The sequence below is a fragment of the Halomonas flagellata genome (genome assembly GCF_022487945.1).
GTDB lineage: Bacteria > Pseudomonadota > Gammaproteobacteria > Pseudomonadales > Halomonadaceae > Halomonas > Halomonas flagellata.
The window spans coordinates 55,253-280,522 of sequence record NZ_JAKVPY010000001.1; the positions used below are offsets into that span (position 1 = coordinate 55,253).

Annotated in this window: 201 protein-coding genes, 4 tRNA genes, 1 other RNA gene and 1 pseudogene (2 of these 207 only partly in view); 142 read left to right on the plus strand and 65 right to left on the minus strand. The window is 68.5% G+C overall.

From position 1 onward, the window contains the following. Positions 1 to 44: the 3' portion of a hypothetical protein gene (locus tag MKP05_RS00270; RefSeq protein WP_338072334.1), read on the plus strand. It extends 529 nt beyond the left edge of the window; only the last 44 of its 573 coding nucleotides appear in the window; its start codon lies off the left edge, out of view; it ends in the stop codon at positions 42 to 44. Between the two features lie 96 nt (positions 45 to 140). Beyond that, positions 141 to 1,118, plus strand: a complete 978-nt coding sequence (locus tag MKP05_RS00275) for an NADPH:quinone reductase (RefSeq protein ID WP_240566557.1) — start codon at positions 141 to 143, stop codon at positions 1,116 to 1,118. 120 nt (positions 1,119 to 1,238) lie between these two features. Here the strand turns inward: MKP05_RS00275 and MKP05_RS00280 are convergent, their stop codons facing one another. Next, positions 1,239 to 2,156 (minus strand): MurR/RpiR family transcriptional regulator, encoded by a 918-nt coding sequence (locus MKP05_RS00280; protein WP_240566559.1) that lies wholly within the window; start codon positions 2,154 to 2,156, stop codon positions 1,239 to 1,241. A 239-nt stretch (positions 2,157 to 2,395) separates the two neighbouring features. Here MKP05_RS00280 and MKP05_RS00285 point away from each other — a divergent pair, with 239 nt between their 5' ends. From MKP05_RS00285 to MKP05_RS00300, 4 genes are all read left to right on the plus strand, one after another. Then, positions 2,396 to 3,202 carry an enoyl-CoA hydratase/isomerase family protein gene (locus MKP05_RS00285; protein WP_240566561.1) on the plus strand — a complete coding sequence of 269 codons (807 nt, stop codon included), beginning with the start codon at positions 2,396 to 2,398 and terminating at the stop codon, positions 3,200 to 3,202. Positions 3,203 to 3,257: 55 nt separating this feature from the next. After that, entirely contained in the window at positions 3,258 to 5,456 is a 2,199-nt protein-coding gene (locus tag MKP05_RS00290; protein WP_240566563.1) for an acetate--CoA ligase family protein, read from the plus strand. After that, a complete protein-coding gene (locus tag MKP05_RS00295) occupies positions 5,453 to 6,259 on the plus strand; it encodes an enoyl-CoA hydratase-related protein (protein WP_240566566.1) in 807 nt (268 codons plus the stop codon). The genes MKP05_RS00290 and MKP05_RS00295 overlap by 4 nt, the downstream gene beginning before the upstream one ends. Before the next feature lie 140 nt (positions 6,260 to 6,399). Next, complete coding sequence (locus MKP05_RS00300) at positions 6,400 to 8,286, plus strand: SLC13 family permease (RefSeq protein ID WP_240566567.1); 1,887 nt, start codon at positions 6,400 to 6,402, stop codon at positions 8,284 to 8,286. A gap of 233 nt (positions 8,287 to 8,519) precedes the next feature. Here MKP05_RS00300 and MKP05_RS00305 read toward each other — a convergent pair whose 3' ends face one another. The 4 genes from MKP05_RS00305 to betI form a co-directional block, all read right to left on the minus strand. Continuing rightward, positions 8,520 to 10,967, minus strand: coding sequence for an acyl-CoA dehydrogenase (locus MKP05_RS00305; protein ID WP_240566568.1), 2,448 nt, complete (start codon positions 10,965 to 10,967; stop codon positions 8,520 to 8,522). Between the two features lie 252 nt (positions 10,968 to 11,219). Further along, on the minus strand, positions 11,220 to 12,917 hold the full coding sequence (betA, locus tag MKP05_RS00310) for a choline dehydrogenase (RefSeq protein WP_240566569.1): 1,698 nt from the start codon (positions 12,915 to 12,917) through the stop codon (positions 11,220 to 11,222). A 184-nt stretch (positions 12,918 to 13,101) separates the two neighbouring features. Beyond that, positions 13,102 to 14,571, minus strand: coding sequence for a betaine-aldehyde dehydrogenase (gene betB, locus MKP05_RS00315; protein WP_240566570.1), 1,470 nt, complete (start codon positions 14,569 to 14,571; stop codon positions 13,102 to 13,104). An 11-nt stretch (positions 14,572 to 14,582) separates the two neighbouring features. Then, a complete protein-coding gene (gene betI / locus MKP05_RS00320; protein ID WP_240566571.1) occupies positions 14,583 to 15,188 on the minus strand; it encodes a transcriptional regulator BetI in 606 nt (201 codons plus the stop codon). Between the two features lie 210 nt (positions 15,189 to 15,398). On the opposite strand from betI, the gene MKP05_RS00325 reads away from it, so the two are divergent. The 3 genes from MKP05_RS00325 (at position 15,399) to MKP05_RS00335 (ending at position 15,802) form a co-directional block, all read left to right on the plus strand. Further along, positions 15,399 to 15,475 (plus strand) — tRNA-Met (locus MKP05_RS00325). 132 nt (positions 15,476 to 15,607) lie between these two features. Then, a tRNA-Asn gene (locus tag MKP05_RS00330) sits at positions 15,608 to 15,683 on the plus strand. A 43-nt stretch (positions 15,684 to 15,726) separates the two neighbouring features. Beyond that, positions 15,727 to 15,802, plus strand: a tRNA-Asn gene (locus MKP05_RS00335). Between the two features lie 275 nt (positions 15,803 to 16,077). Here MKP05_RS00335 and MKP05_RS00345 read toward each other — a convergent pair. Continuing rightward, positions 16,078 to 16,518, minus strand: a complete 441-nt coding sequence (locus MKP05_RS00345; protein WP_240566758.1) for a hypothetical protein — start codon at positions 16,516 to 16,518, stop codon at positions 16,078 to 16,080. A 233-nt stretch (positions 16,519 to 16,751) separates the two neighbouring features. Between MKP05_RS00345 and MKP05_RS00350 the strand changes: the two genes are divergently transcribed. Then, positions 16,752 to 17,567 carry a class I SAM-dependent methyltransferase gene (locus MKP05_RS00350; protein ID WP_240566573.1) on the plus strand — a complete coding sequence of 272 codons (816 nt, stop codon included), beginning with the start codon at positions 16,752 to 16,754 and terminating at the stop codon, positions 17,565 to 17,567. Positions 17,568 to 17,856: 289 nt separating this feature from the next. Here MKP05_RS00350 and MKP05_RS00355 read toward each other — a convergent pair whose 3' ends face one another. Then, complete coding sequence (locus MKP05_RS00355; RefSeq protein WP_240566574.1) at positions 17,857 to 19,917, minus strand: carboxy terminal-processing peptidase; 2,061 nt, start codon at positions 19,915 to 19,917, stop codon at positions 17,857 to 17,859. 148 nt (positions 19,918 to 20,065) lie between these two features. Here MKP05_RS00355 and MKP05_RS00360 point away from each other — a divergent pair, with 148 nt between their 5' ends. Then, positions 20,066 to 21,364, plus strand: coding sequence for a M18 family aminopeptidase (locus MKP05_RS00360; RefSeq protein ID WP_240566575.1), 1,299 nt, complete (start codon positions 20,066 to 20,068; stop codon positions 21,362 to 21,364). Between the two features lie 294 nt (positions 21,365 to 21,658). Here MKP05_RS00360 and MKP05_RS00365 read toward each other — a convergent pair. From MKP05_RS00365 to MKP05_RS00400, 8 genes are all read right to left on the minus strand, one after another. Beyond that, positions 21,659 to 21,735: transfer RNA gene (locus MKP05_RS00365), tRNA-Met, on the minus strand. A 65-nt stretch (positions 21,736 to 21,800) separates the two neighbouring features. Beyond that, positions 21,801 to 22,892 carry a redox-regulated ATPase YchF gene (gene ychF / locus MKP05_RS00370; RefSeq protein WP_240566576.1) on the minus strand — a complete coding sequence of 364 codons (1,092 nt, stop codon included), beginning with the start codon at positions 22,890 to 22,892 and terminating at the stop codon, positions 21,801 to 21,803. A gap of 153 nt (positions 22,893 to 23,045) precedes the next feature. Beyond that, positions 23,046 to 23,636 (minus strand): aminoacyl-tRNA hydrolase, encoded by a 591-nt coding sequence (gene pth / locus MKP05_RS00375; protein WP_110281910.1) that lies wholly within the window; start codon positions 23,634 to 23,636, stop codon positions 23,046 to 23,048. An 86-nt stretch (positions 23,637 to 23,722) separates the two neighbouring features. Next, positions 23,723 to 24,370 carry a 50S ribosomal protein L25/general stress protein Ctc gene (locus MKP05_RS00380; protein ID WP_110281909.1) on the minus strand — a complete coding sequence of 216 codons (648 nt, stop codon included), beginning with the start codon at positions 24,368 to 24,370 and terminating at the stop codon, positions 23,723 to 23,725. Between the two features lie 100 nt (positions 24,371 to 24,470). After that, positions 24,471 to 25,412, minus strand: a complete 942-nt coding sequence (locus tag MKP05_RS00385; RefSeq protein ID WP_181421936.1) for a ribose-phosphate pyrophosphokinase — start codon at positions 25,410 to 25,412, stop codon at positions 24,471 to 24,473. 62 nt (positions 25,413 to 25,474) lie between these two features. Continuing rightward, complete coding sequence (gene ispE / locus MKP05_RS00390) at positions 25,475 to 26,332, minus strand: 4-(cytidine 5'-diphospho)-2-C-methyl-D-erythritol kinase (RefSeq protein ID WP_240566577.1); 858 nt, start codon at positions 26,330 to 26,332, stop codon at positions 25,475 to 25,477. Next, entirely contained in the window at positions 26,325 to 26,945 is a 621-nt protein-coding gene (gene lolB / locus MKP05_RS00395) for a lipoprotein insertase outer membrane protein LolB (protein ID WP_110281906.1), read from the minus strand. The genes ispE and lolB overlap by 8 nt, the downstream gene beginning before the upstream one ends. A gap of 30 nt (positions 26,946 to 26,975) precedes the next feature. Beyond that, on the minus strand, positions 26,976 to 28,769 hold the full coding sequence (locus MKP05_RS00400) for a tetratricopeptide repeat protein (RefSeq protein ID WP_240566578.1): 1,794 nt from the start codon (positions 28,767 to 28,769) through the stop codon (positions 26,976 to 26,978). Positions 28,770 to 28,940: 171 nt separating this feature from the next. Here MKP05_RS00400 and hemA point away from each other — a divergent pair, with 171 nt between their 5' ends. The 12 genes from hemA (at position 28,941) to MKP05_RS00460 (ending at position 41,896) form a co-directional block, all read left to right on the plus strand. Next, entirely contained in the window at positions 28,941 to 30,209 is a 1,269-nt protein-coding gene (gene hemA / locus MKP05_RS00405; protein WP_110281904.1) for a glutamyl-tRNA reductase, read from the plus strand. 8 nt (positions 30,210 to 30,217) lie between these two features. After that, complete coding sequence (prfA, locus tag MKP05_RS00410) at positions 30,218 to 31,309, plus strand: peptide chain release factor 1 (protein WP_110281903.1); 1,092 nt, start codon at positions 30,218 to 30,220, stop codon at positions 31,307 to 31,309. Continuing rightward, on the plus strand, positions 31,309 to 32,157 hold the full coding sequence (gene prmC / locus MKP05_RS00415) for a peptide chain release factor N(5)-glutamine methyltransferase (protein ID WP_240566579.1): 849 nt from the start codon (positions 31,309 to 31,311) through the stop codon (positions 32,155 to 32,157). Before prfA ends, prmC begins: the two co-directional genes overlap by 1 nt. 181 nt (positions 32,158 to 32,338) lie before the next feature. Continuing rightward, a complete protein-coding gene (locus MKP05_RS00420) occupies positions 32,339 to 32,839 on the plus strand; it encodes an Lrp/AsnC ligand binding domain-containing protein (protein WP_110281901.1) in 501 nt (166 codons plus the stop codon). Positions 32,840 to 32,869: 30 nt separating this feature from the next. After that, entirely contained in the window at positions 32,870 to 33,613 is a 744-nt protein-coding gene (locus tag MKP05_RS00425) for a HesA/MoeB/ThiF family protein (protein ID WP_240566580.1), read from the plus strand. Between the two features lie 239 nt (positions 33,614 to 33,852). Next, positions 33,853 to 35,172, plus strand: coding sequence for an NAD(P)/FAD-dependent oxidoreductase (locus tag MKP05_RS00430; protein ID WP_240566581.1), 1,320 nt, complete (start codon positions 33,853 to 33,855; stop codon positions 35,170 to 35,172). Positions 35,173 to 35,203: 31 nt separating this feature from the next. Beyond that, on the plus strand, positions 35,204 to 36,319 hold the full coding sequence (locus MKP05_RS00435; RefSeq protein WP_110281899.1) for an ABC transporter ATP-binding protein: 1,116 nt from the start codon (positions 35,204 to 35,206) through the stop codon (positions 36,317 to 36,319). A gap of 10 nt (positions 36,320 to 36,329) precedes the next feature. Further along, positions 36,330 to 37,253 (plus strand): ABC transporter permease, encoded by a 924-nt coding sequence (locus MKP05_RS00440; RefSeq protein WP_110281898.1) that lies wholly within the window; start codon positions 36,330 to 36,332, stop codon positions 37,251 to 37,253. Further along, positions 37,250 to 38,047 carry an ABC transporter permease gene (locus MKP05_RS00445; protein ID WP_240566582.1) on the plus strand — a complete coding sequence of 266 codons (798 nt, stop codon included), beginning with the start codon at positions 37,250 to 37,252 and terminating at the stop codon, positions 38,045 to 38,047. Before MKP05_RS00440 ends, MKP05_RS00445 begins: the two co-directional genes overlap by 4 nt. Positions 38,048 to 38,084: 37 nt before the next feature. Then, positions 38,085 to 39,149: an ABC transporter substrate-binding protein gene (locus tag MKP05_RS00450; RefSeq protein ID WP_240566583.1), complete on the plus strand. Its 1,065-nt coding sequence runs from the start codon at positions 38,085 to 38,087 to the stop codon at positions 39,147 to 39,149. Between the two features lie 55 nt (positions 39,150 to 39,204). Then, the gene (locus MKP05_RS00455; protein WP_240566584.1) at positions 39,205 to 40,572 is read left to right on the plus strand and encodes a glutamine synthetase family protein; all 1,368 of its coding nucleotides are present in this window, start codon (positions 39,205 to 39,207) and stop codon (positions 40,570 to 40,572) included. 31 nt (positions 40,573 to 40,603) lie between these two features. Continuing rightward, positions 40,604 to 41,896, plus strand: a complete 1,293-nt coding sequence (locus MKP05_RS00460; RefSeq protein ID WP_240566585.1) for an NAD(P)/FAD-dependent oxidoreductase — start codon at positions 40,604 to 40,606, stop codon at positions 41,894 to 41,896. Positions 41,897 to 41,916: 20 nt separating this feature from the next. Here the strand turns inward: MKP05_RS00460 and MKP05_RS00465 are convergent, their stop codons facing one another. Beyond that, positions 41,917 to 43,650: a formate--tetrahydrofolate ligase gene (locus MKP05_RS00465; RefSeq protein ID WP_240566586.1), complete on the minus strand. Its 1,734-nt coding sequence runs from the start codon at positions 43,648 to 43,650 to the stop codon at positions 41,917 to 41,919. Positions 43,651 to 43,942: 292 nt separating this feature from the next. On the opposite strand from MKP05_RS00465, the gene MKP05_RS00470 reads away from it, so the two are divergent. Next, positions 43,943 to 44,980, plus strand: coding sequence for a GlxA family transcriptional regulator (locus tag MKP05_RS00470; protein ID WP_240566587.1), 1,038 nt, complete (start codon positions 43,943 to 43,945; stop codon positions 44,978 to 44,980). A 66-nt stretch (positions 44,981 to 45,046) separates the two neighbouring features. On the opposite strand, the gene MKP05_RS00475 is transcribed toward MKP05_RS00470, so the two are convergent. Then, a complete protein-coding gene (locus MKP05_RS00475) occupies positions 45,047 to 47,614 on the minus strand; it encodes a GcvT family protein (RefSeq protein WP_240566588.1) in 2,568 nt (855 codons plus the stop codon). A 296-nt stretch (positions 47,615 to 47,910) separates the two neighbouring features. Between MKP05_RS00475 and MKP05_RS00480 the strand changes: the two genes are divergently transcribed. The 3 genes from MKP05_RS00480 (at position 47,911) to MKP05_RS00490 (ending at position 50,978) form a co-directional block, all read left to right on the plus strand. Further along, on the plus strand, positions 47,911 to 49,107 hold the full coding sequence (locus tag MKP05_RS00480; RefSeq protein WP_110281891.1) for a glycine cleavage T C-terminal barrel domain-containing protein: 1,197 nt from the start codon (positions 47,911 to 47,913) through the stop codon (positions 49,105 to 49,107). A 3-nt stretch (positions 49,108 to 49,110) separates the two neighbouring features. Next, positions 49,111 to 50,025, plus strand: a complete 915-nt coding sequence (locus MKP05_RS00485) for a methylenetetrahydrofolate reductase (protein WP_240566589.1) — start codon at positions 49,111 to 49,113, stop codon at positions 50,023 to 50,025. A 314-nt stretch (positions 50,026 to 50,339) separates the two neighbouring features. Further along, a complete protein-coding gene (locus MKP05_RS00490; RefSeq protein ID WP_110281889.1) occupies positions 50,340 to 50,978 on the plus strand; it encodes a glycine zipper 2TM domain-containing protein in 639 nt (212 codons plus the stop codon). A gap of 140 nt (positions 50,979 to 51,118) precedes the next feature. Here the strand turns inward: MKP05_RS00490 and MKP05_RS00495 are convergent, their stop codons facing one another. Next, positions 51,119 to 52,495, minus strand: coding sequence for a glutamine synthetase family protein (locus MKP05_RS00495; protein WP_240566590.1), 1,377 nt, complete (start codon positions 52,493 to 52,495; stop codon positions 51,119 to 51,121). Between the two features lie 260 nt (positions 52,496 to 52,755). Between MKP05_RS00495 and MKP05_RS00500 the strand changes: the two genes are divergently transcribed. The 3 genes from MKP05_RS00500 to MKP05_RS00510 are packed head-to-tail and all read left to right on the plus strand — an operon-like array spanning position 52,756 to position 56,491. Further along, on the plus strand, positions 52,756 to 53,532 hold the full coding sequence (locus tag MKP05_RS00500) for a gamma-glutamyl-gamma-aminobutyrate hydrolase family protein (protein ID WP_110281887.1): 777 nt from the start codon (positions 52,756 to 52,758) through the stop codon (positions 53,530 to 53,532). A gap of 32 nt (positions 53,533 to 53,564) precedes the next feature. After that, on the plus strand, positions 53,565 to 54,983 hold the full coding sequence (locus tag MKP05_RS00505; protein WP_240566591.1) for an aspartate aminotransferase family protein: 1,419 nt from the start codon (positions 53,565 to 53,567) through the stop codon (positions 54,981 to 54,983). Then, positions 54,980 to 56,491, plus strand: coding sequence for an aldehyde dehydrogenase (locus tag MKP05_RS00510; RefSeq protein ID WP_240566592.1), 1,512 nt, complete (start codon positions 54,980 to 54,982; stop codon positions 56,489 to 56,491). Before MKP05_RS00505 ends, MKP05_RS00510 begins: the two co-directional genes overlap by 4 nt. Positions 56,492 to 56,560: 69 nt before the next feature. Here the strand turns inward: MKP05_RS00510 and aguA are convergent, their stop codons facing one another. Together aguA and MKP05_RS00520 are read right to left on the minus strand one after the other, a co-directional pair. Beyond that, positions 56,561 to 57,685 (minus strand): agmatine deiminase, encoded by a 1,125-nt coding sequence (gene aguA, locus MKP05_RS00515; RefSeq protein ID WP_240566593.1) that lies wholly within the window; start codon positions 57,683 to 57,685, stop codon positions 56,561 to 56,563. Positions 57,686 to 57,827: 142 nt separating this feature from the next. Next, complete coding sequence (locus MKP05_RS00520; RefSeq protein WP_240566594.1) at positions 57,828 to 59,252, minus strand: aminotransferase; 1,425 nt, start codon at positions 59,250 to 59,252, stop codon at positions 57,828 to 57,830. 174 nt (positions 59,253 to 59,426) lie between these two features. On the opposite strand from MKP05_RS00520, the gene MKP05_RS00525 reads away from it, so the two are divergent. Continuing rightward, entirely contained in the window at positions 59,427 to 60,671 is a 1,245-nt protein-coding gene (locus MKP05_RS00525; protein ID WP_240566595.1) for a Zn-dependent hydrolase, read from the plus strand. Between the two features lie 18 nt (positions 60,672 to 60,689). On the opposite strand, the gene MKP05_RS00530 is transcribed toward MKP05_RS00525, so the two are convergent. The 6 genes from MKP05_RS00530 to gatC form a co-directional block, all read right to left on the minus strand. After that, positions 60,690 to 61,538 carry a helix-turn-helix transcriptional regulator gene (locus MKP05_RS00530; protein ID WP_240566596.1) on the minus strand — a complete coding sequence of 283 codons (849 nt, stop codon included), beginning with the start codon at positions 61,536 to 61,538 and terminating at the stop codon, positions 60,690 to 60,692. Positions 61,539 to 61,683: 145 nt separating this feature from the next. Beyond that, on the minus strand, positions 61,684 to 62,157 hold the full coding sequence (locus tag MKP05_RS00535; protein ID WP_240566759.1) for a hypothetical protein: 474 nt from the start codon (positions 62,155 to 62,157) through the stop codon (positions 61,684 to 61,686). 188 nt (positions 62,158 to 62,345) lie between these two features. After that, entirely contained in the window at positions 62,346 to 62,897 is a 552-nt protein-coding gene (locus tag MKP05_RS00540) for a cupin domain-containing protein (RefSeq protein ID WP_110281880.1), read from the minus strand. Positions 62,898 to 62,967: 70 nt separating this feature from the next. Next, the gene (gatB, locus tag MKP05_RS00545) at positions 62,968 to 64,422 is read right to left on the minus strand and encodes an Asp-tRNA(Asn)/Glu-tRNA(Gln) amidotransferase subunit GatB (protein WP_240566597.1); all 1,455 of its coding nucleotides are present in this window, start codon (positions 64,420 to 64,422) and stop codon (positions 62,968 to 62,970) included. Beyond that, positions 64,422 to 65,882, minus strand: coding sequence for an Asp-tRNA(Asn)/Glu-tRNA(Gln) amidotransferase subunit GatA (gene gatA / locus MKP05_RS00550; RefSeq protein ID WP_240566598.1), 1,461 nt, complete (start codon positions 65,880 to 65,882; stop codon positions 64,422 to 64,424). Before gatA ends, gatB begins: the two co-directional genes overlap by 1 nt. Before the next feature lie 50 nt (positions 65,883 to 65,932). Then, entirely contained in the window at positions 65,933 to 66,220 is a 288-nt protein-coding gene (gene gatC, locus MKP05_RS00555; RefSeq protein ID WP_110281877.1) for an Asp-tRNA(Asn)/Glu-tRNA(Gln) amidotransferase subunit GatC, read from the minus strand. 181 nt (positions 66,221 to 66,401) lie between these two features. Here gatC and MKP05_RS00560 point away from each other — a divergent pair, with 181 nt between their 5' ends. The 7 genes from MKP05_RS00560 (at position 66,402) to tldD (ending at position 76,316) form a co-directional block, all read left to right on the plus strand. Continuing rightward, positions 66,402 to 67,439: a rod shape-determining protein gene (locus MKP05_RS00560; RefSeq protein ID WP_110281876.1), complete on the plus strand. Its 1,038-nt coding sequence runs from the start codon at positions 66,402 to 66,404 to the stop codon at positions 67,437 to 67,439. 83 nt (positions 67,440 to 67,522) lie between these two features. After that, positions 67,523 to 68,407 (plus strand): rod shape-determining protein MreC, encoded by an 885-nt coding sequence (mreC, locus tag MKP05_RS00565; protein WP_240566599.1) that lies wholly within the window; start codon positions 67,523 to 67,525, stop codon positions 68,405 to 68,407. After that, positions 68,407 to 68,895 (plus strand): rod shape-determining protein MreD, encoded by a 489-nt coding sequence (mreD, locus tag MKP05_RS00570; RefSeq protein WP_240566600.1) that lies wholly within the window; start codon positions 68,407 to 68,409, stop codon positions 68,893 to 68,895. Before mreC ends, mreD begins: the two co-directional genes overlap by 1 nt. A gap of 10 nt (positions 68,896 to 68,905) precedes the next feature. Further along, positions 68,906 to 69,505 carry a Maf family protein gene (locus MKP05_RS00575; protein WP_240566601.1) on the plus strand — a complete coding sequence of 200 codons (600 nt, stop codon included), beginning with the start codon at positions 68,906 to 68,908 and terminating at the stop codon, positions 69,503 to 69,505. A gap of 34 nt (positions 69,506 to 69,539) precedes the next feature. Continuing rightward, entirely contained in the window at positions 69,540 to 71,003 is a 1,464-nt protein-coding gene (gene rng, locus MKP05_RS00580) for a ribonuclease G (protein ID WP_240566602.1), read from the plus strand. A gap of 4 nt (positions 71,004 to 71,007) precedes the next feature. Further along, positions 71,008 to 74,865 (plus strand): YhdP family protein, encoded by a 3,858-nt coding sequence (locus MKP05_RS00585; protein ID WP_240566603.1) that lies wholly within the window; start codon positions 71,008 to 71,010, stop codon positions 74,863 to 74,865. Further along, the gene (gene tldD, locus MKP05_RS00590; RefSeq protein ID WP_240566604.1) at positions 74,862 to 76,316 is read left to right on the plus strand and encodes a metalloprotease TldD; all 1,455 of its coding nucleotides are present in this window, start codon (positions 74,862 to 74,864) and stop codon (positions 76,314 to 76,316) included. Before MKP05_RS00585 ends, tldD begins: the two co-directional genes overlap by 4 nt. Positions 76,317 to 76,503: 187 nt before the next feature. Here the strand turns inward: tldD and yjgA are convergent, their stop codons facing one another. Further along, positions 76,504 to 77,034, minus strand: coding sequence for a ribosome biogenesis factor YjgA (gene yjgA, locus MKP05_RS00595; protein WP_110281869.1), 531 nt, complete (start codon positions 77,032 to 77,034; stop codon positions 76,504 to 76,506). Between the two features lie 117 nt (positions 77,035 to 77,151). Here yjgA and pmbA point away from each other — a divergent pair, with 117 nt between their 5' ends. Then, on the plus strand, positions 77,152 to 78,492 hold the full coding sequence (gene pmbA, locus MKP05_RS00600; protein ID WP_240566605.1) for a metalloprotease PmbA: 1,341 nt from the start codon (positions 77,152 to 77,154) through the stop codon (positions 78,490 to 78,492). 49 nt (positions 78,493 to 78,541) lie between these two features. On the opposite strand, the gene MKP05_RS00605 is transcribed toward pmbA, so the two are convergent. The 11 genes from MKP05_RS00605 to MKP05_RS00655 all read right to left on the minus strand — a co-directional run bounded on the left by MKP05_RS00605 (position 78,542) and on the right by MKP05_RS00655 (position 86,831). Beyond that, a complete protein-coding gene (locus tag MKP05_RS00605; RefSeq protein ID WP_240566606.1) occupies positions 78,542 to 78,811 on the minus strand; it encodes an HPr family phosphocarrier protein in 270 nt (89 codons plus the stop codon). 3 nt (positions 78,812 to 78,814) lie between these two features. Next, positions 78,815 to 79,735 carry an RNase adapter RapZ gene (gene rapZ / locus MKP05_RS00610; protein ID WP_240566607.1) on the minus strand — a complete coding sequence of 307 codons (921 nt, stop codon included), beginning with the start codon at positions 79,733 to 79,735 and terminating at the stop codon, positions 78,815 to 78,817. Positions 79,736 to 79,784: 49 nt separating this feature from the next. After that, positions 79,785 to 80,255 carry a PTS IIA-like nitrogen regulatory protein PtsN gene (gene ptsN, locus MKP05_RS00615; protein ID WP_110281865.1) on the minus strand — a complete coding sequence of 157 codons (471 nt, stop codon included), beginning with the start codon at positions 80,253 to 80,255 and terminating at the stop codon, positions 79,785 to 79,787. A gap of 6 nt (positions 80,256 to 80,261) precedes the next feature. After that, positions 80,262 to 80,570 (minus strand): ribosome hibernation-promoting factor, HPF/YfiA family, encoded by a 309-nt coding sequence (gene hpf / locus MKP05_RS00620; protein WP_110281864.1) that lies wholly within the window; start codon positions 80,568 to 80,570, stop codon positions 80,262 to 80,264. A 248-nt stretch (positions 80,571 to 80,818) separates the two neighbouring features. Next, on the minus strand, positions 80,819 to 82,231 hold the full coding sequence (locus tag MKP05_RS00625) for an RNA polymerase factor sigma-54 (protein ID WP_240566608.1): 1,413 nt from the start codon (positions 82,229 to 82,231) through the stop codon (positions 80,819 to 80,821). 150 nt (positions 82,232 to 82,381) lie between these two features. Beyond that, positions 82,382 to 83,107: an LPS export ABC transporter ATP-binding protein gene (gene lptB / locus MKP05_RS00630; protein WP_110281862.1), complete on the minus strand. Its 726-nt coding sequence runs from the start codon at positions 83,105 to 83,107 to the stop codon at positions 82,382 to 82,384. A gap of 8 nt (positions 83,108 to 83,115) precedes the next feature. Further along, positions 83,116 to 83,643 carry a lipopolysaccharide transport periplasmic protein LptA gene (gene lptA, locus MKP05_RS00635; protein WP_110281861.1) on the minus strand — a complete coding sequence of 176 codons (528 nt, stop codon included), beginning with the start codon at positions 83,641 to 83,643 and terminating at the stop codon, positions 83,116 to 83,118. Further along, entirely contained in the window at positions 83,640 to 84,239 is a 600-nt protein-coding gene (gene lptC, locus MKP05_RS00640; RefSeq protein WP_110281860.1) for an LPS export ABC transporter periplasmic protein LptC, read from the minus strand. The genes lptA and lptC overlap by 4 nt, the downstream gene beginning before the upstream one ends. Before the next feature lie 4 nt (positions 84,240 to 84,243). Continuing rightward, positions 84,244 to 84,801, minus strand: coding sequence for a KdsC family phosphatase (locus tag MKP05_RS00645; protein WP_110281859.1), 558 nt, complete (start codon positions 84,799 to 84,801; stop codon positions 84,244 to 84,246). A gap of 25 nt (positions 84,802 to 84,826) precedes the next feature. Then, a complete protein-coding gene (locus MKP05_RS00650) occupies positions 84,827 to 85,819 on the minus strand; it encodes a KpsF/GutQ family sugar-phosphate isomerase (RefSeq protein ID WP_240566609.1) in 993 nt (330 codons plus the stop codon). 52 nt (positions 85,820 to 85,871) lie between these two features. Then, on the minus strand, positions 85,872 to 86,831 hold the full coding sequence (locus MKP05_RS00655) for a calcium/sodium antiporter (RefSeq protein WP_240566610.1): 960 nt from the start codon (positions 86,829 to 86,831) through the stop codon (positions 85,872 to 85,874). Between the two features lie 145 nt (positions 86,832 to 86,976). On the opposite strand from MKP05_RS00655, the gene MKP05_RS00660 reads away from it, so the two are divergent. The 9 genes from MKP05_RS00660 (at position 86,977) to hisD (ending at position 93,905) form a co-directional block, all read left to right on the plus strand. Further along, positions 86,977 to 87,789: an ABC transporter ATP-binding protein gene (locus tag MKP05_RS00660; RefSeq protein ID WP_240566611.1), complete on the plus strand. Its 813-nt coding sequence runs from the start codon at positions 86,977 to 86,979 to the stop codon at positions 87,787 to 87,789. Continuing rightward, positions 87,786 to 88,568: a lipid asymmetry maintenance ABC transporter permease subunit MlaE gene (gene mlaE / locus MKP05_RS00665; RefSeq protein ID WP_110281857.1), complete on the plus strand. Its 783-nt coding sequence runs from the start codon at positions 87,786 to 87,788 to the stop codon at positions 88,566 to 88,568. The genes MKP05_RS00660 and mlaE overlap by 4 nt, the downstream gene beginning before the upstream one ends. Before the next feature lie 67 nt (positions 88,569 to 88,635). After that, a complete protein-coding gene (gene mlaD / locus MKP05_RS00670; protein WP_240566612.1) occupies positions 88,636 to 89,100 on the plus strand; it encodes an outer membrane lipid asymmetry maintenance protein MlaD in 465 nt (154 codons plus the stop codon). Between the two features lie 50 nt (positions 89,101 to 89,150). Beyond that, positions 89,151 to 89,804 (plus strand): MlaC/ttg2D family ABC transporter substrate-binding protein, encoded by a 654-nt coding sequence (locus tag MKP05_RS00675; RefSeq protein ID WP_439108963.1) that lies wholly within the window; start codon positions 89,151 to 89,153, stop codon positions 89,802 to 89,804. Then, positions 89,801 to 90,133, plus strand: a complete 333-nt coding sequence (locus MKP05_RS00680) for an STAS domain-containing protein (RefSeq protein ID WP_240566614.1) — start codon at positions 89,801 to 89,803, stop codon at positions 90,131 to 90,133. The genes MKP05_RS00675 and MKP05_RS00680 overlap by 4 nt, the downstream gene beginning before the upstream one ends. 145 nt (positions 90,134 to 90,278) lie before the next feature. Then, positions 90,279 to 90,533 (plus strand): BolA family protein, encoded by a 255-nt coding sequence (locus MKP05_RS00685; protein ID WP_110281853.1) that lies wholly within the window; start codon positions 90,279 to 90,281, stop codon positions 90,531 to 90,533. Positions 90,534 to 90,545: 12 nt separating this feature from the next. After that, positions 90,546 to 91,808, plus strand: coding sequence for a UDP-N-acetylglucosamine 1-carboxyvinyltransferase (gene murA / locus MKP05_RS00690; protein ID WP_110281852.1), 1,263 nt, complete (start codon positions 90,546 to 90,548; stop codon positions 91,806 to 91,808). A gap of 20 nt (positions 91,809 to 91,828) precedes the next feature. Then, positions 91,829 to 92,491 (plus strand): ATP phosphoribosyltransferase, encoded by a 663-nt coding sequence (gene hisG, locus MKP05_RS00695; RefSeq protein ID WP_240566615.1) that lies wholly within the window; start codon positions 91,829 to 91,831, stop codon positions 92,489 to 92,491. Positions 92,492 to 92,567: 76 nt separating this feature from the next. Then, entirely contained in the window at positions 92,568 to 93,905 is a 1,338-nt protein-coding gene (gene hisD / locus MKP05_RS00700; protein WP_240566616.1) for a histidinol dehydrogenase, read from the plus strand. 67 nt (positions 93,906 to 93,972) lie between these two features. Here hisD and MKP05_RS00705 read toward each other — a convergent pair whose 3' ends face one another. Continuing rightward, positions 93,973 to 95,205: a Do family serine endopeptidase gene (locus MKP05_RS00705; protein WP_240566617.1), complete on the minus strand. Its 1,233-nt coding sequence runs from the start codon at positions 95,203 to 95,205 to the stop codon at positions 93,973 to 93,975. Between the two features lie 102 nt (positions 95,206 to 95,307). On the opposite strand from MKP05_RS00705, the gene MKP05_RS00710 reads away from it, so the two are divergent. After that, positions 95,308 to 96,066 carry a Nif3-like dinuclear metal center hexameric protein gene (locus tag MKP05_RS00710; RefSeq protein ID WP_240566618.1) on the plus strand — a complete coding sequence of 253 codons (759 nt, stop codon included), beginning with the start codon at positions 95,308 to 95,310 and terminating at the stop codon, positions 96,064 to 96,066. Positions 96,067 to 96,109: 43 nt separating this feature from the next. Here MKP05_RS00710 and MKP05_RS00715 read toward each other — a convergent pair whose 3' ends face one another. Continuing rightward, a complete protein-coding gene (locus MKP05_RS00715) occupies positions 96,110 to 96,553 on the minus strand; it encodes a Z-ring associated ZapG family protein (RefSeq protein ID WP_240566619.1) in 444 nt (147 codons plus the stop codon). Positions 96,554 to 96,762: 209 nt separating this feature from the next. On the opposite strand from MKP05_RS00715, the gene zapE reads away from it, so the two are divergent. The 8 genes from zapE (at position 96,763) to MKP05_RS00755 (ending at position 103,136) form a co-directional block, all read left to right on the plus strand. Next, positions 96,763 to 97,929 carry a cell division protein ZapE gene (gene zapE / locus MKP05_RS00720; RefSeq protein ID WP_240566620.1) on the plus strand — a complete coding sequence of 389 codons (1,167 nt, stop codon included), beginning with the start codon at positions 96,763 to 96,765 and terminating at the stop codon, positions 97,927 to 97,929. A 205-nt stretch (positions 97,930 to 98,134) separates the two neighbouring features. After that, positions 98,135 to 98,563 (plus strand): 50S ribosomal protein L13, encoded by a 429-nt coding sequence (gene rplM, locus MKP05_RS00725; RefSeq protein WP_110281844.1) that lies wholly within the window; start codon positions 98,135 to 98,137, stop codon positions 98,561 to 98,563. A gap of 13 nt (positions 98,564 to 98,576) precedes the next feature. Next, positions 98,577 to 98,966 (plus strand): 30S ribosomal protein S9, encoded by a 390-nt coding sequence (gene rpsI, locus MKP05_RS00730; protein ID WP_110281843.1) that lies wholly within the window; start codon positions 98,577 to 98,579, stop codon positions 98,964 to 98,966. Between the two features lie 218 nt (positions 98,967 to 99,184). Then, complete coding sequence (gene petA / locus MKP05_RS00735; protein WP_240566621.1) at positions 99,185 to 99,784, plus strand: ubiquinol-cytochrome c reductase iron-sulfur subunit; 600 nt, start codon at positions 99,185 to 99,187, stop codon at positions 99,782 to 99,784. Continuing rightward, positions 99,784 to 101,043, plus strand: coding sequence for a cytochrome b (locus MKP05_RS00740; protein ID WP_110281841.1), 1,260 nt, complete (start codon positions 99,784 to 99,786; stop codon positions 101,041 to 101,043). Before petA ends, MKP05_RS00740 begins: the two co-directional genes overlap by 1 nt. Next, positions 101,043 to 101,810, plus strand: a complete 768-nt coding sequence (locus MKP05_RS00745; RefSeq protein ID WP_240566622.1) for a cytochrome c1 — start codon at positions 101,043 to 101,045, stop codon at positions 101,808 to 101,810. The genes MKP05_RS00740 and MKP05_RS00745 overlap by 1 nt, the downstream gene beginning before the upstream one ends. 166 nt (positions 101,811 to 101,976) lie before the next feature. Continuing rightward, entirely contained in the window at positions 101,977 to 102,603 is a 627-nt protein-coding gene (locus MKP05_RS00750) for a glutathione S-transferase N-terminal domain-containing protein (protein ID WP_110281839.1), read from the plus strand. 53 nt (positions 102,604 to 102,656) lie between these two features. Beyond that, the gene (locus tag MKP05_RS00755; protein WP_240566752.1) at positions 102,657 to 103,136 is read left to right on the plus strand and encodes a ClpXP protease specificity-enhancing factor; all 480 of its coding nucleotides are present in this window, start codon (positions 102,657 to 102,659) and stop codon (positions 103,134 to 103,136) included. Positions 103,137 to 103,208: 72 nt separating this feature from the next. Here MKP05_RS00755 and MKP05_RS00760 read toward each other — a convergent pair whose 3' ends face one another. From MKP05_RS00760 to MKP05_RS00775, 4 genes are read right to left on the minus strand one after another with little or no spacing between them, the layout of a single operon-like run. Further along, positions 103,209 to 103,787: a BON domain-containing protein gene (locus MKP05_RS00760; RefSeq protein ID WP_240566623.1), complete on the minus strand. Its 579-nt coding sequence runs from the start codon at positions 103,785 to 103,787 to the stop codon at positions 103,209 to 103,211. A 5-nt stretch (positions 103,788 to 103,792) separates the two neighbouring features. Further along, the gene (locus MKP05_RS00765; protein ID WP_110281837.1) at positions 103,793 to 104,386 is read right to left on the minus strand and encodes a phosphoheptose isomerase; all 594 of its coding nucleotides are present in this window, start codon (positions 104,384 to 104,386) and stop codon (positions 103,793 to 103,795) included. A gap of 39 nt (positions 104,387 to 104,425) precedes the next feature. After that, complete coding sequence (locus MKP05_RS00770; RefSeq protein WP_110282788.1) at positions 104,426 to 104,794, minus strand: YraN family protein; 369 nt, start codon at positions 104,792 to 104,794, stop codon at positions 104,426 to 104,428. Further along, complete coding sequence (locus MKP05_RS00775) at positions 104,778 to 106,577, minus strand: penicillin-binding protein activator (protein WP_240566624.1); 1,800 nt, start codon at positions 106,575 to 106,577, stop codon at positions 104,778 to 104,780. The genes MKP05_RS00770 and MKP05_RS00775 overlap by 17 nt, the downstream gene beginning before the upstream one ends. 38 nt (positions 106,578 to 106,615) lie before the next feature. Between MKP05_RS00775 and rsmI the strand changes: the two genes are divergently transcribed. The 17 genes from rsmI (at position 106,616) to lpxC (ending at position 125,696) form a co-directional block, all read left to right on the plus strand. Beyond that, entirely contained in the window at positions 106,616 to 107,479 is an 864-nt protein-coding gene (gene rsmI / locus MKP05_RS00780) for a 16S rRNA (cytidine(1402)-2'-O)-methyltransferase (protein ID WP_240566625.1), read from the plus strand. A 208-nt stretch (positions 107,480 to 107,687) separates the two neighbouring features. Next, positions 107,688 to 108,052, plus strand: an RNA gene (gene rnpB / locus MKP05_RS00785) — RNase P RNA component class A. Between the two features lie 53 nt (positions 108,053 to 108,105). Next, positions 108,106 to 109,062, plus strand: coding sequence for a 16S rRNA (cytosine(1402)-N(4))-methyltransferase RsmH (rsmH, locus tag MKP05_RS00790; RefSeq protein ID WP_240566626.1), 957 nt, complete (start codon positions 108,106 to 108,108; stop codon positions 109,060 to 109,062). Positions 109,063 to 109,071: 9 nt separating this feature from the next. Next, on the plus strand, positions 109,072 to 109,392 hold the full coding sequence (ftsL, locus tag MKP05_RS00795) for a cell division protein FtsL (RefSeq protein WP_240566627.1): 321 nt from the start codon (positions 109,072 to 109,074) through the stop codon (positions 109,390 to 109,392). Next, entirely contained in the window at positions 109,389 to 111,104 is a 1,716-nt protein-coding gene (locus tag MKP05_RS00800; protein WP_276316472.1) for a peptidoglycan D,D-transpeptidase FtsI family protein, read from the plus strand. The genes ftsL and MKP05_RS00800 overlap by 4 nt, the downstream gene beginning before the upstream one ends. A gap of 25 nt (positions 111,105 to 111,129) precedes the next feature. Further along, positions 111,130 to 112,647 (plus strand): UDP-N-acetylmuramoyl-L-alanyl-D-glutamate--2,6-diaminopimelate ligase, encoded by a 1,518-nt coding sequence (locus MKP05_RS00805; RefSeq protein WP_240566628.1) that lies wholly within the window; start codon positions 111,130 to 111,132, stop codon positions 112,645 to 112,647. Further along, the gene (locus MKP05_RS00810) at positions 112,644 to 114,023 is read left to right on the plus strand and encodes a UDP-N-acetylmuramoyl-tripeptide--D-alanyl-D-alanine ligase (protein ID WP_240566629.1); all 1,380 of its coding nucleotides are present in this window, start codon (positions 112,644 to 112,646) and stop codon (positions 114,021 to 114,023) included. The genes MKP05_RS00805 and MKP05_RS00810 overlap by 4 nt, the downstream gene beginning before the upstream one ends. A 9-nt stretch (positions 114,024 to 114,032) precedes the next feature. Beyond that, positions 114,033 to 115,115 (plus strand): phospho-N-acetylmuramoyl-pentapeptide-transferase, encoded by a 1,083-nt coding sequence (gene mraY / locus MKP05_RS00815; protein WP_240566630.1) that lies wholly within the window; start codon positions 114,033 to 114,035, stop codon positions 115,113 to 115,115. 56 nt (positions 115,116 to 115,171) lie between these two features. Next, the gene (gene murD / locus MKP05_RS00820; protein ID WP_240566631.1) at positions 115,172 to 116,548 is read left to right on the plus strand and encodes a UDP-N-acetylmuramoyl-L-alanine--D-glutamate ligase; all 1,377 of its coding nucleotides are present in this window, start codon (positions 115,172 to 115,174) and stop codon (positions 116,546 to 116,548) included. Then, positions 116,545 to 117,768, plus strand: coding sequence for a putative lipid II flippase FtsW (gene ftsW, locus MKP05_RS00825; protein ID WP_240566632.1), 1,224 nt, complete (start codon positions 116,545 to 116,547; stop codon positions 117,766 to 117,768). The genes murD and ftsW overlap by 4 nt, the downstream gene beginning before the upstream one ends. Before the next feature lie 32 nt (positions 117,769 to 117,800). Beyond that, positions 117,801 to 118,856, plus strand: a complete 1,056-nt coding sequence (gene murG / locus MKP05_RS00830) for an undecaprenyldiphospho-muramoylpentapeptide beta-N-acetylglucosaminyltransferase (RefSeq protein ID WP_110282787.1) — start codon at positions 117,801 to 117,803, stop codon at positions 118,854 to 118,856. A 58-nt stretch (positions 118,857 to 118,914) separates the two neighbouring features. Beyond that, entirely contained in the window at positions 118,915 to 120,327 is a 1,413-nt protein-coding gene (murC, locus tag MKP05_RS00835; RefSeq protein WP_240566754.1) for a UDP-N-acetylmuramate--L-alanine ligase, read from the plus strand. Continuing rightward, positions 120,324 to 121,253 (plus strand): D-alanine--D-alanine ligase, encoded by a 930-nt coding sequence (locus MKP05_RS00840; protein WP_240566634.1) that lies wholly within the window; start codon positions 120,324 to 120,326, stop codon positions 121,251 to 121,253. The genes murC and MKP05_RS00840 overlap by 4 nt, the downstream gene beginning before the upstream one ends. Beyond that, positions 121,250 to 121,975 (plus strand): cell division protein FtsQ/DivIB, encoded by a 726-nt coding sequence (locus MKP05_RS00845; protein WP_240566635.1) that lies wholly within the window; start codon positions 121,250 to 121,252, stop codon positions 121,973 to 121,975. Before MKP05_RS00840 ends, MKP05_RS00845 begins: the two co-directional genes overlap by 4 nt. A gap of 198 nt (positions 121,976 to 122,173) precedes the next feature. Then, positions 122,174 to 123,463, plus strand: coding sequence for a cell division protein FtsA (gene ftsA / locus MKP05_RS00850; protein WP_110281823.1), 1,290 nt, complete (start codon positions 122,174 to 122,176; stop codon positions 123,461 to 123,463). Positions 123,464 to 123,497: 34 nt separating this feature from the next. Beyond that, a complete protein-coding gene (gene ftsZ / locus MKP05_RS00855) occupies positions 123,498 to 124,673 on the plus strand; it encodes a cell division protein FtsZ (protein ID WP_110281822.1) in 1,176 nt (391 codons plus the stop codon). Positions 124,674 to 124,784: 111 nt separating this feature from the next. Then, on the plus strand, positions 124,785 to 125,696 hold the full coding sequence (lpxC, locus tag MKP05_RS00860) for a UDP-3-O-acyl-N-acetylglucosamine deacetylase (protein WP_240566636.1): 912 nt from the start codon (positions 124,785 to 124,787) through the stop codon (positions 125,694 to 125,696). Between the two features lie 121 nt (positions 125,697 to 125,817). Here lpxC and MKP05_RS00865 read toward each other — a convergent pair whose 3' ends face one another. After that, positions 125,818 to 126,276, minus strand: a complete 459-nt coding sequence (locus MKP05_RS00865) for a DUF721 domain-containing protein (RefSeq protein ID WP_181421934.1) — start codon at positions 126,274 to 126,276, stop codon at positions 125,818 to 125,820. Between the two features lie 107 nt (positions 126,277 to 126,383). Between MKP05_RS00865 and MKP05_RS00870 the strand changes: the two genes are divergently transcribed. The 4 genes from MKP05_RS00870 (at position 126,384) to MKP05_RS00885 (ending at position 132,004) form a co-directional block, all read left to right on the plus strand. Then, entirely contained in the window at positions 126,384 to 126,758 is a 375-nt protein-coding gene (locus tag MKP05_RS00870) for a hypothetical protein (protein WP_110281819.1), read from the plus strand. Positions 126,759 to 126,825: 67 nt separating this feature from the next. Next, on the plus strand, positions 126,826 to 129,567 hold the full coding sequence (secA, locus tag MKP05_RS00875; protein WP_240566637.1) for a preprotein translocase subunit SecA: 2,742 nt from the start codon (positions 126,826 to 126,828) through the stop codon (positions 129,565 to 129,567). Positions 129,568 to 129,740: 173 nt separating this feature from the next. Further along, positions 129,741 to 130,970 carry a bifunctional glutamate N-acetyltransferase/amino-acid acetyltransferase ArgJ gene (argJ, locus tag MKP05_RS00880; RefSeq protein ID WP_240566638.1) on the plus strand — a complete coding sequence of 410 codons (1,230 nt, stop codon included), beginning with the start codon at positions 129,741 to 129,743 and terminating at the stop codon, positions 130,968 to 130,970. 86 nt (positions 130,971 to 131,056) lie between these two features. Further along, positions 131,057 to 132,004, plus strand: a complete 948-nt coding sequence (locus MKP05_RS00885; RefSeq protein WP_110281816.1) for a Nudix family hydrolase — start codon at positions 131,057 to 131,059, stop codon at positions 132,002 to 132,004. Between the two features lie 184 nt (positions 132,005 to 132,188). On the opposite strand, the gene MKP05_RS00890 is transcribed toward MKP05_RS00885, so the two are convergent. Then, positions 132,189 to 133,091: a carbon-nitrogen hydrolase gene (locus MKP05_RS00890; protein WP_240566639.1), complete on the minus strand. Its 903-nt coding sequence runs from the start codon at positions 133,089 to 133,091 to the stop codon at positions 132,189 to 132,191. Beyond that, positions 133,088 to 134,155, minus strand: coding sequence for an agmatine deiminase family protein (locus tag MKP05_RS00895; RefSeq protein WP_240566640.1), 1,068 nt, complete (start codon positions 134,153 to 134,155; stop codon positions 133,088 to 133,090). Before MKP05_RS00895 ends, MKP05_RS00890 begins: the two co-directional genes overlap by 4 nt. Positions 134,156 to 134,306: 151 nt before the next feature. On the opposite strand from MKP05_RS00895, the gene MKP05_RS00900 reads away from it, so the two are divergent. Further along, entirely contained in the window at positions 134,307 to 135,548 is a 1,242-nt protein-coding gene (locus MKP05_RS00900; protein ID WP_240566641.1) for a lipoprotein-releasing ABC transporter permease subunit, read from the plus strand. A 49-nt stretch (positions 135,549 to 135,597) separates the two neighbouring features. Next, positions 135,598 to 136,311: an ABC transporter ATP-binding protein gene (locus MKP05_RS00905; RefSeq protein ID WP_110281812.1), complete on the plus strand. Its 714-nt coding sequence runs from the start codon at positions 135,598 to 135,600 to the stop codon at positions 136,309 to 136,311. A 90-nt stretch (positions 136,312 to 136,401) separates the two neighbouring features. Here MKP05_RS00905 and MKP05_RS00910 read toward each other — a convergent pair whose 3' ends face one another. Then, the gene (locus MKP05_RS00910; protein ID WP_240566642.1) at positions 136,402 to 136,944 is read right to left on the minus strand and encodes a DUF2062 domain-containing protein; all 543 of its coding nucleotides are present in this window, start codon (positions 136,942 to 136,944) and stop codon (positions 136,402 to 136,404) included. A 139-nt stretch (positions 136,945 to 137,083) separates the two neighbouring features. On the opposite strand from MKP05_RS00910, the gene MKP05_RS00915 reads away from it, so the two are divergent. The 9 genes from MKP05_RS00915 to murB are packed head-to-tail and all read left to right on the plus strand — an operon-like array spanning position 137,084 to position 145,866. Further along, on the plus strand, positions 137,084 to 139,375 hold the full coding sequence (locus MKP05_RS00915) for a DNA internalization-related competence protein ComEC/Rec2 (RefSeq protein WP_240566643.1): 2,292 nt from the start codon (positions 137,084 to 137,086) through the stop codon (positions 139,373 to 139,375). 36 nt (positions 139,376 to 139,411) lie between these two features. After that, positions 139,412 to 140,110 carry a MotA/TolQ/ExbB proton channel family protein gene (locus MKP05_RS00920; RefSeq protein WP_181421933.1) on the plus strand — a complete coding sequence of 233 codons (699 nt, stop codon included), beginning with the start codon at positions 139,412 to 139,414 and terminating at the stop codon, positions 140,108 to 140,110. After that, positions 140,107 to 140,529, plus strand: a complete 423-nt coding sequence (locus tag MKP05_RS00925; protein ID WP_240566644.1) for an ExbD/TolR family protein — start codon at positions 140,107 to 140,109, stop codon at positions 140,527 to 140,529. The genes MKP05_RS00920 and MKP05_RS00925 overlap by 4 nt, the downstream gene beginning before the upstream one ends. Continuing rightward, a complete protein-coding gene (gene msbA / locus MKP05_RS00930) occupies positions 140,526 to 142,277 on the plus strand; it encodes a lipid A export permease/ATP-binding protein MsbA (protein WP_240566645.1) in 1,752 nt (583 codons plus the stop codon). Before MKP05_RS00925 ends, msbA begins: the two co-directional genes overlap by 4 nt. 2 nt (positions 142,278 to 142,279) lie before the next feature. Continuing rightward, complete coding sequence (lpxK, locus tag MKP05_RS00935; protein WP_240566646.1) at positions 142,280 to 143,311, plus strand: tetraacyldisaccharide 4'-kinase; 1,032 nt, start codon at positions 142,280 to 142,282, stop codon at positions 143,309 to 143,311. Between the two features lie 48 nt (positions 143,312 to 143,359). Then, a complete protein-coding gene (locus tag MKP05_RS00940; RefSeq protein WP_110281807.1) occupies positions 143,360 to 143,569 on the plus strand; it encodes a Trm112 family protein in 210 nt (69 codons plus the stop codon). A gap of 13 nt (positions 143,570 to 143,582) precedes the next feature. Then, positions 143,583 to 144,365, plus strand: coding sequence for a 3-deoxy-manno-octulosonate cytidylyltransferase (gene kdsB, locus MKP05_RS00945; RefSeq protein ID WP_110282785.1), 783 nt, complete (start codon positions 143,583 to 143,585; stop codon positions 144,363 to 144,365). Beyond that, complete coding sequence (locus tag MKP05_RS00950; RefSeq protein ID WP_110281806.1) at positions 144,365 to 144,841, plus strand: low molecular weight protein-tyrosine-phosphatase; 477 nt, start codon at positions 144,365 to 144,367, stop codon at positions 144,839 to 144,841. Before kdsB ends, MKP05_RS00950 begins: the two co-directional genes overlap by 1 nt. Further along, on the plus strand, positions 144,838 to 145,866 hold the full coding sequence (gene murB, locus MKP05_RS00955) for a UDP-N-acetylmuramate dehydrogenase (RefSeq protein ID WP_240566647.1): 1,029 nt from the start codon (positions 144,838 to 144,840) through the stop codon (positions 145,864 to 145,866). The genes MKP05_RS00950 and murB overlap by 4 nt, the downstream gene beginning before the upstream one ends. Positions 145,867 to 145,941: 75 nt before the next feature. Here murB and rne read toward each other — a convergent pair whose 3' ends face one another. Next, positions 145,942 to 149,160 (minus strand): ribonuclease E, encoded by a 3,219-nt coding sequence (gene rne, locus MKP05_RS00960; protein ID WP_240566648.1) that lies wholly within the window; start codon positions 149,158 to 149,160, stop codon positions 145,942 to 145,944. Between the two features lie 589 nt (positions 149,161 to 149,749). Here rne and MKP05_RS00965 point away from each other — a divergent pair. From MKP05_RS00965 to sppA, 3 genes are read left to right on the plus strand one after another with little or no spacing between them, the layout of a single operon-like run. After that, the gene (locus MKP05_RS00965; protein WP_240566649.1) at positions 149,750 to 150,697 is read left to right on the plus strand and encodes an RluA family pseudouridine synthase; all 948 of its coding nucleotides are present in this window, start codon (positions 149,750 to 149,752) and stop codon (positions 150,695 to 150,697) included. Positions 150,698 to 150,709: 12 nt separating this feature from the next. After that, positions 150,710 to 151,360, plus strand: a complete 651-nt coding sequence (locus MKP05_RS00970; protein ID WP_240566650.1) for an HAD-IA family hydrolase — start codon at positions 150,710 to 150,712, stop codon at positions 151,358 to 151,360. 30 nt (positions 151,361 to 151,390) lie between these two features. Next, the gene (gene sppA / locus MKP05_RS00975; protein WP_240566651.1) at positions 151,391 to 152,470 is read left to right on the plus strand and encodes a signal peptide peptidase SppA; all 1,080 of its coding nucleotides are present in this window, start codon (positions 151,391 to 151,393) and stop codon (positions 152,468 to 152,470) included. 146 nt (positions 152,471 to 152,616) lie between these two features. Here sppA and MKP05_RS00980 read toward each other — a convergent pair whose 3' ends face one another. Further along, on the minus strand, positions 152,617 to 153,198 hold the full coding sequence (locus MKP05_RS00980) for a Maf family protein (protein ID WP_240566652.1): 582 nt from the start codon (positions 153,196 to 153,198) through the stop codon (positions 152,617 to 152,619). 101 nt (positions 153,199 to 153,299) lie between these two features. On the opposite strand from MKP05_RS00980, the gene MKP05_RS00985 reads away from it, so the two are divergent. From MKP05_RS00985 to MKP05_RS01070, 18 genes are all read left to right on the plus strand, one after another. Beyond that, positions 153,300 to 153,827, plus strand: a complete 528-nt coding sequence (locus MKP05_RS00985) for a YceD family protein (RefSeq protein ID WP_240566653.1) — start codon at positions 153,300 to 153,302, stop codon at positions 153,825 to 153,827. Between the two features lie 33 nt (positions 153,828 to 153,860). Continuing rightward, entirely contained in the window at positions 153,861 to 154,031 is a 171-nt protein-coding gene (gene rpmF / locus MKP05_RS00990; protein ID WP_102629173.1) for a 50S ribosomal protein L32, read from the plus strand. 38 nt (positions 154,032 to 154,069) lie between these two features. Continuing rightward, positions 154,070 to 155,194 (plus strand): phosphate acyltransferase PlsX, encoded by a 1,125-nt coding sequence (gene plsX, locus MKP05_RS00995; protein WP_240566654.1) that lies wholly within the window; start codon positions 154,070 to 154,072, stop codon positions 155,192 to 155,194. Between the two features lie 5 nt (positions 155,195 to 155,199). Next, positions 155,200 to 156,171 (plus strand): ACP S-malonyltransferase, encoded by a 972-nt coding sequence (gene fabD / locus MKP05_RS01000; protein WP_110281797.1) that lies wholly within the window; start codon positions 155,200 to 155,202, stop codon positions 156,169 to 156,171. Positions 156,172 to 156,205: 34 nt separating this feature from the next. Beyond that, a complete protein-coding gene (gene fabG, locus MKP05_RS01005; RefSeq protein WP_110281796.1) occupies positions 156,206 to 156,949 on the plus strand; it encodes a 3-oxoacyl-ACP reductase FabG in 744 nt (247 codons plus the stop codon). 126 nt (positions 156,950 to 157,075) lie between these two features. Next, complete coding sequence (acpP, locus tag MKP05_RS01010; RefSeq protein WP_008956801.1) at positions 157,076 to 157,309, plus strand: acyl carrier protein; 234 nt, start codon at positions 157,076 to 157,078, stop codon at positions 157,307 to 157,309. 212 nt (positions 157,310 to 157,521) lie between these two features. Further along, complete coding sequence (gene fabF / locus MKP05_RS01015) at positions 157,522 to 158,760, plus strand: beta-ketoacyl-ACP synthase II (protein ID WP_240566655.1); 1,239 nt, start codon at positions 157,522 to 157,524, stop codon at positions 158,758 to 158,760. After that, a complete protein-coding gene (gene pabC / locus MKP05_RS01020) occupies positions 158,760 to 159,575 on the plus strand; it encodes an aminodeoxychorismate lyase (protein WP_240566656.1) in 816 nt (271 codons plus the stop codon). Before fabF ends, pabC begins: the two co-directional genes overlap by 1 nt. A gap of 43 nt (positions 159,576 to 159,618) precedes the next feature. Then, the gene (gene mltG, locus MKP05_RS01025) at positions 159,619 to 160,623 is read left to right on the plus strand and encodes an endolytic transglycosylase MltG (protein ID WP_240566657.1); all 1,005 of its coding nucleotides are present in this window, start codon (positions 159,619 to 159,621) and stop codon (positions 160,621 to 160,623) included. Between the two features lie 29 nt (positions 160,624 to 160,652). Beyond that, positions 160,653 to 161,306 carry a dTMP kinase gene (gene tmk / locus MKP05_RS01030; protein WP_240566658.1) on the plus strand — a complete coding sequence of 218 codons (654 nt, stop codon included), beginning with the start codon at positions 160,653 to 160,655 and terminating at the stop codon, positions 161,304 to 161,306. Continuing rightward, positions 161,303 to 162,292 carry a DNA polymerase III subunit delta' gene (locus tag MKP05_RS01035; protein WP_240566659.1) on the plus strand — a complete coding sequence of 330 codons (990 nt, stop codon included), beginning with the start codon at positions 161,303 to 161,305 and terminating at the stop codon, positions 162,290 to 162,292. The genes tmk and MKP05_RS01035 overlap by 4 nt, the downstream gene beginning before the upstream one ends. 36 nt (positions 162,293 to 162,328) lie before the next feature. After that, positions 162,329 to 162,664: a PilZ domain-containing protein gene (locus tag MKP05_RS01040; RefSeq protein ID WP_102629181.1), complete on the plus strand. Its 336-nt coding sequence runs from the start codon at positions 162,329 to 162,331 to the stop codon at positions 162,662 to 162,664. A gap of 40 nt (positions 162,665 to 162,704) precedes the next feature. After that, positions 162,705 to 163,562, plus strand: coding sequence for a TatD family hydrolase (locus MKP05_RS01045; protein WP_240566660.1), 858 nt, complete (start codon positions 162,705 to 162,707; stop codon positions 163,560 to 163,562). A 33-nt stretch (positions 163,563 to 163,595) separates the two neighbouring features. Then, entirely contained in the window at positions 163,596 to 164,174 is a 579-nt protein-coding gene (locus tag MKP05_RS01050; protein ID WP_240566661.1) for a DUF1285 domain-containing protein, read from the plus strand. Next, positions 164,165 to 166,378, plus strand: coding sequence for an ATP-dependent helicase (locus tag MKP05_RS01055; RefSeq protein ID WP_240566662.1), 2,214 nt, complete (start codon positions 164,165 to 164,167; stop codon positions 166,376 to 166,378). The genes MKP05_RS01050 and MKP05_RS01055 overlap by 10 nt, the downstream gene beginning before the upstream one ends. After that, the gene (locus tag MKP05_RS01060; protein WP_240566663.1) at positions 166,375 to 167,190 is read left to right on the plus strand and encodes a sulfurtransferase; all 816 of its coding nucleotides are present in this window, start codon (positions 166,375 to 166,377) and stop codon (positions 167,188 to 167,190) included. Before MKP05_RS01055 ends, MKP05_RS01060 begins: the two co-directional genes overlap by 4 nt. Positions 167,191 to 167,266: 76 nt before the next feature. Then, on the plus strand, positions 167,267 to 168,244 hold the full coding sequence (locus tag MKP05_RS01065; RefSeq protein ID WP_240566664.1) for a Gfo/Idh/MocA family oxidoreductase: 978 nt from the start codon (positions 167,267 to 167,269) through the stop codon (positions 168,242 to 168,244). A gap of 13 nt (positions 168,245 to 168,257) precedes the next feature. Beyond that, positions 168,258 to 169,349, plus strand: a complete 1,092-nt coding sequence (locus tag MKP05_RS01070) for a DegT/DnrJ/EryC1/StrS family aminotransferase (RefSeq protein ID WP_240566665.1) — start codon at positions 168,258 to 168,260, stop codon at positions 169,347 to 169,349. Positions 169,350 to 169,560: 211 nt separating this feature from the next. Here the strand turns inward: MKP05_RS01070 and MKP05_RS01075 are convergent, their stop codons facing one another. Next, positions 169,561 to 171,225 carry an electron transfer flavoprotein-ubiquinone oxidoreductase gene (locus MKP05_RS01075; protein WP_240566666.1) on the minus strand — a complete coding sequence of 555 codons (1,665 nt, stop codon included), beginning with the start codon at positions 171,223 to 171,225 and terminating at the stop codon, positions 169,561 to 169,563. A 624-nt stretch (positions 171,226 to 171,849) separates the two neighbouring features. Here MKP05_RS01075 and MKP05_RS01080 point away from each other — a divergent pair. The 3 genes from MKP05_RS01080 (at position 171,850) to MKP05_RS01090 (ending at position 174,430) form a co-directional block, all read left to right on the plus strand. Beyond that, positions 171,850 to 172,602, plus strand: coding sequence for an electron transfer flavoprotein subunit beta/FixA family protein (locus MKP05_RS01080; protein ID WP_110281783.1), 753 nt, complete (start codon positions 171,850 to 171,852; stop codon positions 172,600 to 172,602). Further along, a complete protein-coding gene (locus tag MKP05_RS01085; RefSeq protein ID WP_240566667.1) occupies positions 172,599 to 173,525 on the plus strand; it encodes an electron transfer flavoprotein subunit alpha/FixB family protein in 927 nt (308 codons plus the stop codon). Before MKP05_RS01080 ends, MKP05_RS01085 begins: the two co-directional genes overlap by 4 nt. A 293-nt stretch (positions 173,526 to 173,818) precedes the next feature. Further along, entirely contained in the window at positions 173,819 to 174,430 is a 612-nt protein-coding gene (locus MKP05_RS01090; protein WP_240566668.1) for a superoxide dismutase, read from the plus strand. A gap of 102 nt (positions 174,431 to 174,532) precedes the next feature. Here MKP05_RS01090 and MKP05_RS01095 read toward each other — a convergent pair. The 3 genes and pseudogenes from MKP05_RS01095 to MKP05_RS01105 all read right to left on the minus strand — a co-directional run. Continuing rightward, positions 174,533 to 174,640 (minus strand): annotated as a pseudogene (locus MKP05_RS01095) (iron chelate uptake ABC transporter family permease subunit); the annotation flags it as partial. A gap of 15 nt (positions 174,641 to 174,655) precedes the next feature. Continuing rightward, positions 174,656 to 175,591 carry a ferredoxin family protein gene (locus tag MKP05_RS01100; protein WP_240566669.1) on the minus strand — a complete coding sequence of 312 codons (936 nt, stop codon included), beginning with the start codon at positions 175,589 to 175,591 and terminating at the stop codon, positions 174,656 to 174,658. Next, on the minus strand, positions 175,588 to 176,442 hold the full coding sequence (locus MKP05_RS01105) for an ABC transporter ATP-binding protein (RefSeq protein WP_240566670.1): 855 nt from the start codon (positions 176,440 to 176,442) through the stop codon (positions 175,588 to 175,590). Before MKP05_RS01105 ends, MKP05_RS01100 begins: the two co-directional genes overlap by 4 nt. 678 nt (positions 176,443 to 177,120) lie before the next feature. Here MKP05_RS01105 and MKP05_RS01110 point away from each other — a divergent pair. The 5 genes from MKP05_RS01110 (at position 177,121) to MKP05_RS01130 (ending at position 184,760) form a co-directional block, all read left to right on the plus strand. Beyond that, a complete protein-coding gene (locus MKP05_RS01110; RefSeq protein ID WP_240566671.1) occupies positions 177,121 to 178,770 on the plus strand; it encodes an IucA/IucC family protein in 1,650 nt (549 codons plus the stop codon). Continuing rightward, on the plus strand, positions 178,763 to 180,025 hold the full coding sequence (locus MKP05_RS01115; RefSeq protein ID WP_240566672.1) for a type III PLP-dependent enzyme: 1,263 nt from the start codon (positions 178,763 to 178,765) through the stop codon (positions 180,023 to 180,025). The genes MKP05_RS01110 and MKP05_RS01115 overlap by 8 nt, the downstream gene beginning before the upstream one ends. Before the next feature lie 45 nt (positions 180,026 to 180,070). Continuing rightward, positions 180,071 to 181,966 (plus strand): IucA/IucC family protein, encoded by a 1,896-nt coding sequence (locus MKP05_RS01120; protein ID WP_240566673.1) that lies wholly within the window; start codon positions 180,071 to 180,073, stop codon positions 181,964 to 181,966. Then, positions 181,960 to 182,751 (plus strand): HpcH/HpaI aldolase family protein, encoded by a 792-nt coding sequence (locus MKP05_RS01125; protein WP_240566674.1) that lies wholly within the window; start codon positions 181,960 to 181,962, stop codon positions 182,749 to 182,751. The genes MKP05_RS01120 and MKP05_RS01125 overlap by 7 nt, the downstream gene beginning before the upstream one ends. A gap of 92 nt (positions 182,752 to 182,843) precedes the next feature. After that, positions 182,844 to 184,760 carry an IucA/IucC family protein gene (locus MKP05_RS01130; protein ID WP_240566675.1) on the plus strand — a complete coding sequence of 639 codons (1,917 nt, stop codon included), beginning with the start codon at positions 182,844 to 182,846 and terminating at the stop codon, positions 184,758 to 184,760. Positions 184,761 to 184,813: 53 nt separating this feature from the next. On the opposite strand, the gene MKP05_RS01135 is transcribed toward MKP05_RS01130, so the two are convergent. The 7 genes from MKP05_RS01135 to MKP05_RS01165 form a co-directional block, all read right to left on the minus strand. Further along, entirely contained in the window at positions 184,814 to 185,437 is a 624-nt protein-coding gene (locus MKP05_RS01135) for an RraA family protein (protein WP_240566676.1), read from the minus strand. 78 nt (positions 185,438 to 185,515) lie between these two features. Beyond that, entirely contained in the window at positions 185,516 to 186,562 is a 1,047-nt protein-coding gene (locus MKP05_RS01140; RefSeq protein ID WP_240566677.1) for a FecCD family ABC transporter permease, read from the minus strand. 2 nt (positions 186,563 to 186,564) lie between these two features. Then, positions 186,565 to 187,563, minus strand: a complete 999-nt coding sequence (locus MKP05_RS01145; RefSeq protein WP_240566678.1) for a FecCD family ABC transporter permease — start codon at positions 187,561 to 187,563, stop codon at positions 186,565 to 186,567. After that, on the minus strand, positions 187,557 to 188,624 hold the full coding sequence (locus MKP05_RS01150) for an ABC transporter substrate-binding protein (protein ID WP_240566679.1): 1,068 nt from the start codon (positions 188,622 to 188,624) through the stop codon (positions 187,557 to 187,559). The genes MKP05_RS01145 and MKP05_RS01150 overlap by 7 nt, the downstream gene beginning before the upstream one ends. Then, positions 188,621 to 190,102, minus strand: coding sequence for an MDR family MFS transporter (locus MKP05_RS01155; protein WP_240566680.1), 1,482 nt, complete (start codon positions 190,100 to 190,102; stop codon positions 188,621 to 188,623). The genes MKP05_RS01150 and MKP05_RS01155 overlap by 4 nt, the downstream gene beginning before the upstream one ends. Positions 190,103 to 190,327: 225 nt before the next feature. Next, positions 190,328 to 192,478 carry a TonB-dependent receptor gene (locus MKP05_RS01160; protein ID WP_240566681.1) on the minus strand — a complete coding sequence of 717 codons (2,151 nt, stop codon included), beginning with the start codon at positions 192,476 to 192,478 and terminating at the stop codon, positions 190,328 to 190,330. Between the two features lie 84 nt (positions 192,479 to 192,562). After that, positions 192,563 to 192,766 (minus strand): hypothetical protein, encoded by a 204-nt coding sequence (locus MKP05_RS01165; protein ID WP_240566682.1) that lies wholly within the window; start codon positions 192,764 to 192,766, stop codon positions 192,563 to 192,565. 241 nt (positions 192,767 to 193,007) lie between these two features. On the opposite strand from MKP05_RS01165, the gene MKP05_RS01170 reads away from it, so the two are divergent. Genes MKP05_RS01170 through MKP05_RS01195 form a run of 6 tightly spaced genes read left to right on the plus strand, consistent with a single transcriptional unit; the run spans position 193,008 to position 197,944 of the window. After that, positions 193,008 to 193,796 carry a DUF3450 domain-containing protein gene (locus MKP05_RS01170; protein ID WP_306766758.1) on the plus strand — a complete coding sequence of 263 codons (789 nt, stop codon included), beginning with the start codon at positions 193,008 to 193,010 and terminating at the stop codon, positions 193,794 to 193,796. Next, a complete protein-coding gene (locus MKP05_RS01175; protein WP_110281766.1) occupies positions 193,793 to 195,166 on the plus strand; it encodes a MotA/TolQ/ExbB proton channel family protein in 1,374 nt (457 codons plus the stop codon). The genes MKP05_RS01170 and MKP05_RS01175 overlap by 4 nt, the downstream gene beginning before the upstream one ends. Next, complete coding sequence (locus MKP05_RS01180; RefSeq protein ID WP_110281765.1) at positions 195,147 to 195,683, plus strand: MotA/TolQ/ExbB proton channel family protein; 537 nt, start codon at positions 195,147 to 195,149, stop codon at positions 195,681 to 195,683. The genes MKP05_RS01175 and MKP05_RS01180 overlap by 20 nt, the downstream gene beginning before the upstream one ends. Further along, entirely contained in the window at positions 195,676 to 196,086 is a 411-nt protein-coding gene (locus tag MKP05_RS01185; protein WP_110281764.1) for an ExbD/TolR family protein, read from the plus strand. Before MKP05_RS01180 ends, MKP05_RS01185 begins: the two co-directional genes overlap by 8 nt. Further along, positions 196,083 to 196,826, plus strand: a complete 744-nt coding sequence (locus MKP05_RS01190) for an energy transducer TonB (protein ID WP_240566683.1) — start codon at positions 196,083 to 196,085, stop codon at positions 196,824 to 196,826. The genes MKP05_RS01185 and MKP05_RS01190 overlap by 4 nt, the downstream gene beginning before the upstream one ends. A gap of 5 nt (positions 196,827 to 196,831) precedes the next feature. Next, on the plus strand, positions 196,832 to 197,944 hold the full coding sequence (locus MKP05_RS01195; RefSeq protein WP_110281762.1) for a hypothetical protein: 1,113 nt from the start codon (positions 196,832 to 196,834) through the stop codon (positions 197,942 to 197,944). Here the strand turns inward: MKP05_RS01195 and xthA are convergent. Further along, positions 197,934 to 198,761: an exodeoxyribonuclease III gene (gene xthA / locus MKP05_RS01200; protein WP_240566684.1), complete on the minus strand. Its 828-nt coding sequence runs from the start codon at positions 198,759 to 198,761 to the stop codon at positions 197,934 to 197,936. The two genes, MKP05_RS01195 and xthA, sit on opposite strands and share 11 nt — an antisense overlap. Beyond that, positions 198,761 to 199,015: a hypothetical protein gene (locus MKP05_RS01205; protein ID WP_110281760.1), complete on the minus strand. Its 255-nt coding sequence runs from the start codon at positions 199,013 to 199,015 to the stop codon at positions 198,761 to 198,763. The genes xthA and MKP05_RS01205 overlap by 1 nt, the downstream gene beginning before the upstream one ends. Positions 199,016 to 199,185: 170 nt before the next feature. Between MKP05_RS01205 and rhlB the strand changes: the two genes are divergently transcribed. Both rhlB and dinG read left to right on the plus strand, forming a co-directional pair. Next, positions 199,186 to 200,469 (plus strand): ATP-dependent RNA helicase RhlB, encoded by a 1,284-nt coding sequence (rhlB, locus tag MKP05_RS01210; protein WP_240566685.1) that lies wholly within the window; start codon positions 199,186 to 199,188, stop codon positions 200,467 to 200,469. An 89-nt stretch (positions 200,470 to 200,558) separates the two neighbouring features. Then, complete coding sequence (gene dinG / locus MKP05_RS01215; RefSeq protein WP_110281758.1) at positions 200,559 to 202,700, plus strand: ATP-dependent DNA helicase DinG; 2,142 nt, start codon at positions 200,559 to 200,561, stop codon at positions 202,698 to 202,700. A gap of 117 nt (positions 202,701 to 202,817) precedes the next feature. Here the strand turns inward: dinG and MKP05_RS01220 are convergent, their stop codons facing one another. After that, the gene (locus MKP05_RS01220) at positions 202,818 to 203,897 is read right to left on the minus strand and encodes a 3-deoxy-7-phosphoheptulonate synthase (protein ID WP_110281757.1); all 1,080 of its coding nucleotides are present in this window, start codon (positions 203,895 to 203,897) and stop codon (positions 202,818 to 202,820) included. Between the two features lie 311 nt (positions 203,898 to 204,208). Between MKP05_RS01220 and rpoE the strand changes: the two genes are divergently transcribed. The 11 genes from rpoE to MKP05_RS01275 all read left to right on the plus strand — a co-directional run bounded on the left by rpoE (position 204,209) and on the right by MKP05_RS01275 (position 215,147). Continuing rightward, the gene (gene rpoE, locus MKP05_RS01225; RefSeq protein WP_110281756.1) at positions 204,209 to 204,814 is read left to right on the plus strand and encodes an RNA polymerase sigma factor RpoE; all 606 of its coding nucleotides are present in this window, start codon (positions 204,209 to 204,211) and stop codon (positions 204,812 to 204,814) included. A gap of 186 nt (positions 204,815 to 205,000) precedes the next feature. Further along, positions 205,001 to 205,705 (plus strand): sigma-E factor negative regulatory protein, encoded by a 705-nt coding sequence (locus MKP05_RS01230; RefSeq protein WP_110281755.1) that lies wholly within the window; start codon positions 205,001 to 205,003, stop codon positions 205,703 to 205,705. A gap of 16 nt (positions 205,706 to 205,721) precedes the next feature. Next, positions 205,722 to 206,777 carry a MucB/RseB C-terminal domain-containing protein gene (locus MKP05_RS01235; RefSeq protein WP_240566686.1) on the plus strand — a complete coding sequence of 352 codons (1,056 nt, stop codon included), beginning with the start codon at positions 205,722 to 205,724 and terminating at the stop codon, positions 206,775 to 206,777. 219 nt (positions 206,778 to 206,996) lie between these two features. Then, positions 206,997 to 208,421 carry a DegQ family serine endoprotease gene (locus tag MKP05_RS01240; protein WP_110281753.1) on the plus strand — a complete coding sequence of 475 codons (1,425 nt, stop codon included), beginning with the start codon at positions 206,997 to 206,999 and terminating at the stop codon, positions 208,419 to 208,421. Between the two features lie 165 nt (positions 208,422 to 208,586). Continuing rightward, positions 208,587 to 210,404 (plus strand): translation elongation factor 4, encoded by a 1,818-nt coding sequence (gene lepA / locus MKP05_RS01245; RefSeq protein WP_110281752.1) that lies wholly within the window; start codon positions 208,587 to 208,589, stop codon positions 210,402 to 210,404. A 14-nt stretch (positions 210,405 to 210,418) separates the two neighbouring features. Then, positions 210,419 to 211,222 (plus strand): signal peptidase I, encoded by an 804-nt coding sequence (lepB, locus tag MKP05_RS01250; protein WP_110281751.1) that lies wholly within the window; start codon positions 210,419 to 210,421, stop codon positions 211,220 to 211,222. An 87-nt stretch (positions 211,223 to 211,309) separates the two neighbouring features. Next, positions 211,310 to 211,999: a ribonuclease III gene (rnc, locus tag MKP05_RS01255; RefSeq protein WP_110281750.1), complete on the plus strand. Its 690-nt coding sequence runs from the start codon at positions 211,310 to 211,312 to the stop codon at positions 211,997 to 211,999. Beyond that, positions 211,996 to 212,895: a GTPase Era gene (era, locus tag MKP05_RS01260; protein WP_110281749.1), complete on the plus strand. Its 900-nt coding sequence runs from the start codon at positions 211,996 to 211,998 to the stop codon at positions 212,893 to 212,895. The genes rnc and era overlap by 4 nt, the downstream gene beginning before the upstream one ends. 250 nt (positions 212,896 to 213,145) lie before the next feature. Next, the gene (gene recO / locus MKP05_RS01265; protein WP_110281748.1) at positions 213,146 to 213,862 is read left to right on the plus strand and encodes a DNA repair protein RecO; all 717 of its coding nucleotides are present in this window, start codon (positions 213,146 to 213,148) and stop codon (positions 213,860 to 213,862) included. A 110-nt stretch (positions 213,863 to 213,972) separates the two neighbouring features. Continuing rightward, entirely contained in the window at positions 213,973 to 214,773 is an 801-nt protein-coding gene (gene pdxJ, locus MKP05_RS01270) for a pyridoxine 5'-phosphate synthase (protein WP_110281747.1), read from the plus strand. Next, complete coding sequence (locus tag MKP05_RS01275) at positions 214,770 to 215,147, plus strand: holo-ACP synthase (protein WP_110281746.1); 378 nt, start codon at positions 214,770 to 214,772, stop codon at positions 215,145 to 215,147. Before pdxJ ends, MKP05_RS01275 begins: the two co-directional genes overlap by 4 nt. Here MKP05_RS01275 and MKP05_RS01280 read toward each other — a convergent pair. Next, positions 215,087 to 217,819: an ATP-binding protein gene (locus MKP05_RS01280; RefSeq protein ID WP_240566687.1), complete on the minus strand. Its 2,733-nt coding sequence runs from the start codon at positions 217,817 to 217,819 to the stop codon at positions 215,087 to 215,089. The genes MKP05_RS01275 and MKP05_RS01280 overlap by 61 nt on opposite strands. A 116-nt stretch (positions 217,820 to 217,935) precedes the next feature. On the opposite strand from MKP05_RS01280, the gene cysM reads away from it, so the two are divergent. The 5 genes in view from cysM to ppc are tightly spaced (at most 1 nt apart) and all read left to right on the plus strand, a layout consistent with a single transcriptional unit that may run on beyond the window. Continuing rightward, positions 217,936 to 218,832 carry a cysteine synthase CysM gene (cysM, locus tag MKP05_RS01285; protein WP_110281744.1) on the plus strand — a complete coding sequence of 299 codons (897 nt, stop codon included), beginning with the start codon at positions 217,936 to 217,938 and terminating at the stop codon, positions 218,830 to 218,832. 1 nt (position 218,833) lies between these two features. Then, on the plus strand, positions 218,834 to 220,270 hold the full coding sequence (locus MKP05_RS01290) for a TRAM domain-containing protein (RefSeq protein ID WP_240566688.1): 1,437 nt from the start codon (positions 218,834 to 218,836) through the stop codon (positions 220,268 to 220,270). Further along, entirely contained in the window at positions 220,263 to 222,539 is a 2,277-nt protein-coding gene (gene relA, locus MKP05_RS01295; RefSeq protein WP_110281742.1) for a GTP diphosphokinase, read from the plus strand. The genes MKP05_RS01290 and relA overlap by 8 nt, the downstream gene beginning before the upstream one ends. Continuing rightward, complete coding sequence (gene mazG, locus MKP05_RS01300) at positions 222,536 to 223,450, plus strand: nucleoside triphosphate pyrophosphohydrolase (protein ID WP_240566689.1); 915 nt, start codon at positions 222,536 to 222,538, stop codon at positions 223,448 to 223,450. Before relA ends, mazG begins: the two co-directional genes overlap by 4 nt. Next, positions 223,447 to 225,270 carry the 5' portion of a phosphoenolpyruvate carboxylase gene (gene ppc / locus MKP05_RS01305; RefSeq protein WP_240566690.1) on the plus strand. It continues 825 nt past the right edge of the window, so 1,824 of the gene's 2,649 nt are visible here — the first part of the coding sequence; the start codon lies at positions 223,447 to 223,449; the stop codon falls past the right edge of the window. The genes mazG and ppc overlap by 4 nt, the downstream gene beginning before the upstream one ends.

Here is a 225,270-nt window from a genome sequence, read left to right on the forward strand (position 1 = left end):
GGGCCTTCGTCGAGGGGTTGGCGTCCTTAACCTCCGGGGCCTGATCTCGACGGATCGGCCCCTGACTTGACCCCCGGCGCCATCGGCGTTTGGATAAAGGGCCCTATCCCTCAGCATCCCGATACACAGGACAGCATCCCATGGCCAAGCGCATCCAGTTTGCCCGCACCGGCGGTTCCGAGGTGCTCGAGTTCGCCGACGTCGCGCCTGCCGAGCCGGGGCCTGGCGAGGTCCGGGTCGCGAACCGGGCCATCGGCCTGAACTTCATCGACATCTACTTCCGCACCGGCCTCTACCCGGTACCGTCGCTGCCTTCGGGGCTCGGGACCGAAGGCGCCGGCGTGGTCGAGGCGGTGGGCGAGGGGGTCAGCCACCTCAGGCCGGGGGACCGGGTCGCCTACGCCCAGGGGCCGCTGGGCGCCTACGCCGAGCGGCACACCCTGCCCGCCGCCAAGGTGGTGGTGCTGCCCGATGCCATCGACTTCGAGACCGCGGCGGCCTGCATGCTCAAGGGGCTGACCGTGCAGTACCTGCTGCGCCAGACGCGTCGGCTCGAGGGCGGCGAAACGATCCTCTTCTACGCCGCCGCCGGCGGCGTCGGTTCCCTCGCCTGCCAGTGGGCGCGGGAACTGGGCGTCAAGCTGATCGGCACCGTGAGCTCTCCCGAGAAGGCGGAACTGGCGAAGCGCAACGGTGCCTGGGCCACCATCGACTACACGAAGGAGAACGTGGTCGAGCGGGTACGCGAGCTGACCGGTGGCGAGAGGTGCGACGTGGTCTACGACTCGGTGGGCAAGGACACCTGGGAGACCTCGCTGGACTGCCTCAAGCCGCGGGCGCTGATGGTCAGCTTCGGCAATTCCTCGGGCCCGGTGGATGGCGTGAACATCGGCATCCTCAACCAGAAGGGGTCGCTGTTCGTCACCCGGCCGAGCCTCAATGGTTACGCCGACACCCGCGAACGCCTGGAGACGATGGCCGCCGAGCTCTTCGAGATGCTGGAGAGCGGCAAGGTCAAGGTCGACATCGCCCAGCGCTATCCGCTGGCGGAAGCGGGCAAGGCCCAGGAGGCCCTGCAGGGACGCCGGACCACCGGCTCCACCATCCTGATACCCTAGTTACGGGTTACGGGTTACGGGTTACGGGTTACGGGTTACGGGTTACGGGCTACGGGCTACGGGCGCTCGTAGCCCGTGGCCCGTTGCTGTTCTTCCGTCTTCCGTCTTCCGTCTCACCCCTCAGTCGATATCGACGTAGGCGCCCATCTCCCGCATCCGCGACTCGAAGCGTGCCACGTTGTCGACCAGGTCGTCGGGGCCGAAGGCCACGCATTCGGCCAGCAGCACCTCGATCAGGGTGATCGCCGAAAGAATCGAGGGGAAGAAGTGGGGCGTGGCGTTGGCCACGTTGAAGGTAATGCTCGCCCCGGGCACCAGCGGCGAGCGCATGGTGTCGGTTACCACGATGGCGCTGACGCCCGCCTCCCGGGTGAGTTCCAGCGCACGGATGGTCTCGGCGCAGTAGGGCTCGAAGCCGAAGGCGACCACCACGTCGCCCTCGCCGAAGGGGGCGAGCTCGGTGAGCAGCCCTCCCTCCAGGCCGCGGACCAGGTGGATGTTGGGCATGGCGATGCGCCCCACATAGGCGAAGTGGTAGGCGCAGGCGAAGGTGTCGCGGAAGCCCACCACCGCGACCTTGCCGGCCCCCAGCAGCAGGCGGGCGGCCTCGCGTACCCGGGACTGGTTGTCGGCGGTGAACAGTCGACCGATGTTGTCGAAGGCCGCATCGCCCACGTCGAGGAACACCTGGTCGTCGGTCTGGCTGGCCAGGCTGCGCAGGTGGCTGGCCCGCCCCGAGAGCTCCACCGGGCCGGCCTGCACCGCCGACTGGAACACCTCACGGAACTGCTCGTAGCTCTCGAAGCCCAGCCGCTTGGCCAGGCGCATCAGGGTCGAGGGGGTGACGCAGGCGGCGGCGGCCGACTTGCGAATCGACTGAAAGGCGATCTCGACCGGATGCTCCAGCACATAGCCGGCGGCCAGCTTGAGCTGGCGGCTCAGTTCCGGGTAGGTTTCGGCGAGTTGCTGATTGACGGCATCCAGTCGCGTGGCGCCGTCCAGCGGGGCCTCGGGACGCCGGGTCTCCTGTTCCAGCACGCTGTTCTCCTCACCTGATTCCTGTCATGACCACGCAAGCGCGGGATGCATTGTAACCCATGGGGGCGATGGATGGATGAAACAAACGTATCCCATAACAAAACATAATGGCACGGATGTATTGACCCGGCACATGACCTTCGTCTAGCATGCGGCCACAACAGACGTGCCTTTCCCGAGGAAAAAGTGACACGTTTGTTCCGGTTGCCGTCCCTTCGTCCGTTACCGCCGAGACCCGCATGCCCCACGCCACCCCCAAGCCCGACTACGCGACCCTGATCACCCGCCGCCACGACCAGGTGCTGGAGATCCGCTTCAACCGCCCGCACCGCCTCAATGCGGTGGTCGAGACACTCTACACCGAGCTGCTCGATGCCCTGGCCGTGGCCTCCGCCGACCTCGATGTCCGTGCCGTGATCCTCACCGGCGAGGGCCGGGCCTTCTGCGTCGGCGCCGACATGAAGGAGCACGGCAGCGCCAAGCGCTCGCCGTTCCAGCGACGCCAGTACCTGCGGCTCGGCAACGATGTCTGCGAGGCGATCCTTCGGCTGAAGAAACCGGTGATCGCCGCGGTCAACGGCTATGCCCTGGGCGCCGGGGCCGAGATGGCGGTTGCCTGCGACTTCATCCTGATGGCCGACGAGGCCCAGATCGGCTTCCCCGAGACCAGCATCGGCACCTGCGTGGGCGGCGGCGTCTCCAAGATCCTGCCCCAGCTGGTCGGCCTCAACATGGCGCGCCAGCTGCTGTTCACCGGCAGGCGCATCGACGGCGAGGAGGCCGCCCGCATCGGCCTGGCGACGGCCAGCTGGACCGGTGACGCCCTGCTCGACGAGGCCCGGCGCCTGGCCGGCCAGCTGGCCGGCCAGGCGCCGGTCTCCATCGCCATGCTCAAGCGGCTGGTCAACCAGGGCAGCGATACCGGCCTGGAGAGCCAGCTCCAGCAGGAGCTGGACGCGGTCTTCACCTGCTCCACCACCGAGGACTGGCAGGAGGGCGTCGACGCCTTCGCCGAGAAGCGTTCGCCCCGGTTCCAGGGCAAGTAACCATCTTCACCCGTCGATCACCGCTCAAGGGCCCTCGGGCCAAGGTCAGCACCACATGAATCCCATCGAAGGACATCTCGACAGCCGCAGCCCCCTGCACGACATCCTCGCCCCCACCGGCATCGCCGTGGTCGGTGCCTCGGCCGACCCCACCAAGCGCGGCTACAAGGCCATGGTCGGCCTGGTCAAGGATGGCTATCGCGGCGACATCTATCCGGTGAACCCCAGGGCCGACATGATCCTGGGGGTCAAGGCGTGGCCCTCGGTCACGGCGATCCCCGGCAGCCCGGAACTGGCGCTGATCTGCACCCCGGCCGCCACGGTGCCCGGGCTGATCGCCGAATGCGGCCGCCGCGGCATCAAGGGGGCGGTGATACTCGCCAGCGGCTTCGCCGAGATCGGCTTTGATGGGGCCGAGCTCGAGCGCGAGATGATGGCCAAGGCCGAGGCGCACGGGGTACGCATCATCGGGCCCAACACCTCGGGCATCTTCAACCTGCACCACAAGGTCAACCTGCTGGCGCTGGACAACGTCAGGCCCGGCGACGTCGGCATCATCTCCCAGTCCGGCAACATGCTGCTGTCGCTGGCGCTGGAGGCCCAGCACAACGGCCACGTGGGCTTCAGCACCTATGTGGGGCCCGGCAACCAGAGCGACATCGGCTTCAACGACTATTTGCGCTACCTGGGCGAGGACGAGCACACCCGCGTCGCCACCCTCTACGTCGAGGGCTTCCGCGATGGGCGCAAGTTCCTCGACGTGGCCCGCGAGGTCACCGCCATGAAACCGGTGGTGGTCTACAAGTCGGGCTCCACCGAGCAGGGCCAGAAGGCGGCCAGTTCCCACACCGGCGCCTTGGCCGGCAGCTACGCCATGACCGTGGATCTGCTGCGCCAGTCCGGGGTCAGCGTGGTGCAGTACTCCGACGAGATCCTGCCGGTGGCCGAGGGCCTGGGGCTGTTGCAGAAGGCCTGCGGCAAGCGGGTGGCGGTGATCTCCGACGGCGGCGGCCAGGCGACCATCGCCTCCGATCGCCTGGCCGAGGCGGGGCTGGAGCTGGCCGAGCTCAGCGACACCACACGCCAGAGTCTGCGCGAGGTGCTCTTCCCCCAGGCCTCCACCCTCAACCCGGTGGACGTGGCCGGCTCCACCGATGCCCATCCCTCGCTGCTGGCCACCTGCATGGAGATCGTCGCCGCCGATGACAACGTCGACAGCGTCTTCCTGGTCGGCATGTTCGGCGGCTACAGCATCCGCTTCGCCGAATCGCTGCTGGGCGACGAGATGCGCGGCGCCGAGGCGATGGTCGACCTGTCCAAGGCCACCACCAAGCCGCTGGTGATCTACAGCCTCTACACGCCGATCAAGCCGCCGGCGCTGCGTCGCCTGCACGAGGCGGGCCTGCCGGTCTACGCCTCCATCGAGCAGTCGGTACGGGTCCTCGCCGCGCTGGGCGAGCGGGGCCAGTACCTGGCGCAGTTGCACAGCCAGAGCCGCGAGGCGGCCGTGGCGCCCAGGCCGGCACTGGTCGCGATGTTCGAGCGGGCCCGCGGCGAGGGGCGGGACCTCTTCGAGTACGAGGCCAAGCAGCTGCTGCGGGATCACGGTGTCGAGGTGCCGTCCGAGCGCATCGCCAGAAGCGAGGCGGAACTGGCGGCCATCGCGGCCCGGTTCCGTGAGGAGGTCGGCGATACCCCGCTGGCGATGAAGGTGGTCTCGAAGGATATCCTGCACAAGTCCGATGCCGGCGGCGTCAAGCTGAACCTCATCGGCGAGCAGGCCCTGCGCCGGGCCCACGACGAGATCCTGACCTCCTGCCGGGCCCATGCCCCGGCCGCCGAGATCGAGGGCGTGCTGGTGACGCCGATGGCGAGTAAGGGCGTGGAGGTGATCGCCGGGGTGATCCGCGACCCGATCTTCGGCCCGGTACTGATGTTCGGCCTGGGCGGCATCTTCGTCGAGATCCTCGAGGACGTGGCCTTCCGCGCCATTCCGCTGTCGCGCCATGATGCCCGCGCCATGGTGGAGCAGATCAAGGCGAAGAAGGTGTTCGAGGGGGCCCGCGGCGAGCCGGCGGTGGACAAGGAGGCGCTGGTCGACCTGCTGCTCAAGGTGTCGAGCATCGTCGACGCCTACCCGGCGCTCTCCGAGCTCGACCTCAACCCGGTCATCGCCTACGCGGACGGCTATGCGGTGGTGGATGCCAGGGTTATCGTCGACCGCCAATCCATCGACGCGGAGGCCCGCCCATGAGCCCGACACTGCCGCAACTCACCGACGCCCGCCTGGCCCTGGAGGGGCGCGCCGCGACCCTGACCCTGGACCGCCACGACGTGCGCAATGCCCTGACCGGAAGCGCCCTGGCCGACGACATCGTCGCCACCGCCCAGTGGGTGAATCGCTGCGACGACGTCTCGGTGCTGGTAATCACCGGTGCCGGCAGCGCCTTCTCCGCCGGTGGCAACGTCAAGGACATGGCCAATCGCGGCGGCGACTTCGAAGGCGGTGTGGCCGACGTGGCCACCCGCTACCGCCGGGGCATCCAGCGCATCCCGCTGGCCCTGCAGGACGTGGAGGTGCCGATCATCGCCGCGGTCAATGGCCCGGCCATCGGTGCCGGCTTCGACCTGGCCAATATGGCCGATCTGCGGCTGGCATCGAGCAAGGCCAAGTTCGGCGAGACCTTCCTCAACCTGGGCATCATCCCCGGCGACGGCGGCGCCTGGTTCATGCAGCGCCTGATCGGCTACCAGCGGGCCTTCGAGCTCACCCTGACCGGCCGGGTGATCGACGCCGAGGAGGCCCGCGACCTCGGCATCGTGCTCGAGGTAGTGGAGCCCGAGGCGCTGATGGCACGCGTGGGGGAACTGGCGTCCCGCATCGCCGCCCAGCCGCCGAAGGCCACCCGCCTGACCAAGCGACTGATGAAGATGGCGCAGCGCACCGAGCTCAAGGACTTCCTCGACCTCTGCGCGGTCTTCCAGGGCCTGTGCCACAACGAGCCCGAACATCTCGAGGCCGTCAACGCCATGCTGGCGCAGATGGCGAGGAAGTAGGCGTCAGCGAGCAGCGACAAACCCGGCTTCGGCCGGGTTTTTCATGGCCAGCCCCGGCAAGCATCATCGAAAGCGCTGGATTTTCAGGCGTACTGCTGTTGTGCTTGATGCAGTGCGCAACCACACGGAGGTGAGCGGGTATGGCCGACAGCACCCTGGTCTTCATCGTGCTCGGGTTGACGCTGGCGGCCTTCGTCTGGGGACGCTTCCGCTATGACCTGGTGGCATTGGCGGCCCTGCTGGGTTCGGTGATGCTGGGGCTGGTGCCGTCGCAGGAGGCCTTTCTCGGCTTTGGCCACCCGGCGGTGATCACCGTGGCGGCGGTGCTGGTGATCAGCCGCGGCTTCGAGCGCTCCGGGGTGGTGGACGTCATCGCCGAGCAGGTGCTCAAGGTGGGCGAGCGGCTCTTCCTGCAGCTTGCCGCCCTGACCGGCACCGTGGTGGTGCTCTCCGGTTTCATGAACAATGTCGGGGCCCTGGCGCTGCTGCTGCCGGTGGCCATGCGCCTGGCCCGCGAGCACGACACCTCGCCGTCGCTGTTGTTGATGCCGCTGGCCTTCGGCTCGCTGCTCGGCGGCCTGACCACCCTGATCGGTACCCCGCCCAACATCATCATCGCCAGCTATCGTCGTGCCGTCACCGGTGACGCCTTCGGCATGTTCTCCTTCTCTCCCGTCGGGGTGTCGGTCGCCCTGGCCGGCCTGGTCTTCATTCTGCTGCTGGGGTGGCGGCTGGTGCCACAGCGGGCCGGCAAGGCCTCCACCGAGGAGATGTTCGATACCGCCAACTACCTCGTCGAGCTCAAGGTGGGCGAGGAGGCGAAGGCCATCGGCTGGACGCTGCGTGACCTGCACGACGCCCTGGAGGAGACCATCCCGGTGCTCGCCGTGGTACGGGGCGAGAAGCGTCGGGCCGGCCATGCCTTCTACGGTAGCCTGCAGGAGGGCGACATCCTGCTGGTGGAGGCGGGTCCCGAGGAGATGAAGTTGCTCGAGGACAAGGCCGGGCTCTCGCTCGGCGCCGAGCTCGAAGAGGATGAGGTGTCGGCCGACAAGACAGCTTCCCGGGAGAGCGATGCGGAGCCGGTGCAAGAGAATCCAGGAAGGAAGCACCGCAAGGCGGAAAAAGAGAAGAAGGAAAAGAAGAAAAAGAAGAAGGAGGTCGATACCGAGGGGCTCGAACTGGTCGAGGCGGTGGTGCGCAACGATTCGATGATGGTCAATCGCACCGTCACCCAGCTGCGGCTGCAGAACCAGTTCGGTCTGCACCTGGTGGCGGTGGCCCGCGACGGCGGGCGTCTCAAGCAGCGGCTGCGGGAGATCCGCTTTCGGCCCGGCGACGTGCTGCTGCTGCAGGGCGGTGAGAGCGAGCTCACCGAGAGCCTGGCGACGCTGGGCTGCCTGCCCCTGGCCAGCCGCAACCTGGCGCTTGGGCAGCCGCGGCTGCTGCTGGTCTCCCTGGCCATCTTCGGTGCGGCGATCCTGGCCATTCTGCTCGACCTGTTGCCGGCCGCGGTGGCGCTCTCCGTGGCAGCGCTGATCTCGCTGCTGGTGGGGGTGCTGCCGCTGCGCGACGGTTACCAGGCCATCGACGGGCCGGTGCTCGTACTGCTGGGTGCCATGATCCCGGTGGGCCAGGCGCTGGAGAGCAGTGGTGGGGCGGCGCTGATCGCCGAGAGCCTGCTGGCGCTCGGCAGCGACTGGCCAGTGGTGGTCACCCTGGTGGGACTGTTCGTGATCACCATGATGCTCTCGGACGTGATCAACAACGCCGCGGCGGCAGTGCTGATGGCGCCCATCGCGGCGAGTCTGGCCAACGGTTTCGATGTCTCGATCGACCCTTTCCTGATGACGGTGGCGGTCAGCGCCTCCTGCGCCTTTCTCACGCCCATCGGCCACCAGTCCAACACCCTGGTGATGGGCCCCGGCGGCTACCGCTTCGGCGACTACTGGCGGATGGGATTGCCGCTGGAGTTGGTGGTGATGGCAGTGGCGGTGCCGATGATCCTGTTGGTCTGGCCGCTGTAGGAAAGCGTGATTCGCTACTGCGCTCGGGCTCTTGATGAGAAAAGCTGGCCGCCGGCGGTACTCACAATCCTCATTGAGCAGCCAGTCAACTCCGGTTGCTCCGTTCCGGCGGCGGCCAGCCTAGCTTCGCTCGTGACGCGAATCAGTGCTTTCCTATTTCTGTCATCAAAACGCCCCGACGGATGTTGGGTCGTCGTCGTTCAGGGGGCGGGCCACCGCTCAGGCGGCGCGAGTCAGGCTGCGTTATGGCGCAGGATAGAGGCCTTGTCGCTGGCGAAGGCGTCGTAGTCGAAGTCGTCGACGGTGAGCAGTTCCAGCACCTCGGCTTCGTAGCGCCGCATGAAGGCGGCGTCGTCCGCGCCGATGATGCCGGCCTCCAGGGCCGCCTCGACGCGCTGCTCGGGGTGCAGGGCCTGCATCGGCAGCTCCCCTCTGGCGTGGGCCCTGTTGACCGTGCGGTAGAGCGCCTCGGCACGGTCGTAGTCGGCGAGCAGGGCGTTGTAGTGAGCCAGGGGGTTGTCGCGCGCGCCGTCGCTGCCCTGCCAGGTGGCCTCCAGCAGGGTGCGGCGAAGCGCGGTATCGCGCGAGACGGCCTGGGCGATCTCGCGGGCCAGGTCGTCATGGGGACGCTTCCAGCGGCGGCCGGCGGGCATGACCACGACGCGCAGCAGGCGGCCCAGGGCGCGGCTGGGCAGGTTATCGAACAGCTCGTCCAGGGCCTGTTCGGCACGGTGGAGCAGGAAGCGGCAGCTGTAGTGCAGCAGCGTCGCCTCGCCCTCGACCTTGGCGCCGTCGTGCCACTGCTTGAGCACCATGGAGGCGAGGTAGAGGTTGGAGAGCACGTCGCCGAGACGCGCCGAGAGCATCTCGCGCTGCTTCATGCTGGCGCCGAGGCTGGCCATGGCGGTGTCGGCACACAGGCCGAAGCCGGCGGAGAGCCGGGCCAGGTCCCTGGCGTAGGGGGCGGCAATGGTGTCGAAGGGCACCGCTGGCTTGCCCAGCCCCAGGCCCTGGGTGAGGGCGCGAGCGGCGTTGCCCAGCACCAGGCCTGCGTGGCCGAAGACGGCGCGGTCGAAGGCCGGGAGGTCGTCGGCCTCCTGGGCGGCTAGCTCCTCGAGCACGTAGGGGTGGCAGCGGATGGCGCCCTGGCCGAAGATCATCAGGTTACGGGTCATGATGTTGGCACCCTCCACGGTGATCGCCACCGGGTTGGCGCTGTAGCCGATGCCGAGGTAGTTGCGCGGCCCCAGGGTCACCGCCTTGCCGCCGTGGATGTCCATGGCATCGCCCAGGGCCTGGCGCTGGAACTCGGTGAGCTGGCTCTTGAGGATCGCCGAGGGCACCGCGGGCTTGACCCCGTGATCGATGGTGTTGGCGGTCTGGTACACGGCCGCCCGCGAGATGTAGCAGAGCGCGGCCATGCGCGCCAGGGGCTCCTGCACGCCCTCCATCTCGGCCACCGGCACGTTGAACTGGCGGCGAATGCGGGCGAAGCCGCCGCTCCAGCCCAGGCCGTAGCGGGCGGTGCCGGCGGCGCCGGAGGGCAGGGTGATGCAGCGGCCCACCGAGAGGCACTCGACCAGCATGCGCCAGCCCTGGCCGGCCATCTCGGGGCCACCGATGATGGTGTCCAGCGCCACGAAGACGTCGCGGCCCTTGATCGGGCCGTTCATGAAGGGGCTGCCGATGGGGTGGTGGCGGCGGCCGATCTCCATGCCAGCGGTATCGCGGGGAATCAGCGCGCAGGTGATGCCCAGGTCCTCCTCGTCGCCGAGCAGGTGGTCCGGGTCGAACATGCGGAAGGCCAGCCCTACCACGGTGGCGATGGGGGCCAGCGTGATCCAGCGCTTCTCGAAGTTCAGCCGCAGGCCCAGCACCTCCTGGCCGTCGACCAGCTGCCGGCACACCACGCCGGTATCGGGAATGGCGGTGGCATCACTGCCGGCACGGGGGCCGGTGAGGCCGAAGCAGGGAATCTCGCGGCCATCGGCGAGGCGAGGCAGGTAGTGGTCCTTCTGGGCCGGGGTGCCGTACTTGAGCAGCAGTTCGCCGGGGCCCAGCGAGTTGGGTACGCCCACGGTGACCATCAGCGTCTCGCTGATCGACAGCTTCTGCAGCACCAGTGACTGGGCCTTGGCCGAGAACTCCAGGCCGCCGTAGGCCTTCGGGATGATCATGCCGAAGAAGCCCTCCCGCTTGAGGTAGTCCCACAGCTCCTGGGGCAGGTCGGCGCGCTCCCGGGCGATCTCCCAGGCGTTGCACATGCCGGCCGCCACGCTGCACTGGTTCTCGAGGAAGGCGCGCTCCTCGTCGGAGAGCTCCTCGTCACGGTAGCCGAGCAGGCGCTGCCAGTCCGGCCGGCCGGAGAAGAGTTCGCCGTCCCAGGCCACGGTGCCGGCCTCCAGCGCGGTGCGCTCGGTGTCCGAGACCCTCGGCGCGACCTTCTTGAAGGTGGCGAAGAGCCGGGGGCTGAGCCAGCGCATGCGCAGGACCGGCAGGCCGGCCACGGCCACGCCGCCGGCGCCGATGAGCAGCAGTACGCCGAGCACCGGCGAGCCGAACAGCAGGCCGACCAGACCGAGTGCGGCGAGTACGCCGAGGGCGGGCAGGGCGCCCGCCTCGCGGCGCATGACCACCAGCAGGCCGGCCACGGCGAGGACGAGAAGAATCAGGGTGAGCATGGGGCGTCTCCGTGCTGTCGTTGAACACGTTATTCGAACAGTTGTTTGAATTCTTGAAGACTAGCCCACTTTCGTGCAACCGGCCAATCGGGTGGATGCTTCCCGGGGCTGATCCGGCGGCAGGCTTGCGAGGAGGCGCTGTGAACCCGTCCTTGGGCGCTACATTTGCCATCCCTGGCAAATGACCTCCTCTTCAGCCTGCCCCCGGCGCCCCTCGCCTCACGTCACGACTAGCAGCCATGGCGGGAACGGTCAGGCTTGATCGAGCCGGCGCTGGGGCTCTTCGCGGGCCGGAGCATCGCCCGCCACATAGTAGGGGGCATCGCTCTTCGGCAGCGGCTCCCGGCCGCGGATCCGGTCGGCGATCTTCTCCGCCAGCATGATGGTCGGTGCGTTGAGATTGCCGGTAGGGATCACCGGGAACAGCGAGGCGTCCACGACCCTCAGCCCCTGGAGGCCGTGCACCCGGCCCTGGCCGTCCACCACCGCCCGTTCGTCCTCGCCCATGCGGCAACTGCCGCAGGGGTGGTAGGCGGTCTCGGCATGCTCGCGCACGAAGGCGTCGAGCTCGGCGTCGGACTGCACCGCCGGCCCCGGGGAGATCTCCCGGCCGCGGTAGCGGTCGAAGGCGGGCTGGGCGATGATCTCGCGGGTCAGCCGGATGGCGTCGCGGAACTCCTGCCAGTCCTTGTCGGTGGCCATGTAGTTGAACAGGATGCTGGGGGCGGCCCCGGGGTCGCGGGAGGTGAGGCGGATGCGCCCGCGGCTCTCCGAGCGCATCGAGCCGACATGAGCCTGGAAGCCGTGGGCCTGCACCGCGCTCTTGCCGTTGTAGCTGATGGCGATGGGCAGGAAGTGGTATTGCAGGTTGGGCCACTTCTCCTCATCGCTGCTGCGGATGAAGCCACAGGACTCGAACTGGTTGCTGGCGCCGATGCCGCGGCCGAGGAACAGCCACTCGGCGCCGATCCTGGGCTGGTTATACCATTTCAGCGCCGGATAGAGGGAGATCGGCTGCTTGCACTCGTACTGGATGTACATCTCCAGATGGTCCTGGAGGTTTTCGCCGACACCGGGCAGGTCGTGCACCAGCGGGATGTCGAACTCCCGAAGGTGCTCGGGATTGCCGACACCGGAGCGCTGCAGGATCTGCGGCGAGGCGATGGCTCCGGCACAGAGCAGCACCTCGCGGCGGGCGCGTACCCGCTGCCCCTGGCCGCGGCGGAGATAGCGCACGCCCACGGCACGCTTGCCGTCGAACTCGATGACGTCGGTGGTGGCGTGGGTCTCGATGGTGAGATTCTCACGCCCCTTGGCCTGGTCGAGATAGCCGCGCGCGGTGGAGGCGCGGCGCCCGCGGGGGGTGACGAAGCGGTCCATGGGGCCGAAGCCCTCCTGGCGATAGCCGTTGACGTCTTCGGTCTCGGCATAGCCTGCCTGCACGCCGGCCTCGATGAAGGTGCGATACAGCGGGTTGTTCCCCGCCTTCGGCGTGGTGACGCTGACCGGGCCGTCGCCGCCATGGTAGGCGTCGGGGCCGATGTCGCGGCTCTCCGCCTTCCTGAAGTAGGGCAGGCAGTCGGCGTAGGTCCAGTCCTCGAGGCCGGGCGCCTTGGCCCAGTGGTCGTAGTCCAGGGCGTTGCCACGGATGTAGCACATGCCATTGATCAGCGAGGAGCCACCCAGCCCCTTGCCGCGGCCGCACTCCATGCGGCGGCCGTCCATGTGCGGTTCCGGGTCGGTCTCGAAGGCCCAGTTGTAGCGCTTGCCCTGCAGCGGGAAGGCGAGCGCCGCCGGCATCTGGGTGCGGAAGTCGAGGCGGTGATCGGGACCGCCAGCCTCGAGCAGCAGCACGCTGACGTCGGCGTCCTCGGTGAGGCGGGTGGCGAGTACGTTGCCGGCGGAGCCGGCGCCGATGATGACGTAGTCGAATTCGCGAAGCTGGGACATGGCGATCTCCCAAAAAACAGAAACGGAGACGGGGCTATCCCGGAGGCAGGCCTCCGCGAGGGCGCTGTGAACCCATCCCTGGGCGCTACTTTTTCCTTCCCTGGAAAAAGACCCTCGCTGCGACCTGCCCCCGGCGCCCCTTGTCAGGTGAGCCTAGCCGTTAGCAAGGCCCGGAAAGACGCTGTTAAAACACCGACTCGAAGGGCCCCATCTCCACCTGGACCGACTTGGTCTGGGTGTAGTGGGCGAGGGTCTCGATGCCGTTCTCGCGGCCCACACCGGACTGCTTGACCCCGCCCACCGGCATCTCGGCGGGGGACTCGCCCCAGGTGTTGATCCAGCAGATGCCGGCCTCCAGGCGGTGGATGGTGCGGTGTGCGCGGTTCAGGCTCTCGGTGAAGACCCCGGCGGCCAGGCCGTAGTGGGTGGCGTTGGCGCGGCCGATCACCTCCGCCTCGTCGTCGAAGGCGAGGATCGCCATCACCGGGCCGAAGATCTCCTCGCGCACGATGCGCATCGTGTCGCGGCAGTCGGTGAACACCGTGGGGGCGGCCCAGGCGCCGCGGGCCCGCTCGCCGTCGTTCCAGGCGTCGCCACCGGCCAGCACGGTGGCGCCTTCCTCCTTGCCCAGGGCGACGTAGGAGAGCACCTTCTGCTGGTGCTCGAAGCTCACCAGGGGGCCGAAGTTGACGCTCGGGTCGAGGGGGTCGCCGGCGCGGATGCGCGCCACGCGCTCCCTGATTTTCGCCTCGAAGGCCTCCTTGACGGGGCGCTCGACGAACACCCGGGTGCCGTTGGTGCAGATCTGCCCGCTGGAATAGAAGTTGGCCATCATGGCGGCGTCGGCGGCGCGGTCGAGGTCGGCATCGGCGAAGACGACCAGCGGCGACTTGCCGCCGAGCTCCATGGTCACGTCCTTGAGCGTCGAGCCGCCGGCGGCGGCCATCACCTTCCTGCCGGTCCCGACCTCACCGGTGAAGGAGATCTTGTCGATGCCGGCGTGCTCGGTGAGCAGGGCGCCTACCCGGCCGTCGCCATGGATGACGTTGAAGACACCGTCGGGCAGGCCCGCCTCGGTGAAGATCTCGGCCAGCTTCATGGCGGTCAGCGGGGTGACCTCGCTGGGCTTGAAGACCACGGCGTTGCCGGCGGCCAGCGCCGGGGCGGCTTTCCAGCAGGCGATCTGGATCGGGTAGTTCCAGGCGCCGATGGCGCCGACCACCCCCAGCGGTTCGCGGCGGGTATAGACGAAGGAGCTCTCGCGCAGCGGAATCTGGCTGCCCTCGATGGCCGGGGCCAGGCCGGCGTAGTATTCGAGCACGTCGGCGCCGGTGACGATATCCACCGCCGCGGTCTCGCTGATCGGCTTGCCGGTATTGCGGGTCTCGAGCTCGGCGAGCTCGTCGTTGCGCTCGCGGAGCAGGCCCACGGCGCGGTTCAGGATGCGGGCGCGCTGCATGCCGGTCATGGCGGCCCAGGCCCGCTGGCCACGCCGCGCCGCGTCGACGGCAGCGTCCAGGTCGGCAGGGGAGGCCTGCTGCACATTGGCCAGCAGGCTGCCGTCGAAGGGGTTCACGACCGGGAAGGTCTCGCCGGAGGTGGCGTCCACCCGGCGGCCGTCGATGTAGAGTGTCTGGGTGTCGAGGGTTGCCATGGGGTCTCCTCTCAGGAAAGGGGTGACGAAGGATGGGTGACCAGCAGTTGATCCAGGTACTCATGGGCCAGCCGGCGAGCGCGGTCGGCATCGAGCCCCGCCGGTGTCAGGGCGCCACGCAGCCACAAGCCGTCGATCATCGCCGCCAGGCCGCGGGCGGCGCGTCGCGCCTCCTCCCGGGGCATCAGGCGGCGGAACTGGCTGCACAGGTTCGAGTAGAGGCGATGGTCGTTGACCCGCTGCAGGCGCTGCAGCGTCGGCTTGTGCATGCTGCTCGCCCAGAAGGCCAGCCAGGTCTTGGCCACCGGCCCGGTGACCTGGCTGCGGTCGAAGTTGCCGTCGATGATGGCGCCGAGGTGGGCCCGGGGACACTCGTCGGCGAGTGCCCGCCGCCGTGCCGCCACAGCGGTCCCGAGATCGCTGAGGATCTGGCGCATGGTGGCCTCGAGCAGACCGTCCTTGCCGCCGAAGTAGTGGCTGATGATGCCGGCGGAGACGCCGGCGTGACGGGCGATGCGCATCACGGTGGCGTCGGCCAGGCCGACCTCGTCGATGGCCGCCATGGTGGCCTTGATCAGCTGCTGGCGGCGGATGGGTTCCATTCCGACCTTGGGCACCTTGCTGACTCCTCTCCGGTGGGGTTCATCCTGCTGCCCACGGGGAGCAGGATGGCCGATACCCTCAGCATGGCATTTTTTTATTGAACGTTCAATCAATAAAAGAGATGGGCGAGAAGCCAAAGTAGGGCCCGGGGCTTGCCAAGCCGGCGGGCCGCGTGCATAATTCAGCCCCGTTGTCCGGCGCAGCCTGGCCGGCAACGGGAAAATGGCTACGTAGCTCAGCTGGTTAGAGCACATCACTCATAATGATGGGGTCCCCTGTTCAAATCAGGGCGTAGCCACCAGAACAGCGCGAGAACGCCCGCCCGGTCATGATCCGTGCGGGCGTTTTTCGTTGCCTCTACGCCGGTGCCCACGGCAACCCCTCTTGACCTGGCGCGCCCGATCCGTATACTACGCCCCGTGCTCGAGGCCATTCCCCGATAGCTCAGTTGGTAGAGCAAATGACTGTTAATCATTGGGTCGCAGGTTCGAGTCCTGCTCGGGGAGCCAGCTTCGCCTCCACGGCAGCGAGCACAGCGCGGTAACCGGCCATTCCCCGATAGCTCAGTTGGTAGAGCAAATGACTGTTAATCATTGGGTCGCAGGTTCGAGTCCTGCTCGGGGAGCCAGCTTCGGCAGCGAGCACAGCGCGGTAACTGGTCACTCCTCGATAGGAGCCCACCGCACCGTAGCGTTTTGCTAACGCTTTCAATGACGTAGTGTCATGGGCCATCACCTGTTCCATCCACCAGGAACGGGGATTTGGCATGCGTATGATAGCGGTGCTCTCCACCAAGGGGGCGTTGGCAAGACCACCACCACCGCCAACACCGGCGGACTACTCGCGGATGCGGGCCTCCGGGGCCTGCTCAATCCTCCATCAGCAAGACGTCGGCAGCATGGATCACTCCACCACCTCCAGCACACCGGACATTCCTCTGTTGCGGTGGCTGGGCAGGAACCACAACTTTTTCCCGCAATAGAAGACCACCCGACCCGGCACCTGAGGGGTAAAGCGGATGACCTTCTCCTCACGTTCCAGTTCCTCTTCGATATCGAGCCCCAACACCTCCGACTGGATCACCAGGTTATGCGGCACAAGACCGCGCTCCCGGCTGGCCACCAGTTCCACCGGGACGCCTGCCTTGACCTGAATATGCTCGGGCTCGAAGAAATAACTGCCACCGACGAGGCGGATACGTTGCACACCGTCGCCGTCGGGCGTGGCCACATATGGCGCCGTATTGGCCCACGCCTCGCTCGTGGCCAGGGCAATCAACGCCGCCACCATCAGCATTCCCACCCGCATGATTTTCCTGTACTTCTTTCTTTCGTCGATTACCATCTCGCCTGCCTCTGGCTACATGTTATCAGCATAGTAGCGGATCGCTTTCCTTCGCATAGCCACAGAAAATCCACGAAATCAAATACTTGCATTGCTCCACAATGGAGCGAGTCCTCACTTCGCCCCGCCCCCCCCCCCCCCGAATGGCCGCAGGCTTGTCACGCTCTTCGAATTTTTCTTGGTCGTCCCAGTAAGCACTTACTTACACTGTGCTTATGAATCGGGAGATGCGGATGCCAGCCGAGAAGATCACCCTGAGCGGAAAGCAGGAAACATTCCTCATCACGCTCTATGCCAAGGCCATGGAGAGCCGCATGCCGGACTCGCTGCTCAAGGACGAGTTCGCCGCCAACACCATTCGCCGGATCGATTACGATTTCGCGAAACTCAACGTCCTGCACGACCCCATGATCGGCCTGGCGTTGAGGGCCAAGATCTTCGATGACTGGACACGTGAATTCATTGACCACACCCCTGTTGCGACGGTACTGCACCTTGGCTGTGGCTTGGACAGCCGGGTGTTCCGACTCGAGCCGCCCACCAGCGTGCGCTGGTTCGATGTCGACTTCCCGAAGGTGATCGAGCTGCGCCGCCGCTTGTACCCGGAACGCGATGGATGTCACCTGATCGGGGCATCCGTCACCGACCCGGACTGGCTGCGCGATGTGCCAGCGGACCAGCCGGCGATGGTGATCGCCGAAGGCCTCCTCCCTTATCTGCGCAAGCACGAAGTGCTCCGCCTCCTCGATACACTCACGGAAAGTTTTCCGAGTGGCGAACTCGCCTTCGACGGCTACAGCCGGCTCGGCGTGAGCCTGCTCAGGCTCGCCCCACCGGTCAGGGCAACCGGCGCCTCCCTGCACTGGGGTATCGACGATCCGCGCGAACTCGAACGCCAAGTTCCCAAGCTCAAACTCGTGAAGGAACTCACCGGGCTCGACCCGACACAGATCGCCAGGATGTCATGGCCCACCCGTCTGACGATCTGCCTGTACCAATCCGTTCCCGCCTTCCGAAGATTGGGCCGTTTCCTGCTCTATCGCTTTTGACGGAAATCAGCTTACAAGATCACCGGGAATAAAAAGCCCCAGCCAGGCCGGGGGTTATGTAGGGGGGTTGGGGGAGGGGGCGAAATGACACGCCAAGCAGTCCTTGGATAACCCCCTCGCGGCCGACTGCTGCCGACCTGTTCCGGAAATTCGGGCCTGAACCGCGCCGGGATTCCCATGCGAACCATCCTCGAGGTGTAGCGCCGCTTCGTTGTGCCGGTGACCTTGACCTGCGTGCAAAGCAGAACGCGCCGGGGGGCGGCGCGTTCCGAGGGTGAAGGGGAGGGGCTCAGTCCCGGTTGGCCAGCCGGTAGCTGCCGTCGAGCTGGGCATAGTCGAGCAGGATCTGGGCGGCTTCCTGCACCTGAGCGCGATCCACCGGCTCGTCCGCGTCGTCCGACTCCTCGTCCCGAGTGTCGATCCACTCCTCGAGCGGGTCTAGCCCCAGGGCCCGGCGGCGCTGGTTCTCGAGGGCGAGCTGCTCGGCTTCCCGGGCCTCGACCTCGCGCTGGCGCTGCTCGCGGTTGAGGCTGACGCTGGTGGTCTTCTCGCGCCTGCGCTTCGCCAGCTCGGCCTGGCGCTCCAGGTAGCGGAAGTTGGGCAGCTCGTCGGCACGGGTGCGGTGCCGGTCCTTGAGCGTCTCGAGGTACTTCCAGGGCTCGCCGTAGGTACGGTACTGCACGGCGCGTACGGTATCCCACGCCAGGGCATTGTCGAGGCTGCTCTCGCCGATGATCTCCGGATCCACCAGGTTGGGGAAGATGATGTCGGGCTCGACCCCGCGGTGCTGGGTGCTGTCGCCGGAGATGCGGTAGAACTTGGCACGGGTCAGCTTGATCTGGCCGTGGCTCAGCTCGTTGAGGGTCTGCACCGTGCCCTTGCCGAAGGTGGGGTTGCCCAGCACCAGGCCGCGGCCATAGTCCTGGATGGCGCCGGCGAAGATCTCCGAGGCGGAGGCCGAGAGACGGTTCACCAGCACGCCCAGCGGGCCGTCATAGACGGTGCCGGTCTCGGTGTCGCCGTAGAGGCTGATGCGCCCACGGGCGTCACGTACCTGCACGGTGGGGCCGCGGTCGATGAACAGGCCGATCAGCGAGTTGGCCTCCTGCAGGGCGCCGCCGCCATTGTTGCGCAGGTCGAGGACGATGCCCTCGACGCCTTCCTCCTTGAGGCGCTCGATCTCCCGGGCCACGTCGCGGGTGGTGCTGCGGTAGTCCTCCTCGCCGGCCTGCCAGGCGTCGAAGTCGACGTAGAAGGTGGGGATCTTGATGGCGCCGATGCGGTGCACGCCGTCGTCGCGCTCGATCTCGATCACCTCGCCCTTGGCGGCCTGGTCCTCGAGGCTGACGGTGTCGCGGGTGATCTCGACGACCTTGGAGCGGGTCATGTCGACGGCCTGGGCCGGCACCACGTCGAGGCGCACCACCGAGCCCTTGGGGCCGCGGATCAGCTCGACCACGTTGTCGAGCCGCATGCCCACCACGTTGACCATCTCCTCCTCGTCTTCCTGGCCCACGGCGATGATGCGGTCGGCGGGCTCCAGCACGCCGGCGCGCTCGGCGGGGCCGCCGGGCACCAGGCTCGACACCTTGACGTACTCGCCGTCGGACTCGAGCAGGGCGCCGATGCCTTCCAGCGAGAGGCGCATCTGGATGTCGAAGGACTCGCCCTGCCGTGGCGAGAGGTACTCGCTGTGGGGGTCAATGCTGCTGGTCACCGCGGCCATGAACAGCCCGAAGACGTCCTCGGGTTCGGTCTGCCGCAAGCTGGCGAGCTGGCCTTCATAGCGCTGTCGCAGGTTGGCTTCCACCTGGTCGTCGTCCTGGCCGCCGATCACCTGAGTGAGGGCAGCGTTCTTCAGGCGCTTGAGCCACAGCTCGTCCAGCTCGGCCTGGCTGTCGGCCCAGGAGGCGTCCTCGCGCTCCAGTTCCAGGCGCTGGTCGGTGTCGAAACGAAAGGTGGTGGCCTCGTCGAGCCTGGTCAGCAGCCATTCGAAGCGCGACTCGGCCCGCTCGTGGCGGCGCTGGTAGAGGGCAAAGACCCGCTCCAGGTCGCCGTCGATGAGGGCGTCGTCCATGGTGCTTTCCAGGTCGCGGAAGGCCTCCACGTCCTCGCGCAGCAGATAGGCGCGCTGGCCGTCGAGGATGTCGAGGTAGCGCTCGAAGGCCCGGTGCGACCAGGCGTCGTCGAGGCTGACCTCGTCATAGTGGCCATAGCGCAGCGACTCGGCCACTTCCACGGCCGTCTGGCGCTGGGCCTCGGTGGGTTGCAGCTCTGCGAAGGCGGTGTTGGCGACCATCAGCAGGCCCGCCAGGGCAACCGAACGGCCAAGGGTGGCAAACAGGCTCATCAATGAAGCACTCCCGGTTTCATGTACACTACTTCTTCCCTAGACCCGCGCTCGGCTGTCAAGTTGCGTGGACCGAGCGGGCATTGTAGCAGCTCGACCCGGTCGTATGACCCTGTATCACCCCAAGACCCCTGCATTGAGGACGCCTATGCCACAGGACGACCTGCTCGAGCGATTGCTCGACTTCCTGCGCCGTTCGCCCACGCCCTGGCACGCCGTGGCCAATATGGCCGCACGACTCGAGGGCGCCGGTTTCCGGCGTCTCGACGAGACCGAGGCCTGGCAACTCGCCCCCGGCGAGCGGGTCTTCGTCACCCGTAACGACTCCTCGATCATCGCCCTGCAGCTGCCGGAGGGGGCGTTGGCAGCGCTGCGCATGATCGGTGCCCATACCGACAGTCCGGGGCTGCGGCTCAAGCCCCATGCCGCCCAGACCGCCGCCGGCTGGCTGCAACTGGGGGTCGAGGTCTACGGCGGTGCCTTGCTGGCGCCCTGGTTCGACCGCGAGCTGGGACTGGCCGGGCGGGTGCACGTCCGCCATCCCGACGGGCACCTGGAAGGTGTGCTGCTCCATGTCGACCGTGCGGTGGCGATCATCCCGAGTCTGGCGATCCACCTCGACCGGGAGGCCAACAACGGCCGCGCCCTGAATGCCCAGACCGAGATGGCGCCGGTGTTCCTTCAGGGCGGCGATCGGCCCGACCTGGAGCGCTTGCTGCTGGCCTGGCTGGACGAGCAGCACGGCCTGTCCGGGGCCGAGATCCTCGACGTCGAGCTGGCCTTCCATGACATGCAGCCGCCCTCCCGGGTCGGCGCCGAGGGGGAGCTGATCGCCGGCGCCCGGCTCGACAACCTGCTCTCCTGCTTCATCGGCCTGGAGGCGCTGCTGGCCAGCGACGGCAGCCAGGGGGCGCTGCTGGTGGCCAACGACCACGAGGAGGTCGGCAGCGCCAGCGCCTGCGGTGCCCAGGGGCCCTTCCTCGGCGATGTCCTCAAGCGGGTCAACGCCCAGCTCGGCGAGGCCGGCGACGAGGGAGTCATCCGGCTGATCCAGGCCTCGAGGATGATCTCCTGCGACAATGCCCACGCCCTGCACCCGAACTTCCCGGACAAGCATGACGCCGCCCACGGTCCGGCGATCAACGGCGGGCCGGTGATCAAGGTCAACGCCAACCAGCGCTATGCCACCAACAGCGCCACGGCCGCCATGTTCCGGGATCTCTGCCGCGAGGTGGGCGAGCCGGTGCAGACCTTCGTCACCCGTGCCGACATGGCGTGCGGCAGCACCATCGGGCCGATCACCGCCACCGAGCTCGGTGTGCCGACCCTCGATGTGGGCGTGCCCCAGTGGGCGATGCACTCGATCCGCGAGACTGCGGGGGCGCGCGACGTGGCCTCGCTGGCCCGGGTGCTGACCGCCTTCTGCAATCGCGCCGAGCTGCCCTAACGCTCCGAGCTCCGAGCCGCGGGCGGCGAGCTGCTAGCTCGGATGTTGCATCAGGTGCCGCGATGATCGCGCAGCCAATTGGTTTCACAGGCTTTATCCCGATCGAGCGCCGTACCGGGGTGTACGGTCGAGTGAGGGAGAAAAGCCTGTGGGATCAAGGGGCAAGCGAGGGCGAGAGCAACTTGGTGCAATATTCGGGCTAGATAGGCCAGCCGCCCGAAGCCGCTCTCGAGAACTCACCGGAGCCCGAAAACGAAACGCCCGCCTGGCGAACCAGGCGGGCGTTTCGGTATCTGGTGGCTACGCCCTGACTCGAACAGGGGACCCCATCATTATGAGTGATGTGCTCTAACCAACTGAGCTACGTAGCCTTGCAACGGGGGCGAAGTCTACGGATCCGCTCCCCGGAGGTCAAGCGCCCCCGCCGGCAGCCTGTCTAGACGTTGAACCGGAAGTGGATGACATCGCCGTCCTGCACGACATACTCCTTGCCTTCCAGGCGCCACTTGCCGGCGTCCTTGGCGGCCTGTTCGCCGCCCAGGGTGACGAAGTCGTCGTAGGAGATGACCTCCGCACGGATGAAGCCCTTCTGGAAGTCGGTGTGGATCACCCCGGCGGCCTCGGGCGCGGTGGCGCCCACCTTCACCGTCCAGGCACGCACTTCCTTGACCCCGGCGGTGAAGTAGGTCTGCAGGCCGAGTAGCTGGTAGCCGGCACGGATCACCCGGTCGAGGCCGGGCTCCGCCATGCCCATCTCCTCGAGGAACATGGCCCGTTCGTCAAAGTCGAGCTCGGCGATCTCGGCCTCGAGCTGATTGCACACCGGCACCACCACGGCGCCTTCCTCGGCGGCGATCTCGTTGACCACCTCGAGGTAGGGGTTGGCCTCGAAGCCGTCCTCGTTGACGTTGGCGATGTACATGGTCGGCTTCAGCGTCAGGAAGCCGAAGCTCCTGAGCTGGCGCTTCTCGTCGTCGTCGAGACCGAAGCTTCTCAGCGGCAGGCCCTCGGCCAGATGCGGCTGGATGCGTTCGAGGATCGCCTTGGTGGCGATGGCTTCCTTGTCGCCCCCCTTGGCCACGCGCACCAGGCGCTGGATCGCGCGCTCGACGGTGTCGAGGTCGGCCAGTGCCAGCTCCATGTTGATGATCTCGATGTCGGCCCGCGGGTCGACCTGGTTGGCCACGTGGATGACGTTGTCGTTGTCGAAGCAGCGCACCACATGGGCGATGGCCTGGGTCTCGCGGATATTGGCCAGGAACTGGTTGCCCAGCCCCTCACCCTTGGAGGCACCCGCCACCAGGCCGGCGATGTCGACGAACTCCATGGTGGTGGGGAGCACCTTCTGCGGCTTGACGATCTCCGCCAGGGCGTCGAGACGCGGGTCGGGCATCGGCACGATGCCGACGTTGGGCTCGATGGTGCAGAACGGGAAGTTCTCGGCATCGATGCCGGACTTGGTCAGCGCATTGAAGAGCGTGGACTTGCCGACGTTGGGCAGGCCGACGATACCGCAGTTGAAACCCATGGAATCTTCCTGGAAAGCGTGTTCGAAATTGGCGATTGGCCGGTATTCTACTCGACCGAGCTGTAAGCCATAAGCTGTAAGCCGCAAGAAAACCCATCCGGCCCGGAAAGGGGGTGACTTACGGCTTATGGCTTCAAGCTTATGGCTGACTTGTCAGCCGGAGGCTGAAAAGCTGTGCAGCCGGTTCATGGCGCGGGCCCAGTCGCCGGCCAGCACCAGGGGCAGGGTGGCCAGGCACTCGTCGATGGCCGCCTCGATGGCCGTGTGCTCGGCCTTGCCGGGGCGCCCCAGCACATAGGGGGTCACCTGGCGGGCGTCGCCGGGATGGCCGATGCCGATACGCAGGCGATGGAACGACTTGTCGTTGCCCAGCGCGCTGATGGTGTCGCGCAGGCCGTTGTGGCCACCGTGACCGCCACCCTGCTTATAGCGCGCGGTGCCGGGGGGCAGGTCGAGCTCGTCGTGGGCCACCAGCAACTCGTCCGGGGCGAGGCGAAAGAACTGGCACAGCGCCGCCACCGCGCCGCCGCTGCGATTCATGAAGGTGGTCGGGTTGAGCAGGTGCAGGTCATGGCCGTCGAGCTGCACCCGCGCATGCAGGCCGAGGAACTTCCTCTCGGGGCGCAGTTCCCCGCCGGCCTGGCGGGCCACGGCCTCCACCAGCCAGGCACCGGCATTGTGGCGGGTGGCCTCGTAGTCGGCGCCGGGATTGCCCAGCCCGATGATCGCTTTGACCTGGCTCATCGTCGCTGCCTCCAAAAAAAATCAAGCGCGACAGCGCTTGATCGGAAAGGGGAGGGCCATGCGTGCATGGCCCCGGACAGGCGCGATTACTCGGCGCTGCCTTCGCCTTCTTCGCCTTCACCTTCGGCGCCTTCGCCGGCTTCCTCGCCGCGGACCTTGGCCTTGGTGACACTCAGCACGGCGTTGTCGTGCTCCTCGCCGTGAGTCAGGTCGACCAGGGTGACACCGGCCGGCAGCTGGAGGTCGGAGAGGTGCAGGGTGGTGCCCATCTCGACCGTGGCGATGTCGACTTCCAGGAAGTCGGGCAGGTCCTTGGGCAGGCAGCTGATCTGGACCTCGTTGGAGAGCACGTGCAGCTCGCCGCCCTGGTCCTTGATGCCGACACACGTCTCTTCGCCCACCACGTGCAGTGGCACGTTGATGGTGATCTCGTGGGTGGCGTCGATGCGCAGGAAGTCGGCGTGGGTGACCAGCGGCTTGAAGGGGTGGCGCTGCAGGTCACGGACGACGACCTGCTCGCTCTTGCCGTCCACCACCAGGTTGATCACCGAGGAGAAGAAGGACTCGTCCTCGATCGCCTTGTAGAAGGGAGCCTTCTCGACGGAGATCGGCTGGGGGGCCTGCTCGCCACCATAGATGATGGCCGGCACCTGGAGGTTCGCACGACGCAGGCGGCGGCTCGCACCTTTCCCCAGGTCGTTACGAACGCTGGCGTTGAGGGTAAAATCGGACATGGGTTTGCCTCTTGCTTGATGTAAGGGAGGCGCTGCGGCCCGCGACCTGACCGCAGCGTTCCCGAAAGCCCCGAAGGGCGCTACTCCGGCGCCTGGTTCCCTAGTGGAACATGGCGCTGACGGATTCCTCGTTGCTGACCCGGCGGATCGCTTCGGCGATCAGCCCGGCCACGCTGAGCTGGCGGATCTTGCCGCTGCGACGAGCGACGTCGGACAGCGGAATGGTATCGGTGACGACCACCTCGTCGAGCACGGAGCCGGTGATGTTGTCGACCGCGGGGCCGGAGAGGATGGGGTGGGTGGCGTAGGCCACCACGCGGCGCGCGCCGTGGCCCTTGAGGGCCTCGCCGGCCTTGCACAGGGTGCCGGCGGTGTCGATCATGTCATCCACCACCACGCAGGTGCGGTTGTCGATCTCGCCGATGATGTGCATCACCTGGGCCTGGTTGGCCTGGGGGCGGCGCTTGTCGATGATGGCGAGGTCGGCATTGAGCTGCTTGGCGATGGCGCGGGCGCGCACCACGCCGCCTACGTCGGGGGAGACCACCACCAGGTCCTCGTAATTCTGGCGCTCGATGTCGTCGAGCAGGATCGGCGAGCCGTAGACGTTGTCTACCGGCACGTCGAAGAAGCCCTGGATCTGGTCGGCATGCAGGTCCATGGTCATGACCCGGTCGACCCCGGCCTTGACCATCATGTCGGCGACGATCTTGGCGGAGATCGGCACCCGGGCTGAGCGCACGCGCCGATCCTGGCGGGCGTAACCGAAGTAGGGCACCACCGCCGTGATCCGTGAGGCGGAGGCCCGGCGCAGGGCGTCGACCATCAGGATCAGTTCCAGCAGGTTGTCGTTGGTCGGTGCACAGGTGGACTGCAGGACGAAGACATCCTTGCCGCGCACGTTCTCGTTGATCTCGACCGCGATCTCGCCGTCGCTGAACTGGCCCACCGTGGCGTTGCCCATGCGGGTGTCCAGACTCTCGGCAATCTTCTGGGCGAGTTCGGGATTGGCGTTCCCGGCGAAAACCATCAATTTTGACACGCGCAGCCACCTTTGCAGTGTTGGGGATCTCTGGGGGTCATGCCTGTGAGCCGGTGCCGCACTCATCGACCCAGCACAACATGGAGAGGAGAGCGGCTGAGGCCGCGTGCCTTGAAGGTCTGCCAGCGCCGGCTCGCGTCTTCCCGGAGACGATCCGCCTCGGCCTCGCTGTCGAGGCGAGCGAACACGCAGGCACCGGTTCCGGTCAGCATGGTCGGGGCGCGGCTCGACAGCCAGTCGAGTGCCCGTGCCACCTCCGGATAGAGCTCCCTCACCGTGGCCTCGCAGTCGTTGCGCCAGCTCGACGCTCCCCCCTGCAGTGCGCGCGCCATGGTAATCGGGGGGGTGTCGCGTGTCAATTGTGCCGCTCCGAACACCGACGGGGTGGAGACCGCCACGCCGGGATGGACCACCACGAACCAGGGGGCGTCGAGTTCGACCGGGGTGAGGCGCTCGCCGATGCCCTCGGCCCAGGCGGCCCGGCCGTGCACGAAGACCGGCACGTCGGCCCCCAGCCCCAGGCCCAGTGTCGCCAGGCGCTCGAGGTCGAGGTCGAGGCCCCAGAGTCGGTCGAGGCCGAGCAGGGCGGTGGCGGCGTTGGAGCTGCCACCACCCAGGCCGCCCCCCAGGGGCAGGCGCTTCATCAGGTGGATCTCGGCGCCGAGCCGGCAGCCGGTCTCCGCCTGCAGGGCCCGCGCGGCACGCAGGATCAGGTTCGCCTCGGGGGCGACGCCGGGGAGTGCCGGCGTCAGGTGAATCTCGCCGTCATCGCGCGGCGCGAGGTGCAGGGTGTCGCCATGGTCGAGGAACTGGAACAGGGTCTGCAGCTCGTGGTAGCCGTCGGGCCGCCGGCCGGTGATCAGCAGCAGCCGGTTGAGCTTGGCCGGTGCCGGCAGCGTGAGGGGGCCCGGCTCAGGCATCGTCGACGACCGGGCGCCAGTCGGTCACCACCAGCGTCACCCGCAGCTCGTCGATCTCCATGACCAGGCGGCGTGGCAGCCACAGCCCCTCGACGAGTATCCAGTCGCGATAGTCGATCTGCCAGCCGTCCTGGCGCAGGCGCAGCGGGAAGCCGAGGTCGTCGCGCTCCAGCTGGTGCGCGCTGGTCTCCGATGGCAGGCCGCGGATCCAGTCGGAAAGCGCGCTCACCGGCAGCGACCAGCCCAGCTGTTGCTCCATCAGCGCTTCCGGCGTCTGGGCCTCGAAGCGGCCCTCCGAGGTGGTCAGCGAGAAGCGCCCCTCGCGACCCTCCAGGGTACTGCGACCGCTGCCGAAGGGGCCGCTGATCAGCAGCCGGTAGTAGTGGGGGTGCTGGCTCCAGTCGAGGTTGGCGCTGGTCGACTCCTCGGGGGTGCGCAGGCCGGCCTTGCCGGCCAGTACCCAGGTGTCGAGGCGCTCGAGTCGCGTGGTCTGGGCCTCCCACTGGCCGGCGGCGCGGTCGCCGTCCGGGGCCGGGGCGCGTCCGGCGCAGCCGGCCAGCAGGGCCAGGATCAACAGGGGAGTCAGTCGTCGCAGCGGGGTGGCAGTTGGCATGGCATCTCTCGTCGTGGGGGCCGCCGTCGGTCACCGGCTCCGGTCGGGGGCCAGCTCGGGGATGCGCTCGAGCAGCGCATCGAGCACCGGGCGTTCGTCGTAGCGCTCCACGGCCTCGCGCACCAGGGCGCGGGCCGCGTCGCGTCGATCCAGCTCCCAGAGCACCTCGGCGAGGTGGGCGGCGACCTCCTGGTCGGGCATGGCGCCGTAGGCCCGTTCGAGCCACGGCAGGGCGCGCTCGGGGTCGCCGAGGCGGAAATGGACCCACCCCAGGCTGTCCATGACGGCGGGGTTGTTCGGTTCGAGCTCGTGGGCCCGCTCGATCATCTCCCGGGCTTCCTCCAGGCGCCCTTCGATATCGAGGTCGGCCAGGGTGTAGCCCAGGGCGTTGAGGGCGGTGGCATGGTCGGGATTGCGCTCGATGATGCGGCCCAGGTCACGCTCCATGGCCTCGAGGTCGCCGTCCTCCCAGGCGCGCATGGCACGCAGGTAGAGCAGTTCCTCGTCGTTGGGGGTGCGCTCCAGTTCCCGGTCGAGCAGGGCGTCGGCATCGTCGGGGCGCCCGGCGCGCTCCAGCAGTTCCACTTCCAGCGACACCAGGTCGGCGAAATAGGTTTCGTGGCGCAGGCGCTCGATGCGCAGGAAGGCGCGGGCGTCGGGCAGGCGGTCGTCCTCGATCAGCATGCTGGCAGCGCTCAGGCGTGCCGGCAGGAAGTCGTCGCCCGGCGGCACCTGGCGGTAATAGAGGAGGGCGTTGTCGATCTCGTCTTCGGCCTGGGCGATGGCGCCGAGCAGGTAGAAGGCCTGCGCCGGGGTGTCGTCCTCGCCGATCAGCGGCAACAGCAGGCGCCGGGCCGGTTCGGGATGGTTCTCCTCCAGGTAGAGCCGGGCCAGTGCCAGGCGCAGCTCCTGATTGTCGGCCCGGGACTCGAGCAGGGCGTCGGTCTGCGCCTCGGCGGCGCCGATGTTGCCCAGCCGCAGCTCGCTCTGGGCCAGCATCAGGATGAAGCGAGGATCGCCGGGAGAGATGGTCAGGCCGCGCCGGGCCGCCTCCCGGGCCAGGGTGTGGTTGCCGGCCTCCTGGGCCAGTCGGGTCTTGGCCAGCCAGAGTGCCGGTAGCTCCGGCGAACGATCGGCTAGCCGGTCGAGGCGGCGCTGGGCCGAGGTGGTGTCGCCGACGGCGACCTCCAGCAGGGCGGTGGCCAGCTCGGCATCATGGTGCTGGGGGTGTTCGTCGGCCCCCGGGCGTGCCAGGTGGCGTCGCAGCAGCTCCAGCAGCGGGGCCGGGTCGGCACCCTCGCCCAGGGCCAGCTCGACGAAGGCGACCAGTTCGCCCTGGCCGCCCCGCGCGACCACCTGCAGTCGCTGGGCCAGGGCCTCCGGCCAGTCGCCGCGCTGCAGGGCCAGGCTGGCGAGCAGGCGGGTCGGGGCCTCGGAGTCGGGGGCCAGGGTGCGCCACAGCTCGGCGGTGTCGGTGAGCAGTTGGGGGTCGTTGCTGAAGCGGGCGGCGAGGGCGGCGCGCTCCACCAGGGCCACCGAGCCGTAGCGCTCGGCACCCTCCAGGTAGCCGAGGGTGGCGCGCCGGTAGTCGCCGCGCTGGCCGGCGAGCTCGGCGGTCAGCAGGCCGGAGAGGCCCCGGGCATCCAGTCCGCGCTCGATGGGGGGCGCGCCGGCCAGCGGGTCGTCGTCCAGCTCGCTGGCCGGACCGGGCGGACCGGCCGGCAGGACCTGGCAGCCGGCGACCAGCGCCGCCAGTGCCAGCGGTGCCAGCGGTGCCAGGCAGGTTCGAGCACAACGGGGGAAAGTGTCGAGTGCGGGGGGCATGCGAGTCTCGTTCAGGATGCCGAGCTGCCAGCATAACGGCTTGGCTGCCCGGGGCAAAGGTCACCGCCCCGGTCATGGCGCTCGGGCGGCTCGGGCTGTGATAGAATTGGGCGCCTCGATGATGGGGGGTGGACCCGCACCGCCGGATGAACTAGTGAAGACGCCGAACGCATGACGCTGCTTGCCCTTGGAATCAATCACCGGACCGCGACCGTGGAGGTGCGCGAACAGGTCGCCTTCACGCCCACCCAGCTGGAGTCGGCGCTCGATGAGTTGCGTGGCCTGCCCGAGGTGCGCGAGGCGGCGGTGCTGTCCACCTGCAACCGCACCGAGCTCTACTGCGTTACCGGTGCCAGCGGCGAACAGGCGATTCTCGACTGGCTGGGCCGTTTCCATGGCCTCCGGGTGGAGGACCTCTCGCGCTGTGCCTATCACTACCTCGACGATGACGCCGCCCGCCACCTGATGCGAGTGGCGGTGGGGCTCGATTCCATGGTGCTCGGCGAGCCGCAGATTCTGGGCCAGCTCAAGGATGCCTACCAGAGCGCCCGCCAGGCCAAGGGGCTGGGCGGTGAGCTCGAGCGGCTCTTCCAGCACACCTTCGCCGTGGCCAAGCAGGTGCGTACCGAGACCGGCATCGGCCGCAACCCGGTCTCCGTGGCCTATGCCGCGGTCAGCCTGGCGAGCCGCATCTTCGACGACTTCTCCCGCTCCCGGGCGTTGCTGATCGGTGCCGGCGAGACCATCGAGCTGGTGGCACGCCACCTCCATGAAGCCGGGGTGCGGCAGCTCACCGTGGCCAACCGCACCCGCGAGCGCGCCGAGCGCCTGGCTGGTGCCCTGGGCGGGCAGGCGATCACCCTGGACGAGATCCCCGCGGCGCTGGAGCGGTCCGATATCGTCATCTCCTCCACCGCCGCGCCGCTGCCGATCCTCGGCAAGGGCATGGTGGAGCGGGCGCTGAAGAAGCGCCGCCACCGGCCGATCTTCATGGTCGACATCGCCGTGCCCCGGGACATCGAACCCGAGGTGGGCGAGCTTGGCGATGTCTTCCTCTATACCGTCGATGACCTACAGGAGGTGATCGAGGAGAATCGTCGCCACCGTCAGGTGGCCGCCGACCAGGCCGAGTCGCTGATCGAGCATGGCGTGGGCGCCTGGCAGCACGAACGGCGGATCCGCAGCGGTGGCGAGCTGATCCGCGACTACCGCGCCCGGGCCGAGGCGCTGCGCGACCTCTCCGAACAGCAGGCGCTGGCCGGGCTGGCCCGCGGCGAGGACCCCGAGACGGTGGTGCGCCGCCTCGCCCACCAGTTGACCAATCGCCTGCTGCATCGTCCCACCGTGGCGCTGCGCGAGGCGGCCTCCGCCGAGCGTCACGACCTGCTCGATGCCGCCACGGCACTGCTGCTCGACGGCTCATCCGACAAGACCCCATAGGACTGCCAATGAAAGCTTCCCTGCGTCAGCGCCTCGACGCCTTCGCCGAGCGCTTCGAGGAGCTCGCCGCCCTGCTGGCGGAGCCCGAGGTGATCGCCGAGCAGGCCCGTTTCCGTGACTATTCCCGCGAGTATGCCGAGCTCGAGGGGCTCGTCGAGGCCTGGCGCGAGTTCCGCGCCATCGAGGCCGATATCGCCTCGGCCGAGCAGCTCACCGGCGACAGCGATGCCGAGATGCGCGAGCTGGCCGAAATGGAGTTGGCCGAGGGGCGCGAGCGTCTCGAGGCCATGGAGGTGCGGCTCAAGCAGCTGCTGGTGCCCAAGGACCCCGATGACCGGCGCAACGTGTTTCTCGAGGTGCGCGCCGGCACCGGTGGCGACGAGGCCGCGCTCTTCGCCGGCGACCTCTTCCGCATGTACTCCCGCTATGCCGAGAAGCGCGGCTGGAAGGTCGAGGTGGTCAGCGCCAGCCATGGCGAGCAGGGCGGCTACAAGGAGATCATCTCGCGGGTGAAGGGCGAGGGGGTCTATGCCCGGCTCAAGTTCGAGTCCGGCGCCCACCGCGTGCAGCGGGTGCCGGCCACCGAGTCCCAGGGGCGCATCCATACGTCGGCCTGCACCGTGGCGGTGATGCCCGAGGCCGACGAGGTGGGCGACATCGACATCAACTCCGGTGATCTGCGGGTGGATACCTTCCGCTCCAGTGGTGCCGGTGGCCAGCACGTCAACACCACCGACTCGGCGATCCGCATCACCCACCTGCCCAGCGGGGTGGTGGTCGAGTGCCAGGAGGAGCGCAGCCAGCACAAGAACCGCGCCAAGGCGATGTCGTTGCTCGCCGCGCGGCTCCGGCAGACGGCCGTGGAGAGCCGTCGCCAGGAGCAGGCCGATGCCCGCCGCTCGCTGGTCGGGTCGGGCGATCGCAGCGAGCGCATCCGCACCTACAACTTCCCCCAGGGGCGGATCACCGACCACCGCATCAACCTCACCCTCTACAAGCTCGGCGAGGTGATCAGCGGCGAACAGCTCGACGAGGTGATCGAGCCGCTGATCCATGAATACCAGGCCGAACAGCTCGCCGCCCTGCAGCAGGAGGCGTGATGCGCCTGGATGCCCTGCTGGCGCGGGCGACGGCGCGCCTGGACCGGGCCGGTTCGCCCAGTGCGCGCCTCGATGCCGAGGTGCTGCTGTGTCACGTGCTGGGGGTCGACCGCGCCTGGCTCTATACCTGGGGCGACCGCGAGGCGCCGTGCCACGAGCGTGCCCGCTTCGAGGCGCTGCTCGCGGCCCGCGCCGCCGGTCGGCCGGTGGCCTACCTGACCGGCGAGCGGGAGTTCTGGGGGCTGGTGCTTGCCACCGACCCCAGCACCCTGATTCCACGTCCGGACACCGAGGTCCTGGTCGAGGCGGCCCTGGCCCGGGCCGAGGCGCCGCGGGGGCGGCTGCTCGACCTCGGTGCCGGCACCGGGGCCATCGCCCTGGCGTTTGCCAGCGAGCGTCCGGGCTGGCGGGTGCTCGGCGTCGACCGGGAGCCGGCCGCGGTGGCGCTGGCCCGGCGCAATGCCGAACGGCACGGCCTCGACAATGCCGAGTTCCGCCAGAGCGACTGGTTCGCGGTGCTTGCCGGCGAGGCGTTCGAGCTGATCGTCGCCAATCCGCCCTATGTCGCCGCCGACGACCCACACCTGGTCTCGGGCGATGTGCGCTTCGAGCCACGCAGCGCGCTGGTGGCGGCGGGGGAGGGCATGGCCGACCTCCATCACCTGGTGCGCGAGGCGCGGGGCCACCTCCGGCCTGGCGGCTGGCTGCTGCTGGAACACGGCTGCGAGCAGGCCGCGGCGGTGCGCTGCGCCCTCGTCGCCTCGGGCTATGGCGAGGTGGCGAGCCTGTGCGACCTGGCCGGCCGTGAGCGGGTCAGCCTGGGCCGGTATCTCCATGCCCGGCGTTGACGGTGCGGCACTGGAGCCGCGCGGCCCCCTGTGGTACATCTGGTGGCAGGAAAAAATTCCAGATGCTGCCGTGATTGCGTGACCGAACACCAGAGAGTCGCTACCGGCATGGTGATTTTCAGTCGATTCGTCTGCCATGGCGGCGTGTCCAGCCACCCTTGACCGGCCTGCCCATACGACAATGAAAGCCAAGACCCGCTCGCTCGACCGCATCGACCTCAAGATCCTGCGCTGCCTGCAGGAGAACGCCCGCATCTCCTATGTCGACCTGGCGTCCCAGGTGGGCCTCTCCACCACGCCCTGCCTGGAGCGTGTCAAACGCCTCGAGCGAGCAGGGATCATCCGCGGCTACAAGGCCCTTCTCGACCCCCGGGCGCTCAAGGCCAACCTGCTGGTGTTCGTGGAGATCAGCCTCGAGACCCAGTCACCGGCGGTGTTCGACGAGTTCCGCCGCGCCGTGGCCAAGCTGCCGCAGATCCAGGAGTGCCACCTGGTCTCGGGGCAGTTCGACTACATCCTCAAGTGCCGCATCCCCGAGATGTCCGCCTATCGCCAGCTGCTCGGCGACGTGGTGTTGACCCTGCCCGGGGTCAAGGAGTCCAAGAGCTATGTGGTGATGGAGGAGGTCAAGGAGGACTTCTCGCTGCATGTGCCCGACATCGAGGAGTTCGAGGACAAGTGATCCGCCCTGCCCGACGGAGCCCCCGCGACCATGAATGACGACGACCTGCTGCGCTACAGCCGCCAGATCATGCTCGAGCAGATCGACATCGCCGGCCAGGAGCGGCTGCTCGCCGGCCACGCCCTGGTGATCGGCGCCGGCGGGCTGGGCTCGCCGGTGGCCCTCTACCTCGCCGCCGCCGGGGTGGGCCGGCTGACCCTGGCCGACGCCGATGCGGTCGAACTCTCCAACCTGCAGCGCCAGATCGCCCACGGCCAGGCCGACATCGGCCGCAACAAGGCCGAGTCGGCCCGCGAGGCGGCATGCGCGCTCAATCCCGGCTGCCGGGTCGAGGCGGTGACCGAGCATCTCGAGGGGGCGGCCCTGGCGAGCATGGTGGCCGCCGCCGACGTGGTGCTCGACTGCACCGACCGCTTCTCCAGCCGCTATGCCATCAACGCCGCCTGCCGGGCCGCCGGGGTGCCGCTGGTCTCGGGGGCGGCGATCCGTTTCTCCGGCCAGCTGGCGGTGTTCGATCCCCGGGATCCCGAATGTCCCTGCTACGCCTGCCTCTACCCGCCGGGCGAGGAGGGCGACGAGGAGCTACGCTGTGCCGAGAATGGCGTGGTGGCGCCGCTGGTCGGGCTGATCGGCTGCTTCCAGGCGCTCGAGGCGATCAAGTTGCTGAGCGGGGCCGGCACGCCCCAGGGTGGACTTTCCACCTTCGACGGCCTCACCGGCCAGTGGCGCCATTTCCGGGTGCCGAAGGACCCGGCCTGCCCGGTCTGTGGCTGAGTTCGGGCGATGCCATTGATGAACTATTCTTGACGCCATGGCCGCCGGCGCTGCCTCGCTTTCGGCCACCTCGATAGGGCCAGATTCCCCTTATATAAGCCTCCATGGCGCGCGGTGTGGCGACTTTTCGATGCGGGTGAGCACCCCTTGTGGGATGTTGTTGTTATTGAATACTTGACATCTCGGGGGCGCCTGGTGTCAAACTGACGGCATCACGAATAACAACGAGCGCTGCGCGCATGACGGCACAGGTCCCTTTCACGCCCCACACGTCCCCGCGGGTCGCCTCCTGGTACCGCGACTCCATTGATCCCGAGGTGGCCATCCAGCCCGGCGACTGCCCGTCGCTGGCGGGCGAGGTGCGCGCCGATGTCTGCGTGATCGGCGGCGGCGTCACCGGTTGCTCGGCGGCGCTCCACCTGGCCGAGCGCGGCTACTCGGTGGTGCTGCTGGAGGCCGCCGAGATCGGCCATGGCGCCTCCGGCCGCAGCGGCGGGCAGATCCTGCCGGGGCTCGGCACCGACCTTGCCACCGTGGAGCGGGCGCTGGGTCTCGAGCGCACCCGGGCGATCTGGGAGATGAGCCGCGAGGCGGTGCGGCTGACCGCCGAGCTGATCGACCGCCATGCCATCCCCTGCGAACTCGCCTGGGGCTACCTGCACGCCGCGGTCAGGCCGCGCCATGTCCGTGAGCTGCTGGCCTTCCGCGATCGCCTGGCCCGGGATTACGGTTACCAGGCGCTCTCCTGGCTCGAGGGTGACGCCCTGCGCGAGCATGTGGTCACCGATGCCTACCCGGGCGCCCTCTTCGAGAGCGAGGGCGGCCACCTGCACCCGCTCAACTACACCCTGGGCCTGGCCCGGGCCGCCCGCCAGGCCGGTGCGGTCCTCCACACCGGCAGCCCCGCGGTCGAGCTCCGTCGCGGCAAGCCGGCCGTCGTCGCCACGCCCGCCGGGCGCGTGACCGCCGACTTCGTGGTGATGGGCACCAACGCCTTCCAGGGCGGCCTCGTTCCCGAGCTCTCGGGACGCATCATGCGCGCCGCCAACTACCTCATCGCCACCGAACCGTTGTCGGCCACGCAGGCCGCCCAGGTGCTGCCGCGCAACGATGCCCTGTCCGACGCCAACTTCGTGCTCGACTACTATCGCCTCTCCGCCGACCGGCGGTTGATCTACGGCGGCGAGGTGAGCTACACCGGCCGCGAGCCGCGGGGGCTGCAGGCACGCATGGACGCCAAGATCGCCAGCCTCTTCCCGGTGCTGCGAGGTATGCACATCGACTACCGCTGGGGCGGCGAGGTGGCCATCACCCTCAACCGGGCGCCGGACTTCGGCCGCGTGGGCGACAATCTCTACTATGCCCAGGGCTACTCCGGCCACGGCATGGCGCTGGCGGGCCTGGCCGGCAAGCTGATGGCCGAGTCCGTGGCCGGGCAGAGCGAGCGCTTCGACGTCTTCGCCGCCATGCCGCACCGCCGTTTCCCCGGCGGGGAGCGGCTGCGCACGCCGCTGCTGCTGCTGGCCACGACCTTCTACAAGTTACGCGATCGGCTGTGAAGAGCCGGCAATAACAAGAGAGGGCAAGCCCATGACCGACACCCTGACCGCGGATGTCGCCGACACCCGGATGGTGCGATCCGCCACCGTCGAGTCGGCCCGCGAGGCCTCCTCCATCGAGATGCAGAGGCTGCACAAGCGCTTCGGGCGCGACACCGTGGCCCTGGACGGGGTGGACCTGACCATCCGGGCCGGCGAGTTCTTCACCCTGCTGGGGCCCTCCGGCTGCGGCAAGACCACCCTGTTGCGCATCCTCGCCGGCCTCGAGGAGGCCGACGACGGGCGCCTGGCCATCGGCGGCCGCGACGTCACCGAGGTGCCGCCCCACCGGCGCAGCGTCAACACCGTCTTCCAGTCCTATGCGCTCTTCCCGCACCTCTCGGTGCGCGAGAACCTCGCCTTCGGCCTGAAGATGCGCGGCATGCCCCCCGAGGAGCGCGAGGCCCGGGTGGCGAAGATCGCCGAGTTCATCCAGCTCGGCGACCTGGTGGACCGCCGCGTCGACCAGCTCTCCGGTGGCCAGCGCCAGCGCATCGCCCTGGCCCGGGCGCTGGTCAACGAGCCCGATGTCCTGCTCCTCGACGAGCCGTTGTCGGCCCTGGACGCCGGCCTGCGCAGCCAGCTGCAGGTGGAACTGCTGCGGGTCCAGAAGCGCCTGGGCATGACCTTCGTCTTCGTCACTCACGACCAGCAGGAGGCGATGGTGATGTCGGATCGCATCGCCGTGCTCAACGGCGGGGTGATCCAGCAGGTGGGGCCGCCCCGGGAGGTCTACGAGCACCCGGTCAATGCCTTCGTCGCCCGTTTCATGGGCCACGACAACCTCTATCCGGTCACCGCCCGCTCGGGCAGCCGGCTCAGCACGCCGCTGGGTGAGCTGACCGCCGAGCAGCCGGGGAAGGGCGGGCTGTTACTGATCCGCCCCGAGACCCTCGACCTGCTGCCCGGCGAGGTGGCGGGCGACAACCACCTGCCTGCCACCGTGGCCGAACGGCTCTACCGCGGCAGTCATGCCGAGTATCGTCTGGAGGTCGGCGAGACGACCCTGCAGGCCACGGTCAACAACCGAGGTCGGCAGCTGCCCGAGAGGGGCGACCGGGTCACCGTGACGGTGGCGCCGGGAGACCTGGTCACCCTGAGCGAGTGAGGTAGCGACCATGTCCTATGCCGGCGTGATCCCCTCTGCCCGTAGCCGCGGCATGGTGCGCGAGAGCCGTCACCTGCTGTTCACCGTGGCCCCCGGGGCGACCTGGATCCTGGTCTTCCTGGTGCTGCCCAGCGCCTACCTGATGGGCGTGGCCTTCATGACCAATGGTCCCTACGGCCTGCCCGAGATGCCGCTGTCGCTGGAGTCCTTCAAGCGCCTGGCGGGCTTCGGCTTCCTGGGCTGGAGCCCGGGCAACCTCTATACCTTGCTGCGCTCGCTGTGGCAGACCCTCGTCTCCACGGGGCTGGTGGTGCTGGTGGCCTATCCCATCGCCTACTACATCACCACCTGCCGCGAGAAGTGGCGGCCCATCCTGCTGCTGCTGGTGGTGGTGCCAAGCTGGACCAACCAGGTGATCCGCACCTTCGGCTGGATGAACCTGCTGGCACCCGGCACCCCGCTCTCGGAGCTGGCCGAGGCGCTGGGCCTGATCAGCGCCAACATGGGGCTCTACCCCTCCAACTTCGCGGTGACCCTGGGCCTGGTCTACAACTTCCTGCCGTTCATGGTGCTGCCGCTCTACGCCGCCTTCGAGAAGCTCGACACCGCCCAGGTGGAGGCCGCCCAGGACCTTTATGCCTCGCCGGTGCGGGCCTTCTGGCACGCCGTCTTCCCCCAGACCCTGCCGGGGCTGCTGGCGGGCATCGTGCTGGTGGCGATCCCCGCCTTCGGCATGTACGTCATCCCCGAGCTGCTGGGCGGCGGCAAGGGCATGATGCTGGGCAACCTGGTGGCCAATCAGTTCGCCGGTGGGTCCAACTGGCCGCTGGGGGCGGCCGGCGCGATCCTGATGCTGCTCGCCACCTTCGTGGGGCTCTTCGTCATGCGTCGCATCGGCAAGCGCCTGGGTGGTGGCGAGGAGGTAGTGATATGAGAAAGCGTACCTTGCGTCGTGGCCTGACCGCCTTCTGGTGGTTCACTCTGGCGTTCCTCTACCTGCCGCTGGCAGTGGTGGTGCTGTTCTCCTTCAATGCCTCCAACAGCGCGGCGAGTTTCACCGGCATCTCGCTTCGCTGGTACTACCGCCTGCTGGGCAACGAAGAGATCCTCTCGGCCTTCGCCAACAGCATGGTGCTGGCCATCGTCTCCTCGGTGATCGCGCTGGTGATCGGCTGCCTGATCGGCTACGGCATGTATCGCCATCGCCACCGCAAGCTGGGCTGGCTGATCGTGCTGATCTACCTGCCCATCGTGCTGCCGGACATCGTCTTCGGCATCTCGGAGATGGCCTTCTTCGTGCAGCTGCATCGCCTCACTGGCCTGCTGCAGCCGGGGTTGCTCACCATGATCATCGCCCACGTCACCTTCCAGATCCCCTTCGTGGCGTTGATCATCTACTCGCGCTTCGTGGGCCTTGACCCCACGCTGTTCGAGGCGGCCAAGGACCTCTACGCCACGCCGGCCAAGCGGGTAGTGCACTTCATGCTGCCGACCATCAAGCCGGCGTTGATCTCGGCCTTCTTCCTCTCCTTTACCCTGTCGATCGATGACTTCGTCATCAGCTTCTTCACCGCCGGGCCGGAGAGCGCGACCCTGCCCATCTACATCTGGGGCGCCATCAAGAAGGGGGTATCGCCGGAGATCAACGCCATCGCCACCTTGATGATCGGCGCGGTGGCCATCGCCGCCATCATCAGCCTGGTGTTCAGCCGCCGCCGGCCGGCCTGAGCCGGCATCCTGCCCAAGGGGAAACGAGGAGAGCATCATGACAATGCACACGACCACCCTGGCCCTGTCCCTCGGCGGGCTGCTGCTCGTCGGCAGCGCCCAGGCCCAGGAGAACAAGCTCTACCTGTTCAACTGGACCGAGTACATGGACCCAGGGATCATCGAGGCCTTCGAGGAGGCCTACGACGTCGAGGTGGTGCAGAACTACTTCAACTCGCTGCCCGAGATGTTCGCCAAGCTCAACGCCGGCGGCGTCTCCCAGTACGACATCATCGTGCCGTCCAACTACTACATCCCGCGGTTGATCGAGACCGGCCTGGTGCAGAAGCTCGACAAGGCGAAGCTCGAGAACCTGGACAACGTCAGAGAGCAGTTCCGGGATCCCAGCTATGATCCCGGTGCCGAGTACAGTGCCCCCTACCAGTGGGGCACCACCGCCATCATCTACAACACCGAGACCTTCCCCGACGCCCCCAAGAGCTGGTCCTTGATGTTCGATCCCGAGGTCAACCCCGAACATCCCTTCGCCCTGATGGGCGACGGCCAGGTGAGCATGGGAGCGGCCTGCGCCTACCTGGGCCACGGTTACGACTGCACCGACCCCGAGGCCTGGCAGGAGGCCGCCCGGCTGATCATCGACACCAAGGGCCGCGACACCTTCAGCGGCTTCACCGACGGCACGCCGTCCCTGCAGCAGCTGGCCCGCGGCGTCACCCATGTGGGCATGAGCTACAACGGCGACTACCTCTTCTTCAAGGACGAGGACCCGGAGACCTTCGAGACCCTGGACTTCATGATCCCCGACGAGGGCGCCGAGATGTGGGTGGATGCCATGGTGATCCCGGCCGAGGCGCCCAATCCCGACATGGCCCACAAGTTCATCGACTTCATCCTGGATGCCGAGGTGGGCGCCCAGCTCTCCAACTACAACTACTATGCCAGCCCCAACGCCGCCGCCGAGCCCCATCTCGACGAGGTGCTCACCCAGCCGCCGGTGACCCCCAGCGAGGATGACATGGCGCGCCTGCGCTTCACCCCCAGCCTGGAGGGCGATGCCCTGCAGACCTTCCAGCAGCTGTGGTCCGAGGTCCAGTCTCGCTGAGCGGCAGGCCCCCGGCAGCGCCGGGGACCGCCTTCCCACGAGCAAGGAAAATCCCATGAGTAACCGCCAGGAGCAGCCGCTCCTCAACGATTGGTTCCAGACCCACGGCATCACCGAGGTCGAGTGTCTGGTCAGCGACCAGACCGGCATCCTCAAGGGCAAGATCATGCCCGCCGGCAAGTACCTGGGCGGCGGACGCCCGCGGCTGCCCGACTCGATCTTCATCCAGACCGTTACCGGGGGCTACCCGGACGACGAGGATATCCGCTTTTGGAACCCGGCCGAGCGCGACATGGAGCTCGTGCCCGACCCCAACGCCATCTACCTGGTGCCCTGGGCGGACGATCCCACCGCGCAGATCATCCACGACTGCCACTACCTCACCGGCGAGCCGGTGGAGCTCGCGCCGCGCCACGTGCTCAGGCGCGTGCTGGAGGCCTACGCCGAGCGGGGATGGAAACCGGTCATCGCTCCCGAGGTGGAATTCTACCTGGTCAAGACCAACACCGACTCCGACTACCCGCTGGAGCCGCCCATCGGCCGTACCGGGCGCCAGGAGAGCAGCCGCCAGTCCTTCTCCATCGATGCGGTCAACGAGTTCGATCCGCTGTTCGAGGAGATGTACGACTACTGCGAGGCCATGGACCTCGACCTCGACACCCTGATCCACGAGGAGGGGGCGGGGCAGATGGAGGTCAACTTCCAGCACGGCGATCCGCTGATCCTGGCCGACCAGGTGGTGATGTTCAAGCGCGTCCTGCGTGAGACGGCCCTGCGCCACGGCATGTACGCCACCTTCATGGCCAAGCCGATGGCGGGTGAGCCGGGCAGCTCGCTGCACATCCACCAGAGCCTGCTGGACCTCAAGCGCGGCCACAGCCTGTTCGCCGGCGAGGGCGACCAGCCGAGCCCGCTGTTCCACCACTTCATCGGGGGCCTGCAGCGTTACCTGCCCGCGGCGATGCCGTTCTTCGCCCCCAACGTCAACTCCTACCGGCGACTGATGCGTACCGAGACCAGCGGTTCGGCCCCCATCAACGTGGAGTGGGGGCTGGACAACCGCACCGTGGGCCTGCGCGTGCCGGTCTCCTCCCCCGAGGCGACGCGCGTCGAGAACCGCCTGGCCGGCGCCGATGCCAACCCCTACCTGGCGATTGCCGCGTCGCTCGCCTGCGGCTACCTGGGTCTGCTCGGCCAGCTCGAGCCGCGCCCGCCGATGCTCGGTTCGGCCTGGTCCGGCGGCAACACGCTGCCCGACGACGTCGGCCCGGCGCTGGATGCCCTGCACGACTGCCAGGCGCTGGCCGACATCCTCGGCGAGCGCTTCACTCACAGCTATCTGGCCGTCAAGCGCGCCGAGCACAAGGCCTATTTCCGGGTCATCAGCTCCTGGGAGCGCGAGCATCTGCTGCTGCGGGTTTAGAAAAACGTTGGTTCTACATGAGGAAAGCGATATGACGGCAACGGCGGCCACCGAGCACGTGGCCTCCTGGTATGCGGCCACCGCCAACCCCGCCCCCGAGCGCCCGGCGCTGACCGGCGAGATCGACTGCGACGTCTGCGTGGTGGGGGCCGGTTTCACCGGCATTTCGTCCGCCCTGCACCTGGCCGAGCAGGGGCTGTCGGTGGTGGTGCTGGAGGCCGCCCGGGTCGGCTTCGGCGCCTCCGGGCGCAACGGCGGCCAGATCGTCAACGGCTATAGCCGCGACATGGACGTGATCGAGGCGAAATACGGTGCCCGGACCGCCCGTGCCCTGGGCGACATGGCCTTCGAGGGCAACCGCATCATCCGCCGCCGCATCGAGCAGTACGGCATCGCCTGTGACCTGCGTGACGGCAACCTCTTCGCCGCCTGCAACGCCAGGCAGCTCAAGGGGCTGCGCGATCACAAGGCGCTCTGGGAGCGCTACGGCAACCGTGAGCTCGAGCTGCTGGAGGGCGAGGCGCTCAGACGCGAGGTGAACTCGGCGCGCTACCTGGGCGGCCTGGTGGACCACTCCGGTGGCCACCTGCATCCGCTCAACCTGGTGCTGGGCGAGGCGGCGGCCGTCGAGTCGCTGGGCGGGCGGATCTTCGAGCAGTCGCCGGTCACCGAGGTGAGCCACGGCGAGCCGGTGCGGCTGCGCACCCCGCAGGGTGTGGTCAGGGCGGCGCGGGTGGTGATGGCCGGCAATGCCTACCTGCAGGGGGTGCTGCCGGCGCTGGAGGACAGGTCGATGCCCTGCGGCACCCAGATCATCACCACCGAGCCGCTGGGCGAGGAGCTGGCCCGGGAGCTGATCCCGAACGACAAGGCGGTGGAGGACTGCAACTACCTGCTCGACTACTACCGGCTGACCGCCGACAACCGCCTGCTCTACGGTGGCGGGGTCAACTACGGCGGCGACGACCCCGCCGACATCGAGGCGGTGGTCCGGCCCAAGATGCTCAGGACCTTTCCGCGACTGGCCGGGGTCGGGGTCGACCATGCCTGGAGCGGTACCTTCCTGATGACCCTCAACCGCCTGCCGCAGTTCGGGGTGATCAACGGCAACGTCTACTACGCCCAGGGCTACTCCGGCCACGGTGTCACCTGCACTCACCTGGCCGGCCGGCTGATCGCCGAGGTGATGCATGGCCAGGGCGAGCGCTTCGACGCCTTCGCCGGCATTCCCCACCTGCCGTTTCCCGGCGGGCGCCTGCTGCGGGTGCCGCTCTCGGCACTGGGCGCCTGGTACTACGCGACTCGCGACCGCCTGGGTATCTGAGCTCGGCGCCCGCAGCGGGTTCAATAGAGCCCGGTGATCTCGCCGTTGCCGTCGATGTCGATCCGGGCGGCGGCCGGCTCGGCGCCCAGGCCCGGCATGGTGCGGACGTCGCCGCACAGGGCATAGAGGAAACCGGCCCCGGCGGAGAGCCGGACCTCGCGTACCGGCAGGGTCCAGCCGGTGGGCGCGCCGAGCAGCGTCGGGTCCGAGGAGAGCGACAGGTGGGTCTTGGCGATGCACACCGGCAAGCCGCCATGACCCTGCTCCTGGTAGGCCTCGAGCTGGCGGCGGGCCTCGGGGGCGAAGGCGACGTCGGCGGCGCCGTAGAGCCGGGTGGCGATGCGCTCGATCTTGGCGTCAGGTGGCATGTCGTCCGGATAGAGGAAACGGAACTCGCTGCCGTTATCGGCGGCATCGATGACGGCCCTGGCCAGTTCGATGGCGCCGGCGCCACCGTCGCGGACATGGGTCGTGACCACGGCGCGGGCACCGGCGGCGTCGGCAAGGTGGCGAATGACGGCGTGCTCACCGGGGCTGTCCGACGGGAAGGCATTGATCGCCACCACCGGTGTGACACCGTGGGCACGGATGTTGTCGATCTGCTTGATCAGGTTGGCGGCACCGGCGCGCACATCCTCGGGGCTCTCCGCCTGCATGGCGGCGGGCAGCGGCTTGCCGGCCACCACGCGGTAACGCCCGGAGTGGTACTTCAGCGCCCGCACCGTGACCACCAGCACCGCGGCGTCCGGCGCCAGCCCCGAGGCGCGACACTTGATGTTGAAGAACCGTTCGGCCCCCATATCCGCGCCGAAGCCCGCCTCGGTGACGAGGAAATCCCCGCCATGAATGCCGATCCGGTCGGCGACGATGGAGGAGTTGCCGTGGGCGATGTTGCCGAACGGCCCGGCATGGATGAGCGCCGGCGCGTGCTCCAGGGTCTGCAGCAGGTTGGGCTTGATCGCCTCCTTGAGCAGGGCGGTCATGGCGCCGGCCGCCCCGATCTCCTCGGCGGTGACCGGCTCGCCGACGCGAGTGTAGCCCACCACCATGCGGCCCAGGCGACGCCGCAGGTCCTGCAGGGAGTCGGCCAGGGCGAGCACCGCCATGACCTCGGAGGCGGCAGTGATCTCGAAGCCGCTCTGGCGGGTGACGCCGTCGGTGCGGGGGCCCAGCCCCGTGACGATGTGGCGCAGGGCACGGTCGTTGATGTCGACCACCCGCTGCCAGCGGATGTTCTCGGGGTCCAGGTCGATACCATGGCGATGGTGGAGGTGATTGTCGACCATCGCCGCGAGCAGGTTATGCGCCGCGGTGACCGCATGAATGTCACCGGTCAGATGCAGGTTGATGCGCTCCATGGGGACCACCTGGCTGTAGCCGCCGCCGGCAGCACCGCCCTTGATGCCCAGCGTCGGCCCCATGGAAGACTGCCGGAGGGCGACCGTGGCGGCATGGCCGAGCTGTTGCAAGCCCTGGACGAGGCCGATGGCGGTGGTGGTCTTGCCTTCGCCGAGCGGGGTGGGCGTGATCGCCGAGACCACCACGTAGCGTGCCCGCGGGCGCCCCGCGAGGGCGTCCGCGGCGGCGAGGTCCAGCTTGGCCACGCCCCGGCCGTAGGGCTCCACGGCTTCGCCGGGCACGCCCATGCGATGGGCAATCTCCTCGATGGGCCAGAGTCGCGCATCACGAGCTATCGTGAGGTTGTCCGGCATCGACGGCTGCGCGTGCCTGACTTCTTGCGGGGTGATTGCCATCGCCAAGCCTCCTGACGTATCAACCGAGCCATGTGCGTTGCAATACGCTCAGTATTCTCGCCCGGGCGCGGCCGGATTTGCTCACCGACGTCAAGGGAATTGGCCACAGCGACACCGGAAGCCTGGCAGGACCGGCGCTTTCGCCGGGGAGCGGCGGTTGCCGAAGCGTGCGGGCGGCCTGGTGTAACCGTGCGATCTCGATGACGTGGATCAGCGGGCCACGCAACTATCGCCGTGGATCAACTGTCGGTAAATTAACGTAGTGAGGACTCATTTCCGGGAGGAAGACGCGATGGTGCCCACTGCCACTCCAGAGAACGGCCATTACGAGATCGGCTTCTTCCTGGTACCGGGGTTCTCCCAGCTCGCCTTCTCCTCGGCTCTGGAGCCGTTCCGCATGGCCAATCACCTCACCGACCGCCGGCTCTACACCTGGCACCTGGTGAGCCGGGACGGCGCCCCGGTGAGTGCCAGCAGCGGCCTGCAGACCGGGGTGGACCACGCCATGGAGAAGGCGCCACCGCTGGATCTCGTGGTGGTATGTGCCGGGGTGGAGGTACAACACCATTGCGACCGCGGCACCCTCCGATGGCTGCGCCGGCTGGCCGCGCGTCACACCCCCCTGGGGGCGGTCTGCACCGGTAGCTATGTGCTCGCCCAGGCGGGAGTCCTCAATGGCTACCGCTGTACCCTGCACTGGGAGCACTTCTCGAGCATCCACGAGGCGCTGATGTTTCCCGAGGTGACCTTCACCTCGCAGCTGTTCGTCATGGATCGCGACCGCTATACCTGCTCCGGCGGCATCTCGCCCCTGGACATGATGCTCACCCTCATCACCCGCCAGCAGGGCCTGGAGCTGGCCGAGGCCATCGCCGAGGAGTTCATCCACGAGCGGATCCGGGACGTGGGAGATCACCAGCGCAACCCGCTGCGGGTGCGCCTCGGCCACAGCCACCCCAAGCTGGAGGAGGTGGCGACCCTCATGGAGGCGAACCTGCAGGAGCCGTTGTCGCTGAACGAACTGGCGAGCTACGCCGACCTCTCGCGGCGGCAGCTGGAGCGGCTGTTCCAGCGCTACGTCGACTGCCCGCCGTTGAAGTACTACATGGACCTGCGCCTGATGCGGGCGCGGTTGCTGCTGCGACAGACCCATATGCCGATCACCGACGTGGCGCTGGCGTGCGGTTTCATCTCGCCACCACACTTCACCAAGTGCTATCACGACCGCTTCGGCCATTCGCCCAGCCGCGAGCGCAAGCGGCGCAGCGACCGGGTGGCGGATGCCGCGACCCAACACGCCGAGGCGGCCCCGCCCCCCGGCGAGGAGTGAACAATGAGTACTTTGGGCTGATTTTTAACGCCGTATGGCCGAGCGCAAACAGTTCTCGGACAATGCCTAGCTCCTGGGGCGCTGATTGTCCGGGTCATACAGGGCGCGATAGCCGACGGCCTCGACGGTCAGCGGGTAGTGCTCGCCGAAGTACTCCAGGGTGAGGGTGTGGCCCTCCCGGGCATGCTCCACCGGCAGATAGCCCAGGGCGATGATCCTGCCCACGGAGGGGCCGTAGGCGATGCTGGTCACGTAGGAGCGGCGCCCCAGGGCGTCCACGAGCACCTCGCCGCTCTCCGGGTCGAGGATCGGGGACTGGCCCACCGGATAGCGTGGGATCCCCCTGGCGTCGCGGTTGTCCTGCAGGGTCAGGGTGCAGAGGTAGGCCGGCTGTCGCTCGCGCTCGCGCTGTGCCAGGTAGGCGGCCTTGCCATGGAAGTCCGCCGGCTTGACCCTGGGGCGTGCGAGCCCTGCCTCGACGAGGTTGTACTCGGTGAGCAGGTCGACGTTCTGCAGTCGCAGGCTCTTCTCCAGGCGCCGGCTGTTGGCGTAGGTCTCGATGCCCACCGGTGTCACGCCTTGATCAAAGAGCAGGTCCCACAGGCTGAGCCCGTAGCTGAACGGGATGTACAGCTCCCAGCCCTGTTCGCCGACGTAGGAGATGCGGAAGGCCCACACCGGCAGTCCGCGCACGCGGATCTCGCGGGCCGTGGCGAAGGGGAAGCGCTCGTTCTCAAGCGCCCGCGGGTCGTCGGCGACCGCCTGCAGCGTGCGCCGGGCATTGGGGCCCCACAGTCCCAGGGTGGCCAGGCTGTCGGTGCGGTCCTCGAGATGCAGGCGGGTCAGGCCCCTGTCCTCGGCCAGGCGTTTCATCCACACGTAGTCGCGATGACCGGTGTCGCCGCCGCAGATCACCCGGAAGGCATCGGTGGCGAGACGCACGATGGTCAGGTCGGCATGCACGCCGCCGGCCTCGTCCAGGAAGTGGGTGTAGACGCCCTTGCCGAGGGGCGTCTCGCCGCCCACCCGGGCCACCGAGAGGGTCTCCAGCAGTGCCTCGGCATCCGGCCCGGTGACGTCGAAGATGGCGAAGTGGGAGAGGTTGATCATGCCCACGTCCTCGCTCAGCGCGAGGTGCTCGGCGTTGGAGACCCGCCAGAAGTGGCGAGCGTCCCACTCGTTGAGGCGCTCGGGAACCCGCTCGGCATAGCGCTCGAGCAGGGGCTCGTTGGCCGCATAGCCGTGGGCCCGCTCCCAGCCCGCCGCCTCCATGAAGTAGCCGCCGAGCTCCTTCTCCCTGGGCCAGAAGGGGCTGCGCCGCAGGTCGCGGCCGGTTTCGAAGGGCTCGCGAGGGTGCACCGGCGGGTCGTAGATCTTTCGGGCGATCTCGAGACAGCGCCCGTGGACGTAGTGCGGGGTCTTCTGCACGGGGTAGAAGCGCGCAATGTCGATGCCGAAGGGGTCGAGTTCCGGGCGGCCCTGGGTGATCCAGTCGGCGAACACCTTGCCGATGCCCGGGCCGTCCTTGACCCACACCGCCTCGCAGAACCACAGGCCGCGGGTCTCCGGCGATTCGCCGACCAGGGAGCCGCCGTCATTGGTGACCGACAGCAGGCCGTTGAACGAGTGCTTCTCATCCCAGCCCAGTTCGCCGAGCGCGGGGGTGAGTTCCACCGCCCGGGTAAAGGCGTGCATGACCTGGTCGATCTCGAGGTCGCGCATCGACGGCGACAGCCGTGCCCGGTCGCGTTCGAGGATCTCGGTGGGGTGCACCAGGCGAGGGGCGGCGGCCTCGTAGTAACCCCACTCGAGCTGCCCGCCCTCGGTGGTGGCGGGGTCGCCGGTGTCGCGCATGTAGGCCGAGTTGCCCTGATCGCGCAGCAGGGGGTAACCGATCTCCTGGCCGGTACCGGCGAAGACATCGAAGGGCCCGAAGAACAGCAAGGGGTGTTCCACCGGCATCAGCGGCAGCGCCGCGCCGCCCATGGCCGCCGGGATCGGCCCCCAGATCCCCGAGGTCACGATCACCACCGGGGTCTCGATATAGCCCCTGGCGGTCTCCACGCCGCGCACACGGCCGTCCCGGACGTCGATGTCCAGCGCCGGGGTATCGGCGAAGGTCTGGAGCCGCCCGGCGGCCACCGCCGCCTCGATCAACTCGCCGGCGACCTGCTGGGAGCGGGGCACCACCAGGCCGGCGTCCGGGTCCCACAGGGCGCCCTGGATCAGCTCCCGTTGCACCAGGGGAAAGCGTTCGATCACCTCGTCGGGGCCGATCAGTCGGGCACGGGTACCGAACGCCTTGCCCGAGGCGACCTTGCGCTTGAGCTCCTCCATGCGGGCGTCGTCGCCCACTCGTGCCACCTCGAGGCCGCCGATGCGCCGATAGTGGCCCAGGCGCTCGTAGAAACGCTGGCTGTAGGTGGTGGTGTAGCACGACATCTTGTCGTGGGAGGTCATGTAGCAGAAGTCGGAGGCGTGGGAGGTGGAGCCGATGTCCGAGGGAATGGCGGACTTGTCGAGTCCCACGAGGTGCTCCCAGCCCTGCTCGATCAGGTGGTGGGCCACCGAGGCGCCGACGATGCCGCCCTGGCCGATGATCACCGCGTTCGCGCGCTTGGGTAGTGTCGCCATGACCGCTCTCCTGTGGTGACCCGCCCGCCGACCCCGTCGCTCTCTCGTCAACATAATCCAAGCCGGGTCCGGTTGCTGTCCCGTGGCGACGATAACTTTCGTCGCTGCGACAGGCGGTTGCGTCACGAATCCACCGATCTCGAGAGTGGCCGGGCCGGTGTCGCTGTCACCAAAGTGGCCGTCGTCGCTGGTGCCATGGTGTGGGGTCGGCGGCGCTAGCTTCGATTCAAGGGCGGCCGTTCGCCGTCCCTCCGCGACCAATCGGTACGGGTCAGGAACGGAAAGGAGACATGATCATGTCCCAGGTCATCGAAAGCATCGAGCACCGCCAGGCGGCACCGGAGATCCTGCTCTATCCCCGGATCCGCAAGTCGCCGTTCTTCTATGCTTCCCGTCGTCACGGGGTGCGCAAGTACAGCGTCTACAACCATCACTATCACCCGCGGTTGTATACCGATCCGGTGGACGAGTACTGGGCCCTGGTGCAGGGCGTCACCCTCTGGGACGTGGGCGTGGAGCGCCAGATCGAGATCAGCGGTACGGACGCCTTCGCCTTCACCCAGATGCTGGTGCCCCGCGACATGCGCCAGTGCCAGGTGGGGCAGTGCAAGTACGTCTTCGTCACCGCCCCCGACGGCGGCATCATCAACGACCCGGTGCTGCTGCGCATCGAGGAGAACCGTTTCTGGCTGTCGCTGGCCGACAGCGATGTGCTGCTGTGGTGCCAGGGGCTGGCCTACCACGCGGGCATGGACGTCACCATCCGGGAGGTGGACGTGGCGCCGGTGCAGGTCCAGGGGCCCAAGGCCAAGCAGGTCATGCTCGACCTGTTCGGCGAACGGGTGCTGGAGATCCCCTATTACCACCTCATGGAGGCGGCGCTCGACGACATGTCGGTGGTGGTCTCACGCACCGGCTATTCCGGCGAGATCGGCTACGAGATCTACCTCCGCGATGCGACCCGTCACGGCGAACGCCTCTGGCAGCGGGTCTTCGAGGCCGGGCGACCCCATCAGATGCAGGTCATCGGCCCCTGCCATATCCGCCGCATCGAGGGGGGGATCCTCGCCTTCGGCTGCGACATCTGGTACGACACCAACCCCTTCGAGGTGGGCATGGGCTACGACTGGATGGTCGACCTGCGCGGCGACGACGACTTCATCGGCCGCGCGGCGCTGGAGCGCATCAAGGCCGAGGGGGTGTCGCGCAAGCTGGTGGGCGTGGAGATCGAGGGGCCGAGCGTCGGCTACTTCACCGACGGTTCGATGATCGACGTCTTCCCCGTGTATGACACCGCCGGCGAGCGCATCGGCAAGGTGACCTCGGCCACCCACTCGCCGCGCCAGGATCGCAATATCGGCTATGCCATGGTGCCGACGGCCCAAGCCGAGCTCGGCACGCCGCTGCGTATCGAAGCCAATACCGGGATGCAGGACGCCGTGGTGGTGCCGAAGCCGTTCCATGATCCACGCAAGGAAATCCCCAAGGGCTGAGCCATGAATGACCTGATGCGGTTGACCACTGCCGAGGAAATCGGCAGGAGCTGTGCGGCCCTGGCCGCCCCCCGCTACGAGCTGCTGCCGCTCAAGGGCATGCAGGAGGCGGCCCGGAGCCTGCCACCCGGCGCAGTGGTCACCATGACCTGCTCGCCACGGCACGGCCTCGAGCGGACACTGGAGGCGGCCGAGTGGCTGGTGGGGGCAGGCTTCCAGGCGGTGCCCCATATCGCCGCTCGCCTGGTCCGCGACCCGGCCCATCTGCGACGGCTGGTGGAGCGCATGCTGGCCGCCGGCATCGACGACTGCTTCGTGGTGGGCGGTGACGCCGACCGCCCCGCGGGGGAGTATCCCGGCGGGGTGGAGCTCCTCGAGGCCATGGCGGCCATGTCGCCGCGGCCGGCCCGCCTCGGGGTACCCGCCTATCCCGAGGGCCATCACCGCTTCGATGACCCTGACCTGCAGCGGGTCCTCGACGCCAAGGCGGCGCTGGCCGATTACGTCGTCACGCAGATGTGCTTCGAGCCCTCGACGGTGCTGGCCTGGCTCGAACGGCAGCGCCGGTCCGGCATGACACTGCCGGTCTATGCGGGGATCCCCGGCGTGCTGGACCGCACCCGGCTGCTGTCGGTGGCCATGCGCCTCGGCCTGGGCGCCTCGACCCGGGTGCTGAGCCGCCGCAAGGGGCTGGTCGGGCGCCTGCTGCAGTCCGACCTCTATCGTCCCGACGACCTGCTGCAGGGGTTGTTCCCGGCCCTGGGCGACGGCGGAATCGCCGGCCTGCATGTCTACACCTTCAATCAGGCGGCCGCCACCCGTGCCTGGCTGGCCGCGCATCACGCCGCGCACTGTCGGCGGCACGGGCTCGAGGGGCCGGAGATGTCGGAGGCCGCCACCGTCGAGCAGCCCGGCTGAGCCGTCGTGTCGGGCGAGGGCGGTACCCACTCGGCCCGCCCTCGTCTCCTGGTTGTCCCCGGTGGGTGACGGCGGGCGGCCGGGCCCACTCGGGCATCAGGACTGTCGTCGTTCGCCGACGGCTGGTCAGAGAATATGGAAGTCGCCTTCGCCTGCTGTCGTCGTCCCCCTGGGGGGCATATACTCAGGGCATCGCTTCGAGGAGGCGCAGGAAGCGCCACCCGATATCGCAACCCTTCCCGTGTCACGCATCTCCCGGAGCCGATGTTCCATCATCGCAAGAGGCGCCCGAGCGCCCCCCAAGGAGGTGACAGATGAGCAAGTCGATCATGGTCGGTACCACGCTGGCCGTGCTGGGCCTGGGCGGCCTCGCCTTCGGCACCTGGCAGGTGCAGCAGGAGAGCGGGCCGCAGTACGCCGAGATCGTCGGCGTCGAGGCGCTGACCCGCACCGTGGAGACGCCCCGCGAGGTGTGCGAGGACGTGGTGGTGAACCGGGAGGTGCCCGTGGAGGTGCCCGTCGCTCAGTCCAGCCAGGCGGCCGGTAGCCGCGATCCGCACCGGATCGTCGGGACCGCGGCCGGGGCCATTGTCGGTGGCCTGCTCGGCAACCAGATCGGCGGCGGCAGTGGCAAGAAGATCGCCACCGTGGCCGGCGCCGTGGGCGGTGGCCTGGCCGGCCGCGAGGTGCAGAACCGCGTCGAGGCCCGTCAGCATGCCCAGGCGGCTCAGCCCCAGACCCAGATCCAGATGCAGACCCAGAGCGTCACCGAGCGGCAGTGCCAGACGGTGGTGGATACTCATCAGGAAACCGAGGGCTACGAGGTCACCTGGCAGCATGGCGAGGTGATCCAGACCAGCCGTCTGGACAGCCCGCCCCAGGGCGACCGGGTGCTGCTCGAGGAAGGGCAGCCGCAGTGGCAGGTGGTGGTGCAGGGCGACAACGACGCCTGATTTTGGACGTGTATCTTCGACGCCAGCGGGGCCGCTCATCGAGCGGCCCCGCTGGCGTCAGGGGAGGGCGTGAAGGATCAGGGGGCCGTGGCCGGCGGGTGCGCTTCCCGCGGGGCATCGGCGTGCCTCGGTGACGGCGCTCAGACGTGACGCAGGTACCAGGCGTACTCCAGGTGGCTGACCTCCTGCATGGCCTGGGCGCGCTCGGCGCGCCGGTTGGCCACGAATACCCGGAGGAAGTCGTGGCCCAGCGCCTCGCCCAGTACCTCGTCGGCCTCGAGCAGGGCGAGGGCCTGGTGCCAGCTGTTGGTCAGGCTTGGCTCGAACTGCTCGTAGGCGTTGCCGCTGACGGCCGGGGGCGGCGACAGGCGCTGCTCCAGGCCGTAGGTGATGCCCGCCAGCAGCGTGGCCATCAGCAGGTAGGGATTGGCGTCCGCACCGGCGACGCGATGCTCGATGCGCCGTGCCGCATTGGGGCCCGAGGGAATGCGCAGGGCCACCGAGCGGTTGTCGTAGCCCCAGGTGGGTGCCATGGGCACATAGAGCCCGGGTTGAAAGCGGCGGAAGGAGTTGAGGTTGGGCGCGCAGATCGCCATGGAGGGCGGCATCAGCGCCAGCAGGCCGGCGATCGCCTGGCGCAACCGGGGCGTGCCCAGGGGGTCGCCATCCTCGGCGGCGAAGACGTTCGCCTCCGACTCGTCCAGCAGGCTGATGTGCACATGGGTACCGTTGCCGGCTTCCAGGCCATAGGGCTTGGCCATGAAGGTGGCCTCGAAGCCGTGGGTCAGCGCCACGCCCTTGATCAGCCGCTTGAGCAGCACGGCGCTGTCGCAGGCCGCCAGGGCATCGTCGCAGTGGACCAGGTTGACCTCGAACTGCCCCGGGGCGCACTCCTTGAGGGCCGTGTCCAGGGGCAGCCCCTGGGCGAGCGCCGCGGCCTGGATGTCCTCGAGGAAGTCGGCGTACTCGTCGAGCTCGAGCATCGAGTAGAGCTGGCTCTGGGTCGCCCGTTCGCCGCTGCCCGGCGAGCACGGCGGCTGGATCAACCCTTCGGCGGTGCGGGCCCGGTCGATCAGGTAGAACTCCAGCTCCACGGCGACCACCGGGGTCAGGCCGGCGCGGCGCAGGCGTTGCAGCACCCGGACGAGCACCTGGCGGGGGTCGGCGAAGAAGGGCGTCTCGTCGGCCTCGACCATGGTCATCAGCAGCTGCGCCTGGCGACCCCGCCGCAGCCAGGGGCTCGGCACCAGGGTGCCGGAAACCGGCCGGCAGACCCGGTCGCCGTCGCCGGTGGCGAGTCCCAGGCCGGTCTCCTCGATGGTGTTGCCGTTGATATCCAGCGCGAAGACCGAGGCCGGCAGGTTGACGCCGTCACGACACGCCTTCTCCAGGTTGTCGCGGGGAATGCGCTTGCCGCGCATCACGCCGTTGAGGTCGCTGATCAGCAGGTCGATGCTGTCGATATCGGGGTGGCGTTCGAGAAAGTCGCGAGCTTCATCGACGGGTAAGGACGACATGGTGTCACCTGTGGAGTCTGGTTCGTTGTTGATGGGGGTATCTTTCCGGCAGAGAGCTGGTGTTGTCAAATCCTTTACAACGATGTGGTGGGGTCTCGCCAGGATTTCACCTCATAAATCTTTTTTATTTATTTTTATATCAGTTGCTTAACCTCGAAAAGCTCGAGGCCTCATCAACAGTGTGTTGGCAAGGGAAATCAACGGCGGTATGTTGAGTAAAGTATAACAACCCGCATCATGAGTGTTTCGAGGAGGCTGCGATGCAGACCCGACCCCTGGTGGGCGTGATCGCCTGTCGCCGTGAGGTGGAGGGGCACCCCGCCCACATGGTCACCGACAAGTACCTGAGTGCCTTGCGCGACTATGGTCTGGCACCGGTGATCCTGCCGGTCTGGGAGGAGGCCGTGGAGGGCGACCTGCTGGCCCATCTCGACGGCCTGCTGCTGACCGGCAGTTACAGCAACGTGGCGCCGCGGCGCTACGGCGCCGAGCGTGCCCCCGAGAATACCCGCGACGACCCCCATCGCGATGCCGTGGCGCTGGCGTGCATTCCCGCCGCCCTGGACCTCGGCCTGCCGCTGCTGGGCATCTGCCGCGGCTTCCAGGAGATCAACGTGGCCTTCGGCGGCACCCTGCACCAGGCGGTGCAGGGGGTGCCCGGCCTGCTCGACCATCGCGAGCCGGCGGGTGATCGCGAGGCCCGCTATGCTCCGGCCCACGACCTGACGATCCTGCCCGGGGGCGTCCTCGCGGCGCTCTATCCCCGGCCGGGCGCCCGGGTCAACTCCCTGCACCAGCAGGGCATCGCCGAGCTGGGGCCGGGGCTCGTCGCCGAGGCCACGGCCCCCGACGGCCTGATCGAGGCGGTATCGGTGGCCGGCGCGCCGGCCTTTGCCCTGGCCGTGCAGTGGCACCCGGAGTGGCGACCCCGCGAGCATCCGCTCTACCACGCCCTGTTCGACGCCTTCGCCGGCGCCTGTCGCCAGCGGCGGTCGAGCCGCGCCGCTGCCCCGACCCGTGACCCGCTCTCGGCCTGATGGCCACCGACCCCGTTGCGGAGATTCCATCCATGCAGACCCCCGACGTTCACACCCATGAGTATCAGGCGCTGGACCGCGCCCACCACCTGCATCCCTTCACCGACTTCAAGGCCCTGGGCGAGGAGGGGAGCCGCATCATCACCCGCGCCGAGGGGGTTTATATCCATGACAGCGAGGGGCATCGCATCCTCGACGCCATGGCCGGCCTGTGGTGCGTCAACCTCGGCTATGGCCGCCAGGAGCTGGTGGACGCCGCCACCGCCCAGCTGCAGCAGCTGCCCTACTACAACAACTTCTTCAAGACCACCCACCCGCCGGCGGTCAGGCTGGCCGCGAAGCTGTGTGACCTCGCCCCCGCGCATATCAATCATGTGTTCTTCACCGGCTCGGGGTCCGAGGCCAACGACACCATGCTGCGCATGGTGCGCCGCTACTGGGCGCTCGAGGGCAAGCCGCAGAAGCAGTGGATCATCGCCCGCGAGAACGGCTACCACGGCTCCACCCTGGCCGGCATGAGTCTCGGCGGCATGGCGCCCATGCACGCCCAGGGCGGCCCGCCGGTGCCGAAGATCGCCCATGTGCGCCAGCCCTATTGGTTTGGTGAAGGGCGGTTTGGTGAAGACCGCGACCAGGGCCCCGACGCCTTCGGCCTCGCCTGCGCCGAGGCCCTCGAGGCGCGGATCCTCGAGCTCGGCGAGGAGAACGTCGCCGCCTTCCTCGCCGAACCGGTGCAGGGGGCCGGCGGCGCCATCATCCCGCCGGCCAGCTACTGGCCGGCGGTGAAGGCGGTGCTGGCGAAGTACGACATCCTGTTGGTGGTCGACGAGGTGATCTGCGGCTTCGGCCGGCTGGGCGAGTGGTTCGGCAGCATGCATTACGACCTCAAGCCCGACCTGATGCCCATCGCCAAGGGGCTGTCGTCGGGCTACCTGCCCATCGGCGGGGTGCTGGTGGGCGACCGGGTCGCCGATACCCTGATCGAGGAGGGCGGCGAGTTCTTCCACGGCTTCACCTACTCCGGCCATCCGGCCTGTGCCGCGGTGGCGTTGAAGAACCTCGAGCTGATGGACGCCGAGGGCATCGTCGAGCGGGTGCGCGATGATCTCGGCCCCTATCTGTCCCGCCGTTGGGCGGAGCTGGCCGACCACCCCATCGTCGGCGAGGCCCGCTCGCTGGGGCTGGTCGGGGCGCTGGAGCTGGTGGCCGACAAGGCCGGCGGCGGGCGTTTCGACAAGTCGCTGGGCGCCGGCAACCTGTGCCGTGACATCTGCTTCGAGCTGGGCCTGGTGATGCGTTCGGTGGGTGATACCATGATCATCTCGCCGCCGCTGGTGATCACCCGTGGCGAGATCGATGAGCTGGTGCGCCTGGCCCGCGCGGCCCTGGACGCGACCGCGGCCCGCCTGGCCGAGTTTCGCCAACCCGTTTCCGAGGAGTCCACCGCATGAGCATCGAGGCCCCCAAGACCCGTGACGACTGGCACGCCCTGGCACAGTCCTTGACACAGCCCCTGACGCTGGAGAGCCGCGCCTTTATCGACGACGCCTTCGTTGGCGCGGCAAGCGGCGAGACCTTCGACACCCTCAATCCCGCCACCGGCGAGACCCTGGCCCGCATCGCCAGCTGCGACGCCGCCGACGCCGAGCTCGCCGTGGGGCATGCCCGGGCGGCCTTCGCGCGGGGCGACTGGTCGCGGCTGGCGCCGGGCAAGCGCAAGAGGGTCATGCTCCGGCTCGCCGAGTTGATGGAGACGCACAGGCACGAGCTGGCGCTGCTCGATACCCTCGACATGGGCAAGCCGGTATCGAGTTCGCTGGGCGACACCGCCGGCGCCATCGCCTGCCTGCGCTACAACGCCGAGTCCATCGACAAGCTCTACGGCGAGGTGGCGCCCACCGGCGAGGAGAGCCTGGCGCTGGTGTTGCGCGAGCCCCTGGGGGTGGTGGCCTCCATCGTGCCGTGGAACTTCCCGCTGATGATGACCGCCTGGAAGATCGCCCCGGCGCTGGCCGCCGGCAACAGCGTGATCCTCAAGCCCTCGGAGAAGTCGCCGCTCTCGGCGCTGCGGTTGGCGCAGCTGGCCCGCGAGGCCGGCATTCCCCGCGGCGTCTTCCAGGTACTGCCCGGCTTCGGCCACACCGTGGGCAAGGCGCTGGCACTCTCCATGGAGGTCGACTGCCTGGCCTTCACCGGCTCCACCGGCACCGGCAAGCAGCTGATGCAGTACGCCGGCCAGTCGAACCTGAAGCGGGTCTATCTCGAGTGCGGCGGCAAGAGCCCGAATATTATCTTCGCCGACTGCAGGGATCTCGACAGGGTCGCCCGCCATGCCGCCGCGGCCATCTTCCACAACCAGGGCGAGGTGTGCATCGCCGGCTCCCGGTTGCTGGTGGAGAACGCGATCCGCGAGGCCTTCGTCGAGAGGGTCCTGTCTTGCGCCGAGAGCATGCAGCCCGGCGACCCGCTCGACCCGGCCAGTTTCATGGGCGCCATCGTCGACGAGGCCCAGCACCGGCGCATCCTCGACTATATCCGCCAGGGGGTGGAGGAGGGCGCCAGGCTATGCGCCGGCGGCCAGGCCATCGAGGGCCAGGGGCTCTTTATCCCGCCCACGGTGTTCGACGGCGTGACGCCGGCCATGACCATCGGCCGCGAGGAGATCTTCGGCCCGGTGCTCTCGGTATTCGGTTTCGACAGCGAGGAAGAGGCCGTGGCCATGGCCAACGACAGCGTCTATGGCCTGGCGGCGGGGCTGTGGAGCCAGGACATCGATCGCATCATGCGGGTGACGCGCCGGCTGCAGTCGGGGCAGGTGTTCGTCAACAACTGGGCCGGCGGCGACCAGACGGTGCCCTTCGGCGGCGTCAAGCAGTCGGGCAACGGCCGTGACAAGTCCCACCACTCCCTCGAGGAGTACTCGGAGCTCAAGAGCGTCTGGATAGCGCTGTCGACCTGAGCTCGGGTATCGTGAGCAGAACGACGACGCCGGCCCTCGAGGCCGGCGTCGTCGTCCTGGCGGCTCGCCTCAGGGCCGCGGCTGTTGCTGGGTGATGCAGTGGATGTTGCCGCCGCCGAGCAGGATCTCGCGGGCCGGCACGCCGATCACCCGGCGCCCGGGGAAGAGCCCCTGGAGGATCTCCCGGGCCGTCTCGTCATGGGCCGCGTCGAGCAGTGGCATCACCACCACCGAGTTGCCGATGTAGAAGTTGACGTAGGAGCCGGCCATGCGATCGCCGGGCCGACGCGGGTGCGAGTGGCTGAGGCGGTCGATGCCGCTGGCCTCGTCCTCGGCGATATGCAGCGGCCCCGGCTGGGGCAGCTTGTGCACCCTCAGGCGCCGGCCGTGGGCGTCGCGGCTGGCCTCGAGAACCTCGAGGGCCTCCCGGGAGATGGCATGCTGGGGGTCGGTCTCGTCGTCGCACCAGGTCAGGACCACCTCGCCGGGGGCGACGAAGCAGCAGAGGTTGTCCACGTGGCCGTCGGTCTCGTCGAGATGGCAGCCCCGGGGCAGCCAGATCACCTTCTCCACCCCCAGGGTGTCGCGCAGGATCCGCTCCATCTCCGCGCGGTCGAGGGAGGGGTTGCGGTTGGCGTTGAGCAGGCACTCCGCAGTGGTGATCAGGGTGCCCTCGCCGTCCACATGGAGGGCGCCGCCCTCGAGCACCACCGGCGCCTCGAAAAGCGGGATGCCGAGCATCTCGGCGATCTTGGTGCGGATGCGGCGATCCTTGTCCCAGGGGAAGTAGAGCCCGCCGTCGAGGCCGCCCCAGGCGTTGAACTCCCAGTCGACCAGGGCCAGGCGGCCATCCGGGTGGGTGAGGAAGGTGGGGCCCACGTCGCGCATCCAGGCGTCGTTGCTGGAGAGTTCCACCACCCGCACCTGGGGTGGCAGCTGGTGACGGGCGTTCTCGTACTGGTCGTCGTTGACGCCGACATACACCGTCTCGCTCTCGGCGATGGCGCTGGCCACCGCCACGAAGGCCTGCTGGGCCGGCTTGGCACCATAGCGCCAGGTGTCGGGCCGCTGGGGCCACAGCATCCAGCAGGCATCGTGGGGGGCGAACTCGGCGGGCATGGCGAAGCCCAGGGCCGCGGGGGTGGGTGCCCCGTCCGGCGTGGCGACGTTATCGGTCTCGAGGGGATGTGTCATGGTCGTTCTCACAGGTGGCCCACCATCAGGAAGACGGCGGCGGCGATGGCCGCGGCGATCAGCACATAGGGGAGCTGGGTCAGACTCACAATTATCGTTGTGGTCGTGGTCTCTAGGGGCCGGTCGCCCGGCCCGGGGCGGGTTACAGGAAGCCATCGGCCTTTAGAGAGGCCGTGGTGGCGGCGTAGGCCTCGTCGAGGATCGCCACCACCCTGTCCACCACCTCGCGGTCCCAGATCAGCGGCGGCGAGATGATATTGAGGTGGCCCACCGGACGGATGATCAGGCCGCGCTTCTGGGCCTCGGCGGCGACCCGGTCGCCGACCCGCGCCTCCACCGGCAGCAGTGCCTTGGTGGCCTTGTCGGCGACGTTCTCGATGGCCAGCATGAAGTGGCTCCCCCGCACGTCTCCCACAGTGGCGTGACCCGCCAGGGTCTTGAGCTTCTGCTCCAGGTAGGGCCCCACCTCGCGCACGTTCGCGCAGATCCCCTCGCGCTCCATGATCTCGATGTTCGCGAGCGCCGCCGCGCAGCTCACCGGGTGACCGGAGTAGGTGAAGCCGGTGCTCAGCACGCCGCCCTGGCGCTGGGGGGTGCCCAGCACCTCGAAGAGGTCATCGGAGATCAGGGTGGCGCCCAGGGGCGCATAGCCCGACGACAGCCCCTTGGCCACGTTGATGATGTCCGGCCGGGTGTCGAAGACTTCCTCGGAGGCGAAGAAGTGGCCCAGGCGGCCGAAGCCGGTGACCACCTCGTCGGCGATATAGAGGATCTGGTGGGCGCGACACACCGCCTGGATGCGGGCGTGGTAGCCCTTCGGCGCCATCAGCACGCCGCCGGCGCCCATGATCGGCTCGGCGATAAAGGCGGCGATATTGTCGGCGCCGATCTCGGCGATGGTCTCCTCGAGCTCCTGTACCAGATGATCGCAGTAGTCCGCTTCGCTCATGCCCTCGGGGCGACGGTAGCAATTGGCCTCGCTCAGATGGGTGACCAGGTGATCGAGGGTGTCGAACTCCCAGTTGTTGCACTCGATGCCGGTCAGGCTGGCGGCCAGGTAGGTGGTGCCGTGGTAGGCGTTGTTGCGCGACAGGATGCGCTTCTTGTCGGGCTTGCCCAGGCGGTTGAAGACGTAGTGCACCAGGCGGATGGTGGCGTCGTTGGCCGCCGAGCCGCCGCAGCTGTAGAACACGTGGTTGAGGTGGGCCGGGGCCAGCGCGGCGAGTTTGGCGGCCAGCTCCGCGGCCGGGGCGTTGGAGAGGTTGTTGAAGGTGGAGAAGTAGGCCATGCGGGTGGCCTGCTCGGCCATGGCCTGGCCGATCTCGGCGCGGCCGTGGCCCACGTTGACGCACCACAGGCCGGCGATGCCGTCGATGAAACGGTTGCCATGGGCATCCGAGATGTAGATGACGTCGCTGTCGGTGATCAGGTCGCAGCCCTTGTCGTGGAAGACGCTGAAGTCGGTGAAGGGGTGGATGAAATGATCCTTGTCCTTCTGCCACAGTGCCTGGGCATCGTAGTGTCGCGTCGGCTGGGTGGGGCGGGTGGGGGGCGCTGTCGGTGTCATGGGGTGGCTCCTCTCTCGGTGTCTCGTGGTGACCGACAGGGCCAGCCTAGTCAGGGTGAGGGAGTCGCCGGTATATCCTGATTGGGGTATATCGGCACCGCGATCGGCCGGCCTAGGGTGGAGGCACGGATTCACCGAACCAGCACATTTCACAAGTACAGGGAGGCAACCTGAATGAGCGTTTCCATCGACGGCCAGCGGCTCTGGGAGAGCCTGATGGCCATGGCCGAGATCGGCCCCACCGCGAACGGCGGCAACTGCCGACTGGCGCTCACCGAGGAGGATGCCGCCGGGCGGCGCCTGCTGATCGAGTGGTGCGAGGCGGTCGGCTGCACGCTGCGCGTCGACCGGGTCGGCAACCTCTTCCTCCGCCGCCCGGGTAAGCGTGACGACCTCGACCCCGTGGCCACCGGCAGCCACCTGGACACCCAGCCCAGGGGCGGGCGCTTCGATGGCATCCTCGGGGTGCTGGCGGGCCTCGAGGTGTTTCGCACCCTGCACGAGGCGGGTGTGGTCACCGAGCGGCCCCTGGAACTGGTGGTGTGGACCAACGAGGAGGGCAGCCGCTTCGCCCCGGCCATGGTGGCTTCCGGCGCCTATGCCGGGGTGTTCAGCGAGGCCTACACCCTGTCGCGGCGGGATCGCGACGGCGTGACCCTGGGCCAGGCCCTGGAGGCCACCGGCTTCGCCGGCGAGATGCCGGTGGGCGAGCCGCGCCTGGCGAGCTTCTTCGAGCTGCATATCGAGCAGGGCCCGGTGCTGGAAGAGGAGGGCGAGGCCATCGGCGTGGTCACCGGGGTCCAGGGCATGCGCTGGTTCGACCTGACCCTGCGCGGCCAGCCGGCCCATGCCGGCCCCACCCCCATGGCCTATCGCCGCGACGCCCTGGCCGCGGCGGCGCGACTGATCGACCGCCTGCAGGGCCATGCCCTGGCAGATACCAGCGGCGCGACCCGGGTCACCGTGGGCTGCCTGGAGATCGACAGCCCCTCGCGCAACGTCATTCCCGGCGAGGTGCGCCTCACCGTCGACCTGCGCCATGTCGATGAGGGCGAGCTGGACGCCCTGGAGAGCCGTTTCGAGCGCGAGCTGGCCGCCCTCGCCGAGGCCTTCGGCGTGGAGACCGCGAGCGAGCGGATCTGGGCCTCGCCGGTGGTGGCCTTCGATGCCGGCTGCATCGCGGCCGTGGAGCGGGCCACCCGTGCCCAGGGCGTCCCCTGGCGGCGCATGGTGAGCGGCGCCGGCCACGACGCCGTCCAGGTGTCGCGGGTGGCGCCGACCTCGATGATCTTCATTCCCTGCCGCGATGGCATCAGCCACAACGAGGCGGAGTACGCCACCCCGGAGCACTGCGCCCTGGGTGCCCAGGTGCTCTGCGAGGCCTTGCTGGAGCGCGCCAACCGCAGCGCCGTCAGCTGACGGGCGATGCTGAATAGTTCAACCGCTGCGCTGGCGCGAGACCAGCGCCACGTGGTCGAGGAACAGCCGAAACAGCTGCGACTGGCTGGAGACCTCGAGGCGCTGGTAGATGTGCTTGCGGTGGACCTTGACGGTGCCGTCGCTGATGGCCAGCTCCCGGGCGGCCGACTTGGTGGAGTGGCCGGCGAGCAGCAGGCGCACGATCTCCTGCTCGCGGGCGGTCAGCACGCCGGCACCGAAGCTGGCGAAGGCGGCCTCCACCGGGGCCTGTGCCTCCAGGTGCTGCTGGAAGTGCCCGCCCTGCCATTTCCAGTAGTCGATCAGCAGGGCCTCGATGACCGGCGAGGCGTTGCGCAGTGCCTGCAGCGCCCGCCGCTTGAGCGGCATGTCCGCCCGGAAGCCCAGCGATACCACCATCACCACGTCCTGCGTCACCCGGGCGAAGAGCCCGACCTCGTCCACCAGCCCCAGGGCACGGTAGTAGTGGGCATAGTAGTCGCTCGACTCGAAGCGGTCCGGCGCCAGTTCCCGCAGCCGGTGGGCGCCCTGGTCGAGGCCCTCGCGCACCGCGGTGAAGAAGGGGTCGAGCAGGTAGGCCTCGCTGAGATAGCGGTCGATGCCCTGTGCGCGACTCTCCGCCGGGTAGTCGTCGTGGATCAGCAGCGGCCGCTGGCGGCCGTGGTAGGTGTTGATCAGGATGGTGTCGAAGGGAACCAGCGCTCTCAGGGTCTGCTCCAGCCGGGCGGGGAAGTCCCGGCTGGCTGCCGCCTGGATCAGGCCGGCCAGGTGCCGGTGCCAGCCGGCACTGCCGCGGCCGGCAAGGAAGTCGCGGTCAAGCTCGCCGGTGGGCGGCAGCGGGTGTTTCATGGGTGACTCGTGACGGGGGGCGGTCGCCAGACGATACCTCACGGGGTGGCGATGACCAAGCCGGCGTCCGAGTCGCGATAGCCGAAACGACAAGGCCGGCTCCAGGGAGCCGGCCTTGTCATGGCTAGGGGACGTGAGCAGGCGATCAGTTGCCGCCGCCGCCGGCACCGCCGCCGCCGCCGCCGGCACCACCGCCGCCGCCGCCGCCGCCGCCGCCGCCGCCGGCACCACCGCCGGCGTTACCGCCGCCCATGCCTCCAGCACTACTGCCGCCCATGCCGCCGGCACTGCTGCGGCCATCGGACGCGGTAGCGCCCATGCTGCCGGCCGGGTCGCCGGCCTCGGTGCTGCGGCCTTCGCTGGCGTTGTCGCTGACGGCCTGGCCGTCGACACCCCCCTCGGTCACCGCCTCGCGGGCGGTGTCGAGGCCGAACACGGCCGCTTCGGGGGCGTCTTCCCGTACGTCGTCCAGGCTGTCCTGAGCCTGCTGAGTGGTGGCGGGCTCGCTCTCCTCCACGACCACCTCATCATCCACCTCATCGTCGGCTTCCTGGGCCATCACGGCCAGGGGCAGCAGCGCGATGGCCAGGGCCAGGGGAATCAGGATTCGTGTCTTCATGTCATGTCCTCCTTCGGGTAAGGCATTGCATCCGCTGCATGGGCATGAGCTTGCCCTCGACAACGTCTTTCCCTTCAGCCACCTGCAGCCGGCCTCTTGTCGATCGGGCCCTGCTGGCAGGATGCGGTATAACCGGGCAGCAGGCAAGCGACCACTTTGCTCGCCCGGATACTGGAGCAGGGTGGGGCTCAGAACGCCCGGGCCGGGGTGGTGCAGCTGACCAGGCGACAGGGTATTTCGCCGGGGTTGCGGAAGCGGTGGGGGACGTTGGTCTCGAAGTAGTAGGCCTCGCCGGGGCCGAGTCGCCGGGTGTCGGCACCGATGGTGATCTCGATCTCGCCCTCCAGCACCACGCCGGCCTCCTCGCCCTGGTGGGTGATCATCTCGCGGCCGGTGTCGGCGCCGGCCGGGTAGGTTTCGATCATGAACGACAGGGCGCGGTCGTGGCGGTTGGCGCCCACCAGCTTGTAGATCACGTCGCCGCTGCCCACGTCGGCCAGTTCATCGGCCGAGTAGAACACCTGCCGGCGGCTCTCCAGGTCCATGGTGAAGAAGTCGCCGACGCTCATGGGGATGGCGTCGAGGATCTTCTTCAGCGAGCTGACCGAGGGGCTGACCTTGCCCTGCTCGATCAGCGACAGGCTGGAGTGGGTGACGCCACAGCGCTTGGCCAGCTCGCGCTGGGAGATCCCGCGCAGGGTGCGCAGGGCCCGCAGGCGGGCGCCCACATCGTCCGACATCCGGATGTCCTCTTGTTCAGACGGTGGCCGTCGTCCGGGCGCCGCCGGACGACGAGCCTCCCGTTGCGTCTCAGCAGAGCGCGTCGAGCTTCTCCTTGAGAAGCGCGTTGACCTGCTGGGGGTTGGCGGTGCCGCGGGAGGCCTTCATCACCTGGCCGACGAAGTAGCCGATCATCTTGCCGCGCTTGTCCGGCTCGGCGTCGCGGTACTGGGCCACCTGGGCGGGGCTGTCGGCGATCACCTGGTCGATCATCGCCTCGATGGCGCCGGTGTCGGTGACCTGCTTGAGGCCCTTGGCCTCGATCACCTCGTCGGCGCTGGCCCCCTCGCCGTTCCACAGGGCCTGGAAGACCTGCTTGGCCGCCTTGCCGTTGATGGTATCGTCCATCACCCGCGCGATCAGTTCGCCGAGCGCCTCGGCCGAGACGGGGCTGTGCTGGATCGGCAGGCCCTCGCGGTTCAGGGCGCCCGAGAGCTCGCCCTGGACCCAGTTGGCGGCCTGCTTGGCGTCGCCGCAGACGTCCTTGACCCGCTCGAAGTACTCGGCCATCTCGCGGCTCGCCGAGAGCACCCCGGCGTCGTAGGCGGAGAGGCCCAACTCCTTCTCGAAGCGGGCGCGCTTGTCGGCGGGCAGCTCCGGCAGGGTCTCGCGCAGGTGGTCGACATAGGCCCGGTCGAGCACCACCGGCAGCAGGTCGGGGCAGGGGAAGTAACGGTAGTCGTTGGCCTCCTCCTTGGTGCGCATGCTGCGGGTCTCGTCGCGGTCGGGGTCGAACAGGCGGGTCTCCTGGACCACCTGGCCGCCGTCCTCCAGCAGCTCGATCTGCCGCTCGACCTCGAAGGCGATGGCGCGCTCGACGAAGCGGAAGGAATTGACGTTCTTGATCTCGGCGCGGGTGCCGAACTCGGCCTGGCCCTTGGGGCGCACCGAGACGTTGACGTCACAGCGCATCGAGCCCTCGGCCATGTTGCCGTCGGAAATTCCCAGATAGGTCACGATGGAATGGATCGCCTTGAGGTAGGCGGCGGCCTCCTTCGCGGAGCGCAGGTCCGGCTCGGAGACGATCTCCAGCAGCGGGGTACCGGCGCGATTGAGGTCGACCCCGGTCATGCCGTGGAAGTCCTCGTGCAGCGACTTGCCGGCATCCTCCTCGAGGTGGGCGTGATGCACCCGGACGCGCTTGGTGCTGCCGTCGTCGAGGGTGATCTCCACCTCGCCGGCGCCGACGATGGGGTGGTACATCTGGCTGGTCTGGTAGCCCTTGGGCAGGTCCGGGTAGAAGTAGTTCTTGCGGTCGAACACCGAGACCTCGGGGATCTCGGCGTGGATCGCCAGGCCGAATTGCACCGCCATGGCCACGGCGGCCTCGTTGAGCACCGGTAGTACGCCGGGCAGCCCCAGGTCCACGGCGCAGGCCTGGGTGTTGGGCTCGGCGCCGAAGGCGGTGGAGGCGCCGGAGAAGATCTTGGAGCGGGTGGCGAGCTGGACGTGGACCTCCAGCCCGATCACGGTTTCCCATTGCATCAGACATTCTCCTCGGCGATGGCCGGACGGCGGCGGTGCCAGTCGGTGGCCTGCTGGAAGCGGTGGGCGACGTTAAGCAGGCGCGCCTCGGCGAAGTGGGTGCCCAGGATCTGCAGCCCCACCGGGCGACGCCCCACGAAGCCGGCCGGCACGCTGATGCCGGGGAGGCCGGCCAGGTTGACGGCGATGGTGTAGATGTCCTGCAGGTACATCGACACCGGATCCTTGTTGGCCCCCAGGTCGAAGGCCGGGGTCGGCGAGGCCGGGCCCATCAGCACGTCGACCTCCTCGAAGGCATCGAGGAAGTCCTGGCGGATCAGCCGGCGGACCTGCTGGGCCTTCTTGTAGTAGGCGTCGAAGAAGCCCTCGGAGAGGGTGTGGGTACCGATCAGGATACGCCGCTTGACCTCCTCGCCGAAGCCCTCGGCCCGTGACCGCTCGTAGAGGTCGATCAAATCCTGCGGGTTGTCGCAGCGGTGGCCGAAGCGCACCCCATCGTAGCGCGACAGGTTGGAGGAGGCCTCGGCCGGGGCGATCACGTAATAGGCCGGTATCGCATAGTGGGTGTGCGGCAGGCTCACCTCGCGCACGCTGGCCCCCAGCGACTCGTAGACCTTCACCGCCTCGCGCACCGCGGCTTCCACCTCGGGGTCGAGTCCGTCGCCGAAGTATTCGCGTGGCAGGCCGATCTTCAGCCCGGTCAGGGGGGCCTCGAGCTCCGCGGTGTAGTCGGGCACGCCGCGGGCCACGCTGGTGGAGTCGCGCAGGTCATGGCCGGCGATGGCTCCCAGCAGCCGGGCGCAGTCCTCGGCCGTGCGCGCCATGGGGCCGGCCTGGTCGAGGCTCGAGGCGTAGGCGATGATGCCGTAGCGCGAGACCCGGCCATAGGTGGGCTTGAGGCCGGTGATGCCGCAGAAGGCCGCCGGCTGGCGGATCGAGCCGCCGGTGTCGGTGCCCATGGCGGCGGGCACCAGGCCGGCGGCCACCGCGGCGGCGCTGCCGCCGGAGGAGCCCCCCGGCACGGCGGTGGGGTCCCAGGGGTTCTTCACCGAGCCATGGAAGCTGTTCTCGTTGGAGGAGCCCATGGCGAACTCGTCCATGTTGGTCTTGCCCAGGCTCACGGTGCCGGCGGCCTTGAGCCTCTCGACCACGGTGGCGTCGTAGGGGGCGACGAAGTTGTCGAGCATCCTCGAGCCGGCGCTGGTCTTGACGCCGCGGGTGCAGAAGATGTCCTTGAGCGCCAGCGGCAGGCCGTCGAGCGGGCCGGCCTTGCCCGCCGCGCGGGCGGCATCGGCAGCATCCGCGGCGGCCAGGGCCTGCTCGGCAGTCACGGTGATAAAGCTGTTGAGATCACCGTCGAGGCGCTCGATGCGTGCGAGCAGGTGCTCGGTCAGCTCGCGGCTCGAGAACTCGCCGGCCTCGAGGGCGACGGCGAGTTCGCTGAGTGTCTTGTCATGCATGGGCCTAGGGCTCCGTCAAAGCTTGCCGGGAACGGAAGGTGCCGGATGGGTCATTCCACCACCCGGGGGACCAGGTAGAGGCCCTTCTCGACCGCCGGGGCGCAGCGTTGGAAGTCGTCGCGGTGGTTGGTCTCGGTCACCTCGTCGGCGCGCAGGCGCTGGGTGGCGTCCAGCGGGTGGGCAAGGGGGGCGACGCCTTCGGTGTCCAGGCTCTGCAACTGGTCGACCATCGCCAGGATGCGACCCAGGTCGTCCACGTAGCGCGCCGCCTCGTCGTCGTTCAGGCCGAGCCGGGCCAGGCTGGCGGCCCGCATCACCTCTGCGTGTTCAAGCGCCATGGTCAGGGTTCCTCGAACGGGGTGGGTCATGGAAATGACCGCAAAATGTACCACATCCGGCGCCTCTCTGGCAGCTCCGGCGGGCGCCTCATGCCGGGGCCTTTCGCTTGCTGCTGGGGGGCCGCGGTGATACCGTTTGCATCCGCATAGGGTTCCCGGACTGCACTAGGTAACGACTTCCATGTTCAAACGCTTGAGGGGGCTGTTCTCCAGCGATCTGTCGATCGACCTGGGCACGGCCAATACGCTGATTTACGTGCGCGGTCGCGGCATCGTGCTCGATGAGCCTTCGGTCGTGGCGATCCGCCAGTCCGGCAACATGCGCAGCGTGGCCGCGGTCGGTTCCGATGCCAAGCGCATGCTGGGCCGTACCCCCGGAAACATCACCGCCATCCGCCCGATGAAGGACGGGGTGATCGCCGACTTCACCGTCACCGAGCAGATGCTCCAGCACTTCATCCGCAAGGTGCACCAGAGCACCTTCCTGACCCCGAGCCCGCGGGTACTGGTCTGCGTGCCCTGCATGTCGACCCAGGTCGAGCGTCGCGCCATCAAGGAGTCGGCCGAAGGTGCCGGGGCCCGTGAGGTGTTCCTGATCGAGGAGCCCATGGCGGCGGCCATCGGTGCCGGGCTGCCTGTGGAGGAGGCCCAGGGCTCGATGGTGGTGGACATCGGTGGCGGTACCAGCGAGATCGCCATCATCTCGCTCAATGGCATCGTCTATTCCGAGTCGATCCGTGTCGGCGGCGACCGCTTCGACGAGGCAATCACCGCCTACGTGCGACGCCACTACGGCAGCCTGATCGGCGAGGCCACGGCCGAGCGCATCAAGGAGGAGATCGGCTGCGCCTACCCGGGCGGCGAGCTGCGCGAGATCGACGTGCGTGGCCGTAACCTGGCGGAGGGGATTCCGCGCAGCTTCACCCTCAATTCCCACGAGATTCTCGATGCCCTGCAGGAGACGCTGGCTTCCATCGTCACGGCGGTGAAGAACGCCCTCGAGCAGTCACCACCCGAGCTGGCCTCCGACATCGCCGAGCGGGGCCTGGTGCTGACCGGTGGCGGCGCGCTGCTGCGCGACCTGGACAAGCTGATCGCCGAGGAGACCGGGTTGCCGGTGATCGTCGCCGAGGACCCGCTGACCTGCGTGGCGCGGGGCGGCGGCAAGGCCCTGGAGATGATCGACCAGCATACCTTCGAGCTGCTGTCCAGCGACTGATGCTCTGAGCAGGTCGCAGGCCAGGTGCGGGGGGGACGATTATTAAACCGCTGTTCTCGCACGGACCGCTGCCCGTCTATCGCATGCTGCTGTGCGCGTTGGCGGCGTCCGCGCTGATGTTCGTCGATATGCGCTTTACACGCATGGAGAACGTCCGTGCCCAGCTCTCCACCCTGGTGGCGCCCATCCAGTGGGTGGTCAGCGTACCCAGCGACGTCCTCAACTGGGGCTCGCTGGCGCTCTCCGACCAGCGTGCGCTGGTGGACGAGAATCGTCGACTGCGCGAGCAGATCCTGACCCTCTCGCATCGGGTGCAGCGCATGGCCAGTCTGACCGCCGAGAACGTGCGCCTGCGCGAGCTGCTGTCGGCGGCCAGCCAGAACGATGTGCCCTTCATCACCGCCGAACTGCTGTCGCTGGACGCCGACCCCTTCTCCCAGCAGATGGTGATCGACCGCGGGCGACGCAACGGTACCTATGTGGGGCAGCCGGTGATGGATGCCTCGGGGCTGGTCGGCCAGATCACCGCGGTGTCGGCCTACTCCAGCCGGGTGCTGCTGCTGGCCGATGCCAGCCATGCCCTGCCGGTGCAGGTCAACCGCAACGGCTTGCGCTTCATCGTCCAGGGCTCCGGCCACTACAACGGCCTGAACGTGCTGCACGTGCCCGATACCGCCGATATCCGCGAGGGCGACCTGCTGGTCACCTCGGGGCTGGCCGGCCGTTTCCCCGCCGGCTACCCGGTGGCACGGGTCGCCGAGGTGGTCCACGATCCCGGCCAGCCCTTCGCCCGGGTCACCGCTACCCCGGTGGCGCAGCTGCAGCGCTCGCGCCACTTCCTGCTGCTGTTCCCGCCGCCCCCGGCGCCGATGCCGGGAGAGGGTGGCTGGGAGCTGGAGCTCTCCGAGGAGGCGAGGGAAGCGGCCCGCCGGCTGGTCGGAATACCCAGCGACGAGGAGGAGCCCTGATGGCCACGTCGTCATCCGCCAGCCTGCTCTGGATCTGGCTGACCCTGCTGCTGGCACTCTGCCTGCAGGTGATGCCGCTGGCCGATGGCTGGCAGATCTGGCGCCCCGACTGGCTGGGGCTGATGCTGATCTACTGGTGCATGAAGGCGCCGCTCAGGGTCGGCGTGCTGCACGGCTTCGTGCTCGGCATTCTGCTCGACCTGATCGAGGGGGTGACGCTGGGGCAGAACGCCCTGATCCTGTCGCTGCTGGCCTTTCTCTGCGCGCTGGTCTATCCGCGCTTCCGGGCCTATTCGCTGCTTCAGCAGGCGGTGCTGATCTTCGTCCTGCTCGGCACCGTGCAACTCGCCGAGCAGTGGCTGCGCACCCTGCTGGGGCCCTTCTCCATCCATCTGTCGTTCCTGCTGCCCTCGCTGATCGGCGCGGTGCTCTGGCCCTGGCTGACCACGCTGTTCGAGGCACTGGGCCGCCGGCTGGCGAGAGAGTGAGGGAGGCTGCGTGACCGCTGATCTCTGCCTGGCGTCGGTTTCGCCTCGCCGCTGCGAGTTGCTCGCCTCGATCGGTGTGCGGGTCGAAGTATGCCCGGTGGACGTCGACGAGACGCCACGGCCCGGGGAGGCGGCCGTCGATTACGTGACGCGCCTGGCCCGTGCCAAGGCCCTGGCCGGGGCGCGGCGCTCGCCGCTGCCGACCCTGGGTGCCGACACCGCGGTGGTGCGCGACGGCGCGATCCTCGGCAAGCCCCGCGACCGTGAACACGCCGCCGCCATGCTGCGCTCGCTGTCGGGACGCGACCACCAGGTGCTCACCGCCGCGGCGGTGACGGGCCCCGCCGGCCTGCTCGACGTCTGGGTGTCGACCCGGGTCGTCATGCGCGAGATCGGCGAGGCCGAGATCGACGCCTACTGGGCCACCGGGGAGCCCGCCGACAAGGCCGGCGGTTATGCCATCCAGGGGCTCGCGGCGGTCTTCGTCGAGCGCATCGAGGGCAGCCATTCGGCGGTGGTGGGGCTGCCGCTGTTCGAGACGGCGGCCCTGCTGAGGCGACAGGGCGTGCCGCTCTGGAGCGGGGCTTTCCAGGACGGGGCTATGTCATAATGTTTTCAGATTATTTCCGGACAAGGATTTCCGCATGAGCGGTGAAGTACTCATCAACCTGACGCCGATGGAAACCCGAGTGGCCGTGGTGGAGAACGGCGTGCTGCAGGAGGCCTTCATCGAGCGCTCGCGACGCCGGGGCATCGTCGGCAACATCTACAAGGGCCGGGTGGTGCGCGTGCTGCCCGGCATGCAGGCGGCCTTCGTCGACATCGGCCTGGACCGCGCCGCCTTCATCCATGCCCATGAGGTGATGCCGCCGGGCACCCCCGCCGAGGAGCAGGTCGCCATCGGTCAGCTGCTCCATGAAGGACAGGCCCTGGTGGTGCAGGTGACCAAGGACCCCATCGGGTCCAAGGGCGCGCGGTTGACCACCCACCTCTCGGTGCCCTCCCGCTACCTGGTCTACATGCCCGACTCGCCCCACCACGGGGTGTCCCAGCGCATCGAAGACGAGCGCGAGCGCGAACGGTTGCGCGCCGTGCTCGAGGAGGCCCAGGCGGAACAGCAGCTGGAGGTCAGCGGGGGCTTCATCGTGCGCACCGCCGCCGAGGGGGTGGGGGAGGAGGAACTCACCAGCGACATGCACTTCCTGCTGCGGCTGTGGCGCAAGGTGAGCGAGCGCAAGGTCACCGCGCCCGCGCCCAGCGTGATCTACGATGACCTGCCGCTGTTCATGCGTACCCTGCGCGACGTGATGCGCGACGAGATCGAGAAGGTGCGCATCGACTCCCGGGAGAACTACGTCAAGCTGGTCGAGTTCGCCGAGGAGTTCATGCCCGATTCGGTGGAGCGTATCGAGCACTATGCCGGCGAGCGCCCGATCTTCGACCTCTACAGCGTCGAGGACGAGATCCAGAAGGCGCTGGGGCGCAAGGTGCAGCTGAAGTCGGGGGGCTACCTGGTCATCGACCCCACCGAGGCGATGACCACCATCGACGTCAACACCGGCGGCTACGTGGGGCATCGTAACCTCGAGGAGACGATCTTCAAGACCAACCTCGAGGCGGCCACCGCCATCGCCCGGCAGCTGCGCCTGCGCAACCTGGGCGGCATCATCATCCTCGACTTCATCGACATGGAGGACCCGGAGCACCAGCGTCAGGTACTGCGGGTGCTGGAGAAGGCACTGGAGCGGGATCACGCCAAGACCAAGTGCACCGGGGTGACCGAGCTGGGGCTGGTCCAGTTGACGCGCAAGCGTACCCGCGAGAGCCTCGAGCAGACGCTTTGCGAGCCCTGCTCGACCTGCCACGGGCGCGGCACCCTGAAGACCCCGGAGACCGTGTGTTACGAGATATTCCGCGAGATCCTGCGCGAGGAGCGTGCCTATGGCCCCGAGACCTACATGGTGCTGGCGTCGCAGTCGGTGGTCGACCGACTGCTCGACGAGGAGTCGGCGGCGGTGGCCGACCTGGAGGCCTTCATCGGCAAGACCATTCGCTTCCAGGTCGAGATCCACTATTCCCAGGAGCAGTACGACATCGTGCTGATGTAAGCCCATGCCCCGGATTCGCCTGCTGTCGCGCTGGGTGCTGACGCTGGCGGCATTGCTGCTGGCGCTGGTGGCCCTGTTGCTGGTGCTGCTGCGCCTGGCCCTCGGCCTGGCCGAGGGCTTCACGCCGCGGCTCGAGGCACTGCTCTCGTCACGCTTCGGTGCCGTGGTGCAGATCCACGAGCTCGACACCCGCCTGGCCCGGCTCGACCCGGTGCTGGAGCTCTCCGGCCTGACCGTCCGTTCCCGGGAGGGCCTCGGCCACACTCCGCTGATCGAGGTCGAGGGCGGTCGCTTGCGGCTGGATACCCTGGCCAGCCTGCGCGAAGGCGTGCCGGTGGTGGAGGATGCCCGCCTGCAGGGCGTGACCCTGCACCTCTATCAGGATCAGCAGCGGCGCTGGCACTGGCCCGACCCGGCCCGACTCCCCCCCGAACTCGAGCCCGATGTCGCGTTCGACCTGGAGCGTCTCGACTTCCTGGTCGGGCTGCTGCTGCGACAGCGCGCCTGGGTCGATGACCTGCGCCTGGTGTTGCATGGCCAGGAGCAGCGCGAGGTGCTGTACGCACCGCGGTTGCTGTTGACCGGGGACGACCGCCATGCCCACCTGGAGGGTGAGGTGCGCCTCGAGGATCAGGAGCAGGGCCGGGAGCAGCTCGCCATGCAGGCGGCGCTGGAGCTCGTCCCCGGCCCCTCCGGGCTGCGCGACTTCAGCGCCGCCCTGCAGGCCGACATGAACCTCGACAGCCTGGTGGGGCTGGCCGAGGTGCTGGGGCGCAATGATCCCCTGCGTCTCGAGGCGGCCAGCGGCGACGCCCGACTGTGGGGGCGCTGGCATCGCGGCAGTCTCGCCGATGCGCGCCTCGACCTGGACGTGCCGCTACTGGCGATGAGTCATGATGACCGCAACGGCGAGCTGCGCACCATCGTGCTCGAGGATGTCGACGCCCGCGGCCAGTGGCTGCGGCGCGATGACGGCTGGGAGGCCTGGCTGGAAGGGGATGCCGGCAGCGCCGACTGGAACGCGCCGGAGGCGCTGGCCGAGGCGGAGGGGGCGGCCCTGCCGGCCTACTGGCACCTGCGCCGCAACGACGCCGGGTGGTGGCTCAATACCAGCGAGTTCGAACTGGGTTCGCTGGCCGCCTGGCGCGACCGCCTGCCGCTGCCGGAGGCGCTGTCGCGGGTGGTGGCCGCCCTGGCCCCCCGTGGCCGCGTGACCGGGCTGGGACTGGGGCGCGAGAATGGCCACTGGCTGGCCCGGGCCGGGCTGCAGGACGTGGCGGTCTCGCCCTGGAAGCAGGCCCCCGGTGGGGGGCCGTTCGACATGTGGGTCGAGGCCCGGGACCTGAGCGGCCAGGTGAGCTTCGTCGACAGCGATGGCGCCGAGCTGCACTTCCCCGAGGTCTTTGCCGCCCCCATGACGCTCTCCCACGCCAGCGGCGAGGTGCTCTGGTCCTACGACGGGCCGCGCAGGTTCGTCAGCGGTCGTGATCTCGAGGTGGGCTGGAACGGTGCCGAGGCCCGCGGCGGCTTCGGCCTCTCGGTCGGCGGGGGGCAGCGCGGTGGCTTCGGGTTGACGCTGGGCTTCCACGACGTGGATGCCATCGAGACCCCGCTGCTCGACTGGTTGCCGGTCGAGATCATGGACGAGGGGCTCACCGAGTGGCTGGGTGCGGGAGTGGCCGGGCGTGTGCCGGAGGGCTTGCTGCGGCTGCATGTGCCGCTGGCCGGCGGCGCGGCCAGGGTCGCTCCCTCCTTCGGCCTGGAGCTCACCATCGAGCAAGGCCGGCTGCCCTTCGGGCCGGCCTGGCCGGCCCTGGAGGCGCTGGAGGGTCGCCTGACCCTGCAGGACACCACGCTCGAAGCGACCGTGGCGCGGGCCGAGAGCCTCGGCGTCGAGGCTCGTGACGGCCGGGTCTCGCTGGTCGATGAACACCTCGAGGTGAGCGGCGAACTCGAGGCCTCGGCCGAGGCGCTGCGTCGCTACCTGCTGGCGATGCCGGTGGAAGGCATCGAGGCGGTGGAGGCGTGGCAGGGCGAGGGTGGTGCCGCGGGCCGGCTGGCGCTGGCGCTGGCGCTGGGCGAGCCCGAGGCGCTGGCGCTCGATATCGACACCGACGCCGCCTTTGATCGGCTGGAGTACCGCCCGCTGGCGCTGGTCTTCAGCGATCTCGACGGGCCGCTGGCCTGGCGCCAGCGCGGCGAGGAGGGGGGGCTCGAGGGGCGCCTCGAGGGCCGGCTGCTCGGTGGGCCGGTGCGCGCCGAGATCGACACCCTGGCCGGTGGCCTCGACCTGGCCGGCACCGCCGTGGCCGCCGACCTGGCAAGCTGGTCCGGAGCGGCCGCCCTCGACCGCCTGCTCGAGGGCCAGTTCGCCTGGCAGGGGCGCCTGGCGATCGGCGAACAGGCCAGCACGCTGAGCCTGTCGAGTTCGCTCGAGGGACTGGGCATCGCCTTGCCGGCACCGCTGGGCAAGGGGGCCGCGCCGCGCCAGCCACTGCGGCTCGACATGGACCTGACCGGCGGCCGGCTCGAGGGCCGCCTGGGGGAGCAGTTGAACCTGCGCTGGCGGGAACTCGCCGGGTCGGAGGTTGGCCAGGGCCAGGTCTGGCTCGGTCGTTCGCCGGGCGCGACCTGGCCGGAAAGCGAGGGCTGGTGGGTGCAGGCCTACCAGCCGCGGCTCGATCTGGCCGCCTGGGGCGAGGCGCTCGCGGCGCTGGATGTCGGCCGGGGAGACGGAGCCGGCGATGGGCTCGTCGAGACCCTGGGGGGCCTCGAGCTCGAGACCAGCTGTCTGGAACATGAGGGGCGCTGCCTGGGCTCGTTCTATCTCGACGGACGGCCCCAGCGTGGCGGCGGCTGGCGGCTGGCGCTGGACGGCAGCCTGGTCGAGGGACAGCTCGACTATCGGCCACAACTTGCCGAGCCCCTGGATGTCGCGCTGAGGCGTTTGACCCTGGATGGCCTGATCCACGAGGCCGGCGACAGCGAGTCGCGGCTGGGCGAGGCTGCCACGCTGACGGAGCTGGAGCCGTTCCCGGACTGGGTCGAGCAGTTGCCCGCCGGCCGCTTGCGTGTCGCCGACATCGAGTATCGGGGGCGACGCTTCGGCCCGCTCACGACCCGCTGGCGGGCGACGCCCGAGCGGTTGACCATCGCGCCTCTGGGGCTGACCCTGGGCGAGGTCTCGGCGCGGGGCGAGCTGATCTGGGAGGCCGCCGGCCCCGCCAACAGCCTGAGCCGGGCACGGCTCGACCTGGATGGCCGCGACCTCGGCACCGCGCTGGAGCGGCTCGGTCAACCGGTGGCGATCCGCAACCGCGAGACCCACGTCACCAGCCAGCTCGCCTGGCCCGGCGCGCCCTGGCAGTTCGCCCTGGAGCGCTCCCGCGGCAGCATCGAGGTGCGGCTGCGCGACGGGCGCTTCGTCAACATCGAGTCGCCCTCGGCGCGCCTGGTGGGGCTGCTCAACGTCGACAACCTGGTGCGTCGCCTGCGGCTCGATTTCTCCGATGTCACCGGCCAGGGCACCGCCTTCGACAGTGTCACCGGCGCCGCGACCCTGTATGGTGGAATTCTCGAGACTCGGGGGCCGGTGGAGGTCGAAGGGCCAGCCACCTTCTTCACCCTGGAGGGCAGCGTGAACCTGGTGCGGCGGGAACTCGACCAGCGCCTGGGCGTCACTCTGCCGGTGAGCCGCAACCTGCCGCTGGCCGCCGTGATTGCCGGCGCGCCGCTGGTCGGCGGTGCCCTGTTCATCGCCGACCGTCTGTTCGGCGATGCCCTCGACCGGGTGACCCGAGTTCATTACCGCGTGCGGGGCCCCTGGACCTCGCCCCAGATATCCGTGGAAAGTGCCGAATGACATCACGCCATCACTCCCTGCTCGAAGACGCCGCCGACATCCTGCTCGCCCCGGGCGGGCTGGATATCGGTGCCCTGGACGCGGGCCTGGGGCATGCCCTGGGCCCGGGCATCGACTACGCCGACCTCTACTTCCAGCGCAGCTGGCACGAGGGCTGGGTGCTCGAGGACGGCGAGGTCAAGGAGGCGAGCTACAACATCGACGGCGGTGTCGGGGTGCGCGCCATGGCCGGCGAGAAGACCGGCTTCGCCTACTCCAACCAGATCACCCGCGAGGCACTGGCCGAGACCGGACACACCGCCGCCGGCATCGTGCGCAGCGGCAGCCGCCTCGCGGTCGCCCCCCGGGTGGCGGTGCAGGGAGACAGCCGTTACGGCGGCGTGGACCCGCTCTCCGGCCTGTCCGCCGAGGAGAAGATCGCCATGCTCAAGCAGGCCGACCGGATGGCACGGGCGGCCGATCCCGCCGTGGCTCAGGTCAGCGCCTCGCTCACCGGGGTGCACGAGGTGGTGCTGGTGCGGGCCAGCGACGGGACCCTGGCGGCGGACATCCGCCCGCTGGTGCGCTTCAACGTCAGTGTCATTGCGGTCAGGAACGGCCGCCGCGAGCGTGGCAGCGCCGGGGGGGGCGGACGCTACTCCATGTCGCGACTGCGCGACGAGAATGTCGCCGAGCGCTACGCCAGGGAGGCGGTGCGCCAGGCGCTGGTCAACCTGGAAGCGGTCGATGCGCCGGCCGGCCAGCTGCCGGTGGTGCTGGGACCGGGCTGGCCGGGCATCCTGCTCCACGAGGCGGTGGGCCACGGCCTGGAGGGCGACTTCAACCGCAAGGGGAGCTCCGCCTTCGCCGGCCGCATGGGTCAGCGGGTCGCCTCGCCGGGCGTCACCGTGGTCGACGACGCCACCCTGGCCGATCGACGCGGCTCCATGAGCATCGACGACGAGGGCACCCCGGGGCAGTGCACCCCCCTGATCGAGGACGGCATCCTCACCGGCTACATGCAGGACAAGCTCAATGCCCGGCTGATGGGCATGGCGCCCACCGGCAACGCCCGGCGCGAATCCTTCGCCCACCTGCCGATGCCGCGCATGACCAACACCTACATGCTGGCGGGGCGGGACGACCCGGACGAGATCCTGCGCAGCGTGAAGCGGGGGCTCTACGCGGTGAGCTTCGGTGGCGGCCAGGTGGACATCACCTCGGGCAAGTTCGTCTTCTCGGCCAGCGAGGCCTACCTGATCGAGGACGGCAGGATCACCGCGCCGGTCAAGGGGGCGACCCTGATCGGCAACGGCCCGGAAGCCATGGGCCGGGTGTCGATGATCGGCCACGACCTGGAACTGGACACCGGTATCGGGGTCTGCGGCAAGGAGGGGCAGGGCGTGCCGGTGGGCGTCGGCCAGCCGACGCTGAAGCTCGATGAGCTGACGGTGGGAGGCACCCAGTCCTGAGGCGTTGTGTAGGGCCGCCGGCGTCGGCGGTCCCTATGGGGTCAGACCCCGGCGGGGACTGCCTCGGCGAGAGAGGAGCGCCACGACAGGCATGATGGCTTGGCTGGGGTCTGACCCCATAGTGGCCATGCCGTCAACATGGGCAGTGTAAGGGCACGAGAGCCATGCGCTCGGGCAGGTGCCAGGTCTACAGCCCCGCGGTATCGCGAATCAGGCGGAACAGCCGGCGGGCATTGGTCGGCGGCTTGCCTAGCTCGCGTTCGCGGCGGGCATTGCGGATCAGCTGGCGCAGGGCCTGGCGGTCGACGGCGGGGAACTCCGCGATGAAGGGCTCGACGGCGGTATCGCCCTCCTCGATGAGCCGGTCGCGCCACTTCTCGAGGCGGTGGAAGGCGTGGTCGCGCCGGAGCTTCTCCTGCTCGACCTCGTCGAACACCGCCTGGATGGCGGCGAGGTCCTCGCGGCGCATCAGCTTGCCGACGTACTGCATGTGCCGCCGGCGTCCCTCGTGGGAGCGGATCCGCGAGGTCTCCTCCACGGCGGCGAGCAGGTCGTCGGAGAGGGGGAAGCGGGCGCGCTCGGCCTCGCTCATGGCGATGATCTGCTCGCCGAGGGCCTGCAGGGCGTGCATCTCGCGCTTGAGCTGCGACTTGCTGGGCGGTTCGTCGGCCGACTGGGTGATCTGCGCAAGCAGCTCACGAGAGGATTCCTGGGACATGCCGCTTCCATCGGTTGAGGTCGGGATGGCCGATAGTATATCAGCCCGCAGCGGCGGGCTGTGCAATGCATCATGAATGACCACCGGCCCGCGGGGCCGGTCGACGAGGAGAATCGCATGACACAGGCTTTCGATGCCGCCGCCCAGCAGGCGCTGCTGGAAACCCGCGCCGAGGCGGCGCTCGAGCTGGCCAGGCGGCAGGGGGCCGACGCCTGCGAGGTCGGGGCCAGCGTCGACCAGGGGATCGGCATCAGCGTGCGCGAGGGGGAAGTGGAGACCGTCGAACTCTCTCGTGACCAGGGCATCGCGGTGACCGTCTATGTCGGGTCGCGCAAGGGCAGTGCCTCGTCCAGCGATGCCGGCGAGGCCTCGATCCGCGCGGCGGTGGAGAAGGCGCTGGCGATTGCGCGCCATACCGGTGAGGACCCGGCCTCGGGGCTGGCCGACGCCGAGCTCATGGCGCGCGAGCTGCCCGATCTCGATGTCCACCACCCCTGGGACCTGACCACCGACCGCGCCATCGAGCTGGCGCTGGCCTGCGAGGCCGCCGGGCGCGGCATGGCGGGGATCCGCAGCTCCGACGGCGCCTCGCTCTCCAGCGGCGAGGGCGTGCGGGTCTACGCCAACAGCCATGGTTTCCTCGGCAGCCAGCGCGGCAGTCGCCATTCGCTCTCCTGCATGCTGATCGCCGAGGATGCCAGCGGCATGCAGCGCGACTACGACTACACCAGTGCGCGCGACCCCGGCGACCTCCAGGCGCCCGAGGTGGTGGGCGAGAGCGCGGCGCGGCGGACCCTGCGACGCCTCGGCGCCCGGCGCCCGACCACCGGACGCCTGCCGGTGCTGTTCGATCCGACCCTCGCCAGCGGGCTGGTGGGGCACATGATGAGCGCCATCGCCGGCGGCGCCCTCTACCGCCAGGCCTCCTTCCTCTGCGACCGCCTGGGCGACCCGCTCTTCCCCGAGTGGTTCAGCCTCGGCGAGCGGCCCATGGAGCGCGGCGCCATGGCCAGCAGCCCCTTCGACAACGACGGGGTCCAGACCCGTGACAACGTCTTCGTCGACCGTGGGCGCCTGGCCAGCTACATGCTCTCGGCCTACAGCGCGAGGCGCCTTGGCCTGCAGACCACCGGCAACGCCGGCGGCGCACGTAACCTGCGTATCACCGCCCCTCTGGAGAGCCAGGAGGCGCTGCTGCGCCGGATGGGACGCGGTGTGCTGGTCACCGAGCTGATGGGACAGGGGGTCAACGGCGTGACCGGCGACTACTCCCGCGGTGCCGCCGGCTTCTGGGTCGAGGATGGCGAGATCCGCCACCCGGTGGAGGAGTTCACCATTGCCGGCAATCTCGAGGGAATGTTCAAGGGCCTGGCGGGAGTCGGCGACGACATCGACACCCGTGGCAGCATCCATACCGGCAGCTGGCTCGTCGACGAGATGATGGTGGCGGGCAGCTGAGGCCGGTCTTCCGTGCCCACCTGGCCGCTGTCCCTACGTCGTACAGGGGTCAGGCATCCTCTTCGAACCTGGCATCGAAGAGTGCCTCGATGGCGTCGAGCGCCGCCTCGGCGTCTTCGCCCTCGGCCTCGAGGGTCAGCTCGGTGCCGCAGGGGGCGGCCAGCATCAGCAACGACATGATGTTGGCGGCGTCGGCGTCGCGGCCGGCGTGGCTCACGGTGACCCGGGCCTGGAAGGGCTGGCAGCACTGCACGAGCTTGGTGGCGGCACGGGCATGCAGGCCACGCCGATTGGTCAGGGTGAGCTTGCGTTGCGGCACGCCTCAGCTTCCTTCGTCGTCGTTCTCGGCCCGTGGCGGCTCCGACTGCCGGGGGAGGATGTTGTGGATGCCCAGTTCCCGATGGCGCAGTCGCACGCTGGGGCAATGCCCGGCGAGCTGCCGGGCCAGTCGTTCAGCCAGGTAGACCGAGCGGTGCTGGCCGCCGGTGCAGCCGATGGCCACGGTCAGGTAGCTTCGATGGCTGGCCTGGTAGGCCGGCAGCCAGCGCTCCACCCAGGCCAGGATGTCGTCATGCATCTCGCCGACGACGGGGTAGCCGTCGAGGAACTCGATGATCGAGGCATCGCGACCGGTGTCCTGGCGCAGCCGGGGATCCCAGTAGGGGTTCGGCAGGCAGCGGGCATCGAAGACGATATCGGCGTCGAGGGGCACGCCGCGCTTGAAGCCGAAGGACTCCACGGTCAGGGTCAGCTGGTCGGCCCGGTGGTGGGCCACCTGATCGCTGATGCGCCGGCGCAGCTCGTGCACCGAGAGCCGTGAGGTATCGATCACCAGGTCGGCCAGGTCGCGGATCTCGGCCAGCGCCGTCTCCTCGGAGTCGATCGCCTCGGCCAGGGTCATGTCGCTGTCGCGCGTCAGCGGGTGGCGCCGGCGGGTTTCCGAGTAGCGCTCGAGCAGGATGCGGGCGTCGGTGGTGAGGTAGATCACCTGGCCGTCGATCCCGCGCGCGCGGACCTCCTCCAGCAGGCTGGGAAAGCGTTCCAGCGCATGGGGCAGGTTGCGGGCGTCGATGCTCACCGCGATCGAGGTGTGGAGGGAGTGGTCGCTGCTGAGTTCGTCCACCAGCGGGCCGAGCAGCATGGCCGGCAGGTTGTCGATGGCGTAGTAGCCGAGATCCTCGAGCGCCTGCAGTGCGATCGACTTGCCTGAGCCGGATCGGCCGCTGATGATCACGAGCTGCATGGCGGGTCTCCTGGTCGTGTGGCTGGCCGGGTGGCCCGGTGAGGGGCGATCAGCCCGAGGATTGTCGTCGGATCGCCTCGATGAGTCGTTCATGAAGTTCGCGCTGGCTCGCGCTCTTGCGCAGCCGGCCCCGGGTCTCGGCATCGTTCATCACGCCGGCGACCTGGGCCAGCAGCGCGAGGTGGGCATCGTCTGCCTCTTCCGGCACCAGCAGCACGAAGATCAGGTCCACCGGTTCGCCATCGATGGCGTCGAAGTCGATCGGTTCGGCCAGTTTCAGGAAGCCGGCAATGGGTGCCTTGCAGTGCGGGTCGCGGGCATGGGGAATGGCGACGCCGTTGCCGATGCCCGTGCTGCCCAGCCGTTCGCGGCCGATCAGGCGGCCGAAGACTTCCTGGCTGTCGAGGCTCGGGGTGTTCTGGGCGATGAAGGTGCTGAAGAACTCCAGGACCCGCTTCTTGCTCCCCCCGGGCACGCCGAAGAGGGTGCGCTCGGGGGGCAGGATGGCTTCGAGTGTCATGATGGATCAGCGGGCGCCGGCGCCCTGGGCGCGGGCCTGGACCTTCTCCTTGTGCTTGACCAGCTGGCGGTCCAGCTTGTCGGCGAGGGCGTCGATGGCGGCGTACATGTCACCGTCCATGGCCTCGGCGTGCAGATCGGCACCGGCGGCATGCAGGGTGCAGGCGGCCTGCTGGCGGGCCTTCTCGACGGAGAGCGTTACCTGCACGGTGGTGATGTTGTCATAGTGGCGTTCCACGCGAGTGAGCTTCTCGCTCACATAGTCACGCAGGGCGTCGGTCAGTTCCACATGATGGCCGGTGATGTTGACTTGCATGACACGCTCCTTCGTCCTTCGATTGGTGCCTCGATTGTAACCCTTTTTCCTGCCATGCAAACCCCCCGTGAAGGGCGACGCCCGCAACGCCTGGCGCATGCCGCGACAGCGCCCGGAAACCCACTGGTGGCGGGCGCTCCGGGCGCTGTCGATGCCTCACCTCAGCCGCTTGCGCTCGCTGGAGGAGGGGATGCCCATCGCTTCCCGGGTGAACCTTGGAGAGCGCAATGGTCGTCGCCGTCCCCTTCTCACCTCAGCCGCTTGCGCTCGCTGGAGGAGGGGATGCCCATCGCTTCCCGGTACTTGGCAATAGTCCGGCGCGCGACGCTGATGCCGGCCTCCTCGAGCAGTGCCACCAGCCTGCTGTCGGAGAGCGGCTTGCGTGGTGGTTCCTCCTGGATCAGCTTGCGGATGCGGGCGCGAATCGCCGTGCTCGAGTGGGCGTCGCCATCGCCGTTGCTGACCTGGCTGGAGAAGAAGTACTTCAGCTCGAAGACCCCGCGCGGGGTATGGATGAACTTCTGGGTGGTGACCCGTGAGATGGTCGACTCGTGCATCTCCACGGCCTGGGCGATATCGGCCAGTATCAATGGCCTCATCGCCTCCTCGCCCTGCTCGAGGAAGTCGAGCTGGCGCGCCATGATCTCGCGCCCCACCCGTAGCAGGGTATCGTTGCGGCTGGACAGGCTCTTCATCAGCCAGCGCGCCTCCTGCAGGTGATCCTTGAGGAACTGGTTGTCCTGGCTCTTGTCGGCGCGGCGAATCAGTGCCGCATAGTCGGGCTGGATGCGCAGCCGCGGCAGGGCCTCGGGATTGAGCTCCACCTGCCAGCCGCGGCTGTCGTGACGGGCGACCAGATCGGGAATGACGTAGTCGCTGGCGGATTCCGAATAGCGGCTGCCGGGTCTCGGGTCCAGCGAGCGGACCAGGGCGGTCACCGCGTCGAGGGCATCGTCGTCGAGGCCGAGGCGTCGCCTGAGCAGGCGGCGGTCATCGGCGGCCAGCGCCTCGAGGAACTGGCGGACCAGGCGGCGGGCCTGGGGCAGCAGCGGGGTATCGTCGGGCAGGGCGGCGAGTTGCAGCATCAGGCATTCACGCAGGTCCCGGGCGAAGATGCCGGTCGGTTCGAACTGTTGCAGGCGCAGCAGTACCTGCTCCACCTCGCGGCTCTTGAGGCCCTCGAGCCCCTGGCCCCTGAGCCCGTCGCGCAATTCGTCGAGCGGCTGGGTCAGGTAGCCGGCGCCGTCCACGGCGTCGATCAGGCTCTCGGCGATGTGCCGCTGGCGCTCGTCCAGGTCGGTCATCGCCAACTGCCAGGCGAGATGGCTCTGGAGGCTCTGGCCCTCGGCCTGGCGTTCGAAGTCAGGGCCCTCGCCGCCACCGGCGGGGGCGCCCAGGTCTTGATAGGTGTCCGACCAGTCGCTGTCGACGGAGAGTTCGCTGGGGATCTCGCTGGCCCAGTCGTCAGCGGGCGTCTCACTCGCCGCCTGCTCGCCGAAGCCGTCGTCGAGCTCCAGCATGGGGTTCGCTTCCAGGGCCTGCTGGATCTCCTGGCGCAGGTCCAGGGTGGAGAGTTGCAGCAGGGCGATGGCCTGCTGCAACTGAGGTGTCATGGTCAGTTGGGTACCGACGCGCAGTTGCAGAGATGCTTTCATGGCCATGAGAGGTGTGTGCTCATTCGCCGAAAACCTCCACCCTAGTCCGCTGTCGGTCGTCTTGCAAGGCTTTTATTAGCAATAAGCGTGCCATTGGCAATTAGTGTGCCTATTTGTAACAATGGCCTTTATATCAGAAAGTTGCGGTTCCGGTGCTCAGAGGCGGAAATCCTCGCCGAGGTACACTTCCCGTACCCGCTGGTTGGCCAGGATCGCCTCGGCATCGCCTTCGGCGATGATTCGGCCGTCGCCGACGATGTAGGCGGTGTCGCAGATGTCGAGGGTCTCGCGCACATTATGGTCGGTGATCAGCACGCCGATATCACGGGCCTTCAGCTGGCGGATGATACTCTTGATCTCGCCCACCGAGATGGGGTCGACCCCGGCAAAGGGCTCATCGAGCAGGATGAAGGCGGGCTCCGTGGCCAGCGCCCTGGCGATCTCCACCCGCCGCCGTTCGCCGCCGGAGAGGCTCATGCCGAGGTTGTCGCGGATATGGGTGACATGGAAGTCCTCGAGCAGCTGCTCGAGTCGGGCGCGGCGGCCGGCGCGGTCGAGATCCTTGCGGGTCTCGAGGATCGCCATGATGTTGTCGGCCACCGAGAGCTTGCGGAAGATCGAGGCCTCCTGGGGCAGGTAGCCGATGCCGGCCCGGGCCCGCTCGTGCATTGCCGCTCGCGTCAGGTCCCGGTCGTCGATGTGCACCTCGCCGACATCGGCACGCACCAGGCCGACGATCATGTAGAAGGAGGTGGTCTTGCCGGCGCCGTTGGGGCCGAGCAGGCCGACGATGCTGCCCTGACCGATGGCGAGGCTGATGTCCTGCACCACGCGGCGGCGCTTGTAGCTCTTGGCCAGATGGCTGGCGCGGAGTGTCTTCATGTCGTCCCTTACTGCTCGGGCTGCAGGGTCATGCGCACGCGCTGGCGCTCCTGGACGCCCTCGGCCTCGGAGCGGGCCTGGACCACGCGACGATCGAGGAAATACTCCAGATAGCCGCCATCGAAGGTGTCGCCGGCCTGGTGCAGCTCGGCACGGTCGATCAGCTCCACCCGCCGCTCGGCGACGTAGTAGACGATGGTGCGCCCCCAGCCGCGCACGAGCGGCTCGTCCGGCGCGGGCTGCTGCTCGATGTAGGCACGCTCGCCGGTGGCGATGGCGTGGGAGAGTTCGCCTGCCTCGTTGCGGCGGATCTCGACCCGGTCACCGGTCAGTCGCATGCTGCCCTGGCGGATGTCCACCTCCCCGGTATAGACGGCGGTGCCGGCGCGGTCGTCGAGATCGAGCTGGTTCGCCTCCACCTCGATGGGGGCGCTGGCGTCGCCCTCGAGGGCCAGCGCCGGGGGGGTGGCCAGGACCGTGAGCGCCAGTCCGAGCAGTGCCGGGGCCAGCAGGGAGGCAGGGGACTGTTGCGTCATGGCTCGGGGTCCTCGTCGGTGGGGGGCGTCTCGGGCGGATGGTGGCCGCGAACATTGTCGGTCAGGCGGACGCGATTGTCATGGATCCAGGCGTCGAAGCGCTCACCGCGCATGCGTTGGGGCGGCTGCTGCAGCAGCGCCGCGGTCTCGCTCCAGGCGTGGCCGGTGTCGGCATCGAAGTGCAGGATGTCGGTGTCGAGCTGCCAGCGCTCCGCGGGGGCGCGCAGGCGGGCGTCGCCGGACAGGGTGAGGGGGTTGCCGTCGGCGCCCAGGGTGCCGACGGCGCCATGGCCGAACCAGGTGCGCCCCGAGGTGTCGATCAGCCGGGCTGCCGGGGCCTGCAGGCGGGTGACATCGTCGTGGGGCGTATGCACCAGGCGCGGGGTGTCCAGGCGCTGGTGTGCCCGGCCCTCGGCGTCGAAGCGCGTCAGGCGAACCCCTTCGAGGTAGTAGTCCGGTTCGCCGGCCTCGTCGCGCGGCACCGGCCCCGGCTCCCGGGAGGCGCGCTGGTCGAGCAGGGCGAGTACGCCGCCGAGCACCAGCAGCAGCAGGAACAGCCAGACCCGGAATGACGGTCGCGGCAGGCGCAGCGCCATGGCCTCAGTCGGCTCCGTGCAGGTAGGTGTCGACCACGGCATCCCAGTGTCCCTGGGCCTGGAGCAGGACGTCGCAGATCTCGCGCACCGCGCCGTGGCCGCCGGGGCTGTCGGTGACCCAGTCGGCGTGCCGGCGGATGTAGGCGGGGGCGCCGGGCACGCTGATGCCGACCCCGGCGCGCTTGATGGCGCCCGCGTCCGGCAGGTCGTCGCCGCAGTAGGCGACCTGGTCCAGCTCGAGGCCGAGCCGGGTGCACAGTTCGCGCAGCATGGGCAGCTTCTTCTCCACTCCCTGGTAGAGGTGCTTGATGCCGAGGGCGGCAGCGCGGCGGCTGACCATGGGCGAATCGCGGCCGGTGATCAGCGCCACCTCGAGCCCCGCACGCTTGAGCAGCTTGAGACCGTGGCCGTCGTGGGTGTGGAAGGCCTTGATCTCGATGCCGTCGGCCTGGAAGTAGAGGCGGCCGTCGGTGAGCACGCCGTCCACGTCCAGGGCCAGCAGGCGCACGCGGCGCAGCCGGTCCACCAGTTGGGTGTCGAGCAGGGGGGAATCGAGGGTCATGAGGACTCCTTGGGGGAAAGGGGCATCAGATCACGCCACTGGCGAGCAGGTCGTGCATGTGCAGGGCGCCGACCGGCCGGTCGTCGTCGTCGACCACGGCCAGGGCGGTGATGCGGTTGTCTTCCATGATGCGCACCGCCTCGGCGGCCAGGATGTCGGCGGCGACGCGCTTGCCCGGCCGGGTCATGACATCGTCGACCCTGAGGCCGGAGAGGTCGCTGTGCTGGTCGAGGGTGCGGCGCAGGTCGCCATCGGTGTAGACCCCGGACAGGCGGCCGTCGGCATCGACCACGCAGGTGAAGCCCAGGCCCTGGCGGGTGATCTCCAGCAGGGCGTCGCGCAGCGGGCTGCCGAGCGGTACCGAGGGGAGTCGGCTGCCCTGGTGCATCAGGTCGGCGACCCGCAGCAGCAGGCGCTTGCCGAGGCTGCCGCCGGGGTGCGAGCGGGCGAAGTCCTCGGCGGTGAAGCCGCGGGACTCGAGCAGCGCCACCGCCAGGGCGTCGCCCAGGGCAAGCGACGCGGTGGTCGAGGAGGTGGGGGCCAGGTCCAGCGGGCAGGCCTCGCGGTCGACCGCGGCGTCGAGGTGGGCATCGGCATGGCGAGCCAGGGTCGAGCCGGGGCGCCCGGTCATGCTGATCAGCGGCGTGCCCATGCGCTTGAGCAGCGGCAGCAGGGCGGTCACCTCGGCGGTCTCGCCGGAGTTGGAGAGTGCCAGCACCACGTCGCCGGGGGTGATCATGCCCAGGTCGCCGTGGCTGGCCTCGCCGGGGTGGACGAAGAAGGCCGGGGTGCCGGTGCTCGCCAGGGTGGCGGCGACCTTGCCGGCGATGTGGCCGGACTTGCCCATGCCGGTCACCACCACCCGGCCGCGGCAGGCCAGGATCAGCTCGCAGGCGCGGTCGAAGCCCTCGTCGAGGCGTTCGACGAGGGCGGTGATGGCCTGCTGCTCCAGCTGCAGGGTGCGTCGGGCGCTGTCGCGCAGCGGGGAGCTGCGGGTGGGGGGGGTGTCTGTCGTCATGGCGATGATTGTTGCCCGTTGCTGAGTTTCACTCAAGTGCGTGACTGACCGTTCAGGAGATCGGTGCTGGCGCGGCGAGGCTGGCGATGCCGAGCCAGGTCAGATAGCCGGCATAGCTCAGCGCCAGCAGCCCGCCGGGGAGTCGGCCCAGCTGGCCGCGTCGCTGCCACAGCAGCAGCATGCCCAGCGCAAGGGTCAGCACCAGCATGACCGGGAAGTCCCGGCTGCCCGCCGCCGGGTCGATGGGGCCGGGGGCCAGCAGGCCCGGCACCGGCAACACGGCGAGCATGTTGAACAGGTTGGAGCCGATGACATTGCCGATGGCGATGTCGTGGTGGCGCCTCAGGGCGCTGGCCACGCAGGCGGCCAGCTCCGGCAGGCTGGTGCCGATGGCCACCACCGTGAGCCCGATGGCCAGCTCACTGACCCCGAGACCGCGTGCCAGTTCACTGGCGCCCCACACCAGGGCGCGCGAACCGATGACCATGACCACCAGGGTCAGCACCAGCCAGAACAGGGCGCGGGGGAGGCGCATGTCGGGAATCTCGCCCACCGGGGCCGTGTCGGGAGTGTCGGCGCGGACCAGCCACCACAGGCTGAACACCAACAGCAGGATCAGGAAGAGCGCATCGATGCGGCCAAGAATGCCGTTGGCCAGGGCATAGCCGGCCAGGCCGGTGGCGCCGAGCAGCAGCGGCAGCTCGCGACGCACGATGGAAAAGCGCACCGGAATCGGCACCACCAGGGCGGTCACGCCGAGCACCAGGCCGAGGTTGGCGATGTTCGAGCCGAGCGCGTTGCCGATGGCGAGGTCGGCAATGCCGTCCAGCGAGGCCATCACCGAGACCACGATCTCCGGTGCCGAGGTGCCCAGGGCGACGATGGTCATGCCCACCAGCAGGGTGCTCATGCCGGCCCGGTGGGCCGTCGCGGCGGCGGCGCCGACGAAGCGCTCGGCGCTCCACAACAGGGCGATGAAGCCTAGCAGTACGACGATGAGGGGAACCAGCATGGCAGATACGGCCCTGGCCAGGACGGAAAGGGCGCCCATTAAACGTTCTCGGTGGACGTGGTGCAAGCCGGGTGGAGCCGATGGTGGCGTAATGAGGCAAGGTTAGGATACGATGTTCGATAATTTACTCGAGGGACACGAGCCGATGAGCGACACTCCCTTCGTGGTGGTGGAGGGGCTGCATTTCTCGCGGGGCGAGAAGGAGATCTTCCGCGGTGTCGACCTGCAGGTTCACCGCGGCAAGATCACCGCCATCATGGGGCCCAGCGGTACCGGCAAGACCACGCTGCTCAAGTTGATCGGCGGCCAGCTCCATCCGGACGCGGGTCGCGTATGCATCGATGGCGAGGACGTGCACCGCCAGTCGCGCAAGGCGCTGTTCGCCATGCGCCGGCGCATGGGCATGCTGTTCCAGAGCGGGGCACTGTTCTCCGACCTCAGCGTCTACGAGAACGTGGCCTTTCCGTTGCGGGTCCACACCGACCTGCCGGAGTCGATGGTCCGTGACCTGGTGCTGATGAAGCTCGAGGCCGTAGGGCTGCGCGGTGCCCGCGAGCTGATGCCGTCCGAGCTCTCCGGCGGCATGGCGCGTCGCGTGGCGCTGGCCCGGGCCATCGCCCTGGACCCGGAGCTGATTCTCTACGACGAGCCCTTCGTCGGCCAGGATCCGATCTCCATGGGCGTGCTGGTGCAGCTGACCAAGCGGCTCAACGAGGCGCTCGGGCTTACTTCCGTCATGGTCTCCCACGACATCAAGGAGACCCTCACGATCGCCGACTATGTCTACGTGATCGCCGATGGTCGGGTGATGGCCCACGGCACGCCGGCGGGGCTCGACGTCGACCAGGATCCCCGGGTCAGCCAGTTCGTTCATGGTGAGCCGGACGGGCCGGTGCCCTTCCACTATCCCGCGGTGGACTTCTTCACCGACATCCTCGACGCAGGAGGGCGGCGATGATCCGGCACATCACCCACCTGGGGCGCCGCGGCTGCGAGCTGCTGGAGGCGCTGGGGCGGGCGGGAATCTTCCTCTTCCTCTCCGCGGTCGGCGTGCCGTCCCGGGAAGGCTGGTACCTGTGGTTGCGGCAGATGCACTTCGTCGGCGTCCTGTCGCTGGCCATCGTGCTGGTCTCGGGGCTGTTCATCGGCATGGTGCTGGCGCTGCAGGGCTATACCATCCTGGTCGATTTCGGTGCCGAGCAGGCGCTGGGCCAGATGGTGGCCTTGTCGCTGCTGCGCGAGCTGGCCCCGGTGGTGGCGGCGCTGCTGTTCGCCGGGCGGGCCGGCTCGGCGCTGACCGCCGAGATCGGTCTGATGAAGGCCACCGAACAGCTGACCAGCATGGAGATGATCGGTGTCGATCCCTTGCGGCGGGTGGTGGCACCACGGCTGTGGGCGGGAGTCGTCGCCCTGCCGTTACTGACCATCGGCTTCAGCGTGGTGGGGGTGTATGGCGGCTACCTGGTCGGTGTCGAGTGGCTCGGTGTCTTCGAGGGATCCTACTGGGGCAACATGCAGGCCAGCGTCGAGTTCATCGCCGATATCGGCAACGGCATGGTCAAGAGCCTGGTATTCGCCCTGGTGGTGACCTGGATCGCGGTCTTCCAGGGCTACGATCTGGTGCCCACCGCGGAAGGCATCTCCCGGGCCACCACCCGCACCGTGGTCTACTCCTCCCTGGCGGTGCTCGGCCTCGATTTCGTGCTCACCGCGGTGATGTTCGGGGGGCTGTCCTGATGGTGGTGGCTCGCGATGCGTGGACGTGCGATGTGCCAAGACTTGGGTTGATGTTCGGAGAAACGCAATGAAGCGCAGCAAGATGATGGAACTGGGGGTCGGGCTGTTCATGCTGGCCGGCATCCTGGGGCTGGTATTCCTCGGGCTGCGCGTCAGTGGCCTGACCTTAACCGCCCCAAGCGACACCTTCCGCCTCGAGGCCAACTTCGCCAACATCGGCAGCCTCAAGCCGCGAGCGCGGGTCACCCTGGCCGGGGTCACGGTGGGGCGGGTCGCGGCCATCGAGCTGGATACCGACTGGTATGACGCCCGGGTGATCTTCGAGCTCGATGCCGAGCTGGAGGACCGGCTGTCGCGGGACACCACGGCGGCAATACTCACCGCCGGTCTGCTCGGCGAACAGTACGTCGGGCTCTCGGTGGGCGGTGATCCCGAGACCCTGGCCGATGGCGACACCATTCGCGATACCCAGTCGGCGGTGGTGCTCGAAGAACTCATCCAGCAATTCGTGTCCAATCTGGTCAGCGATTGAGCCGCTCCGCGCGCTCGTCGTTCACGGCATTCTTTCGAGGAGATGTGATGATGCCCTTACTGCCTGCTTCCCTTCGCCTGGTGGTGCTCGGCTTCTGTCTGGTGCTGGTGTCCCTGTCGGCCCAGGCGGCCCCCGAGCGTGAGCCCGAAGAGGTGATCCGCGAGAGCATTGACGAACTGATGGAGCAGATCGAGGGCCGCCGCGACTATTTCGCCGACAATGTCGACGAGCTCAAGGCCCTGGTCGACGACAATCTCGACGACATCGCCGATTTCCGCTACATCGGGGCGAGCGTCATGGGGCGCTACTTCCAGAATGCTACTCCCCGGCAACGCTCGCGTTTCGCCGGTACCTTCCGCAAGACATTGATCGATACCTACACCAAGGGGCTGGTGACCTTCGATTACCGCGAGCTGCGGGTACTGGACAACCAACAGCCCCAGCGCTACGAGGACCAGGCCAGCGTGGCCATGGAGGTGGTGGCCATTGACGGCAGCGTCTATCCGGTCAGCTATTCGCTGCGCCTGAGCGATGGCCAGTGGAAGGTGGTCAATGTCATCGTCAACGGCATCAACCTCGGGTTGACCTTCCGCAACCAGTTCGATCAGGCCATGCGCGAGCACGGCCGCGACTACGACGCCGTGATCGAGAGCTGGGCCCCGGAAATCGCCGTCGAGGAGCTCGAGGAGGGTGGCAGCGCATGAGCCTGCTGCTCGATCGGTCGGGCGTTCGCCTGTCTGCCGGCCGCGAGGGGCTGGCGGTGAGTGGCGTGGTGGGCTTCGATGTGGCGGCGGTACTGGCCGCCACGGGGAGTGACTGGCTCGCCGACCAGTCGGCCGGTACCCGGGTCGACTTCGACCTGCGCGGCGTCGCGGGCGTCAGCAGCGCGGCGCTCAGCGTGCTGCTGGAGTGGACCCGTCGTGCCCGGCTGGCGGGCCTCGAGGTGCGCGCCGTGCGCCTCTCGCCGCCGTTGATCCGCCTGACACGGTTGGCCGGCCTCGACCGCCTGCTGCCGCTGGACGAGGCCGCCTGACGACCGGCTTTCCTCCGGCGGCGAGGATCGCCGGCATCGCCAAGAGCGACGCTTTTCATTACCATGTCGGGATTCCCGATCCATGCTCTCGGTCGCCTCGCGACCGAGAGCCCGACATTTTCATGCATCACAGGAGTTCCGGTTCATGCAACCCAGTGAGGTCAAGGCGCTGCTCGAGGCCCGCATCGACGACTGCGAGTTCCATATCCAGGGCGAAGGCTGCAACTTCCAGGTGGTGGCCGTGGGGGCGGTGTTCGACGGCCTGTCGCCGGTCAAGCGCCAGCAACTCATCTATGGCGCCCTCTCCGAGGAGATCGCCTCGGGTGCGCTGCATGCGGTGAGCATCAAGACCTACACGCCGGCGCAATGGCAGAGCGCGCCGGAAAACACCAGCGCCTGACGGGCGGGTCCCATGGACAAATTGATCATTACCGGCAATGGCCCCGCCGACGGCGAGGTCTGGGCCAGCGGTGCCAAGAACGCCGCCCTGCCGATCCTCTGCGCCACCCTGCTGGCCGAGGAGCCGGTGACCATCGGCAACCTGCCCCACCTGCAGGACATCACCACCACCCTGGAGCTGCTCGGCCACCTGGGCCTCGAGCCGGTGATGGGCGAGAAGATGACCATCCAGCTCAACGGCGCCCAGGTGCGTCACTGCGACGCGCCCTACGAGCTGGTCAAGAAGATGCGTGCCTCGATCCTGGTGCTGGGGCCACTGCTGGCCCACTTCGGTCATGCCGATGTCTCGCTGCCCGGCGGCTGTGCCATCGGCTCCCGGCCGGTGGATCTGCATATCCGCGGCCTGGAGGCGATGGGCGCCGAGATTCGCGTCGAGGGGGGCTATATTCGCGCCCGGGTCGACGGTCGTCTCCGGGGGGGCACCATCTTCTTCGATACCGTCACCGTCACCGGCACCGAGAACCTGCTGATGGCGGCGACCCTGGCCGAGGGCACCACGGTGCTGGAGAATGCCGCCCGGGAGCCCGAGGTGGTGGACCTCGCCGAGTGCCTGATCGCCATGGGCGCGAAGATCCGCGGCCACGGCAGCGATACCATCACCATCGAGGGCGTCGAGCGGCTGCACGGTTGCTACCACGACGTCATGCCCGATCGCATCGAGACCGGCACCTTCCTGGTGGCCGCGGCGGTGACCCGTGGGCGGGTCAGGGTGCGCCGTACCCGTGCCGACCTCCTCGAGGCGGTGCTGGCCAAGCTGGAGGAGGCGGGCGCCACCATCACCAGCGGTGATGACTGGATCGAGGCGGACATGGGCGGGCGGCGGCCGCGGGCAGTGAATGTTCGCACCGCCCCCTATCCGGCCTTCCCCACCGACATGCAGGCCCAGTTCGTGGCGCTCAATGCGGTGGCCGAAGGAACCGCCCGGGTGGTGGAGACCATCTTCGAGAACCGCTTCATGCACGTCCAGGAGCTCAACCGCATGGGGGCGAAGATCGCCCTGGAGGGCAACACCGCCGTGGTGACCGGGGTCGAGCGCCTCTCCGGCGCCCCGGTGATGGCCACCGACCTGCGTGCCTCCGCCTCGCTGGTGGTGGCGGCGATGATGGCCGACGGCGAGTCCCTGGTCGATCGCATCTACCATATCGATCGTGGCTACGAGTGCATCGAGGAGAAGCTGCAACTGCTGGGTGCCAATATCCGTCGCATTCCCGGCTAGCTCCCAAGACAGGCGAGAGCATGAGCAAACAACTGATTCTGGCCCTTTCCAAGGGCCGCATTCTGGACGAGACGCTGCCCCTGCTGGCCGACGCCGGCATCACCCCGGCCGAAGACCTGGGCGCCAGCCGCAAGTTGCTGTTCGACACCAACCTGGCGGACGTCAAGCTGGTGATCCTGCGCGCCACCGACGTGCCCACCTACGTGCAGCTGGGCGCCGCCGATCTCGGCGTGGCGGGCAAGGACGTGCTGCTCGAGCATGGGGCCGAGGGGCTCTATGAGCCGCTCGATCTCGAGATCGCCCGGTGCCGGCTGATGACCGCCGGCCCCACCGGGGCCGAGCCGGCCCGGGCCCGGCGCCGGGTGGCCACCAAGTTCGTCAACGTCGCCCGCCGCTACTATGCCGAACAGGGCATCCAGGCCGAGGTGATCAAGCTCTACGGCGCCATGGAGCTGGCGCCGCTGATGAACCTGGCCGACGAGATCGTCGACATCGTCGACACCGGCAACACCCTGCGTGCCAACGGCATGGCCCCCCGTGAGCTGATCGCCCCGATCAGCACCCGGCTGGTGGTCAACAAGGCGGCCATGACCATGAAGCACGCCCGGCTCAAGCCGCTGATCGAGCGCCTCGGCAATGCCGTGGCCGCCCGTCGCGATAGTCGTGCCACCTCAACCCGATAGCGACTGATGCCTTGCCATGGCCCGGCCCTGGCATCAGGCTCAGACAAGACCCGACAGCCACGGGAGCTGCGCGCCCATGACCAAGACCCTCGCTTCCACCGGCATCGCCCGTCTCGCCACCGCCGATGCCGACTTCGACGACCGCCTGGACGCCCTGCTGGCCTGGGAAGGCGTTTCCGATGCCGACATCCAGCGGCGCGTCGACGAGATCATCGCCGCCGTGAAGGTCCGTGGCGACGCGGCGCTGATCGAGTACAGCAACCGCTTCGACCGGTTGGCGGTCGCCTCCATGGCCGAGCTGACCCTGGGTCCGGCGCGTCTCGAACAGGCCTACCGGGGGTTGCCCGTCGAACAGCGTGACGCCCTGGCCGCCGCCGCCGAGCGCATTCGCCTCTACCACGAGCGCCAGAAGCCCGAATCCTGGCACTACACCGAGGCCGACGGGACCGTGCTCGGCCAGCAGGTCGTGCCGCTGGATCGTGCCGGGATCTATGTGCCCGGCGGCAAGGCGGCCTACCCCTCCTCGGTGCTGATGAACGCGATTCCCGCCCATGTGGCCGGCGTCCGCGAGATCGTCATGGTGGTGCCGACGCCGGATGGCGTGCTCAACGAGCTGGTGCTGGCGGCGGCCCATCTGGCCGGCGTCGACCATGTCTTCACCATCGGCGGGGCCCAGGCGGTCGCGGCGCTGGCCCATGGTACCGAGACGGTGCCGCGGGTCGACAAGATCGTCGGGCCCGGCAACATCTACGTGGCCACCGCCAAGCGGGCGGTGTTCGGCCGGGTGGGTATCGACATGATCGCCGGTCCCTCGGAGATCCTGGTGATCTCCGACGCCGGTACCCCTGCCGACTGGCTGGCCATGGACCTGTTCTCCCAGGCCGAGCACGACGAGGATGCCCAGGCGATCCTGGTGAGCTGGGACAGGGCCCATCTCGAGGCGGTGGAGGCGGCCATCGAGCGCCTGTTGCCGACCCTGGAACGGGAGGCGATCGTGCGCGAGTCCCTGGCCGGGCGGGGTGCGCTGATCCACTGCCGCGACCGCGCCGAGGCGGCCGAGCTGATCAATCGCATCGCCCCCGAGCACCTGGAGCTGTCGGTGGCCGACCCGGAGAGCTGGCTGCCCGAGGTGCGGCATGCCGGTGCCATCTTCATGGGGCGCTACACCGCCGAGGCGCTGGGTGACTACTGCGCCGGTCCCAACCATGTGCTGCCCACCTCGGGCACGGCACGCTTCTCCTCGCCGCTGGGGGTCTACGATTTCCAGAAGCGTTCCTCGATCATCCACTGCTCGTCGCAGGGGGCCTCGGCGCTCGGCGGGATCGCCTCGGTGCTGGCGCGAGGCGAGTCGCTGACCGCCCATGCCCGGTCGGCCGAATATCGTCTCAAGGAACAGGATCGAATCCGGACGTAGGGGGATGGCCCTCTGCAACGACGAAGGCCCCGTCGCTGACGGGGCCTTCGTCGTCGAGGGGGCGGGGTCACGGCTCCGGGCGGCGCAGCTCCGGTGGCGGACGTTCGCCCACCTCCAGGGTGACTTCCAGCGCTTCGCCGCCACGGAGCACCGTCAGCGGCAGCTCGGCCCCGGGCTCGATGGCGGCGATGTCGCTCATCGCTACCCGGGCGTCGAGGATCGGGCGTCCGTCCACCGCGAGCAGGACGTCGCCCGGCTGCAGGCCGGCCTGGGCGGCGGGGCCGCCGGGGACCACCGCGGCGATCACCACGCCGCGGGGTGCCTGGAGACCGAAGGAGGCGGCCAGCTCCTGGTTCAGCTCCTGGGCCTCGATGCCCAGCCAGCCGCGGATCACCCGGCCCTGGGTGACCAGTTCCTCGAGGATGTTGCGGGCGAGATTGGCGGGGATCGCGAAGCCGATGCCCTGGGAGCCGCCGGAGCGCGAGAAGATGGCGGTGTTGATGCCCACCAGGGCGCCCTCGGCGTTGATCAGGGCGCCGCCGGAGTTGCCCGGGTTGATCGCCGCGTCGGTCTGGATGAAGTCCTCGTAGGCGTTGAGGCCCAGATGGCTGCGACCGGTGGCGCTGATGATGCCCATGGTCACGGTCTGGCCCACTCCGAAGGGGTTGCCGATGGCCAGCGAGACGTCGCCCACCGCCACGTCGCCGGAGTCCGCCAGTTCGATCACCGGCAGGCTGTCCAGGCCGATACGCAGCACCGCCAGGTCGCTCTCCGGGTCGGTGCCGACCACCTCGGCGAGGGTCTCGCGGCCGTCGCGCAGGGCGACCCGGATCTGGTCGGCGCCGCCGATGACATGGTGGTTGGTGAGGACATAGCCATCGCCGCTAACGATGACCCCGGAGCCCAGGCTCGAGAGCATGCGCTGGCGGCTGGGCAGGTCGTCGCCGAAGAACTGGCGGAAGAAGGGGTCCGACATCAGCGGGTGCTGCTCGCGCTCGACCACCCGCGAGGAGTAGATGTTGACCACTGCCGGTGCGGCACGGTCCACCGCCTCGGAGTAGGTGACCGGACCCTGCTGGCGTGCCATGGGGGCCGACTGGCGCAGCTCGGGGGAGGGGCGTGACGCCTCCTCGGCAGGCGCGTCCACCGGGGTCGGCGAGACGGGCGCCGTGGGGGGTTGCGGCGCGGTCACCGGCGACTCGGGGCGCCCCAGGAGCTGCGGGAAGGCATTGAGCAGCACGATGGCCAGCAGTACGCCGATGAGGGCGGGCCAGACGTACGGCAGCAGGTTGCGTCGCATGCGGGGTGTTTCCTTCTCGCGGTGCTTGTCGCGACCCTGGGCCGCGGTCGATACAATGGCGACAGTGTAACATTGCCGATTCACCGATGCCCGGAGGTGTGAATGAACCGTGACGACCTGGTCGCCGCCTGCGACCACCTGCTCGATGCCGGCCGCTTCAGGGACTACACCGTCAACGGCCTGCAGGTGGCCGGGCGTGATCGGGTGGTTCGGGTGATGACCGGCGTTACCGCCTGCCAGGCACTCCTCGACGAGGCGGTGGCCTGGCGTGCCGACCTCGTGCTGGTCCACCATGGTTACTTCTGGAAGAACGAGCCGGTGGCCATCACCGGCATGAAGCAGCGCCGCATCCGCACCCTGCTGCTCAACGACATCAGCCTGCTGGCCTACCACCTGCCGCTGGATGCCCACCCGGAGCTGGGCAACAACGCCGAGCTGGCCAGGCACCTGGACTTTCGCGTCGAGGGCTGTGCCGACGGCGAGCTGGGCGAGGGGCTGCTGTGGCTGGGGGCGCCGCCCCCGGGCCTGGATGCCCGGGGGCTCGCCCGTCATGTGGGCGAGCGACTGGCGCGCGAGCCGCTGCTGATCGAGGCGCCGGGCGGCGGCGAGATCGGTCGCGTCGCCTGGTGCACCGGGGGCGCCCAGGACATGATCACCGCCGCCCGGGAGGCCGGGGCCGACGCCTTCATCTCGGGGGAGATCTCCGAACGCACGACCCACCTGGCCCGGGAGCTGGGCATCCACTACCTGGCGGCGGGGCATCATGCCACCGAGCGCTACGGCGTCCAGGCGCTGGGGGAGTGGCTGGCCCGCGAGCACCGCCTCGAGCATCGTTTCGTCGATATCGACAACCCGGCCTGAAGGCGCCGTATCACGCGTCGCCTCGGGCGTGAGGCGGTGTCGGTCAGTAGCGGGGAGGCTGCGGGGCGCCGGTCTCGCCGCTCTTCAGCCCGAAATCCTCGGAAAGGGTTCCGCCGGTGCCGTCGGCATAATCGCGGGGGGCGGCATACTCCTCGTTGGCCGCCTGCTCCTCGGCCGCGAACGTGACTTCCAGGCTGCGTCGTGCACGGTCATGGCCGGCAAGGGTGGCGGCGTCTTCCTCGAGGCGCCTGGCCAGGGTGTCGCTGTCGCGCTGGAGGCTCTCGACCAGGCCGTTGATGGTAGCGAAATGGTCGTCGACGCCATCCTTGAGGGCAGCCAGTTCGCGGTCGCGCTCCGCGAGGCGCTGGCGCAGCTTCTGCAGGTGGCCGGCGCCGGCGTTGAGCAGGTGATAACCCAATGCGCCGATACCGGTGCCGGCCAGCAGGCTGGCGATGGCCAGTACCCAGTTGATGTTGCTTTCGTCCACGTGTGTCTCCCTGCAGCTGTCGGACGATCCGGTGCGCGAGGCGGAGCCGGTGTCGAGGGCGGGGTTGCCCGGTGGCCCATTATAGGGCCGAGGCCGCGCGCCGGGTCAACGCGGAGCCGGCGATGCGAAGCGCCGGCCAGGCGCGTATAATGCGTTCCTCATCGAAGCCGTGAGCAGGCCGCAGACTTTCCAGGAGCGCATCGCCAACCATGTCAGCATCCCGTGACGCGAGCCGTCCCGCCACGCCGGTGGCACGCTACCGCGCCGACCTCGAACGTGACGACTTCCAGTATGATCCGGCCCAGGAACGGGCCGTTGAGCATCTGCAGCGGCTCTTTGATGAACTGGTGGCCAGGCCCCGCACCCGGCCGCGCGCGGTGCTCGGCGGCAAGGGGCTGAAGTCGCGCGTGGCGGGGCTGTTCGGGCGTCGGGAGGAGACGCCGGAGCCGGCGTTGCCCGAGGTCGCCGGCCTCTACTTCTGGGGGGGCGTGGGGCGTGGCAAGACCTACCTGGTCGATACCTTCCACGAGACCCTGCCCTTTCCCGACAAGATGCGTACCCACTTCCATCGCTTCATGCAGCGGGTGCACAACGAGCTCGAGCACTACAAGGGCGAGAAGAACCCCCTCAAGCTGATTGCCGCCAAGTTCGCCGCCGAGACCCGGGTGATCTGCTTCGACGAGTTCTTCGTCAAGGACATCACCGATGCCATGATCCTGGCCAACCTGCTCGAGGCGCTCTTCGAGCACGGCGTGGTGCTGGTGGCGACCTCCAACATCGTGCCCGACGACCTCTACAGGGACGGCCTGCAGCGGGCCCGCTTCCTGCCGGCGATCGACCTGCTCAAGCGCCACTGCGAGGTGGTCAACGTCGATTCCGGCATCGACTATCGCCTGCGGGCCCTGGAGCGGGCCGAGATCTTCCATGCCCCGCTCGATACCACCGCCGAGCGGGAACTCGCCCGCAGCTTCCGCGAGATCGCCGGCCACGAGGGGGAGGGGGACGTGCCCATCGAGATCAACCATCGGGTGCTGCACACCCGGCGCCTCCATGACGACGTGGTGTGGTTCGAGTTCCGCGAGCTGTGCGACGGGCCGCGTAGCCAGAACGACTACATCGAGCTGGCCCGCGAATACCACACGGTGCTGGTCTCCAACGTGACCCGCATGAGCGGCGCCACCGACGACCAGGCGCGGCGCTTTATCAACATGGTCGATGAGTTCTATGATCGCGGTGTCAAGCTGCTGATGTCCGCCGAGGTGCCGGCCGAGCAGCTCTATGTCGATGGCCGCCTCGAGTTCGAGTTCCAGCGTACCCTTTCACGGCTCCAGGAGATGCAGTCCCACGAGTACCTGGCGCTACCCCACAAGCCTTGAGCCGGATCAGCCCCGGTGTATGAGTGCCGTGAGTGAACGGCGGTAACCCTGCCAGCATTGCCTTGGCACCGGTGGCTCGTGTAGAATGCGCGCTCGCTCGACCGTTGCGCCGTCTCTGCGAGGCGGGCAACCAAGAAGAATAGGGATGGTCCCATGCCGGGCGCTCCGGCGGCAGGACCCAATACATCGATCTGGTGATTCATCCATGAAGACGTTCACTGCCAAACCGCAGTCCGTCCAGCGCGACTGGTACGTCGTCGACGCCACGGACAAGACGCTCGGCCGTCTGGCCACCGAAATCGCTCGTCGCCTGCGCGGCAAGCACAAGCCGGAATTCACCCCGCATGTCGACACCGGCGACTACATCGTCGTGATCAATGCCGAGAAGGTGAAGGTCACCGGCAACAAGGCCAGGGCCAAGACCTATTATCGCCACACCGGTTATCCCGGTGGCCTGCGCTCCATGACCTTCGACAAGCTGGTCGAGCACGCGCCGGAGCGCATCATCGAGTCCGCCGTCAAGGGCATGCTGCCGAAGGGTCCCCTGGGTCGTGCCATGTATTCCAAGCTCAAGGTCTATGCCGGCACCGAGCATCCGCATGCTGCCCAGCAGCCGCAAGAACTGAACATCTGAGGGAGTCTTCGCCATGACACAGCAGTATTACGGAACCGGGCGCCGCAAGACCTCTACCGCCCGCGTCTTCATGAAGCCGGGCACCGGCAAGATCACCGTCAACAACCACGAGCTGGACCAGTACTTCGGTCGTGTCACCGGTCGCATGGTGGTCCGCCAGCCGCTGGAGCTGACCGACACCCTGAACCAGTTCGATGTCTTCGTCACCGTCAAGGGGGGTGGTGGTTCGTCCCAGGCCGGTGCCATCCGTCACGGCATCACTCGCGCCCTGATGGTGTACAACGAGGACTTCCGCGGCCAACTGCGTGAAGCGGGCTACGTCACCCGTGACGCCCGCCAGGTCGAGCGCAAGAAGGTGGGTCTGCGCAAGGCACGTCGCCGTCCGCAGTTCTCCAAGCGTTAAGCGGTCGCTGCTGCGAGAAAAACGCCCGGGTCCCATGACCTGGGCGTTTTTTTGTTCCTGATCAATAAATTGTCGCCGTTTTTCCACCTTGGTCAAGGGGCTTGTCCTTGTGCGGGGCGATACGATTTCTTAACATAGTGCGCATTTGATATCCGTGGTCGCGGGACGCTCTACTGCCCGTGATGGAACAACGGGTAAGCTGATGGGAGAAACCTGAAATGGCAGACAACGGCGTGAACAAGGGTCGGCGCCGTTTCCTCGTGGGTGCCACCACCGTTGTGGGTGCGGTGGGTGCCGTCGGGGTAGCGGTCCCCTTTGTGGCTTCCTGGCAGCCCAGTGCCAGGGCAAGGGCGGCGGGTGCGCCGGTACGAGCCGATATCTCCAAGCTCGAACCGGGTCAGCGCATGACCGTGGAGTGGCGGGGCAAGCCGGTATGGGTCATCAATCGCACGCCGGAGATGATCGAGCTGACCGAGGGGCTGGATGCCTCGCGACTGGCTGATCCGGATTCCGACGTCCCGCAGCAGCCCGGTTATGTTACCGGCGCGTTGCGCTCCATCAAGCCCGAGATCGGCGTGATCATCGGTATCTGCACCCACCTGGGCTGCTCTCCGCTCTTTCGCCCCGAGCCCGATGCCGAGGGAGTCGGTGTCGATGATTGGCCGGGCGGTTTCTTCTGTCCTTGCCATGGTTCCCGCTTCGACCTGGCAGGGCGGGTGTTTCGCAACGTGCCGGCCCCGACCAACCTCGAGGTGCCGCCGTATCGCTTCGAGAATGACGAGATCATCGTCGTCGGCGAAGATGAGGAGACTGCCTGATGGGTAACCCGAACAAAGCCAAGGCGGAGCGCGGGTTCATGCGCTGGGTCGATGACCGCTTTCCCGCCACCCAGATGTGGCAGGAGCATCTGTCCAAGTACTATGCCCCGAAGAACTTCAACTTCTGGTACTTCTTCGGCTCCCTGGCGCTGCTGGTGCTGGTCAACCAGATCCTCACCGGCGTGTGGTTGACCATGAGCTTCAACCCCTCCGCCGAGGGGGCCTTCGCTTCGGTCGAGTACATCATGCGCGACGTGGAGTGGGGGTGGCTGATCCGCTACATGCACTCCACCGGGGCCTCGGCGTTCTTCGTGGTCGTCTATCTGCACATGTTCCGCGGCCTGCTCTACGGCTCCTACAAGGCGCCCCGCGAGCTGGTATGGATCTTCGGCATGGCGATCTACCTGGCGCTGATGGCCGAGGCCTTCATGGGCTATCTGCTGCCCTGGGGGCAGATGTCCTACTGGGGGGCCCAGGTCATCATCTCGCTGTTCTCGGCGATTCCGGCCATCGGTCCGGACCTGGCGCAGTGGGTGCGCGGCGACTTCCTGATCTCGGGCATCACCCTGACCCGATTCTTCGCCCTGCACGTGGTGGCACTGCCCATCGTGATCCTGGCGCTGGTGGTGCTGCATATCATCGCCCTGCACGAAGTCGGCTCCAACAACCCGGACGGCATCGACATCAAGGCCAAGAAGGACGAGACCGGCAAGCCGCTCGACGGCATCCCCTTCCATCCCTACTACTCGGTCAAGGACCTGGTCGGGGTGGCCGTGTTCCTGTTCGTCTTCGCGGTGGTGATCTTCTACTTCCCGGAGGGTGGCGGCTACTTCATCGAGAAGCCGAACTTCGAGCCTGCCAACCCGTTGAAGACCCCCGACCACATTGCACCGGTGTGGTACTTCACGCCCTTCTACGCGATCCTGCGCGCCATCACCTTCTCGCTATTCGGGCTCGACGCCAAGTTCCTCGGCGTGGTGTGCATGGGCGCGGCCATTGCGGTGCTCTTCGTGCTGCCCTGGCTCGACCGCAGCCCGGTGCGATCGATGCGCTACAAGGGCTGGATGTCCAAGGTGATGCTGGCCCTGTTCGCGATCAGTTTCGTGATCCTCGGCGTGCTCGGGGTGTTGCCGGTCACCGAGGGGCGCACCCTGCTGTCCCAGGTGTGTACCGTCATCTATTTCGCCTTCTTCCTGCTGATGCCGTTCTATACCCGGCTGGAGAAGACCAAACCCGTTCCGGAGAGGGTGACTGGCTAATGAAAAAGCAACTGTTCGCACTGCTCTTCGCGCTGGTGCCCTTCACGGCCATGGCCGCGGGAGGCGCGAGCGTGCCGTACTCGATGACGCCCGACCTCAAGGACGAGGCGTCACTGCAGAACGGCATGAAGCTCTACGTCAACTACTGCATGGGCTGTCACTCCCTGGAGCACCAGCGTTTCGCCCGTGCCGCCGAGGACCTGGGGATGCCCCAGGACCTGGTCGAGGAGAACCTGATCTTCTCCCCGGCGCTGGCCTTCAACGATCAGATGCACATCGCCATGGACCGCGGCGATGCCGAGAGCTGGTTCGGGGCACCGCCCCCGGACCTGACCCTCGAGGCGCGTCTGCGTGGCACCGACTGGATCTACTCCTACCTGCTGAGCTTCTACAAGGACCCCAGCACCGGCACCGGCGTCAACAATGCCGTCTTCGATCTGGTGGCAATGCCCAATGTGCTCGAGCCGTTGCAGGGCGTGCAGGAGAAGGTGTGCGCCGAGAGCGACCATCCCATCGACGGTGCCGAACTCGACCCCCTGACCGGCAAGTACCAATCCTGCGAGGTCCTGCAGGTGACCCAGCCCGGCGCGATGGAGCCCGACGAGTTCGAGGAGGCGGTCTATGACCTGACCAACTTCCTGGCCTACGTCGGTGAGCCGTCCAAGCTGCAGGCCCAGGCCCTGGCGCCCAAGGTGCTGATCTTCATCTTCATCTTCGGTGTCATTGCCTACCTGCTCAAGCGCGAGTACTGGCGCGACATCCACTGATCCGTCTCCGGCGGAGATGACCGGGGCGCGTGGCCGAGGGCCATGCGCCCCTTTGGTTTGCGAAATGTGGTGTGTCCGATCCCCCGGGGAGCGGGCGCCCGATGGCCCCTCAAGGTGGGGGTTGTCGTGTTATCATTGCCGTTCGAACTGATGCGAGGATTGTTTCATGGGTGTAGTGGCCAAGCGGTCGTCGATGATCTTCTACTCCGGGGGCGATGACCACTTCAGTCATCGCGTACGCATCGTGCTCGCCGAGAAGGGCGTGGCGGTGGATATCGTCGAGGTCACCGACGAGCAACACCCCGCGGAGCTCGCCGACCTCAACCCCTACAACAGCGTCCCCACGCTGCTGGACCGGGACCTGGTGCTCTACGAATCCAAGGTGATGATGGAGTACCTGGACGAACGCTTCCCGCATCCGCCGCTGCTGCCGGTCTATCCGGTGGCCCGGGCACAGAGCCGGCTGTGGATGCATCGCATCGAGCGTGAGTGGTGCCCGCTGGTCGACCAGATCCTCGGCGCGCCCAGGAAGGAGGCCGAGAAGGCGCGCAAGGAGCTGCGCGAGAGCCTGATCGGCATCTCGCCGATCTTCGAGGACATGCCGTTCTTCATGAGCGAGGAGTTCACCCTGGTCGACTGCTGCCTGGCTCCCATTCTCTGGCGCCTGCCCGTGCTGGGCATCGAGTTGCCGGAGATGCAGATCAAGCCGCTGGCCAGCTACATGGAGCGGGTGTTCGGCCGCGAGGGCTTCAAGGCCGCGCTGAGCGAAAGCGAGCGTGAGATGCGTCCCTGAACACGAACCTTGGCCCGCGGGCCGGGGTTCCCCAATGCAGGAGGGCAAAGATGATGCAATCGAGTCGCCCCTATCTCGCCAGGGCCCTGTATCAGTGGTTGCTGGATAACGAGCTCACCCCCTACATCGTCGTCGATGCCGAGCAGCCGGGCGTCGAGGTGCCGCGTCAATTCGTGCAGAACGGCCAGATCGTGCTCAACATGGCGCCCACAGCGGTGCGGGATCTCTTCATGGAGAACGAGGCGCTGGGGTTCAGCGCCCGTTTCGGCGGCCAGCCGATGCGCATCATGGTGCCGATCTCGGCGCTGGTGGCGATCTATGCACGCGAGAACGGGGTGGGCATGGTGTTCGGCCACGAGCCGGTGATGCCGATGGCGCCGGAGCCGGCCGGGGTCGAGGAGCCGGTGCTTTCCGGTGTCGATGCCGAGGAACCGGGCGACGATCCGGAGGCGGGGAAGTCGCGGTCGAAGGAGGGTGCCGACGGCGAGACCCCACCTCGCAAGGGGCGTCCCTCGTTGCGGGTCATCAAGTAATCCGGCGACGCGGGAGGCGAACGAGAAACGGCAGGCCGGGGCCTGCCGTTTCTCGTTCCGGTAGGGTAAGGCTCAATCGATGTAGTCGAACACCTTGACGATGCGTTGCACGCCACCGATTCGGGACACCGCCTCGACGATGCGATCGGCCTCGGCACGGCTGACGATGCCCATCAGGTAGACGCTGGCGTTCTCGGTGATCACCCGGATGCGCCCCGAGTCGATCGACTCGTTGCTGGCCAGGTTGGTGCGGATGCGAGTGTTCACCCAGGTGTCGGAGAGGCGCTGGCTGGCCGGCAGGTTGGCGGCCACGGTCAGCTCGTTGTGCACTTCACGCACGTTGCGTACCTCGCCGGCGATGTCGGTTGCCATCTGCCTGAGCTCTTCGCTGGGTACCTGGCCGGTCAGCAGCACCACGCCGTTGTAGGCATCGACATTGATGCGGGCGTCGCCCAGGCGGGCATCGGTGCGCCGCAGGTTGTGACTGATCTTGGTCTCGATGCTTTCATCCTCGACCTTGGTGCCGAGGGTGCGCTCGCGGTAGTTCTCGTCGATGGTGCCGGGGTGGGTGACACCGGTGACGGCGGTGCAGCCGGCGAGCCCGAGCGCCAGGGTCAGCAGAAGGGGGGTGAACAGGGACGTCTTGGTCATGGGAGTTACTCGCTTGCGCCGAAGAGTTGTTCGTCGATCAGGTCGCACAGGCAGTGGATCACCAGCAGGTGAACCTCCTGGATGCGGGCGGTGGAAGTGGCCGGCACGCGGATCTCGCAGTCGTCCTGGCCGAGCAGGGAGGCCATGTTGCCGCCGTCGCGGCCGGTGAGGGCCACCACCGTCATGTCGCGGTCGTGGGCCGCCTGGATCGCCTGGATCACGTTGGCGGAGTTGCCGCTGGTGGAGATCGCCAGCAGGATGTCGCCGGGCTGGCCCAGGGCGCGTACCTGCTTGGAGAAGACCTCGTTATAGCTGTAGTCGTTGGCGATGGAGGTCAGGGTCGAGGTGTCGGTGGTCAGGGCCAGGGCGGGCAGGCTCGGACGCTCGCGCTCGAAGCGGTTGAGGAGTTCGGAGGAGAAGTGCTGGCTGTCGCCGGCGCTGCCACCGTTGCCGCAGGCCAGAATCTTCCCTTCGCTGACAAGGCACTGCACCATCATCTGGCTGGCTACCTCGATGAAGGGCGGCAGCACTTCACTGGCGTAGGTCTTGGTGTCGATGCTGGCATTGAAGTGGCCGAGAATTCGCTGCTGGAAATCCATGCTGGGTTCCTGGTCCTTTTAGCAGTTTGGCGTGGCCGGTCAGAACGCGTCGAAGGCACCCTGTACCCACAGGAAGTCGAGGGCCGGGGCCTGGCCGGTCACGGCCAGCACGTCGAAGCGGCAGGGACATGATAGCCCGTTGCGCTGGAGATAAAAACGCGCCGCCCGGATCAGGCGGCGCTGCTTGGCGGCGGTGACGGTCTCGAGCGGGTGGCCGTGACGGGTGTCGGCGCGGTGACGAACCTCGACGAACACCAGCACCTCGCCGTCGCGCATCACCAGGTCGATCTCGCCGCCCTTGGCGTGCTGGTTGCTCGCCTCGAGGTCGAGCCCCTGGTCGACCAGCCAGGCCGCGGCGAGGCGCTCGACGGCGCCGCCGCGGGCCCGGGCATCACGGGGACTCGCCATCACCATCGCCATTCGAGCCGAGATCGAAGAGCCCCGGGATCAGGATGGGCTGTGGCACGCCATTCGTGAAGCGTGCCCAGGGCAGCTGGCGCTGGATGCGGCCATCGTCCCGCAGGCGCAGGGTGCCGGTGGCGCCGAACAGCTCGCTGTCCGGTAGGGCCTGGAACTGCGGCAGGCGGCGCGCAAGCTCATAGGCATCGACCCCCATGGCCATCAGTCGGAACAGGGCCGGATCGGACTCCTCGCGCAGCTGGCGGTAGCTGGTCGTGAAGGGCAGGGCGTCCTCGCCGCCCACCGCGGCATCGGGAATCTGCCAGGGGATGTCGATGAACTGGACATCGTCGAGGTCGTGGTCCAGCCGCGGCTGCAGGCGTCCCTCGAAGAGATGCGAGGTGGCGTAGATCGGCAGCTCGCCGGCGTAGTAGTAGTCCAGGGTCGGGGGGACCTGGCGCGCGAACTCGGGCAGGGCGAGCAGGAACAGCATGTCGATGTCACCCAGCCGCGCGTGCTCGCCGCTCACGCGCAGTGCCGGGCGCACCGCATTGGCGACGCTGCTCTCCGGGTCGTAGCGCACGGCATTGGTGACCTCGCCGCCGCGCTCGCGCCACTCGTTCCAGAAGGCTTCGCCGACCCGGCGGCCCCAGTCGTTGTCCGGCACCATCAGCACCGCCTGGCGGTGGCCGTCCTGCCAGGCGCGGCGCGCCGACTGGCGTGCCTCGTCCTCGGCGGAGAGGCCGTACTGGAAGAGCCCCCGGGCCCGGTTGCGCTCGCCATGACCATAGTTGAGGGCCAGGGTCGGCAGCGGCACGCTGTCGAGGTTCTCGAGCTCGGTGACCTGGTCCTTATCGAGCGGACCGATCACCACCTGGGCGCCGCGATTCTCGGCCTCGCGATAGAGGGCCGCAAGGTCACTGTTGCTGGCGTCGATGAAGCTCAGACGGGCGCTGCTGCCGCCGTCGGCGGCGTTGAGGTGGTGGGTGCGCATGCCCTCGCGAATGGCGCCGGCGACGCCGGCCAGCGGGCCCGATTCGGGCAGGAAGACGGCGATGTGGTCGACCTCCATCCCGCGCAGATCGCGCAGGGCCAGCAGGTCGGCGGGCAGCCGCCGTGCAGCGGGATGCCGGGGGTGGCCCGCACGCCAGTCGTCGAGGCGGCTGAACAGGCGCTCCAGGTCGCCGGCACTGCTGCGGGCCAGCTCGGCCAGGGCCAGCCAGCCCAGGGTGAGATCGTCGGCGCCGTCGCGCAGAGCCGAGAGCTCGCGTCCATCGAGACGCGAGAGGGCTTTCCAGATCGGGTCGTTGAGTGCCTCCCGACCGGTGTCGGCCTGGGCGCGCAGCAGCGCCTCGGCGGCAGCGCCGGGTTCGTCGACCTCGAGCAGGGCCAGGCCCATGCGCCGGCGCAGGGTGTCGGCCTGGTCGCGTGAGAGGTCGAGGGCGTCGAGGTCCTGTCCGGCCCGGATCACCGCCCAGGGGTCGTCGAGTTCCTCGCCGAGCCGTGACAGCAGCAGTGCCCAGCGCACCCTGGCTCGGCCGGGTAGCAGGCCATCGTCGATGTCGCCGGCGATCTCGAGTGCCTGGGGGTGATCGCCCTGGCGTGCTAGGATGTCGGCCGCTTCGAGCCGGGTGAGGGCGGCCTGTTCCGGGGCCTGCTGCTGGGCCTGTGCGAGCAGGCGCCCGGGATCGTCGTCGGGCATGCGCTCGACGATGCCGGGCCGGTAGGCACAGCCGGCCAGCAACAGTGCCAGGAGCGCGGCGGCCAGGGGGCCGCGGGGCATTTTCCGCATGAATCCATCCTTGTCCTGAAAGCGCCAGGGGAGCCGAGATGTCTGACTCGAGTATGGGCACATTGTACGTGGTCGCCACGCCGATTGGGAATCTGGAGGATCTGAGTCCTCGTGCCGCCAGGGTGCTGGGTGAGGTGGCACTGATCGCCGCCGAGGACACCCGGCACAGTGGCCGGCTGTTGCGACACCTCGGGCTCTCGGTGCCGATGCTCTCGCTGCATGAGCACAACGAGGCGGCCCGGGTCGCCCAGCTCGATGCGCGGCTTGCCGGCGGTGACTCGATCGCCCTGATCAGCGATGCCGGTACGCCATTGATCAGCGATCCGGGCTTCGTGCTGGTTCGCGAGTTGCGTGCCCGCGGACGACGCATCGTGCCGGTGCCGGGTCCCTGTGCCCTGGTGGCGGCGCTCTCTGCGGCGGGGTTGCCCACCGACCGCTTCCTGTTCCAGGGCTTCCTGCCGGCGAAGGGCGGCGGGCGTCGCGGCCGGCTGGAGGCCCTGGCTGGCCATGAGGAGACCCTGGTCTTCTACGAGTCGCCCCATCGCATCCGCGACACCCTGGCCGACCTCGGCACTTGCCTGGGCGATCGCCGGCTGGTGTTGGCCCGGGAGCTGACCAAGACCTTCGAGACCTTCCTCGACGGCACGGCGGCCGAGCTGCTCGAACGCCTGGCGACCGACCCGGACCAGGCCCGCGGCGAATTCGTGATCATGGTGGCCGGTGCCGCGCCCCGCGATGACGGCGACACCGCCGCGGTGGACGCCGACGCCCTGCTCGGGGCGATGCTGGCCGAGGGGGTGGGGGTCAAGCAGGTCGCGGCGGTGGCGGCCCGGGTGCTGGGGGGCGCCAAGAAGACCTGGTATGCCCGCGCCCTGGTATTAAAAGAGAGAAGCCAGCCGTAACTGATCAAGGCTTTCCGGCGGCAGGTCTACGAGGGGGCGCTGTGAACCCTTCCCTGGGCGCTACCGATGCCATCCCTGGCATAGGACCCCCTCTACGACCTGCCCTCGTCGCCTCTCGCGTCCAACCAGCAGCAGTGGCAACGCTTCCATTGCTCCCATTGCACCGGGGTTGTTGAGGGGGTGGCGAGGCGCTGGTATGCTTGCCGCGGGAGTTGGCCAGGCAGTCGCCGCCGGCCCGGTTCTCGGATCGGGCCAGGGGAGGAAAGTCCGGGCTCCACAGGGCAGAGTGCCAGGTAATGCCTGGGCGGCGTGAGCCGACGGAAAGTGCAGCAGAGAGCAGACCGCCTACGTCTCCTTCGGGAGGCCGGCAAGGGTGAAAGGGTGCGGTAAGAGCGCACCGCGCGCCTGGCAACAGTGCGTGGCAAGGTAAACCCCACTCGGAGCAAGACCAAATAGGAACCCCATGGCGTGGCCCGCGTCGGGTTCGGGTAGGTTGCTCGAGGGTCGTGGTGACGCGGCCCCTAGATGAATGACTGTCCACGACAGAACCCGGCTTATCGGCCGACTCCCACTCGCGAATCCTATCGTCGCGTCCGTCCCCCTCCAGCTTGCCTATCGAGAAGCGCATGCCGTCACCCGCTCCTGAACACGCCTCCCGCGGTTTTCGCCATGCCAGCGTGCTGCTCGATGGCGCCGTCGCTGCCCTGGTCCATGAGCCGCGCGGCATCTACCTGGACGGCACCTTCGGGCGAGGCGGCCACTCCCGGGCCATTCTGGCCCGGTTGGCCCCGGAAGGGCGTCTGTTGGCCATCGATCGCGACCCTCAGGCGATCGCCGAGGCGGCCGCCATCGACGATCCACGCTTCACCATCGAGCAGGGCGAGTTCGCCCGTCTCGACGAGATCGCCGATCGCCATGGCCTGCACGGCCGGCTGGCCGGCATCCTGCTCGACGTCGGCGTCTCCTCGCCCCAGCTCGACGATCCCGAACGCGGCTTCAGCTTCCTGCGTGACGGTCCGCTGGACATGCGCATGGATCCGACCCGCGGCGAGAGTGCCGCCGGCTGGCTGGCCCGGGCCAAGGAGGCCGAGCTCGCCCGGGTCTTCAAGGCCTACGGCGAGGAGCGCTTCGCCCGGCGTCTGGCCAGGGCCATCGTCGCGCGTCGCACCGAACGGCCCTTCACGCGCACGACCGACCTCGCCGAGGTGGTCAAGGCCGCCCATCCCGCCTGGGAGAAGGGGCGGCACCCGGCGACTCGCGTCTTCCAGGCGCTGCGCATCCAGGTCAACGGCGAGCTCGAGCAACTGGATGCCGCCCTGGAGGCGGCGCTGGAGGCACTGGCCCCGGGCGGCCACCTGGTGGTGATCAGTTTCCACTCGCTGGAGGATCGGCGGGTCAAGCGCTTCATTCGCCGGCATGTGCGTGGCGATACCCATTTGCCGCGCGGCGTGCCGGTCCGCGACGACCAGCTCGAGCGGCGGCTGGAGGCCCTGGGCAAGGCGCAGCGCCCGACGGCCGCCGAGGTCGAGGACAACCCCCGTGCCCGCAGTGCGGTGATGCGCGTGGCACGCAAGCGGCACTGAGGAGGCGTCATGGTCCAGGGACGACCCGCGACGGCATCCGCTTTCGGCTGGCTGAAGGCCAGGTCGAGTCTGCTGCTGGTCACCACCCTGCTGGTGGTGGCCTGTCTGGCCAGTGCCCTGGCTGTGATCACCGCCAGCCACCTGACCCGCGAGCAGTATGGCCGCCTGCAGCAGCTCGAGCGTGAGCAGCAGCAGCTGCAGACCGAGTGGGGACAGCTACTGCTCGAGGAGAGTGCCTGGTCGTCGCCGGCCCGCATCGAGCGCCTCGCCGTGGAGCGTCTGGAGATGCGTCTGCCCGCCGTCGACGAGGTCGAGGTGATCCGGCCATGAGCACCGAGGTGCGCAGCGGCGTGACGCCGCGTCGACCGCCCCCCATGGCGCCCCTGGGGGGGGTGCGCTACGGCCTGATTCTGCTGCTGGTGGTGATCGGTCTCGGCCTGCTGGCCGGCCGCATCGTCATCCTGCACGTGGTCGATCGCCCCTTCCTGCAGGGGCAGGGCGATGCCCGCACCCTGCGTACCGACACCATTCCCGCCCACCGGGGGATGATCACCGACCGCAACGGCGAGCCGCTGGCGATCTCCACGCCGGTGGTGACGCTCTGGGCCAACCCCCAGGACCTGCCCGCCGATGACATCCAGCGACTGATGCTGGCGCGGGCGCTGGGGATGGAACTCGATGCCCTCAACGAGCGCATCGGGCGCTACAGCGAACGCGAGTTCATGTACCTGCGGCGGCAGATGACGCCGGAGGCGGCCCAGCGGGTGCTGGGGCTGCGGATTCCCGGTGTCTATGCCCAGGACGAGTACAAGCGCTACTACCCCGCCGGCGAAGTCACCGCCCAGCTGCTGGGGGTGACCAATGTCGACGATGCCGGCCAGGAGGGGCTGGAGCTCGCCTACCAGCCCCACCTCGCCGGCACACCCGGTCAGCGGCGGGTGCTCAAGGATCGTCGCGGCCGCCTGGTGCGTGACCTGCAACTGCTGCGCGAGGCGCGGCCCGGCGGCGACCTCACGCTCTCGATCGACCAGCGGCTGCAGTACATGGCCTACCGTGAGCTCAAGGCCGTGGTGGCCGAGCACGAGGCAGATGGCGGCGTGGTGGTGATGATGGATGCTCGCACCGGCGAGGTGCTGGCCATGGCCAACCAGCCCTCCTACAACCCCAACAACCGTGCCGGCCTCGACCCTCGGGGGCTGCGCAACCAGGCCATCGTCGATGTCTACGAGCCGGGGTCGGTCATGAAGCCGCTGGCGATGGCCGCCATGCTCCAGACCGGTGACGTGCCGCTGGATACGGTGGTCGATACCTCGCCGGGCTGGATGGTCATCGACCGCTTCACCATCAAGGACATCCGCAATTACGGCAAGCTGACCCTGTCCGGCATTCTCGAGAAGTCCTCCAATATCGGCATGTCCAAGCTTGTGCTGCGCCTGGAGGACCCCGTGGTGCCGGCCATCTATCGAGCCCTCGGGCTAGGACAGAGCCCCGGCACTGGTTTTCCCGGCGAGGCCACCGGCAGCATCCCGGCCCCGGTGCGCTGGTCGAGCAGCCAGTGGGCGGCCCTCTCCTATGGCTACGGCCTGTCGGTCTCGGCACTGCAGCTGGCCAGTGCCTTCACGGCCATTGCCAACGACGGTCGACGCCTGCCGCCCTCGCTGCTCAAGCTCGGCCAGTCGCCGGCCGGCGAGCCGGTCATCGACCCGGGCGTGGCCCGGCAGATACTGGGGATGATGGATCAGGTCGTCGAGCCCGGCACCGGCGCCCGTCAGGCGCTGGTGCCGGGCTATCGGGTCGCCGGCAAGACGGGGACCGTGCGCAAGACCGATGCCGGCGGGTATCAGGAGAAGGCCTACCGCAGCCTGTTCGTCGGTATCGCCCCCGTCTCGGATCCGCGCATCGTTACCGTGGTGATGATCGATCACCCCCGTGGCGAGGAGTACTACGGCGGCGCCGTGGCGGCCCCGGTCTTCTCGCGGGTGGCCGGCAATGCCCTGCGCCTGCTGGACGTGCCACCGGATGCCCGGGACCCGGAATCATGAGCGCAAGCCCTGGAGAGAAAACGCGATGCAGCTGACAGCCGAGCGACTCGAGACAGGCCTGGCCGGGCTCTGGCCTGACTGCCGCCGTGCCCTGGCGGCCGTCTCCCTGCCGGACTGCGTCCGGCTGGTGCTCGACAGCCGTCGCCTGGCGGCGGGGGACGTCTTCGTCGCCGTGCCGGGCGTGGCAAGCGATGGCCGCGACTTCGCCGCCGCGGCCCTTGAGGCCGGCGCTTCCCTGGTGCTCGCCCATCGGGAGGCCGGCGAGCCGCCGGCCGGGCCGGCCGACCCGCGGGTGGTGCCACTCGAGGGGCTGCGCGGTCGCCTCGGCGAGCTCGGCCGCGAGCTCTTCGCCGTGCCCGACGACCTGGAGCTGGTCGGCGTGACCGGTACCAACGGCAAGAGCTCGGTGGCCCACTACCTGGCCGAGCTCAGCCAGGCACTAGGGGTCGATGCCGGCCTGGTGGGTACCCTGGGCCATGGCCGCCCCGGTGCCCTGGTCGAGGGGGGGCTGACCACGCCCGGGCCGCTGGCGCTGCAGGCGTCACTCGGTGAACTCGCCGCGAGCGGGGTCCGGCGCGTGGCCATGGAAGTCTCCTCCCACGCCCTGGAGCAGGGGCGCCTGGAGGGCTGCCGGATCACCGCCGCGCTGTTCACCAACCTGACCCGCGACCACCTCGACTACCATGGCAGCATGGCCGCCTATGCCGCGGCCAAGGCACGGCTCTTCCGCCAACCGGAACTCGAGCTCGCCGTGGTCAATGCCGACGCCCCCCTGGCCCGCCTGATGCTCGCCGGCATACGGCCGGGCGTGCGAGTGCTGGCCACCGGCGAGGATGAGGCGGTGACCCTGAGGGTCGTGGACTGGCAGCCCCACGACGCCGGTCAGCGAGCGCTGGTCGCCACCCCGGACGGGGAGCGGGTGCTCGAGCTGCCCCTGTTGGGCCGCTTCAACCTCGACAATGCCCTGCTGGCCATCGCGACCCTCTACGGGCTCGGTCATGGGCTGGAGGCGCTGTTTGCCGCCGCCGGGACGCTGACGCCAGTGCCGGGGCGCATGCAGGCACTCGCACGCCCGGGCGCCCCCAGGGTGGTGATCGACTATGCCCATACACCGGATGCCCTGGAGAGTGCGCTCACGGCGCTCGAGGCGCACCTGCCGGGCAGCGGCCGGCTGTGGTGCCTGTTCGGCTGCGGCGGCGATCGCGATGCCGGCAAGCGCCCGCTGATGGCGGCCGCCGCCGAGCGACACGCCGACCGGCTGGTCGTCACCGACGACAACCCGCGCGGCGAGGAGCCCGCGACGATCCGCGAGCAGGTGCTCGCCGGCCTGTCGGACGAGTCGCGCGCCCGGGCCTGGAGCCTGGGCGGGCGCGCCGAGGCGATCGCCCGCGTGCTGGCCGAGGCGGCACCCGACGACGTGGTGCTGATCGCCGGCAAGGGCCACGAGGCCTACCAGGAAGTGGCCGGCGTTCGCCACGCCTTCTCGGATCTCGACACGGCCGAGCGGGCCCTGGCGGCCCGGGCCGGGGCGGGCGCGCCATGAGCCAGGCAGGCCTCGCGACCCTGGCCGCGGTAGCGGACGCCCTGGGACTGCCGGCACCGGCCGGCGACCTCGCGATCACCGCCATCGTCACCGATACCCGCCGGCTCGTGCCCGGCTGCCTGTTCGTGGCGCTCAAGGGCGAGCGCTTCGATGCCCACGACTTCCTCGGCCAGGCCCGGGAGGGCGGGGCCGTGGCGGCCGTGGTGGAGAGAGAGGTGGAGCAACCGGTGGGCGACCCCCTGCCGCAGCTGGTGGTGGCCGACACCCGGCTGGCCCTGGGGCTGCTCGGCCGGGCGCGGCGTCGCGCCTGGGGTGGTCCGCTGGTGGCGGTGACCGGCAACAGCGGCAAGACCACGGTGAAGGAGCTGCTGGCGGCGCTGCTGTCCCGTCGCGGGCCGACGCTTTCGACCCGCGGCAATCTCAACAACGACATCGGCGTCCCCCTGACCCTGCTCGAGCTCGACTCCCGTCATCGTCAGGCGGTGGTGGAACTCGGCGCCAACCACCTCGGCGAGATCGCCTGGACCACCCTGCTGGCCGAGCCGCGGGTGGCGGTGATCACCAATGTCACCGGCGCCCATGTGGGCGAATTCGGCGGCACGGGGCGCATCGCCCAGGCCAAGGCGGAGATCCTCGCCGGGCTCGCCGCCGACGGCGTGGCGGTGCTCAATCGCGATGATGCCTATTTCGCCACCTGGGCGCATCTGGCCGCGCCCAAGGAGGTGCTCGACTTCGGCCTGACGCCGGGGGCCCGGGTCACGGCCGCTGCGCTGGCCTGTGACGCCCTCGGGCGCTATGCTTTCACGCTTGTCGTGGACGGGCGTGCCCTCGGTCGCGTGCAGCTCGCCCTGCTGGGGCGCCACAACGTCGCCAATGCCCTGGCCGCGGCCGCGGCGGCCCTGGCCATGGGCCTCGACGAGGCGGACGTGCTCGCCGGCCTCGCCGCGGTGGCCCCGATGCCCGGGCGGCTCTCCGTGGTGGAGGGGATTAACGCCACACGACTGCTGGATGATACGTATAATGCCAACCCCGGCGCGGTGAAGGCGGCGCTCGACCTGCTGGTGACGCTGCCCGGACCGCACTGGTGCCTGCTGGGTGCCATGGGCGAACTGGGGGAGGCGTCCGACCGGCTGCATGCCGAGATCGGGCGCCACGCGCGGGAACTGGGAATCGACTTCCTCGGCACCTTCGGCGACCCGGCGCGGCCGGCGAGCCACGCCTTCGGCGAGGGCGGGTGCCACTTCGACGATCGGGAGGCGCTGACGCGCCACGTCCTCCACCATCTGCCGCCAGGGGCCAGCGTGCTGGTCAAGGGGTCGCGCAGTGCCGGCATGGAAAGGGTGGTCGCCGCACTGCGCTCGGATGCATCAAGGTGAACGCGATACATGCTGCTTTATCTGGCTAATCTACTGGCGCAATTCTTCAGCGCCTTCAATGTCTTCAACTACTTGACCCTGCGCATGATCCTGGGGACCATCACCGCCCTGGTGCTCTGCCTGTGGCTGGGACCGGTGATGATCCGCCGCCTGGTGGAGCGCCAGATCGGCCAGGCGGTGCGCGACGACGGCCCCCAGTCGCACCTCTCCAAGGCCGGCACCCCGACCATGGGCGGCGCCATGATCCTGATGGCCATTGCCGTCAGCACCCTGCTGTGGGGGGACCTCTCCAATCACTATGTCTGGATCGTGCTGGCGGTGACCCTGGGCTTCGGTGCCATCGGCTGGGTCGATGACTACCGCAAGGTGGTGGAGAAGAACCCGCGCGGCCTGCCGGCCCGCTGGAAGTACTTCTGGCAGTCGGTGATCGGCGTGGCGGCGGCGGCCGTGCTCTACGCCACCGCCGTCGAGCCGGCGGAGACCAGCCTGATCGTGCCGCTGTTCAAGGACATCGTGCTGCCGCTGGGGGTATTCTATCTCGTGCTCACCTACCTGGTGATCGTCGGCAGTTCCAATGCGGTGAACCTCACCGATGGCCTCGACGGCCTGGCGATCATGCCCACCGTGCTGGTGGCCATGGGGCTGGCGGTGTTCGCCTATGCCAGCGGCAACGCCGTGTTCGCCAACTACCTGCAGATTCCCAACATCGCCGGGGCCGGCGAGCTGGCGGTGTTCTGCGCCACCATCGCCGGGGCCGGCCTGGGCTTTTTGTGGTTCAACACCTATCCGGCCCAGGTGTTCATGGGCGACGTGGGGGCCCTGGCCCTGGGCGCGGCGCTGGGCGTGGTGGCGGTGATCGTGCGTCAGGAGATCGTGCTGTTCATCATGGGCGGCATCTTCGTCATGGAGACCGTCTCGGTGATCCTCCAGGTGGGCTCCTACAAGCTCACCGGACGGCGCATCTTCCGCATGGCGCCGCTGCATCACCATTACGAGCTCAAGGGCTGGCCGGAGCCGCGGGTCATCGTGCGCTTCTGGATCATCACCGTGGTCCTGGTGCTGATCGGCCTGGCCACGCTGAAGGTTCGCTGAACGGATTCGCTGAGCCCCGCGGGGAGATCGTCAACGCCTTACGCCAGGAGCCAACCATGGTCAAGGTGCCGAAGGGAGTCACGCTGGTGGTCGGGCTCGGGATATCGGGTCGCGCCATCTGCCGTCACCTGACGCGGCAGGGCACGCCCTTCATGGTCGCCGATACCCGGGCGGTGCCGCCCGGCGTGGATGACTTCCATGCCGCCCATCCGGGGATCGAGGTCCACTGCGGACCGTTGACTGACCTGGACCTCTCCGAGGTCGAGGAGGTGGTGGTCAGCCCGGGAATCGACCCTCGGACCCCGGGACTGGCCGAGCTCGCCGGCCGCCCCCGGCCGGGCAGCGACGAGCCGCTGCGGGTGGGCGAGATCGCGCTCTTCGTGCGCGCCTGTCGCGCCCCCATCGTCGCCGTGACCGGCTCCAACGCCAAGTCCACCGTCACCACCCTGATCGGCGAGATGGCCCGCGAGGCCGGGCGTCGTGTCGCGGTGGGCGGCAACCTGGGGACCCCGGCCCTGGACCTGCTGGCCGAGGCCCCCGGGGCCGAGCTGTACGTGCTGGAGCTCTCGAGCTTCCAGCTGGAGGCCACGCCGCGGCTGGGCGCCGAGGTCGCCGTCTTCCTCAACCTCTCGGAAGACCACCTGGATCGCCACGGCGACATGGCCGGCTACCGGGCCGCCAAGCTCGGCATCTTCCGTGGCGCCCGCCATGCCGTGGTCAACGCCGATGATCCCATGACCTGGCCCGCGGCCCCCCTGCCGGCCCAGGACCGCTTCACCACCCACCCCCCGGCGGCCGGCGAGTGGGGCATCGGACGCCGCGAGGGGCGCGACTGGCTGATGCACAGCGACGAGCCGCTGATGCCCGCCGACGAGGTGCGCCTGCCCGGGCGCCACAACCAGGCCAATGCCCTGGCGGCGCTGGCCGTGGGCCACCGCCTCGGGCTGCCGCCGGCCGCCATGCGCGCCGTGCTCGAGCGCTTCGCCGGCTTGGTGCATCGCGGCGAGCTGGTGGCCGAGGTCGAGGGCGTGCGCTGGATCAACGACTCCAAGGGCACCAACGTGGGGGCGACCCTGGCCGCCATCGCCGGCCTCGGCCCGACCCTCGAGGGGCGGCTGGTCCTGCTCGCCGGCGGGGTGGGCAAGGGCGCCGACTTCCGGTCGCTGGCCGAGCCCCTGGCCCGCTACGGCCGCGAGGCGATCCTCTTCGGCCTGGATGCCGAGCGCCTGGAGCAGGCGCTGCGGGGGCGGTTGCCGCTGACCCGGGTGCCGGACCTGGAGGCCGCCATGGCCCGGGCCGTCGAGATCGCCGAGCCGGGCGACTGCGTGCTGCTCTCGCCGGCCTGCGCCAGCCTCGACCAGTTCGCCAACTACCAGGAGCGGGGCGAGGCGTTCCGTCGTTGGGCGCACCGGCTGGCGGGGAGGGCACGATGAAACGTCTGGCCCGCTGGCGCGAGCGCCTCTCCACCCGGGATCAGCCCTTCGACGGCTGGCTGCTGCTGGCGGCCCTGTCGCTGATGCTGATCGGCTGGGTGATGGTCACCTCGGCGTCCACCGAGGTGGCCTCGAGCCTCACCGGCAACACCTGGTACTTCAGTATCCGCCACGGCGCCTTCCTGCTGCTGGCGCTGCTGGTCGCGGCGCCGATGCTGCGGGTGCCGCTGATGTGGTGGAAGGCCAACGGGCCACTCCTGCTGCTGGTGGGCATCGCCCTGCTGCTGCTGGTGCTGCTGGTGGGGCGCGAGGTCAACGGCAGCAAGCGCTGGCTCTCGATCCCCGGCGTGCCCTTCAACCTCCAGGCCTCGGAAGTCGTCAAGCTCTGCCTGATCGCCTACCTGGCCGGGTACCTGGAGCGCTTCCTGCCCCAGGTGAGGCGGCAGTGGGGCGCCTTCCTGCGTCCCCTGATGGTGATGGCACTGATCGCCCTGCTGTTGATCCTCGAGCCCGACTACGGGGCCGTGGTGGTGATGACCAGCTGCGTGATGGGCATGTTGCTGCTGGCCGGCGCCCCCTGGGGGCGTTTCGTGCTGTTGCTGGGCCTGGTGGGGCTGGCGGGTTTCTACGTGGCGATCGCCGAGCCCTATCGCCTGGCGCGCCTGGCCAGCTTCGCCGACCCCTGGGCGGACCAGTTCGCCAGCGGCTACCAGCTGACCCAGGCGCTGATCGCCTTCGGCCGGGGCAGTTGGCTCGGCATGGGGCTCGGCAACAGCGTGCAGAAGCTCTTCTACCTGCCCGAGGCCCATACCGACTTCGTCTTCGCGGTATTGGCCGAGGAACTCGGCCTGTTCGGCGCCATCGGGGTGGTGGGCCTCTTCGCGCTGTTGATCTGGCGGGCACTGGCGGTGGGGCGTCGCGCCGAGCTGGCCAGGCTGCCCTTCGCCGCCTACCTGAGCTACGGCATCGCCCTGGTGGTCGGTGCCCAGGCCTTCATCAACATCGCGGTGAGCACCGGCATGCTGCCCACCAAGGGGCTGACCCTGCCGCTGCTCAGCTACGGCGGCTCGAGTCTGCTGGTCAGCGCCGTGATGATGGCGCTGCTGTTGAGGGCCGACATCGAGACCCGCCAGGCGGTGCGCCGGGCCAGTCCGACCGCCTCGCGGCAGGGCCCGGGCCGGTCCCGCGAATCCCGTCTTGGCCAGCAAGGAGTCGCCTAGTGAGCAAGCACACGGGGCGTCGCGCCCTGATCATGGCCGGGGGCACCGGTGGTCATGTGATTCCGGCCCTGTCGCTGGCCCGCGGTTTGGCAGCCGAGGGGGTCGAGGTCGAGTGGCTGGGCAGCCCGCGGGGCATCGAGAACCGCCTGGTGCCCGAGGCCGGCATCCCCCTGCACCGCATCTCGGTGGCGGGACTGCGCGGCAACGGCGCCGTTGGTTGGCTGCTGGCGCCACTCAACCTCACCCGGGCGGTATGGCAGGCCTGGCGCATCATCCGCGCCTATGATCCCCGGCTGGTGGTGGGCCTGGGCGGTTTCGCCAGCGGGCCCGGCGGGCTTGCCGCCTGGCTGTCGGGTCGACCGCTGGTGATCCATGAACAGAACGCGGTGGCCGGCCTGACCAACAGGGCCCTGGCGCGGCTGGCCCGGCGGGTCTATGCCGCCTTTCCCCAAGCCTTTCCCGGCCGCGGCGAGGTGATTGGCAACCCGGTGCGGCCCGAGATCGCCAGGCTGGGCGAGCGGCCGAGGCGGGCCGGCGACATGGCGGGACGGCCCCTGCGCCTGCTGGTGGTGGGGGGCTCCCTGGGAGCCCGGGCCCTCAACGACACCCTGCCCGGGGCGCTGGCCGCGTTGCCCGAGGGCCGTCGCCCCGAGGTGCGCCACCAGGCCGGTCGCGACAAGGACACGGCGACCCGCGAGGCCTACCGTGGGCAGGGCGTCACGGCCGAGGTCACCGCCTTTATCGACGATATGGCCGGGGCCTACGACTGGGCCGACCTGGTGGTCTGCCGGGCCGGCGCGCTCACCGTGGCCGAGCTGGCGGCGGCGGCCAAGCCGGCGCTCTTCGTGCCCTTCCCCTATGCGGTGGACGATCACCAGACCGCCAACGCCCGGGCCCTGGTCGAGCGGGGGGCGGCCCGCCTGGTGCCCGAACAGGAGATGAGAGCGGCGTCGCTGGCCGAGGGGCTGACGACGCTGCTGGACCCCGATACTCTCGCCACCATGGCGGCGCAGGCACGCGCCTGTGCACACCTCGACGCCGTCGAGCGCCTGGTGGCCGGCTGCATGGAGACAGGTTTTGAGCGATAGCACACCCGGGTCGGTACCCGGCCCCTGCGTCCCCCCCCGCCATGGCCGGGGCCTGGGAATGCGCCGTATCCGGCACATCCATTTCGTCGGTATCGGCGGGGCCGGCATGTGCGGCATCGCCGAGGTGCTGGCCAACCAGGGCTACCAGGTCAGCGGCAGTGACCTGAAGGCGTCGCCGGTGGTAGCGCGGCTACGCCACTGCGGCATCCGCGTGGCCATCGGCCACGGCGCCGACAATGTCGCCGGCGCCGACGTGGTGGTGGTCTCCACCGCGGTGGACGAGACCAACCCCGAGATCCGCTGGGCCCACGACCACCGGGTGCCGGTGGTCAGGCGCGCCGAGATGCTTGCCGAGCTGATGCGCTTCCGCCACGGCATCGCGGTGGCCGGCACCCACGGCAAGACCACGACGACGAGCCTGACCGCCACCCTGCTCGGCGAGGGGGGGCTCGACCCCACCTTCGTCATCGGCGGTCGGCTGACCAGTGCCGGCACCAATGCGCGGCTCGGCGAGGGCGATTACCTGGTCGCCGAGGCCGACGAATCCGACGCCTCCTTCCTGCATCTGCAGCCGATGGTCTCGATCGTCACCAACATCGACGCCGATCACATGGCCACCTATGGCGGCGATTTCGAGCGGCTCAAGGGCACCTTCATCGAGTTCCTGCACAACCTGCCGTTCTATGGCCTCGCCGTGCTCTGCATCGATGACGCCAACGTGCGCGGCCTGCTCGACCGGGTGAGCCGCCAGTTCGTCACCTACGGCTTCAGTGAGGATGCCGACTACCGCATCGAGGACTTCGTGCAGCAGGCCGGCGAGGTGCGCTTCACCGCCCGCCGCCCCGACGGCCTGGCGCCGCTCGAGGTCCGGCTGGCCATGCCCGGCCGCCACAACGCCCTCAATGCCATGGCGGCGATCGTGGTGGCCACCGACGCCGGGGTCGACGATGAAGCGATCCTTGCTGGCCTGGCCGGCTTCGCCGGCGTGGGGCGGCGTTTCCAGGTCCATGGCCACTTCCCGGCGCCGCAAGGCGAGGGCGAGGTGATGCTGGTGGACGATTACGGCCATCATCCCCGCGAGGTGGAGATGGTGATCCGGGCTGTGCGTGCCGGTTGGCCCGAGCGGCGCCTGGTGATGGTCTACCAGCCCCATCGTTATTCGCGCACCCGCGACCTCTACGAGGACTTCGTGCGCGTGCTGGCCGAGGTCGACACCCTGCTGCTGCTGGATGTCTACAGCGCCGGCGAGGCGCCGATTCCCGGTGCCGATGGGCGCACCCTGGCCGGGTCGATCCGCCAGCGTGGCGAGATGGACCCGATCTTCGTCCAGGAGAAGGGCGAGTTGCCCGGCTTGCTGGCCAGGGTGCTGCGCCCCGGCGATATCCTGATCACCCAGGGGGCAGGCGACGTGGGCGGCATCGCCCTGCGCCTGGCCGAGACACAGCTGAATTTCGATGAGGTCGAACTATGAGCGCAGGCAGCAGCGATCCGGGACGGGTGGTGGTGCTCTATGGCGGCGACTCCGCCGAGCGCGAGGTGTCGCTCAAGAGCGGCGCCGCCGTACTGGATGCCTTGCGGCGCGCCGGGGTGGATGCCATCGGCTATGACCCCGCCGAGGGCGGGCTGGCCGGCCTGGAAGCCCTGGCACCGGATCGGGTCTTTATCGCCCTGCACGGCCGCGGCGGCGAGGACGGTACCCTGCAGGGCGCGCTCGAGCTGCTCGGCATCCCCTATACCGGCAGTGGCGTGCTGGCCTCGGCCCTGGGCATGGACAAGCAGCGCACCAAGCTGGTGTGGCAGGCGCTGGGTCTGCCCACCCCGGCGTCGGTGATGCTCGGCCCCGATGCCGACTGGGGGGCGGTGGTCGAACGCCTGGGGCTGCCACTGATCGTCAAGCCGGTGCACGAGGGCTCGACGCTCGGCATCAGCATCGTCGACGGCCCCGAGTCGCTGGCAGCGGCCTACCGCGAGGCGGCCCGCTTCGATGCCCGGGTAATGGCCGAGCGCTTCGTGCAAGGCGATGAGTACACGGTGTCGCTGCTCGGCGACGAGGTGTTGCCGGCGATCCGGGTCGAGGTCCCCGGCGGCTTCTACGACTACGACGCCAAGTACCTCTCCAACGACACCCTCTATCATCTGCCCTGCGGTCTCTCCCGGGACGAGGAGGGCGAGCTGGCCGGCCTCTGTCGCGACGCCTTCGAGGCGGTCGGTGGCGAAGGCTGGGGGCGGGTGGACGTGATGCGCGATGGCGAAGGGCGCTTCTGGCTGATCGAGGTCAACACCACGCCGGGCATGACCGACCACAGCCTGGTGCCCCAGGCGGCGGCCCATGCCGGCATCGACTTCGAGGCACTGGTGCTGCGCATTCTCGCCAGTGCAGGGTGTGGCCGGGCATGACCCGCCGGGGTGGACTGGCCGGTGTGCTGCTACTGCTGATGCTGATCGGCGCCGGTGGCCGCGCCCTGTGGCTCTGGCTCGACCGGCCCATCGAGCGCGTCTCGATCCGTGGCGAGCTCCACCATGTCAGTGCCGACTACCTGCGCAGTCGGCTCGCGCCGTTGATCCAGGGCCAGACCTGGCTCTCGGTGAGCCTCGGCGACCTGCGCGACCGTGCGCTGGAGATCGACTGGCTGGCCGAGGTCCGCCTCAGCCGCGAATGGCCCAATGCGCTGATCTTCGAGCTCGTCGAGCAGGTGCCGGTGGCGCGCTGGAACGACGACTATCTGCTCAATCCCGAGGGCGAGCCCTTCGCCTTCGGGCCGGTGTCGCCGCCCGGCGACTTGCCCGATCTGGCCGGGCCGGCGGGCAGCGGTGTCGAGGTGCTCGCCTATCATCGGCGCCTGGCATCGCGCTTCGCCGACCTGGGGCTCGAGATGACACAGCTGCGCCTCGAGCCGCGTGGCGCCTGGCGTTTCCAGCTCGACGACGGCGTCTGGGTGATGCTGGGGCGCAATGATCGCGAGGCGCGTCTGGCACGCCTGGCCGCCGCCTGGCAGCGGCAGCTCGATTCCCAGGCGTCGCATATCCGCTACATCGACCTGCGATATCCCAATGGGGTCGCCGTGGCCTGGCATGGAGAAACCGAGCCCGTCGGGGAGGACGAAGCCGCGGGGAGCTGAGCTCTTTTTTGCCGAAGACGCGCGCGCTGCAGGGGATCGAGATGTTTCTTTTGCGGCAAAATCGCCGTATCGTGAAGTTTGATTTTCGTAATGGGCTGGTGGATCAACCGTAGTTGTTCCTATAATTGCTCCAGGCTTGTTTTTCAGGATTAAACGCCCCCTTATTTGTGGGCCAGGTTCGAGGAGATTTCCCGACTCATGGCAGGTCCATCCAATGCGTCGAATATGGTAGTCGGGCTGGATATCGGAACGTCCAAGGTCGTGGCGATCGTGGGGCAGCCCAACGACGATGGCGGGATCGAGATCGCCGGTATCGGCTCACACCCCTCCCGGGGCATGAAGAAGGGTGTGGTGATCAACATCGAGTCCACGGTGCAATCGATTCAGCGCGCCGTGGAGGAGGCCGAGCTGATGGCCGGCTGCGATATCCACTCCGTCTATGTCGGGGTGGCCGGTAGCCACATCAGTTCGATGAACTCCGACGGGGTGGTGGCGATCAAGGAGCGCGAGGTGACGCCCTCCGACATCGACCGCGTCATCGATTCGGCCCGTGCCCGGGCGATTTCCGAAGGGCAGCGGGTGCTGCATGTGCTGCCCCAGGAGTTCGCCATCGACACCCAGGGCGGCATCCGCGAGCCACTCGGCATGTCCGGCGTACGCCTGGAGGCCAGGGTTCACCTGGTCACGGCGGCGCTCAATGCGGTGCAGAACATCGAGAAGTGCGTGCGGCGCTGCGGCCTCGAGGTCGACGCCATCATCCTCGAGCAGCTGGCCTCGAGCCATGCGGTGCTCACCGAGGACGAGCGTGAACTGGGCGTCTGCATGGTCGATATCGGTGGCGGTACCACGGATATCGCGGTCTTCACCGAGGGGGCCATCCGCCACACGGCGGTAATTCCCATCGCCGGCGATCAGGTCACCAACGACATTGCCATGGCGCTGCGTACGCCGACCCAGTATGCCGAGGAAATCAAGGTCAAGTATGCCTGCGCCCTGACCCAACTGGCGGCCAGCGACGAGATGATCAAGGTGCCGAGCGTCGGCGACCGGCCGGCCCGGGACCTCTCCCGCCAGTCCCTGGCCGAGGTGGTCGAGCCGCGCTACGAGGAGCTCTTCACCCTGATTCGCGACGAGCTCCGGCGCAGCGGCTACGAGGACCTGGTGGCGGCCGGCGTGGTGCTTACCGGTGGCACATCGCGCATGGAGGGCGTGGTGGAGCTGGCGGAGGAGATCTTCCACATGCCGGTGCGCATTGCCTGCCCGCAGAACGTGCGGGGGCTCGCCGACGTGGTGCGCAATCCGATTTATTCGACCGGGGTCGGTTTGCTACATTACGCCTTGCGAGAGGCCCGTCAGGGGCTGAGTCGACAGGCACAAGGTGGCGTGATCCCGGTGCAGCCGAGGCGCGAAGACGCCTCCCGACGGGGATTGAGGGAAGGGATTCCGGCGCTGGACAGGCTGAAGGGCTGGTTGAAAGGAAATTTCTGACAGGGCCGCCGATGCGGTCCAGGAGACGGGGCATATGTTCGAACTGGTAGATAGCGCACCCTCAAGCAGTGCGGTCATCAAGGTGATCGGTGTCGGCGGTGGTGGCGGCAATGCCGTGAATCACATGGTCGAGAGCAACATCGAGGGCGTGGAGTTCATCTGCGCCAACACCGACGCCCAGGCCCTGAAACGGGTCGCGGCCAAGACCGTACTCCAGCTCGGCAGCGAGATCACCAAGGGGCTCGGCGCCGGGGCCAACCCCGATGTCGGTCGCCAGGCCGCCATGGAGGACCGCGAACGCATCGCCGAGCTGCTCGGTGGTGCCGACATGGTGTTCATCACCGCCGGGATGGGTGGCGGCACCGGCACCGGGGGGGCTCCGGTGGTGGCTCAGGTGGCCAAGGAGCTGGGCATCCTGACCGTTGCCGTGGTGACCCGCCCCTTCCCCTTCGAGGGCCCCAAGCGCATGCGTGCCGCCGAGGAGGGCATGAGGGAGCTCTCCGAGCATGTCGACTCCCTGATCACCATCCCCAACGAGAAGCTGCTCTCGGTGCTGGGCAAGAGCGCCAGCCTGCTGACCGCCTTCAGCGCCGCCAATGACGTGCTGCTCGGCGCCGTGCAGGGCATCGCCGAGCTGATCACCAGCCCCGGTATCATCAACGTCGACTTCGCCGACGTGCGCACGGTGATGTCCGAGATGGGCATGGCGATGATGGGGACCGGTGGTGCCACCGGCGAGAATCGTGCCCGCGAGGCCGCCGAGAAGGCGATCCGCAGCCCGCTGCTCGAGGATATCGATCTGCACGGTGCCCGCGGTATCCTGGTCAACATCACCGCCGGCCCGGACCTCTCCATCGGCGAGTTCAACGATGTCGGTGCCACCGTCCAGGAGTTCGCCTCCCAGGACGCCACCATCGTGGTCGGTACCTCCATCGACATGGAGATGACCGACGAGCTGCGGGTCACCGTGGTGGCCGCAGGGCTCGATGGCCGGCAGCAGCAGAAGCCGGCCGCCCGCGAGACCGCCAAGCGCAGCGAGGCCGGTGACTACCGCAGGATGCAACAGCAGCCCGCGGTGATGCGCCAGCAGGCCACCGCCAGGGCGGCCGAGCCCGAGGAGGCCGCCAAGCCCCGTCCGGAGAAGCGCAAGTCCCAGGAGCTCGATGATTACCTCGACATCCCGGCCTTCCTGCGCCGTCAGGCCGATTGAGGTGCGCTTTCGGCTGCATGGGCAGGGTCGGGTGATGTTTTTTTGTTGAAACACTCGTTCGGTGTTATAGTGAACGGTGTTTGATAATCAACAACTGCCTGGCCACTGCCCATGATCAGACAACGTACTCTAAAGAACGTCATCCGCGCCACCGGCGTCGGCCTGCATTCCGGCAAGAAGGTCTACCTGACCCTGCGGCCGGCACCGGTCGATACCGGCATCGTCTTCGTGCGCACCGACCTGAATCCCGAGGTGCGGATTCCGGCCCGTGCCGAGAACGTCACCGACACCACCCTGTGTACCGCCCTCTCCGCGGGAGGGGCCAAGGTCGCCACCGTCGAGCACCTGATGTCGGCACTCGCCGGCCTGGGCATCGACAACGCCTACGTCGATGTCAGCGCCCCCGAGGTGCCGATCATGGACGGGAGTGCCGGTCCCTTCGTGTTCCTGATCCAGTCGGCGGGCATCGCCGAGCAGGGGGCGGCCAAGAAGTTCATCCGCATCAAGCGCGAGATCGTGGTGCGCGAGGATGACAAGGAGGCGATCTTCCTGCCCCATCAGGGGTTCAAGGTCTCCTTCTCCATCGACTTCGACCACCCGGTCTTCGAGGACCAGAAGCAGACCGCCATGGTCGACTTCTCCACCACCTCCTTCGTCAAGGAGGTTTCCCGGGCGCGCACCTTCGGCTTCATGCGCGACCTCGAGCACCTGCGTTCCAACAACCTGGCGCTGGGTGGCAGCCTCGACAACGCCATCGTGGTCGATGACTACCGTATCGTGAACGAGGGCGGGCTGCGCTACGACGACGAGTTCGTCAAGCACAAGGTGCTCGATGCCATCGGTGACCTCTACCAGCTGGGCCATAGCCTGATCGGCGAGTTCCGCGGCGTGAAGTCGGGCCACGCCCTCAACAACCAGCTCTGCCGGGCGCTGATGGCGCAACCCGAGGCGTATGAGCTGGTGACCTTCGAGGACGAGACCGAGATCGCCCCGATCTCCTACGCGGCACCGGCCATGGCCTGATCCGCGTTCCCCTCTCCGGCAGTCAGGCCGCGCTCCCCTCTCCGGCAGTCAGGCAAGGCAAGACGCCGCCACCCGATCGGGTGGCGGCGTCGTTCGTTTCGTGGGCCTGATGCGGGGGGGATTAGGGCTTCTCGGCGTGGGAGGCCAGGCGTTCAAGGGCGCGCCTGAGGCGGGGATCCTCCACGTCGGCGGCACAGCTGGAGAGCTCGTCGGCGGCCCCGGCGGGAAGCTGGCGGACCTGGCGAGGCGGCACGGTCGCGGGCCGCACCGGGCGCACCTTGAACTGGAAGCCGGTCACGGCCTCGAAGCCGGGCAGCTGGTGCAGCAGCGACAGCAGGCGGCGCTGCTCGTAGCGGAGCCAGGTCAGCCAGACGGCGCGGTCGGTGATCAGGGTGAGGCGTCCCTCGCGATAGCCGCCCACATGGAGGTGCTCGCGGACCTCCTCGGGGAGGTGGTCGCGCAGATGCTGCTGGGCTCGCTCGATCAGGCGTGCCGTGCGCATCAGCGAGCCGAGCTCGCCACTTCCTTCCAGCAGCCGGGACATGGGCTGTGCTCTGGGACGCTTAACCTTTATACTCATGGGCTTGTTTCTCGGGGCCTTCCCCTGATCTCCGCATCCGGCCACGTCATGGGGCCGGCAACCGGCCAACAGCGAGAGCCTAGCACGCTCGGGAGTTCGTCGACAGCATGCCGACCGTCCAGTCCTCCACCCGCCACGCCGCCCCCCGCGGCCATCGCCCCGCGGTGGTGCGCCGCCCGGCGCGCTGGTGGCTGGCCGGCCTGCTGGTGGGCTGCCTGCTGCCGGCCGGGCTGGGGCAGGTCGAGAGCCTGCGCCACGCCGAGCGGATCGCCCAGATCTGCATCCTGGCCCCGGCCCTGATCCGTGCCAGCTCGCGGTTCCAGGCCCGCCGTCGCGCGCTCACGCGGTGGCCCGCGGGCACCGGCCGCACCCCGCCGGCGCCTCGGTGGAGCCGGCGCCGCCTGTCGCCACTCCGGCGGCGCCTCACCGCCGCCCATGATGTCCTGACACGTCGAGGCCCGCCCGCTGCGTGGGCAAGCTGAAAGAACCGCTCGAACGGCCGGCCACTCCGGGGCCGGCACGATGCCACACGCAGATATTGGACCCTTCATGATCAATTCCCTGTTACGCAAGGTCGTCGGCTCGAAGAACGACCGCGAAGTCAAGCGCATGTCCCGGCAGGTCGCACGGATCACCGCGCGGGAAGCGGAACTCGAATCCCTCGACGATGCAACGCTCCAGGCCCGCACCGACGACTTCCGGGCGCGCCTGGAGGCGGGCGAGGGCCTCGATGCCTTGCTGCCCGAAGCCTTCGCCACGGTGCGCGAGGCGAGCAAGCGCGTCATGGGCATGCGCCATTTCGATGTGCAGATGATCGGCGGCATGACCCTGCACGGTGGCCGTATCGCCGAGATGAAGACCGGCGAGGGCAAGACCCTGGTGGCCACCCTGGCCGTCTATCTCAACGCCCTGCCGGGCAGGGGCGTGCACGTGGTCACGGTCAACGATTACCTGGCCCGGCGTGACGCCGAGTGGATGCGCCCGCTCTACGAGTTCCTGGGCCTGTCCGTGGGCACCATCTTCGCCGGCCAGACCGCCGAGGAGAAGCGTGCCGCCTACGCCTGCGACATCACCTACGGCACCAACAACGAGTTCGGCTTCGACTACCTGCGCGACAACATGGCCTTCTCGCTGGAGGACAAGGTGCAGCGGGGGCTCCACTACGCCATCGTCGACGAGGTGGACTCCATCCTGATCGACGAGGCGCGTACGCCGCTGATCATCTCCGGAGCGGTGGACGAGAACACCGAGCTCTACAAGGTGGTCGACCGCCTGGCGGTGAACCTGGTCAAGGGAGAGGCCTCGGAGGATCAGGACGCGCCGGTTAGCGGCGACTTCCTGCTCGACGAGAAGCAGAAGCAGGTGGAAGTCACCGAGGAGGGGCACAACAAGATCGAGGAGCTGATGCGGGCCGAGGGACTGCTCGGCGCCGAGGACTCCCTCTATGCCGCTCAGAACCTCAACCTGCTGCAGCACATGCATTCGGCGCTGAGGGCGCGCCACCTCTACCACCGTGACGTCGACTACATCGTCAAGGACGGCCAGGTGGTGATCGTCGACGAGCACACCGGCCGCACCATGCCGGGCCGGCGCTGGTCCGAGGGCCTGCACCAGGCGGTGGAGGCCAAGGAGGGAGTGGCCGTGCAGCGCGAGAGCCAGACGCTCGCCTCCACCACCTTCCAGAACTACTTCCGGCTCTACGACAAGCTGGCGGGCATGACCGGTACCGCCGATACCGAGGCCTTCGAGTTCCGCCAGATCTACGGCCTGGACGTGGTGGTGATTCCCACCAACCGGCCGCTGGTGCGCGAGGACCTCAATGACCTGGTCTACCTCAGCGCCGAGGAGAAGTTCGAGGCGATCATCGAGGACGTCAGGGTACAGACGGAGGCCGGACGCCCGGTGCTGGTGGGTACCGCCTCGATCGAGACCTCGGAGTACCTGGCCGGCCTGATGAAGCAGGCGGGGCTTGCCTTCAACGTGCTCAACGCCAAGCAGCACCAGAGCGAGGCGGAGATCATCGCCCAGGCCGGTCGCCCCGGGGCCATCACCATCGCCACCAACATGGCCGGCCGCGGTACCGATATCGTGCTGGGCGGCAACTGGGAGGCCGAGGCGGCCAAGCTCGAGAACCCCAGCGAGGCCCAGATCGAGCAGCTCAAGGCCGAGTGGCAGGCCCGCCACGAGGCGGTGCTGGCCGCCGGTGGCCTGCACGTGGTCGGCTCCGAGCGTCACGAGTCGCGGCGCATCGACAACCAGCTGCGGGGCCGGGCCGGCCGCCAGGGCGACCCGGGCTCGACCCGCTTCTTCCTGTCGCTGGAAGACAACCTGATGCGCCTGTTCGGCTCCGACCGGGTGCAACGCATGATGAAGGCCCTGGGGCTGGAGCGTGGCGAGGCGATCGAGCACAAGATGGTCTCCAACGCCGTGGAGCGGGCCCAGAAGAAGGTCGAGAGCCGCAACTTCGATATCCGCAAGCAGTTGCTCGAGTACGATGACGTGGCCAACGACCAGCGTCGGGTGATCTACGAGCAGCGCAACGAGATCCTCGCCTCCGACGACGTCTCCGACGCGGTCATGGGCATCCGCGAGGAGGTGCTGGACCTCGCCATCAGCGAGTTCGTGCCGCCCCAGAGCCTGCCCGAGCAGTGGGACCTGCCGGGGCTAGAGGCGCACCTGCGCAGCGAGTTCAATCTCGAGGCCCCGGTGGTCGAGTGGTCCGAGAAGGACGAGCGCTTCCACGAGGAGCAACTGCGCGAGCGCCTCCAGACCATGCACCGCGAGACCTACCAGGCCAAGGTCGAGGAGGCCGGTGCCGAGCTGATGCGCCGCTTCGAGAAGCAGGTCATGCTGCAGGTGCTCGATACCCGCTGGAAGGAACACCTGCAATCGATGGATCACCTGCGGCGGGGCATCCACCTGCGCGGCTATGCCCAGAAGAATCCCAAGCAGGAGTACAAGCGCGAGTCCTTCGAGCTGTTCCAGACCCTGCTGAGCAACATCAAGGCCGACGTGACCCGTATCCTCAGCCATGTGAAAGTGCGTCGTCCCGAGGAGGTCGAGGAGATGGAGCGCCAGCGTCGCGCGGCCCTGGAGCGGGAGAAGGCCACCGCCGACAGCCGTCACGATGCGCCCGAGGTCGCCCAGGGCGAGGCGGGGGCAGCCGCCGCCGTGCCGCCGGGAGCCGATGGTCGCCCGCTGCGCCGGGAAGGGCCAAAGGTCGGTCGCAACGACCCCTGTCCCTGCGGTTCCGGCAAGAAGTACAAGCAGTGCTGCGGCAAGCTGAGCTGATGGGTTACGGGCCAAGTGTTGCGGGCCTCGAGTCAGAGGACACCATGTTGCTCGAAGCTCGAAGCTCGAAGCTCGAAGCTCGAAGCTCGAAGCTCGAAGCTCGAAGCTCGAAGCTCGAAGCTCGAAGCTCGAAGCTCGAAGCTCGAAGCGGATTCCAGACAGGAGAGAAGACCATGGCAGTGGGTGAAGCACCCTTTCCGGAGATGCCGGTAATCGAGGGCCTGCGCTTGGGGACGACCATGGCGGGCATCAAGAAGCCCGGCCGTCGTGATCTGGTGGTGATCGAGATGCCCGAGGGGGCCCGGGTCGCGGGCACCTTCACCCGCAACGCTTTCTGCGCCGCGCCGGTGAGCGTGGCCAGGGAGCACCTGGCGGCCTGTGTCGCCCGTGGCGAGGGGCCGCGCTACCTGGTGATCAACACCGGCAACGCCAATGCCGGTACCGGCGAGGCCGGCCTGCGCGATGCCTGCATCGCTTGCGCCGAACTGGCGCGACTGGGCGGCGTGGCCGAGGAGCGCGTCTTGCCGTTCTCCACCGGGGTGATCGGCGAACCGCTGCCGATGGAACGGTTGCTCGGCGGCCTGCCCGGGGCGCTCGAGGCACTCGACGCGGGGAGCGCGGCCTGGCGCGAGGCGGGCGAGGGCATCCTCACCACCGATACCCGCGCCAAGGGGGCCAGCGTGACCCTGGAGCTGGACGACAGCCGCGTGACCATCAACGGCATCAGCAAGGGCTCGGGCATGATCCGTCCCGACATGGCCACCATGCTGGCCTTCGTGGCCACCGATGCCGCCATAGAGCAGTCACTGCTCGAGGCGTTGCTGCGCGAGACGGTGGATCGCTCCTTCAACTGCATCACGGTGGACAGTGACACCTCCACCAACGATGCCTGCATGTTGATCGCCACCGGCCGGGGGGCCAGCGTGGCCAGCGAGGAGCAGGTCGCGGTGTTCCGCAACGGCCTGCAGCGGGTGATGACCGAGCTGGCCCAGGCGATCATCCGCGACGGCGAGGGAGCGACCAAGTTCGTCACCCTCCAGGTCGACTCGGCGGCGAGCCGGCGGGAGGCCCTGGACGTGGCCTTCACCGTGGCCCATTCGCCGCTGGTCAAGACCGCCCTCTACGCCTCGGACGCCAACTGGGGGCGGATCCTGGCCGCGGTGGGGCGTGCGCCGGTGAAGGACTTCGACGTGGCGCGGGTGACCATCGACCTGGGCGAGGTGCGGCTGGTGGAGAACGGTGGCCGTGCCGCCGGCTATACCGAGGAGGCGGGCAGCGCCGTGATGGCCCGGGAGGAGATCGCCATCCGCATCGACCTGGGGCGCGGCGCGGAGACCGCCACGGTCTGGACCTCGGACCTCTCCCACGAGTATGTGACCATCAACGCCGACTACCGCAGCTGACCGGCACGATAGTGGCCAACAGCCAGACAGAGATCCCGCGCCGTGCCCTGGCCCGCGCGGACAAGTTGGAAGAGTGAATGAACGCAATGGTGAAGAGAAGGGTGCACGTGGCGGCCGCCGCCATCATCAGTGCCGACGGCCGGGCGGTGCTGCTCGCCCGTCGGCCGTCCAACGTCGATCACGGTGGCCTGTGGGAGTTTCCGGGCGGCAAGCTGGCACCCTACGAAACCGGGCTCGAGGGGCTCAAGCGCGAACTGCATGAGGAGCTGGGGGTGGAGATCCAGCGGGCCCAGCCGCTGATTCGCATCCACCACGAATACGCCGACAAGCACATCCTGCTGGATGTGTGGCAGGTCCATGAGTTCTCCGGAGAGCCCTTCGGCCGGGAGGGGCAGGCGGTACGCTGGGTGCCCATGGCGGAGCTGGTCAACTACCCGTTTCCGGCGGCCAACCTGCCGATCCTGCGGGCGGTGATGCTGCCCACCGAGTACCTGATCACCGCCGAGGAGGAGGACGAGGCGCTCTTCCTCGAGCGTCTGGAGCGGGCGCTGGTCGAGGACGGCGTGCGGCTGGTGCAGCTGCGCGACAAGTCGCTGGACGAGCCGGCCTACCTGGCCCGCGCCGAGCAGGCGCTGGCGCTGTGTCGCCGCTTCGAGGCTCGGCTGCTGCTCAATGGCGAGCCGGGCCTGCTGGAGAAGGTCGATGCCGACGGCATCCATCTGACCAGCGAACGACTGATGTCGCTGGAGCGCCGGCCCATCGCCGAGGGCAAGTGGCTTTCCGCCTCCACCCACGACCGTGCACAGCTGGTCCAGGCCGGCCGCCTCGGCTGCGACTTCGTGACCCTCTCGCCGCTGCGCACCACGCCGTCGCATCCGGAGGTGGCGCCCATGGGCTGGCACGACTTCCAGCAGCTGGTCGAGCGCGCCGCCATGCCGGTCTTTGCGCTGGGTGGCATGACCCGCTTCGACGCCAACCATGCCCGTGCGGTGGGCGCCCAGGGCATCGCCTCGATCAGGGATTTCTGGAAGTAAGCGACTGACCGCACGCTTGTGGCCAGTTCCCGCGGCTGATCCGGCGACAGGCCTACACGGAGGCGCTGTGAACCCGTCCTTGGGCGCTACATCCTTCTTCCCTGAAGGATGACCTCCGCTTCGGCCTGTCCCCGGCGCCGCTCACGCCGGCATGACCCCGCTATGATTTGGGAGCTTGGCGTTATCAGTCCCGATAGCGCCGCGTCAGGTCGCCATAGGCATCGATCCGGCGATCGCGGAGGTACGGCCACATGCGTCGTACCTCCTCGCAACGGGTCATGTCCAGGGTCACCAGCAGCCGCTCGGCCTGCACGCCGGCGTGGGCCAGCAGTTCGCCCTGGGGGCCGCAGATGAAGCTGCCCCCCCAGAAGTCGATGCCGGGGCTCACGCCCGAGTGGTCGGGCTCGTGGCCGACCCGGTTGGCGACGACCACCGGGAGCCCGTTGGCCACGCCGTGGCTGCGCTGGATCAGCGTCCAGGCATCCTTCTGGCGGTGCTTCTCGGCGTCGTCGTCGGGGGGATGCCAGCCGATGGCGGTGGGGTAGAGCAGCAGCTCCGCGCCGGCGAGTGCCATCAGGCGGGCCCCCTCCGGGTACCACTGATCCCAGCACACCAGCAGGCCAAGCCGGCCCACCGAGGTGTCGATGGGCGAGAAGCCCTGGCCCCGGGCCTCGTCGACGTCGCCGGGGGTGAAGTAGAACTTCTCGTAGAAGCCGGGATCGTCCGGGATGTGCATCTTGCGGTAGTGACCCACCCGGCCGAGCTTGCGGTCGTAGACCACGGCGGTGTTGTGGTAGAGCCCCGGGGCGCGGCGTTCGAACAGCGAGCCCACCAGCACGATATCGAGCTCGGCGGCCAGCGCGGCCAACCGCTGGCCGCTGGGGCCGTCCAGCGGCTCGGCCAGGTCGAAGAGCTCGGCGTCCTCGTACTGGCAGAAGTAGTGGGTGGCGTGAAGTTCCTGCAGCATCACCAGCTCGGCGCCGGCGGTGGCCAGCTCGCGCACGCCGGCCTCGCTCTCGGCCAGGCTGCGCGCCTTGTCGGGCCAGGCGGGCTGCTGGACCAGGCCGACTTTCAGGTGGCGGGTCATGGGGTTTCTCCTCTGGCGCTGCCGGCGGGAGGGATCAGGGTCCCGGCCGGAAGCTGCATGGTCAGGCAGTGCAGGCTGCCGTGCTGGCGGATCACGCTCAGGCAGTCGATGGGCACGATGTCGCGATCGGGGAAGGCGCCGGCCAGGGCGGTCAACGCCCGGGTGTCGGCGGCGTCGCCGTAGACCGGCACCAGCACGGCACCGTTGATGATCAGGAAGTTGGCATAGGTTGCCGGCAGCCGGTGGCCGTCCACCGGGTCGAAGCAGGGGCGCGGCCAGGGCAGCGGGACCAGTCGATAGGGCTCGCCGTCGAGGCGGCGCAGGGCGCGGAGCTCGGCCTCCATGGCGGCCAGCGCCGGGTAGTGGGGGTCGCTCTCGTCGTCGCAGCGCACATAGGCGATGGTGCCGGGGTCACAGAAGCGTGCCAGGGTGTCCACATGGCTGTCGGTATCGTCGCCCTCGAGATGGCCGTTGGCCAGCCACAGCACCCGCGTGATGCCGAGGTCGGCCTGCAGTCGGGCTTCCATCGCCGCGCGGTCGAGGCCCGGGTTGCGGTTGGGGTTGAGCAGGCAGGCCTCGGTGGTCAGCAGCGTGCCCTGGCCGTCGGTGTCGAGGGCTCCGCCCTCGAGCACCATGTCGTGACTGACCACCGGACAGGCGAAGACGCCGGCCTCGACCAGGCGCCTCGTCAGGGTGTTGTCGCGCTCGGCCGCGTATTTGCCTCCCCAGCCGGTGAAGACGTAGTCGAGCAGCAGCGGTGCCCCGTGGCGCTCCACGGCGATCGGGCCATGGTCCCGGGCCCAGGTGTCGTCGGCGGCGGCCACCAGCAGGTGCAGGCGGGAGGCATCCACGCCCAGCCGGGCGAAGCGCCGCTCGAGATGGGTCCGGGTGGCGGCGTCGGGTACGCCGACCAGCACGGCCTGGTAGCGGGCGATGGCGACCACCATGGCCTCAAGGGTGGCCTCGATGCGCTCGAGCAGCGGGGCCCAGTCGCTGTCGGGACCGGGCCATGTCAGTTGCACGGCATCCTGGGGGTGCCATTCGGGAAGCAGGCGATCGGCCATGGGGCTGAATCTCGTCGAGTGGATCATCGTGGCCGGCGAAATGTAGGGCCAGCACGGCAATGTTGCAAGCATCGGGGAATCCGCTTCGTCGACCGATGCAGTATCGTGCAAAAAACCGTACCATGACCCCCCGCTGACAAGGAACGACACCATGCTCGACCGCCTGCCTTTCCTGATCGGGTTGCGCTATGTGCGCGCCAAGCGCCGCAACCATTTCATCTCCTTCATCTCGCTGACCTCCATGCTGGGGCTGATGCTGGGCGTGGCGGTGCTGATCCTGGTGCTTTCCGTGATGAACGGCTTCGACCACGAGCTGCGCACCCGGATCCTCGGCATGGTGCCGCACTCCAAGATCGAGTCGCCCGGGGGGCTCACCGACTGGCGGTCGCTGGCCGAGCGGCTGATGGAACGCGAGCGGGTGATCGGCGCCGCGCCCTATGTGGAGCAGCAGGGCATGTTCTCGGTGGGCGGGCGCAACGAGGGCGCCCTGGTCAACGGCGTCGATCCCGAGTGGGAGAGCCGGGTGTCGATCGTCGACGAGCACATGAGCCGGGGCAGCCTCGAGGATCTCGAGCCCGGCGAGTGGAACATCGTGCTCGGCTCGATCCTGGCCCGGCGCCTGGGCGTGGGGGTGGGCGATCGGGTCACCCTGCTGGTGCCCGAGGCCTCGATCACCCCGGCCGGGGTCTTCCCGCGGCTCAAGCGCTTCAACGTGAGCGGCATCTTCAGCGTCGGCGCCGATCTCGATGCCGGCCTGGCCTACGCCAATATCGAGGACATGCAGACCCTGGCCCGGATGGGCGATGCGGTGGGCGGGCTGCGCCTCGAACTGAGTGATCTCTTCCTGGCCGGCAGCGAGACCCGGGCCATCATCGACGAACTCGGCGCGGGCTACCGCGGCCTCGACTGGACCTTCTCCCACGGCAACCTCTTTCAGGCGATCCAGATGGAGAAGCGCATGATCGCGCTGCTGCTCACGGTGATCATCGCCGTGGCGGCCTTCAACATCGTCTCGACCCTGGTGATGGTGGTCACCGACAAGCATGCCGACATCGCCATCCTGCGCACCATCGGCGCCACGCCGCGCTCGATCATGGGCATCTTCATCGTCCAGGGGCTGGCCATCGGCACGATCGGGATTCTCGTCGGGGTGGGACTCGGCGTGCTGCTGGCGCTGACCATTGCGGATCTCATCGGGTGGGTCGAGTCGACGCTGGGCTTCCAGTTCCTCGATGCCGGGGTCTACTTCATCAGCGACCTGCCGTCCCGACTCCACTGGGCCGACGTGCGCGACATCGTCGCCGCCGCCCTGGTCCTGACCTTCCTGTCGACCCTCTATCCCGCCTGGCGCGCGGCGCGGGTCCAGCCGGCCGAGGTACTGCGTTATGAATGAGTCGAGCCTCCACCCGCGTACCCATCAGGATCCGCACGAGGAGACGCCGATGTCCGCTGCGCCAAGCGCTGCTGCCGCCCAGCCGATGCTGGTGTGCCACGACCTGACCCGGATCTACCGCGAGGGTCCCCAGGACCTCACCGTGCTCGACGGCCTGGAGCTGCGGGTCCACGCCGGGGAGCGAGTGGCCATCGTCGGCAGCTCCGGCTCCGGCAAGACCACGCTGCTCAACCTGCTGGGCGGGCTCGATAGCCCCAGCCGGGGCGAGGTGCATATCGCCGGCGAGTCGCTGCGCAACCTTGGCGACGCCGCCCTGGGGCGCTTTCGCAACCGGCTCATCGGCTTCGTCTACCAGTTCCACCACCTGCTGGCGGAATTCACGGCGCTGGAGAACGCCGCCCTGCCGCTGATCGTGCGGGGGCAGCGCAAGAAGGCCGCCGAGGCCCGGGCGCTGGAGATCCTCGCCAGGGTGGGCATGGCGGAGCGTGCCGACCACAAGCCGGGTGAGCTTTCCGGCGGCGAACGCCAGCGGGTCGCCATCGCCCGGGCCCTGGTCACCGACCCGAGCCTGGTGCTGATGGACGAGCCCACCGGCAACCTGGATCAGACCACGGCGGCGAGCATCCTGGCACTGATGGATGAGCTGGCGCGCACCACCGCCTGCGCCTTCGTGGTGGTGACCCATGACCCGGCACTGGCGGCCCACCAGGATCGCGTGCTCAAGCTCGATGGCGGGCGCCTCGCCGAGCAGCCCCGGGCCTGAGTCGCGTATCGCGACCCGCCAGACACACGGCGACCGGCGCCCTGGCGCCGGTCGCCGCGGTTTCGGCGGCGGGCCCGGACACCTGGCGGGTCAGGGGGCCTGTTCCTGGCGCCGGCGCTTGCGCCGGCGCCGGGCGCGCTGCTTCCAACTGCGTGAGACCTGCCAGCGCCAGATGAGGCGAATCGCCACATTGCCGAGGATCGCGATGACGAGCGCCGAGGCCACCGAGCCCACCGCCAGGGCCGGCAGGATGTCGGCCATCTGCTCGGCGACCCAGCGTGTCGACAGGCGGCTCGGCGCCTGCCGGACCGGGGTGTCCATCAGCCAGGCGCCGAGCCGGTAGTTGCCGTAGAAGATCAGCGGCATGGTCAGCGGATTGGTGATCCACACCAGCCCCACCGCCAGCGGCAGGTTGCAGCGCACCAGCCAGGCACCGAAGGCGGCCACCATCATCTGGAAGGGGATCGGCAGCATGGCGCTGAACAGTCCCACGGAGAAGGCGTTGGCCACGCTGCGACGCGACAGCACCCAGAGGGAGGGATTACCGATCAGGTGGCCCATGAAGCGCAGCGAGCGCTGGCGCCTGAGGGTGTCGGGGTGGGGCATGTAGCGCTGCAGGAATCGGCGCGGCATGTCGTCGGACTCGCTGCTTCGGGACCCGAGCTATTATCCATACAAGCCACGAGTCTCGCCATGCCAGTCACCCAACGCTTGCCTGGCAGGGCGCTGCCGTCATCCGCTCTCCGGCGGCAGTCGATGCAGGAGCAAGGGAATGCCTTTCGGACTGGCCATCCCCCTGGCGCTCGCCGCCGTCGGTGGCGTGCTGTTGGGGCACCAGGCACCGGCGGGCCTGGCGGAGGCGCTGGGGCTGGCGCTGCTGCTGGCCATGGCCCGTCGCCGCCTGGCAGTGCTGCTGCCGGTGGTGGCGATGACCGGTGTCGCCATCGCCCTGCTGCTGGCGCGGGGCGCCGAGCTGCCGGCCGGCCTGACCCGTGAGGACCTCGCCGTGGACGCCCGGGTGCTGTCGGTGGCCCGGGAGGAGCGGTTGACGCGGCTGGTGGTCGCCGTCGACTCCTGTGCACCTCTCGCCACCAACCGGCTGCCCTGCGACGACCTGCGCCGTCTGCGACTCAGCGCCTTCGACGCCCCGGCGATACAGCCCGGCGAGCGCTGGGCCGTCACGGTACGCCTGCGACCGCCGACGGGCTTCGCCAACCCCCATACCTTCGACTACCGTGCCTGGCTGTGGCGCGAGGGTATCCAGGCCACCGGCTATGTGCGCCGCGAGCCCGCTGCGCGGCGGCTCGAGGCGGCAGGACCCGCGCCGCGTCGCCGGGCGCTGGAGTTTCTCGACGCCCGGGCGCTGGAGCCCCGGGCGTCGCGCTGGCTGGCGGCCCTGACCCTGGGGGCCAGCGAGCGACTGCAGCAGGCCGACTGGGAGCTGCTCAATGCCAGCGGCACCACCCACCTGATGGTGATCTCGGGCCTGCATGTCGGCCTGGTGGCGGCCTTCGTCCTGGGGATGGCCCGCGGTACGGCTCGCCTGGTTGCGCCGGGGAACTGGCGCCTGGCCGTCTGGCCCTGGTGGCTGGCCGGGGCCGCGGCGGTGGGCTATGCCTGGCTGGCCGGTCTCGAGCCGCCGGCCCTGCGGGCCATGGTGATGACCCTGGTGGGGCTCTGGGTGGCCAGCGGCCGCCATGCGCCCGGCCCCTGGCAAGCCTGGTGGCTGGCGCTGGGACTGGTGCTGCTGCTCGATCCCCGCTCCGCCTGGCGCCCGGGGCTGTGGCTTTCGTTCGCCGCCGTGGCGCTGCTCATCCTGATCTGGCAGGGGCGACCCAGGCCCCGGGGCGTGCGTGGCTGGCTCTGGGCGCTGGTACGCTCCCAGCTGTTGCTGGCGCCGCTGATGGCGGCCGCCGTGTTGCTGGCCTTCGCCCGCCTGGCTCCGGCCGCACCACTGGTCAACCTGGTCGCCGTGCCGCTGGTCAGCAGCCTGCTGGTGCCCCTGGGGCTGCTCGGCTGGCTGCTGGCCTGGCTGCCGCCGCTCTCGCGCCTCTGCTGGTGGCTGTTCGGCGAACTGGCGGAGGGGCTCGCCTGGCTGCTCGACCTGGCGGTGACCTGGCTGCCGCTATGGCTGCCCGACCCGGCACTGGTGACGCCGTTGGGCCTGGCATCGGGCATGGTGGCGCTGCTCTGGGCGCTCCCCGGCCTGGCCCGGTCGCTGCGCCTGGTGGCCAGCCTGTTGCTGGCCCTGGTGCCGCTGACCCTGACGTCGGAGTCGTCGGCGCCTGGCCAGCTGCGGGCCAGGGTGCACGATGTGGGGCAGGGCCAGCTCGTCGAGCTGAGTACCGCCAACTATCGGCTGCTCTACGATGCCGGGCCGCGCTTCGCCTCGGGCTTTGCCCCGCTGGCCTCGCTGTGGCCGCCGGGCCAGCGTTTCGATGACGTCATCGTCAGCCACGCCGATCTCGACCACGCCGGTGGCGTGCCGCTGCTGGCCGCCGAGCATGAGGTGTCTCGCTTCCTGGCCCCGGCCGGGGAGGCGGTCGGCGTGCCCGCCGTCCCCTGCCGCGCGGGCGAGGCCTGGGAGCGTGACGGGGTGCGCTTCCGTTTCCTCTGGCCGCCGGCCGAGACCGGCGAGCTCTCCAGCAACGACCGCTCCTGCGTGCTCGAGGTCACGGCCGGCGATCATCGCCTGTTGATCACCGGTGACGTGGGGCGCGAGGTGGAGCGGGCCTGGCTGCTCGAGGCCCGCAGGCCGGTGACGGTGCTGGTCGCCGGCCACCACGGCAGCCGCACCAGCTCCGGCCCCCAGCTGGTGCAGACCCTGTCGCCGCGCCACGCCATCTTCAGCGCCGGGCGTGACAACCCCTTCGGTCATCCCGATGACGCGGTGGTCCGGCGCTTTCGCCGCACCGGTAGCTGCCTGTGGAGCACCGCCCACGACGGCGCCGTGACCCTCTGGCTGGGCGAGGCCGCCTTCGGCGACGTGGTGAGCGAGCGCCCGGCGGCCTGGCGGCGCAGCGGTGTCGGAGGCGACTGCCTTGCGTTAGAATCGCCCGAATGAAAAGTGTGTGATTCCAGGGCTCTTGAGGGGGACGGCATGGACATGATGGAGGCCCTGATCGCCGGGGGCTGGCTGATGCTGCCGTTGCTCGGCTGCTCCCTGCTGGCCACGGTGATCATCATCGAGCGGTTGTGGACGCTGCGGGCGAGTCGCATCGCGCCGCTGGGGCTGGGGCAAGAGGTCTGCTCGCTGGTGGCCCGGGGCCAGGTCAACCTCTACTGGCTGGAGAGTCACTCGCCGCTGGGAGGGGTCCTGGCCGCGGGGCTGCGCAACGCGCGCCTCGGTCACGAGCAGGTGCGGTCGAGGTTGCAGGAGGCCGCCACCGCGGTGATCCATGACATGGAGCGCTTCCTGAGCCCGCTCGGCACCATCGCCGCCATTACCCCGCTGATCGGCCTGCTGGGTACCGTGGTGGGCATGATCGAAGTGTTCTCGGTGATCGTCGCCGGCGATGGCGCCAGCCGCACCGCCGACCTGGCCGGTGGCATCTCCCGGGCCCTGGTCACTACGGCGGCGGGCCTCACGGTGGCGATTCCGGCGCTGATGTTTCACCGCTACTTCCAGCGCCGGGTCGAGGACATCACCGTGCGCATGGAGGAGCAGGCCGGCCAGGTGGTGGAGTTCCTCGCCCATTACCCCGGCGAACTGACCCTGGCCGAACGCCATGAGGGCGAGCGGGATGGCGAACGCCTGGAAGCCGACGGGCGCATCGCCCCGAGGGTGAAGCCGTCGTGAGGTTTCCGCGCACCCGGCGCGATCCGGTGGAGGTGAATCTCACGCCGCTGATCGACGTGGTCTTCCTGCTGCTGATCTTCTTCATGGTCTCGACGACCTTCGAGACGCGCCAGGCGCTCGAGCTGGAACTGCCCGAGAGCGTCAGCGGCGTGGCGGCCGAGGTCTCGCCGGTAACCCTGGTGGTCACGGCGGCGGGCGGCTATCGCCTCGGCGATCGGGAGCTTGCCGCCTCCGGGCTGGGCGAGGCGCTGGCCGCCGAGGCCGAGCAGGCCCGCCGCCACGGCCTGGTGCTGGAGGCCGATGGCCGGGCCAGCCACTCCGCCGTGGTCCGGGCCCTGGACCAGGCCGGTGCCCTCGGTATCCGCCAGGTGCGCATCGCCACCACCGAGGCTTCATCCACACAAGCGGAGACACCGTGATTCTCTACGGGACCCAATATTCGGGCTGGACCCTCTACAAGCAGCTGCTGGGCTACGTCAGGCCGCACTGGCGCTCCTTCCTGCTGGCGATCGTCGGCTATGTCATCTATGCCGCCTCCAGTACCGCCCTGGCGGAGATGATGAAGCGGCTGATCGACGGCATCCAGGACCCGGATGCCGCCTTCCGGCTGTTCCTGCCGCTGTTCGTGGTGGGCATGTTCGCCGCCCGGGGCCTCGGCACCTTCCTCGGCACCTATTTCATGAGCAACGTGGCGCGCAATATCGTGCATGCGCTGCGCTGCAACGTCTTCAACCACATGCTGCACCTCCCCGGGCGTTTCTTCGACACCCACTCCAGCGGCCACCTGATCTCCCGGGTCACCTACCATGTCGAGCAGGTCACCGGGGCGGCCACCAAGGCGATCACCATCCTGCTGCGCGAAGGGCTCTTCGTCCTCGGGCTGATCGGCTACCTGCTGTGGACCAACTGGATGCTGACCCTGCTGTTCCTGGCGGTGACGCCGCTGATCGGCGGGGTGGTCAGCTACGCCAGCAAGCGCTTCCGGCGCATCTCGAGCCGTATCCAGGCGTCCATGGGCGATGTCACCCATGTCGCCTCCGAAGCGCTCTCGGGTTATCGGGTGGTCCGCACCCACGGCGCCGAAGCCTTCGAGAAGGCGCGCTTCGCCGCGGCCAGCGAATACAACCGCCAGCAGAGCATGAAGGAGGCGCTGACCAAGGCGATCAGCACCCCGGTGATCCAGCTGCTGGTGGCGCTGTCGCTGGCGTTGCTGGTGTGGCTGGCCCTGGCCCCGGGCCTGATGGCCGACATGACCCCCGGCGAGTTCGTCGCCTTCGTCACCGCGGCTTCATTGATGGCCAAGCCGGTGCGCCAGCTCACCGAGATCAACAGCGAGATCCAGAAGGGCATCGCCGCCGCCAGCGAGCTGTTCGGCCTGCTCGAGGAGCCGCCCGAGCGGGACGAGGGCGAGCACGACCCCGGCCGTCTCGCGGGGCACGTGGCCTTCGAGGGCGTGCGTTTCGCCTACGGTGAGGGCCAGCCCGAGGTCCTCAAGGGGATCGATCTCGAGGTGGCGCCGGGCGAGATGGTGGCCATCGTCGGCCGCTCCGGCAGCGGCAAGTCGACGCTGGTCGGCCTGCTGCCGCGCTTCTACCGGCCGACCGCCGGGCGGGTGGTGATCGACGGCATCCCCCTCGACGACTACCGGCTGACGCCGCTGCGTCGCCAGATCGCCCTGGTCTCGCAGCAGGTGACCCTGTTCAACACCAGCATCGCCGACAACATCGCCTACGGGGTGCCCGACGCCGACCCCGCGGCCGTCGAGGCCGCCGCCCGGGCCGCCCACGCCCACGAGTTCATCGAGCGCTTGACCGAGGGCTACGCCACCGTGGTGGGCGACAACGGCGTGATGCTCTCCGGCGGTCAGCGTCAGCGCCTGGCCATCGCCCGGGCGATCTTCAAGGATGCGCCCCTGCTGATCCTCGACGAGGCCACCTCGGCGCTGGATACCGAGTCCGAGCGCCATATCCAGGCGGCGCTGGAGGAAGTGTGCCGCGGGCGCACCACCTTCGTCATCGCGCACCGCCTGTCGACCATCGAACGGGCCGACCGCATCCTGGTGATGGAACAGGGCGAGATCATCGAGCAGGGTAGCCATGCCGAGCTGCTGACCCGGGAGGGGGCCTATGCGGCCCTGCACCGGTTGCAGTTCCAGGAGGCCCTGTAGCGATGAGCCTGGGCGAACGCTGGCTCGAGGCGGCCTACCGGGGCGATGCCTGGCTCTGTGCCCTGCGCCCGCTGGAGGCGCTCTACCGCCGAGCAGTCGCTCGCCGTGCCGCGGCCTACGCCACCGGCGGCAAGCCCGTATGGCGAGCGCCGGTGCCGGTGATCGTGGTCGGCAACATCACCCTGGGCGGCACCGGCAAGTCACCGCTGGTCGCCTGGCTGGCGCACTTTCTCGTCGAGCGCGGCTGGCGTCCCGGCATCGTCTCCCGGGGCTATGGCGGCAAGGCGGCCGGCTACCCGCTATGGGTGGAAGGCACGACTCCGGTGGCCGAGAGCGGCGACGAGCCGCGCATGCTGTTCGACCAGACGGGGCTGCCGCTGGTGGTGGACCCGAACCGGCCACGGGGGGCCGGGCGGCTGCTCGAGGCGGGATGCGATATCCTGATCAGTGACGATGGCCTGCAGCACCTGGCACTGGGGCGCGACCTGGAGCTGGTGGTGGTCGACGGCCGCCGGGGGTTCGGCAATGGCCGCTGCCTGCCGGCGGGACCGCTGCGCGAGCCCCTGTCGCGCCTCCAGGGCGTCGATGGGGTGGTGATCAACGGAGACCCCGCCTTCGTGCCGCCCGAGGGCGCCCATGGCATGGCGCTGGTGCCGGCCGGCTGGCGGTCCCCGGCGGATGGCGAGCGCCGCCCGGTGGTGCCCTTGCCCTTCGCCGGGCCGGTGCACGCCGTCGCCGGGATCGGTAATCCGGGCCGCTTCCTCGCCACCCTGGAAGGGCTTGGAGTCGAGGCGATGCTCCATCCCTTCGCCGATCACCATGAGTTCCGTGTCGAGGACCTGGTGTTCGACGACGGTCTCCCGGTGGTGATGACCGCCAAGGATGCGACCAAGTGTCGAGACCTGGCGCCCACCGGCAGCTGGGTGCTGGAGGTGGAGGCGCGCCCCGATGCCGGCTTCGTGGCCTGGCTCGAGGCGCGGCTCGAGACGTTTCGATCGCCCCGGACGGTATCCCGGGGCGAAGCAGGCTATTGATCCCGGGAGTCACACGACCCGGGGCAATCCAAGTGGGAGGTGCGAGAGATGGACAAGGAACTGCTGGCCATGCTGGTCTGCCCGCTGTGCAAGGGCAAGCTCAAGTATCGCCGGGAGGCCGAGGAGCTGCATTGCCTCTTCGACGGCCTGGCCTACCCGGTGCGTGACGGTATCCCCGTGATGCTGCCCGAGGAGGCGCGGGCCCTGGACGTCGACGAGAAGCTCCATGAGTCACCCGGACGCAAGGGTGAGGCGTGATGGGAGCATCGGCATGAAGGAGTTCATCGCGGTGATCCCGGCGCGGCATGCCTCGTCGCGGCTGCCGGGCAAGCCGCTGGCGGAGATCAACGGCATGCCCATGGTGGCCCATGTCTGGCAGCGTGCCTGCGAGAGTGCCGCCGGCCGGGTCGTGGTGGCCACCGACGACGAGCGCATCCGCGCGGCCCTGGCACCGTTCGATGCCGAGGTGCTGCTGACGCGTGCCGACCACCCCTCGGGCACCGATCGCCTGGCCGAGGTGGCCGAGCGCCTGGGACTGGCCGACGACGCGGTGCTGGTCAATGTCCAGGGCGACGAGCCGCTGATTCCGCCGGCGTTGATCGACCAGGTAGCCGCCCGGCTGTTCGACGATCCCGGGGCCACCATCGCCACCCTGGCCGAGCCGATCGCGGAGGTCGAGACGCTGTTCAATCCCAATGTGGTGAAGGTGGTGCGCGCGCTCTCCGGTCGTGCCCTCTACTTCTCCCGGGCGCCCATCCCCTGGGACCGCGAGGCCTTCGCCACGCGTCCCGAGCTGCTCGAGACCGATGCCTGGCTGCGCCATATCGGGATCTACGCCTACCGGGCGGGCTTTCTCGCCGACTACCGTGACTGGCCACCGTCATCGCTCGAGCGGCTCGAACAGCTCGAGCAGTTGCGTGCCCTGCACCACGGCCACGCCATCCAGGTGGCACTGGCGCGGGTGCCCCATCCTGCCGGGGTGGATACCGAGGCGGACCTGACGCGGGTTCGCGCGCTGATGAGTGCCGGTAACGAGAGCGGAGGAGAGGAGTGATGCGGGTGCTGTTCGTCTGTCTGGGCAACATCTGCCGATCGCCCACCGCCGAGGGGGTGTTCCGCCGCCTGCTCGAGGAGCGTGGACTGGCCGGCCGGGTGGAGGTGGACTCCTGCGGCATCGGCCCCTGGCATGTGGGCAAGGCGCCGGACCCGCGGGCCCGGGAGGCGGCGGCGCGGCGCGGCATCGACCTCTCGGCGCTGCGGGCTCGCCAGCTCGCCGACGAGGACTTCGCCCGCTTCGACTACCTGCTGGCCATGGATCACGACAACCTGGCGGCCATCGAAGCCCGGCGCCCCGCCGACTGCGAGGCCCAAGTCGGGCTCTTCCTGGCGTTCGCCGGGCATCACGATCGGGCGGTGCCGGACCCCTACTTCGGCGGCGAGGGTGGCTTCGAGGAGGTGCTGGACCTGATCGAGGCGGCCTCCCGCGGACTGCTCGAGGAGCTCGAGTCCCGTCTGGAGCGTTCACCTTGAGCCCGAGACCGCTCGTCGCGCACGACCTCGGCCGGGCCAATACCCTGGGCCTTCCCTGTGTGGCCGAGCGCTTCGCCGCTCCCCGGGACCCGGTAGAGTTGCGCGCCACCCTGGCGCTGGCCGAGCGGGAGGGCTGGCCGTTGACGCTGCTGGGCGGCGGCAGCAACCTGATCCTGCCCGAGCGGCTCCCGGGGCTGGTGGTGCAGCCGGCGATGGCCGCCTGGTGGCTGGAGGAGCAGGGGGACGAGGTCCTGGTGCATGCCGAGGCCGGCGTGGTCTGGCATGAACTGGTAATGGCCCTGGCCGAGCGAGGCCTCTGGGGTACCGAGAACCTGGCGCTGATCCCCGGTCATTGCGGTGCCGCGCCGATCCAGAACATCGGCGCCTACGGCGCGGAGCTTTGCGAGGTGCTCGAGGCCGTGCATCTCGTCCACCTCGACGACGGCCGCGAGGCGGTATTCACGGCCGCGGACTGCGCCTTCGGCTATCGCGACAGCATCTTCAAGGGCACCCTGGATGGCCGAGTGGCGATCACCCGGCTGGTGTTGCGGTTGTCGCGTACCCCGCGTCCCCGGCTCGGCTACGGTGATCTGGCGGCACGGGTCGGCCCCGAGCCGACGCCGCTGGCGGTGGCCGAGGCGGTCTGTGCGATACGCCGCGAGAAGCTGCCCGATCCCCTGACGCTGGGCAATGCCGGCAGCTTCTTCAAGAATCCGCTGGTGGATGCCGGGACGGCCCGGCGATTACTGGCCGACCACCCTGGGCTGCCGCACTTTCCCCAGCCCGATGGTCGGGTGAAGCTGGCGGCCGGCTGGCTGATCGACCGCTGTGGGCTCAAGGGCTGGTGCCGAGGGCACTTCGGCGTCCATCGGCGCCAGGCGCTGGTGCTGGTGCACTTCGGGGGCGGCAGCGCGGCCGAACTGCTGGCCTTCGCCGATGCCGTGGCCGATCGGGTCGAGGAGCGGTTCGGGGTCGCCCTGGAACGGGAACCACGCCTGGCGGGGGAGAGCAGGGCGACCGCCTGAGCCTCGTCCCGCAGGACGCCAGAACGACGACGCCCGCGCATCTGCGCGGGCGTCGTCGTTGGGGGCGGGCACGGTTCAGCCCTGCTTGCTTTCCCTGGCCTTGGCCTCCTGCTCACGACGGCGGATCTCCCGCGGGTCGTTGTGAGCGCGACGGCGACGGCGGCTGGAGGGCAGCGATGCCTCCGCTTCGGCGGCCTTCTCGGTCGGCTTGGCTTCGGGCTTGGGTGCCTCGGCCTGCTCGGTTGGCCTGGCTCTGGGCTTGGGTGCCTCGGCCGGCTTGGCTTCGGGCTTCGGGGCCTCGGCCTGCTCGGTTGGCTTGGCCTCGGGCTTGGGCGCCTCGGCCCGCTCGGTCGGCTTGGCCTGCGGCTGCTTGGGCGCCTCGGCCTGCTCGGTCGACTTGGCCTGCGGCTGCTTGGGCGCCTCGGCCCGCTCGGTCGGCTTGGCCTGCGGCTGCTTGGGTGCCTCGGCCCGCTCGGTCGGCTTGGCCTCTGGCTGCTTGGCCTGCGGCTGCTTGGGTGCCTCGGCCTGCTCGGTCGGCTTGGCCTCGGGCTTCGGGGCCTCGGCCTTCGCGGTCGGCTTGGCCTCGGGTTTGGGTGCCTCGGCCCGCTCGGTCGGCCTGGCCTCGGGCTTCGGGGCCTCGGCCTTCTCGGTCGGCTTGGCCTCGGGCTTGGGTGCCTCGGCCCGCTCGGTCGGCTTGGCCTCTGGCTGCTTGGCCTGCGGCTGCTTGGGTGCTTCGGCCTGCTCGGTCGGCTTGGCCTCGGGCTTCGGGGCCTCGGCCTTCGCGGTCGGCCTGGCCTCGGGCTTCGGGGCCTCGGCCTGCTCGGTCGGCCTGGCCTCGGGCTTCGGGGCCTCGGCCTTCTCGGTCGGCTTGGCCTGCGGCTTCGGCGTCTCGGCCTTGGCAGCTTCCGCCTTTACCTCGCCTCGAGGGGGCTGGGCGCCATCCGCGTCGGTCGCTGCCGGCGCTTCGGTGGCCTCGGCCTGCAGGCGCTTCTGCTCGGCTTCGGCCTTGGGGTTGATGGCGTGCTGGCGACTCCGGTTGCGCGGATTGTTGCGGGTGCGCTTGGGCTTGCCGTCGTCCATGGGCTCCGCCGGCTTCTCGGCGCTCTTTTCGACGGGCTTCTCGGCCGGTTTTTCGGCGGGCTTGTCGCCACCCTTCTGGCGCCGGGGAGCCTCCTCGCGAGGCTTGGCGGCCTCCTGCTGCGGCCCCCGACCCTGGCGGTCGCTGTCCTGGCGGCCGCGTCCACGGCCGCCGCGTCCGCCACGGCCCTCGGTGGTCTCGGCCTTGCCCTCGACACGCTCACTCTCCTGGCGGGGGGAGCGGCGCTCGTCGCTGCGGCGTTCGTCGCTGCGCGGGCGGCGCTGTCGACCGCCGCGGCCTCCGCGATCGCTGCGCTCCTCGTCGCGCGGGACGGGCTTGCGGGTACCATGGCCGGCTCGCTTCTCGTCGCTGTCGCGTGCCGGCGATTTCGCGGCCTCGCCGCCAGGTGCTTCCTCGCTGCCGAGCAGCTTGGCCAGCCCCTTGACCAGGCGACCCAGCACACCGGCTTGGGGCTCGGGGGCGGGAGGAGCCGCCTTGGCGGTAGGAGCCGCCTTGGCGGTAGGAGCCGCCTTGGCGGTAGGAGCCGCCTTGGCGGTAGGAGCCGGGGCGGTGGCCGGTACCTCTTCCTGCTGCAGGGAGGCGGGTGCCGGCTCGTGGTGGATCACGGTCTTGACCGCGGCCTCGGCACGCTGCACCGGCTTGCCGAAGGCGGCGTCCGGCTCCTTGCCCACCTCGGTGTCGGTGGAGAGCTCGAAGCTGGACAGGGTGGCGGTACCCTCCTCGTCGACATGGTCGTCACGCAGGCGCTGGACGTCATAGTGTGGCGTGTCCATCTCGGGGCTGGGCAGCAGCACCACGCGGACGCCCTGGCGACGCTCGATGTCGGCCAGCACGTTACGCTTCTCGTTGAGCAGGTAGGTGGCCACCGGCACCGGCAGGATGGCGCGGATCTGGGCGCTGCGCTCCTTCATCGCCTCTTCCTCGATCAGGCGCATGATCGAGAGGGCCAGGGAGCGCACGTCGCGGATGGTGCCCTGGCCGACGCAGCGCGGGCAGACCACGCCGCTGGTCTCGCCCAGCGAGGGGCGCAGGCGCTGGCGGGACATCTCCATCAGCCCGAAGCGGGAGATGCGGCCGATCTGCACCCGGGCGCGGTCGAGCTTGAGCGCGTCGCGCATGCGGTTCTCGACCTCGCGCTGGTTGCGCGCCGGACTCATGTCGATGAAGTCGATCACCACCAGGCCGCCGATGTCGCGCAGGCGCAGCTGGCGCGCGATCTCGTCGGCCGCCTCCAGGTTGGTCTGCAGGGCGGTCTCCTCGATGTCGCTGCCGCGAGTGGCCCGGGCCGAGTTGATGTCGATGGAGACCAGCGCCTCGGTGTGGTCGATGACGATGGAGCCGCCGGAGGGGAGCTTGACCTCGCGCTCGTAGGCAGTCTCGATCTGCGACTCGATCTGGAAGCGCGAGAACAGCGGCACCTCGTCGACGTAGAGCTTGATCTTCTGCTGGTAGGAGGGCATCACCTGGCGGATGAAGGCCAGGGCATCCTGATGGATCTGCTCGCTGTCGATCAGCACCTCGCCGATGTCCTGGCGCAGGTAGTCGCGCATGGCGCGGATGATGACGTTGGACTCGCGGTAGATCAGGAAGGGGGCAGGGCGCTTGCCGGCCTCGGCGGTGATCGATTCCCAAACCTGGACCAGGTAGTCCAGGTCCCATTGCAGCTCCTCGGGGGAGCGGCCGATGCCGGCAGTGCGCACGATCAGGCCCATCTTGTCGGGCACCGTGAGCTGGCCCATGGCGTCCTTGAGCTGGCTGCGCTCTTCGCCCTCGATGCGCCGGGAGATGCCGCCGGCCTTGGGATTGTTGGGCATCAGTACCAGGAAGCGGCCGGCCAGGCTGATGAAGGTGGTGAGTGCCGCCCCCTTGTTGCCGCGCTCCTCCTTGTCGACCTGGACGATGACTTCCTGGCCCTCCTTGAGGACCTCCTTGATGCTGGGGCGGCCGGCAGGCTCCTTGACGAAGTACTCGCGGGAGATCTCCTTCAGCGGCAGGAAGCCATGGCGGTCGGCACCGAAGTCGACGAAGGCGGCTTCGAGGGAGGGTTCGACGCGGGTGATCTTGCCGCGATAGATGTTGGCTTTCTTCTGTTCCCGGGCACCGGACTCGATGTCCAGGTCGTAGAGGCGCTGACCATCGACCAGTGCGACGCGCAGCTCTTCGGGCTGGGTCGCATTGATGAGCATCCGTTTCATAGTGTCTCGCTAGTCTTGGCGCGCCGGATGGCGGTCGTCGACGTAGGCGAACCTCTGGGTGCTGCGTGCTTGTGCTCAGCGCATGTCGCGGATGCGCAGTAGCGCCCGGCCGTGTCGGAACGAGGCGTGTTCAACGCTTCCAGCACGGCATGACCATGTTGAGTACGGGGCGGAGGCAGGACATGTCTCGGTGGGGAATCACCCATCCGGCCCTGCGGTCACCGCCAACACCTGGCATTCATCGATTCGCCAACGCCGGCCTCCGGCACGATGTTGAACGTTTCCCGTGGCCTGCGTCCGCCCCATGACAGCGGGGCAAACGGGGATTCGGGCGTGGCGTGAGTATCGCTTTCTCGTTTCTTGCTTTCGCTGCTCGGCGGCGGGACGTCATGGTAGCGGGCGTCGTCGCGGCCTGATCTTTTCGCTCCGGCCTGCGTGTCTGTCGTGCAGGCGCACAATCGGGCCGATTGGACCCATTGAGGCGAGCCAGCAATATAACAGTAAAGGGGAGGGAGCGGCAATTGGCGCAGGACGACGCCCGGTGCGATAGAATGCGGCTTTTCCGGCAGGTTGGCAGTGGAGACTCGGCATGGCCGAAGGGCGCGACGTGCAGTGGGTGGAAGTGACCGAGGGCCAGGCGGGCCAGCGGGTCGACAATTTCCTGATGACGCGCATCAAGGGCGTGCCGCGCGCGCTCATCTATCGCATCGTCCGCAAGGGCGAGGTGCGGGTGAACAAGAAACGCGTCAAGGCCGACACCCGCCTGGCGCCGGGCGACATGGTGCGCATTCCGCCGCTCAAGCTGACCCCGCGCGAGGCAGTGCGCGAGGTCAGCGACAACCTGCGCAACCTGCTCGCCGGCAGCGTCCTGGTGGAGGGGCGCGACTGGCTGGTGATCAACAAGCCGGCGGGGCTCGCCGTGCACGGCGGCAGCGGGGTGAAGATCGGCCTGATCGAGGCACTGCGCCAGGTGCGCGAGGACCTCGACTTCCTCGAGCTGGTCCACCGCCTGGATCGCGACACCTCGGGCTGCCTGTTGCTGGCCAAGTCGCGCCCGGCGCTGCTCGCCCTCAACGAGTCGCTCAAGCAGCACCGGATGGACAAGCAGTACCTCGCGCTGGTGGCCGGCCGCTGGCCGGCACGGCGTGACTTCGTCGCGGCCCGCCTGGAGCGTTTCGAACTGGGCAACGGCGAGCGCCGGGTGCGTGTCGATTCCGCCGGCAAGGTGGCCCGCACCCGCTTCGCGGTGCGCGAGGCCTTCGAGAAGGCCACTCTGGTCGAGGCCGAGCCGGTCACCGGGCGGACCCACCAGATCCGTGTGCATGCCGCCCACGCCGGCCACCCGCTGCTGGGCGACGACAAGTACGGCTCGCGCGAGGGCGAGCGGCACGCCGCCGGCCTCGGCCTGTCACGGCTGTTCCTGCATGCCGCCACCCTGACCTTCCCCGAGCCCACCAGTGGGCGTCCGGTGCAGATCAGGGCCCCCTTGCCCGACGAGCTCGAGGCGGTGCTCGCCCGGGCCCGCCGAGCGTCCTGACCGGGAGGCCTCATGCGTTATCGACTGGCGATCTTCGACTGGGATGGCACCCTGATGGATTCCGCCGCCCGCATCGTCTCCTGCATGCAGGCGGCGGCCCGGGATGCCGGCTGGGGCGAGCTGAGTCCCGAGAGCGTTCGCAACATCATTGGCCTGGGGCTGCCCGAGGCGATCGTCACCCTCTGCCCCGGCATCGATGCCGGGCGCGCCGAGCTGCTGCGGAGCCGCTACGCCTTCCATTTCGTCGAGGGCGACACCACGCCCATGCGCTTCTTTCCCGGCGTGGAGGCGGGGCTGGCCCGGCTGTACGGCACCACCGGTCAGCGCCTGGCGGTGGCCACCGGCAAGAGCCGCCGGGGGCTCGACCGGGTGTTCCGCGAGAGCGGTAGCGGGCGCTGGTTCCATGCCAGTCGTACCGCCGACGAGACGCGCTCCAAGCCCCATCCGCGGATGCTCGAGGAACTCCTCGCCGAGCTCGGCGTCGATGTCGGCGAGGCGGTGATGATCGGCGATACCGAGTACGATCTGGAGATGGCCCGGACCCTGGGCATGGACCGGGTGGCGGTGACCTATGGCGTCCATGCCCCGGCGCGGTTGGCCGCCAGTCGCCCGGTGTTTACCGCCGAGGCGGCCCCCGAGCTCTTCGACTGGCTTCTCGGCTAGCGTTTCCAGCACTTCAAGGATAGGGTGATCATGAGCGACGACAAGCGAAACGACCGCTGGACCCATGGGCCCGAGCTGAATCCAGACGAGGCCCGAGAGGTGCGACAGCAGCGCGAGGCGCCGCCTGCGCCGCCGGCCGAGGATGCCGAGACGCTGCGCGAGCGCCAGCGCCTGGCCCAGTTGGAGATGATGGACCGCTGGATCGGCGGGGTGCTGGTGGAGCAGCGCCGCTCCCGGCGCTGGAAGCTGTTCTTCCGCTGCTTTTTCGCGCTGCTGATCCTGGCATCGCTGGCCGCCACCCTCTACGGGATCTTCGGGGCCCCGAGCCCCGGGGCGCCGGCGGGGCCGCACCTCGGCGTGGTCAAGGTGAAGGGGGCGATCGACAGCGAGTCACCGGCCAGTGCCGAGCGCATCATCGAGGGGCTGAACCGCGCCTGGGATGCCAAAGGTGCCGCCGTCGTGGTGCTGCACATCGACAGTCCCGGCGGTAGTCCGGTGCAGTCCCAGCGCATCTTCGATGAGGTGATGCGTCTGCGCGACGAGGGCGATAAGCCGATCGTCGCGGTGATCGAGGATATCGGGGCCAGCGGCGCCTATTACATCGCCGCGGCGGCGGACGAGGTGATCGCCGCGCCCGCCAGCCTGGTCGGCTCGATCGGCGTGATCTCCGCCAGTTTCGGCTTCGAGGAGGCCATCGAGCGGCTGGGCATCGAGCGCCGGGTCTATGCCGCCGGGGAGAACAAGGCCTTCCTCGACCCCTTCTCGTCGGTGGCGCCGGAGCAGCGTGCCTTCTGGCAGTCGGTGCTGGAGACCACCCATCGCCAGTTCATCGACGACGTGCGCCAGGGGCGCGGCGACCGCCTGGCCGATGACGAGCGGCTCTTCAGCGGCCTGATATGGAGTGGCGAGCAGGCCCTCGAACTGGGGTTGGTCGATACCATCGGCAGCCTCGACGGCCTGGCCCGGGAGCGACTGCCCGAGCCGCGGGTCCGCGACTACACGCCGCGCCTGGACCCCTTCGAGCGTATCTCGCGGCGGTTCGGCCGGGTCGCCATGGAATGGCTGGGCGAGCCCACTGGCCAGTCGCCGCTGCGCTATCAGCTGCCCTGAAGCACCGAGCGCCTGGAGCCTGGAGTCGCGGCTTTCCCGGCGACAGGCCTGCGCGGAGGCGCTGTGAACCCTGGGCGCTATCTTTTCCATCCCTGGAAAAGGACCTCCGCTTCGGCCTGTCCCCGGCACCGCTCACTTGGTTGGCACTACCTCAGCGGATCCAGCCCCGCCTCGCGCAGCAGGGCGCAGAGGCGGATCAGCGGCAGGCCGATCAGGGTGTTGGGGTCGTCCCCCTCGAGCTTCTCGAAGAGGGCGATGCCCAGCCCCTCCATGCGGAAGCTGCCGGCGCTGTCCAGGGGGCGTTCCCGCTCCACATAGCGGGCGATCTCGCCCTCGCTCAGTGCGCGGAACACCACCTCGTAGCGCTCGTGGCAGACCCGGTGCTGGCCACGGCCGGTATCGACCAGCGCCAGGCCGGTGACAAAGCGTACCCGCTTGCCCGAGAAGCGCGTCAGGTTGGCCCGAGCCGTGGCCTCGTCGCCCGGCTTGCCGAGGATCTCGCCCTCGAAGACCGCCACCTGGTCGGAGCCGATGATCAGGTGGTCCGGCCAGTCGTCGGCCAGGCGGCTGGCCTTGGCCAGGGCCAGCCGGTGCACTAGTGCCTCGGGCGACTCGCCCGGCTGTGGGGTCTCGTCGATGTCGGGGCTGGCCCAGGCGTAGGGGATTTCCAGGCGGTCGAGCAGCTGGCGACGCCAGCGGGAACCTGAGGCGAGAACGAGGCGGGGCATGGCCGTACTCCCGGGCAGTGGAGGAATGATGGTGACCCATTGTAATGCCTGGTGACGGTAGCTTTGACAGGGGCTGGGCGAGTGCCTATCATTGCGCGCCTATGTTGACCACACGACTTCCCAGCAGGGTCGAGCCCTACAAGCTCGCCGCCCGCGCCGAGCACCTCGAGGGGCTGATGGCCCTCGATGGCTTCGCACGCCTCACCGACGAGGTCGGGGCCCAGGCCGGCGACTGCCGCGTCTGGCTCGACTTCGGCATCGACGCCCAGGGGCGGCGGGTGATCCGTGGTCGCCTCGAGGCCGAGCTGCGGTTGCCGTGCCGACGCTGCCTCTCGCCCCTGGCGCAGCGCGTCGAGAGCGAGTTCCTGCTGGGCATGGTCACAAGCGACGCCCTGGCGGCCGAGCTGCCGAGCACCCACGAGCCGGTGCTGGTGGAAAACGAACAGCTGAGCCTGCTGACGGTGGTCGAGGATGAACTGATCCTCAGCCTGCCTCAGGTGGTTTACCACGACGAGGCCGACTGTGAGGTCTCTCGCGACCAGCTGACCAGCGGGGCGGATGCCGAGGCGGCACGCGAGCCCGCTGCGAGTCCGTTCGAGGTGCTCAAGCGCCTCAAGGGCAAACACTGATTCATCATCGATTGCACTCTGGAGTGACATCCCATGGCAGTTCAACAGAACCGCAAGACCCGTTCCAAGCGCGGCATGCGTCGCAGCCACGACGCCCTCAGTGCCCCGGCCCTGGCCCAGGACAAGGAAACCGGCACCACCCACCTGCGCCACCACGTGGCGCCGGACGGTTTCTACCGGGGGCGCAAGGTCGTCGACGCCTGAGGCGACGACGACTCCCTCGGTGACAGCTGGCCGCTGACGTGCTGATTGCCATCGACGCGATGGGCGGTGACCTCGGTCCCCGTGCCACCGTGCAGGGGGCGGCCAGTGCTGCCATCCAGGACCCCCGCCTCGAGATCCGGCTATTCGGCCCCCGCCGGCAGTTGCAAGACGAGATCTCTCGCCTGCCGCGGCAGCTCGCCGCGGCGGGTTCGCGTCTGGACGTCGCAGATGCCGACTCGGTCATCGGCCAGGCCCAGCGGCCATCCGATGCCCTGCGCCATGGTCGCGATACCAGCATGGCGAGGATGCTCGACTGCGTCGCCAGCGGCGAGGCCTCGGCCGGAGTCAGCGCCGGCAATACCGGGGCGCTGATGGCCCTGGCCCGGCGCGCCCTGGGCACGGTGGCGGGAATCCCGCGGCCGGCCATCAGTACCGCCATCCCCACCCGTGACGAGGGGCGTTGCTACCTGCTCGACCTGGGGGCCAATGTCGAGGCCTCCGCCGAGCGGTTGGTGGATTTCGCCCTGATGGGTGAGGTGATGTCGCGCCACGTGGATGGCGTGGTTGCCCCCCGGGTGGCACTGCTCAACGTCGGGGTCGAGGGCACCAAGGGCACCGCCAGCGTGCGCGAGGCCGACGCCCGGCTGCGGCGGATGCCGGCCATCGCCTACTGCGGTTTCGTGGAGGGCGACGGCGTCTTCAGCGGTGGCGCCGATGTGGTAGTGTGCGACGGCTTCGTCGGCAATGCGGTGCTCAAGGCCAGCGAGGGGCTGGCGCGGATGCTGGTCGAGCGGGTGCAGGTCGCCTTCGACGCCCACTGGAGCAGTCGCCTGGTGGGTGCCCTGGCGCGACCGACGCTCCGGCGCCTGAAGAACGAGCTGAACCCGGTACGCTACAACGGCGCCAGCCTGCTCGGCCTGGCCGGCATCGTGGTCAAGAGCCACGGCAGTGTCGATGCCGCCGGCTTCCACTATGCGGTGGCCAGGGCGGTGCAGGAGGTGAATCGCGACCTGCCCACTCGACTCGCGGCCGAGCTCGGCCAGCGACGGTCTGCTTTCGCGTCGATCGGCGGTGCCGGTCGAGCCGACAGTCGATCCATGACCTTCGCACCGGACGAGCCGGGCTCGGCCGGTGGCGATGAAAGCCAACAAGAGCAAAGGTGAAAGACATGACTCAACCCCTTGCCCTCGTGTTCCCCGGGCAGGGTTCCCAGCAGATCGGCATGCTGCAGGAGCTGGCGGAACGCTACAGCGTGGTGCGGACCACCTTCGAAGAAGCCGCTGACGCCCTGGGTTACGACCTCTGGCAGGTGGTTCAGGAGGGGCCGGAGGAGGCTCTCAATGCCACCGCCTGCACCCAGCCGGCGTTGCTCAGCGCCAGCGTGGCGATCTGGCGGGTCTGGCAGGAGCTGGAGGGGCCGCGCCCCGGCGCCATGGCCGGCCACAGCCTGGGCGAGTACAGCGCCATGGTCTGTGCCGGTGCCTTGCCCTTCGCCCAGGGGGTGCGCCTGGTCAAGCTGCGCGGCGAGGCGATGCAGCAGGCGGTGCCGGTGGGAGAGGGTGCCATGGCGGCGATCCTCGGCCTCGACGATGCCGTGGTGGAGCAGGCCTGTGCCGACGCCGCCCAGGGTGATGTGGTCTCGGCGGTCAACTACAATGCCCCGGGGCAGGTGGTGATCGCCGGTGCGAAGGCGGCCGTGGAGCGGGCCATCGCGGCGTGCCAGGAGGCCGGGGCCAAGCGCGCCATGCCGCTGCCGGTCTCGGTCCCGTCCCACTGTGCCCTGATGCGTCCGGCCGCCGAGCGCCTGGCCGCGGCCATGGACGAGATCGAGCTGCGCGCGCCGCGCTACACGGTGATCCAGAATGTCGATGCCCAGGCTCATGCCGATGTGGACACCCTGCGCACACGACTGCTCGAGCAGCTCTATCGGCCGGTGCGCTGGACCGCCTGCGTCGAGGCCATGGCCGAGCGCGGCGCCCAGGTGTTCATCGAGTGCGGGCCGGGCAAGGTGCTGACCGGCCTCGGCAAGCGGATTGCACGGGGCAGCAAGGGGCTGGCGGTCAACGATCCCGACAGCCTGGACGCTGCCCTGGAGCTGGCTCGGGGCGTGGCCGGCCAGTCGCCGTCAGCCGATGGCTGACGCCACCTCAATTCAGGACGAAGGCGGAATTACCATGACAAGCGAGCGTAGAGTTGCCCTGGTCACCGGCGCGAGCCGCGGTATCGGCCGGGCCATCGCCCACGAGCTGGGCCGCCAGGGCCGCATCGTGATCGGCACCGCGACCAGCGATGCCGGTGCCGAGCGCATCGATGCCGACCTCAAGGCCCAGGGCATCGAGGGAGCCGGTCGCAAGCTGGACGTCACCGACCAGGCCAGCGTCGATGCGCTGGTCAAGGCGATCGGTGAGGAGTTCGGGGTGCCGACCATCCTGGTCAACAATGCCGGCATCACCCGTGACAATCTGCTGATGCGCATGAAGGAAGACGAGTGGGACTCGGTGATCGACACCAACCTCAAGTCGGTCTATCGCGTCAGCAAGGCATGCCTGCGTGGCATGACCCGGGCCCGCTTCGGGCGCATCGTCTGCATCAGCTCGGTGGTGGCCACCATGGGCAACCTCGGGCAGACCAACTATGCTGCGGCCAAGGCCGGCATGGAGGGCTTCACCCGGGCGCTGGCCCGCGAAGTGGCGTCACGCGCCATTACCGTCAATTCGGTGGCACCGGGCTTCATCGCCACCGACATGACCGAGGCGCTGCCCGAGGCGCAGCACGAGATGCTTCTGAAACAGATTCCGCTTTCCCGGCTGGGTCAGCCGGAGGAGATCGCCGCGGCGGTGGGCTTCCTCACCGGCGAGACGGCGGGCTATATCACCGGCGAGACCCTGCATGTGAATGGCGGCATGAACATGCGTTGACGACCGCGGGGTTCGGCGGTTGCGCCGGCCCGAGGGCGTCTATAAACTACCCCGCAGCTTTTGGCTTGCGGTTTTGAAGCGGCTGGTTATCAGAACGGCTAACGTGAACGACTGGAGTACGTCATAATGAGCACCATTGAAGAGCGCGTGAAGAAGGTTGTGGCCGAGCGCCTGAACGTCAAGGAAGAAGATATTCAGAACTCCTCTTCCTTCACCGAGGATCTGGGGGCCGATTCCCTGGATACCGTCGAGCTGGTCATGGCGCTCGAAGAGGAGTTCGACACCGAAATTCCCGACGAGGAAGCCGAGAAGATTACCACCGTCCAGGAAGCCATCGACTACGTCAACGCCCACCAGTAAGACGGTGGCGGTCGACACCGCTTGCTGACGCGCCGGAGGCACGGCCTCCCACGAAAGCCGCCCTGGTCAGGGCGGCTTTCGCGTATCCGTATTTCGCGCCTCTTTGAAGTCTTGTCATGGCGGCACAGGGCAGGGAGACTCGGGTATAATGCGCGCAATGTCGGCCCCTGGTTATCGGGGTCGTGTCACCAAGTTTGTCTGGAGGAAAGCTGATGGCCCGTAGAAGGGTTGTAGTGACCGGGCTCGGTCTGGTCACGCCGGTGGGGAATTCCGTGGCGGAGAGCTGGACCAGCATCCTGGCCGGCAAGAGCGGCATCGCCCCCATCGAGCACTTCGATGTCAACGGCTTCAATACGCGCTTCGGCGGTTCGGTGAAGGGCTTCGACATCAGCCCCTACCTCAATCCCAAGGACGCCCGCAAGATGGACCTGTTCATCCAGTACGGCGTGGCGGCCGGAGCCCAGGCGATCGCGGATTCCGGGATCGAGTGCACCGAGGAGAATGCCGGTCGCATCGGGGTGGCGATCGGCTCCGGCATCGGTGGGCTGCCGATGATCGAGCACAACCATAATGCCCTGCTCAAGAGCGGGGCGCGGCGCATCTCGCCGTTCTTCGTGCCGGGTTCGATCATCAACATGATCTCGGGCAACCTGGCGATCCAGCACGGCTTCCGTGGCCCCAATATCGCCATCACCACCGCCTGTACCACCGGTACCCACAACATCGGCTACAGCGCGCGGACCATCGCCTATGGCGATGCCGACGTGATGGTCTGCGGTGGCGCCGAGATGGCCACCACGCCGCTGGGCCTCGGTGGCTTCTCAGCGGCCCGGGCGCTCTCCACGCGCAACGATGACCCGGCCGCGGCCAGCCGCCCCTGGGATCGCGATCGTGACGGCTTCGTGCTCTCCGACGGGGCCGGTGTCATGGTGCTGGAAGCCTACGAGCACGCCAAGGCCCGTGGTGCGACCATCTATGCCGAGTTGGTCGGTTTCGGCATGAGCGACGACGCCTATCACATGACGCTGCCGCCCGAGGACGGCAGCGGTGCGGCCATGGCCATGAGCCACGCCATTCACGATGCCGGTCTCGATCCGGCGGTGGTCGACTACATCAACGCCCATGGTACCTCGACGCCGGCCGGCGACCTGGCCGAGAGTCGTGCCGTGGAGCGGGTGATGGGCGAGGCCGCCAGGTCCGTGGCGGTCAGCTCCACCAAATCGATGATCGGCCACCTGCTCGGTGCCGCCGGGGCGGTGGAGGCGGTGTTCAGCGTGCTGGCGATCCGCGACCAGGTGGCGCCGCCGACGATCAACCTGGACAACCCCCAGGAGGGCTGTAACCTCGACTATGTGCCGCACGCCGCTCGCGAGATGAAGATCGAGGTGGCGCTGTCCAACTCCTTCGGCTTCGGCGGCACCAACGGGACCCTGGTCTTTTCGAAGGTGTGATGGACGCTTCCGGGACCCCGAGCGGCTGGCCGCTGGATGACCGTGGTCCGGCCTATGGCGACGGGCTGTTCGAGACCGTGCTGCTGCGCGACGGCGAGCCTCGGCTCTGGGCCGAGCACCTGGCCCGGCTCGCGCGCGGTTGTCGGGTCCTCGGTATTCCCCTGCCGGCCCGGGGCGAGCTGGAGCGCCCGCTGGCCGATGCCGGACAGGGACTGGCGGTGCTCAAGTTGATCCTGACCCGGGGCAGTGGCGGCCGGGGGTATCTGCCGCCGGCGGAGCCCGAGCCGCGGTTACGCTGGCAGGTCCTCCCCTTCGCCCCGGCCGCCGGGCGCTGGGAGACGGGCGTGCGGGTGCGTCACTGTCGCCTGAGGCTCGGCATCCAGCCGGCCCTCGCCGGCCTCAAGCATCTCAATCGCCTGGAGAACGTCCTGGCCCGGGCCGAGTGGTCGGATGCCGATACCGCGGAGGGGCTGCTCTGCGACAGCGAAGGGCAGCTGGTGGAAGCCACCTGCATGAACCTCTTCTGGCAACGCGAGGGGCGGCTGGAAACCCCGCGACTCGATCGCTGTGGCGTGGCGGGGACCCTGCGCGAGGCGTTGCTGGCCCGGCTGCCGGTCCAGGAGGTCGGGATGGGCCCCGAGGTGCTGGACGGTGTCGAGGCGCTGTGGCTCGGCAATTCGGTGCAGGGGCTGTGGCCGGTGACCCGGCTCGATGACGCCCGTGGCAGGGCGCTGCGGCACTGGGCCATCACGCCCGATCACCGGGCGCTGCAGGCCGAGGCCCACGCCCTGCTGGGGTATTCCCTCCCCGCATGAGCGCAAGCCTGTGCAGCGGGAGCCTGACAGAACGAGGAAGTGCATGCTGCGTGTAGTGAAGATCCTGCTGATACTGGCCGTCCTGGCCGGGGTGGCCCTGCTTGCCGGCCACCGCTACTGGGAGTCGCGCCTGGCCGCGCCGATCGCCGTGGACGAGCCGACCCTCTACGAAGTGCCGCGCGGTGCCGGCTACAACCGGGTGGTGGCCGACCTGGCCGGCCGCGGTGTCATCACCGACGACTGGGCCTTCCGGCTGCTCACCCGGCTCGAGCCCGAGTCGGTGCCGAGTCTGCGTGCCGGCGAGTACATGCTCGAGCCGGGGATGAGTGGCCGCGAGATGATCGACCTGCTCGGCAGCGACCGGGTGGTCACCTACCCGTTGACCATTCCCGAGGGCTGGACCTTCCGCCAGATGCGCGAGCGGCTCGCCGAGGCCGAGAAGCTCGAGCACCGCACCGCCGAGCTCTCCGACGCCGAGCTGATGGCCGAGCTGGGCCGCGAGGGCGACTACCCCGAGGGCTGGTTCTTCCCCGACACCTATCGCTACCATAAGGGCATGAGCGACCTGGAGATCCTGCGCCAGGCGCTGACCCGCATGGAGGAGACCCTCGAGGCGATCTGGGCCGAGCGCGACGAGGACCTGCCGCTGGACTCGCCCTACGAGGCGCTGATCATGGCCTCGCTGATCGAGCGCGAGACCGGCGCCGGCGAGGAGCGCCGCGAGATCGCCGGGGTGTTCAAGCGCCGCCTGGAGCGGGGCATGCGCCTGCAGACCGACCCCACGGTGATCTACGGCATGGGCGAGCGCTATGAGGGCAACATCACTCGCGCCGACCTGGTCGAGGCCACCGCCTACAACACCTACGTCATCGACGGCCTGCCGCCGACGCCCATCGCCCTGCCGGGGCGCGCCGCCCTGGAGGCCGCGGTACGGCCCGCCGAGGGTGACACCCTCTATTTCGTCTCCCGCGGCGACGGCACCCATCACTTCTCGCGGACCCTGCGCGAGCACAACAATGCGGTGAACCGCTACATCCGCAATCGTTGATCCATCCACCCGCCCAACCGGGAGTCGTTATGTCGAGGCGCGGACGCTTTATCACCCTGGAAGGGGGAGAAGGGGTCGGGAAGTCCACCAACCTGGCCCTGGTGGCCGACTGGCTCGAGGCGCGCGGCCTCGAGGTGGTCCGCACCCGCGAACCCGGCGGCACCTCACGTGCCGAGGCGATCCGGGCGCTGCTGCTCGACCCCGACGGCGAGGAGCCACTCGACCATGACGCCGAGCTGCTACTGGTGTTCGCCGCCCGCGCCCAGCACCTGGCACGCCAGATCCGGCCGGCGCTGGCGCGCGGGGCCTGGGTGGTCTGCGACCGCTTCACCGACGCCACCTTCGCCTACCAGGGCGGTGGCCGCGGCATCGAAGTGTCCCGCATCGCCGAGCTGGAGGCCTTCGTCCAGCGCGGCCTCGAGCCCGACCTGACCCTGCTGCTGGACATGCCCATGGAGGCCGCCCAGCAGCGCCTGGAGGGCCGGCTCGACCGGGACGGTGGCGAGCGTGACCGCTTCGAGCGCGAGCGCGCGAGCTTCTTCGAGGCGGTACGCCAGGCCTACCTGGCACGGGCGGCCGCGGCCCCCGGGCGCATGGTGGTGATCGATGCCTCGGCCGACCTGCCGACGGTGCAGGCGCGCCTGCTGAGTGAGCTCGAGACCCGGGTGGCGTCATGGGGATGAGCGAGACGCTGCGGCCGTTGCCCTGGCTGGCGCCGCGCTTCCGCGCGCTGACCGACCAGGCCCGGGCCGGCCGGCTGCCCCACGCCCTGCTGCTCTCCGGCCCCCGGGGCGTCGGCAAGCAGTCGCTGGCCGAGGCGCTGATCGGTTGGGTGCTGTGCGCCGATCCCGGCGAGACCGCCTGCGGTCGCTGCCACGGCTGTCGCATGCTGGCCGCCGGCTATCACCCGGACCTGCTGCGGGTCGGCCCGGAGGAGGGCAAGCGGCAGATCCGCATCGGCCCGATCCGCGAGGTCAACGACTTCGTCGGCCAGACCGCCCAGCAGGGAGGCTACCGCGTGATCGTGATCTCGCCGGCGGAGGCGATGAACGTGGCCGCCGCCAACGCCCTGCTCAAGAGCCTGGAGGAACCGGGCGACCGTACCCTCTTCCTGCTGCTCTCCGATATTCCCTCGCGGATGCTGCCGACCATCCGCTCGCGCTGCCAGCACTGGCCCCTGGCGCCGCCGCCCGAAGCCGACTGCACGGCCTGGCTGGCCGAGCGCCTGGGCAGCGAGGAGGAGGCCCGCTTCTGGTGGCGGGTGGCCGGTGGCCTGCCGCTGGAAGCCCTGGCCCAGGCCGAACCGGACGCCCGTACCCTGCGCCAGCAGCTCGTCGAAACCTTCGAGGCGCTGGTGCGCGGCGCTGAGCCGGTGGCCGAGGCGCTACGGCTGGAGCGACAGTCGACCGAGGCGATCCTGTGGTACGGTATCGCCTGGCTGGAGGACCTGATCCGCCTGGGGCTCTCCGGAGAGGGGCGCGAGCTGCGCAACCCCGACCTGCTGCCGCTCTATCGCCAGGCGGTCAAGAATGGCCGAGTGCAGGACTGGTTTCGCCTGCTCGACTACGCTCGCGAGCAGCGCCGCCTGCTCGCCGCAGGGGGCAACCCCAATCCCCAGCTGGTGCTGGAAGCCTGGCTGGTGCGCTGGTCTGCGCTGCTGCGTTCCTGAACACTCCATGACGGATCACTCCACGAGGTGTCGCCGATGGCCGCTCAGAAAGCCCTCTCCCTGACCATCCAGGATGTGCCGACCCTGCTCTCCGCCTACATGCCGTCGCTGGAGCGAGGGGGTATCTTCGTGCCCACCCGCGAACGCTACGAACTGGGCCAGGAGGTCTTCCTGCTGCTGATGCTGCCCGGCGAGAGCGAGCGTGTCCCGGTCACCGGCCAGGTGGTCTGGGTCTCCCCGGAGGGGGTCGCCGGCCGCCGCGTGCCCGGGATCGGCATCCACTTCAGCGCCGAGGACCAGGCGGTCCGCGCCCGCATGGAGAGCCTGCTGGCCGGGCAACTGGACAAGGGCACGCCCACCTATACGCTCTGACGGGCTTCGGGCTTAATTCATTCATCTGGTATGTCATTCAATGTTTGTCGATTCCCACTGCCATCTCGATCGCCTCGACCCCCGCACCCATGACGGCGACCTGGCGGCGATCCTCGCCGCCGCCCGTGCGCGTGACGTGCGCCAGTTCCTGGCCATTGCCGTGACCCTGGAGGACGTGGCCCCCCTCGCCGCCCTGGCCCGCGAGCATGACGACGTGGTGATCTCCGCCGGGGTCCATCCCCTGCATCGGGTGCCCGAGGAGCCGACCGTGGAGGCGATCAAGGAGGTGGCCGAGCGCTGCGAGGCGGTGGCCATCGGCGAGACCGGGCTCGACTACCACTATCTCGACGGCTCACGTATCGAGGGCGCGGAGGCGGTGCCCTCGCGCGACGTGCAGCTCGAGCGCTTTCGGCGCCAGCTGATCGCCGCCAGCGAGCTGGAACTACCGGTGATCGTCCACACCCGCGAGGCACGCGAGGACACCCTGGCGTTGATCCGCGAGCACACCGACCCCGGGGTGGGCGGCGTGCTGCACTGCTTCACCGAGGACCTGGACATGGCCCGGGAGGCGGTGCGCCACGGCTTCTACATCTCGCTCTCCGGCATCGTCACCTTCCGCAACGCCGCTTCGATCCGCGAGCTGGCCCGGCGCATTCCCCTGGACCGCCTGCTGATCGAGACCGACAGCCCCTACCTGGCGCCGGTGCCGCACCGCGGCAAGCCCAACGAGCCGGCCTGGGTGGTGGAGGTTGCCGAATGTATCGCCGCCGAGCGCGGTATCAGCGTCGATGAGGTGGCCATGCAGACCACCGCCAACTTCTACCAGCTGTTCCGCGCCGCGGCACCCCGGGCCTCCGCGTCGGTGCGCGACGACCTGGCTCGGGCAGGGCTGATCTAAGCTATGGAGGGAAACCGTCGGGAGAGCGCCGCCATGACCCTCGATCCGCTGCTGGCCCATATCGACCCGGAAGGCGAGATCCCGCCGGTGGCGTCCTGGCACCCCGAGCACCAGGGCGAGATGGACCTGCTGATCGCCGCCGACGGCCGCTGGGTACACGAGGGCGTGGCCATCGCCCGGCCGCGGCTGGTGCGGCTGCTCTCGACGATCCTCCGGCGCGAGACCGACGGCGCCTATTACCTGGTGACCCCGGCGGAGAAACAGCGCATCCGGGTCGAGGATCGCCCCTTCCTGGTCGTCGATGCCGAGCCCGACGAGGGCGGTGGCTGGTGGCTCACCACCAATGTCGGCGATCGCCTGCTGCTGAGCGCGCAGCATCGGTTGAGCCTGAGCGAGACGCCCCGTGGCGAGGTGGTCCCCGAGGTGCCGGTGCGCTTCGGGCTCGCCGCCCGGCTGGGCCGCAATCTCTACTATCGCCTGGTAGAGCTGGCCGAGACCCGTGACCTGCCTGGCGGCGGCCAGGAGCTGGGGCTGGTGAGCGGCGGCGTCTGGCAGCCCCTCGGTCGGCTGGAGGAGAACGGGCCTCTCGACGGCGGTTCGGCATGCAGCTGACCGCCGAACAGCGGGCCGTGGTCGAGCATGACCGTGGCCACGCCCGGGTCGCCGCGGTGGCCGGTTCCGGCAAGACCACCACCATGGTGGCCCGCGTGCTCCACCTGCTCGATCGGGGGGTACCGCCGTCGCGGATCCTGGTGCTGATGTTCAACCGCTCGGCCCGCGAGGATTTCCAGGCCCGCCTGGTGGCCATGGCACCGCCCGGGCAGCCGCTGCCGGATGTGCGCACCTTTCACTCCCTCGGCCACCGGCTCACCCTCAGCCTGACCCGCTGGGGCGCGCTGGCACCGCGGGAACTGCTCACCGCCGACTGGCAGCTGGAGCGGTTGCTGCGCCAGGCTACCCTGGAGGCGCTGGCCGACGAGCCCGAGGCCCGGGAGGCGGCGCTGGACGGCGAACGCCTCGAGGCCCTGGCGCACTTCTGCTCGCTGGTGAAGGCCGAGATGGTCGGTCCCGCCGAGCTCTTCGACCGGCTCGACTTCGGCGAGCAGACCGACCACTTCCCGGCGGCCTTCGTCCACGCCGAGCGGCTTCTCGCCGACCAGGGACTGATGAGCTATGCGGACCTGCTCTACCGCCCCCTCGAGGTGCTGGAGGCCGACGCCGGCCTGTGCCGTCGGGTCCAGGGCTTCCTCGACCACGTGATCATCGACGAGTATCAGGACATCAACGTGGCCCAGCAGCGCCTGCTGGCGCTGCTCGCCGGCCGCGACGCCGCGGTGATGGCGGTGGGCGATGCCAACCAGTGCATCTACGAGTGGCGCGGCGCTCACCCCGACACCATGCTCGAGCGTTTCACCGCCACCTTCGGCGAGGCCCGTGACTACCCGCTCTCCACCACCTTCCGCCATGGCCATGCCCTGGCGCTGGCCGCCAACCATGCCATCGCGGCCAACCGCCGGCGCCCCGACCAGCTCTGCCTGGCGGCACCGGGCAACCCGCCGACCCGTCTGGCGGTCGGGCAGGGCGGACGGGCGTTGCTCGAGGAGCTCGAGGCCTGGCAGCAGGAGGGACGACGGCTCGACGAAGCCTGCCTGATGGTGCGCAGCTGGGCGCTGTCGGTGCCGCTGCAACTGGCGCTGCTCAAGGCCGGCCTGCCGTTCCGGCTCGCCCGGGAGGACCGCTTCGTCTTCCGCCTGCCGCTGGTGCAGGCGCTGGCCGGCTACCTGATGCTGGCCCGGGCGCCGGGCCTCCTGCAGGACCCGGGCCACCTGCAGCTGCTGCTGGCCCAGCCGACCCCCTTCGTGGCCCGAGAGCGCCTGTCTGCCCTGGCCGTGCGCCTGGCCGAGACCCAGCGCTGGCCGGAACGCCACGACCCCCTGCTCGAGGGACTCAAGCCGCACCAGCGGCGCACCCTCAAGCGGCGCTGGGCACTGCTCTGCGAACTGCCGAGACTGGGCAACTGGCCACCGGCCCGGCTGCTCGAGCACGTGGTCGAGAGCGTCGAGGCCGAGAAGGTACTCAAGCGAGCCGCCGCACGGCGCGACAAGGGCGAGGAGGACGTGCGGCTGCTCGACGTGCTGATCGAGCAGGCCGCAGAGCTGGGCAGCGACACCGAGGCGTTCGTCGAACTGCTGCGCCGGCCGGTGGCGAACCGCGACGATGGGGTGCTGATCACCACCGTGCACGGCGCCAAGGGGCTGGAGTGGCCGCTGGTGCTGCTCGGCGGCACCAACGAGGAGGACTTCCCCCACTACAGCCGTGACAACCCGCTCTCGCCCCGGCGCCTCGAGGAGGAGCGGCGGCTCTTCTACGTGGCCATCACCCGGGCCAGGGAGCGGTTGCTGGTCGTCCACGACGGCGGCGATCACCGTCCCAGCCGTTTCATCGCCGAGACCGCCTGGCAGGACTGCCGGCGGGTCACCGAGCGGCTTGCCGCAGGGGAGGACGTCGAGTATCCGATACCGCTGACGGTGTCGTCTCCCGAGCTGGTCGGGCGTTATCTGGCGGCACTCGGCCGGTCCCTGCCGTTGACCGCGGCCACGCCCGAGGCGGCCGGCATCGCCGAGCCACCGCCCGGTGGCGTCGAGTTCAGCGTCGGCCGACGGCTGCGGCACGCGGTCTTCGGCGAGGGCGAGATCGCCGTGGTGGAGGGCGATCCGGACAACCCGGTGATCGAGGTGCGTTTCCGGCAGGCCGGTCGGCGACGGCTGATCGCGCGCCGGGCGCCCATCGAACTGCTCGAAGGAGTCCAGGCATGACACGCGCCTTGATCACGGCCACCGAGCTGGCCGAGGCCCTCAACGGGGCCCACACGCCGAGGATTCTCGACTGCCGCGCCCGGCTGGGCGACGCCACCGCCGGCGAGCGACTCTGGCGCGAGGGGCACCTGCCCGGCAGCCTGCACCTCGATCTCGACCGCGACCTGGCCGCACCGGCCGGAGAGGGTGGCCGACACCCGCTGCCCACACCCGAGGCATTCACGGCGACGCTGCAGCGCCTCGGCATCGCTCCCGGACAGTCGGTGGTGGTCTACGATGACATGGGCGGCCAGCTGGCCGCGGCAAGGGCCTGGTGGATGCTTGCCTGCTGGGCCGGTCATCCCGATGTGTGCGTGCTCGACGGCGGGCTGCGCGCCTGGCAGGACCAGGGCGGTGAGCTGCCCCTGGGGCGCGAGGCGACTCCCGCGCCGAGCGGCTGGACCCCGCGCTTCCAGGAGGCGGTGCGGGTCGATGCCGACCAGGTCTTCTCCGGTCGTGCGCTGAAGGTCGATGCACGCAGCCACGAGCGTTTCCGAGGCGAGGTCGAACCCATCGACCCGGTCGCCGGCCATATTCCCGGGGCGGTCTGTCACCCCAGCGCCGACAATCTCACCCCCGAGGGTCGCTTCAAGTCGCCCGAGGCACTGGATGCGGAACTGCCCGACGCCGAGGCGGTGATCGCCTACTGTGGCTCCGGGGTCACCGCCTGTCACAACATCCTCGCCTATGCGGTCGCCGGGCGCCCGCTGCCGAAGCTCTATGCCGGCTCCTGGAGCGAGTGGATCCGCGACCCGAGACGGCCCATCGCCTAGCACGCCTCTGCCGTGTGGCCCCAGATACTGCAGTTATTCTATGGATTCCGGCTTGAAGGAGGCGCCAGTGGGAAGCATGAACTTTGCGTTGATCGGTGCGGCCGGCTATATCGCCCCCCGCCATATGCAGGCCATCAAGGAGACTGGCCATTCTCTGATCTCCGCCTATGACATCAACGACTCGGTGGGCATCATCGACTCGATGGCGCCGGGCTGTGCCTTCTTCACCGAGTTCGAGTGCTTTCTCGAACATGCCTGGCGGCTGCGTCGCATGGGCGAGACACCCATCGACTACCTGGTGGTCTGCTCACCCAACCACCTGCACGGGGCGCACATCACCGCCGGCCTGCAGCTGGGCTGCGATGTCATCTGCGAGAAGCCGCTGGTGCCCACCCCGGCTCAGCTGGACGAGCTGCGGCTCGTCGAGGAGGAGACCGATCGGCGCGTCTACAGCATCATGCAGCTGCGTCACCATCCGGCGATCCATGAGCTGCGCGACAAGGTGGCCGCCGAAAACCGGGATACCCCCTACGAGGTGGAGCTGACCTATATCACGGCGCGCGGTCCCTGGTACCTGGCCAGCTGGAAAGGCGACTCGCGCAAGTCCTTCGGGGTGGTCGCCGAAATCGGTATCCACTTCTTCGACATGCTGTATCTGATCTTCGGCGAGCTCAAGCAAGAGGTCCTGCACTATCGTGACGATCACAAGGCCGCCGGCTATCTGGTGTACGAGAAGGCGCGGGTACGCTGGTTCCTCTCCATCGATGCCGAGGACCTGCCGGAGAGCGTGCGCGGGCGGCAGTCCACCTATCGCAGCATCATCTGCGACGGCGAACTGTTCGAGTTCTCCAGCGGCTTCGACGATCTGCACACCGTCAGCTACCGCGAGATCCTCGCCGGGCGCGGCTTCGGCATCGATGCCGTGCGCCACTGCCTGGAAACCGTGCACAGCCTGCGCCTGGCACAACCCGAGCCGCCTCGGGAGGGAGAGGCGCATCCCCAACTGAGCAGGCTCTCTCCGCGCCACTACAGCGCCAACGTCGGGCACGACTGACTGAGGAAAAGGCATGGACTTCATCGATCTCGCTACCCAGCAGACACGCATCAAGCCGCGGCTCGATGCCGCCATTCAGGCCGTGCTGGCCCATGGACGCTTCGTGCTCGGCCCCGAGGTGGACGAGCTGGAGCAACGCCTGGCGGCGCGTGTCGGGGTGGCGCACTGCATCGGCTGCGCCAACGGCACCGATGCACTGCAGATCGCCCAGATGGCGCTGGGTATCGGGCCGGGCGACGAGGTCATCGTGCCCGGCTTCACCTTCGTCGCTTCGGCGGAGAGCGTGGTGCTGCTGGGTGCCCGGCCAGTCTACGTGGACATCGACCCGCACACCTACCTGCTCGATGCCAACCAGCTGGAGGCGGCCATCACGCCTCGCACCCGGGCCATCATGGCGGTATCGATGTTCGGCCAGTGCGCCGACATGACAGCGATCGGCGAGGTGGCCGAACGCCATGGCCTGGCGGTGATCGAGGATGCCGCCCAGAGCTTCGGCGCCACCCAGCACGGCCGGCGCTCCGGCGCGCTGAGCCGGGTGGCCTGCACCAGCTTCTTTCCCAGCAAGCCCTTGGGCGCCTACGGCGACGGCGGCGCGCTGTTCACCGACGACGCCGAGCTGGCCGCAGCGATCCGCCTGGTGGCCCGTCATGGCGAGGCGCGACGCTACCACCATTCGCGGCTGGGCATGAACAGCCGCCTGGACACATTGCAGGCCGCCGTGCTGCTGGCCAAGCTAGAGATCTTCGACGAGGAGGTGGTACTGCGTCAGGCGGTGGCGGAACGCTACGACCGCTGGTTGCAGCAGGCGGGCATCACCACCACGCCTCGGGTCGCGGACGGCAACACCAGCGTCTATGCCCAGTACAGCATTCGCGTGCCGCACCGCGAGGAGGTGCAGGCGTGCCTGACCGAAGCCGGGGTGCCGTCCGCCGTTCACTACCCGCTGCCGCTCAACCGTCAGCCGGCGCTGGCGGACCCCGACTGTCACCTGCCGGTCACCGAGGCGGTATGCGAAGAGATCCTCAGCCTGCCGATGCATCCCTACCTCGAGGCCGAGCAGCAGGAGCGGGTGGTGGAGGCGCTACGCGAAGCCCTGTCGGCCTGAGCTCGCCTGGACGCTGGAGGAAACGCAGTCGGTGGGGTGGGGCTGTCCCGCGGACAGGTCGCCGCGAAGGCGCTGTGAACCCTTCCCTGGGCGCTACATTCGCCATCCATGGCGAATGACCTTCGCTTCGACCTGCCCCCGGCGCCCCTTGCCAAGGGATGGAGCAGGCTCGGGTAAGGTTTCGAAAGGCGTTCTTAGGCTTCCTTCCCGCTTACATATTGGGATAGTTGGGCCCGCCGCCGCCCTCCGGCGCCACCCAGGTGATGTTCTGGGCCGGGTCCTTGATGTCACAGGTCTTGCAGTGCACGCAGTTCTGGAAGTTGATCTGGAACCTCGGCTTGCCGTCGTCGTCTTCCACGACCTCGTAGACCCCCGCCGGGCAGTAGCGCTGGGCCGGCTCGGCGTAGCGGGGCAGGTTGTCGCGGATCGGCAGCTCCGGGTCCTCGAGCTTCAGGTGGCAGGGTTGATCCTCCTCGTGGTTGGTGTTCGACAGGAACACCGAGGAGAGCTTGTCGAAGGAGAGCTTGCCGTCGGGCTTGGGGTAGTCGATCTTCTCGCACTCGCTGGCGGGCTTGAGCGTCGCATGGTCCGGCGTGGTGTCGTGGATGTTGGGCAGCTTGCCGCCGAGCATCTGGTCGAGGAAGTTGTAGGCGCCGCCGCCGACGGTGCCGTACTTGTGGATCGCCGGGCCGAAGCTGGCGCTCTCCTTGAGCTCGGCATAGGCCCAGCTCTGCTCCCACTGCGCGGTAAAGGCGGTCAGCTCCTTGCCGCCTTCATCGCCCTGGGCGATCGCCTCGAACACCGCCTCGGCGGCCACCAGGCCCGACTTCATGGCGGTGTGCAGGCCCTTGATCTTGGCGAAGTTCAGGGTGCCGGCGTCGCAGCCGATGAGCAGGCCGCCGGGGAAGGTCATCTTCGGCAGGCAGTTGAGCCCGCCCTTGGTGATGGCCCGGGCGCCGTAGGAGACACGCTTGCCGTTCTCCAGGTACTGCTTGAGCACCGGGTGGTGCTTCATGCGCTGGAATTCGTCGAACGGCGACAGCCAGGGATTCTGGTAGGAGAGGTCCATGATCAGGCCGACGACGACCTGCGCCTTCTCGGCGTGGTAGAGGAACCAGCCGCCGTGGGTGTGCTTGTCCAGCGGCCAGCCGGAGCCGTGCAGCACCAGGCCGGGTTCGTGCTTGTCGGCGGGAATGTCCCACAGCTCCTTGAGGCCGATGCCGTAGTGCTGCGGGTCCTTGCCTGCGTCGAGCCCGAAGCGCTCGATCAGCCGCTTGCCCAGGTGCCCGCGGCAGCCCTCGGCGAACAGGGTGTACTTGGCGCGCAGCTCCATGCCCGGCATATGGCTGTCCTTGGGCTGGCCATCGGCGCCGATGCCCATATCGCCGATCAGGATGCCCTTGACCACGCTATCCTCGATGATCGTCTCCTGGGCGGCGAAGCCAGGGAAGATCTCCACCCCGAGCCCCTCGGCCTGCTCGGCGAGCCAGCGGCAGAGGTTGCCGGCGCTGATCACGTAGCGGGTGAGATCGCCGCCGGTGTTGTGCATCGACTTCGGCACCAGGGCATTGGGCAGTTTCTGGGCCTTCTCGCCGTTCTTGAACAGGAAGAGTTCGTCGCGAATCACCGGCGTGGTCAGGGGGGCGCCGCGCGCCTCCCAGTCGGGGAACAGCTCCTGCAGGGCGCGGGGCTCGAAGACCGCCCCGGAGAGAATATGGGCGCCCACCTCGGAGCCCTTTTCCACCACGCACACGGTCAGTTCCTGCTCGGCCTCGTTCGCCTGCTGCATCAGGCGGCACGCCGCCGACAGGCCCGAGGGGCCGGCGCCGACGATGACCACGTCGAAATCCATGGATTCACGTTCTACTTGTTCCACCTGCACTCTCCTCCCTCACCGCCGACGCGGGGATCCTGCGAATAGCACCAACGCCGAAAGGTTTTGAAACGGTCGTTTGCTTCTCGATATTCTCCATGATAGGCATAATAAACGACTCAGGTCACCCCTACGATGGCCAATGTGCGGTCGTGCCGCCTCTGGCCCGCCATGCGGGGCAACCGCAGATAGCAGCATGGCTCGGGGCTGATCCGCCGGCAGGCCTGCGAGGAGGCGCTGTAACCCCCTCCATGGGCGTACGATGCCCTGCTTCGCTCTCGCGTCCCGCTTCGCTTGCAGGACCGGTGCTGGCCATCCGTGGCCAGCCCGTTCGGAGCAGTGCTCCTCACCCCTGGCGCAGGACCTCCTCTTCGGCCTGCCCCCGGCGCCCCTCGCGACAGTCAACTGCGATAGCCCTGGGCCCGCCATGGGGGGATTGTTGCCATGGTCCCGGCTATGGCACATTGGGTGGGTTTTTTTGGTGCGGCGTCTATCAAACGCTTGCATGAAACGTATAAGGGCGTGTCAACCGGTTCTAAGGACACGCTGATGCGCCCGCTGCCGAGCCGGCATGGTCGGTATGTTCCTAACCAGACGGTTCGTTAGAGTGAACCAAGCGAGGACACCATGAAAGTACTCGTCGCGGTCAAACGCGTCATCGATTACAACGTCAAGATCCGGGTCAAGCCGGACCACTCCGACGTCGACCTCACCAACGTCAAGATGGCCATGAACCCCTTCTGCGAGATCGCCGTGGAAGAGGCGGTGCGCCTGAAGGAACGCGGGGTGGCCACTGAAGTGGTTGCCGTCACCGTCGGGCCCAAGGCCGCCCAGGAGCAGCTGCGCACCGCCCTGGCGCTGGGTGCCGATCGCGCCGTGCACGTCCAAACCGACGAGCGTGTCGAGTCGCTGGCGGTGGCCAAGCTGCTGGCCAAGGTGGTCGAGGAGGAGCAGCCGGGCCTCACGATCCTCGGCAAGCAGGCCATCGACACCGACAACAACCAGACCGGCCAGATGCTCGCCGCGCTGACCGGCCTGCCCCAGGGCACCTTCGCCTCCGAAGTGGTCATCGAGAACGACAAGGCCCAGGTGACCCGCGAGATCGACGGCGGCCTGCAGACCGTCGAACTGACCCTGCCGGCCATCGTCACCACCGACCTGCGCCTCAACGAGCCACGCTACGCCAAGCTGCCCGACATCATGAAGGCCAAGAAGAAGCCGCTGGCCGTCAAGACGCCGGACGAGCTGGGCGTCGAGGTGGCCTCCAGGGTCACGCTGCTCAAGGTCGAGCCGCCCCCCGAACGCCAGGGCGGCATCAAGGTGGGCTCGGTGGACGAGCTGGTCGAGAAACTCAAGAACGAAGCGAAGGTGATTTCATGAGCATCCTGGTCCTGGCCGAACATCACGACGGCGTCCTGGTCGGTGCCACCGCCCAGGTGGTCGCGGCGGCGCAGCAGATCGGTGGTGACATCGATATCCTGGTCGCCGGCGAGAATGTCGGCGCGGTGGCCGAAGCCGCCGCCAGACTCGACGGCGTCAACAAGGTCCGCGTCGCCGACCATGCCGCCTACGCCCACCAGCTCGCCGAGCCGCTGAGCGCGCTGCTTGCGGACCTTGCCGGCGACTACACTCATGTGCTGGCGGTGGCCTCCACCACCGGCAAGAACGTGCTGCCACGCGTCGCCGCCCTCAAGGACGTGTCGCAGCTCTCCGAGATCATCGCCGTGGAGAGCGCCGACACCTTCCAGCGGCCGATCTACGCCGGCAACGCCATCGCCACGGTCAGAAGCGACGACCCGCTCAAGGTGATCACGGTGCGCGCCACCGCCTTCGATGCCGTGGCCGAAACGGGCAGCGCCAGCGTGGAGGCGGTGGAGACGGTGGTGGAGAACACCCAGTCCACCTTCGTCAAGGAAGAACTCGCCCAGAGCGACCGCCCCGAGCTGGGTGCCGCCCGCGTGGTGATCTCCGGTGGCCGCGGCATGGGCAGCGGCGAGAACTTCAAGTTGCTCGACGGCATCGCCGACAAGCTCGGCGCGGCGATCGGCGCATCAAGAGCCGCGGTGGACGCCGGCTTCGTGCCCAACGACATGCAGGTGGGCCAGACCGGCAAGATCGTCGCCCCGGAGCTGTATATCGCCGTGGGCATCTCGGGCGCGATCCAGCACCTGGCGGGGATGAAGGACTCCAAGGTGATCGTCGCCATCAACAAGGACGAGGAGGCGCCGATCTTCCAGGTGGCCGATTACGGTCTGGTCGGCGACCTGTTCGAGGTGCTGCCGGAACTCGAGCAGAAACTGTGACGAAGATCGGGATCTTCCAGGTGGCGCTCTCGACGGTCACCGGGTTAGTGGCGGATCTCTTCGAGGCCCTGCCGGAGCTGGAAAGCAAGCTGTAACGACGAGCGTGATCCCGCAGCTCGCGTCACGACGCCGGCCCACGATGGGGCCGGCGTCGTCGTGTCGGGAGGCTCCATAACCTCTGTCTATATGAGCGATAACGGGAATTATTAGCGTCCAGGGCGGGTGTCTGCCATCCTTTGTAGTTGAGGTCACGAGGCATTTGCCTCGCTCAGTTCATTCACGGAGGAGTCACTATGCCGCATACATTACCCGAGCTGCCCTATGGCTATGATGCCCTGGAGCCGCACATCGATGCGATGACCATGGAGATTCACCACACCCGGCACCACCAGACCTACATCAACAACCTCAACGGGGCCCTGGAAGGCACCGGCCTCGAGGAAGTGCCGGTGGACGAGCTGCTCGCCAGCCTCGACCGGGTGCCCGAAGAGAAGCGCCAGGCCGTCATCAACAATGGCGGTGGCCACTCCAACCACTCGATGTTCTGGCTGATGATGTCGCCCAACGGCGGTGGTGCCCCCAAGGGCAAGGTCGCGGCTGCCATCGACAGCGAACTGGGTGGCTTCGATGCCTTCAAGGACGCCTTCACCAAGGCGGCACTGGGTCGCTTCGGCAGCGGTTGGGCCTGGCTGAGTGTGTCGCCGGACGGGAAGCTGGTGGTCGAGAATACCCTGAACCAGGACAGCCCGATCTCGCACGGCAACACGCCGGTCCTGGGGCTGGATGTCTGGGAGCACGCCTACTACCTGAAGTACCAGAACAAGCGTCCGGACTATGTCGCCGCCTTCTTCAACGTGATCGACTGGGACGAGGTCGAGCGGCGCTACCAGCAGGCCACTGGCTGATTCGCCGACATTGCATGGTTGCAAGGGTGGCGTCTCGTCGGGAGTCATCCACGGTGCGAAGGGCCCCGCTCAAGGCGGGGTTCTTCGCGTGGTGCGGGTATCTCAAAGCCTCCTCAAGCCCCACATGAAGTAGGCGCCGCCCAGCAGCGAGGCAACCAGGCCGGCGGGGATCTCCTGCGGGAAGAGCCACTGGCGACCGAGCCAGTCGGCGAATGATAAGCCTTATCAATACGGGGACGTTGCCGGCTCCAACTGCGCGATGCCGATGACGTCCCAGACTCGCCCGGGTTTAGGCGTGTCGGCATCGAGATCGGCGCAGGTATCGAAACGTTCGAGAGTGCGCTGGACACAAGTGATGGCCAGGCGGCCATGGGCGTCGGTGGTTTGCCACTCGGCGATCAGCCGACAGGACGCCGCCTCGGGATCGGATGGCTCGGCCACCTCGACCTCGGCCTGGAGATGCCTCGCGGCGAGCCATTCCAGGGCGGCGACCTGGGCGCACTGCTCCAACGGGGTGAGACGTGAGTCTCCCCGGTAGCAGGGCAGGTAGGGGCGATTCGCGGCCTCGCTCTCGAGCAGCGGTACGACATCCGCGTCGGTGATGCGGCCGTACTTGCGCAGGGCGGGGAAGACCACGGCGCTGGCCGCGAGACGGCAGCCCCCCAGGTGGGTGCTTTCCCACACCTCGAAGGGCAGGGCCTGATCGCGGATGGCCTCGGCGATGGCCTTGTAGGTGGCGAAGCCGAACTTGGCGCAGCACTTGTCCTTCTTGCCATGGGTACAGCACAGGATCAGGGAAGGCTCGACGGTACCCCGGTGCCAGCGCGACGGAGCCTCGCCCCGGGAGAGGGCCGCGAGGAAGTCGTCGAGTTCCTCGCGGGGCACGCGGTATTCGCGACGCTCCGGCATCAGGAAGACACGATGAAGGCTGGCGTCCTCGCCCCGGCGATGGATCAGGTTGACGCGGCGGCCCGATTCGGCGATGGCCTCGAGGCGTGCCTTCACCGGCGCGGCCATGTCGCTGGCCTGGCGCAGGCTGCGCTGCCACTTGGCACGGGGCCAACTGATCAGCAGGTTGCGTTCGGCATGGGCGGCGGTGCCGGCCAGGGGGTCGCCCAGGGCGAGGCTTTCCCGGGCGCAGAAGTGCTGGACCGCGCTCATGCCGAGACCTCCGGGTGGGTCCGGGCGGGGCCGACGGCGGCCCCGCTGACACCCCCCATGGCTGGCACACAGATCGGCCGGCCGGTGCTCGGGGCGCGCATCACCTCGGCATCGAGATCGAAGACCCGCTTGAGGTTGGCGGCGGTGAACACCGTCTCCGGCGGCCCGCAGTGCACGATACGGCCCTCATGCATCATCACCAGGACGTCGGCATAGGCCGCCGCCAGGTTCAGGTCGTGCAGCACCACCAGCAGGGTGCGTCCCCGCTCGTGGGCCAGCGACACCAGCAGCTCCAGTAGGTCGACCTGGACCTTGAGGTCGAGGAAGGTGGTCGGCTCGTCGAGCAGGATCAATTCGGTTTCCTGGGCCAGCACCATGGCGATCCAGCAGCGCTGGCGCTGGCCGCCGGAAAGCGCGTCGACACTGCGGTCGGCGAAGTCCGTGACATCGGCATAGGCCATCGCCTCGCGAATGGCGCGGGCATCCCGCTCGGCATCCTGTCGCCACAACCGCTGGTGAGGAAAGCGTCCCATGCCGACCAGTTGCCTGACCGTGAGCCCCTCCGGTGCGGAAGGGCCCTGCGGCAGAATGCCCAGGCGCTGTGCCACCTCTCGCGTGTTGCTGCGGTGGATATCCCTGCCATCGAGACAGACCCGTCCGGCACTGGGTACCAGGGTTCGAGCAAGCGTCTTCAGCAGCGTCGACTTCCCACTACCGTTCGGGCCGAGCAGCACCGTCAGCTTACCCTCGGCCACCGCCAGGTCGACGCCGTCCAGTACGCATCGGGACTCATACCCGGCGCGCAGGGCTTCGCCTGTCAGTCGAGGCGGCTTGGCAGGTGTCGAGGGCATGGGGTTGGCTCGTCGGTGTGGTTCCTGGATCGGAGCACCGTAAGGCAAAACATTCTCATTTTCAACGTCTAGAGGCACGTCTGTCTGGCCTTCTCGGCACAATGGGTTGTCAGGACATAGCGAACGGATCGTTCGATCATCATGGACAGCTCATATTTTAACGATTAGAATAATAATTCTCATTCGCATTGTGGTCTTGGCATCCCTCCCAAGCAAAGCACGGCGTGGGCTGCCACGCGGGCTTCAGATCGCTTCAGGTGTGATGCCACGACATGCTGGGACAGAGAGCCTCCGCCAGGGAGTCGGTTGCTCTCACCCTCTCGATCGACACAACAAGCACAACCATCCAGTACAACTTCGCAAAGTGACTAGCTAGGGACGCACGGATTCACCTGCCAACAGGTGCCAGAGGCCAGCGGCGCAAGTCCATCGACGAAGACAGGAGCCTTTCGCTGACGGCACGGCAGGCCACAAGGCAGGTGGGGCTTTAAAGGACGGCATTTTTGCGGAGGCCACATGAGCTACGCACGTTTCTCTCGTTCACCTGGCGAGACAAGCCGACATGCATCCACGCATGCATTGCTGAATTGCATTATCAAGGAAGTGGCAATACCCCATGACACGATGTCCTATCGATGGCCAGCCCAGCGGGAAGGCCTACCGGAGCATCTGCATGGCTTGCCTCTGCTGATCGAATGGTCGGCATCGCTTTCGCTGTTCGTGATGGTGGACCGGCGCTCGGTGATCGGGAGCCACTTCTACCTCTCCGACACCTACCTCCGGGAATCGGGGGCTGCCGGCTGGCATGTCCCCGAGATGGCGGAGTTGATCTCCTCCCTGCTGGCGCACTGTCGGTGGCATGACGGGACGCTCAATCAGGAGCTGTGCGACCAGGTCGTGCAGAGCCAGGACATCATGACGACGATCGTCGCCCATGCCGTCGGGCAGCCCAGCCTTCATCCACTGACGGATTATCGTCGCAGTGAGCAGGGGCTATGGTTCGGCCATCCCAATCATCCCACGCCCAAGGCCCGGCAATGGCCACCCCATCTGTTGCAGGACAGGCCCGCCTATGCCCCGGAATTCGGCACCACCACGGCCCTGCACCAGTTTTCCTTTCCCGCGGCCGGACTGAGTGTCCAGGCCAATCGGTTGAGTGCCCTGGACGTGCTGCCGCATGTGGCCGACCAGAGCAGGGCCGAGGATGGCGACCGCGTGGTGCTCAGCATGCATCCGGTGCAGGCCGATCTGTTCCGGCAGGATGCCCGGGTGGCGGAGATGATCGGGGAAGGCGTGATCGGCGATCTCGGGCAGAGCGGCTGGCACGCCGCGCCCACCGCCTCCATGCGCACCTGGTACCTCGAGGGGCATCCCTGGTTCCTCAAGGGATCGCTCAATGTGCGCATTACCAACTGCGTGCGCAAGAACGCCTGGTACGAGCTGGAGAGTACGCTGGTCATCGACCGCATCATGCACCGGCTCGCCCGATCGAAGGACGCGGCACTGGAGGCGCTGTGTGTGGCGCAGGAACCGGCCACGGTGCACTGGGCACCGACCCAGGGCGATGATGCCGACAAGCGCTGGTTCCGGGAGCAGACCGGCATGATCCTGCGGGAAAACTTCTGCCAGCGGTTCTCGCCCGAACACTGCCTGCTCAGCGCGACGCTGTTCGCCCGCGATGCGCAGTTGGCTCCCATGGTGCTGCCCTTCATCGACGGGGCGACGCCCAGCGAGGGCGAGCAGGCACTTCCGTCGGAGCGTCGGGTTCGCCAGTGGTTCCAGGCCTATCTGCGCACGCTGGTGGCTCCGGTCATGGGGCTGTTCTTCCGGCATGGCATCGTCATGGAGCCCCATCTGCAGAATTGCGTGCTGATCCACGACGCGGGCATGCCCCGGAAGATGCTGCTGCGTGACTTCGAGGGGGTCAAGCTGACCGACCACAAGGGCGTGGACTGGCTCGCGGGGGAATCTCTGCATCCCCGCGTCAGGGAGTCGATGATCTACCGCCGCGAGCAGGGATGGAACCGAATCGCCTATTGCCTGCTCGTCAACCATGTCGCCGAGGCGATCCTGGCGCTGAGCTGGCAGCGCCCCGAACTGGGCGATGCCCTGTGGCAGGACACCCGGGACGAGTTGCGCCGCGTTCGACAGACCCTGGGAATGCCGGCCCCCGAGCTGGATGCGCTGCTGGAGGGGGGCGAGGTGCCCTGCAAGACCAACTTCAAGCTACGGCTCATGGCCCGGGCGGACCGACAGGCCCAGTACGTGGCGCTGCCCAACCCCTGGCATGCCACCCAGGCCATGAGCCGGGAGGTGGCCTATGGCTGAGCACTTCCGGATCCCCGAGCACATCCTCGACGCCATCGAGGCGCATCGGCAGGCGTGCCGCGATCCCATGGCGGCGTTCTTCTATGACCTCCCGGCGCTCGCCGCGCAGGGACGCGCGATGAAGGCGGCATTGCCACCGGGCGTCGAGCTTTACTATGCGATCAAGGCCAACAGCGAGTCTGACATCATCGATACGCTGGCGCCCGTGGTGGATGGGCTGGAGCTGTCGTCCGGTGGCGAGATCGCGCGTGCCTGCGCCTGTTCGACGCCGCGCCCCTGGGTGCTTTCCGGGCCGGGCAAGCTCGACGCCGACATGCGTGACGCCATGACGCGAGGTGTCGAGGCCTTTCATGTCGAAAGCCTCGGGGAAGTATCCCGCCTGCAGGCGATCGCGGCCTCGCTGGATCACATGCAGGCCGTGCTCGTGCGTATCAACCCCTCGCTGCCCGCGGATCTCTCCAGTCGTCTGAGAATGGCCGGCACCGCCACGCCGTTCGGTATCGATGAGGCGCAGTTGGCCGATGCCGTGCAAGCGGTGGATGACGCCCCGAACCTGACGCTCGTCGGCTTCCATGTGCATGCCATGTCGCACCAGACATGCGGGCAGCGACACCAGCGGCTCCTGTCGTTCTATCTGGAGCGCTGGCCCCGGTGGCGAGCGCTGGCGCGCCACCCCGAGCAGCTGATCCAGCTCAACGTGGGGGGCGGTATCGGCGTGAACTATCTCCAGCCGTCCGAGCAGTTCGACTGGCCTGGCCTGTGCCGGGCCCTGGAGCGACGACTGTCGACCATGCACGAGCCTCCGCTGGTGCGCTTCGAGATCGGCCGTTTCCTCTCGGCCTTCTGTGGCTACTACGCGATCGAGGTGCTCGATACCAAGGTCAGCCATGGGGAAGGCTTCCTCGTCTGTCGGGGCGGTACGCACCAGTTTCGCCTGCCCGCAGCCCAGGGGCACGATCACCCGGTCATTCACCTGCCGCGCGACCCCCGGCGGGCGCGTGAGGGCGAGAGCCGGCCCTGGACCGTGGTGGGGCAGCTCTGTACCCCGAAGGATGTGTTGAGCCGCCGGCAGGAGCTGCAAGGGGTCGAGGCGGGAGACCTGCTGGTGCTGCCGTTGGCCGGCGCCTATGGCTACAACATCTCTCATGCGGACTTCCTGTGCCACCCACGTCCCGATCAGGTCTTCGTCCGCGAAAGCCGCGAGGGCAGCGCCCCCGAGACGAGAAGCCATCGGCGTGCCGAGCCGGTGCGCTGACCGAGGGGCTTCGCTGGTCCATTTTCCAGGTTTTGAAGGTACATCATGTCATCACATGAACGTGTTCTGCCGCAGGCCGCGGCAATGGTGGGCGCCTCCGACGCTCCGGGATCCGTCTCCACGCCTTTCGCCTCCCCGGAGCACTGGCGGCATCACGCCCGTATCGAGCAGCGCGTCGTCGGCCAGCTGTTGCAGACCCTGCTCTATGAAGACGTGCTTCCCCACGAGGCCGCCGCCGAGCCGGCGTCCGGTGTCTCTGGTGCCACGTCGTTCTCCCTGACCCTGGGCGAGCGTCGCTATCGGGTGAGTGGCTGGCAATGCCACAGCTTCCGGCTGATTCGCCTCGAGCATGCCACCCTCGCGGTCGAGGGGGCAGAGGGCCCCCCGGAGCCGGTGAGTCTGCAGCGTTTCATCGAGGATCTCGAGGCGGCGCTGGGGGATGTCGCGATTCAGCCCGGCTTCGTCAACGAACTGACGCAGACGCTGATCAAGGACGTGCAGTCATCCGCCTGGCCGATGCCTTATCGAGAGACGCCGCAGACGTTGGATGCCGATGCCCTGGAGCAGTATTTCACCGACGCGCACAGCTATCACCCCTGCTACAAGTCACGGCTCGGCTTCTCCCTGCGGGACAATCAGCATTATGGGCCGGAGTTCGCCCAGCCGCTTCGGGTATGGTGGCTCGCCGTGCCGGCACGCCTGGCGCATCAGGGGGCCGTCGGCGGGGTGGCGCTGGCCGACCGGGTCGCGGAGGACGCCGGCCCGCGAGTGCTGGCGAGTCTGGATGACTACCTGGCGCGGCGGCGACTGGCGCGAGACGACGTCGTGCTGATGCCGGTGCATCCCTGGCAGTGGGAAAACGCGCTGGTTCCGGCGCTCTACCCGGAGCTTGCCAGCGGCGAGATCGCCTTGCTGGGCGAGGGGGAGACGACCTATACCGCCCAGCAGTCGATTCGTACCCTGGCTCCACGGAATACGGACAAGCCGTATCTCAAGCTGGCGATGAGCATCACCAATACGTCCAGCACGCGCATCATGGCGCGCCACACCGTGACCAACGGGCCGATCATTACCCAGTGGCTTCAGCGACTCATCGACACGGACGCGACCGCCAGGGCGGCGGGTTTCGTGATTCTGGGCGAGGTGGCCGGCGTGGCGCTGGACGAGCGTGCCTTTCCCGACGCCCGTTACAACGACGTCTATGGCAAGGTCGGTGCCATCTGGCGGCAGAACATCGGCGAGTTCCTGCAGGACGGCGAGCGGGCCGTGCCCTTCAATGGGCTGAGCCAGTTCACGCGAGACGCCGAGGGGGAGCCCGCCACTCCCTTCATCGCGCCCTGGGTGGAACGCCATGGGCTGGAAGCCTGGACCCGACAGCTCGTGCAGGTCGCCACCTTGCCGATCATCCACATGCTGTTCGCGGAGGGCGTGGGGATGGAGTCCCATGGCCAGAACATCGTGGTCATTCATCGTGACGGCTGGCCGCTCAGGGTGGCATTGAAGGACTTCCATGACGGCGTGCGCTTCAGTACGTCGCATCTGGCACGGCCCGAGCTGGCCCCCGCCCTGGAGCCCGTGCCCGAGCGTCATGCCGCCCTCAACCGCAACTCCTTCATCGTCACCGATGACCCGGCAGCGGTGCGTGACTACTCCTGTGATGCCTTCTTCTTCATCGCCCTGGCGGAGATGGCGGTTTTCCTGCACCGGCATTTCGGACTGGAGGAGTCACGGTTCTGGGCCATGACGGCGGACGTGATCAAGGCCTATCAGCGTGCTCATCCGCAGCATGCCGAGCGCTACCGCCGCTTCGATGTCTTCGCTCCCCGATGGGAGGTGGAAGCCCTGACCCGTCGTCGTCTCTTCGGCGATGACGTTCCCCAGGTCAAGCACGTCCCCAACCCGCTGGCGGACTTCGCGCCAGATGAGGCGGCGTCATGCTGAGGGCCAATCGACTGAAGCAGGCGCTGGCCGAAGGGCGGGAAGTCCACGGCGTCATGGCTTCCCTGCCCACGGCTGCCTCCATCGAGCTGATCGCGGAGGCGGGCTTCGACTTCGTGGTGATCGATACCGAACACGTGCTGATCAACCCGGAAACCGTCGAGCACATGATCCGTACCGCCGAGAGCTACCGGCTGACGCCGCTGGTTCGGGTAGCCGGCGCCGATCCCAAGACGCTGTTGCGTCTGCTCGACGGCGGCGCCCAGGGGATCGTGTTGCCCAACGTGGAGGACCCCGAGACCCTCGAGCGTGCCGTGGCCGCGTGCAAGTACGCGCCGGAAGGCGAGCGCAGTCTCAATGCCGGGCGTCCCGGCGCCTTCGGCAAATCCTCCCTGGCGGAATACGTCGTGCAGGCGAATCGGGAGATCATGGTGGTCGCCATGATCGAGAGCCGCCAGGGGGTGGCGCGGATCGAGGCGATTTGCGCGGTGCCGGGTCTCGACATGGTGCTGGAGGGGGCGGCGGACCTGTCCCAGTCCCTGGGCGTGACCTGGCAGACCGGACACCCCGACGTCGTTCGGGCCCTGGAGGAGGTTCAGCGCACGGCGAGCGAGCATCACCTTCCCTACTGCGCCTTCCTGCGTCACCCGGAGGCCAAGGCCGGGTGGCAGGCGCGTGGCGTCGGCGCCTTCATGTTGGGCGACGAGCGAGGCATCGCCTTTCGCGCCCTGCGGAAGGCGCTCGGCGAGGCCAGGGCGCCGGGACAGCAGGAGACCTCCCGTTCATGAGTTCACCGATGACGCATCTTCCCTTTCCTTCGAATCGGGCGAGCGATGTCCCCTCGCTCGACCGTACCGACACCGCTACGGAGTTCACGACCATGAAACCCCTCAACGCCCAGCGCCATGCCCAGGCGCAGATCATGCAGTCGCTGGTGGATGGTCTGCTGGTCGAGGGCCTGCTGGACGACCTCGGCGCGGCCTGGCGGGTCGCCACCGAGGCCGAAGACTGGCTCACCCGCCTGCCGGCGTTCCAGGCCCACGGTGGCGATCCCTCGCAGCGGTTCTGGCACTGGCCGCAGGATCGGCATCACAGCATCGCCATGCTGTTGCGGCCCGGCATCGCCCAGGCGTGGGAGAAGGTGCCTCGGACCCCCGTGATCCTGATGGATCACGAGAGCCGGGAGTGGGAGTCACTCGACCCTGTCGCCTTCATGCGCCGTGTCTTCGGTGCCGTGACGCAAGACGACGAGCAGGCCCTGGGACAGGGACAGAGAGTGTTTCTCGAGGCGCTCTCCGACAGCCTCTGGCAGGCAGCCAGCTCGGTGGCGCATCGGGTGGAGACACGAGACTTGCTGCGTCGCGACACGGTCGAGCACTTCGCGATCATGGAACAGTGGGCGTCGTTGCTCGACCGGCCCTATCACCCCACGGCGAAGGCCAAGCAGGGGCTCAGCGAGTCCGAGTACCGTGCCTACATGGCCGAGTTCAACGCCCCCGTCACGCTGCGCTGGGTCGCGATGCCGCGTGACCGGATGATGACCGGCGCCGGCGTCGGCGAGGGTTGCCCCGTGCCGGCGCAGTGGCTCGCCGGTGACGAAGGCCGCCGGGCGCTCGAGCAGGAGATGGCGTCGCGTGGTCTGGCCCGGACCCACGTCGCCATTCCGGTACACCCCTGGCAGCACGAACATGCGCTTCCCCACTGGCTGAAAGCGGCCTTCGTGGCGGGCGACTGTGTCTCGCTGGAGTCGGTCACGGAGCCCTGGCTCGCGACCTCCTCGCTGCGCTCGCTGGCCCCTACCACGGCGAGCCCGCATTTTCTGAAACTGCCGATGGCCATCCATTCCCTGGGCACCTCTCGCTATCTGCCGGCGGTCAAGATGCTCAATGGCGATCTCAGCGCCCGCTTGCTGCACCAGGCCAGGAAGAAGGATGCCAGGCTTGCCGAGGGGCTCTACCTGTGCGACGAGGGCAAGTGGTGGGCCTATATGCCGGAGGGTGCGACACTGTTCGACGAGGCACCGCGGCATCTGTCCGCCATGGTGCGTAGTTATCCCCGCGCTCTGCTGGAAGACCCGAGCGTGCGTCTGGTGCCCATGGCCACGCTGGGGACGCCGCTGCCGGGAGGCGAGCATCATGTGTTCGACGACTGGCTGGCACAACGCGGCATGATGGCCAGCCCCGCCTCGGTGCAGGCGCTGTTCGGCGAGCTCTGCGATGGCTTCTTCGATATTAACCTGCGCATGTTGCGGCTCGGCATGCTGGCGGAAGTGCATGGACAGAATGCCGTCCTGGTCTTCAAGGAAGGCCAGTGCCACGGGCTGCTGCTGCGTGACCATGACTCCCTGAGGATCAGCGTCGCGTGCCTGGAACAGCACGGCATGCAGGACCCGTGCTATTGCATCAAGCCCGGCCACTCCAACACCCTGTATCACGACAGTCTCGAGGCCCTGCTGTTCTGGCTGCAAACCCTGGGGATACAGGTCAATCTGCGGGCGATTATCGACACCCTGGCGGATCACTACGGGCTGTCGTCCCATGATCTCTGGCGGGAGATGGCGGCCCGCCTCGAGGCCCGGATCGACGCCATCCCCTTCGACGGTCGCGATCGCGGGATGCTCAAGGAGCAGCTCTTCGAGAGAGAGCAATGGCCCTACAAGCGTCTCATCGCACCGATCATCGAGCGTGCCGGCGGGCCGGGCAGCATGCCCTTCGGCACCAGCTCGACCTGTAATCCCTTCGTTCGGGTTGGCCTGCCAGTCGACGAAAGGGTCGCCGAGGCACTGACCGAAGCCTGATACGCCCACCGCCCGACATGTCGTCGGGCGGTTTTTTCAGGCGGGCGGCGTTTTCAGCGAAACCACTCGGGGAACTCGGCCTCGAGGGCGTTGCGCTTTTCCTCCTCCTGGGCCTGCTTGGTCTGCGCGGCATCGGCCAGGGCGTCGGCGCGATGCGGCGGGATGACGAAGAGCCCATCGTCGTCGCCCACCACCAGGTCTCCCGGGTTGATCGTGACGCCGTCGATGGCGACCGGGGTGTTGATCTCACCTTCCAGTTCCAGCGCCCTGGTGGTCAGGGGGCTGGTCGTCCGGGCGTAGGTGGGCAGGTTCAGCCGGGACAGGGCATCCCGGTCGGTGATGGCGCCGCTGGTGACAACGCCCGCGAGTTGCTTGCGCAGCGCCGCATAGGCTCGGAACTCGCCCCAGCAGGCTCGGCGATGGTCGCCGGACACATCGATCACCAGCACGTCGCCCGGGCAGGCCATCTTCAGCGCCTCGCGGATGATGCTGCCGTCGACGTGGGGAATCCTGACCGTCAAGGCCGTGCCGAGAAGGCGGATGGGACGCCGGATCGGCGAGAGGGAGGTGATGGCGCCGAAGTCGGTGAAATGCCCCAGGGTGGAGGTGGCAAGGCGTCGATAGCGTTGCCGTTGCTGCGCTGTGAAGGTGTCCTGACGTGGGGCGATATGAAACATGTGCCTTCCCTGGTCTTGCCTTGGGTTTTAGTGATGAGGGGTGAGTGATGAAGGGTGAATGATGACGGTCGGGCTGATTCAGTGACTGCGGTAGCGGGTCCGATGCAGCAGATAGACGAAGAAGGGCGCGCCCACTCCCGAGACAAAGATACCGGCGGGCAGGTCCTTGGGCAGGAAAGCCACTCTGCCCAGTAGATCGGCGTAGAGCACGATCAAGGCCCCTATCAAGGCGGCGGCGGGAACCAGCCTGGCAAAGCCCCGTCCCGCCAGGCGGGCAGCGATATGGGGAGCGATCAAGCCCACAAAGCTGAGCCCCCCGGCAAAGGCCACGGCCGCGCCCGCCAGCGCCACGCTGCAGGCCATCAGCACCAGCCGGCTGCGCAATACGTTCACACCCAGCCCCTGGGCCACATGGTCACCAAGCGCCATGGCATCCATGTGCCGCGCATAGGTCAGGCACAGGGGAACGGCCGCCAGCAGCCAGGGCAATATGCCGAGCACGTCCTGCCACTGTGCGGCGTAGAGGCTGCCCGTCAGCCACACATAGGCGTACATGGCGGCGGCATCATCGCTGACCACGATCAGCAGGGTGGTCACGGCACCCATCGCGGCGGAGAGCCCGATGCCGACCAACACCAGGCGCGAGGGCGTAATGCCACGCTTCCAGGCCAGGAAGAACACCAGCATGGCGGAAAGCAGTGCGCCGATCAGCGCGGAGACCGGCAACCAATGGATACTCAGGCTGGTGCTGAAAAGCGCCAGGAAGGTCACGGCGGCCATGGCGGCGCCACTGGTGATGCCAATCACGTCCGGAGAGGCCAGCGGATTGCGCACGATGCCCTGAAGGATGGCGCCGGCCACGGCCAGGGCCGCTCCCACCATCATGGCAAGCACGATGCGCGGCAAGCGCAGTTCCCAGACGATGAAGGCGATGTCACTGTCCCGGGGAGTGGCCAGCGCGTTCAACACATGGCTGAACGGGGTGGGGAAGCTGCCGAGGCTCAACGACAGGCCCATGCTGGCGAGCAACACCAGCACGAGCAGGGCCGTGATGCCCAGATAGCGAGTCTGGTGTGCATCGACGGTGCTGTCGCCCGGCTGTTTCAGGGGAATGGATAACGTCATGGTCAGGCCTGCTTCCTGCGCGCCAGATAGATGAAGAAGGGCGTGCCGATCAGGGCGGTCATCACCCCCACCGGGACATCCTGAGGGGGCATCAGAAAGCGCGATGCCACATCGGCCAGCAGCAACAGGCTCGCTCCCAGCAGGGCACAGGCCGGCAGCAGCCAGCGGTGGTCGACGCCGAAGAGCCCCCGCGCCATATGCGGCACGATGAGTCCGACGAAACCGATCATGCCGGCGAGTGCGACCGAACTCCCGGCGAGCAGAATCACCACCAGGCCGAGCAACAGCTTGATGGTGCCGGCGCGCATGCCGAGGCCCTTGACCATGTCATCGCCCAGCATCAGGGCATTGGCGTGCCTGACGAGCAGGGCACACAGCAGCATGGCGCCGCCGAAGAGGGGCAGCAGCGGCACCACCAGGGACAGCTCCCGTCCGGAGACGGAACCGGCCAGCCAGTACAGCACGCTCTCGAAGCTCTGCCGGTCGATGATCAGCAGGCCCTGGCTGAAGGAGACGAACATGGCCGTGACGGCCACGCCCGCCAGGACGACCGGCAGCGGCGACAGCTCCCCCTGGCGACCGCGGCTCAGCACTACCACCAGACAGGCCGCGACCAGGGCACCCAACAGCGCCGCCCAGACATATTCGGCAGGGGAATGAAGAGGCAGCAGCGATACCGCAATCACCACGAAGAACATGGCCCCCGCGTTGATCCCCAGGATACCCGGCGAGGCGAGCGGGTTGCGTGTCATGGTCTGCATCAGGGCGCCGGCGATGGCCAGGCTCGCGCCGACCAGGGCGGCGATGACCGCCCGTGGCAGGCGCTCCGTGCGAATGATGATGTGCGCGACCCGAGTGGGGTCGTAATGCACCAACGCCTGGGGGAAGGTGGGCAGGGCAATATCCGTGGTGCCCAGCATGACACTCGCCACGAAGGCCGTCGCGACCAGCGCCAGGCCCAGCAGCAGGCCCGCGATCCGTGAAAGGCGGCAACTCAGCATGCGGCTGGCCCCTCGTCTCGAGCGTGGGAAACTGCGGCGGTATCACCGGCGCAGGCGGCGCTGGACGCCACTCCCGACGGGGTATCCGGCGCAATCGTCGCGGACCCGCGGAGGTTATCCAGCCCGTAATGGCGGTAGAGGTCATCCAGCATGGCATTGGCGGCCAGGATGCCACCGCCCATGATCCAGTTCACCGCATCCACTTCGAAGACGCGCTCGTTCTGCACGGCGTCCAATCGTTGCCAGAGGAGGTGCGAGGTCCAGTGCCGGTAGTTCTGCGCAATGGCCGGATCGTCCGGCTCCAGGAGCACGAAGATCACATCGGCATTCATGACCGGGATGTTCTCTTCGCTGGTCAGCTTCATGCCCCAGCCCTGGTCGTGCACGGAATCCGGCTGTTCGAATCCCAGCTCATTCAGGATGGAGCCGGCGAATCCCGTGGAGTAGATGCGCACATGGTCGCTCTTGAAGCGGACCACGGCGGCCTTTTGTGGCCAGCCGTCGCCCAGCTGGTCCGCGATTCTGTGGCGAAAGTCCGCCATGCGATCGTTCCAGTCCTGCAGCAGCTCACGGGCGCGGGACTCCCGGCCCGTGGCCTCGGCCATCAGCGCCAGGGTGGCCTTGAAGTCGAAGACGGTGCCGGTGGCGACCGTCGGCGCAATCTTCTCCAGCAGCGGCCTGACCCTCTCATGACGAAAACGCGTGGCAACGATCAGGTCGGGGTCCAGCCAGGCCACCTTCTCCAGGTTGGGCTGGGTTTCCAGACCGACGTGCTCCACGCCGGCGAGCGCGTCACGCAAGTAGCGATACATGGGCTTTTCCAGCCAGGAATCGACGACGCCGACAGGCGTGATGCCGAGCGCCACCGCGCTGTCCGTCGCGCCCTGGTAAAGGGTGACGATTCGCTGCGGAGTGGCGGGGATGACAGTGTCGCCGAACTCGCTGGGGACGATGCGCATGCCTTCGGTGTCGTTGGCGGCGAGGGGGATAGACCCCAACGGCATGAGGGACACTAGCAGCACCGTCAGCCACCGGCGCCGGGTCGGGGCGCGAGTCTTCATTCCGGCCTCCTGGCGGTTGCTGTCTTCAAAGGGGGCTCGGGGGCTTGAGGGGGTGATGACGCCTCACTTGGCGACGCGGGACCTTGCCGTGTCACGGCGCGGCCGAGCCGCCATGCCAGCGGCAGGCAGCACAAGGCGACCACCGCCAGCGCCAGGAAGGCATGGTGGAGGGCGGAGGCGCTCGCTTCGGTATAGGGGATCCCCCGCTGCAGAGCGGCCTTCACGGCCATGTCGTAGTAGAGGGAGAGCGCGACGATGCCGAGCGAAGATATCAGGCGTCGGGACATGTTGTTCATGGCCGAGGCCTGGGCGACGCTCTGCTCGGGAAGGTCTTTCATGCCCACGGTGGTGGAAGGCAGATAGGCGCAGCCGAGACCGATGCCGCGCAGGCCCATCCAGGCACCAATCATCCAGACCGGCGTGGTCTCCGTCAGGGTGCCGAGCCCCAACAGGCTGACCATGGTGATCATCAGCCCGACGCCGATACACCACTGTGGCGGGTAACGGTCGATCAGGCGTCCCGCGACAGGCGAGCAGGAGGAGGCGGCGAGGGCGGTGGCCAGAAACACCAGGCCCGTGGTCAACGGGCCGAATCCCAACGCATTCTGCATCCATAGTGGCACCAGCAGAATACAGCCAAACAGGATGATCGACTGCAGGCAGGCGAGGATGACGCTGAGACGATATCCCTGGTGGGAAAACAGGGAGAGGTCGAGCAGCGGCGTGTTGGCGCGTCGCTCGACGCGCACGAAGAGTGAAAGCGCCAGGAGACCGGCCGTGAGCGGGAAAAGGGCCTGGAAGCCCAGGAGGTTCGTCAGCGTTTCCACCCGGCTGAGAGAGAACAGCACCGCGCCCATGCCCAGGGTGATCAGCGCAAAGCCAGGCAGATCAAACCGACGTTGATGATTGGAGGGGTCAGCCGAAAGATAGCGATAGCCACACAGCAGTCCCAGCAGCGCAAACGGTATGTTCATCAGAAACAGCGCCCGCCAGTGGCTGATTTCGAGCAACAGCCCGCCGACACTCGGGCCAATGGCCGGTGCGATCATCACGGCGAAGCCCCACACCCCGCTGGCACGGCCTCTCTGGTCGCTGGGATAGGCAGAGAAGATCAGTGACAGGGACAGGGGAATCATCAGCCCCGCCGCAACGCCCTGCAGCCCACGCGCGAGGAGGATGCCGGCAAGCCCCTGGGCCATGGCGCCGAGTGCGGAGCCTGCCAGAAATCCCCACAGGCCCAGCAGATAGATGCGCTTGCGGCCAAAGCGGTCGGCCAGGTACCCGGTGAGTGGCATGGTCATGCCCATGGTGATCATGAACAGGGTCACCACCCAGCTGACATCCATGGCGCTGGCACCGAAGGTTGCCATCAATTCGGCCACGGCAAGGTTCAAGGCGCTGTTATTGAGGCTGACGGTAAAGGTACCCAGCAGCACACTGATCAGCACCTTTCCGCCATGCGCGGAAGCATTCGGCATGGACACTCACTCAGCGGGGGTACAGAAGGCGTTGGCCTGGCATAACGCCACTGCGAAACGCGTCATGGGGACAGGATGATGACATGATGCAAAAGTTAATGTAAAGCGTTATCAATTGTGAGCGGGTCAGGGCGACGGTGGAGCCGCGGCAAAGTGCGATGAACCAAAAAGCGGCGCCATAGGGCGCCGCCAAGCAGCGAGCTAGTCAGTGGAAGGCGTGCGCACTCAAAAGTCCAGCTGGTAGCCGAGGGTCAGGGTACGGCCGCGGCCGGCGAAGAAGCGGTCGTCACCATCCCGGCCGACCTGTGAACGGTAGGTGATGTAGTCCTCGTCCAGCAGGTTCTCGATACCGAGGCTCGCCTTGCCCACCGGCAGCCGGTAGGCCAGGGAGGCGTCCACCAGGGTGTAGCCGTCGAAGCGCTTCAGGTTCTCGTTGGTCTGCTCATCGAAGGTCCTGTCGAAGAAGTAGCTGCCCTGGAGGTGGCTCGACAGCTTGTCGTTCCAGTGGGCGCTCCAGCCCAGGGTCAGGCGCTCGGGGGCAATATTGGCGCCGGACAGCTCGGTGTCGACCTTGCCGTCGCCGTCGGTGTCGGACTCGCCCTCGCTGTAGGCGTAGGTAAAGTCCAGCCCATGAGCGTCGGTCACTTGCAGCTCGCCGCTGAGATCGACCCCGCGGATCTTCGTCTTCTCGCGGTTGCCGACGAAGACGCCGTTCTCCTCGGACAGCCGCTCGCCGAGATCGGAGTCGGACTCGTAGTAGCTCAGCTCGAAGTTCAGGCGGTTCCAGCCGAAGCGGGTGCCGAACTCATAGTTCTCGGTGATGATGGGTTGCAGCTGCAGCAGGCTGTCGACGTCCTGGCCGGGCGTTTTGATGCCGCGGAGCGCACGCCCCACGTCCGGCATGCCGAAGCCTTCCGAGTAGTTGGCAAACAGCTGGGCCCACGATGTCGCCTGATACACCAGGCCGGCGTTGAACAGCGCCTCGTCGAAATCCGGATTGCCGCCGTCCACCGACACCAGGTCGTTGTTGACGTCGGTGCTTCTGTCGATGGTCGAGAAGTCGTCGACATCGAGCTCGGCGTACTCGTAGCGCGCTCCGGCGTGCAGGGTCAGGCTCTCCAGCACCTTCAGGTCGCCCTGCAGGAAGGGGGCGTAGTTGCGAAACTGAGATTCGGGCACGTAAACGCGGCCGGTTTGTGCCAGCACCTGCGTGGTCTCGTCCTCGATCAGGTCGATACCGGAGGCCAGGCCCAGGCGGTCGTTGAGCAGGCCGTCCCGGCGCAGGGTGAACTTGGCGCCCAGCTTGTCGGATTCGGCACGGGTCTGGTCGAGGCGGTCGTTGCCCTCGTCATCCACGAAGGGGAAGGCGAAGGGGTGAGTGCCGAACTGGGCGCGGAACCGCTGATGATAGAGCTGGGCGTCGAGCTCGTTGCCCAGCCAGTCGGCGTGGGCATAGGACAGGTTGAGAGTGGTGGACTCGTTGAATGGCACTTCGCCCGGCGGCGTGCCCTTGCGGGCCGTGGCGGGTATGCCCCTGTCGCGGTCGCCCTCGACGAGGACGTAGTCGGCGTTGTCTTCCAGCTCGTAGCGGTTGGCGGAGAACTCGAGGTTCTGGTTTTCATCGATCCAGTAGCCCAGCTTGGCAAAGAGGTCGTAGCTGGTGGAGTCCTGGATCTCGCCCTGAATGGTCTCGACGCCGATGGGGCGATCCGCGCCGTCGAAGAAGACGCCGCGTTCCTGCCAGGTGGCCCCGGCCAGGTAGTCCCAGTCGCCGCTCTGGCCATTGACCTGGTAGTCCAACTTGTAGCCGGTGCCATCGGAATGGAAGTCATCGTCGCTGGTGACGTTGACGGCGGCATGCTGGTTCACCGTGCCGCTCTCGGCGCGCTTGGTGACGTAGTTGATGATGCCGCCGGTGGCACCCAGGCCGTGCTCGGCGCTGGCGCCGTGGATCACCTCGATGCGCTCGACCATGGACAGGTCGATGGTGTAGCTGTCTCGTTGGGTGTCGCGCAGCGGGTTGGATTGCGGCACCCCGTCGATCAGGAACAAGGGCTCGCGGCCGCGGAAGGTCTCGCCGGAGTTGGTCAGCTTCTGGTGGCTGGCCGAGTAGGAGGGTATCAGGTTGCTGAGGATCTGGCCGCGGTCGCTGGTGATGGCCAGCTGCTGTTCGATCTGCTCGCGGGTGATGATGGTGACCTTCTGGGGGGTCTGGCCGGCGATGCTCTTGTTGCGGGTCGCGGTCACGACCACAGGTGATAACTCGTTGGCGGTGTCTTGCTCGGTGGCCGATTGCGCGAGTGCCGTGGCGGGCAGGGCGGAGCAAAGAACGACGGGTAGCAGCCGCCTGACGTGGGGCTGTCTGGCATGTGACATCTTGATGGGTGTCCCTTTGTCTGATCCGTGGTGCGTCGATGTTTTTCGATGACACCGCAATGCCTGGCGGTCATCGGGTGTTCGCTAATGATAATGTTTTGCATTTGCATGTTCAAGATCAAATGCAAATATCAACCATTCATTGTCTTGATTGACGAAGCGATTGCAGGGCTGGTCGAACTGGACCCGGTCCTCGAAGTCGATGCGGAACAGCGTCGCTGAGGTGGTGAGTGCTGGGGTTGCATCGACGCGCGCGACCAGGATGACGGTGTGGATGCCCTGGCGCACGGTCAGGCGCGGCTCGGCTGATCTGGGTGGGGGTGCGTGCCCCCCCCACGACCATGGTATTCTGCAAGTTCTGGCGCCTGGAGGGCCATGGTGGCCGATTCGTGGGCCGGCCTCCCGACGGGAGTGTCGCTTCACCACGATTGATAATTGTTTTTATTGGTGGCATCGTTTTGCCGCTTGCCGTACCGGCCAGCCATTCGTCCAATCAACGTATTGTCGTGAACATCAAGGGAGTCCGGTCGTGGTGACGTTTCGACATCCACTCTTGCGTGGTGCCGCCCTCCTCTGGTGGCTCGTGGTCGCCCCGGTGGCGTCCGCAGAGACGCTGCTGGAGGAGGCCAGTCAGGCACAGCGTACCCAGGCCGAGCTGCAGGCGCGCATCGATGCCGCCGATGACGAGGTGCGTGAGCGGCTCGAGGAGCTGCGCCGCCTGGAGCGCGAGACGCGCCGGCTCGACGCCGAGAACGACCTGCTGGCCCCGCGCCTGGCGCGCCAGGCCGAGACCCTGAGCCGCCGTGAGACGGCCCTCGCCACCCTGACCGAGACCCGCGAGGCACTGCCGGCCCTGGAGCGGGGCCTGGTGGAGCGTCTCGCCAGCTGGGTGGAGCAGGACCTGCCGTTCCTGGCGGAGGAGCGCCGGGCGCGCGTCGCCAGCCTGGAAAGCGACCTGGCCGATCCCGAGGCGTCGGCCGGCGAGCGCCTGGAGCGCATCCTGGCCGCCTGGCGTACCGAGCTCGACTACGGCCGTGAATTCGATGCCTGGCGAGGCTATCTGACCCGAGGCGAGGTCCGGCGCAAAGTGGAATTCCTGCGCTTCGGCCGGGTGGGCTACTACTACCTGACGTCAGATGGTCGCCAAGGTGGCGTCTGGCTCGCCGAGGAGAGTCGCTGGCTCCCCCTCGACGATGACGAACGCAGCGAGGTGCGCATGGGACTGCGTATCGCCCGCGATCAGCGGGCGCCGAAGCTGCTCGAGCTACCGGTGTCGCAGCCGTTGATATCGGGCGGAACGCAGGAGGAGCGCTCATGAGCATGAGACGATTGGCCGGCGGGCTGCTGCTCGGCGTGACGCTGTGTCTGGCGCCCCTGGCCCTGGCCCAGTCCGAGGCGTTGACCACGCTGCGCGCCGAGCGTGAGGCCGCCGAGGCGCGCGATCAGGCCCGTCTGGTCGCGCTGATCGAGGACCGGGGCGCCCTGGAGGCCGCCCTGGACGAGGCACGCGAGGCACGCGATGCGGCCCGGCAGCGGCACCGCGAGCTGGAAGCCCGGCAGGCCGAGCAGGAGGCGTGGCGGGCCGAGCTCGACAGCCGCCAGCAGGAACAGGGGAGTGATCTGGAGGGCGTCCTGGCGGCGCTGGCCAGGCACAGCGGCGGGCTGCGCGATGACCTGGCCGAGAGCTGGGTGACGGTGGGCGGCGCCGAGCTACCGCCCCGCCTCGACAACGTCGAGGTGCTCGAGCGCGATCACCTCGAAGGGGTCGCCGACGCCCTGATGGCACTGACCGCCGAAACCGGCCGGGTGGTGAGCTTCGAAGCGCTGGTAGCCGACGGAAGCGGCGATATCGCCACGCGTGAGGTGGTACGTGTGGGCGATCTGGCCGCCTTCAGCGACGGCGAACTGTTGCGCCGCGGCGCCGACGAGGGCGTGCTGTCGACGATGGCGCGGACCCCGCGGGAGGTGTCGCAGGCCCTGGCCGCCTTCCAGGCCGGCGAGAGCCGTACCCTGGCGCTGGACCCGACCCGGGGGGGGCAGGTGATCGCCGCGCTGGCCCAGCGGCCCAGCCTGGTGGAGCGCTTCCACCAGGGCGGGGTCGTGGGCTATGTGGTGGTGGGCCTGGGGCTTCTGGGCCTGCTGGTGGCCCTGGCCCAGTACGGCTACCTGCTGCGGGTCAGCTGGGTGATGCGCCGTCAGCTGCGCGACCTCACCCAGCTGCGCGAGGACAACCCCCTGGGGCGGGTCCTGAGGCGCTTCCAGACCCTCGACGATCCAGTGCCGGAGGCGCTCGAGGCGCGCCTCGACGAGTCGGTGCTGGCCGAGCTGCCCAGGCTCGAGCGCGGCCAGTCGCTGGTCAAGTTGCTGGCGGCGCTGGCGCCGCTGTTGGGGCTGCTCGGCACCGTCACCGGCATGATCGTCACCTTCCAGGCGATCACCGTCTTCGGCACCGGCGATCCGCAACTGATGGCCGGCGGTATCAGTCAGGCGCTGGTCACCACCGTGCTGGGGCTGATCACCGCCGTACCGCTGCTCTTCGCCTATACCGCCCTGGTTGGGCGGAGTCGCCAGCTGGCTTGCACGTTGGAAGGGCAGGCCTGCGAGGCCCTGGCCGAACGGCTCGAGCGGCGTGCGCCCCACATCGGAACGCAGAAAGGGAGTGGCGGCCATGCTACCGCTCTGGCTTGAGCCCCTGGCGTGGTTGGTCGATGCCGGCGGCGTCATCCTGGTGGTGATCGCCCTGGTGGCGACCCTGCTGTTCAGCCTGGCCCTGGAGCGGGGGCTGTTCTTCCACATTACCTACCAGCGCGCCCGTCGGCGGCTGATCGCGCGCTGGGTGGCGCGTACCGAGCACCTCAGCTGGAGTGCCCGGACCCTGCGCGAGGTCTGGACCCGGGAGCTGATCGCCAGGCTGCGTCGCCCGCTGCCCTGGCTCAGGCTGTTGGTGGCGTGCTGTCCGCTACTGGGGCTGCTCGGTACCGTGACCGGCATGATCACGGTCTTCGACAGCCTGGCGCTGAGCGATACCAGCCAGGCCCGTGCCATGGCCGACGGCGTTGCCCGGGCGACCCTGCCGACCCTGACCGGCATGGCCGTGGCGGTGATCGGCCTGCTCTTTACCAGCCGACTCGAACAGGTCATTCGGCGCGAGGAGCAGTGGCTGCACGACCTCCTGGCCGAAGCCGTGGAGGACACTCATGCGTAGACGCCGTAGTCTCGATGTCGACAATGGCGACGCCGGCGAGGTCAACCTGACCCCGATGCTGGATGTGGTCTTCATCATGCTGATCTTCTTCATAGTCACCACCAGCTTCATCAAGGAGAGCGGGATCGAGATCCAGCGGCCGGAGTCCAGCGCGGCGAGTCCCCAGCCGGACGCCCAGGTGATGGTGGCGATTACCCCCGAAGGGGCCGTCTGGGTGGGTGGTCAGCCGGTGGATGCCCATCGGGTGGGCGAGGAGGTGGCCGCCCTGGTCAGCGGCGAGGGTGGTGCGGTGATCCAGGCCGACCGCGAGGCCACCACCGGCCTGCTGATCGAGGTGATGGACCGCATCCGCCAGGCCGGCGTCGAACAGGTCGCCGTGGCCACCACCCGGAGGGCACCATGATCCGGGGGCCCGTTTCGGCCCTGGCCGGTATGCTCATGGCGCTGGTGCTGTTCTGGCTGCTGGCCCTGGTGGTTTTGCCACCCGAGGAGGAGTTCGAGGAGCTCGAGGAGCCCATAACGCTGAGAAGCGTCGAGATGCCCGAGGTGCAGGAGGAGGTCGCCGAGCCGCCACCCCAGGCCGCCCCGCCGCCGCCCGAGGTGGCGCCACCGCCGCCCCTGCCGGAACCGGCGCCGCCCATGGAGAGTCCCATCGCACTGCCCGAGCCGGAGCTGCCGCCGGAGGTGGTGGAGCCGCTGGAGGTCGAGACCACGCTGCCGGAACTGAGTGAGGCGGTGCCGGAGCCGGTGCCCACGCCTGAGCCGCGCCCCGAACCGGCCCCCCCACGTGAACCATCGCCGCAGCCGTCCCCGGCCACCGAGGCCTCGTCGGCCGCCTCCGCCGAGACGAGTGCCGAGACCGTCGCCCGGACACCGGTGGAGGTGGGCCAGGTCACGCCGACCAGCCAGGTGCCGCCAGAGTATCCGAGGCCGGCCGTGCTCCGTGGTCAGGAAGGCTATGTGGAGCTGGAGTTCGTGATTCGCACCGACGGCAGCGTCGACCCCTCGAGCATTCGCGTGACCTCCGCTCATCCGAGCAATGTCTTCGACGATGCCGCCCGGAAGGCGGTGGCGCGCTGGCGATTCTCACCCGCCGAGCGGCTGCGTCGTGCCCGCCAGCGCCTGGAGTTCGAGCTGAGGTAAGCGTCATGTTGGTAAAGCGACTCGCTTCCCTGTGTGCCGCCGGATGGCTGCTGAGCGCCGCGACGGCCGGGGCCGCGCCGGCGCTGCGGGGCGACTTCATCGCCGACCTCGAGGCCCTGCAGCAGCGTCTGCAGCAGGGCGAGACCGAGGTGGTGAGTGAACGGGCCCTGTCCCAGGCCCGGCGCCTGGCCGGTGGCAATGCTGCCGACCGCTGGGCCCGGGCCCTCTATCTACAGCTGGCGGCCGGCGCCGCGGCCCGGGCAGGCCGGCCCGAGGAGGCGGCAGAGTGGCTGCGCGAGGCCCGCGAGACGCCGGGCGTCGAAGCCGAGCATCGGGATCGCTGGCAGCACCAGGAGGCCGGACTACGCCTGGTTGCCGGCCAGACCGATGCCGGTGCCGAGCTGCTGGCCGACTGGCTGGCTCGCCATTCGGGAGCACCGCGCGACCACTGGCGCCTGGTCCGGGCCCTGGCCGAACTGGAGCGCTGGGAGGCGGCCGCCGACCGGCTGACGCCTGCCTTGGACGCCACGCCCCGGCTCGAGGCCGCCCAGCAGGCGCTGGCCACGACGGTCTATCGGCGTGCGGGGCGGGGTGGCGAGGCCCTGGCGCTGATCGAGGCCGGTCTCGAGGCGTCGGACGATCCGGGGGACTGGCGTCAGGCCGCGGCCCTGGCCCAGCGGCTCGAGGGGCCCGGCCGTGCCGCGGCGATCTGGGAGGCCGGCTGGCGCCGGGGGATCCTGTCGGGGCGTGACGACCTGCGCCAGCTGGTACGCCTGCACCTGGCCGGTGGCACCCCGGCCCGGGCCGCCGAGCACCTGGAAGCAGGGCTCGCCGAGGAGCTCCTGGAAGACGACGGCGAGAACCGTCGGCTGCTTGCCCAGGCCTGGGAAGCGGCCCGGGATCGCGAGCGGGCGCTGGCCGCCTGGGAGGCGGTGGCCGAGCGCAGCGACGCCGGCGATGACTGGCTGCGCCTGGGCCAGCTCGCCCATGCCTGGGGGCAAGAGGAATTGGCCATCCGGGCGTTGCGGGCGGCCCGCACCCGGGGCCGGGAGGAGGTCGACGCCTGGCTCGAGGCCCTGGTGGCTGACGCCGCCGCGCGGGAGCCCGCTAGAGACTGAACTCGGTCCACACCGGAGCGTGATCCGAGGGCTTCTCCATGCCGCGCAGGTCGTAATCGATGCCGGCGTCGACCACCCGGTCGGCGAGCGGGGCGGTGACCAGGATATGGTCGATGCGCAGCCCGCGCCTGGGGTCGCGTTCGAAGCCGCGGGAGCGGTAGTCGAACCAGCTGAAGCGGTCGTCGACCTCGGGATAGCGGACCCGGTAGCTGTCGACCAGCCCCCAGGCCTTGATGCCCTCGAGCCACTCGCGCTCCACCGGCTGGAAGCTGGTCTTGCCCTCGCGCAGCCAGCGCTTGCGGTTGGCCTCGCCGATGCCGATGTCGATGTCCTCGGGCGAGATGTTGAAGTCGCCCATCACTGCCAGGCGCTCGTCGGGGCGGTGTCCACCCTCCAGCAGCCGCCGGAGCTGGGCATAGAACTCGCGCTTGTGAGGAAACTTGGTGGGGTGGTCGACGTTCTCGCCCTGGGGGAAGTAGCCGTTCCATACCGTCAGGGGGTCGCCGCCGACCGGGCGCAGGCGTGCGCCGATCATGCGCCGCTGGGCCTCGTCGCCGTCGTCGGGGAAGCCGAAGTGCACCGCTTCCGGCTCGCCGCACTGGGTCGTGTCGACCATCAGCGCCACGCCGTAGTGTCCCTTCTGGCCGTGGAAGTCGACCCGGTACCCCATCGCCTCCACCGCCTCGCGGGGAAACTCGCTGTCCTGGACCTTGGTCTCCTGCAGGCCGATCACCGCCGGCCGGTGGGCCGCGATCAGTGCCTCGAGCTGGTGCAGGCGCGCGCGGATGCCGTTGATGTTGAACGAGACCAGGCGCATCAGTCGTTGCTCTCCTCACCGCTGGTGCCGCCGTGCTTCTCGTCGGGATGGATGGCGATGGGCTCGGCGGCCTCCTGGCGGGCGAGCTTGCGGGCCGCCTGCAGCTTGCGCTGCTGGCGCTTCTTCTGGGTGAAGCGGGTCGACGAGGTCACCTGGTCGGGATTCTCGTGGCGCCACTTCTTGAAATCCTTGCGCTTGCCGGTGCGAATCTGCACCTTGTCGGCCAGCGAACGTGTCTTCTTGCGGCGTGTCATGACGCATGACTCCTGGCGTATCCGGGGGGCATTCTACCAGCCGGGCCAGGTGCTTCGACAGCGATCCTTGCGCGGCGCATGTGCGGGGCGGGCCCTCGGCGGCGTAGACTGGTACAATGCCCGTTTGTGTCATGCACCCTATCCACTGAAACGGACTAGACAGCAAGCCTATGAGCGAGTCGGAACAGATCACATCACCGGCACCGGCCCAGGATCGCAAGCCCAAGCGTCGTCGTCGCAAGCCGCGGCGCCGTCAGTCGTCGAGCTGGGACCTGCGCCAGTTCCAGATGCCGGCCGTGGCAGGCAAGTGGCGTTTCCACGACTTCGACCTGCCGCTGCCGCTGATGCGCGCCATCCACGCCCTGGGCTTCGAGTACTGCACGCCGATTCAGGCCGAGGCCCTGGCCCACACCCTGCTGGGTGGCGATGTGGTCGGCAAGGCCCAGACCGGGACCGGCAAGACCGCCGCCTTCCTGATCTCGATACTGGCCTACTTCCTCGAGGAGGAGGTCCCCAACGGCCAGAAGCCGGGCGCGCCGCGCGCCCTGATCGTGGCCCCGACCCGTGAGCTGGCCCTGCAGATCGAGAAGGACGCCAAGGCGCTGGCGCGCTTCACCGACCTCAACGTGGCCAGCGTCGTCGGTGGCATGGACTACCAGAAGCAGCGCGAGGGGCTGGGCAAGAAGCTCGACATCCTGGTGGCCACCCCCGGGCGCCTGCTCGACTTCCACCAGAAGCGCGATGTCGACCTGACCCAGGTCGAGGTGCTGGTGCTCGACGAGGCGGACCGCATGCTGTCGATGGGCTTCATTCCCGACGTCAAGCGCATCATTCGCCATACGCCGAAGAAGGAGGAGCGGCAGACCTTCCTGTTCTCGGCCACCTTCACCGAGGACATCCTCAACCTGGCCAGCCAGTGGACCCATGAGCCGGCCCACGTGGAGATCGAGGTCACGGTGGAGAATGCCGCCGACATCGACCAGCGCGTCTACATGGTCAGCGACGAGGACAAGCAGCGGCTGCTCATCAACCTGCTGCAGCAGGAGAGCTTCGACCGGGTGATGGTGTTCGGCAATCGCCGCGACCTGGTGCGCCGGCTCGACGACCTGCTGCGCAAGGCCGGCATCAATGCCGCCATGCTCTCCGGTGACGTGCCGCAGAACCAGCGCATCCGCACCCTCGAGCAGTTCCGCGAGGGCGAGATCCAGGTGCTGGTGGCCACCGACGTGGCGGGTCGCGGCATCCACATCGAGGATGTCAGCCACGTGGTCAACTACACCCTGCCGGAGGATCCGGAGGACTATGTGCACCGCATCGGCCGTACCGGCCGGGCCGGGGCCAAGGGGGTGTCGATCAGCTTCGTGGGCGAGGAGGACGCCTTCTCGCTGCCCGAGATCGAGCGCTTCATCGACGCCAAGCTGCCCTGCGAGCATCCGCCGGAAGGGCTGCTGTAAGAGGTAAGAGCGGCGCTCCGCGCCTGGAAGCTGGAAGACGCGGAAAGCCGCGTTTCTCGCGTTGTCCCCCTAATGATACAGGCGCCAGCATGCTCGATGAGGTCCTGAAGGGCGAGATCCAGGCCGCCTACCGCCGGGTGCTAGAGGGGCTCGACCTCACGCCGCGCTACGGCCAGCGGCTGATGATCGCCGAGATCGCCCGTACCCTGGCGGGCATCGAGAGCGACGAGGCCGGCCGGCGCACCAGCGACGAGCATGTCTGCGTGCTCGAGGCCGGCACCGGGACCGGCAAGACCCTCGCCTACCTGCTCGCTTCACTGCCGGTGGCCAAGGCCCGCGGCAAGCGGCTGGTGATCGCCACCGCCACCGTGGCCCTGCAGGAGCAGGTGCTCCATCAGGACCTGCCGGCTCTCAAGGCGCACAGCGGCCTCGATTTCGACTTCGCCCTGGCCAAGGGGCGGGGGCGCTACATCTGCGTGGCGCGTCTCGATCAGGCCCTCGACGGCGGCGAGGAGAACCCGACCCTGTCGCTCTTCGAGCAGTCGCTCGCCAGCGGCGGCGACGCCTTCCAGGCCCTCGCGCAGTCGCTGGGCGAGGCCTACGGCAACGGCCGCTGGGCCGGTGACCGCGACAGCTGGCCCGAGGCCATCGACGACAGCCACTGGCGGCGCCTCACCGTCGACCATCGCCAGTGCACCAACCGGCGCTGCGGCCACTACGGTGCCTGTGCCTTCTTCCGTGCCCGCCGGCACCTCGACAGTGCCGACGTCATCGTCGCCAACCACGACCTGGTGCTGGCCGACCTGGCCCTGGGCGGCGGGGTGGTGCTGCCGGCCCCCGGTGACTGCATCTATGTGTTCGACGAGGGGCACCACCTGCCCGACAAGGCGCTGCAGCACTTCACCCACCGCTTCGCCGTGGGCGGGGCGTTGCGCTGGCTGCGGACCCTGAAGAAGTCGCTCACCGAGCTGAACACCGCCCTGGCGGTGCAGCCGACCCTGGCGCGGCTACTGGCCGGACTGCCCCAGGCCCTCGACGCCCTCGAGCCGAGGCTGGGGGAGGCCTTCGCCCTGGGCCACCAACTGGCCGAGCGTCCCCAGGGGCTCGCCGACGGCGAGGAGAGCCGCCACCACCGTTTCGAGATGGGCCGGGCGCCGGAGGCGTTGCGCGAACTGGCCGCCGCCCTGGTGGTGATCTTCGCCGAGCTCTCGCGCACCCTGGAGAGCATGAGCGACATCCTGCGCGAGAGCCTCGATCCGGACAAGCATACCGGGCTGCCCCGCGAGCAGGCCGAGGCCTGGCTGCCGCTGGTGGCACTGCTGCACGGCCGTGCGCTGGAGGCCCACGCCCTGTGGCTGGCCTTCGGCGAGCAGGACGAGCCGGGGGAGCCGCCCCGGGCGCGCTGGCTGACCCTCGAGCGTTTCGGTGGCGAACCCGAGCTGACCTTCTCGGCGAGCCCGGTCTCCGCCGCCCACACCCTGGCCAGGACGCTCTGGGGCAGCAGCTTCGGTGCCGTGGTGACCTCGGCGACGCTGACCGCGCTCGGGCGCTTCGAGCGCCTGCAGGAGCGGGCCGGGCTCGCCAACCGCTACCGCTACCAGCGCCTGCCGAGCCCCTTCGACTACTCCCGGGCGGTGCTCAGCGTGCCCCGGGAGGCGGTCGACCCGGCCGACCGCGAGGGCCACGAGCGCGCCATCGTCGACTTCGTCGAGGCCCTGGGCGAGCAGGAGGCGGTACTGATGCTGTTCTCGTCGCGGGCCCAGTTGCGCGGCGTGGAGAAGGCGCTCTCGAAGGCCCGCCGCGAGCGGGTGCTGGCCCAGGATCGGCTGCCCAAGCGCGAGCTGATCGCCCGGCATCGGGCGCGGGTCGATGCCGGGGAGGGCAGCATCATCTTCGGCCTGGCGAGCTTCGCCGAGGGGATCGACCTGCCCGGCGACTACCTGACCCATGTGGTGATCACCCGGCTGCCGTTCTCGGTGCCCGACGATCCGGTGGGCGCGACCCTGGCCGAGTGGATCGAGAGCCGCGGTGGCAATCCCTTCATGCGCATCAGCGTGCCGGATGCCTCGATCAAGCTGGTCCAGGCCTGTGGCCGGTTGATCCGCAAGGAGGCCGATGCAGGGCGCATCACCCTGCTCGACCGCCGGGTACTGACCCGCCGCTACGGCCGGGCGCTGCTCGATGCGCTGCCGCCCTTCGTGCGCGAGATCGACGGGGTCCGTGAGGTGTGAGAGGGCAGAGGTAAGGCGTGAGGGAAGGGCGCCCGGACCGGCCACGCGGTGCGTCCCGCAACGAACGGACCCGCCTTGAGGCGGGTCCGTGGCCGTGCGGTTCGCGAGAGACGGGGGTCAGGCGGCCTGGCGGCGCTCGGCCAGCACCGGTGCCAGCTTCTGGTTCATGCGCTTGAAGGACTCGACGGTGGTGTCCCAGTCGATGCAGGCGTCGGTGATGGAGACCCCGTACTGGAGCTGGCTGCGGTCCTCGGGGATCTTCTGGTTGCCCCAGCCGATGTTGGATTCCACCATCAGGCCGATGATCGAGCGGTTGCCCTCGAGGATCTGGTTGGTGACGTTCTCCAGTACCAGCGGCTGCAGAGCCGGGTCCTTGTTGGAGTTGGCGTGGGAGCAGTCGATCATGATGTTGGGCATGACCCCGGCCTTCTTGAGTTCCTGCTCGGCCAGCGCCACGCTGACGCTGTCGTAGTTGGGCTTGCCGTTGCCGCCGCGCAGCACCACATGGCCGTAGGCGTTGCCGCGGGTGCGGATGATCGCCACCTGGCCGGCCTGGTCGATGCCGAGGAAGTTGTGCGGGTGCGCCACCGACTGCAGGGCGTTGACGGCCACGTCGAGGCTGCCGTCGGTGCCGTTCTTGAAGCCCACCGGACAGGAGAGGCCCGAGGCCATCTCGCGGTGGGTCTGGGACTCGGTGGTACGGGCGCCGATCGCCGACCAGCTGATGCAGTCCTGCAGGTACTGGGGCGAGATCGGGTCCAGCGCCTCGGTGGCCAGCGGCAGGCCCATCTCGGCCAGCTCCACCAGCAGCCGGCGGGCGATATGCAGGCCTTCCTCGATCTCGAAGGAGTCATTGAGATGCGGGTCGTTGATCAGCCCCTTCCAGCCCACGGTGGTGCGCGGTTTCTCGAAGTAGACGCGCATCACGATATAGAGGCTATCCTTCACCTCATCGGCCAGTCGACGCAAGCGACGGGCATAATCCAGGGCGGCATCGACGTCGTGGATGGAGCAAGGGCCCACCACCACCAGCAGGCGGGGATCGTGGCCCTCGAGGATGCGCTGGATCGTCTCGCGACCCTCGATCACCGTGCGTTCGGCGGTCTCGGTGAGCGGAATCTCGTTCTTCAGGGCCTCGGGGGAGATCAGGACGTCCTGGGCCAGGACGTTGAGGTTGTTGACCTGCTGCTCGGACATTGTGCTACCTGTGTCGTGTCTGCGCTGATGGCGAATAACAATAGTGGGTCCTACTATCGCCCGTGAGCATGGCAAAAATCAATCGCGCCGGGGAACCGTCGGGGCGCCGGCGTGTCCCAGCGCGGGCATCGCCGGCATGGTATTCGGCTTGATGCACGCGCCAGAAACGGGAACACTTATGCCACTTCGGCTCCGGCCTTCAACTCCCAGCTGCCCCAGGGCTTCAGGTTGACACTATGCATGCTTTACCAGTCCGTTCGCGGCGACTCATCGGCATCCCGTCATGCTTCCCTCGGCCGGGGAGGGCGTGAATGGGCACCCGGGAGACCGATCAACAACTCGTCGAGCGCGCCCAGCAGGGTGACACCCGTGCCTTCGACCTGCTGGTGAGGAAGTACCAGCATAAGATCATCGGGTTGATCGGCCGCTACGTGCACGACCACGCCGAGGTCCAGGACGTGGCCCAGGAGGCCTTCATCAAGGCCTATCGGGCGCTGGGCAAGTTCCGCGCCGAAAGCGCCTTCTACACCTGGATGTACCGGATCGCCATCAACACCGCCAAGAACTACCTGGTCTCCAAGGGGCGTCGTCCCCCGGGCAGCGATCTCGATATCGTCGACGCCGAGATCGTCGACCACAGCGGTCGCCTGGCCGACATCGAGTCGCCGGAGGCGGCGATCGCCCGGGACCAGCTCGAGGCCGCGGTCTTCGAGGCGATCGAGAATCTGCCCGACGACCTGCGCACCGCCATCACCCTGCGTGAACTCGATGGCCTCTCCTACGAGGACATCGCCCAGATCATGCAGTGTCCGGTGGGTACGGTGCGCTCGCGGATCTTCCGTGCCCGGGAGGCGGTGGATCAGCACATCCAGCCGCTGGTGACCACGTCGCGCAACCGCGAGCCGATCCCGGAATGAGGTGGTCGACAAGGTTTTTGACATTTTGCTGAACTGTCCGGCGCTTGCGGCGTCAGAAGCAGTGACCGACCCGCCACCAGCGGGTTCTAACATGTCGGCATCGCCGGGCCGTGGCCTCGAATGCCGACCTTCCAGGCTGTCAATGGATGCGAGGCAGGGTGCCTTGCGAGTGCGAGGGTGTGAAGAATGAGTCAGAACGCACGGGAATCGCTTTCTGCCCTGATGGACAACGAAGGTGATGAGCTCGAGTTGCGCCGGGTGCTGAAGTCGTTGGATGACTCCCCTGATGCCGCCGACGCCTGGCGACGCTACCACCTTATGCGCAGCCTGATGCGACGTGAGCCGGGCGTCGATCTCGCCACCGATCTTTCCGCCGGCGTCATGGCGCGACTCCAGGACGAGCGGGCGCCACACCTCGAGCCCGAGGTGCCGTCGACCCGCCGCTCACTACCGTTTGCTCGCAGTGCCGGCATCGCCGCTGCCGTGTCGCTGATGGTGATCAGCGGCGTGCAGTTCTACCAGGGCGGTGGTGGCGGCAGCGAACCTGGCCTGGCGTCGGGCCCCGACAGTCAGCCGGCACCGGCGTCGCTGGCCACGACCGAAGGCGGCGCCGGCAATTCGGCCCGTCCGTCGCTGGTCGACCTGCCACTGTTCCAGGCGCCCATGGGGGCTTCCGGCGGTGGCCAGGGGCTGATGACCGTCGGGACCGGGGGCCAGTCGCCCATGTTCATGGCGCCCAGTCCCCGCCAGTCGTTGAGGTCCGACGAGGAGCAGGCACGCCTGCTGCAGTCCTATCTCGACCGCCACGCCGAAGGCTCCGCCTATCGCAGCGGTGACGCCTGGATGCCGCTGCTGCGCGCCTCGGGCAGCGAGTCGCTGGGAACGCGCTGATGCCGGGACGGTGCTGATGCGAGCTGGCTCTCTACTCGTTCGCAAGTGGGCGACGCGCCGGTGGCTGGCAGCGGCGCTGCTCGCCGGGGGCGGGTTGGTGATGACCGTCGATGCCCCGGCCCTGGCGGCCGACAGCGAGGCCGGCGAACGCTTCGATTGTCGTGAGCTGGCCGACCGGGCACCTCCCGAATCTGCTCTCGACTGGTTCGAGCGCAGCCTGTGGGCCAGTCACTGCTACGTCTTCCAGGCGCGTGCCGTACGGATCGGTTATGACGGCATCAGGACCCTGGCCCTTTCCCATCACGTCGAGGACGGAGTCGAGCGCGAGGCGGCCAGCTTCCTCGATGGCCCGCCGGTGGTCTTCGAGCGTCGGGGGCGAATCGGCCGCCTGAGCTGGGCCGAAAAGGGCGGGGAGGTGCCGGCCTCGCCGGCCGGGATCGCCGCCCACCTCGACGGTTACTATCGTCTGCAACTGGGCGGCGAGGGGCGCATCGCCAGCCGTCGCACCGTGCGCCTGGATATCGAACCCCTCGACAGCCTGCGCTTCGGTCATCGTCTCTGGCTCGACGCGGCCACGGCCCTGCCGCTCAAGCAGATGCTGCTGGACGAGGCGGGGCGAGTGATCGAGACCTTCCAGTTCACCGAGCTCGACCGGCCACGCCTCCATGAAGGACATGTCGTCCTCGATCGATACCGCGAGGCGCCGGACGACCCCTGGGTCATCGGTTGGCTGCCCGAGGGCTTCGTGCCCCAACCGGTGGATACCCGCAGCTCGCAGCACGGCGACGCGGTCAAGCATCGACTCTACAGTGACGGCCTCTCTACCCTCAGCCTTTTCGTCGAACCCATCGAGGGGGCCGATCTGCTGGCCCCGGGCATGCACCGCCTCGGTGTCTCCCATGCTGCCGTGCGTCATCGCGAGCTGGGTGGGCGCCCGATGCAGGTGGTGGTGATGGGCGAGCTGCCACCTCGCGTGCTGCTACGCGTGGCCGATACCCTGGAGTGGCGTGACGAGGACGCCGCCGTGTCGTCGGTGATCCACGACGGTGACGCCGCGGAGGGCGGGCCATGACCCTGCCCCCCCCCTGGCAGATCCCATCGGTCGCGGCGAGTCGGGGCGACCCGTTGCCCGGCGGGTACCGGGGCTTGGTTTCGCGCCGAGGCGCCGCCATCTTCGACGATACGACGACCCCTGTCGTCCGCGACGGCCGGTCGGGTTCGCAGCGTCGGCCTGAGTCGGCAGTCGCCGAACCCACGAGCATTTCCCCTTGATCGTTCGCAGGAGCACTCCATGAAGCGCATGACTCGACACCTTTCCCTGTGGATGCTGCTGGCCGCGACCCTGCTGGCCTGGCAGTCGGCCATGGCACGCGAACTGCCGGACTTCACCGAGCTGGTGGAGCAGGCGGCCCCGGGGGTGGTCAACATCTCCACCTCCCGGGTAGAGCGGAGCCGTGACGACCCCTTCGGGGGGTTCGGTGGCCAGGAGATACCGGAGATCTTTCGTCACTTCTTCGGTGATCGCTTCCCGATGCCGCCGGGAGGCGGCGGCCAGGGGCGCCCCCAGGAGCGTCAGTCGCTGGGCTCCGGCTTTGTCATCAGCGAGGATGGTTACATCCTGACCAATGCCCATGTGGTCCAGGGGGCCGACGAGATCCTGGTGCGCCTCAACGACCGTCGGGAGCTTGCCGCCGAGCTGATCGGGGCCGATGAGCGCACCGACGTGGCGCTGCTCAAGGTGGATGCCGACGACCTGTCGACCCTGGCCCTGGGCGATTCCGATGGCCTCAGGGTCGGTGAATGGGTGGCCGCGATCGGTTCGCCCTTCGGCTTCGATCACTCGGTCACGGCCGGTATCATCAGCGCCATCAACCGAACCCTCCCGCGGGACGCCTATGTGCCCTTCATCCAGACCGATGTGGCGATCAACCCGGGCAACTCCGGTGGTCCGCTGTTCAACCTCGATGGTGAAGTGGTGGGGATCAACTCCCAGATCTTCACCCGCAGCGGCGGTTTCATGGGGCTCTCCTTCGCCATCCCCATCAACGTGGCCATGGACGTGGCCGACCAGCTGCGCGACGACGGCCGCGTCAGCCGTGGTTGGCTCGGGGTGATGATCCAGCCGGTCTCCCGCGATCTGGCCGAGTCCTTCGGCATGGATGGCCCCAGCGGGGCGCTGATCGCCGACCTGGACCCGGAAGGCCCCGCGGCCCGCGGCGGCCTGCGGGCCGGCGATGTCATCCTCGAGGTGGACGGCGACGAGGTCGACCGCTCCAGCACCCTGCCGCGGCTGATCGGCCGGACGAGCCCCGGCAGCGAGGTGGAGCTGGTGCTGCTGCGTGACGGCGAGCGGCGTCGCGAGACGGTGACCGTGGGCGACTGGCCGGATGCCGAGGGCCGCGAGATGGCCAGGGCCGAGCAGAGCGGCCGTCAGGCCCGGCTGGGCCTGGCCGTCAGCGAACTCGACGCCGACCAGCGTGAGCGGCTCGGTATCGAGGGTGGCGTGCTGGTTCGTGATCTCGACCCGAGAGGCGCCGCCGCCGCCGCCGGCATCCGGCCGGGGGACGTGCTGGTCAGCATCGACCACCAGGCCGTGGAGAGCGCCGACCAGCTGGTCGAGGTGGTGGCCTCGCTGCCCTCCGACCGTGCCGTGCCGGTGCGCCTCTATCGCGACGGGCGTTCGCTGTTCGTCGCCCTGCGCCTCGCCGATGACTGATACCCCCGTCGGCAGGCTCTCCTGAAACGGCAACCCGACGGCACAGACCGTCGGGTTGCTGTTCCTGTCAGTCGCATCCCGCTACAATAGCGCCCACTCTCTTGCCCGCATGCCAGCGTCACGACGCCCGGCCGTGGCCCGAACCAACCAGGCAGAAGCGACTCGATGTCTCACGACACCCCCTCCGATCAGCTCAAGCATATTCGCAACTTCTCGATCATCGCCCATATCGACCACGGCAAGTCGACCCTGGCCGACCGCCTGATCCAGACCTGCGGTGGCCTGAGCGAGCGCGAGCTCAAGGAGCAGGTGCTCGACTCCATGGACCTCGAGCGCGAGCGCGGCATCACCATCAAGGCCCAGTCGGTGACGCTGGACTATCACGCGCAGGACGGCAACACCTACCAGCTCAACTTCATCGACACCCCCGGGCATGTCGACTTCTCCTACGAGGTCTCCCGTTCGCTCTATGCCTGCGAAGGGGCACTGCTGGTGGTGGATGCCGGCCAGGGCGTCGAGGCGCAGTCGGTGGCCAACTGCTACACCGCCATCGAGCAGGGGCTCGAGGTGCTGCCGGTGCTCAACAAGATGGACCTGCCCCAGGCCGACCCGGACAAGGTTGCCCACGAGATCGAGGAGATCATCGGCCTCGATGCCACCGATGCCTGCCGGGTCTCGGCCAAGAGCGGCCTGGGCATCGACGCGCTGCTCGAGCGCCTGGTGCGCGACATCCCGCCGCCCAAGGGCGATCCGGGCGCTCCCTTGCAGGCGTTGATCATCGACTCCTGGTTCGACAACTACCTGGGGGTAGTGTCGCTGGTCCGGCTGTTCGACGGCACCCTGAAGAAGGGCGAGAAGATCCGCCTCAAGTCCACCGGGCGGGATTGGCTGGCCAACGAGGTGGGTATCTTCACCCCGTTGCGCCGCGAGACCGGCATCCTGCGGGCCGGCGAGGTGGGCTTCATCGTCGCCGGCATCAAGGACATCCAGGGCGCCCCGGTGGGCGATACCATCACCCATGCCAAGACGCCGGACGTGGCGCGCCTGCCCGGCTTCCAGAAGGTCAAGCCGCAGGTCTACGCCGGCATGTTCCCGGTCAGTGCCGACGACTACGAGGACTTCCGCGACGCCCTGGAGAAGCTGGCGCTCAACGACGCCTCGCTGGCCTACGAGCCGGAGAACTCCGACGCCCTGGGCTTCGGCTTCCGGGTCGGCTTCCTCGGTACCCTGCACATGGAGATCGTCCAGGAGCGCCTCGAGCGCGAGTACGACCTGGACCTGCTCACCACCGCGCCCACCGTGGTCTACGAACTGGCCATGAAGAACGACGAGGTGAGGTACGTCGCCAACCCCTCCAAGCTGCCGGACATGGCCGACGTCGAGGAGATGCGCGAGCCCATCGTGCGGGCCAGCATCCTGGTGCCCCAGGACTTCGTCGGCAATGTCATCACCGAGTGCGAACAGCGCCGTGGCACCCAGCTCGACATGCAGTTCCTCGGCAGCCAGATCCAGCTCACCTACGAACTGCCGATGAGCGAGGTAGTGATGGACTTCTTCGACCGCCTGAAGTCCATCTCCAAGGGCTACGCCTCCCTGGAGTACAACTTCGAGCGTTTCCAGGCGGCCAAGCTGGTACGCCTGGACGTGCTGATCAACGGCGACAAGGTCGATGCCCTGGCGGTGATCATCCACCGCGATCATGCCCATGGCCGCGGGCGGCTGCTGGTCGAGAAGATGAAGGAGCTGATTCCGCGTCAGATGTTCGATGTGGCCATCCAGGCCGCCATCGGCGGTCAGGTCGTGGCCCGCTCCACCGTCAAGGCGCTGCGCAAGAACGTGACGGCCAAGTGCTATGGCGGCGACGTCACCCGCAAGAAGAAGCTGCTCGAGAAACAGAAGGCGGGCAAGAAACGCATGAAGCAGGTCGGCCGGGTCGAGATTCCCCAGGATGCCTTCCTCGCCGTGCTCAAGGTAAATGACTAGGAACGGATGACCGCATGGACTTCTCTCTACTGCTGGTGGTGGCGGTTGCCGTCACCGGCCTGATCTGGCTGCTGGATCTGGTCTGGTGGCGGCCGGCGCGCCGGCAGCGACTGGTGAACGCCGAGGCGGGTACCACCGAGGGGCTCGGCGAGCGTGCCCGCGAGAAGGCGCTCAAGGAGCCGTGGCCGGTCGACTACTCCCGGTCGTTCTTTCCGGTGCTGCTGGTGGTGCTGCTGCTGCGCAGCTTCGTGGTGGAACCCTTCCAGATCCCCTCGGGCTCCATGCGCCCGACCCTGGAGGTGGGGGATTTCATCCTGGTCAACAAGTTTACCTATGGCTTGCGGCTGCCGGTGACCCATACCCGCATTCTCGAACTCGACGAGCCCGAGCGCGGCGACGTCATGGTGTTCCGCTTCCCCGACGAACCCTCGGTGAACTTCATCAAGCGGGTGGTGGGGCTGCCGGGTGACCGGGTGCGCTACGAAGGCAAGCAGCTCTATGTCAATGGCGAGCCGGTCTCCAAGCGGCTGCTGGCGGAGGCGGGGACCGAGGCGCCCGGCGAGCTGCTGCTCGAGGAGCGGCTGGGCGAGCTGGCCCACCGTATCTACAATAACCCTCGAGATCCGGGCCCGCAGATGCGCGAGCTGGTGGTCCCCGAGGGCCACTACTTCACCATGGGCGACAATCGCGACCACTCCAACGACAGCCGCTACTGGGGCTTCGTGCCGGAGGAGAACATCGTCGGCCGCGCCTTCGCCGTGTGGATGCACTGGGACGGTGGTCTGCCCAGCTTCACCAGCGTTCGCCGCATCCGCTAGACCTGGCCTGAGCACGGTGTTCCTTCGTGCCGGGCCCGGCCCGTTTCCCGAACCTTTCAGCCCCGACATCGATCATTCAGGAGCTTCGTGAGCAACTCCCTCAACGCCTTCAGCCGACGCCTCGGTCACTCCTTCGGCGATGCCGCCCTGCTGGAGCTGGCCATGACGCACCGCAGCTTCGGCGGCCAGAACAACGAACGTCTCGAGTTTCTCGGCGATTCGATCGTCAACTTCGTGATCGCCGAGGCGCTCTTCCAGCGCTTTCCCGAGGCCCGCGAGGGCCAGCTGTCGCGGCTGCGCGCCCGGCTGGTCAAGGGCCAGACCCTGGCCGAGCTGGCCCGGGAGATGGGCTTCGGCGAGCACCTGCGCCTGGGGTCCGGCGAGATGAAGAGCGGCGGCCACCGTCGCGAGTCGATCCTCGCCGACGCGGTCGAGGCGGTGATCGGCGCCATCTACCTGGACGCCGGCATGGACGTCGCTCGAGCCAGGGTGCTCTCCTGGTACGCCGAGCGGCTCGAGGCCATCAGCCTGCAGGACACCCAGAAGGATCCCAAGACCCGGTTGCAGGAGTTTCTCCAGTCGCGACAGTCGCCGCTGCCGCGCTACGAGGTGGTCTCGGTGGAGGGCGAGGCCCATGCCCAGACCTTCACCGTGGAGTGCCATATCGAGGTGCTCGACGAGCACACTACGGGGGTCGGCGCCAGCCGTCGCCATGCCGAACAGCAGGCCGCCGAGAAGGCCCTGGAACGGCTCGAGCCCAGAGGAGTCCGCTCATGACCCAGACCTGCGGCTTCGTGGCCATCGTCGGTCGCCCCAATGTCGGCAAGTCCACGCTGATGAACCGCATCCTCGGCCAGAAGATCTCGATCACCTCGCGGCGTCCCCAGACCACCCGTCATCAGGTGATGGGCATCAAGACCGAGGGCGAGGCCCAGTTCATCTACGTCGACACCCCGGGCATCCACATCATGGCGAAGGATCGCAACAAGGCGATCAATCGCTTCATGAACCAGGCGGCGACCCAGGCCCTGCGCGACGTCGATTGCGTGGTGTTCATCATCGACCGCACCCGCTGGTCCGATGAGGATCAGGTCGTGCTCCAGCGCCTCGAGCACGTCGAGGCTCCGGTGATCCTGGCGGTCAACAAGGTCGACCGGTTGCAGGACAAGACCAGCCTGCTGCCCTGGCTGGAAGAGGTCGGTGCCCGGCGCGAGTTCGCCGCGATCGTGCCGATCTCGGCCAAGCACGGCACCAACGTGCCGGAGCTGGAGCTCGAGGTCGCCGGGCATCTGCCCGAGAGCATCCACTACTTCCCCGAGGACCAGGTCACCGACAGGAGCCAGCGCTTCCTGGTCGCCGAGCTGGTGCGCGAGAAGGTGATGCGCCAGCTCGGCGACGAGCTGCCCTACCAGATGACCGTGGAGATCGAGGAGTTCCGTGACGAGGGCAGGGTGGTGCATATCAGCGCCCTGATTCTGGTCGAGCGGCCCGGGCAGAAGAAGATCCTCATCGGCGAGAACGGCGAGCGTATCAAGAGCATCGGTCGCGAGGCGCGCCTCGACATGGAGCGTGCGCTCGGCGCCAAGGTGATGCTCAATCTCTGGGTCAAGGTCAAGCGCGGCTGGTCCGACGATGAACGGGCGCTGAAGAGCCTGGGCTACAACCTGGACTGACGTTGTCGGTTGGCCCTGAAGAGCGTGCAGCGGTAAAGTCGTCGAGACCGCTCCTTTGGGGTCAGACCCCGGCAAAGTTGCCAGGCCTGTCATAGGGCACTCGACGAGCCGATTCGATACCGCCGGGGTCTGACCCCAAAGGGCCTCCCGGCGTCGGTAACCAACCTGCGGGCTATCCCCGACCGGCTGATTCATCGGCCATGTCCCCGGGACGCATTGAGTCTGACCCCCTGGATGGACCTCTACCGCCATGAATCCCCAGCCGGCCTTCCTTCTGCACAAGCGCCCCTACCGCGAGACCAGTGCCCTGGTCGAGCTGCTGACCCTCGAGCACGGCCGGGTGCGGGCGGTGGCCCAGGGGGTGCAGCGTCCGGGAAGCCGGTCGCGCTCGCGGCTGCAGCCCTTCGCCCCGCTGCACGTCACCTGGGTCGGCGAGGGCGAACTCAAGCGCTTGCGCCTGATGGAGAGCCACGGCGCGGCGGCCCTGCTGGCCGGCGAGGGGCTGCTCTGCGGCCTCTACGCCAACGAGCTGCTGGCCCGGGTGCTGCCGGTGGAGTTTCCGGTAGCCGAGGTGTTCGCCTTCTATACCGCCCTGCTCGAGGCGCTGCCACGCCCGGAAGGACGTGCGGCGGCGCTGCGTCGGCTGGAGCTCTCGCTGCTCGAGGCGCTGGACGCCGCCCCGCGGTTCGCCGAACCCGATGGCCGCGGCCTGGACCCCCAGCGCCGTTACCGCTTCGATATCGCCTCGCGAGCCTTCGTCCCCGGCGAACCGGGCATCGATGGCCGTACCCTGCGCCTGCTGGCCGCCGGCGACTGGGGCGAGCCGGGGCTCGCCGGCCCTGCCAAGGCGGTGACCCGGGCGGCACTAGCGCCACTGCTCGGTGCCCGCCCGCTGCGCTCACGGGAACTGATGCGCCAGCTTGCCGAAAAGCGCCGGGCTCGTCAGGACTCCGTCCGGGAGCTTTAAGCTCGCCCGGCTACGCAGGGAGCTTTAAGCTGTAAGCTATAAGAAAAACCCTTGCTATTAGCGAGCTGGATGGCAGCATCGTGGCTTACGGCTTACCCAAGGAGAGTCTCATGCATCCCCCACGCATTCTGCTCGGCGTCAACATCGACCATATCGCCACCCTGCGCCAGGCGCGGGGCACCCGCTATCCGGACCCGGTCCAGGCCGCGCTGCTCGCCGAGGAGGCGGGCGCCGACGGCATCACCGTCCACCTGCGCGAGGACCGTCGCCATATCCAGGAGCGCGACGTGCGCCTGCTGGCGGAGGTGCTCAATACGCGCATGAACCTGGAGATGGCGGTCACCGACGAGATGCTTCGCCTTGCCGAGGCGGTGCGCCCGGCGCATGTCTGCCTGGTGCCGGAGAAGCGCGAGGAGCTGACCACCGAGGGGGGGCTCGACGTGGTCGGCGGCTTCGACGGTGTTGCCGCCGCCTGCCGGCGCCTCGCCGACGCCGGCTGCGAGGTGTCGCTATTCATCGATCCGGAACCGGAGCAGATCGAGGCCGCCGCCAAGGCCGGTGCGCCGGTGATCGAGCTGCATACCGGGGCCTATGCCGAGGCCTCGGGGGAGCGCGCCCGCGGCGAGCATGCACGGCTCTCGGCGGCCGCGGAAATGGCCGGCGAGCTGGGGCTGGTCGTCAACGCCGGTCATGGCCTGCACTACCACAATGTCGAGGCCATCGCGGCGATCCCCGGCATCCACGAGCTCAATATCGGCCATGCCATCATCGCCCGGGCTCTGTTCGTCGGCCTCAAGGAGGCGGTGGGGGAGATGAAGCGGCTGATGATCGCCGGCCAGGAAGCCGGCCTGCTGGCGGCGCTTGACGAGCATGATCACGGGGATGGCGAGGCGGGTGGCTGCTGCCGATGATCATCGGGATCGGCACCGATATCGCGCGAATCGAGCGCTTCGATCGGGCGATGGTCCGCCTCGGCCCGCGCTTCGCCCAGCGCCTGCTGGGGGAGGAGGAACTGGAGCGTTTCCACGGCCACGGCCTGCCGGCGGCCTTCCTGGCCAAGCGGTTCGCCGCCAAGGAGGCCTTCGTCAAGGCGCTGGGCACCGGGCTGCGGCGTGGCATGCGCTGGACCGAGATCCAGGTGGTCAACGACGCCCTGGGGCGGCCCTCACTGGTCCTGGACGGCAAGGCGCACGAGCTGGCCGGGGTCGCCGGCGTGCGCTCCATTCACCTGTCATTGACCGATGAAGCGGAACTGGCGGTGGCCTTCGTCGTGCTCGAGGGCTGAGCCGTCTGCCAGTCGCGCAGCCCCGCCATGGCGGCGAAGAGGTCATCGAGCAACGGGGTGACGCCCTCGCGCCCGCGTGAGCGAAGGCGTGTCTCCAGGGTCTCGGCGATCAGGGCCAGACGCGGCGCCCCGCAGTAGCGGCAGGCGCCGTTGAGGGCGTGAATGGCGTCGAGCAGGGCTTCGTCGTCCTCCCGTTCGAGCGCCTCGCGAATTGCCGTCTTGCTCTCCGGCAGCGAGTCTGCCAGGCGTGCCAGCAGCTCCCTGGCGAGGGGCTCGCGTCCCCCGGCGAGGCGCGTGCCGAGGGTCAGGTCGACGACCGCCAGCTCCCCGTCTTCTTCCGCCCGCTCGACGGGCGTGTCGCCGGTTTCCAGGGGCGGCAGGGTGGGCAAGTCCAGATGGTGCTGCAGCAGTTCCGTCAGGCCGTGGGTATCCAGCGGCTTGATCAGGACATCATCGAGGCCGCTGGCCAGCAGCCGCTGGCGCTCGTCCTCCAGCACATGGGCGGTGACCGCGATGATGGGCCGATGGCTCCAGGCCCCCTGTAGCCGGCGCAGCGCCCGGGTGGTCTCGATGCCGTCCATGCCCGGCATGCGGATGTCCATCAATACCAGGGCGTAGTGCCGTTCCTGGGCCATGGCCAGGGCCTCTTCGCCACTCGCTGCCAGGTCCACCTCGAGCCCCGGGCGCCGGATCAGTTCCCGCAGCAGCAGCCGGTTGGACTCGGTGTCATCCACGACCAGCAGGCGCAGCGGCCCCGCCTCGCTCTCGTCCTCGGGGGTGGGCAGCGTGGCCGGCTGCTGCCCGCCGAGCTGGCGTTGTACCGCCTCCACCAGGGCGACCCGGGAGAGCGGCTTGCTCAGCACCTCGCCGCCCTGGGGCGGTGCCAGCAGCGGCAGATCCAGAGGGCTGGTGTTGACCAGCAGCAGGGCGGGACAGGTGATGGCGTCGAGCCGGCGCTGCCAGGTCGCGATCCCGGTGGCGTCGAGGGCCTGGTCGGGAATGCCCGCCACCAGCAGCGCGGGCGAGCTCGCCGGGGCCGGCCGCTGCCCGGCATCGACCACCCTGGCTCCCCAGCGGGTGAGCAGGTGATGCAGCGCCCGCCGGGTGGCGGGGTGCGGCTCGTCGAGCAGCACGGTCTCGCCGGCCAGCTGCAGCTCTGGAGGGCGCTCGCGCTCCTCGTCACCTTCCAGCGGCAGAGTGAAGGCGAAGGTCGAGCCCTTGCCGGGGGCACTCTCCACGCCGATCTCGCCACCCATCTGCTCCACCAGCTGCCGACAGATGGTCAACCCCAGGCCGGTGCCGCCGAACTCCCGGGAGTGGCTCGGATCGGCCTGGCGGAAGGCCTGGAAGAGCCGCTGGCAGTTCTCGGGGGAGAGGCCGATACCGGTATCGCTGACGCTGACCCTGAGGGTCACCCGGCCGGTCTCGGCCTGTTCCACCATCACTCGCACGGTGATCTCGCCCCGTTCGGTGAACTTGATGGCGTTGTTGACCAGGTTGGTCAGCACCTGGCGAATGCGTAGCGGGTCGCCGGTCAGGGCGACGGGCACATCGTCGTAGACCAGCCCGAGCAGTTGCAGGTCCTTCAGATGGGCCTGGGGGGCCTGCAGCGCGAGTACCTCGTCCACCAGCGTCACCATGTCCAGCGGGACATGCTCGAGTTCGAGCCGGCCCGCCTCGATCTTGGAGAAGTCGAGCACATCGTTGACCAGCATCAGCAGGTTGTCGCAGGCACGATGGACATGGTCGAGCCACTCGCGCTGGCGCGGCTCGAGCCGCGAGCGCCCGAGCAAGCGGCAGAAGCCGATGATGCCGTTGAGCGGGGTGCGGATCTCGTGGCTCATGTTGGCGAGGAACTCCGACTTGATGCGGTTCGCCTCCAGCGCCCGGCGGTGGGCCATGTCGAGCTCGATGTTCTGGACCTCGATGGTCTCCATCGACTCCTGCAGCTCGGCGGTGGTCTGCTCGATCTGGCGCTGGACCTCATCCCGGGCGTGGTCGAGGTGGGCGGAGAGGGCATTGACGCGCGCTGCCAGTCCGGCCAGCTCCGGGGGGGAGGAGAAGGTGAGGGGCGGCGGGTTGTCGCCGCTGGCCAGGCGTGCCAGGGCCTGGTCCGCGGCCTGCACCGGGGCGATCAGGCGGCGACTGGTGGTATAGGCGATCAGCCACAGCAACAGCCCGGTCACCAGCAGGCCCAGCCCGGCACTGGCCAGGCGCCGGTAATGGTTCAGCACCAGGGGCATGGCATCGATATCGAGCTCCAGCCAGGCCGGGGCGGGGTGATCCGCCGGTCCGGCGGAGAGCGGGGCCTGCAGACGCCACAGGCGGCCGTCGGTATCCAGGCGGACGCCTCCCTCGCCGGTGGGAAGGGAGGCCTCGCGCAGCCGTCCGAGCTCGAGCCGTGGTGTTCCCGTGGCATCCCGGATGCCCACCGCGCGGATCTCCTCCAGATCGAGCAGGCGCCCGGCGAGGGCCTCCAGGGCCGGGCGATCCCCCGTGGACAGGGCGCTGCTCAGCTCCGGAGCGAGCAGGTCGACGGCAGTGGTGATACGCTCGTGCAGGACCTGCCGGTAGTGCTCGGACTCCAGGTGGAGGGCGATGCCGGCGAGGCCGGCGAGGAGCAGCAGCGGCAGGCCCAGCAACAGCACGAACAGTCGGTTCTTGAGCGTCATCGGTGGGCTCTTCGGCATTGATTCCAGAACAGTATGACACAGGGGACGAGGATGCCTGTCCACTCCGGGGCGGCCCGGATATAATGCCGAAAAGACGTTTCCACAAGGAAGGTTGCATGCATTTTCCTACCATCGAGGATGTCGTCGGTGCTACGCCGCTGGTCCGCCTCAAGCGCATCACCGCCGGCCGCAACAATACCCTGCTGGCAAAGCTCGAGGGCAACAATCCGGCCGGCTCGGTGAAGGACCGGCCGGCGCTCTCCATGCTCGAGCAGGCCGAGGCGCGCGGCGAGATCGCCCCCGGTGACACCCTCGTCGAAGCCACGTCCGGCAACACGGGCATCGCCCTGGCCATGGCTGCCGCCATCAAGGGCTACCGGATGGTGCTGATCATGCCCGAGAGTGCCTCCAGCGAGCGCAAGCAGGCCATGGCGGCGTTCGGCGCGACGCTGATCTCCGTCAGCAAGGAGGGGGGCATGGAGGCGGCCCGCGACCTCGCCGAGACCATGATCGCCCGGGGCGATGGCAAGCCGCTGAACCAGTTCGCCAACCCCGACAACCCCCTGGCGCACTATCGCGGCACGGGCCCGGAGCTCTGGGAGCAGACCGGCGGCACCATCAGCCACTTCGTCAGTTCCATGGGCACCACCGGCACCATCATGGGCGTGTCGAAGTATCTCAAGGAGCAGAGCCGAGAGGTGCAGATCGTCGGCCTGCAGCCCGAGGATGGCGCCAGTATCGCCGGCATCCGCCGCTGGCCGGCGGAGTATCTGCCGAGTATCTTCGACGCCAGCCGGGTCGATCGGGTGCTCGACATCGGCCAGTACGAAGCCGAGGAGCACATGCGTCGCCTGGCCCGGGAGGAGGGCATTCTCGCCGGCGTCTCGTCGGGTGGCGCCCTGGCCGGTGCCCTGCGAATCGCCGCGGAGGTCGAGAATGCCGTGATCGTGTTCATCGTCTGCGACCGGGGAGACCGCTACCTCTCCACCGGCCTGTTCGCCCCGGAGCTCTGAGATGGCGAGACTGGGCAAGCGACGCCCGGCGCGGGCGCGCTCCGGCGTTTCCGGCCTGCAGGGACGCCAGGCGCCACCGGCTGCCCCCACCGTGCCGCGTGCGGTCGGTGACGAGGCGGTGATCATCGAGCGGCTGGCTCATGATGGCCGGGGCGTGGCGCATACCGCGGTCGGCAAGACGCTTTTCGTCGACGGGGCGCTGCCCGGCGAGCGGCTCGAGGTGGCCGTGCATCGCGCCCGCAAGCGGTTCGACGAGGGGCACGTGCGATCCCTGATCGAGGCCTCGCCCGAACGGGTGACGCCGCCCTGTGCCCATTTCGCCCGCTGCGGCGGTTGCGACCTCCAGCACCTGGCCCTCGACGCCCAGCGTCGCCACAAGGTGGCGGTGCTGCTGGAGCTGCTCGCTCGCCAGGGCATCGAGCCGTCACCGGCACCGCAGCTGCTCGCCGGGGCCGGCGAGGGGTACCGCCGGCGCGCGCGACTGGGGGTCAAGGTCGATGCCGAAGGGGGCGTGCACCTCGGCTTCCGTGCCCGCCACAGCCACCGCCTGGTGGACATCGGTGACTGCACCGTCCTGGTGCCGTCGCTCAGCGCCCTGCTGCCCCCGCTGCACGCTCTGGTGGCAAGCCTCGAGGCGCCGCGACAGGTGGGGCACCTGGAGTTGCTCGAGAGCGACCAGGGGGTGACCCTGGTGGTACGGCAGTTGCGCGACCACGCTGGGGACAGGCAGCGTTGGCTGACCTTCGCCGGGCAGCACGGGCTGCATCTGGCGCGCCGCCTGGGCCGGGAGTCGCCGGCCCTCGACTGGCTCACCCCGGCGCCGACGCTGACCTGCCGGGTACCGGGGGCCGAGGGCGAGCTCGTCCTGGGCTTCGCCCCCGGGGATTTCCTCCAGGCCAATGCCAGGGTCAACCGGCAGATGATCGAGACCGCCCTGGCCTGGCTCGGCGATGTCGAGGGCCTGGCACTGTTGGATCTCTTCGCCGGGGTCGGCAACTTCAGCCTGCCGCTGGCGGCCGCCGGGGCCCGGGTCACCGCGGTGGAGGGCAATCCGGCAATGGTCGAGCGGCTGGCCGGGAACGCCCGGCACAACGCCCTCGAGGTGGAGGTCCGCCAGGCCGACCTGAGCCGGGTGGGGGCCGTCGCCGACCTGCTGGCCCGGGGCCTGCCCAAGGTGGCGGTGCTGGACCCGCCCCGGGACGGGGCCGAGGTCGCCTGCCGCGCGCTCGTCGAACAGCCGGTACCGCGCCTTCTGTATGTCTCCTGCGATCCGGCGACGCTGGCGCGGGATGCGGCACGCCTCGTGCATGGAGGTTTCCGGCTCACCCGCCTTGCGGTGGCCGACATGTTTGCCCATACCTCACACCTGGAATCCATGCTGCTGTTCGAGCACCCGCGGACAGGACGGCAGCCGCTAGGAGCCACACCCGATGGTTAAAGTCCGTGAAGACCAGCCCCTGAGCGCCACCGGACGGGTCGACGTCGACCAGTGGGTCGAGCGCCTGCAGGAGGACGTCAAGCTGCGTGACGCGGCGGAGATGCGCGAGGCCTGCCTGCTCGCCCAGCAACTGGAGGCGGAGTCCGACCGGCCCCACCGCACCTGGCTGGCCAACGGCTCGAGCTTTCGCATGGGCCTGGAGATGGCCGATATCCTCGGCGAGCTCCGGCTCGACCAGGCCGCCCTGGAGGCGGCGGTGCTCTACCGCGCCGTGCGCGAGGGGCTGATCGACCTCGAGGCGATCGGCAAGCGCTTCGGCGAGGAGGTCGCCGCACTGATCGATGGCGTGCTGCAGATGGCGGCCATCAGCACTTCCCAGCTGCCCAGTCACGGCATGAGCCAGCACGATCAGCAGGACAACCTGCGCAAGATGCTGGTCACCATGATCGACGACGTGCGCGTGGCCCTGATCAAGATCGCCGAGCGCACCTGCGCGCTGCGCCAGGTCAAGGATGCCCCCCGGGAGAAGTGCCAGCAGGTCGCCCGGGAGGTGTTCGACATCTATGCTCCCCTGGCCCATCGCCTCGGCATCGGCCAGCTCAAGTGGGAACTGGAGGATCTCTCCTTCCGCTACCTGCACGAGGACGACTACAAGGCCATCGCCCGGCAGTTGGCCGAGAAGCGCCTCGACCGCGACCGCTACATCCATGACGTGGTGGAAACCCTCAAGGGCATGCTCGACGCCCAGGGCATCGCGCGCTACGACGTCGATGGCCGGGCCAAGCACATCTATTCGATCTGGCGCAAGATGAAGCGCAAGCGCATCGACTTCTCCCAGGTCAACGACATCCGCGCGGTGCGCATCCTGGTGCCCGAGGTGGCCGACTGCTACACCGTGCTCGGGTTGGTGCATTCGCGCTGGCACCACGTGCCCAACGAGTTCGACGACTACATCGCCAACCCCAAGAAGAACGGCTACCAGTCGCTGCACACCGCGGTGATGGGCCCCGAGAACAAGGTCCTGGAGATCCAGATCCGCACCTTCGCCATGCACGACGAGGCCGAGCTCGGCGTCTGTGCCCACTGGCGCTACAAGGGCCACGATACCGGGGGCAAGAGCTCGAGCTACGAGGAGAAGATCGCCTGGCTGCGCCAGGTACTCGAGTGGCAGGAGGAGGTCGGCGACTTCGGCAACATCCGCGAGGGGCTCTCCAGCGACGTGGCCCCGGACCGCATCTACGTCTTCACGCCGGATGGCCATGTCATCGACCTGCCACGCATCGCCACGCCCATCGACTTCGCCTACCGGGTGCATACCGAGGTGGGCCATCGCTGCCGCGGGGCCAAGGTCAACGGCCGCATCGTGCCGCTCACCTACAAGCTCAAGACCGGCCAGCAGGTGGAGATCCTCACCGCCAGCAAGGGCGGGCCGAGCCGCGACTGGCTCAACCCCAGCCTCGGCTATGTGCGCACTTCCCGGGCGCGGGCCAAGATCCAGGCCTGGTTCAAGCATCAGGCCCGCGACCAGAACCTCGAGGAGGGCCGGGCGCTCTTCGAGCGTGAGATGAAGCGGCTCGACGTCGAGGGCATGGACCTCGAGACCCTGGCGCGCAAGGTCAACTACACCACGCCGGACGACATGTACGCGGCGCTCGGGGCCGGTGACCTGCGTATCGGCCAGGTGCTGCACCAGGCCCAGCAGCTGTTCGGCGAGAGCGATGACCAGGAGCAACTCGACCGGCTGCTGGCCAAGCCGCGCAAGGCCGCCGGCAAGGGGGCTGGCTCCGATATCACCGTGCTCGGCGTGGGGAACCTCAAGACCAGCATGGCCAACTGCTGCCATCCGGTGCCGGGCGAGGCCATCGTCGGCTTCATCACCCAGGGACGCGGCGTCACCGTGCACCGCCAGGATTGCCCCAACATCCTGCAGCTGCGCATGGACGAGCCCCAGCGCATCATCGAGGTGGAGTGGGGCGAGCGGGCCCGGACCCAGTATCCGGTGGAGATCGAGATTCAGGCCTGGGACCGCTCGGGCCTGCTGCGTGACGTGACCGGCGTGCTCAGTCATGACAAGGTCAATGTGCTCTCGGTCAACACCCGGACCGACACCGACGACGGCATCGCCCGCATGACGATCACCGTCGAGGTCGACGGCCTCGAGACCCTGGGGCGGCTCTTCTCGCGCATCCAGCAACTGCCCAACGTCATCGAGGTGCGGCGGCTGCGCAGCGGTGGCACGCCGGGCAGGCGCAAGGGGAAATCGGCATGAGCGGGACCCGTTTCGACCTCGATGACCTGCTGACGCTGATGGCGGTGCTGCGCGACCCCGGCGACGGTTGCCCCTGGGACCTCAAGCAGGACTGGGACTCCATCGTGCCCCATACCCTGGAGGAGGCCTACGAGGTGGCCGACGCCATCGAGCGACGCGCCTACGGCGAGTTGCCCGCTGAACTCGGCGACCTGCTGTTCCAGGTGGTCTACTACGCCCAGTTCGGCGCCGAGGAGGGGCGCTTCGACTTCCACGACGTGGTGCATGCCCTGACCGCCAAGATGCTGCGTCGCCACCCCCATGTCTTTCCCGACGGCACCCTGGCCTCGCGACGCGAGGGTGTGAGTGCCGCCGAGGTAGAGACGCAGCAGGTGCACTCCCGCTGGGAGTCGCTCAAGGCCGAGGAGCGTGCCGAGCGCGCACGCTCGACGGATGGGCGTCATTCGGTGCGAGACAGCACCGCGGCTTCGGTATTGGATGATGTCCCGCGTACCCTCCCGGCGCTGTCCCGGGCCGCCAAGCTCTCCCGGCGCGCCGCGCGGGTCGGCTTCGACTGGCCGGATGCCCGCGGCGTGCTGGCCAAGATCCGCGAGGAGCTCGACGAGGTCGAGCAGGCGCTGGCCGAGGGCGACCGCGACCACGCCGTCGAGGAAGTCGGCGACCTGCTGTTTGCCGTGACCAACCTGGCCCGCAGCCTCAAGGCCGATCCCGAGCAGTGCCTGCGAGCCACCAATGCCAAGTTCGAGCGGCGCTTCCGCCAGGTGGAAACCGCCCTGGCCGCCGAGGGAGTGGCGCTGCCGGACGCCGGCCTCGAGGCCATGGAGTACCACTGGCAGGCCGCCAAGAGAGGCGAGGCCCCCCGCACCGCTCGAGCACAACGCAACGACAACCCCGGAGACCGCCGGTCATGAGCCACGACCTGCACGAATCACTGCGTGACAACGTTCGTATCCTGGGCGACAGCCTGGGCCGTACCATCGCCGACGACCTCGGCACGGGGTTCGTCGACAAGATCGAGACCATCCGAGGCTTCGCCAAGCATGGCCGCCAGGGGGACCAGCAGAGCCGTCGCGAACTGATCGAGTACCTGCGCCGCCTGCCCGACCGCGACCTGCTGCCGGTGACCCGGGCCTTCAACCAGTTCCTCAACCTGGCCAATATCGCCGAGCAGCACTACCGGGCGCGCTTCCGCCGGGTCGAGGACTACAAGCCCGGCTCCCAGCCGGTGCTCTCCGAGCTGCTCGAGCGCGCCCGCCAGTCCGGCCACTCGCCGCGCAAGCTGGTCGAGAGCCTCGCCGGCATGCGCGTCGAGCTGGTGCTCACTGCCCACCCCACCGAGGTCATCCGGCGCACCCTGATCCAGAAGTACGACGCCATCGACGACTGCCTCACCGCCATCGAGTCCTCCACCGACTATCCGGAGCGCGGCGTGCGCGCCCAGGGGCGGCTCGAGGAGCTGATCAGCCAGGCCTGGCACACCGACGAGATTCGCCACGAACGGCCGACCCCGGTGGACGAGGCCAAATGGGGCTTCGCAGTGATCGAGAACTCCCTGTGGCAGGCGGTGCCGGATTTCCACCGCGACCTCGACAACCTGCTGCTCGAGGCCGCCGGCGAGCGGCTGCCGCTGGATGCGGCGCCGATCCGTTTCGCCTCCTGGATGGGCGGCGATCGTGACGGCAACCCCAATGTCACCGCCCGGGTCACCCGGGAGGTGCTGCTGCTGGGCCGCTGGATGGCCGCCGACCTCTTCCTGCGCGACCTCGAGCAGCTCAAGGCCGAACTCTCCATGTGGAAGGCCAACAGTGCGCTCAAGGCCGAGGTGGGCGAGGTGACGGAGCCCTACCGCGAGCTGCTCCGGCGCCTGGTGAGCCGCGTCGAGGCGACCCGCGACTGGGCCAAGGCCGAGCTCGACGGGCGCAGTTTCGAGGGCGGCCCGATCATCGAGAACCGCGACCAGCTCTATGCGCCACTGCTGACCTGCTACCGTTCGCTGTGCGACGTGGGACTCGACACCATCGCCAACGGGGCGTTGCTCGACACCCTGCGCCGGGTCGCCGTGTTCGGCGTGACCCTGACCAAGCTCGACCTGCGTCAGGAGGCGAGCCGCCATGCCCAGGTGATGGAGGAGCTCACCGACTGCCTGGGCCTCGGCCACTACCGGGAGTGGAGCGAGCAGCAGCGCCAGGACTTCCTGCTCGAGGAACTCGCCTCCCGTCGGCCGCTGATCCCCCGTCGCTGGGACTGCTCCACCGAATCCCGGGAGGTGATCGACACCTTCCGGGTCGTGGCCACCGAGCAGCCCGAGGCGCTGGGCACCTACATTATCTCCATGGCGGCCCAGCCGTCGGACGTCCTCACCGTGGCGCTGCTGATGAAGGAGGTGGGCGGCGACGTGCGCCTGCCCATCGCGCCGCTGTTCGAGACCCTCGACGACCTCAACCATGCCGGCGAAGTGATCGACCGGCTGCTGGCACTGCCCGGTTATCGCGCGCTGGTCGGCGACGGCCAGGAGGTGATGATCGGCTACTCCGACTCCGCCAAGGATGCCGGCCAGCTCGCGGCGGCCTGGGCTCAGTACCGTGCCCAGGAGACCCTGGTGGAGGTGTGTCGCCGCCACGGCGTCGACCTGACGCTGTTCCATGGCCGGGGCGGTACCGTGGGACGCGGCGGCGGTCCCGCCCATGCGGCCATCCTCTCCCAGCCGCCCGGTTCGGTGAACGGCAGCCTG

Bases quoted from the DNA above. Each gene is read 5' to 3' on its own strand.
- MKP05_RS00450 (WP_240566583.1), top strand. From the start codon at position 38,085: ATGACAATGCACACGACCACCCTGGCCCTGTCCCTCGGCGGGCTGCTG.
- fabD (WP_110281797.1), top strand. From the start codon at position 155,200: ATGACTCAACCCCTTGCCCTCGTGTTCCCCGGGCAGGGTTCCCAGCAG.
- MKP05_RS01100 (WP_240566669.1), bottom strand. From the start codon at position 175,591: ATGAGCGCGGTCCAGCACTTCTGCGCCCGGGAAAGCCTCGCCCTGGGC.
- rpoE (WP_110281756.1), top strand. From the start codon at position 204,209: ATGGGCACCCGGGAGACCGATCAACAACTCGTCGAGCGCGCCCAGCAG.
- petA (WP_240566621.1), top strand. From the start codon at position 99,185: ATGGCAGACAACGGCGTGAACAAGGGTCGGCGCCGTTTCCTCGTGGGT.
- MKP05_RS00745 (WP_240566622.1), top strand. From the start codon at position 101,043: ATGAAAAAGCAACTGTTCGCACTGCTCTTCGCGCTGGTGCCCTTCACG.
- mazG (WP_240566689.1), top strand. From the start codon at position 222,536: ATGAGCGGGACCCGTTTCGACCTCGATGACCTGCTGACGCTGATGGCG.
- rpmF (WP_102629173.1), top strand. From the start codon at position 153,861: ATGGCAGTTCAACAGAACCGCAAGACCCGTTCCAAGCGCGGCATGCGT.
- MKP05_RS00775 (WP_240566624.1), bottom strand. From the start codon at position 106,577: ATGCGGAAAATGCCCCGCGGCCCCCTGGCCGCCGCGCTCCTGGCACTG.
- prfA (WP_110281903.1), top strand. From the start codon at position 30,218: ATGAAAGCTTCCCTGCGTCAGCGCCTCGACGCCTTCGCCGAGCGCTTC.
- pdxJ (WP_110281747.1), top strand. From the start codon at position 213,973: ATGCATCCCCCACGCATTCTGCTCGGCGTCAACATCGACCATATCGCC.
- MKP05_RS00360 (WP_240566575.1), top strand. From the start codon at position 20,066: ATGCCACAGGACGACCTGCTCGAGCGATTGCTCGACTTCCTGCGCCGT.
- MKP05_RS00585 (WP_240566603.1), top strand. From the start codon at position 71,008: ATGCCCCGGATTCGCCTGCTGTCGCGCTGGGTGCTGACGCTGGCGGCA.
- MKP05_RS00430 (WP_240566581.1), top strand. From the start codon at position 33,853: ATGACGGCACAGGTCCCTTTCACGCCCCACACGTCCCCGCGGGTCGCC.
- rng (WP_240566602.1), top strand. From the start codon at position 69,540: ATGAGCGGTGAAGTACTCATCAACCTGACGCCGATGGAAACCCGAGTG.
- MKP05_RS01175 (WP_110281766.1), top strand. From the start codon at position 193,793: ATGAGCATGAGACGATTGGCCGGCGGGCTGCTGCTCGGCGTGACGCTG.
- hemA (WP_110281904.1), top strand. From the start codon at position 28,941: ATGACGCTGCTTGCCCTTGGAATCAATCACCGGACCGCGACCGTGGAG.
- sppA (WP_240566651.1), top strand. From the start codon at position 151,391: ATGAGCGACGACAAGCGAAACGACCGCTGGACCCATGGGCCCGAGCTG.
- murG (WP_110282787.1), top strand. From the start codon at position 117,801: ATGGCCGGGGGCACCGGTGGTCATGTGATTCCGGCCCTGTCGCTGGCC.
- MKP05_RS00675 (WP_439108963.1), top strand. From the start codon at position 89,151: ATGCCCTTACTGCCTGCTTCCCTTCGCCTGGTGGTGCTCGGCTTCTGT.
- rne (WP_240566648.1), bottom strand. From the start codon at position 149,160: ATGAAACGGATGCTCATCAATGCGACCCAGCCCGAAGAGCTGCGCGTC.
- gatA (WP_240566598.1), bottom strand. From the start codon at position 65,882: ATGCATGACAAGACACTCAGCGAACTCGCCGTCGCCCTCGAGGCCGGC.
- MKP05_RS01040 (WP_102629181.1), top strand. From the start codon at position 162,329: ATGGCCGCTCAGAAAGCCCTCTCCCTGACCATCCAGGATGTGCCGACC.
- fabG (WP_110281796.1), top strand. From the start codon at position 156,206: ATGACAAGCGAGCGTAGAGTTGCCCTGGTCACCGGCGCGAGCCGCGGT.
- MKP05_RS01060 (WP_240566663.1), top strand. From the start codon at position 166,375: ATGACACGCGCCTTGATCACGGCCACCGAGCTGGCCGAGGCCCTCAAC.
- murA (WP_110281852.1), top strand. From the start codon at position 90,546: ATGGACAAATTGATCATTACCGGCAATGGCCCCGCCGACGGCGAGGTC.
- cysM (WP_110281744.1), top strand. From the start codon at position 217,936: ATGCATTTTCCTACCATCGAGGATGTCGTCGGTGCTACGCCGCTGGTC.
- MKP05_RS00425 (WP_240566580.1), top strand. From the start codon at position 32,870: ATGAATGACGACGACCTGCTGCGCTACAGCCGCCAGATCATGCTCGAG.
- MKP05_RS00840 (WP_240566634.1), top strand. From the start codon at position 120,324: ATGAGCGCAGGCAGCAGCGATCCGGGACGGGTGGTGGTGCTCTATGGC.
- MKP05_RS00345 (WP_240566758.1), bottom strand. From the start codon at position 16,518: ATGGTAATCGACGAAAGAAAGAAGTACAGGAAAATCATGCGGGTGGGA.
- MKP05_RS01240 (WP_110281753.1), top strand. From the start codon at position 206,997: ATGAAGCGCATGACTCGACACCTTTCCCTGTGGATGCTGCTGGCCGCG.
- yjgA (WP_110281869.1), bottom strand. From the start codon at position 77,034: ATGTCCCAGGAATCCTCTCGTGAGCTGCTTGCGCAGATCACCCAGTCG.
- hpf (WP_110281864.1), bottom strand. From the start codon at position 80,570: ATGCAAGTCAACATCACCGGCCATCATGTGGAACTGACCGACGCCCTG.
- MKP05_RS00970 (WP_240566650.1), top strand. From the start codon at position 150,710: ATGCGTTATCGACTGGCGATCTTCGACTGGGATGGCACCCTGATGGAT.
- lptC (WP_110281860.1), bottom strand. From the start codon at position 84,239: ATGGCGCTGCGCCTGCCGCGACCGTCATTCCGGGTCTGGCTGTTCCTG.
- MKP05_RS00290 (WP_240566563.1), top strand. From the start codon at position 3,258: ATGAATCCCATCGAAGGACATCTCGACAGCCGCAGCCCCCTGCACGAC.
- hisG (WP_240566615.1), top strand. From the start codon at position 91,829: ATGAGCAAACAACTGATTCTGGCCCTTTCCAAGGGCCGCATTCTGGAC.
- mreC (WP_240566599.1), top strand. From the start codon at position 67,523: ATGCTGCTGTGCGCGTTGGCGGCGTCCGCGCTGATGTTCGTCGATATG.
- zapE (WP_240566620.1), top strand. From the start codon at position 96,763: ATGTCAGCATCCCGTGACGCGAGCCGTCCCGCCACGCCGGTGGCACGC.
- MKP05_RS00655 (WP_240566610.1), bottom strand. From the start codon at position 86,831: ATGCTGGTTCCCCTCATCGTCGTACTGCTAGGCTTCATCGCCCTGTTG.
- MKP05_RS00895 (WP_240566640.1), bottom strand. From the start codon at position 134,155: ATGGCCGATCGCCTGCTTCCCGAATGGCACCCCCAGGATGCCGTGCAA.
- MKP05_RS01080 (WP_110281783.1), top strand. From the start codon at position 171,850: ATGAAAGTACTCGTCGCGGTCAAACGCGTCATCGATTACAACGTCAAG.
- lepA (WP_110281752.1), top strand. From the start codon at position 208,587: ATGTCTCACGACACCCCCTCCGATCAGCTCAAGCATATTCGCAACTTC.
- mlaD (WP_240566612.1), top strand. From the start codon at position 88,636: ATGAAGCGCAGCAAGATGATGGAACTGGGGGTCGGGCTGTTCATGCTG.
- MKP05_RS00295 (WP_240566566.1), top strand. From the start codon at position 5,453: ATGAGCCCGACACTGCCGCAACTCACCGACGCCCGCCTGGCCCTGGAG.
- MKP05_RS00985 (WP_240566653.1), top strand. From the start codon at position 153,300: ATGTTGACCACACGACTTCCCAGCAGGGTCGAGCCCTACAAGCTCGCC.
- MKP05_RS01115 (WP_240566672.1), top strand. From the start codon at position 178,763: ATGGCTGAGCACTTCCGGATCCCCGAGCACATCCTCGACGCCATCGAG.
- MKP05_RS00470 (WP_240566587.1), top strand. From the start codon at position 43,943: ATGGTGCCCACTGCCACTCCAGAGAACGGCCATTACGAGATCGGCTTC.
- aguA (WP_240566593.1), bottom strand. From the start codon at position 57,685: ATGACACATCCCCTCGAGACCGATAACGTCGCCACGCCGGACGGGGCA.
- ispE (WP_240566577.1), bottom strand. From the start codon at position 26,332: ATGCCTGAGCCGGGCCCCCTCACGCTGCCGGCACCGGCCAAGCTCAAC.
- MKP05_RS00400 (WP_240566578.1), bottom strand. From the start codon at position 28,769: ATGCCCCCCGCACTCGACACTTTCCCCCGTTGTGCTCGAACCTGCCTG.
- ftsZ (WP_110281822.1), top strand. From the start codon at position 123,498: ATGTTCGAACTGGTAGATAGCGCACCCTCAAGCAGTGCGGTCATCAAG.
- MKP05_RS00490 (WP_110281889.1), top strand. From the start codon at position 50,340: ATGAGCAAGTCGATCATGGTCGGTACCACGCTGGCCGTGCTGGGCCTG.
- MKP05_RS00750 (WP_110281839.1), top strand. From the start codon at position 101,977: ATGGGTGTAGTGGCCAAGCGGTCGTCGATGATCTTCTACTCCGGGGGC.
- gatC (WP_110281877.1), bottom strand. From the start codon at position 66,220: ATGGCGCTTGAACACGCAGAGGTGATGCGGGCCGCCAGCCTGGCCCGG.
- MKP05_RS00950 (WP_110281806.1), top strand. From the start codon at position 144,365: ATGCGGGTGCTGTTCGTCTGTCTGGGCAACATCTGCCGATCGCCCACC.
- MKP05_RS00865 (WP_181421934.1), bottom strand. From the start codon at position 126,276: ATGAGTATAAAGGTTAAGCGTCCCAGAGCACAGCCCATGTCCCGGCTG.
- MKP05_RS00805 (WP_240566628.1), top strand. From the start codon at position 111,130: ATGCAGCTGACAGCCGAGCGACTCGAGACAGGCCTGGCCGGGCTCTGG.
- secA (WP_240566637.1), top strand. From the start codon at position 126,826: ATGATCAATTCCCTGTTACGCAAGGTCGTCGGCTCGAAGAACGACCGC.
- ftsL (WP_240566627.1), top strand. From the start codon at position 109,072: ATGGTCCAGGGACGACCCGCGACGGCATCCGCTTTCGGCTGGCTGAAG.
- MKP05_RS01130 (WP_240566675.1), top strand. From the start codon at position 182,844: ATGAAACCCCTCAACGCCCAGCGCCATGCCCAGGCGCAGATCATGCAG.
- MKP05_RS00355 (WP_240566574.1), bottom strand. From the start codon at position 19,917: ATGAGCCTGTTTGCCACCCTTGGCCGTTCGGTTGCCCTGGCGGGCCTG.
- MKP05_RS00705 (WP_240566617.1), bottom strand. From the start codon at position 95,205: ATGCGACGCAACCTGCTGCCGTACGTCTGGCCCGCCCTCATCGGCGTA.
- MKP05_RS00900 (WP_240566641.1), top strand. From the start codon at position 134,307: ATGCTCGACCGCCTGCCTTTCCTGATCGGGTTGCGCTATGTGCGCGCC.
- acpP (WP_008956801.1), top strand. From the start codon at position 157,076: ATGAGCACCATTGAAGAGCGCGTGAAGAAGGTTGTGGCCGAGCGCCTG.
- MKP05_RS00475 (WP_240566588.1), bottom strand. From the start codon at position 47,614: ATGGCGACACTACCCAAGCGCGCGAACGCGGTGATCATCGGCCAGGGC.
- MKP05_RS00650 (WP_240566609.1), bottom strand. From the start codon at position 85,819: ATGACGACAGACACCCCCCCCACCCGCAGCTCCCCGCTGCGCGACAGC.
- mraY (WP_240566630.1), top strand. From the start codon at position 114,033: ATGCTGCTTTATCTGGCTAATCTACTGGCGCAATTCTTCAGCGCCTTC.
- rhlB (WP_240566685.1), top strand. From the start codon at position 199,186: ATGAGCGAGTCGGAACAGATCACATCACCGGCACCGGCCCAGGATCGC.
- MKP05_RS00535 (WP_240566759.1), bottom strand. From the start codon at position 62,157: ATGAAGACACGAATCCTGATTCCCCTGGCCCTGGCCATCGCGCTGCTG.
- pmbA (WP_240566605.1), top strand. From the start codon at position 77,152: ATGACACAGGCTTTCGATGCCGCCGCCCAGCAGGCGCTGCTGGAAACC.
- MKP05_RS01065 (WP_240566664.1), top strand. From the start codon at position 167,267: ATGAACTTTGCGTTGATCGGTGCGGCCGGCTATATCGCCCCCCGCCAT.
- tldD (WP_240566604.1), top strand. From the start codon at position 74,862: ATGACATCACGCCATCACTCCCTGCTCGAAGACGCCGCCGACATCCTG.
- MKP05_RS00680 (WP_240566614.1), top strand. From the start codon at position 89,801: ATGAGCCTGCTGCTCGATCGGTCGGGCGTTCGCCTGTCTGCCGGCCGC.
- MKP05_RS00685 (WP_110281853.1), top strand. From the start codon at position 90,279: ATGCAACCCAGTGAGGTCAAGGCGCTGCTCGAGGCCCGCATCGACGAC.
- MKP05_RS01150 (WP_240566679.1), bottom strand. From the start codon at position 188,624: ATGAAGACTCGCGCCCCGACCCGGCGCCGGTGGCTGACGGTGCTGCTA.
- MKP05_RS00435 (WP_110281899.1), top strand. From the start codon at position 35,204: ATGACCGACACCCTGACCGCGGATGTCGCCGACACCCGGATGGTGCGA.
- lpxC (WP_240566636.1), top strand. From the start codon at position 124,785: ATGATCAGACAACGTACTCTAAAGAACGTCATCCGCGCCACCGGCGTC.
- MKP05_RS00300 (WP_240566567.1), top strand. From the start codon at position 6,400: ATGGCCGACAGCACCCTGGTCTTCATCGTGCTCGGGTTGACGCTGGCG.
- MKP05_RS00765 (WP_110281837.1), bottom strand. From the start codon at position 104,386: ATGGATTTCCAGCAGCGAATTCTCGGCCACTTCAATGCCAGCATCGAC.
- MKP05_RS00910 (WP_240566642.1), bottom strand. From the start codon at position 136,944: ATGCCGCGCCGATTCCTGCAGCGCTACATGCCCCACCCCGACACCCTC.
- MKP05_RS00645 (WP_110281859.1), bottom strand. From the start codon at position 84,801: ATGACCCTCGATTCCCCCCTGCTCGACACCCAACTGGTGGACCGGCTG.
- MKP05_RS01155 (WP_240566680.1), bottom strand. From the start codon at position 190,102: ATGCCGAATGCTTCCGCGCATGGCGGAAAGGTGCTGATCAGTGTGCTG.
- murD (WP_240566631.1), top strand. From the start codon at position 115,172: ATGGTCAAGGTGCCGAAGGGAGTCACGCTGGTGGTCGGGCTCGGGATA.
- pabC (WP_240566656.1), top strand. From the start codon at position 158,760: ATGGACGCTTCCGGGACCCCGAGCGGCTGGCCGCTGGATGACCGTGGT.
- relA (WP_110281742.1), top strand. From the start codon at position 220,263: ATGGTTAAAGTCCGTGAAGACCAGCCCCTGAGCGCCACCGGACGGGTC.
- MKP05_RS00870 (WP_110281819.1), top strand. From the start codon at position 126,384: ATGCCGACCGTCCAGTCCTCCACCCGCCACGCCGCCCCCCGCGGCCAT.
- MKP05_RS00740 (WP_110281841.1), top strand. From the start codon at position 99,784: ATGGGTAACCCGAACAAAGCCAAGGCGGAGCGCGGGTTCATGCGCTGG.
- MKP05_RS00920 (WP_181421933.1), top strand. From the start codon at position 139,412: ATGGACATGATGGAGGCCCTGATCGCCGGGGGCTGGCTGATGCTGCCG.
- MKP05_RS01280 (WP_240566687.1), bottom strand. From the start codon at position 217,819: ATGACGCTCAAGAACCGACTGTTCGTGCTGTTGCTGGGCCTGCCGCTG.
- lptA (WP_110281861.1), bottom strand. From the start codon at position 83,643: ATGACGCAACAGTCCCCTGCCTCCCTGCTGGCCCCGGCACTGCTCGGA.
- MKP05_RS00460 (WP_240566585.1), top strand. From the start codon at position 40,604: ATGACGGCAACGGCGGCCACCGAGCACGTGGCCTCCTGGTATGCGGCC.
- MKP05_RS00525 (WP_240566595.1), top strand. From the start codon at position 59,427: ATGAGCGTTTCCATCGACGGCCAGCGGCTCTGGGAGAGCCTGATGGCC.
- MKP05_RS00770 (WP_110282788.1), bottom strand. From the start codon at position 104,794: ATGGCGAGTCCCCGTGATGCCCGGGCCCGCGGCGGCGCCGTCGAGCGC.
- MKP05_RS00625 (WP_240566608.1), bottom strand. From the start codon at position 82,231: ATGGCCATGAAAGCATCTCTGCAACTGCGCGTCGGTACCCAACTGACC.
- argJ (WP_240566638.1), top strand. From the start codon at position 129,741: ATGGCAGTGGGTGAAGCACCCTTTCCGGAGATGCCGGTAATCGAGGGC.
- MKP05_RS01205 (WP_110281760.1), bottom strand. From the start codon at position 199,015: ATGACACGCCGCAAGAAGACACGTTCGCTGGCCGACAAGGTGCAGATT.
- rsmH (WP_240566626.1), top strand. From the start codon at position 108,106: ATGCCGTCACCCGCTCCTGAACACGCCTCCCGCGGTTTTCGCCATGCC.
- MKP05_RS00510 (WP_240566592.1), top strand. From the start codon at position 54,980: ATGAGCATCGAGGCCCCCAAGACCCGTGACGACTGGCACGCCCTGGCA.
- MKP05_RS00915 (WP_240566643.1), top strand. From the start codon at position 137,084: ATGCCTTTCGGACTGGCCATCCCCCTGGCGCTCGCCGCCGTCGGTGGC.
- kdsB (WP_110282785.1), top strand. From the start codon at position 143,583: ATGAAGGAGTTCATCGCGGTGATCCCGGCGCGGCATGCCTCGTCGCGG.
- ptsN (WP_110281865.1), bottom strand. From the start codon at position 80,255: ATGACACTCGAAGCCATCCTGCCCCCCGAGCGCACCCTCTTCGGCGTG.
- mlaE (WP_110281857.1), top strand. From the start codon at position 87,786: ATGATCCGGCACATCACCCACCTGGGGCGCCGCGGCTGCGAGCTGCTG.
- MKP05_RS00305 (WP_240566568.1), bottom strand. From the start codon at position 10,967: ATGCTCACCCTGATTCTTCTCGTCCTCGCCGTGGCCGGCCTGCTGGTG.
- murC (WP_240566754.1), top strand. From the start codon at position 118,915: ATGCGCCGTATCCGGCACATCCATTTCGTCGGTATCGGCGGGGCCGGC.
- MKP05_RS01050 (WP_240566661.1), top strand. From the start codon at position 163,596: ATGACCCTCGATCCGCTGCTGGCCCATATCGACCCGGAAGGCGAGATC.
- MKP05_RS00440 (WP_110281898.1), top strand. From the start codon at position 36,330: ATGTCCTATGCCGGCGTGATCCCCTCTGCCCGTAGCCGCGGCATGGTG.
- MKP05_RS00560 (WP_110281876.1), top strand. From the start codon at position 66,402: ATGTTCAAACGCTTGAGGGGGCTGTTCTCCAGCGATCTGTCGATCGAC.
- MKP05_RS00465 (WP_240566586.1), bottom strand. From the start codon at position 43,650: ATGGCAATCACCCCGCAAGAAGTCAGGCACGCGCAGCCGTCGATGCCG.
- MKP05_RS00755 (WP_240566752.1), top strand. From the start codon at position 102,657: ATGCAATCGAGTCGCCCCTATCTCGCCAGGGCCCTGTATCAGTGGTTG.
- rplM (WP_110281844.1), top strand. From the start codon at position 98,135: ATGAAGACGTTCACTGCCAAACCGCAGTCCGTCCAGCGCGACTGGTAC.
- recO (WP_110281748.1), top strand. From the start codon at position 213,146: ATGAATCCCCAGCCGGCCTTCCTTCTGCACAAGCGCCCCTACCGCGAG.
- MKP05_RS00275 (WP_240566557.1), top strand. From the start codon at position 141: ATGGCCAAGCGCATCCAGTTTGCCCGCACCGGCGGTTCCGAGGTGCTC.
- MKP05_RS01220 (WP_110281757.1), bottom strand. From the start codon at position 203,897: ATGTCCGAGCAGCAGGTCAACAACCTCAACGTCCTGGCCCAGGACGTC.
- MKP05_RS00485 (WP_240566589.1), top strand. From the start codon at position 49,111: ATGAATGACCTGATGCGGTTGACCACTGCCGAGGAAATCGGCAGGAGC.
- MKP05_RS01105 (WP_240566670.1), bottom strand. From the start codon at position 176,442: ATGCCCTCGACACCTGCCAAGCCGCCTCGACTGACAGGCGAAGCCCTG.
- MKP05_RS00500 (WP_110281887.1), top strand. From the start codon at position 52,756: ATGCAGACCCGACCCCTGGTGGGCGTGATCGCCTGTCGCCGTGAGGTG.
- tmk (WP_240566658.1), top strand. From the start codon at position 160,653: ATGTCGAGGCGCGGACGCTTTATCACCCTGGAAGGGGGAGAAGGGGTC.
- MKP05_RS01290 (WP_240566688.1), top strand. From the start codon at position 218,834: ATGGCGAGACTGGGCAAGCGACGCCCGGCGCGGGCGCGCTCCGGCGTT.
- MKP05_RS01090 (WP_240566668.1), top strand. From the start codon at position 173,819: ATGCCGCATACATTACCCGAGCTGCCCTATGGCTATGATGCCCTGGAG.
- MKP05_RS00350 (WP_240566573.1), top strand. From the start codon at position 16,752: ATGCCAGCCGAGAAGATCACCCTGAGCGGAAAGCAGGAAACATTCCTC.
- rsmI (WP_240566625.1), top strand. From the start codon at position 106,616: ATGTCTGACTCGAGTATGGGCACATTGTACGTGGTCGCCACGCCGATT.
- MKP05_RS01190 (WP_240566683.1), top strand. From the start codon at position 196,083: ATGATCCGGGGGCCCGTTTCGGCCCTGGCCGGTATGCTCATGGCGCTG.
- MKP05_RS00890 (WP_240566639.1), bottom strand. From the start codon at position 133,091: ATGACCCGCCACCTGAAAGTCGGCCTGGTCCAGCAGCCCGCCTGGCCC.
- MKP05_RS01160 (WP_240566681.1), bottom strand. From the start codon at position 192,478: ATGTCACATGCCAGACAGCCCCACGTCAGGCGGCTGCTACCCGTCGTT.
- MKP05_RS00810 (WP_240566629.1), top strand. From the start codon at position 112,644: ATGAGCCAGGCAGGCCTCGCGACCCTGGCCGCGGTAGCGGACGCCCTG.
- rapZ (WP_240566607.1), bottom strand. From the start codon at position 79,735: ATGCAGCTCGTGATCATCAGCGGCCGATCCGGCTCAGGCAAGTCGATC.
- MKP05_RS01120 (WP_240566673.1), top strand. From the start codon at position 180,071: ATGTCATCACATGAACGTGTTCTGCCGCAGGCCGCGGCAATGGTGGGC.
- MKP05_RS01085 (WP_240566667.1), top strand. From the start codon at position 172,599: ATGAGCATCCTGGTCCTGGCCGAACATCACGACGGCGTCCTGGTCGGT.
- lolB (WP_110281906.1), bottom strand. From the start codon at position 26,945: ATGCCAACTGCCACCCCGCTGCGACGACTGACTCCCCTGTTGATCCTG.
- MKP05_RS00495 (WP_240566590.1), bottom strand. From the start codon at position 52,495: ATGTCGTCCTTACCCGTCGATGAAGCTCGCGACTTTCTCGAACGCCAC.
- MKP05_RS00660 (WP_240566611.1), top strand. From the start codon at position 86,977: ATGAGCGACACTCCCTTCGTGGTGGTGGAGGGGCTGCATTTCTCGCGG.
- MKP05_RS01135 (WP_240566676.1), bottom strand. From the start codon at position 185,437: ATGTTTCATATCGCCCCACGTCAGGACACCTTCACAGCGCAGCAACGG.
- ychF (WP_240566576.1), bottom strand. From the start codon at position 22,892: ATGGGTTTCAACTGCGGTATCGTCGGCCTGCCCAACGTCGGCAAGTCC.
- MKP05_RS01070 (WP_240566665.1), top strand. From the start codon at position 168,258: ATGGACTTCATCGATCTCGCTACCCAGCAGACACGCATCAAGCCGCGG.
- MKP05_RS01140 (WP_240566677.1), bottom strand. From the start codon at position 186,562: ATGACGTTATCCATTCCCCTGAAACAGCCGGGCGACAGCACCGTCGAT.
- era (WP_110281749.1), top strand. From the start codon at position 211,996: ATGACCCAGACCTGCGGCTTCGTGGCCATCGTCGGTCGCCCCAATGTC.
- MKP05_RS00285 (WP_240566561.1), top strand. From the start codon at position 2,396: ATGCCCCACGCCACCCCCAAGCCCGACTACGCGACCCTGATCACCCGC.
- MKP05_RS00420 (WP_110281901.1), top strand. From the start codon at position 32,339: ATGAAAGCCAAGACCCGCTCGCTCGACCGCATCGACCTCAAGATCCTG.
- mreD (WP_240566600.1), top strand. From the start codon at position 68,407: ATGGCCACGTCGTCATCCGCCAGCCTGCTCTGGATCTGGCTGACCCTG.
- MKP05_RS00710 (WP_240566618.1), top strand. From the start codon at position 95,308: ATGAACCGTGACGACCTGGTCGCCGCCTGCGACCACCTGCTCGATGCC.
- MKP05_RS00530 (WP_240566596.1), bottom strand. From the start codon at position 61,538: ATGAAACACCCGCTGCCGCCCACCGGCGAGCTTGACCGCGACTTCCTT.
- hisD (WP_240566616.1), top strand. From the start codon at position 92,568: ATGACCAAGACCCTCGCTTCCACCGGCATCGCCCGTCTCGCCACCGCC.
- ftsA (WP_110281823.1), top strand. From the start codon at position 122,174: ATGGCAGGTCCATCCAATGCGTCGAATATGGTAGTCGGGCTGGATATC.
- MKP05_RS00455 (WP_240566584.1), top strand. From the start codon at position 39,205: ATGAGTAACCGCCAGGAGCAGCCGCTCCTCAACGATTGGTTCCAGACC.
- pth (WP_110281910.1), bottom strand. From the start codon at position 23,636: ATGAGCCAGGTCAAAGCGATCATCGGGCTGGGCAATCCCGGCGCCGAC.
- MKP05_RS00940 (WP_110281807.1), top strand. From the start codon at position 143,360: ATGGACAAGGAACTGCTGGCCATGCTGGTCTGCCCGCTGTGCAAGGGC.
- MKP05_RS00965 (WP_240566649.1), top strand. From the start codon at position 149,750: ATGGCCGAAGGGCGCGACGTGCAGTGGGTGGAAGTGACCGAGGGCCAG.
- betA (WP_240566569.1), bottom strand. From the start codon at position 12,917: ATGTCCCAGCTTCGCGAATTCGACTACGTCATCATCGGCGCCGGCTCC.
- mltG (WP_240566657.1), top strand. From the start codon at position 159,619: ATGCTGCGTGTAGTGAAGATCCTGCTGATACTGGCCGTCCTGGCCGGG.
- betB (WP_240566570.1), bottom strand. From the start codon at position 14,571: ATGGCAACCCTCGACACCCAGACACTCTACATCGACGGCCGCCGGGTG.
- MKP05_RS01230 (WP_110281755.1), top strand. From the start codon at position 205,001: ATGAGTCAGAACGCACGGGAATCGCTTTCTGCCCTGATGGACAACGAA.
- MKP05_RS01195 (WP_110281762.1), top strand. From the start codon at position 196,832: ATGTTGGTAAAGCGACTCGCTTCCCTGTGTGCCGCCGGATGGCTGCTG.
- MKP05_RS01275 (WP_110281746.1), top strand. From the start codon at position 214,770: ATGATCATCGGGATCGGCACCGATATCGCGCGAATCGAGCGCTTCGAT.
- MKP05_RS00505 (WP_240566591.1), top strand. From the start codon at position 53,565: ATGCAGACCCCCGACGTTCACACCCATGAGTATCAGGCGCTGGACCGC.
- ftsW (WP_240566632.1), top strand. From the start codon at position 116,545: ATGAAACGTCTGGCCCGCTGGCGCGAGCGCCTCTCCACCCGGGATCAG.
- MKP05_RS00380 (WP_110281909.1), bottom strand. From the start codon at position 24,370: ATGTCCGATTTTACCCTCAACGCCAGCGTTCGTAACGACCTGGGGAAA.
- fabF (WP_240566655.1), top strand. From the start codon at position 157,522: ATGGCCCGTAGAAGGGTTGTAGTGACCGGGCTCGGTCTGGTCACGCCG.
- prmC (WP_240566579.1), top strand. From the start codon at position 31,309: ATGCGCCTGGATGCCCTGCTGGCGCGGGCGACGGCGCGCCTGGACCGG.
- lptB (WP_110281862.1), bottom strand. From the start codon at position 83,107: ATGAAGACACTCCGCGCCAGCCATCTGGCCAAGAGCTACAAGCGCCGC.
- lepB (WP_110281751.1), top strand. From the start codon at position 210,419: ATGGACTTCTCTCTACTGCTGGTGGTGGCGGTTGCCGTCACCGGCCTG.
- MKP05_RS00800 (WP_276316472.1), top strand. From the start codon at position 109,389: ATGAGCACCGAGGTGCGCAGCGGCGTGACGCCGCGTCGACCGCCCCCC.
- MKP05_RS01145 (WP_240566678.1), bottom strand. From the start codon at position 187,563: ATGCTGAGTTGCCGCCTTTCACGGATCGCGGGCCTGCTGCTGGGCCTG.
- MKP05_RS00980 (WP_240566652.1), bottom strand. From the start codon at position 153,198: ATGCCCCGCCTCGTTCTCGCCTCAGGTTCCCGCTGGCGTCGCCAGCTG.
- rpsI (WP_110281843.1), top strand. From the start codon at position 98,577: ATGACACAGCAGTATTACGGAACCGGGCGCCGCAAGACCTCTACCGCC.
- xthA (WP_240566684.1), bottom strand. From the start codon at position 198,761: ATGCGCCTGGTCTCGTTCAACATCAACGGCATCCGCGCGCGCCTGCAC.
- MKP05_RS01235 (WP_240566686.1), top strand. From the start codon at position 205,722: ATGCGAGCTGGCTCTCTACTCGTTCGCAAGTGGGCGACGCGCCGGTGG.
- MKP05_RS00885 (WP_110281816.1), top strand. From the start codon at position 131,057: ATGGTGAAGAGAAGGGTGCACGTGGCGGCCGCCGCCATCATCAGTGCC.
- MKP05_RS01035 (WP_240566659.1), top strand. From the start codon at position 161,303: ATGAGCGAGACGCTGCGGCCGTTGCCCTGGCTGGCGCCGCGCTTCCGC.
- MKP05_RS00480 (WP_110281891.1), top strand. From the start codon at position 47,911: ATGTCCCAGGTCATCGAAAGCATCGAGCACCGCCAGGCGGCACCGGAG.
- gatB (WP_240566597.1), bottom strand. From the start codon at position 64,422: ATGCAATGGGAAACCGTGATCGGGCTGGAGGTCCACGTCCAGCTCGCC.
- MKP05_RS00540 (WP_110281880.1), bottom strand. From the start codon at position 62,897: ATGTCGGACGATGTGGGCGCCCGCCTGCGGGCCCTGCGCACCCTGCGC.
- MKP05_RS01185 (WP_110281764.1), top strand. From the start codon at position 195,676: ATGCGTAGACGCCGTAGTCTCGATGTCGACAATGGCGACGCCGGCGAG.
- MKP05_RS00445 (WP_240566582.1), top strand. From the start codon at position 37,250: ATGAGAAAGCGTACCTTGCGTCGTGGCCTGACCGCCTTCTGGTGGTTC.
- MKP05_RS01125 (WP_240566674.1), top strand. From the start codon at position 181,960: ATGCTGAGGGCCAATCGACTGAAGCAGGCGCTGGCCGAAGGGCGGGAA.
- dinG (WP_110281758.1), top strand. From the start codon at position 200,559: ATGCTCGATGAGGTCCTGAAGGGCGAGATCCAGGCCGCCTACCGCCGG.
- MKP05_RS01055 (WP_240566662.1), top strand. From the start codon at position 164,165: ATGCAGCTGACCGCCGAACAGCGGGCCGTGGTCGAGCATGACCGTGGC.
- MKP05_RS01180 (WP_110281765.1), top strand. From the start codon at position 195,147: ATGCTACCGCTCTGGCTTGAGCCCCTGGCGTGGTTGGTCGATGCCGGC.
- MKP05_RS00845 (WP_240566635.1), top strand. From the start codon at position 121,250: ATGACCCGCCGGGGTGGACTGGCCGGTGTGCTGCTACTGCTGATGCTG.
- MKP05_RS00760 (WP_240566623.1), bottom strand. From the start codon at position 103,787: ATGACCAAGACGTCCCTGTTCACCCCCCTTCTGCTGACCCTGGCGCTC.
- MKP05_RS00905 (WP_110281812.1), top strand. From the start codon at position 135,598: ATGTCCGCTGCGCCAAGCGCTGCTGCCGCCCAGCCGATGCTGGTGTGC.
- MKP05_RS01045 (WP_240566660.1), top strand. From the start codon at position 162,705: ATGTTTGTCGATTCCCACTGCCATCTCGATCGCCTCGACCCCCGCACC.
- lpxK (WP_240566646.1), top strand. From the start codon at position 142,280: ATGAGCCTGGGCGAACGCTGGCTCGAGGCGGCCTACCGGGGCGATGCC.
- MKP05_RS00520 (WP_240566594.1), bottom strand. From the start codon at position 59,252: ATGACACCGACAGCGCCCCCCACCCGCCCCACCCAGCCGACGCGACAC.